Source organism: Stenotrophomonas sp. 05N37 (assembly GCF_056397365.1).
Map to the genome: position 1 here is coordinate 561922 of NZ_JBFTNG010000002.1, position 221928 is coordinate 783849.

214 protein-coding genes, 12 tRNA genes and 2 pseudogenes (2 of these 228 cut by a window edge) are annotated in these 221928 nt (G+C 68.0%); 140 read left to right on the plus strand and 88 right to left on the minus strand.

Annotated features, from left to right (window positions below; translation table 11 throughout):
* From rnt to AC1DGC_RS09195, 16 genes are all read right to left on the minus strand, one after another.
* A protein-coding gene (gene rnt / locus AC1DGC_RS09120) for a ribonuclease T (RefSeq protein ID WP_259205016.1) crosses the window boundary here: on the minus strand, nucleotides 1-448 show its 5' portion. Its footprint begins 140 nt before the window's first position; only the first 448 of its 588 coding nucleotides appear in the window; its start codon is at nucleotides 446-448; its stop codon lies beyond the left edge, outside the window.
* A 128-nt stretch (nucleotides 449-576) separates the two neighbouring features.
* Entirely contained in the window at nucleotides 577-1329 is a 753-nt protein-coding gene (locus AC1DGC_RS09125) for an HvfC family RiPP maturation protein (protein WP_478047698.1), read from the minus strand.
* Nucleotides 1326-2204 (minus strand): HvfB family MNIO-type RiPP peptide maturase, encoded by an 879-nt coding sequence (locus tag AC1DGC_RS09130; protein ID WP_449336484.1) that lies wholly within the window; start codon nucleotides 2202-2204, stop codon nucleotides 1326-1328. The genes AC1DGC_RS09125 and AC1DGC_RS09130 overlap by 4 nt, the downstream gene beginning before the upstream one ends.
* Nucleotides 2191-2547 carry an HvfA family oxazolone/thioamide-modified RiPP metallophore gene (locus tag AC1DGC_RS09135; protein ID WP_394164910.1) on the minus strand — a complete coding sequence of 119 codons (357 nt, stop codon included), beginning with the start codon at nucleotides 2545-2547 and terminating at the stop codon, nucleotides 2191-2193. Before AC1DGC_RS09135 ends, AC1DGC_RS09130 begins: the two co-directional genes overlap by 14 nt.
* A gap of 147 nt (nucleotides 2548-2694) precedes the next feature.
* The gene (locus AC1DGC_RS09140; protein ID WP_449336485.1) at nucleotides 2695-3030 is read right to left on the minus strand and encodes an RcnB family protein; all 336 of its coding nucleotides are present in this window, start codon (nucleotides 3028-3030) and stop codon (nucleotides 2695-2697) included.
* Between the two features lie 132 nt (nucleotides 3031-3162).
* Nucleotides 3163-3867 (minus strand): phosphate signaling complex protein PhoU, encoded by a 705-nt coding sequence (gene phoU, locus AC1DGC_RS09145; protein WP_259204265.1) that lies wholly within the window; start codon nucleotides 3865-3867, stop codon nucleotides 3163-3165.
* Between the two features lie 35 nt (nucleotides 3868-3902).
* The gene (gene pstB, locus AC1DGC_RS09150; RefSeq protein ID WP_394164915.1) at nucleotides 3903-4733 is read right to left on the minus strand and encodes a phosphate ABC transporter ATP-binding protein PstB; all 831 of its coding nucleotides are present in this window, start codon (nucleotides 4731-4733) and stop codon (nucleotides 3903-3905) included.
* Nucleotides 4734-4752: 19 nt separating this feature from the next.
* A complete protein-coding gene (gene pstA, locus AC1DGC_RS09155; RefSeq protein ID WP_259204267.1) occupies nucleotides 4753-5628 on the minus strand; it encodes a phosphate ABC transporter permease PstA in 876 nt (291 codons plus the stop codon).
* Nucleotides 5628-6596 carry a phosphate ABC transporter permease subunit PstC gene (gene pstC / locus AC1DGC_RS09160; protein ID WP_259204269.1) on the minus strand — a complete coding sequence of 323 codons (969 nt, stop codon included), beginning with the start codon at nucleotides 6594-6596 and terminating at the stop codon, nucleotides 5628-5630. The genes pstA and pstC overlap by 1 nt, the downstream gene beginning before the upstream one ends.
* A gap of 109 nt (nucleotides 6597-6705) precedes the next feature.
* Complete coding sequence (pstS, locus tag AC1DGC_RS09165; RefSeq protein WP_478047699.1) at nucleotides 6706-7797, minus strand: phosphate ABC transporter substrate-binding protein PstS; 1092 nt, start codon at nucleotides 7795-7797, stop codon at nucleotides 6706-6708.
* Between the two features lie 932 nt (nucleotides 7798-8729).
* On the minus strand, nucleotides 8730-9749 hold the full coding sequence (gene pstS, locus AC1DGC_RS09170; protein WP_259204272.1) for a phosphate ABC transporter substrate-binding protein PstS: 1020 nt from the start codon (nucleotides 9747-9749) through the stop codon (nucleotides 8730-8732).
* A 123-nt stretch (nucleotides 9750-9872) separates the two neighbouring features.
* Nucleotides 9873-10649 carry a PA3715 family protein gene (locus AC1DGC_RS09175; RefSeq protein WP_478047700.1) on the minus strand — a complete coding sequence of 259 codons (777 nt, stop codon included), beginning with the start codon at nucleotides 10647-10649 and terminating at the stop codon, nucleotides 9873-9875.
* 225 nt (nucleotides 10650-10874) lie between these two features.
* A complete protein-coding gene (locus tag AC1DGC_RS09180) occupies nucleotides 10875-12086 on the minus strand; it encodes an OprO/OprP family phosphate-selective porin (protein ID WP_259204275.1) in 1212 nt (403 codons plus the stop codon).
* A gap of 178 nt (nucleotides 12087-12264) precedes the next feature.
* The gene (gene nth, locus AC1DGC_RS09185) at nucleotides 12265-12954 is read right to left on the minus strand and encodes an endonuclease III (protein ID WP_478047701.1); all 690 of its coding nucleotides are present in this window, start codon (nucleotides 12952-12954) and stop codon (nucleotides 12265-12267) included.
* Complete coding sequence (locus AC1DGC_RS09190) at nucleotides 12954-13316, minus strand: hypothetical protein (protein ID WP_394164904.1); 363 nt, start codon at nucleotides 13314-13316, stop codon at nucleotides 12954-12956. Before AC1DGC_RS09190 ends, nth begins: the two co-directional genes overlap by 1 nt.
* A 3-nt stretch (nucleotides 13317-13319) precedes the next feature.
* On the minus strand, nucleotides 13320-14102 hold the full coding sequence (locus tag AC1DGC_RS09195; RefSeq protein WP_478047809.1) for an enoyl-CoA hydratase/isomerase family protein: 783 nt from the start codon (nucleotides 14100-14102) through the stop codon (nucleotides 13320-13322).
* A gap of 182 nt (nucleotides 14103-14284) precedes the next feature.
* Here AC1DGC_RS09195 and AC1DGC_RS09200 point away from each other — a divergent pair, with 182 nt between their 5' ends.
* The 3 genes from AC1DGC_RS09200 to AC1DGC_RS09210 all read left to right on the plus strand — a co-directional run bounded on the left by AC1DGC_RS09200 (nucleotide 14285) and on the right by AC1DGC_RS09210 (nucleotide 16810).
* The gene (locus tag AC1DGC_RS09200) at nucleotides 14285-14986 is read left to right on the plus strand and encodes an FKBP-type peptidyl-prolyl cis-trans isomerase N-terminal domain-containing protein (RefSeq protein ID WP_259204280.1); all 702 of its coding nucleotides are present in this window, start codon (nucleotides 14285-14287) and stop codon (nucleotides 14984-14986) included.
* Nucleotides 14987-15125: 139 nt separating this feature from the next.
* Entirely contained in the window at nucleotides 15126-15908 is a 783-nt protein-coding gene (locus AC1DGC_RS09205; protein ID WP_478047810.1) for a CoA pyrophosphatase, read from the plus strand.
* A complete protein-coding gene (locus AC1DGC_RS09210) occupies nucleotides 15905-16810 on the plus strand; it encodes a sulfurtransferase (RefSeq protein WP_478047702.1) in 906 nt (301 codons plus the stop codon). Before AC1DGC_RS09205 ends, AC1DGC_RS09210 begins: the two co-directional genes overlap by 4 nt.
* On the opposite strand, the gene AC1DGC_RS09215 is transcribed toward AC1DGC_RS09210, so the two are convergent.
* Nucleotides 16811-17380 carry an N-acetylmuramoyl-L-alanine amidase gene (locus AC1DGC_RS09215; RefSeq protein WP_259204282.1) on the minus strand — a complete coding sequence of 190 codons (570 nt, stop codon included), beginning with the start codon at nucleotides 17378-17380 and terminating at the stop codon, nucleotides 16811-16813.
* Nucleotides 17381-17438: 58 nt separating this feature from the next.
* Between AC1DGC_RS09215 and AC1DGC_RS09220 the strand changes: the two genes are divergently transcribed.
* The 3 genes from AC1DGC_RS09220 (at nucleotide 17439) to AC1DGC_RS09230 (ending at nucleotide 20857) form a co-directional block, all read left to right on the plus strand.
* Nucleotides 17439-17966, plus strand: coding sequence for an alpha/beta hydrolase (locus AC1DGC_RS09220; protein ID WP_259204283.1), 528 nt, complete (start codon nucleotides 17439-17441; stop codon nucleotides 17964-17966).
* A gap of 195 nt (nucleotides 17967-18161) precedes the next feature.
* Nucleotides 18162-20306: a bifunctional 23S rRNA (guanine(2069)-N(7))-methyltransferase RlmK/23S rRNA (guanine(2445)-N(2))-methyltransferase RlmL gene (gene rlmKL, locus AC1DGC_RS09225; protein WP_478047703.1), complete on the plus strand. Its 2145-nt coding sequence runs from the start codon at nucleotides 18162-18164 to the stop codon at nucleotides 20304-20306.
* 14 nt (nucleotides 20307-20320) lie between these two features.
* The gene (locus AC1DGC_RS09230) at nucleotides 20321-20857 is read left to right on the plus strand and encodes a GNAT family N-acetyltransferase (RefSeq protein WP_478047704.1); all 537 of its coding nucleotides are present in this window, start codon (nucleotides 20321-20323) and stop codon (nucleotides 20855-20857) included.
* 380 nt (nucleotides 20858-21237) lie between these two features.
* Here the strand turns inward: AC1DGC_RS09230 and AC1DGC_RS09235 are convergent, their stop codons facing one another.
* From AC1DGC_RS09235 to AC1DGC_RS09250, 4 genes are all read right to left on the minus strand, one after another.
* On the minus strand, nucleotides 21238-21573 hold the full coding sequence (locus AC1DGC_RS09235; protein WP_394164900.1) for a DUF3325 domain-containing protein: 336 nt from the start codon (nucleotides 21571-21573) through the stop codon (nucleotides 21238-21240).
* Nucleotides 21570-23219: a PepSY-associated TM helix domain-containing protein gene (locus AC1DGC_RS09240; protein ID WP_478047705.1), complete on the minus strand. Its 1650-nt coding sequence runs from the start codon at nucleotides 23217-23219 to the stop codon at nucleotides 21570-21572. The genes AC1DGC_RS09235 and AC1DGC_RS09240 overlap by 4 nt, the downstream gene beginning before the upstream one ends.
* On the minus strand, nucleotides 23216-23539 hold the full coding sequence (locus AC1DGC_RS09245; protein WP_259204290.1) for a DUF3649 domain-containing protein: 324 nt from the start codon (nucleotides 23537-23539) through the stop codon (nucleotides 23216-23218). The genes AC1DGC_RS09240 and AC1DGC_RS09245 overlap by 4 nt, the downstream gene beginning before the upstream one ends.
* A 117-nt stretch (nucleotides 23540-23656) precedes the next feature.
* Complete coding sequence (locus tag AC1DGC_RS09250; RefSeq protein WP_394164898.1) at nucleotides 23657-25888, minus strand: TonB-dependent siderophore receptor; 2232 nt, start codon at nucleotides 25886-25888, stop codon at nucleotides 23657-23659.
* A gap of 286 nt (nucleotides 25889-26174) precedes the next feature.
* Between AC1DGC_RS09250 and AC1DGC_RS09255 the strand changes: the two genes are divergently transcribed.
* Nucleotides 26175-27404, plus strand: a complete 1230-nt coding sequence (locus AC1DGC_RS09255; RefSeq protein WP_478047706.1) for an aminotransferase class V-fold PLP-dependent enzyme — start codon at nucleotides 26175-26177, stop codon at nucleotides 27402-27404.
* Here the strand turns inward: AC1DGC_RS09255 and AC1DGC_RS09260 are convergent.
* From AC1DGC_RS09260 to aptA, 4 genes and pseudogenes are all read right to left on the minus strand, one after another.
* Nucleotides 27379-27777, minus strand: a complete 399-nt coding sequence (locus AC1DGC_RS09260) for a DUF4124 domain-containing protein (RefSeq protein ID WP_259204294.1) — start codon at nucleotides 27775-27777, stop codon at nucleotides 27379-27381. The two genes, AC1DGC_RS09255 and AC1DGC_RS09260, sit on opposite strands and share 26 nt — an antisense overlap.
* Nucleotides 27778-27874: 97 nt before the next feature.
* The gene (locus tag AC1DGC_RS09265) at nucleotides 27875-29167 is read right to left on the minus strand and encodes a DUF445 domain-containing protein (protein ID WP_259204295.1); all 1293 of its coding nucleotides are present in this window, start codon (nucleotides 29165-29167) and stop codon (nucleotides 27875-27877) included.
* 348 nt (nucleotides 29168-29515) lie between these two features.
* Nucleotides 29516-30190, minus strand: a pseudogene (locus tag AC1DGC_RS09270) (ParB N-terminal domain-containing protein); the annotation flags it as partial.
* 79 nt (nucleotides 30191-30269) lie between these two features.
* Nucleotides 30270-31622, minus strand: a complete 1353-nt coding sequence (aptA, locus tag AC1DGC_RS09275; protein ID WP_449335020.1) for an omega-aminotransferase AptA — start codon at nucleotides 31620-31622, stop codon at nucleotides 30270-30272.
* 108 nt (nucleotides 31623-31730) lie between these two features.
* Here aptA and AC1DGC_RS09280 point away from each other — a divergent pair, with 108 nt between their 5' ends.
* Nucleotides 31731-33233 (plus strand): aldehyde dehydrogenase, encoded by a 1503-nt coding sequence (locus tag AC1DGC_RS09280; protein ID WP_449335021.1) that lies wholly within the window; start codon nucleotides 31731-31733, stop codon nucleotides 33231-33233.
* A gap of 6 nt (nucleotides 33234-33239) precedes the next feature.
* Here the strand turns inward: AC1DGC_RS09280 and AC1DGC_RS09285 are convergent, their stop codons facing one another.
* On the minus strand, nucleotides 33240-33863 hold the full coding sequence (locus AC1DGC_RS09285; protein WP_478047707.1) for a hypothetical protein: 624 nt from the start codon (nucleotides 33861-33863) through the stop codon (nucleotides 33240-33242).
* A gap of 174 nt (nucleotides 33864-34037) precedes the next feature.
* Between AC1DGC_RS09285 and AC1DGC_RS09290 the strand changes: the two genes are divergently transcribed.
* Entirely contained in the window at nucleotides 34038-35330 is a 1293-nt protein-coding gene (locus tag AC1DGC_RS09290; protein ID WP_394164696.1) for an MFS transporter, read from the plus strand.
* Here AC1DGC_RS09290 and AC1DGC_RS09295 read toward each other — a convergent pair.
* Nucleotides 35311-35772: a bacteriohemerythrin gene (locus tag AC1DGC_RS09295; RefSeq protein WP_259204304.1), complete on the minus strand. Its 462-nt coding sequence runs from the start codon at nucleotides 35770-35772 to the stop codon at nucleotides 35311-35313. The two genes, AC1DGC_RS09290 and AC1DGC_RS09295, sit on opposite strands and share 20 nt — an antisense overlap.
* A 70-nt stretch (nucleotides 35773-35842) precedes the next feature.
* Complete coding sequence (locus tag AC1DGC_RS09300) at nucleotides 35843-37183, minus strand: diguanylate cyclase (protein ID WP_259204305.1); 1341 nt, start codon at nucleotides 37181-37183, stop codon at nucleotides 35843-35845.
* A 341-nt stretch (nucleotides 37184-37524) separates the two neighbouring features.
* On the opposite strand from AC1DGC_RS09300, the gene AC1DGC_RS09305 reads away from it, so the two are divergent.
* Nucleotides 37525-37953 (plus strand): hypothetical protein, encoded by a 429-nt coding sequence (locus AC1DGC_RS09305; protein ID WP_394164695.1) that lies wholly within the window; start codon nucleotides 37525-37527, stop codon nucleotides 37951-37953.
* A 58-nt stretch (nucleotides 37954-38011) separates the two neighbouring features.
* Here the strand turns inward: AC1DGC_RS09305 and AC1DGC_RS09310 are convergent, their stop codons facing one another.
* Nucleotides 38012-39622: an MASE1 domain-containing protein gene (locus tag AC1DGC_RS09310; RefSeq protein WP_478047708.1), complete on the minus strand. Its 1611-nt coding sequence runs from the start codon at nucleotides 39620-39622 to the stop codon at nucleotides 38012-38014.
* Between the two features lie 193 nt (nucleotides 39623-39815).
* Entirely contained in the window at nucleotides 39816-41117 is a 1302-nt protein-coding gene (locus AC1DGC_RS09315) for an NAD(P)/FAD-dependent oxidoreductase (RefSeq protein ID WP_478047709.1), read from the minus strand.
* Nucleotides 41118-41259: 142 nt separating this feature from the next.
* On the opposite strand from AC1DGC_RS09315, the gene AC1DGC_RS09320 reads away from it, so the two are divergent.
* From AC1DGC_RS09320 to AC1DGC_RS09350, 7 genes are all read left to right on the plus strand, one after another.
* Nucleotides 41260-42018 carry a gamma-glutamyl-gamma-aminobutyrate hydrolase family protein gene (locus AC1DGC_RS09320; protein ID WP_478047710.1) on the plus strand — a complete coding sequence of 253 codons (759 nt, stop codon included), beginning with the start codon at nucleotides 41260-41262 and terminating at the stop codon, nucleotides 42016-42018.
* Nucleotides 42015-43451 carry a glutamine synthetase family protein gene (locus AC1DGC_RS09325; protein ID WP_478047711.1) on the plus strand — a complete coding sequence of 479 codons (1437 nt, stop codon included), beginning with the start codon at nucleotides 42015-42017 and terminating at the stop codon, nucleotides 43449-43451. The genes AC1DGC_RS09320 and AC1DGC_RS09325 overlap by 4 nt, the downstream gene beginning before the upstream one ends.
* A 135-nt stretch (nucleotides 43452-43586) precedes the next feature.
* A complete protein-coding gene (locus AC1DGC_RS09330; RefSeq protein ID WP_394164691.1) occupies nucleotides 43587-44690 on the plus strand; it encodes a polyamine ABC transporter substrate-binding protein in 1104 nt (367 codons plus the stop codon).
* Nucleotides 44691-44853: 163 nt separating this feature from the next.
* On the plus strand, nucleotides 44854-45987 hold the full coding sequence (locus tag AC1DGC_RS09335) for an ABC transporter ATP-binding protein (RefSeq protein WP_449335028.1): 1134 nt from the start codon (nucleotides 44854-44856) through the stop codon (nucleotides 45985-45987).
* Nucleotides 45984-46895: an ABC transporter permease subunit gene (locus tag AC1DGC_RS09340; protein ID WP_259204319.1), complete on the plus strand. Its 912-nt coding sequence runs from the start codon at nucleotides 45984-45986 to the stop codon at nucleotides 46893-46895. Before AC1DGC_RS09335 ends, AC1DGC_RS09340 begins: the two co-directional genes overlap by 4 nt.
* Nucleotides 46892-47737, plus strand: a complete 846-nt coding sequence (locus tag AC1DGC_RS09345; protein ID WP_259204322.1) for an ABC transporter permease subunit — start codon at nucleotides 46892-46894, stop codon at nucleotides 47735-47737. The genes AC1DGC_RS09340 and AC1DGC_RS09345 overlap by 4 nt, the downstream gene beginning before the upstream one ends.
* A 959-nt stretch (nucleotides 47738-48696) precedes the next feature.
* Nucleotides 48697-50061, plus strand: coding sequence for an NAD-dependent succinate-semialdehyde dehydrogenase (locus AC1DGC_RS09350; protein ID WP_394164690.1), 1365 nt, complete (start codon nucleotides 48697-48699; stop codon nucleotides 50059-50061).
* 144 nt (nucleotides 50062-50205) lie between these two features.
* On the opposite strand, the gene AC1DGC_RS09355 is transcribed toward AC1DGC_RS09350, so the two are convergent.
* The 7 genes from AC1DGC_RS09355 to AC1DGC_RS09385 form a co-directional block, all read right to left on the minus strand.
* A complete protein-coding gene (locus AC1DGC_RS09355) occupies nucleotides 50206-51207 on the minus strand; it encodes a magnesium and cobalt transport protein CorA (protein WP_259204324.1) in 1002 nt (333 codons plus the stop codon).
* A gap of 15 nt (nucleotides 51208-51222) precedes the next feature.
* On the minus strand, nucleotides 51223-52440 hold the full coding sequence (locus tag AC1DGC_RS09360) for a lipoprotein N-acyltransferase Lnb domain-containing protein (RefSeq protein WP_478047811.1): 1218 nt from the start codon (nucleotides 52438-52440) through the stop codon (nucleotides 51223-51225).
* A 62-nt stretch (nucleotides 52441-52502) separates the two neighbouring features.
* On the minus strand, nucleotides 52503-53384 hold the full coding sequence (locus AC1DGC_RS09365; protein ID WP_259204327.1) for an HlyC/CorC family transporter: 882 nt from the start codon (nucleotides 53382-53384) through the stop codon (nucleotides 52503-52505).
* Nucleotides 53385-53475: 91 nt separating this feature from the next.
* The gene (locus AC1DGC_RS09370) at nucleotides 53476-54057 is read right to left on the minus strand and encodes a hypothetical protein (protein ID WP_478047712.1); all 582 of its coding nucleotides are present in this window, start codon (nucleotides 54055-54057) and stop codon (nucleotides 53476-53478) included.
* A gap of 30 nt (nucleotides 54058-54087) precedes the next feature.
* Nucleotides 54088-54573 carry an rRNA maturation RNase YbeY gene (ybeY, locus tag AC1DGC_RS09375; RefSeq protein WP_259204330.1) on the minus strand — a complete coding sequence of 162 codons (486 nt, stop codon included), beginning with the start codon at nucleotides 54571-54573 and terminating at the stop codon, nucleotides 54088-54090.
* Nucleotides 54574-54592: 19 nt separating this feature from the next.
* Nucleotides 54593-55132, minus strand: a complete 540-nt coding sequence (locus AC1DGC_RS09380; protein ID WP_478047713.1) for a hypothetical protein — start codon at nucleotides 55130-55132, stop codon at nucleotides 54593-54595.
* Between the two features lie 5 nt (nucleotides 55133-55137).
* Nucleotides 55138-56121, minus strand: a complete 984-nt coding sequence (locus tag AC1DGC_RS09385; protein WP_259204333.1) for a PhoH family protein — start codon at nucleotides 56119-56121, stop codon at nucleotides 55138-55140.
* A gap of 386 nt (nucleotides 56122-56507) precedes the next feature.
* Between AC1DGC_RS09385 and AC1DGC_RS09390 the strand changes: the two genes are divergently transcribed.
* From AC1DGC_RS09390 to AC1DGC_RS09400, 3 genes are all read left to right on the plus strand, one after another.
* Nucleotides 56508-57482 carry an HlyD family secretion protein gene (locus tag AC1DGC_RS09390; RefSeq protein ID WP_449335031.1) on the plus strand — a complete coding sequence of 325 codons (975 nt, stop codon included), beginning with the start codon at nucleotides 56508-56510 and terminating at the stop codon, nucleotides 57480-57482.
* A 65-nt stretch (nucleotides 57483-57547) separates the two neighbouring features.
* Nucleotides 57548-58483: an ABC transporter ATP-binding protein gene (locus tag AC1DGC_RS09395; RefSeq protein WP_449335046.1), complete on the plus strand. Its 936-nt coding sequence runs from the start codon at nucleotides 57548-57550 to the stop codon at nucleotides 58481-58483.
* Nucleotides 58480-59595, plus strand: coding sequence for an ABC transporter permease (locus AC1DGC_RS09400; RefSeq protein WP_478047714.1), 1116 nt, complete (start codon nucleotides 58480-58482; stop codon nucleotides 59593-59595). The genes AC1DGC_RS09395 and AC1DGC_RS09400 overlap by 4 nt, the downstream gene beginning before the upstream one ends.
* An 84-nt stretch (nucleotides 59596-59679) precedes the next feature.
* Here the strand turns inward: AC1DGC_RS09400 and miaB are convergent, their stop codons facing one another.
* Nucleotides 59680-61137, minus strand: a complete 1458-nt coding sequence (miaB, locus tag AC1DGC_RS09405; RefSeq protein WP_394164683.1) for a tRNA (N6-isopentenyl adenosine(37)-C2)-methylthiotransferase MiaB — start codon at nucleotides 61135-61137, stop codon at nucleotides 59680-59682.
* A gap of 140 nt (nucleotides 61138-61277) precedes the next feature.
* Between miaB and AC1DGC_RS09410 the strand changes: the two genes are divergently transcribed.
* The 6 genes from AC1DGC_RS09410 to AC1DGC_RS09435 all read left to right on the plus strand — a co-directional run bounded on the left by AC1DGC_RS09410 (nucleotide 61278) and on the right by AC1DGC_RS09435 (nucleotide 66420).
* Nucleotides 61278-62240: a lytic transglycosylase domain-containing protein gene (locus AC1DGC_RS09410; protein WP_478047715.1), complete on the plus strand. Its 963-nt coding sequence runs from the start codon at nucleotides 61278-61280 to the stop codon at nucleotides 62238-62240.
* Between the two features lie 182 nt (nucleotides 62241-62422).
* Nucleotides 62423-63043 carry a ubiquinol-cytochrome c reductase iron-sulfur subunit gene (petA, locus tag AC1DGC_RS09415; protein ID WP_478047716.1) on the plus strand — a complete coding sequence of 207 codons (621 nt, stop codon included), beginning with the start codon at nucleotides 62423-62425 and terminating at the stop codon, nucleotides 63041-63043.
* Nucleotides 63044-63045: 2 nt separating this feature from the next.
* Nucleotides 63046-64305, plus strand: a complete 1260-nt coding sequence (locus AC1DGC_RS09420) for a cytochrome b (protein ID WP_259204338.1) — start codon at nucleotides 63046-63048, stop codon at nucleotides 64303-64305.
* 34 nt (nucleotides 64306-64339) lie between these two features.
* The gene (locus AC1DGC_RS09425; RefSeq protein ID WP_394164704.1) at nucleotides 64340-65044 is read left to right on the plus strand and encodes a cytochrome c1; all 705 of its coding nucleotides are present in this window, start codon (nucleotides 64340-64342) and stop codon (nucleotides 65042-65044) included.
* A gap of 160 nt (nucleotides 65045-65204) precedes the next feature.
* Nucleotides 65205-65840 (plus strand): glutathione S-transferase N-terminal domain-containing protein, encoded by a 636-nt coding sequence (locus AC1DGC_RS09430; protein WP_259204340.1) that lies wholly within the window; start codon nucleotides 65205-65207, stop codon nucleotides 65838-65840.
* A 136-nt stretch (nucleotides 65841-65976) separates the two neighbouring features.
* Nucleotides 65977-66420: a ClpXP protease specificity-enhancing factor gene (locus tag AC1DGC_RS09435; protein WP_259204341.1), complete on the plus strand. Its 444-nt coding sequence runs from the start codon at nucleotides 65977-65979 to the stop codon at nucleotides 66418-66420.
* A gap of 60 nt (nucleotides 66421-66480) precedes the next feature.
* Here the strand turns inward: AC1DGC_RS09435 and AC1DGC_RS09440 are convergent, their stop codons facing one another.
* From AC1DGC_RS09440 to AC1DGC_RS09455, 4 genes are all read right to left on the minus strand, one after another.
* Complete coding sequence (locus AC1DGC_RS09440; protein WP_478047717.1) at nucleotides 66481-66837, minus strand: DUF3301 domain-containing protein; 357 nt, start codon at nucleotides 66835-66837, stop codon at nucleotides 66481-66483.
* Nucleotides 66838-66920: 83 nt separating this feature from the next.
* A complete protein-coding gene (locus AC1DGC_RS09445) occupies nucleotides 66921-68036 on the minus strand; it encodes a DUF2272 domain-containing protein (protein WP_478047718.1) in 1116 nt (371 codons plus the stop codon).
* A 199-nt stretch (nucleotides 68037-68235) separates the two neighbouring features.
* Nucleotides 68236-69093, minus strand: a complete 858-nt coding sequence (gene nadC / locus AC1DGC_RS09450) for a carboxylating nicotinate-nucleotide diphosphorylase (RefSeq protein ID WP_478047719.1) — start codon at nucleotides 69091-69093, stop codon at nucleotides 68236-68238.
* Entirely contained in the window at nucleotides 69090-69359 is a 270-nt protein-coding gene (locus tag AC1DGC_RS09455) for a Trm112 family protein (protein ID WP_259204349.1), read from the minus strand. The genes nadC and AC1DGC_RS09455 overlap by 4 nt, the downstream gene beginning before the upstream one ends.
* 59 nt (nucleotides 69360-69418) lie before the next feature.
* On the opposite strand from AC1DGC_RS09455, the gene purE reads away from it, so the two are divergent.
* Nucleotides 69419-69922 carry a 5-(carboxyamino)imidazole ribonucleotide mutase gene (gene purE, locus AC1DGC_RS09460; RefSeq protein ID WP_478047720.1) on the plus strand — a complete coding sequence of 168 codons (504 nt, stop codon included), beginning with the start codon at nucleotides 69419-69421 and terminating at the stop codon, nucleotides 69920-69922.
* 2 nt (nucleotides 69923-69924) lie between these two features.
* Entirely contained in the window at nucleotides 69925-71067 is a 1143-nt protein-coding gene (locus AC1DGC_RS09465; RefSeq protein ID WP_478047812.1) for a 5-(carboxyamino)imidazole ribonucleotide synthase, read from the plus strand.
* Between the two features lie 116 nt (nucleotides 71068-71183).
* Here AC1DGC_RS09465 and AC1DGC_RS09470 read toward each other — a convergent pair whose 3' ends face one another.
* A complete protein-coding gene (locus AC1DGC_RS09470) occupies nucleotides 71184-71765 on the minus strand; it encodes a superoxide dismutase (protein ID WP_259204357.1) in 582 nt (193 codons plus the stop codon).
* Between the two features lie 107 nt (nucleotides 71766-71872).
* Here AC1DGC_RS09470 and grxD point away from each other — a divergent pair, with 107 nt between their 5' ends.
* The 11 genes from grxD (at nucleotide 71873) to AC1DGC_RS09525 (ending at nucleotide 85449) form a co-directional block, all read left to right on the plus strand.
* Nucleotides 71873-72193: a Grx4 family monothiol glutaredoxin gene (gene grxD / locus AC1DGC_RS09475; protein ID WP_259204358.1), complete on the plus strand. Its 321-nt coding sequence runs from the start codon at nucleotides 71873-71875 to the stop codon at nucleotides 72191-72193.
* Nucleotides 72190-72930 carry an SDR family NAD(P)-dependent oxidoreductase gene (locus AC1DGC_RS09480; protein ID WP_394164677.1) on the plus strand — a complete coding sequence of 247 codons (741 nt, stop codon included), beginning with the start codon at nucleotides 72190-72192 and terminating at the stop codon, nucleotides 72928-72930. Before grxD ends, AC1DGC_RS09480 begins: the two co-directional genes overlap by 4 nt.
* A 354-nt stretch (nucleotides 72931-73284) precedes the next feature.
* Entirely contained in the window at nucleotides 73285-76473 is a 3189-nt protein-coding gene (locus tag AC1DGC_RS09485; RefSeq protein ID WP_259204369.1) for a TonB-dependent receptor, read from the plus strand.
* A gap of 281 nt (nucleotides 76474-76754) precedes the next feature.
* Nucleotides 76755-78143 carry a nucleotide 5'-monophosphate nucleosidase PpnN gene (gene ppnN, locus AC1DGC_RS09490; RefSeq protein WP_478047721.1) on the plus strand — a complete coding sequence of 463 codons (1389 nt, stop codon included), beginning with the start codon at nucleotides 76755-76757 and terminating at the stop codon, nucleotides 78141-78143.
* Between the two features lie 194 nt (nucleotides 78144-78337).
* Nucleotides 78338-78853, plus strand: coding sequence for a GspH/FimT family pseudopilin (locus AC1DGC_RS09495; RefSeq protein ID WP_478047722.1), 516 nt, complete (start codon nucleotides 78338-78340; stop codon nucleotides 78851-78853).
* Nucleotides 78850-79347 carry a type IV pilus modification protein PilV gene (gene pilV / locus AC1DGC_RS09500; protein WP_259204378.1) on the plus strand — a complete coding sequence of 166 codons (498 nt, stop codon included), beginning with the start codon at nucleotides 78850-78852 and terminating at the stop codon, nucleotides 79345-79347. Before AC1DGC_RS09495 ends, pilV begins: the two co-directional genes overlap by 4 nt.
* Nucleotides 79344-80516, plus strand: a complete 1173-nt coding sequence (locus AC1DGC_RS09505) for a PilW family protein (protein WP_478047723.1) — start codon at nucleotides 79344-79346, stop codon at nucleotides 80514-80516. Before pilV ends, AC1DGC_RS09505 begins: the two co-directional genes overlap by 4 nt.
* 3 nt (nucleotides 80517-80519) lie before the next feature.
* Nucleotides 80520-81038 carry a pilus assembly PilX family protein gene (locus AC1DGC_RS09510; protein WP_259204386.1) on the plus strand — a complete coding sequence of 173 codons (519 nt, stop codon included), beginning with the start codon at nucleotides 80520-80522 and terminating at the stop codon, nucleotides 81036-81038.
* 11 nt (nucleotides 81039-81049) lie between these two features.
* Nucleotides 81050-84850 carry a pilus assembly protein gene (locus tag AC1DGC_RS09515; protein WP_478047724.1) on the plus strand — a complete coding sequence of 1267 codons (3801 nt, stop codon included), beginning with the start codon at nucleotides 81050-81052 and terminating at the stop codon, nucleotides 84848-84850.
* 18 nt (nucleotides 84851-84868) lie between these two features.
* The gene (locus tag AC1DGC_RS09520; RefSeq protein ID WP_394164674.1) at nucleotides 84869-85291 is read left to right on the plus strand and encodes a type IV pilin protein; all 423 of its coding nucleotides are present in this window, start codon (nucleotides 84869-84871) and stop codon (nucleotides 85289-85291) included.
* Between the two features lie 81 nt (nucleotides 85292-85372).
* Nucleotides 85373-85449 (plus strand) — tRNA-Asn (locus AC1DGC_RS09525).
* Between the two features lie 66 nt (nucleotides 85450-85515).
* Here AC1DGC_RS09525 and AC1DGC_RS09530 read toward each other — a convergent pair.
* On the minus strand, nucleotides 85516-86067 hold the full coding sequence (locus tag AC1DGC_RS09530; protein ID WP_478047725.1) for a GspH/FimT family protein: 552 nt from the start codon (nucleotides 86065-86067) through the stop codon (nucleotides 85516-85518).
* Between the two features lie 150 nt (nucleotides 86068-86217).
* On the opposite strand from AC1DGC_RS09530, the gene uvrB reads away from it, so the two are divergent.
* From uvrB to AC1DGC_RS09545, 3 genes are all read left to right on the plus strand, one after another.
* A complete protein-coding gene (gene uvrB, locus AC1DGC_RS09535) occupies nucleotides 86218-88242 on the plus strand; it encodes an excinuclease ABC subunit UvrB (RefSeq protein WP_478047726.1) in 2025 nt (674 codons plus the stop codon).
* Nucleotides 88243-88350: 108 nt separating this feature from the next.
* Nucleotides 88351-88425, plus strand: a tRNA-Val gene (locus tag AC1DGC_RS09540).
* Between the two features lie 361 nt (nucleotides 88426-88786).
* Complete coding sequence (locus AC1DGC_RS09545) at nucleotides 88787-89257, plus strand: hypothetical protein (protein ID WP_259204409.1); 471 nt, start codon at nucleotides 88787-88789, stop codon at nucleotides 89255-89257.
* Here the strand turns inward: AC1DGC_RS09545 and AC1DGC_RS09550 are convergent.
* The gene (locus AC1DGC_RS09550; RefSeq protein ID WP_394164672.1) at nucleotides 89200-90792 is read right to left on the minus strand and encodes an MASE1 domain-containing protein; all 1593 of its coding nucleotides are present in this window, start codon (nucleotides 90790-90792) and stop codon (nucleotides 89200-89202) included. The two genes, AC1DGC_RS09545 and AC1DGC_RS09550, sit on opposite strands and share 58 nt — an antisense overlap.
* 313 nt (nucleotides 90793-91105) lie before the next feature.
* On the opposite strand from AC1DGC_RS09550, the gene AC1DGC_RS09555 reads away from it, so the two are divergent.
* The 10 genes from AC1DGC_RS09555 (at nucleotide 91106) to AC1DGC_RS09600 (ending at nucleotide 102292) form a co-directional block, all read left to right on the plus strand.
* Nucleotides 91106-93493 carry a DNA internalization-related competence protein ComEC/Rec2 gene (locus AC1DGC_RS09555; protein WP_478047727.1) on the plus strand — a complete coding sequence of 796 codons (2388 nt, stop codon included), beginning with the start codon at nucleotides 91106-91108 and terminating at the stop codon, nucleotides 93491-93493.
* A 3-nt stretch (nucleotides 93494-93496) separates the two neighbouring features.
* On the plus strand, nucleotides 93497-94168 hold the full coding sequence (locus tag AC1DGC_RS09560; protein WP_259204428.1) for a MotA/TolQ/ExbB proton channel family protein: 672 nt from the start codon (nucleotides 93497-93499) through the stop codon (nucleotides 94166-94168).
* Nucleotides 94169-94171: 3 nt separating this feature from the next.
* A complete protein-coding gene (locus AC1DGC_RS09565) occupies nucleotides 94172-94594 on the plus strand; it encodes an ExbD/TolR family protein (RefSeq protein WP_259204440.1) in 423 nt (140 codons plus the stop codon).
* Nucleotides 94591-96339, plus strand: a complete 1749-nt coding sequence (gene msbA, locus AC1DGC_RS09570; protein WP_478047728.1) for a lipid A export permease/ATP-binding protein MsbA — start codon at nucleotides 94591-94593, stop codon at nucleotides 96337-96339. Before AC1DGC_RS09565 ends, msbA begins: the two co-directional genes overlap by 4 nt.
* A complete protein-coding gene (lpxK, locus tag AC1DGC_RS09575) occupies nucleotides 96339-97361 on the plus strand; it encodes a tetraacyldisaccharide 4'-kinase (RefSeq protein WP_478047729.1) in 1023 nt (340 codons plus the stop codon). The genes msbA and lpxK overlap by 1 nt, the downstream gene beginning before the upstream one ends.
* 52 nt (nucleotides 97362-97413) lie before the next feature.
* On the plus strand, nucleotides 97414-98187 hold the full coding sequence (gene kdsB / locus AC1DGC_RS09580) for a 3-deoxy-manno-octulosonate cytidylyltransferase (RefSeq protein ID WP_478047730.1): 774 nt from the start codon (nucleotides 97414-97416) through the stop codon (nucleotides 98185-98187).
* 96 nt (nucleotides 98188-98283) lie between these two features.
* Nucleotides 98284-99693, plus strand: a complete 1410-nt coding sequence (locus tag AC1DGC_RS09585; protein ID WP_259204462.1) for a hypothetical protein — start codon at nucleotides 98284-98286, stop codon at nucleotides 99691-99693.
* On the plus strand, nucleotides 99690-101537 hold the full coding sequence (uvrC, locus tag AC1DGC_RS09590) for an excinuclease ABC subunit UvrC (protein ID WP_259204464.1): 1848 nt from the start codon (nucleotides 99690-99692) through the stop codon (nucleotides 101535-101537). The genes AC1DGC_RS09585 and uvrC overlap by 4 nt, the downstream gene beginning before the upstream one ends.
* 9 nt (nucleotides 101538-101546) lie before the next feature.
* The gene (pgsA, locus tag AC1DGC_RS09595) at nucleotides 101547-102170 is read left to right on the plus strand and encodes a CDP-diacylglycerol--glycerol-3-phosphate 3-phosphatidyltransferase (protein WP_259204466.1); all 624 of its coding nucleotides are present in this window, start codon (nucleotides 101547-101549) and stop codon (nucleotides 102168-102170) included.
* A 46-nt stretch (nucleotides 102171-102216) separates the two neighbouring features.
* Nucleotides 102217-102292: transfer RNA gene (locus tag AC1DGC_RS09600), tRNA-Gly, on the plus strand.
* Between the two features lie 101 nt (nucleotides 102293-102393).
* Here AC1DGC_RS09600 and AC1DGC_RS09605 read toward each other — a convergent pair.
* Nucleotides 102394-102909 carry a hypothetical protein gene (locus AC1DGC_RS09605; protein ID WP_394164667.1) on the minus strand — a complete coding sequence of 172 codons (516 nt, stop codon included), beginning with the start codon at nucleotides 102907-102909 and terminating at the stop codon, nucleotides 102394-102396.
* Between the two features lie 300 nt (nucleotides 102910-103209).
* Here AC1DGC_RS09605 and AC1DGC_RS09610 point away from each other — a divergent pair, with 300 nt between their 5' ends.
* Nucleotides 103210-104322, plus strand: coding sequence for an NAD(P)/FAD-dependent oxidoreductase (locus AC1DGC_RS09610; RefSeq protein WP_478047731.1), 1113 nt, complete (start codon nucleotides 103210-103212; stop codon nucleotides 104320-104322).
* Between the two features lie 25 nt (nucleotides 104323-104347).
* On the opposite strand, the gene AC1DGC_RS09615 is transcribed toward AC1DGC_RS09610, so the two are convergent.
* The gene (locus tag AC1DGC_RS09615) at nucleotides 104348-104791 is read right to left on the minus strand and encodes a hypothetical protein (RefSeq protein ID WP_478047732.1); all 444 of its coding nucleotides are present in this window, start codon (nucleotides 104789-104791) and stop codon (nucleotides 104348-104350) included.
* 242 nt (nucleotides 104792-105033) lie between these two features.
* Between AC1DGC_RS09615 and AC1DGC_RS09620 the strand changes: the two genes are divergently transcribed.
* From AC1DGC_RS09620 to AC1DGC_RS09645, 6 genes are all read left to right on the plus strand, one after another.
* A tRNA-Gly gene (locus tag AC1DGC_RS09620) sits at nucleotides 105034-105109 on the plus strand.
* A 146-nt stretch (nucleotides 105110-105255) separates the two neighbouring features.
* Nucleotides 105256-105331: transfer RNA gene (locus AC1DGC_RS09625), tRNA-Gly, on the plus strand.
* Nucleotides 105332-105405: 74 nt separating this feature from the next.
* Nucleotides 105406-105479 (plus strand) — tRNA-Cys (locus tag AC1DGC_RS09630).
* A gap of 151 nt (nucleotides 105480-105630) precedes the next feature.
* Nucleotides 105631-106080, plus strand: a complete 450-nt coding sequence (locus AC1DGC_RS09635; protein ID WP_394164664.1) for a BLUF domain-containing protein — start codon at nucleotides 105631-105633, stop codon at nucleotides 106078-106080.
* An 86-nt stretch (nucleotides 106081-106166) separates the two neighbouring features.
* Nucleotides 106167-106385 carry a hypothetical protein gene (locus AC1DGC_RS09640; protein ID WP_259204472.1) on the plus strand — a complete coding sequence of 73 codons (219 nt, stop codon included), beginning with the start codon at nucleotides 106167-106169 and terminating at the stop codon, nucleotides 106383-106385.
* Nucleotides 106386-106649: 264 nt separating this feature from the next.
* On the plus strand, nucleotides 106650-106886 hold the full coding sequence (locus AC1DGC_RS09645) for a hypothetical protein (RefSeq protein ID WP_259204473.1): 237 nt from the start codon (nucleotides 106650-106652) through the stop codon (nucleotides 106884-106886).
* 58 nt (nucleotides 106887-106944) lie between these two features.
* Here the strand turns inward: AC1DGC_RS09645 and AC1DGC_RS09650 are convergent, their stop codons facing one another.
* Both AC1DGC_RS09650 and AC1DGC_RS09655 read right to left on the minus strand, forming a co-directional pair.
* Nucleotides 106945-108036 (minus strand): 4Fe-4S dicluster domain-containing protein, encoded by a 1092-nt coding sequence (locus tag AC1DGC_RS09650; protein ID WP_478047733.1) that lies wholly within the window; start codon nucleotides 108034-108036, stop codon nucleotides 106945-106947.
* 2 nt (nucleotides 108037-108038) lie between these two features.
* Nucleotides 108039-108335 (minus strand): hypothetical protein, encoded by a 297-nt coding sequence (locus AC1DGC_RS09655; RefSeq protein WP_259204476.1) that lies wholly within the window; start codon nucleotides 108333-108335, stop codon nucleotides 108039-108041.
* A 199-nt stretch (nucleotides 108336-108534) separates the two neighbouring features.
* Here AC1DGC_RS09655 and AC1DGC_RS09660 point away from each other — a divergent pair, with 199 nt between their 5' ends.
* The 3 genes from AC1DGC_RS09660 (at nucleotide 108535) to AC1DGC_RS09670 (ending at nucleotide 110858) form a co-directional block, all read left to right on the plus strand.
* Nucleotides 108535-108987 (plus strand): group III truncated hemoglobin, encoded by a 453-nt coding sequence (locus AC1DGC_RS09660; RefSeq protein WP_259204478.1) that lies wholly within the window; start codon nucleotides 108535-108537, stop codon nucleotides 108985-108987.
* Nucleotides 108988-109031: 44 nt separating this feature from the next.
* Complete coding sequence (gene hemN, locus AC1DGC_RS09665; protein WP_478047813.1) at nucleotides 109032-110441, plus strand: oxygen-independent coproporphyrinogen III oxidase; 1410 nt, start codon at nucleotides 109032-109034, stop codon at nucleotides 110439-110441.
* A gap of 330 nt (nucleotides 110442-110771) precedes the next feature.
* A tRNA-Leu gene (locus AC1DGC_RS09670) sits at nucleotides 110772-110858 on the plus strand.
* Nucleotides 110859-110888: 30 nt separating this feature from the next.
* On the opposite strand, the gene AC1DGC_RS09675 is transcribed toward AC1DGC_RS09670, so the two are convergent.
* Complete coding sequence (locus tag AC1DGC_RS09675; RefSeq protein ID WP_478047734.1) at nucleotides 110889-111440, minus strand: hypothetical protein; 552 nt, start codon at nucleotides 111438-111440, stop codon at nucleotides 110889-110891.
* On the opposite strand from AC1DGC_RS09675, the gene AC1DGC_RS09680 reads away from it, so the two are divergent.
* Entirely contained in the window at nucleotides 111426-112118 is a 693-nt protein-coding gene (locus AC1DGC_RS09680) for a glutathione S-transferase family protein (protein WP_478047735.1), read from the plus strand. The two genes, AC1DGC_RS09675 and AC1DGC_RS09680, sit on opposite strands and share 15 nt — an antisense overlap.
* Here the strand turns inward: AC1DGC_RS09680 and AC1DGC_RS09685 are convergent, their stop codons facing one another.
* On the minus strand, nucleotides 112119-112631 hold the full coding sequence (locus AC1DGC_RS09685; RefSeq protein ID WP_478047736.1) for a phosphohydrolase: 513 nt from the start codon (nucleotides 112629-112631) through the stop codon (nucleotides 112119-112121). It abuts the gene before it with no gap.
* A 105-nt stretch (nucleotides 112632-112736) separates the two neighbouring features.
* Between AC1DGC_RS09685 and AC1DGC_RS09690 the strand changes: the two genes are divergently transcribed.
* The 5 genes from AC1DGC_RS09690 to AC1DGC_RS09710 all read left to right on the plus strand — a co-directional run bounded on the left by AC1DGC_RS09690 (nucleotide 112737) and on the right by AC1DGC_RS09710 (nucleotide 118018).
* Complete coding sequence (locus AC1DGC_RS09690; RefSeq protein WP_478047737.1) at nucleotides 112737-113720, plus strand: TraB/GumN family protein; 984 nt, start codon at nucleotides 112737-112739, stop codon at nucleotides 113718-113720.
* Between the two features lie 111 nt (nucleotides 113721-113831).
* Entirely contained in the window at nucleotides 113832-114287 is a 456-nt protein-coding gene (locus tag AC1DGC_RS09695) for a BLUF domain-containing protein (protein ID WP_259204488.1), read from the plus strand.
* Nucleotides 114288-114581: 294 nt separating this feature from the next.
* Entirely contained in the window at nucleotides 114582-115868 is a 1287-nt protein-coding gene (locus AC1DGC_RS09700; RefSeq protein WP_478047738.1) for a nucleotide sugar dehydrogenase, read from the plus strand.
* A 30-nt stretch (nucleotides 115869-115898) separates the two neighbouring features.
* The gene (locus AC1DGC_RS09705; RefSeq protein ID WP_259204500.1) at nucleotides 115899-117521 is read left to right on the plus strand and encodes an FMN-binding glutamate synthase family protein; all 1623 of its coding nucleotides are present in this window, start codon (nucleotides 115899-115901) and stop codon (nucleotides 117519-117521) included.
* A complete protein-coding gene (locus AC1DGC_RS09710; protein ID WP_478047739.1) occupies nucleotides 117518-118018 on the plus strand; it encodes a GNAT family N-acetyltransferase in 501 nt (166 codons plus the stop codon). Before AC1DGC_RS09705 ends, AC1DGC_RS09710 begins: the two co-directional genes overlap by 4 nt.
* A 56-nt stretch (nucleotides 118019-118074) precedes the next feature.
* Here AC1DGC_RS09710 and AC1DGC_RS09715 read toward each other — a convergent pair whose 3' ends face one another.
* Together AC1DGC_RS09715 and AC1DGC_RS09720 are read right to left on the minus strand one after the other, a co-directional pair.
* Nucleotides 118075-119316: a TIGR03862 family flavoprotein gene (locus AC1DGC_RS09715; protein WP_478047740.1), complete on the minus strand. Its 1242-nt coding sequence runs from the start codon at nucleotides 119314-119316 to the stop codon at nucleotides 118075-118077.
* Nucleotides 119317-119325: 9 nt separating this feature from the next.
* A complete protein-coding gene (locus tag AC1DGC_RS09720; RefSeq protein WP_394164654.1) occupies nucleotides 119326-119766 on the minus strand; it encodes an FKBP-type peptidyl-prolyl cis-trans isomerase in 441 nt (146 codons plus the stop codon).
* Between the two features lie 64 nt (nucleotides 119767-119830).
* Here AC1DGC_RS09720 and AC1DGC_RS09725 point away from each other — a divergent pair, with 64 nt between their 5' ends.
* The 4 genes from AC1DGC_RS09725 (at nucleotide 119831) to AC1DGC_RS09740 (ending at nucleotide 122974) form a co-directional block, all read left to right on the plus strand.
* Entirely contained in the window at nucleotides 119831-120196 is a 366-nt protein-coding gene (locus tag AC1DGC_RS09725; protein ID WP_478047741.1) for a DUF6164 family protein, read from the plus strand.
* A gap of 54 nt (nucleotides 120197-120250) precedes the next feature.
* Nucleotides 120251-121006 (plus strand): sulfurtransferase, encoded by a 756-nt coding sequence (locus tag AC1DGC_RS09730; RefSeq protein ID WP_478047742.1) that lies wholly within the window; start codon nucleotides 120251-120253, stop codon nucleotides 121004-121006.
* Nucleotides 121007-121303: 297 nt separating this feature from the next.
* Nucleotides 121304-122290, plus strand: a complete 987-nt coding sequence (locus tag AC1DGC_RS09735; protein WP_259204506.1) for an LLM class flavin-dependent oxidoreductase — start codon at nucleotides 121304-121306, stop codon at nucleotides 122288-122290.
* A gap of 174 nt (nucleotides 122291-122464) precedes the next feature.
* Complete coding sequence (locus tag AC1DGC_RS09740; RefSeq protein ID WP_478047743.1) at nucleotides 122465-122974, plus strand: pyridoxamine 5'-phosphate oxidase family protein; 510 nt, start codon at nucleotides 122465-122467, stop codon at nucleotides 122972-122974.
* Between the two features lie 51 nt (nucleotides 122975-123025).
* On the opposite strand, the gene AC1DGC_RS09745 is transcribed toward AC1DGC_RS09740, so the two are convergent.
* Nucleotides 123026-123682 (minus strand): exopolysaccharide biosynthesis protein, encoded by a 657-nt coding sequence (locus tag AC1DGC_RS09745; protein ID WP_259204509.1) that lies wholly within the window; start codon nucleotides 123680-123682, stop codon nucleotides 123026-123028.
* Complete coding sequence (locus AC1DGC_RS09750) at nucleotides 123666-124976, minus strand: hemolysin family protein (RefSeq protein ID WP_259204511.1); 1311 nt, start codon at nucleotides 124974-124976, stop codon at nucleotides 123666-123668. The genes AC1DGC_RS09745 and AC1DGC_RS09750 overlap by 17 nt, the downstream gene beginning before the upstream one ends.
* A 283-nt stretch (nucleotides 124977-125259) precedes the next feature.
* Here AC1DGC_RS09750 and AC1DGC_RS09755 point away from each other — a divergent pair, with 283 nt between their 5' ends.
* Nucleotides 125260-125886 carry a DUF47 domain-containing protein gene (locus AC1DGC_RS09755; RefSeq protein ID WP_259204513.1) on the plus strand — a complete coding sequence of 209 codons (627 nt, stop codon included), beginning with the start codon at nucleotides 125260-125262 and terminating at the stop codon, nucleotides 125884-125886.
* A 13-nt stretch (nucleotides 125887-125899) separates the two neighbouring features.
* Nucleotides 125900-127021, plus strand: a complete 1122-nt coding sequence (locus AC1DGC_RS09760; RefSeq protein ID WP_259204515.1) for an inorganic phosphate transporter — start codon at nucleotides 125900-125902, stop codon at nucleotides 127019-127021.
* A 130-nt stretch (nucleotides 127022-127151) separates the two neighbouring features.
* Here AC1DGC_RS09760 and AC1DGC_RS09765 read toward each other — a convergent pair whose 3' ends face one another.
* Both AC1DGC_RS09765 and parE read right to left on the minus strand, forming a co-directional pair.
* Nucleotides 127152-127703, minus strand: a complete 552-nt coding sequence (locus tag AC1DGC_RS09765) for a GNAT family N-acetyltransferase (RefSeq protein WP_394164460.1) — start codon at nucleotides 127701-127703, stop codon at nucleotides 127152-127154.
* A gap of 237 nt (nucleotides 127704-127940) precedes the next feature.
* Nucleotides 127941-129830, minus strand: a complete 1890-nt coding sequence (parE, locus tag AC1DGC_RS09770; protein ID WP_259204524.1) for a DNA topoisomerase IV subunit B — start codon at nucleotides 129828-129830, stop codon at nucleotides 127941-127943.
* Between the two features lie 165 nt (nucleotides 129831-129995).
* On the opposite strand from parE, the gene AC1DGC_RS09775 reads away from it, so the two are divergent.
* The 8 genes from AC1DGC_RS09775 (at nucleotide 129996) to truD (ending at nucleotide 136693) form a co-directional block, all read left to right on the plus strand.
* On the plus strand, nucleotides 129996-130235 hold the full coding sequence (locus tag AC1DGC_RS09775; RefSeq protein WP_259204526.1) for a hypothetical protein: 240 nt from the start codon (nucleotides 129996-129998) through the stop codon (nucleotides 130233-130235).
* A 381-nt stretch (nucleotides 130236-130616) separates the two neighbouring features.
* A complete protein-coding gene (locus tag AC1DGC_RS09780; RefSeq protein ID WP_259204529.1) occupies nucleotides 130617-132275 on the plus strand; it encodes a CTP synthase in 1659 nt (552 codons plus the stop codon).
* Nucleotides 132276-132312: 37 nt separating this feature from the next.
* On the plus strand, nucleotides 132313-132666 hold the full coding sequence (locus AC1DGC_RS09785; RefSeq protein WP_259204530.1) for a hypothetical protein: 354 nt from the start codon (nucleotides 132313-132315) through the stop codon (nucleotides 132664-132666).
* Nucleotides 132667-132790: 124 nt separating this feature from the next.
* On the plus strand, nucleotides 132791-134077 hold the full coding sequence (eno, locus tag AC1DGC_RS09790) for a phosphopyruvate hydratase (protein WP_259204532.1): 1287 nt from the start codon (nucleotides 132791-132793) through the stop codon (nucleotides 134075-134077).
* Nucleotides 134078-134081: 4 nt separating this feature from the next.
* Nucleotides 134082-134432 carry a cell division protein FtsB gene (ftsB, locus tag AC1DGC_RS09795; RefSeq protein WP_259204535.1) on the plus strand — a complete coding sequence of 117 codons (351 nt, stop codon included), beginning with the start codon at nucleotides 134082-134084 and terminating at the stop codon, nucleotides 134430-134432.
* Complete coding sequence (gene ispD / locus AC1DGC_RS09800) at nucleotides 134429-135124, plus strand: 2-C-methyl-D-erythritol 4-phosphate cytidylyltransferase (RefSeq protein WP_259205043.1); 696 nt, start codon at nucleotides 134429-134431, stop codon at nucleotides 135122-135124. Before ftsB ends, ispD begins: the two co-directional genes overlap by 4 nt.
* Before the next feature lie 37 nt (nucleotides 135125-135161).
* Nucleotides 135162-135659, plus strand: coding sequence for a 2-C-methyl-D-erythritol 2,4-cyclodiphosphate synthase (gene ispF, locus AC1DGC_RS09805; RefSeq protein ID WP_478047744.1), 498 nt, complete (start codon nucleotides 135162-135164; stop codon nucleotides 135657-135659).
* Nucleotides 135656-136693 (plus strand): tRNA pseudouridine(13) synthase TruD, encoded by a 1038-nt coding sequence (truD, locus tag AC1DGC_RS09810; RefSeq protein ID WP_478047745.1) that lies wholly within the window; start codon nucleotides 135656-135658, stop codon nucleotides 136691-136693. The genes ispF and truD overlap by 4 nt, the downstream gene beginning before the upstream one ends.
* Before the next feature lie 896 nt (nucleotides 136694-137589).
* Here truD and AC1DGC_RS09815 read toward each other — a convergent pair.
* Entirely contained in the window at nucleotides 137590-138129 is a 540-nt protein-coding gene (locus tag AC1DGC_RS09815; protein ID WP_259204560.1) for a Smr/MutS family protein, read from the minus strand.
* A gap of 187 nt (nucleotides 138130-138316) precedes the next feature.
* On the opposite strand from AC1DGC_RS09815, the gene surE reads away from it, so the two are divergent.
* The 4 genes and pseudogenes from surE (at nucleotide 138317) to AC1DGC_RS09835 (ending at nucleotide 141185) form a co-directional block, all read left to right on the plus strand.
* Nucleotides 138317-139096 carry a 5'/3'-nucleotidase SurE gene (gene surE, locus AC1DGC_RS09820; RefSeq protein ID WP_478047746.1) on the plus strand — a complete coding sequence of 260 codons (780 nt, stop codon included), beginning with the start codon at nucleotides 138317-138319 and terminating at the stop codon, nucleotides 139094-139096.
* Nucleotides 139093-139770 (plus strand): protein-L-isoaspartate(D-aspartate) O-methyltransferase, encoded by a 678-nt coding sequence (locus AC1DGC_RS09825; protein WP_478047747.1) that lies wholly within the window; start codon nucleotides 139093-139095, stop codon nucleotides 139768-139770. The genes surE and AC1DGC_RS09825 overlap by 4 nt, the downstream gene beginning before the upstream one ends.
* Nucleotides 139771-139789: 19 nt before the next feature.
* A complete protein-coding gene (locus tag AC1DGC_RS09830) occupies nucleotides 139790-140404 on the plus strand; it encodes a YqaA family protein (RefSeq protein WP_394164457.1) in 615 nt (204 codons plus the stop codon).
* Nucleotides 140401-141185: pseudogene (locus tag AC1DGC_RS09835) on the plus strand (peptidoglycan DD-metalloendopeptidase family protein). Before AC1DGC_RS09830 ends, AC1DGC_RS09835 begins: the two are co-directional and overlap by 4 nt.
* Nucleotides 141186-141282: 97 nt before the next feature.
* Here AC1DGC_RS09835 and AC1DGC_RS09840 read toward each other — a convergent pair.
* Both AC1DGC_RS09840 and yhbY read right to left on the minus strand, forming a co-directional pair.
* Entirely contained in the window at nucleotides 141283-141657 is a 375-nt protein-coding gene (locus AC1DGC_RS09840; protein ID WP_478047748.1) for an Mth938-like domain-containing protein, read from the minus strand.
* Nucleotides 141658-141671: 14 nt separating this feature from the next.
* Nucleotides 141672-141977: a ribosome assembly RNA-binding protein YhbY gene (gene yhbY, locus AC1DGC_RS09845; protein WP_259204588.1), complete on the minus strand. Its 306-nt coding sequence runs from the start codon at nucleotides 141975-141977 to the stop codon at nucleotides 141672-141674.
* 65 nt (nucleotides 141978-142042) lie between these two features.
* Here yhbY and rlmE point away from each other — a divergent pair, with 65 nt between their 5' ends.
* The 20 genes from rlmE to AC1DGC_RS09945 all read left to right on the plus strand — a co-directional run bounded on the left by rlmE (nucleotide 142043) and on the right by AC1DGC_RS09945 (nucleotide 165253).
* On the plus strand, nucleotides 142043-142675 hold the full coding sequence (rlmE, locus tag AC1DGC_RS09850) for a 23S rRNA (uridine(2552)-2'-O)-methyltransferase RlmE (protein WP_259204595.1): 633 nt from the start codon (nucleotides 142043-142045) through the stop codon (nucleotides 142673-142675).
* 53 nt (nucleotides 142676-142728) lie between these two features.
* Entirely contained in the window at nucleotides 142729-144675 is a 1947-nt protein-coding gene (gene ftsH, locus AC1DGC_RS09855; protein WP_259204603.1) for an ATP-dependent zinc metalloprotease FtsH, read from the plus strand.
* Nucleotides 144676-144775: 100 nt separating this feature from the next.
* Nucleotides 144776-144964 carry a hypothetical protein gene (locus AC1DGC_RS09860; RefSeq protein ID WP_259204604.1) on the plus strand — a complete coding sequence of 63 codons (189 nt, stop codon included), beginning with the start codon at nucleotides 144776-144778 and terminating at the stop codon, nucleotides 144962-144964.
* A 92-nt stretch (nucleotides 144965-145056) separates the two neighbouring features.
* Nucleotides 145057-145560: a hypothetical protein gene (locus AC1DGC_RS09865; protein WP_394164455.1), complete on the plus strand. Its 504-nt coding sequence runs from the start codon at nucleotides 145057-145059 to the stop codon at nucleotides 145558-145560.
* Nucleotides 145561-145617: 57 nt separating this feature from the next.
* Entirely contained in the window at nucleotides 145618-146517 is a 900-nt protein-coding gene (gene folP, locus AC1DGC_RS09870; RefSeq protein WP_478047749.1) for a dihydropteroate synthase, read from the plus strand.
* Nucleotides 146517-147470, plus strand: coding sequence for a tRNA (adenosine(37)-N6)-dimethylallyltransferase MiaA (gene miaA / locus AC1DGC_RS09875; protein WP_478047750.1), 954 nt, complete (start codon nucleotides 146517-146519; stop codon nucleotides 147468-147470). Before folP ends, miaA begins: the two co-directional genes overlap by 1 nt.
* A 106-nt stretch (nucleotides 147471-147576) precedes the next feature.
* Nucleotides 147577-147861 carry an RNA chaperone Hfq gene (gene hfq / locus AC1DGC_RS09880; RefSeq protein WP_038689130.1) on the plus strand — a complete coding sequence of 95 codons (285 nt, stop codon included), beginning with the start codon at nucleotides 147577-147579 and terminating at the stop codon, nucleotides 147859-147861.
* Nucleotides 147862-147887: 26 nt separating this feature from the next.
* Nucleotides 147888-149198 (plus strand): ribosome rescue GTPase HflX, encoded by a 1311-nt coding sequence (gene hflX / locus AC1DGC_RS09885; RefSeq protein WP_259204608.1) that lies wholly within the window; start codon nucleotides 147888-147890, stop codon nucleotides 149196-149198.
* A 151-nt stretch (nucleotides 149199-149349) separates the two neighbouring features.
* Nucleotides 149350-149844 carry a CinA family protein gene (locus tag AC1DGC_RS09890; protein ID WP_478047751.1) on the plus strand — a complete coding sequence of 165 codons (495 nt, stop codon included), beginning with the start codon at nucleotides 149350-149352 and terminating at the stop codon, nucleotides 149842-149844.
* 35 nt (nucleotides 149845-149879) lie between these two features.
* Nucleotides 149880-151556: a 2-polyprenylphenol 6-hydroxylase gene (gene ubiB / locus AC1DGC_RS09895; RefSeq protein ID WP_449336455.1), complete on the plus strand. Its 1677-nt coding sequence runs from the start codon at nucleotides 149880-149882 to the stop codon at nucleotides 151554-151556.
* A gap of 2124 nt (nucleotides 151557-153680) precedes the next feature.
* Nucleotides 153681-154331 (plus strand): transcriptional repressor LexA, encoded by a 651-nt coding sequence (gene lexA / locus AC1DGC_RS09900; RefSeq protein WP_259204611.1) that lies wholly within the window; start codon nucleotides 153681-153683, stop codon nucleotides 154329-154331.
* Between the two features lie 204 nt (nucleotides 154332-154535).
* On the plus strand, nucleotides 154536-155576 hold the full coding sequence (gene recA / locus AC1DGC_RS09905) for a recombinase RecA (RefSeq protein WP_259204618.1): 1041 nt from the start codon (nucleotides 154536-154538) through the stop codon (nucleotides 155574-155576).
* A gap of 112 nt (nucleotides 155577-155688) precedes the next feature.
* Entirely contained in the window at nucleotides 155689-156180 is a 492-nt protein-coding gene (recX, locus tag AC1DGC_RS09910) for a recombination regulator RecX (RefSeq protein ID WP_478047752.1), read from the plus strand.
* A 105-nt stretch (nucleotides 156181-156285) separates the two neighbouring features.
* On the plus strand, nucleotides 156286-158934 hold the full coding sequence (gene alaS, locus AC1DGC_RS09915; protein ID WP_259204621.1) for an alanine--tRNA ligase: 2649 nt from the start codon (nucleotides 156286-156288) through the stop codon (nucleotides 158932-158934).
* A 142-nt stretch (nucleotides 158935-159076) separates the two neighbouring features.
* Nucleotides 159077-159280 (plus strand): carbon storage regulator CsrA, encoded by a 204-nt coding sequence (gene csrA / locus AC1DGC_RS09920; RefSeq protein WP_019183311.1) that lies wholly within the window; start codon nucleotides 159077-159079, stop codon nucleotides 159278-159280.
* Nucleotides 159281-159361: 81 nt separating this feature from the next.
* A tRNA-Ser gene (locus AC1DGC_RS09925) sits at nucleotides 159362-159454 on the plus strand.
* Between the two features lie 456 nt (nucleotides 159455-159910).
* Complete coding sequence (locus tag AC1DGC_RS09930; protein ID WP_478047753.1) at nucleotides 159911-160591, plus strand: ankyrin repeat domain-containing protein; 681 nt, start codon at nucleotides 159911-159913, stop codon at nucleotides 160589-160591.
* Nucleotides 160592-160704: 113 nt separating this feature from the next.
* Nucleotides 160705-161853 (plus strand): aldo/keto reductase, encoded by a 1149-nt coding sequence (locus AC1DGC_RS09935; RefSeq protein WP_478047754.1) that lies wholly within the window; start codon nucleotides 160705-160707, stop codon nucleotides 161851-161853.
* Between the two features lie 139 nt (nucleotides 161854-161992).
* A complete protein-coding gene (locus tag AC1DGC_RS09940) occupies nucleotides 161993-162895 on the plus strand; it encodes a hypothetical protein (protein ID WP_478047755.1) in 903 nt (300 codons plus the stop codon).
* A 261-nt stretch (nucleotides 162896-163156) separates the two neighbouring features.
* Nucleotides 163157-165253, plus strand: coding sequence for a TonB-dependent siderophore receptor (locus AC1DGC_RS09945; protein ID WP_478047814.1), 2097 nt, complete (start codon nucleotides 163157-163159; stop codon nucleotides 165251-165253).
* 57 nt (nucleotides 165254-165310) lie between these two features.
* On the opposite strand, the gene AC1DGC_RS09950 is transcribed toward AC1DGC_RS09945, so the two are convergent.
* Complete coding sequence (locus AC1DGC_RS09950; protein WP_259204626.1) at nucleotides 165311-166012, minus strand: pirin family protein; 702 nt, start codon at nucleotides 166010-166012, stop codon at nucleotides 165311-165313.
* Nucleotides 166013-166152: 140 nt separating this feature from the next.
* Here AC1DGC_RS09950 and AC1DGC_RS09955 point away from each other — a divergent pair, with 140 nt between their 5' ends.
* Both AC1DGC_RS09955 and AC1DGC_RS09960 read left to right on the plus strand, forming a co-directional pair.
* Entirely contained in the window at nucleotides 166153-167079 is a 927-nt protein-coding gene (locus AC1DGC_RS09955) for a LysR family transcriptional regulator (protein ID WP_259204627.1), read from the plus strand.
* A gap of 126 nt (nucleotides 167080-167205) precedes the next feature.
* The gene (locus AC1DGC_RS09960) at nucleotides 167206-168348 is read left to right on the plus strand and encodes an alpha/beta hydrolase (protein ID WP_478047756.1); all 1143 of its coding nucleotides are present in this window, start codon (nucleotides 167206-167208) and stop codon (nucleotides 168346-168348) included.
* A gap of 319 nt (nucleotides 168349-168667) precedes the next feature.
* Here the strand turns inward: AC1DGC_RS09960 and AC1DGC_RS09965 are convergent.
* From AC1DGC_RS09965 to AC1DGC_RS10010, 10 genes are all read right to left on the minus strand, one after another.
* A tRNA-Arg gene (locus AC1DGC_RS09965) sits at nucleotides 168668-168744 on the minus strand.
* An 82-nt stretch (nucleotides 168745-168826) separates the two neighbouring features.
* Nucleotides 168827-168903: transfer RNA gene (locus AC1DGC_RS09970), tRNA-Arg, on the minus strand.
* A 53-nt stretch (nucleotides 168904-168956) separates the two neighbouring features.
* Nucleotides 168957-169033 (minus strand) — tRNA-Arg (locus AC1DGC_RS09975).
* Nucleotides 169034-169094: 61 nt separating this feature from the next.
* Nucleotides 169095-169934 carry an alpha/beta hydrolase family protein gene (locus tag AC1DGC_RS09980; protein ID WP_478047757.1) on the minus strand — a complete coding sequence of 280 codons (840 nt, stop codon included), beginning with the start codon at nucleotides 169932-169934 and terminating at the stop codon, nucleotides 169095-169097.
* A complete protein-coding gene (gene thiD, locus AC1DGC_RS09985) occupies nucleotides 169931-170740 on the minus strand; it encodes a bifunctional hydroxymethylpyrimidine kinase/phosphomethylpyrimidine kinase (protein WP_394164440.1) in 810 nt (269 codons plus the stop codon). Before thiD ends, AC1DGC_RS09980 begins: the two co-directional genes overlap by 4 nt.
* A gap of 34 nt (nucleotides 170741-170774) precedes the next feature.
* The gene (locus tag AC1DGC_RS09990) at nucleotides 170775-171446 is read right to left on the minus strand and encodes a YoaK family protein (protein ID WP_478047758.1); all 672 of its coding nucleotides are present in this window, start codon (nucleotides 171444-171446) and stop codon (nucleotides 170775-170777) included.
* A 30-nt stretch (nucleotides 171447-171476) separates the two neighbouring features.
* The gene (locus AC1DGC_RS09995) at nucleotides 171477-171983 is read right to left on the minus strand and encodes a hypothetical protein (RefSeq protein ID WP_478047759.1); all 507 of its coding nucleotides are present in this window, start codon (nucleotides 171981-171983) and stop codon (nucleotides 171477-171479) included.
* Complete coding sequence (locus AC1DGC_RS10000) at nucleotides 171980-173377, minus strand: PhoH family protein (protein WP_394164437.1); 1398 nt, start codon at nucleotides 173375-173377, stop codon at nucleotides 171980-171982. The genes AC1DGC_RS09995 and AC1DGC_RS10000 overlap by 4 nt, the downstream gene beginning before the upstream one ends.
* A gap of 82 nt (nucleotides 173378-173459) precedes the next feature.
* Nucleotides 173460-173939, minus strand: a complete 480-nt coding sequence (locus tag AC1DGC_RS10005) for a peroxiredoxin (RefSeq protein WP_478047760.1) — start codon at nucleotides 173937-173939, stop codon at nucleotides 173460-173462.
* A gap of 96 nt (nucleotides 173940-174035) precedes the next feature.
* Nucleotides 174036-174596, minus strand: a complete 561-nt coding sequence (locus tag AC1DGC_RS10010) for a glycine cleavage system transcriptional repressor (RefSeq protein WP_019183297.1) — start codon at nucleotides 174594-174596, stop codon at nucleotides 174036-174038.
* Nucleotides 174597-174759: 163 nt separating this feature from the next.
* On the opposite strand from AC1DGC_RS10010, the gene dapA reads away from it, so the two are divergent.
* Together dapA and AC1DGC_RS10020 are read left to right on the plus strand one after the other, a co-directional pair.
* Nucleotides 174760-175653, plus strand: a complete 894-nt coding sequence (gene dapA, locus AC1DGC_RS10015; protein WP_259204644.1) for a 4-hydroxy-tetrahydrodipicolinate synthase — start codon at nucleotides 174760-174762, stop codon at nucleotides 175651-175653.
* Between the two features lie 27 nt (nucleotides 175654-175680).
* Nucleotides 175681-176196: a hypothetical protein gene (locus AC1DGC_RS10020; protein WP_259204646.1), complete on the plus strand. Its 516-nt coding sequence runs from the start codon at nucleotides 175681-175683 to the stop codon at nucleotides 176194-176196.
* Between the two features lie 522 nt (nucleotides 176197-176718).
* Here the strand turns inward: AC1DGC_RS10020 and fdxA are convergent.
* Together fdxA and AC1DGC_RS10030 are read right to left on the minus strand one after the other, a co-directional pair.
* Complete coding sequence (gene fdxA, locus AC1DGC_RS10025; RefSeq protein ID WP_259204648.1) at nucleotides 176719-177042, minus strand: ferredoxin FdxA; 324 nt, start codon at nucleotides 177040-177042, stop codon at nucleotides 176719-176721.
* Between the two features lie 108 nt (nucleotides 177043-177150).
* A complete protein-coding gene (locus AC1DGC_RS10030; RefSeq protein WP_478047815.1) occupies nucleotides 177151-178056 on the minus strand; it encodes an SMP-30/gluconolactonase/LRE family protein in 906 nt (301 codons plus the stop codon).
* 206 nt (nucleotides 178057-178262) lie between these two features.
* Here AC1DGC_RS10030 and AC1DGC_RS10035 point away from each other — a divergent pair, with 206 nt between their 5' ends.
* Entirely contained in the window at nucleotides 178263-179684 is a 1422-nt protein-coding gene (locus AC1DGC_RS10035) for a sugar porter family MFS transporter (RefSeq protein ID WP_394164435.1), read from the plus strand.
* A gap of 66 nt (nucleotides 179685-179750) precedes the next feature.
* Here the strand turns inward: AC1DGC_RS10035 and AC1DGC_RS10040 are convergent.
* Nucleotides 179751-179825: transfer RNA gene (locus tag AC1DGC_RS10040), tRNA-Glu, on the minus strand.
* Between the two features lie 50 nt (nucleotides 179826-179875).
* Here AC1DGC_RS10040 and pcnB point away from each other — a divergent pair.
* The 7 genes from pcnB (at nucleotide 179876) to pgi (ending at nucleotide 185813) form a co-directional block, all read left to right on the plus strand.
* A complete protein-coding gene (gene pcnB, locus AC1DGC_RS10045; protein ID WP_478047816.1) occupies nucleotides 179876-181246 on the plus strand; it encodes a polynucleotide adenylyltransferase PcnB in 1371 nt (456 codons plus the stop codon).
* A 3-nt stretch (nucleotides 181247-181249) separates the two neighbouring features.
* Complete coding sequence (gene folK, locus AC1DGC_RS10050; RefSeq protein WP_259204663.1) at nucleotides 181250-181738, plus strand: 2-amino-4-hydroxy-6-hydroxymethyldihydropteridine diphosphokinase; 489 nt, start codon at nucleotides 181250-181252, stop codon at nucleotides 181736-181738.
* 31 nt (nucleotides 181739-181769) lie between these two features.
* Complete coding sequence (gene panB, locus AC1DGC_RS10055) at nucleotides 181770-182585, plus strand: 3-methyl-2-oxobutanoate hydroxymethyltransferase (protein WP_259204664.1); 816 nt, start codon at nucleotides 181770-181772, stop codon at nucleotides 182583-182585.
* Complete coding sequence (gene panC, locus AC1DGC_RS10060; protein ID WP_478047761.1) at nucleotides 182582-183424, plus strand: pantoate--beta-alanine ligase; 843 nt, start codon at nucleotides 182582-182584, stop codon at nucleotides 183422-183424. Before panB ends, panC begins: the two co-directional genes overlap by 4 nt.
* Before the next feature lie 20 nt (nucleotides 183425-183444).
* Entirely contained in the window at nucleotides 183445-183762 is a 318-nt protein-coding gene (locus tag AC1DGC_RS10065) for a DUF5076 domain-containing protein (protein WP_478047762.1), read from the plus strand.
* Nucleotides 183763-183921: 159 nt separating this feature from the next.
* A complete protein-coding gene (gene panD, locus AC1DGC_RS10070; protein ID WP_394164432.1) occupies nucleotides 183922-184302 on the plus strand; it encodes an aspartate 1-decarboxylase in 381 nt (126 codons plus the stop codon).
* Nucleotides 184299-185813, plus strand: coding sequence for a glucose-6-phosphate isomerase (gene pgi / locus AC1DGC_RS10075; RefSeq protein WP_394164431.1), 1515 nt, complete (start codon nucleotides 184299-184301; stop codon nucleotides 185811-185813). Before panD ends, pgi begins: the two co-directional genes overlap by 4 nt.
* 835 nt (nucleotides 185814-186648) lie before the next feature.
* On the opposite strand, the gene AC1DGC_RS10080 is transcribed toward pgi, so the two are convergent.
* Both AC1DGC_RS10080 and AC1DGC_RS10085 read right to left on the minus strand, forming a co-directional pair.
* A complete protein-coding gene (locus AC1DGC_RS10080) occupies nucleotides 186649-187227 on the minus strand; it encodes a response regulator transcription factor (protein WP_259204679.1) in 579 nt (192 codons plus the stop codon).
* Nucleotides 187224-188450, minus strand: coding sequence for an ATP-binding protein (locus AC1DGC_RS10085; RefSeq protein ID WP_259204686.1), 1227 nt, complete (start codon nucleotides 188448-188450; stop codon nucleotides 187224-187226). The genes AC1DGC_RS10080 and AC1DGC_RS10085 overlap by 4 nt, the downstream gene beginning before the upstream one ends.
* Nucleotides 188451-189021: 571 nt before the next feature.
* Between AC1DGC_RS10085 and ispG the strand changes: the two genes are divergently transcribed.
* The 3 genes from ispG (at nucleotide 189022) to AC1DGC_RS10100 (ending at nucleotide 191845) form a co-directional block, all read left to right on the plus strand.
* A complete protein-coding gene (gene ispG / locus AC1DGC_RS10090; protein ID WP_259204687.1) occupies nucleotides 189022-190287 on the plus strand; it encodes a flavodoxin-dependent (E)-4-hydroxy-3-methylbut-2-enyl-diphosphate synthase in 1266 nt (421 codons plus the stop codon).
* Nucleotides 190268-190975 carry a phosphatase PAP2 family protein gene (locus AC1DGC_RS10095; protein WP_259204688.1) on the plus strand — a complete coding sequence of 236 codons (708 nt, stop codon included), beginning with the start codon at nucleotides 190268-190270 and terminating at the stop codon, nucleotides 190973-190975. The genes ispG and AC1DGC_RS10095 overlap by 20 nt, the downstream gene beginning before the upstream one ends.
* 222 nt (nucleotides 190976-191197) lie before the next feature.
* Nucleotides 191198-191845, plus strand: coding sequence for a response regulator (locus tag AC1DGC_RS10100; protein ID WP_478047763.1), 648 nt, complete (start codon nucleotides 191198-191200; stop codon nucleotides 191843-191845).
* Between the two features lie 103 nt (nucleotides 191846-191948).
* Here AC1DGC_RS10100 and AC1DGC_RS10105 read toward each other — a convergent pair whose 3' ends face one another.
* The 5 genes from AC1DGC_RS10105 to zwf form a co-directional block, all read right to left on the minus strand.
* Entirely contained in the window at nucleotides 191949-192608 is a 660-nt protein-coding gene (locus AC1DGC_RS10105) for a bifunctional 4-hydroxy-2-oxoglutarate aldolase/2-dehydro-3-deoxy-phosphogluconate aldolase (protein ID WP_478047764.1), read from the minus strand.
* Between the two features lie 271 nt (nucleotides 192609-192879).
* Nucleotides 192880-194796: a phosphogluconate dehydratase gene (gene edd, locus AC1DGC_RS10110; protein WP_259204716.1), complete on the minus strand. Its 1917-nt coding sequence runs from the start codon at nucleotides 194794-194796 to the stop codon at nucleotides 192880-192882.
* A 45-nt stretch (nucleotides 194797-194841) separates the two neighbouring features.
* Entirely contained in the window at nucleotides 194842-195564 is a 723-nt protein-coding gene (gene pgl / locus AC1DGC_RS10115; RefSeq protein ID WP_394164430.1) for a 6-phosphogluconolactonase, read from the minus strand.
* Nucleotides 195561-196568: a glucokinase gene (gene glk / locus AC1DGC_RS10120; RefSeq protein WP_394164429.1), complete on the minus strand. Its 1008-nt coding sequence runs from the start codon at nucleotides 196566-196568 to the stop codon at nucleotides 195561-195563. The genes pgl and glk overlap by 4 nt, the downstream gene beginning before the upstream one ends.
* Nucleotides 196565-198007, minus strand: coding sequence for a glucose-6-phosphate dehydrogenase (gene zwf / locus AC1DGC_RS10125; protein ID WP_259204743.1), 1443 nt, complete (start codon nucleotides 198005-198007; stop codon nucleotides 196565-196567). The genes glk and zwf overlap by 4 nt, the downstream gene beginning before the upstream one ends.
* A gap of 352 nt (nucleotides 198008-198359) precedes the next feature.
* Here zwf and AC1DGC_RS10130 point away from each other — a divergent pair, with 352 nt between their 5' ends.
* Nucleotides 198360-199451, plus strand: coding sequence for an ABC transporter ATP-binding protein (locus AC1DGC_RS10130; RefSeq protein ID WP_259204751.1), 1092 nt, complete (start codon nucleotides 198360-198362; stop codon nucleotides 199449-199451).
* A gap of 107 nt (nucleotides 199452-199558) precedes the next feature.
* On the opposite strand, the gene ygfZ is transcribed toward AC1DGC_RS10130, so the two are convergent.
* Nucleotides 199559-200422, minus strand: coding sequence for a CAF17-like 4Fe-4S cluster assembly/insertion protein YgfZ (gene ygfZ / locus AC1DGC_RS10135; protein WP_478047765.1), 864 nt, complete (start codon nucleotides 200420-200422; stop codon nucleotides 199559-199561).
* A gap of 39 nt (nucleotides 200423-200461) precedes the next feature.
* Here ygfZ and AC1DGC_RS10140 point away from each other — a divergent pair, with 39 nt between their 5' ends.
* The 10 genes from AC1DGC_RS10140 to AC1DGC_RS10185 all read left to right on the plus strand — a co-directional run bounded on the left by AC1DGC_RS10140 (nucleotide 200462) and on the right by AC1DGC_RS10185 (nucleotide 207530).
* Entirely contained in the window at nucleotides 200462-200635 is a 174-nt protein-coding gene (locus AC1DGC_RS10140) for a DUF1674 domain-containing protein (protein ID WP_259204761.1), read from the plus strand.
* 56 nt (nucleotides 200636-200691) lie between these two features.
* Complete coding sequence (gene sdhC, locus AC1DGC_RS10145) at nucleotides 200692-201084, plus strand: succinate dehydrogenase, cytochrome b556 subunit (protein WP_259205047.1); 393 nt, start codon at nucleotides 200692-200694, stop codon at nucleotides 201082-201084.
* Nucleotides 201081-201467, plus strand: a complete 387-nt coding sequence (sdhD, locus tag AC1DGC_RS10150; protein WP_259204770.1) for a succinate dehydrogenase, hydrophobic membrane anchor protein — start codon at nucleotides 201081-201083, stop codon at nucleotides 201465-201467. Before sdhC ends, sdhD begins: the two co-directional genes overlap by 4 nt.
* Before the next feature lie 31 nt (nucleotides 201468-201498).
* On the plus strand, nucleotides 201499-203289 hold the full coding sequence (gene sdhA / locus AC1DGC_RS10155) for a succinate dehydrogenase flavoprotein subunit (RefSeq protein ID WP_259204774.1): 1791 nt from the start codon (nucleotides 201499-201501) through the stop codon (nucleotides 203287-203289).
* A 163-nt stretch (nucleotides 203290-203452) separates the two neighbouring features.
* A complete protein-coding gene (locus AC1DGC_RS10160; RefSeq protein ID WP_259204781.1) occupies nucleotides 203453-204238 on the plus strand; it encodes a succinate dehydrogenase iron-sulfur subunit in 786 nt (261 codons plus the stop codon).
* Nucleotides 204239-204358: 120 nt separating this feature from the next.
* Nucleotides 204359-204607, plus strand: a complete 249-nt coding sequence (locus AC1DGC_RS10165) for an FAD assembly factor SdhE (RefSeq protein WP_128095617.1) — start codon at nucleotides 204359-204361, stop codon at nucleotides 204605-204607.
* Nucleotides 204608-204647: 40 nt separating this feature from the next.
* The gene (locus AC1DGC_RS10170; RefSeq protein WP_478047766.1) at nucleotides 204648-205007 is read left to right on the plus strand and encodes a hypothetical protein; all 360 of its coding nucleotides are present in this window, start codon (nucleotides 204648-204650) and stop codon (nucleotides 205005-205007) included.
* A gap of 23 nt (nucleotides 205008-205030) precedes the next feature.
* Nucleotides 205031-206272 (plus strand): lipoprotein-releasing ABC transporter permease subunit, encoded by a 1242-nt coding sequence (locus AC1DGC_RS10175; RefSeq protein ID WP_259204793.1) that lies wholly within the window; start codon nucleotides 205031-205033, stop codon nucleotides 206270-206272.
* Nucleotides 206265-206978: a lipoprotein-releasing ABC transporter ATP-binding protein LolD gene (gene lolD / locus AC1DGC_RS10180; RefSeq protein WP_259204796.1), complete on the plus strand. Its 714-nt coding sequence runs from the start codon at nucleotides 206265-206267 to the stop codon at nucleotides 206976-206978. Before AC1DGC_RS10175 ends, lolD begins: the two co-directional genes overlap by 8 nt.
* Nucleotides 206979-207065: 87 nt before the next feature.
* Nucleotides 207066-207530: a DUF6491 family protein gene (locus AC1DGC_RS10185; protein ID WP_394164425.1), complete on the plus strand. Its 465-nt coding sequence runs from the start codon at nucleotides 207066-207068 to the stop codon at nucleotides 207528-207530.
* Between the two features lie 48 nt (nucleotides 207531-207578).
* On the opposite strand, the gene AC1DGC_RS10190 is transcribed toward AC1DGC_RS10185, so the two are convergent.
* From AC1DGC_RS10190 to ftsY, 3 genes are all read right to left on the minus strand, one after another.
* Nucleotides 207579-207848 carry an oxidative damage protection protein gene (locus AC1DGC_RS10190; RefSeq protein ID WP_128095612.1) on the minus strand — a complete coding sequence of 90 codons (270 nt, stop codon included), beginning with the start codon at nucleotides 207846-207848 and terminating at the stop codon, nucleotides 207579-207581.
* A gap of 3 nt (nucleotides 207849-207851) precedes the next feature.
* Nucleotides 207852-208991 carry an A/G-specific adenine glycosylase gene (gene mutY / locus AC1DGC_RS10195; RefSeq protein ID WP_259204808.1) on the minus strand — a complete coding sequence of 380 codons (1140 nt, stop codon included), beginning with the start codon at nucleotides 208989-208991 and terminating at the stop codon, nucleotides 207852-207854.
* A gap of 153 nt (nucleotides 208992-209144) precedes the next feature.
* The gene (ftsY, locus tag AC1DGC_RS10200) at nucleotides 209145-210545 is read right to left on the minus strand and encodes a signal recognition particle-docking protein FtsY (protein ID WP_478047767.1); all 1401 of its coding nucleotides are present in this window, start codon (nucleotides 210543-210545) and stop codon (nucleotides 209145-209147) included.
* 290 nt (nucleotides 210546-210835) lie between these two features.
* On the opposite strand from ftsY, the gene AC1DGC_RS10205 reads away from it, so the two are divergent.
* Complete coding sequence (locus tag AC1DGC_RS10205; RefSeq protein WP_478047817.1) at nucleotides 210836-211123, plus strand: hypothetical protein; 288 nt, start codon at nucleotides 210836-210838, stop codon at nucleotides 211121-211123.
* A 111-nt stretch (nucleotides 211124-211234) separates the two neighbouring features.
* Here the strand turns inward: AC1DGC_RS10205 and htpG are convergent, their stop codons facing one another.
* The gene (gene htpG, locus AC1DGC_RS10210; RefSeq protein WP_478047768.1) at nucleotides 211235-213133 is read right to left on the minus strand and encodes a molecular chaperone HtpG; all 1899 of its coding nucleotides are present in this window, start codon (nucleotides 213131-213133) and stop codon (nucleotides 211235-211237) included.
* A 250-nt stretch (nucleotides 213134-213383) separates the two neighbouring features.
* On the opposite strand from htpG, the gene rsmD reads away from it, so the two are divergent.
* From rsmD to AC1DGC_RS10240, 6 genes are all read left to right on the plus strand, one after another.
* Nucleotides 213384-213989, plus strand: coding sequence for a 16S rRNA (guanine(966)-N(2))-methyltransferase RsmD (gene rsmD, locus AC1DGC_RS10215; protein WP_478047769.1), 606 nt, complete (start codon nucleotides 213384-213386; stop codon nucleotides 213987-213989).
* Between the two features lie 7 nt (nucleotides 213990-213996).
* Nucleotides 213997-214506 (plus strand): pantetheine-phosphate adenylyltransferase, encoded by a 510-nt coding sequence (coaD, locus tag AC1DGC_RS10220; protein WP_259204818.1) that lies wholly within the window; start codon nucleotides 213997-213999, stop codon nucleotides 214504-214506.
* 47 nt (nucleotides 214507-214553) lie between these two features.
* Complete coding sequence (locus tag AC1DGC_RS10225) at nucleotides 214554-215045, plus strand: hypothetical protein (protein WP_259204819.1); 492 nt, start codon at nucleotides 214554-214556, stop codon at nucleotides 215043-215045.
* Nucleotides 215046-215170: 125 nt separating this feature from the next.
* Nucleotides 215171-215452 (plus strand): YfhL family 4Fe-4S dicluster ferredoxin, encoded by a 282-nt coding sequence (locus AC1DGC_RS10230; protein ID WP_259204824.1) that lies wholly within the window; start codon nucleotides 215171-215173, stop codon nucleotides 215450-215452.
* Nucleotides 215449-217191 (plus strand): gamma-glutamyltransferase, encoded by a 1743-nt coding sequence (gene ggt / locus AC1DGC_RS10235; RefSeq protein ID WP_449335824.1) that lies wholly within the window; start codon nucleotides 215449-215451, stop codon nucleotides 217189-217191. Before AC1DGC_RS10230 ends, ggt begins: the two co-directional genes overlap by 4 nt.
* A 110-nt stretch (nucleotides 217192-217301) precedes the next feature.
* A complete protein-coding gene (locus AC1DGC_RS10240; protein ID WP_259204827.1) occupies nucleotides 217302-218189 on the plus strand; it encodes an MBL fold metallo-hydrolase in 888 nt (295 codons plus the stop codon).
* Nucleotides 218190-218271: 82 nt separating this feature from the next.
* On the opposite strand, the gene AC1DGC_RS10245 is transcribed toward AC1DGC_RS10240, so the two are convergent.
* Nucleotides 218272-218556, minus strand: coding sequence for a PsiF family protein (locus AC1DGC_RS10245; RefSeq protein WP_478047770.1), 285 nt, complete (start codon nucleotides 218554-218556; stop codon nucleotides 218272-218274).
* A 108-nt stretch (nucleotides 218557-218664) separates the two neighbouring features.
* Nucleotides 218665-219300: a uracil phosphoribosyltransferase gene (gene upp / locus AC1DGC_RS10250; RefSeq protein ID WP_259204831.1), complete on the minus strand. Its 636-nt coding sequence runs from the start codon at nucleotides 219298-219300 to the stop codon at nucleotides 218665-218667.
* Between the two features lie 951 nt (nucleotides 219301-220251).
* Between upp and AC1DGC_RS10255 the strand changes: the two genes are divergently transcribed.
* Nucleotides 220252-221928 carry the 5' portion of a TonB-dependent receptor gene (locus tag AC1DGC_RS10255; RefSeq protein WP_478047818.1) on the plus strand. The gene runs 822 nt beyond the window's last position, so 1677 of the gene's 2499 nt are visible here — the first part of the coding sequence; it begins with the start codon at nucleotides 220252-220254; its stop codon lies beyond the right edge, outside the window.

Here is a 221928-nt window from a genome sequence, read left to right on the forward strand (position 1 = left end):
AGGCGATGCCGGCCATGGTCACCGTGTCGAATACGCTGAAGGGGTGGAACGGGTTGCGCTTGTGGCCCACCCGGTTGACCGCGGCATTGACGAAACCGAGGTCGAAGTGCGCGTTGTGGCCGACCAGGATCGCGCGCTGGCAGCCGTACTTCTTCACCGCTGCCCGGACCGGGGCGAAGATGTGGTCCAGCGCGTCCTTCTCGGACTTGGCCAGGCGGAACGGGTGGTCCAGGATGATCCCGGTGATCTCCAGGGACTTCGGATCGATCTCCAGGCCTTCGGCCGGGATCACGTGCGCGCTGGCGGTCTGGCCGGGGTAGAGCAGGCCGTTGTCGTCCATTTCGATCGGCACCGCGGCGATTTCCAGCAGCGCGTTGCGGTTGCAGTCGAAGCCACCGGTCTCCACGTCGATCACCACCGGCAGGAAGCCCCGGAAGCGGGTTGCCATCAAACGCTGGGCGAGGGAGGGCGAAACAGTGGCGTCCGCGGCGGTCGCGGCGGGCTGGGGGAGGTCTTCGGTCATCGCGGCAGTCTACCAGAGCAGCTTGAACGGGCCGTTTCAGGGCCGGCTGCGTGTCAGCAAGCGACCGGCTGTTCGGCGCCGATCACGCCAGCGGCAAGCAGTTGCGCCAGGAGCACGCGACCGTCCGGTTCCAGATCCGGCAGGGCCAGGCCATGCTGGTCTGCCAGGTGCTGCAGGTGCTCGGCGCCGCTGCGGGGTGGGGCGGTGTCCATCTGCTCCAGCAGTTGCCAGGCCAGCGCGCTCAACTGGGAGAACACGACGGTGCCGTCCGGCGCGCGGCGTGCGAGCAGGAAGGTGGGCTGCACGGGCGCGAGAGCCGGCTGGCAAGCGCGGCCCAGCTGCGGCACGGGCCAGCGGTAAGCCAGCGGCCAGGCCAGCGACGCGCGTCGCAGCCGGGTCGACCACGGATCCATGCCCGGCTCCGGCGCCGGCAACGGTGACGCATCCAGGCCCTGCAAGGCCTGTTCGACCCATTCGTAATGCGCCAGTTCGGCAAGAAACGGCCGCGGCAGATCGTCCAGCGCCTGCAGCCAGGCGACGAACTCGGCCGCCACCTCGGTGAACAGCGGTGAGGTGCAGCGGTGCGTGACGAGATAGCGTCGGCACAGCGCCGCCCATTCGTCGTCGTCCAGCACCTGCAGCAGCACCGGGAAGCTGCCGGCCAACAGCGCCTGCAGGGTGTTGAACAGCAGGTCGCGATAGACCTGCAGGCGTGTCTCGTCCAGCCCGGCCGGGGCCGGCTGGTGCTGCGGATCGCGCAGGTGCGCGGTCAGGGCCCACTGCTGCGCGCGCAGGGTGTCGCTCATGCCGCCACCTCACCTGCGCTGCGGTCGAGGATGCGCCGGACCTGGTGCAGTTCCTGGCGCAGCTCTGCATAGGGCGGGATATTGAAATCGCGTTCGAGCAGGGTCGGGCGCGGCCCAAAACGGGCGCAGGCGTCGCGCAACAGGGCCCAGACCGGATCGGTCACCGGGCTGCCGTGGGTATCGATCTTCAGGTCGACCGCCGCATCGAAGTGGCCAGCGACGTGCATGCACACCACGCGCTCGGCGGGCAGGCCGGCAAGGTAGGCGCTGGCATCGAAGCCATGGTTGGTGGCGTTGACGTAGACGTTGTTGACGTCCAGCAGCAGGTCGCAGTCGGCCTCGGCCAGCACCGCGCGGGTGAAGTCCAGCTCGCTCATCGCCGCGTGCGGGGTAAGGTAGGTCGATACGTTCTCCACCGCGATCCGGCGCCCGAGGCGGTCCTGCACCTGGGCGATGCGGTGGGCGGTGTGGCGCACGGCTTCCTCGGTGAACGGCAGTGGCAGCAGGTCGTAGAGGTGGCCGTCGTCGCTGCAGTAACTGAGGTGTTCGCTGTACAGCACCGCCTGGTGCCGGCGCAGGAAGCGGTCTACCTGGTCGAGGAAATCCATGTCCAGCGGTGCGCTGCCGCCGAGCGACAGCGACAGCCCATGGCAGGTGAGGGGATAGCGTGCGCCGAGTGCCTGCAGGCGCTCGGCCCAGATGCCCCCCAGGCCGATCCAGTTTTCCGGCGCGCATTCGAGGAAGTCGATGTCGCCGGCCGGTGCACGGTCCAGGTCATCGAGCAGCGCGCGGCGCAGCCCCAGCCCCACCGCCGCCGCGGGCAGCGACGCTGGGCCAAGGGCGGCGGGTTCAGCGCTGGGGTCAGTGCCTGGCACCGCACTTGCCTTCGCCGCACTTGCCTTCGGCCCCCTTCCTGTCGCCCGCCCTGGGCGCCGGGGCGGGTGTGGTCTTGCCCTTGTCGGCCCCGCACGCGCCTTCGCCACATTTGCCCTCGGCGCCCTTGCCGGCCGCCGCCGTGGTCGTGCCGGCGCCGCACTTGCCTTCCCCGCATTTGCCCTCGGCCGCCTTGTCGGCCGTCTTCGGCGCGGCCTGCGTGGCCAGGGAATAGCCCTGCACCAGATCGGTCATCGACAGCGCCGATGCGGTCGCGCTCATGCCAAGGCTGCCGGCCAACGTGGCGCAGGTCAGCAGGCCAATGCGGGGGCGGGTCTTGTTCATGCAGGGAATCCTTGGAAGGGCACGGGGCCGGAGAGAGGCCTGCGGAGCATGCCGGATTGGCGGCGCGTGGGGAACATCCCAGCGGTCCCCAAACGGCAGAAGCGCCGGTTGCCCGGCGCTCCTGGAGATCACACCAACGGCCCGGGCTCAGCGCCCGTTGAGCACCACGTCGGCGATCAGCCCGGTGGCGGCGGCGATCAGCACGTAGCGGCCATCGACATGGCGCCATTGCTGGCCACGGCCAGGCGCGCGCAGGCCGTGGCGCTTGTAGTCGCGCACGTAGTCGCCGCGATGGTCGCGCTGGAGGTGGCCACCGCGACGGGGCGGCTCGTGCCGGTCATGGCCGCGTGGGTTGGCGTGGTTGCGGTCCTGTTGCCCGTGGCGGTCGCGGTCGTCGCGGTCGGGGTGGTGGTCAGGGCCGGCAAAGGCCGATCCGCTGGCGAGAAGGGTCAACGACAAGGTGGCGGCGAGCAGGCGTTTCATGGGGAGATCCTTCCGGGAGCGGTGGGTTTCAACCGCAGCTCCAGACTCGGATTTTCTGCATGAACAGGCAATTAAAAAGGCCGATACGCGGGTATCGGCCTGTAACGACGTGTATCGGGCGGGGCGAACGGCTTACAACTGTTCGCCACTGGTTTCGTCGGCCTTCGCGCGCGGCGGCAGCACCTGCTCGCCGTGCACCAGGAACCACACGTTCTCGGCGATGTTGGTGGCATGGTCGCCCACACGCTCCAGGTTCTTGGCCATGAACAGCAGGTGCGTGCACGGGGTGATGTTGCGCGGGTCTTCCATCATGTAGGTCAGCAGCTCGCGGAACAGCGCGGTGTACTGCGCGTCCAGGCGCGCGTCGTCATCTCGCAGGGCCAGGGCGGCGGCGGCGTCGTTGTCGCGGTAGGCCTGGATGGCGCGGCGAACCTGCTCGGCGGCCAGCCGGCCAAGCGAGCGCAGGCCTTCGATCTGCGGCAGCGGCGGCACCTTGCTCAGCGCGATCGAACGCTTGGCCACGTTGGCGGCGTAGTCGCCGATGCGTTCGATGTCGGCCGGGATGCGCAGGCCGGCGAGGATCTCGCGCAGGTCGCGGGCCATCGGGCCACGCAGCGCCAGGCGCATCACGTCGTGGCTGATCTGCTGTTCCAGCGCGTCGATCGCTTCATCGTTGGCGATGATGCGATGGGCGGCGTGGTCGTCGCGCTTTTCGATGACGTCCATGGACGCCTCGAGCTGGGCGACGGCCATCTCGCCCATGCGCACGATCTCGGCCACCAGGCGCTGCTGCTCTTCGTCGTAGCTCTTGACGATGTGGTCGTTGGGAATGCTCATGCGGTTCTATCCAGAGGTTCGTGGGCGGGCCGGAATCAGCCGAAGCGGCCGGTGATGTAGTCTTCGGTCTGCTGCTTGTTGGGCTGCGAGAAGATCACTTCGGTGCGGTCGTGTTCGATCAGGTCGCCCAGGTACATGAAGGCGGTGTAGTCGGACACGCGCGCGGCCTGCTGCATGTTGTGGGTGACGATGACGATGGTGTAATCGTGCTTGAGCTCTTCGACCAGCTGCTCGATGCGGCTGGTGGAGATCGGGTCCAGCGCCGAGGTCGGTTCGTCCAGCAGCAGGACGTCCGGGCGCAGGGCCACGGCGCGGGCGATGCACAGACGCTGCTGCTGGCCACCGGACAGGCCCAGCGCGCTCTGGTTGAGCTTGTCCTTCACTTCGTCCCACAGCGCGCCCTGGCGCAGCGCCTGTTCGACGCGCACGGTCATGTCGGCCTTGGACAGCTTTTCGTGGTGGCGGATGCCGTAGGCGACGTTCTCGAAGATGGTCATCGGGAACGGCACCGGCTTCTGGAACACCATGCCGACCTTGCTGCGCAGGCGGTTCATCGGGTACTTCGGCGAGAGGATGTTCTCCCCGTCCAGCAGCACTTCGCCGCGCGCTTCCAGCTTGGGGTACAGCGCGTAGATGCGGTTGAAGATGCGCAGCAGGGTGGACTTGCCGCAGCCGGACGGGCCGATCAGCGCGGTGACGCGCTTCTCGGGGATTTCCAGCTCGATGTTCTTCAGGGCGTGGAATTTGTCGTAGTAGAAGTCCAGCCCGCGCGCGGCCAGCTTGATCGGCGCCGGGGTCTGCAGGCTTTCATGCGAGGCCGGGACCACGATGCGCTGCATCGGCACGGCGTTGGAGAGGTCGTTCATGGCGAGGTCCGCGGAAAGGTCAGTCATGGGAGATACGGTTGCGCAGCAGGATGCCGCGCGCGGAGAGGCTGACCAGCAGGACGAACACGGTCAGCACCAGCGCACCGGCCCAGGCCAGCGTCTGCCAGGATTCATACGGGCTGCCGGCGAACTGGTTCATCACCACCGGCACCGAGGCCATCGGCTGGAACACGTTGCTGTTCCAGTACTGGTTGCCGAAGGCGGTGAACAGCAGTGGGGCGGTCTCGCCGGAGATGCGGGCCAGCGCCAGCAGGATGCCGGTGACGATGCCGGCGGCGGCACTGCGGTACAGCACCTGCACGGTCACCTTCCACTGCGGGATGCCCAGCGACAGCGCCGCTTCGCGCATCTGCGAGGGCACCAGGCGCAGCATCTCATCGGTGGTGCGCACCACCACGGGCAGCACGATGAAGGCCAGCGACAGCGCACCGGCGAAGGCCGAGAACTGCCCGCCGGTCTGCATCACGTACAGGGTGTAGACGAACAGACCCAGCACGATGGAGGGCGCCGACAGCAGGATGTCGTTGACGAAGCGGACCACCGTGCCGGCCTTGCGGAAGTTGCCGTACTCGGCCAGCCAGGTGCCGGCGAGCACGCCGAGCGGGGTGCCGATCGCGATCGCCAGGCCACACATCACGGCACTGCCGAAGAACGCATTGGCCAGGCCGCCGTCCTGCATCGGCGGCGGTGTCATCTTGGTGAACAGGTCCAGGTTGATCCCGGCCAGGCCCTTGGAGGCCAGCGTCCACAGAATCCAGCCGAGGAAGAACAGGCCGAACAGGGCGGTCAGGCAGGACAACAGCAGCGCGACCACGTTGACGATGCGGCGGCGCAGGTACAGCGGCTGGGAAGCGGTGTTGACGACGGCGGACATCAGTTGCCCTCCTTGCGGGACAGACGCATCAGCATCAGGCGGGCGATCGCCAGTACGACGAAGGTGACGATGAACAGGACGAAGCCGAGCAGCAGCAGCGCCGAGCGGTAGGTTTCGGTGGCTTCGCCGAAGTCATTGGCGATCAGCGCGGCGATGGTGGTGCCGGGCTCCAGCAGCGACGGCGACAGGCGCACGCTGTTGCCGATCACGAAGGCCACCGCCATGGTTTCGCCGAGCGCGCGGCCCAGGCCGAGGAAGATGCCGCCGATCACCGCCGAGCGGGTGTAGGGCAGCACGATGTCCCAGCTGACTTCCCACTTGGTGGAGCCCAGCGCATACGCCGATTCCTTCAGGCGGGTCGGCACGGTGAGGAACACTTCGCGCATCACCGAGGAGATGAAGGGGATGACCATGATCGCCAGCACGAAGCCGGCGGTGAGCACGCCGATGCCCAGCGGCGGGCCCTGGAACAGCGGGCCGATGATCGGCCATTCGCCCAGGGTTTCGTTGAGCGTGGGCGTGACGTACTCGGTCATCACCGGGACCAGCACGAACAGGCCCCACATGCCGTAGATGATCGAGGGGATGCCGGCCAGCAGTTCGATCGCGGTACCGATCGGCCCGCGCAACCAGCGCGGCGCCACCTCGGTGAGGAAGAAGGCGATGCCGAAGCTCACCGGTACGGCGATGACCATCGCGATCAACGCGGTGACCAGGGTGCCGTAGATCGGGGCGAGGGCGCCGAATTTGTTCTCGACCGGATTCCATTCGGAGGAGTAGAAGAAGCTCAGGCCCTGTTCCTGCAGGGCATGGCGACCGCCCCACAGCATCGAGAGCGCAGCGCAGGCCAGGGCGGCCAGCACCAGGATGACGGTGGCGATCAGCACCCAACGGAACAGCTTGTCGTTGCGGGCATCGCGCAGGTCGCGGGTGGACGGTGCGGGGACTGGCTGGGCAATGGCATTCATGGCAAAGGCTGGGGCCCAAAATGAGGTGAGGTAGTGCCAGGCCGGGCCTGGCAGAACGGTGTCATGGCGCGAAGCAGCGGACCCGCGCAGTGCGCGGGTCCGCGCTGGATCACTTGAATTCAGCGGTCCAGTACGCCTCGATCTGGGTCACCAGTTCGGCCGGCAGCGGCACGTAGTGCAGTTCGTTGGCCTGCTTCTGGCCGTTTTCGAAGGCCCACTTGAAGAACGCCAGGGTGTCCTTGCTGCGCTGCGCATCCTTGGGCTGCTTGTGCATCAACATGAAGTTGGTGGCGGTGATCGGCCACGCCTGGTCGCCCGGGGCATTGGTGATGACCAGGTTGAAGTCCTTGGCGCTGGCCCAGTCGGCGCTGGCGGCCGCGGCGGCGAAGGTCTCGGCGGTCGGCTGGACCCAGTTGCCGGCGGCGTTCTGCATGGAGGCGTAGGGCATGCCGTTCTGCAGGGCGTAGGCCAGTTCGACGTAGCCGATCGAGCCCTTGATCTGCTTCACGTAGGAGGCCACGCCTTCGTTGCCCTTGCCGCCGACGCCGTCGGGCCACTGCACCGAGGTGCCTTCGCCGACCTTGCTCTTCCAGTCCGGGCTGACCTTGGACAGGTAGTTGGAGAAGTTGAAGGTGGTGCCCGAGCCATCCGAACGGTGGACCAGGGTGATCTTGCCGTCGGGCAGCTTCACGCCCGGGTTGGCGGCGACGATGGCCGGGTCGTTCCAGGTCTTGACCTTGCCCAGGAAGATGTCGGCCAGCAGCGCGCCGCTCAGGCGCAGCTTGCCGGCGTCGAGGCCCTCGATGTTGACGACCGGGACGACGCCGCCGATGGCGGACGGGAACTGCCCGAGGCCGGCCTGGGCGAGTTCTTCGCTGCTCAGCGGCTTGTCGGTGGAGCCGAAGTCGACGGTGCCGGCCTTGATCTGGGCGATGCCGCCGCCGGAGCCGATGGACTGGTAGTTGATCTTGGCGCCGGTGGCGGTGTTGTAGTCGGCCGACCACTTGGACACCAGCGGGAAGATGAAGGACGCGCCGGCGCCGGAGATTTCGGCGGTGAGCTTGTCGCTGGCGGCCGGGGCCGCGGCGGGAGCATCGGTGCCCGGCGCGCTGGCCTGGCCTTCGGCGCCCGGCTTGCAGGCGGAAAGGCCCAGCGCGATGGCCAGGGAAAGGGCGGTCAAGCCAGCCGTGTGCAGTTTCATGCGTCACTCCGTAGCGGGATAGGGGCCGGTCTCTCCGGCGACGCTGCTATGAAATGATGTTTTTGTTACAGCCGTATGACGGTGTGACCTGGGGCACGTGGAGGGCTTGTGGGGCGTGGGTTTCCCCAAAATCCCAAAGCGGTACGCATGAAGCACGGGGTGCAGGGTGCGCCTTGGCTGGGCGGGGGCGTGGGGGGTGGGGGACACGCCGCGACTACGTGCTGGGTTGGACCTTGGGGCTTGCGGTTACCCAAAATCGTGGAGCGGGAAGCGGGAAGCGGGAAGCGGGAAGCGGGAAGCGGGAAGCGGGAAGCGGCGGGTGCTGGGTGCCGCTTGGGTGGGCGGGGGTGTGTGGGTTCGCGGGACACGCTGCAAGTACATCCTTGTAAGCTCGCGTACGCCATCCATGGCGTACGACGGTCCCGCGAACCCACACACCCCCGCCCCAGACAGTAGGCCGGTGGCCATGGGTACAACCAACATCCACAGCCAACATCCACTACCAGAACCAACCACACGGTCACTGACGTTGGAGCGGGCGCATTCCCAAACACGTCACTTGCATGAGGCAGCGCGTCTGCTCCCCTGTGAGAACCGGAAAACTGGCGGGGGCGGGTGGGGGTGGGTAGCCGGGGACTCCATCGCATGGATGCGATGGTGGAGCTTGCATGGACGTACTCGCAGCGTGCCCCGGCGACCCACCCCCACCCGCGCAGCCTCCGGGGCCAACACAGCACGACGTTTTCTGCTCGGCTCTGCTTGGCTCTGCTCTGCGCTTTCCGCTTTTAAAAGAAAAGGACCACAAAAAGAAAAGGCGCGGATCTTTCGATCCGCGCCCGGCGGCGGCAGGGGGAGAGAGGACCTGCCGCCGCCATTGCCTCGTTGTTACCCGCCCTGCGTACCGACCCGCGGTCGGCACCTGCAAGGGGTGCTCAGTACTTCAGGTTCTGCGACCAGTAGGTCTCGATCTGCTTGACCAGGGTGTCCGGCAGCGGCACGTAGTCCAGCTGCTTGGCCTGGGCATCGCCGCTCTTGTAGATCCAGCGGAAGAAGTCCTGGGTGGCCTTGGCGTTGGCGACGTTCTTGGGCTGCTTGCGCACCAGGATGAAGTTGGTGGCGGTGATCGGCCATGCGTCGGCGCCCGGGGCGTTGGTCATGACCAGATAGAAGTCCTTCGCGCTGGCCCAGTCGGCGCTGGCGGCCGCGGCGGCGAACGAGGTATCGCTCGGCAGCACCACCTTGCCCGACGCGTTCTTCATCGCCGCGTAGGACATCTTGTTCTGCAGCGCGTAGGACAGTTCGACGTAGCCGATGCCGCCCTTGATCTGCTTCACGTAGGCGGCCACGCCTTCGTTGCCCTTGCCACCGATGCCGACCGGCCACTGTACCGAGGTACCTTCACCGACCTTGCTCTTCCACTCCGGGTTGACCTTGGAGAGGTAGTTGACGAAGTTGAAGGTGGTGCCCGAACCGTCCGAGCGGTGCACCACGGTGATCTTGCCGTCGGAGAGCTTCACGCCCGGGTTCAGCGCGGCGATCGCCGGGTCGTTCCAGGTCTTGATCTTGCCCAGGAAGATGTTGCCCAGGGTCGGGCCATCCAGCTTCAGCGCACCCGGGGCGATGCCGGCCACGTTGATCACCGGCACCACGCCGCCGATCACCGACGGGAACTGGGCCAGGCCGGCCGCCGCCAGTTCTTCCGGCTTCAGCGGGGCATCGGAGGAGCCGAAATCAACGGTCGCCGCCTTGATCTGGGCGATGCCGCCGCCGGAACCGATCGACTGGTAGTTGACCTTCTTGCCGGTCGCGGTGCTGTAGTCGGCCGACCACTTGGACATGACCGGGTAGATGAACGAGGCGCCCGCGCCGGTCACATCGGCGGCGTTGGCGGCGAACACGGACGACGCGGCGAGGACGGCAACGGCGGCGCGCGACTTGAAGGCGTGGATCACGGGGTGGCTCCTGGGATGGATGACGGTGCGGGGTGTCCCGCCCGGCGCTCATTCCATAACCATTCGATGACAGTGCAGCGACTGTCATATGACGGCCTGGTTACATGCATCCCGGGGTGCCGGTCACAGCGGCTGCAGGGCCGCCGGAACCGTGTACTGGCGGCCGTCATAGCGCAGCACGCGGCGCTCGCCGTCCACCGGCGTGTCCTGGTCGTGACAGTCTTCGCCATCCATCCAGCTGCGCGTGCTGACCCGGCGTTCGCGCAGCACCAGGTCGGCCAGGCCGTTCCTTGCCTGGGGGCCGACCGCCACGGTGCGTGACACCTCGGTGGACTCACCGGCGCAGCGCGTGTCCCATTCGGCCTGGAACCGGCGCACGACGATCGGTGCGCCGAGCACGCGCAGCGTGCCTGCCTGCAGTGCCAGCAGCTGCAACTGCTCTTCGCTGAAGGGATTGGGGCCGGAACCATTGCGTCGCTGCACGCGCAGCCCGAAGGCGAGCGTGCCGGGCGCGAGCTGGTAGCGCGCGGTATCCAGCTGCATGCCGTCGAAGAAGATCGCATCGCTGTCCAGCGCACCGGGCAGCACCGTCCACGCGCGCGGTGCCAGCGTGTCGCTGTCGATCACCATGATCTCCACATCGCCATCGCGAGAATCGTTGTCGCCGCCGTCGCGCCACACCGGCGTTGCCAGCAGGGTCAGCTCGGGGCGCGCCGGCCATCGACGGCAGACGCTGGCGGCGGTGTCGCGGCTGTAGCCGGAGCGATCGGGCAGCACGTGGTCCGCCCGCCCCACGTACGCCTCCTCCGCCGCCGCCCGGGCGTCGTGGCAGTCCTGCGCGTGGGCGGGCAGGGCAGCGCCGCACGCGGCGGCCAGCAACAGCGACAGGGCGATACGCATCGGATTCCATCCATGGGCAGGGGCGCCCAGCATACCCGCGCATTCCGCGGCGGTAGAGCCACCCCATGGGTGGCTGCACGCGGTGCCTGACAGGTAGAGCCACCCCATGGGTGGCTGCACGCGGTGCCTGAGCGAAACGCAGCCACCCATGGGGTGGCTCTACAGGGGCACAAAAAAGGGCGCAGCCCAAGCTGCGCCCTTTCTGTCACACCTTTGCCGCAACGCTTACCAGAAGAACTGCAGGCGCGCTTCGAGGATGTTCGGGTCGTCGTTGACGAAGGTGCGGGCGGTGGAGCTGTACTTCTTGCTGTCCACCATCACGTAGTTCAGGGCGAACTTGGTGTTGGAGCGCCAGTAGTAGTTCACGCCCACGGTCCAGATGTCCATCTTGCCACCCAGCACGCCATCGACGATCGGCGGGCGACCGGCGACCGGGTTGGCCGCCAGGTTGCCGTCGTTGAGGTCCATGTGGTCGTAGCGCGCGCCAAGCTGCCACATGCCACGGCCCGGCTCGTCCGGCAGGCCGGTGGTCGGGGTGCCGCCCTTGTAGCCCCAGGTCTCGCCGCTGATGTTCCACAGGCCGCTGACGTAGTACCCGTCGCTGCTGTAGTTGTCGTGCGCGTAGCGCTTGGCCTTGCTGGTGTAGTACTCGGCCTGGGCCTTGAACGGGCCGCCGATGTACATCGCTTCGGCGCCGATCGTGCTGACGCGGTCGGTGTCGACCAGGTTGCCGCTGTCGACCAGGCGTGCGGTGGCCAGGTCGGCGTTGGGACGGGCGCGCACGCGCAGGGTGTCCGCGTCGGTGTCGTAGTCGACATAGCTCAGGCCGAAGTGGAGGACCTGGCCCTTGTCGTTGATCGGTGCCCAGGTGCCACGCGCGCCGTAGCCGCTGCCGTGGGCCAGGTTGCGGGTCAGCTCGCGACCGAAGGCGCTGGCGGTGACCGACCAGTTGTTGTCGCCGATGCTGTAGGCGCCGCCGAGGCGACGGGCCACCGCGTAGGTGTTGGTGACCGCGGCCTTGGAGATGAAGTCGTTGTTCTTGGTGCTGGACAGTTCTTCCAGGCTGTTGGGCTGCTTGAACTGGCCGAACTGCACGAAGTGGTTGGCATTGCCGGCCAGCTTGTACTTCAGGTTGGTGTCCAGGAACTTGTCGGCCTTGGCGTCATAGCCGACCACCCACTCGATGTTGCCCGGGCCCTTGCCCTTGAGCACCAGCTCGGCGCGGCGCAGTTCGAACTCGCTGTCCTTGCCGTTGCCGGCATCGCCGCCGTTGAGGTCGGTCAGGTCGTTGTCGAACCAGTTGCCGTCAGCCTGGACCAGGCCTTCGAAGGTGATCTCCGAGCCGCCGATCACGTCGATGGCCACTTCGGCGTGTGCAGCCGGGACGAACAGCGCAGCCGCAACGGCCGCAGTCAGGAGTTGGCGATGCAGTTTCATGGAGAGCCTTGCAGGCAGGTGGGAAGTTGCTGCGCAGGCTAGTTAGTGAAGATTGCGTAAATATGACAGTTTCGGACAAACCGACGGCCGGCCGGGGCCCAGCCACGTCAGGGCCCGCCATTGATGCCCGACGCAGATGACGGCCGGGTTGCGCGGATATGGCAGTCGCGACCGCGCCTCAGGCGGCGGTTTTCTGCTTGAACCGGCACAGGTCGCGGATCACGCATTGAGGGCAGTCCGGCTTGCGCGCCTTGCACACATAACGCCCGTGCAGGATCAGCCAATGATGGGCATCGAGCAGGAACCCGGCCGGGATCACCTTCACCAGCAGGTCCTCCACCGCGCGCACGTCCTTGCCCGGGGCCAGCCCGGTGCGGTTGGAGACGCGGAAGATGTGGGTGTCCACGGCCATCACCGGCTCCCCGAACGCGGTATTGAGCACCACGTTGGCGGTCTTGCGCCCGACCCCGGGCAACGCTTCCAGCGCGGCGCGGTCGCGCGGCACCTCGCCACCGTGCTGCTGCACCAGCAGCGCGCAGGCGGCGATCACGTTCTTGGCCTTGGCGTTGTACAGGCCGATGGTGGCGATGTATTTCTTCAGGCCGTCCTCGCCCAGGTCGAGGATCGCCTGCGGCGTGTTGGCCACCGGGAACAGTTTGCGCGTGGCCTTGTTGACCCCCACGTCGGTGGCCTGCGCCGACAGCGTGACGGCGACCAGCAGTTCGAACGGCGAGCTGTACTCCAGTTCGGTCTTCGGGTGCGGGTTGAGTTCGCGCAGGCGCGTGAACATTTCGACCACATCGGCCCGGGGCATGCGCGCGCTGCGCGGCGCAGGCTTGGCCGGCGCGGATGTCTTCACGGTACTCATCAAGGGGTTTTTCCGGCGGCCTTGGCTTTGGCGCGCGCCAGGATCGCGGCGGCGGCGGGTGGCAGGGCGGGTTTCAATGCAGGGGTGGGCGCGGGGGGCGCACGCCGCGCGTCCCGTTCGGCGGCGCGACGCGCCAGCCGCTGGCTGCGCTGGCGGTAGCGTTCGCGCGCGGCCCAGGCGCGTTGCAATTGTTGCTGGGCATGCAGCAGGCGCGCCGGCAGGTCGGGGTGTCCGGGCAGCAGGTCGACGTCACCGGGCTGCGGCACGTAGTCCATCAGCCCGGCGTCGAGCGCGGCGTCGAGGTCGTCTTCAAGCACCAGGTGCAGCAGGCGCGCGGGCAGGGCGGGATCGGCGTGCGGCATGGTTCAGCGGTTCTGGAACACCGGCGGGCGCCGGGCAAGGAACGCCGCGGTGCCTTCGCGCATGTCTTCGGTGGCGAACATCAGACCGAACTGCGCGCTCTCGTACTCCAGCCCTTCGCCCAGCGCGCACTCGCCGCCGACGTGGATCGCGTCAAGAATGCCGCGCAGCGCCAGCGGCGCGGCCGTGGCCAATTGCGACGCCAGTTCGGCCACGCGTGCGTCCAGTGCCTCCACGCCCACCACTTCATTGACGATGCCCAGCTGCAGGGCGCGTGCGGCGTTGATCGGGCTGCCCAGCAGGCACAGTTCCAGCGCGGCGGCGCGGCCACACAGGCGCAGCAGGCGCTGGCTGCCGCCGAAGCCGGGGATCAGTCCCAAATTGATCTCCGGCTGGCCCACGTTGGCCGTGTCCGCGGCGATGCGCAGGTGGCAGGCCATGGCCAGTTCCAGGCCGCCGCCCAGCGCAAAACCGTTGATCCGGGCCAGTACCGGCTTGGGCATACGTTCGATGCGGCGCATCACCTGCTGGCCCAGCAGGGAGAAGTCACGTCCCTGAACCGGGCTCAATCCGTTCATTTCAGCGATGTCGGCGCCGGCGACGAAGGCCTTCGGCCCGGCCCCGGTCAGCACCACCACGCGCACGCCCGGGTCGGTGGCGGCGCCTGCAAACGCGGCGTCCAGGGCCTCCAGGGTGGCGCGGTTGAGCGCGTTGAGCTTGTCCGGGCGGTTCAAGGTGACGGTGCGGACCGCGCCGTCGTCGGCGATCTGGACCGGGGCGGGGGCGATGGGGGCGTCGACCACGGCGGGGCTCCTGAAAACGTTAAAAAAAAGTGATGTTGAACTCTTGAAACGAAGTCAGGTCAGAGCCTGCGTCGTTAGTGGCGGTTCAACGTTGCGGCGGCTATCCTAACCCGTCGCCTCAGGGCGGCCCAACGCGTCCTGAGTTACCACCCCTGGAGAAAAGTTTGATGAAGTTGCGTTCTATCGCGGTCGCCGTCGCGGCCCTGGCCCTGACGGGCAATGCCTTCGCCCAGGACACCTCGTCCGAAAAGGGCAAGCTGAGCTATTACTTCGGTTACGACTACGGTAACAACCTGGCTGAACTCACCTCGCGTGGCGAGCAGCTGGACATCAACTCGGTGGTGAAGGGCCTGCAGGATGCCTACGCCAAGAAGCAGCCGTCGATCACGGCTGAGCAGTTGAAGCCGGCCGTCGAAGCCTTCCAGAAGCGTGAGCAGGGTCGTGCCCAGGCCGCCAAGGCCGAGTACGAAAAGGCTGCTGCTGAAAACAAGACCAAGAGCACCCAGTTCCTGACCGCCAACAAGGCCAAGGCCGGCGTGCAGGCGCTGCCGAGCGGCGTGCAGTACCGCGTGATCGAAGCCGGCAAGGGCGCCAAGCCGACCCAGGCCAGCACCGTGCAGCTGGAAGTCGCCGGCCCGTACCCGTATGGCACCCGTCCGACCGATGCGCGCCCGGCGCAGCAGATTCCGTCGATCAAGGTCAGCGAAGTCGAAATGAAGGCCATGCGCGAAGTGCTGCTGCAGATGCCGGCGGGTTCGAAGTGGGAAGTCACCCTGCCGCCGGAACAGGCTTACGGTGCCGACCCGCGCACCCCGTTCCCGCCGAACGTGGCCGTGCAGTTCGAAATCAAGCTGATCAGCGTCAAGTAAGCAACAGCGGTCAACCAGAACGCGCCGGTAGTTTCTACCGGCGCGTTTTTTGTTTCCGGCATCCACTGCCGTCGCCGCATCCGCCCGCCAATCGCGCTACTGTTGCCCGGTGAATCCCACGGAACGTCCCACCCATGCGATACCCACGCCCTGCATCGGCCTCTGCGCACTGGACCGCGCCGGATACTGCGCGGGCTGCCTGCGCAGCGTGGATGAAATCACCCGCTGGTCAACCATGAGCCGACACGAACAGAACCACCTCATGCAGCACGCGCTGCCGCTGCGCGAGCAGTTGCGGCAGGCACTGCATGGCTCGTCGGTGGAGCACGAACGCCTGCTGCGCGCGTTGCACCCGCTCGATCAACCGCCTGCTGGCGATGGCTGGAACCGCAGCGAACTGAGCGACCTGCTGCCCCCGGGGCTGCCGGTCGAGGCGGCGGTATTGGCCGGCATCGTGCCGCGCGCCAGTGGCGCGCAGGTGATCCTGACCCGGCGCACGGAAACCCTGCGCCAGCACGGGGGCCAGGTCGGTTTTCCCGGCGGACGTACCGAGCCGGACGACCGCGATGCGGTGGCCGCGGCGCTGCGCGAAAGCCAGGAAGAAATCGCCTTGTCGCCCGGGCAGGTGCAGGTGCTGGGGTACCTGGATCCGTTCGTGACCATCACCGGTTACCGGGTGATGCCGGTGGTGGCGGTGATCGATCCTGCGTTCGTGGCGGTACCGCAACCGGAAGAGGTGGCCGACGTGTTCGAAGTACCGCTGGCCTATCTGATGGAGCCGGCCAACCTGCACCAGATCGAGATCAACCACCGCGGCCGCGTCCGCCACGTCCTCGAATACGGCTGGCCCGGCCAGCGCATCTGGGGCGCGACCGCCGCCATCCTCTACAACCTGCGTCGCCGCCTGGAGCAGACCGAATGAATGCCGCCGTTCCCACCTGGACCACCCTGGTCGATGCGGCCGCGCTTGCCGACGTGCTGGGCCGCGACGGAACCCGGGTCATCGATGCGCGCGCCACCGCCAGCACCGCGGTGCGCGTGGTGGATGCGCGGTCCTCGCTGGCCGACCCCCCATCGGGCGCACAGGCGTATGCGCAGGGGCATCTCCCCGGCGCGTTGCATGCCGACCTCAATGGCGACCTCGCCGATATGGACAAGGTCGGCCACGGCCGCCACCCGCTGCCCGACAGCGACGCATTCGCGGCCACCGTCGGCCGTTGGGGCATAGCGCCGGACACCCAGGTGGTCGTGTACGACGCCGGCGACGGCAGCATGGCCGCCGCGCGGCTGTGGTGGTTGCTGCGCCTGCTGGGGCACACCCGCGTGGCGGTGCTGGATGGCGGGCTGGCGGCATGGACGGCGGCAGGGCAGCCGCTTACTCCCGCGCTGCCGGACGTGGCGCCGTTGCCGGCCTACCCGGGCCGCTTCGACCAGCGCCAGATCGCCTCGGTGGACGAGATCGCCGCACGGCTGAAACACGCCCCCGGCTGGTTGCTGGACGCGCGCGCCGGCGAGCGCTTCCGCGGTGAGGTGGAACCGCTCGACCCGGTGGCCGGGCATGTGCCTGGTGCGGTCAACCGGCCCTTCGCCTTGAACGTGCACGACGGTCGCCTGCGCCCGGCGGCCGAGCTGCGCGCGGCCCTGCAACCGTTGATCGGCGCGCATGATCCGCAGCAGGTGGTGTTGATGTGCGGCTCGGGCATCACTGCCTGCCACCTGCTGCTGGCGATGGAAGTGGCCGGCCTGCACGGTGCCCGGGTCTACGCTGATTCGTGGAGCGGCTGGGTCGGCGATGCCTCGCGCCCGGTTGCCACCGGCGCCTGATCAGCCGCGCAGTTCCTGCAGCGGTGCCGCCGCCAGGACCCGCGGCCAGGGGAACAACGGGCCGGGATCGCGCTTGCGCGGCACGCGCCGCTCGGGATCGTCGCTGGCCACTTCCTCGCGGGTGTCCAGCCACTCGTGGCCGGCGATGTGGCGCAGGCTTGGCACGGCCTGGCACAGGTGCTGCAGCAGGTCGATCAACGCGGCGATCTGCGCATCGGGGTAGGCCTCGTCCATGGCCTGGTGGCGCGAGTCCAGCCAGTGCGGATAGCGCCCGCGGTTGACCAGCTCGATGCCGATCGAGCGCGGGTTGAACCCACTGACATGGTGGGCCACGCGCTCCAGTGCGACGTACTGCACGATGCTGCCGTCGCGGTCGATGTAGAAATGCCCGCTGTTGCCGCTGCCGCTGGCATACAGCACGCGCTCGCCGTATGCGCGGGCCATCGCCAGGTCGGGCAGTTCGGTGCAGTGGATCACCACCAGGTCGATCTGTTCCGGGGCGCGCGCGAGCAGGCTGTCCTGGTAGGGCAGGGGCTGCTGGGCGATCGGTGGCGGGGTGCGGTCGGGCATGCGCCGAATGCTAGCATTCCGCCATGACTGCCCACATCCAAACCCGCCCGGTGCACGCATGAGCCGGGGCCACTGCATTCTCTCCCATGGCTTCGAAAGCGGCCCGGACGCCACCAAGGTGACCGCGCTGGCCGAGGTCGCCCAACGCCTGGGCTGGACCCACGAACGCCCCGACTACACCGACCTGGACGCGATGCGCGAGGTCAGCAGCGTCGGCGACGTGCGCGCCCGTCTGCAGCGCCTGCTGGCGCGGGCAACCGAGGCGGCGGCGGAGGGCCCGGTGGTGCTGGCCGGTTCCAGCCTGGGCGCCTACATCTCGGCCATCGCGTCGCTGCAGGTGCCCACCCGCGGCCTGTTCCTGATGGTGCCGCCCACCAGCATGGGCCCGATGCCGGCGCTGGAGGCCGCCAAGGTGCCCACCAGCGTGGTCCACGCCTGGCACGACGAACTGATCCCGGCCGCCCAGGTGATCGCCTGGGCCCAGGCGCGCTCGGCGCGGCTGCTGCTGGTCGATGACGGGCACCGCCTCAACAACCACGTGGCCGCGTCGGCGACCGCGTTCGAGGAACTGCTGCGGTCGCTTTGACCGGGGCGTGAGGGCGCCTGCCAACGGCCGGCATCACCCGTGTCCGGCGCCTGGGACGGCTCGCGTCCGGCGCCGTGCCCGGCCGCATCCCGGCGATTCCGTCCCGGTCACGTACAATGCCCCTCCTGGCGCCTGCGCCAGGCCGCGTGCCGTGCCCGAGGGCACCCCCTTCCGCTGACCTGCGATACCGATTCCGTGAAATTCTTTGTTTCCTGCGCCAAGGGCCTGGAGTACCTGCTCGCCGACGAACTGCTGGCGCTCGGCCTGGACAAGGCCACCGCCACCATCGCCGGCGTCAACGCCGAAGGCGAGCTGCCGCAGGCGCTGCAGGTGGTGTTGTGGTCGCGGCTGGCCAGCCGCGTGCTGTGGCCGCTGGCCGAGTTCGACTGCCCCGACGAAGGCTCGCTGTACCAGGGCGTGTCGGGCATGGCGTGGGAGCAGCACATCAGCCCCGAGCTGACCCTCTCGGTGGACGCGCACGTGTCCGGCACCGAGATCACCCACGCGCGCTTCGCCGCGCAGCGGGTCAAGGACGGCGTGGTCGACAGCCTGCGCTCGCAGGGCCTGGAGCGGCCGTCGGTGAACACCGAGTTCCCCGACGTGCGCATCAACCTGTCGCTGCGCAAGGGCCGGGCCACGATCTCGATCGACCTGGGCGGTGGCCCGATGCATCGCCGTGGCTGGCGCATGGCGCAGAACGATGCGCCGCTGAAGGAAAACCTGGCCGCCGCCGTGTTGCTGCGCGCCAACTGGCCGAAGATCCACCGCGAAGGCGGCGGCCTGCTCGACCCGATGTGCGGCAGCGGCACGCTGCTGATCGAAGGCGCGCTGATGGCCGCCGACGTCGCCCCGGGCCTGCAGCGCCACGGCAGCATCCCGCCGAGCCGCTGGCTGGGCTTTGATCGCGACGCCTGGAACACCCTGCTGGCCGACGCGCGCGCGAGAGAGACGGCCGGCCTGGCCGCGCTCAAGCAGGTGATCCATGGCAGCGACGTGGACCCGCATGCGATCCATGCCGCCAAGCAGAACGCGGAAACCGCCGGGGTCGCGCATGCGATCTGGTTCGGCGTGCGCGACATCGCCGACGTGCAGGTACCGCCGCAGGAGACCGGCTGCGTGGTCTGCAACCCGCCCTACGATGAGCGCCTGGCCGCCGACGCGGTGCTCTACCGCCGCCTGGGCGACGCGCTCAAGCGTGCGGTGCCGCAGTGGCGTGCCAGCCTGTTGTGCGGCAGTGCCGACCTGGCCTTCGCCACCGGCCTGCGCGCCAACAAGAAGTACCAGCTGTTCAATGGCGCGATCGAGTGCGCGCTGATCGTCTGCGACCCGATCGCGGTGCCGCAGCGCGAGAATGCCGGCCAGCCGCGCGAGCTCAGCGAAGGCGCGCAGATGGTGGCCAACCGCCTGCGCAAGAACATCAAGAAGTTCAAGAACTGGCGCGCCCGCGAGGCCATCACCTGCTATCGCGTCTACGACGCCGACCTGCCCGAGTACGCGGCGGCCATCGACGTGTATGAAGAAGATGCCGGCGCCCGCCGCACCTTCTTGCACGTGCAGGAATATGCCGCGCCGGCGACCATCCCCGACGTGGACGTGCGCCGCCGTCGCAACGAGTTGTTGTCGGCCGCACGCGAGGTGTTCCAGGTCCCGGCCGAGCAGGTTGCGCTGAAGTCGCGCGAACGCGGCAAGGGCGGCAGCAAGTACGGTCGTTTCGAACAGCGCGGCGAGTTCGTGCTGGTCCGCGAGAACGACGCGCTGCTGCGGGTGAACCTGTTCGACTACCTCGATACCGGCCTGTTCCTGGACCATCGCCCGCTGCGCTGGCACATGGCCCAGGAGGCGATCGGCAAGCGCTTCCTCAACCTGTTCTGCTACACCGGCGTGGCCAGCGTGCAGGCCGCGGTGGCCGGCGCGGCATCGACCACCAGCGTAGACCTGTCCGGCACCTACCTGCAGTGGTGCGCCGACAACCTCGCGCTGAACGGCAAGGGCGGCAGCGCCCACCAGTTGATTCAGGCCGATGCACTGGCCTGGCTGGAAGCCGAGCGGCATCGCTTCGACGTGATCTTCTGCGATCCGCCGACCTTCTCCAATTCCGCGCGCGCCGAAGACTTCGACGTGCAGCGCGAACACGTGCGCCTGCTGCGCGCGGCCGTGGCGCGGTTGAGTCCGGAGGGCGTGCTGTACTTCTCCAACAACTTCCGCCGTTTCAAGCTGGACGAAGACGCGATCAGGGAATTCGCCGAGTGCAAGGAGATCTCCGCCGACACCATCGGTGAGGATTTCGAACGCAACCCGCGCATCCATCGCGCCTGGGAACTGCGCCGCTACGGCGCATGACGGACGGGGCCGCCATGGACGATCGCCCCCTCCACGCCGACGGCCTCCTCCTGCGTCCTTTCGAGGAGGCCGATGCCGCCGCGTTCGCGGCGGCGGTGCGCGAGTCGGCCGTGGGCATGCAGCGCTGGATGCCGTGGTCTTCAGCCGATTACAGCGCCGACCAGGCGCTGCAGTGGTTCCAGGCCTGCCGCGGTGGCTGGGCGGCAGGCTCGGCCTGCGAGTACGGGATATTCGAGCAGGACACGGCCGCGTTTGTCGGCGGCGCGGGATTGAACAAGATCCAGCACGATCCCCGGTTCTGCAACCTGGGCTACTGGGTGCGGCAGTCGTGCCGTGGCCAGGGCGTGGCGCCCCGCGTTGTCCGGGCACTGGCTGCCCAGGCGTTCGGGCCGCTAGGCCTGCAACGGGTGGAGATCGTGGTGGCGGTGGGCAACCTCGCCAGCGAGCGGGTGGCGGAGAAGGCCGGCGCGTTTCGCGAGGGCGTGGCACGCAATCGACTGGTCATCGACGGTCGTCCTGCCGACGCGCACATGTTTTCACTCGTTCCCTGACCGGGTAACCCCGTTGCGCCGGGCACGGCCCGGCACGACGTGCAGATCCCTGATCCGCCACGCCTGCCCGGCGGCTGGTGACCCCGTAGAGCCGACCGTTGGTCGGCTGCTCTCCGCGCAACATCGATTGCCGGGCACAGCCCGGCACGACGTGCAGATCCTGATCCGCCACGCCTGCCCGGCGGCCGGTCGATCCCGTAGAGCCGACCGTTGGTCGGCTGCTCTCCGCGCAACATCGATTGCCGGGCACAGCCCGGCACGACGTGCAGATCCCTGATCCGCCACGCCTGCCCGGCGGCCGGTTGACCCCGTAGAGCCGACCGTTGGTCGGCTGCTGTCCGCGCAACATCGATTGCCGGGCACACCCCCGGCACCACGCCTCAGCGCGCGACCACCGCCACCACCAACCCCACCACCGGCAACACCCACGCCAGCGGCGCGATCCAGCGCGGTCGGAACGGGTACAGGCCAAAGGCGATCAGCATGCCGCTGACCGTCATCGCCCCCAGCCACAGCACCGGGCCGGCGGCCCAGCCGTGGTCCCATACGCACAGCCCGAAGCCCAGCACCAGCAGCGTCCAGCCCAGCCAGCGCCACAGCCGCATGCGCGCAGGCGTGGCTGCCGCCTTGCCGTGCAGGTCGAGCTGGTGCTTGTCCATCGCCAGCGACAACGCGGTGAAGGACGAGAAGCACACGGCGATCGCCAGCAGCATCATGCGTTGACCTCCGTGCCCGCGCTTGCCTGGGCCTTGGCTGCCGCCGCCGCGGCCGCCTGGCGCTTCTTCTTTTCCGCCGCGCTCAGCGCCGGCTGCCAGCGCTGCATGCGCAGGCCGCAGTACGCCAACACGGCACCGAAGGCGAGCATCACCAGGTCGAACCCGGCCAGCACCCAGTCACCGTTGCGCAGGGTCACGCCCAGGTGCGCGTGGGTGGTGAGCGCGTTGACCACCGGGATCAACGCGAACAGCGCCGCGCCCAGGTACAGCTGCCATGCCCACATCAGCCGTTTCGGCCAGAGGAAGGCGGCCAGCAGCGCCGCGCCCCATGCGTAGAAGAAGACGTTGGCTTCCGCATCGGCGCGTTCGGCAAGCTGCACGGGCAACAGCCGGTTGCCCAGGAAGTAGGCTGCAAACGCGATCGGCAGGCCGGCCACCGCGCCGATGTTGAGCGCGTCCACCAGGCGCAGGCCGACGCCGATCCTGCCGGCCTTGGCATGCTTGGGCCGTTCCTTCACCGCCCACAGGACCACGCCGCTGGCCACCATCAGGCAGCCGATCAGCCCGGACACGAAGAACAGCGCGCGCAGCCCCCAATCGGCGAAGCGCGCCAGGTGCAGGCCGTACATCACCCCGCGGGTCTGGGTGGCGCCACCGGACAGCGGGCTGGCCTCGATCAGCGTTCCGTTCACCGCGTCATAGCGCAGCGATGGGGTATCCACCGACAGGCGCTTGCCGTCGCGCTGGTACACATCGATCACCGCATTGGCGCCGCCGGGGTGGTACAGCGTGAACCCGCTGACCTGCGCGCCCTTCCATTCCGCACGCGCAGCGTCCAGCAGCTGCTGGATCGGCAGCGCGGTGGCGGTGCCTTCGGTCGGGGTGTCGATGTCGGCCAGGCGCGCGAAGGCCTCGCTGAAGAACGCCTCCTCGTCCTTGGGGTAGGCCACGTTCACCCCCCACGGCAGGTACATGAACATCAGCGTGACGATGCCGGTGTAGGTGATCATCGCGTGGTAGGGCAGGGCCATCACCGCGCTGACGTTATGGAAGTCCAGCCACGACCGCAGGCCCTTGTCCTTGCGGAAGGTGAAGAAGTCCTTGAAGATTTTCTTGTGGGTGATCACCCCGGTGATGATCGCCACCAGCATGAACATCGCGCAGAAGCCGACCAGGTAGCGGGCCCACAGCACCGGGATGTAGTGCAGGTCGAAATGCAGGCGGTAGAAGAAATCGCCGCCGCGGGTTTCGCGCGCGGCCACTTCCTCACCCGTGCCCGGGTCGACGGTGGCGTCGCCGAAGCGCCCGCCGCCGCGGCGACGGCGCTTCTCGCCCTCGGCCGGTGGCTTGACCATCGATTCGGGGTTGCGCCAGAACATCCGCATCGCCGGGTTGCGCGGGTCGGGCAGGGTCACGTTCCAGCTTTCGGCCTGCGGTGCCTTGTGCTGCAGGAACGCGATCGCGCGCTCGGCGGCCACCTCGTTGGTGACCATACTGCGCGGCAACTCCGGGCGCATCCAGCGGCTGATCTCCTCGCGGTAGTAGCTGGCGGTGCCGGCCATGAAGATCAGCAGCAGCAGCCAGCCGACCAGCAACCCGGTCCAGGTGTGCAGCCAGGCCATCGACTGGCGGAATCCGTTCTTCATGCGCTGGTCCTCAGCAGGGCGGTGCCGATCCAGAACGCGGCGGTCGGCAGGGCGATGCCCACCCAGGCGCGCAGCGCGGTGCGGGTGGCAAAGGCCCACAGGGCCGCGCAGGCGCACAGCACGATGGCCACCATCATGCCGGTCAGGACGGCCTGCCCGCGCGCGATCGGCAGGGCTACGGCGAAGAACATCGAACAGGTTGCCGCCAGCGCATAGCCACCGAAGATGGCGGCCAGCGAGCGCGACAGCACCCCCGACCAGGGGCGGGCGAAGAAACGTCCGAAACGGCTGAACCAGCTGGCGTCAGGCGTGCTGTCCACGGGAACCTGCCATGTAGAGTCGATCAACGGACATCACCGGCCGCGGCCGGTGATGCATGGAATAGTGGCCGTCCATGGCCGTGTCGCTGCACAGGGCAACGTTCCCTTGGAGAACGGTTACAGCGTCCAGCGCAGGGTCGCCATCACGTTGCGCGGCTCGCCCCAGTACACGCCGTTGTAGAAACCGACGTTGCTGTAGTACTTCTTGTCGAGCAGGTTGTTGATGTTGAGCTGCGCCGAAAAATTCGGGGTGAAGCGATAGCCGGCGAACACGTTGACCAGGTAGAACGCGTCCTGGGTGATCAGCGCCGATTCGGTGCGGCCGCTGGTCAGGTAATCGGCGCGGGGCTTGGTGCTGTTGCGGTAGATCCTGCTCTGCCAGGTCACCCCGCCGCCCAGCGACAGCCGGTTTCCCGCAACGCCCGGGCGCCAGCTGGTGTTGAGGCGGAAGGTGTCCACCGGGTTGGTGGTGTTCTGTGCCACGCCGGCCTGGTTGCGCACGGTGGTGTGGGCAAAGCCACCGGAGATGTTCCAGGTCTCGGTGATGCTGCCCTGGGTTTCCAGCTCCCAGCCCTTGACCTTGTTGCCCTTGCCGGTGGAGCGGTAGGCATCGGTGCCATCGGGCAACGCACCCGGCGGTACCGAATCGTCCACCTCGGCCACGTTGTCCTTCTCGCCCTTGAATACCGCAGCCGACGCATTGAGGCGACCGCCGAAGAACTCGCCCTTCAGGCCGGCTTCCCACATGTCGCCGACCACCGGCTCGAGGTAGCTGTTGTTGCGGTCGCGGTAGTTCTGCGGCTGGAAGATGTCGGTGTAGCTGACATAGGCGCTGAGATCGCGGCTGACGTCGTAGATCACGCCCAGGTAGGGCGTGAGCGAATCGTCGGGCTTGTAGCCGCCGCGGGTGGTGCCGGTGAGCCTGCCGGCCTCGTCGTGGGTGTAGGCCCAGGTGCGGGTTTCCCAGCTGCCGTACCGCGCGCCGACCACCGCCAGCAGCGGGTCGGCCAACTGCAGGCGCGCAGCCAGGTAGGCGGCCTTCTGCTTGAGTTCGTTTTCCGAGGACAGCCAGTCGTAACGGGTCACCGGCAGCGGGGCGACATCGCCGGTCCAATGCCGCCAGTCCGGGACCTGGTCGTAGGCGCCGGTGTAGTCGTAGTCGGCGGCGGGCACTTCGCCCTTGCGCACCGACTGGCCGATGCCGACCACCAGCTCATGCTCGCGGCCGAACAGCTGGAACGGGCCGCTGGCATTGAGGTCGAACACGTTCATCCGGCTGCGCTCGGCGAAGTGCGAGATGAAGCCGGACACGCCGGTGCCGTCCGCGCGCGGATAGCCCGAGGCGCCGTACCAGACGTCGCCGTCGGTATCGCGTTTGGCCTGGGTGGCGGCCGCCTTGAGCGACCAGCCGTTGCCCAGCTGCTGTTCCAGCCGCGCGAAGGTGGTCTTCTCCACGATCGGCCAGCTGCTCCAGGTGGCGGACAGGTTGGTCGAGCGCGGCAGGTTGGCCGGTTTGCCATCGGCGCCCCAGTACGGCACCACGCCCCAGGTGACGCCGGTGGTCCTGGGCGACTGGTAGTCATAGCCCACTTCCAGCAGGGTACGGTCGCCGAGGTCGGCCTGGACGATGCCGTAGAACACGTCCTTGTCCAGCGCGTAGACATCACGGAACGAATCGCTCTGCTGCTTGGCGGCGACAAAACGCGCACGCACGCGCCCCTCCAGCGCGATCGGGCCGCCGATGTCCGCTTCCAGGCGCTGGTTGCCCCAGCGGCCCACGGTGAGCCCGGCGCTCATCGCCACGTCGGTGGTCGGGCGCTTGCGCACCATGTTGATCGTGCCCGAGGGGTCGCCGGCGCCGGTGGTCAGGCCGGTGGCGCCGCGCACCACGTCAATGCGTTCGTAGATCACGCTGTCGGTGTTGGTCTTGAGCGACCCGCCGAACGTGTTGAGCATGCCGTCGATCTGGAAGTTGTTGATGGCATAGCCACGCGAGATGTAGCTGATGCGCTCGCTGTCGGTGACCGAGACATGCACGCCGGTGACCTGGCCCATCACGTCCGACAGCGCGTACAGGCCCATGTCATCCAGGCGCTGGCGGGTGACCACGGTCACCGACTGCGGCGTGTGGCGCAGCGACAGGTCCAGCTTGGTCGCGGTGCGCGCCTGCTTGACCGTGTACGAGGTGGGGATATCGCCGTCGGCGGTGACCTTGACCGTGTCCAGCGTGGTGGCGTCGGCCGGCGCGGCGTCTGCCAGCGCCATGGGGGCATGCCCGGCAAGCGCGGCGAGCAGGGCAAGGGCGAGCAGCGACGGTCGGGACGGCGGCGAGGCAGGTGCGGCAGACATGGCAGGCATTCCAAAGGGGTGAAGTGGCGTCAATGCAATCCATTGCGGGCCGCGCCGGGCGCGACGCCACGTTGCCGGCGGCAACACCGGCAGGTACGGAATCGAAGCAGGGGATGTACGCGGGGCGCAGGCGGCGAGGCACGCAGGGTGGCGTCGGAGCCGATGGGCTGGGCGTACACCCATTGCCTGAATGATAGTCATTATCATTTCGTTCGGCAAGCGTCCTGCATGGGTTCGACACGCCGGCGTGGCCATACTGGCGTCTCCGAACACAGCAGGAAAATCGATGATCGATCCGGTGGCGCTGCCTGCAATCGATGGGCGCTCGCCTGCGCAACTGGCCGGCGACGAGGCCTGGTGGGGGCAGGTGCGCGCGCTGTACGACCTCACCGACCAGGTGGTCATGCTCGACAACGGCTACTGGGGGGCGATGGCGCGGCCGGTGCTGCAGGCGTACCAGCAGGCCACGGCCACGGTGAACGCCGGCAACGCCTGGTTCGGGCGGCTGGCGTTCCCGCCGCTGTTCGACCAGGCCCGCGTGCAGCTGGCCGAGGCCCTCGGCGTGGAGACCGATGAGATCGTACTCACCCGCGGCGCCACCGAGGCGATGCAGGCATTGATCGGCGGCTACAACGCGCTGGCCCCGGGGGACGGCGTGCTGTACGCCGATACCGACTACGACAGCATGATCGCGGCGATGCAGTGGTTGCGGGCGCGCCGTGGGGTGGAGGTGCAGCACATCGCGCTGCCCGAGCCGTTCGACCATGACAGTGTGATCGAGGCCTATCGCCAGGCGCTGGCGCGCTACCCGCGCACGCGGCTGTTGCTGCTTACCCAGGTCAACCACCGCAACGGCATGCTGCTGCCGGTGGCCGAGATCGCCGCGATGGCGCGTGCCGCAGGCGTGGAGGTGATGCTGGATGCCGCGCATGGCATCGGCCAGGTGGAGACGCCGCTGCGCGCACTCGGCGTGGATTTCGTCGGCATCAACCTGCACAAGTGGATCGGTGCGCCGGTCGGGATGGGGGCGATGTACGTGCGCCGTGGCCGCGTACGTGACCTCGACCCCTACATGGGCGAAGCCGACCACGATGACATCGGTACCCGCATCCACACCGGCACGGTCAACTTCGCCGCCTACCTGGCGCTGCCGGTCGCGCTTGAACTGCACCAGCGGATCGGCGTGGCCAACAAGCGCGCCCGCCTGCTGTACCTGCGCAACCGCTGGCTGGAGGCGCTGGCCGGGGACGATCGCGTGCAACTGCTGGCATCGCCCGATCCGCGCCTGTCCAGCGCGATCGCGTCCTTCCGCCTGCGCGGGCAGGCCAGCATGGCCGCCAACACGGCCACCGCCGAGCGCATGGTCCGGCAGTCCGGTGTGTTCGTGGTGCCGCGCGACGGGCTGGCCTCCGGTGCCTGCCTGCGCGCCACCCCGGGCATCTTCAGCACGCCGGCGCAGATGGACGCGCTGGTGGCGGCGGTGCGGGCGCTCAGCGCGTCGCGCACGCCTTCTTGATCTCGTCGTCGATGCGCGGCGGCGGTGCGCGCCCGAAGGCCTCGCTGATCTCGCGGCGCATGCGCAGGTCCTCGCATTTCTCCGGGTCCACCGCGCCATCGATGACGGTGCCACGCACCGCCGGCTGGCCCCGGCCGGCGTCGGCCTGCATGCGCCGGCGCGCGTCGTACAGCTCGCGCTGGGCGCGGCTGCGCTCTTCCCAGGTGAGGTTGGGGTCCTTGGTGATCGGCCGGGTCACGCCGGTATCGTGCTCGGGCGCGCAGGGCACGGTCTGGTAGCTGGTCTGGCCGCCGGCCAGGCATTTGTAGACGCGCCCGGCATGGGCGCTGCCGGCCAGCGCACACAGCGCCAGCACGAAAATGGTTCGTCGCATGATTCCCCCTGTGGGCCACTCCGGCCCGGAATGCGCGGCAGAATACGCGAACCATTTCACAAAAACACCCGGTCAATTCGTCAACCGGCTGGCCGTGCTACCAGTGCATCCACACCGTCAGCGCGTGCAGCAGCAGGCCGATCAGGCCACCGACCAGGGTGCCGTTGAAGCGGATGAACTGCAGGTCGCGGCCGACGCTCAGTTCCAGCTGTTCGACCAGGTGACGCTCGTCCCAGCCCTTGACGGTCTGTGCGATGTGCTGGGTGACGCCCTCGCGCAGCCGGCTGGTGAGCCGTTCGGCGCCGTCCATGAGGTGCTGGTTGAGTGCCTCGCGCAACGAGGGATCGTCCTGCAGGGCCTGCCCGACCGAAGCCAGGCTGCGGCGCAGGTGGCCGGCGAGCGCGGAGTCTTCGCTGGAGAGGTCGGCGCGCAGGCTGGCGTGGATGCGCTCCCACAGCCCCTGCACATAGTCCTGCACGGCCGGGTGGTCGATCACCTGCTGCTTGATCTGGTCGATCTTCCCGGCCAGCGCCGGGTCGCTGCGCAGGCGCTGGATATAGTCGGCCAGCCAGGTCTCGTAGTCGCGGCGCAGCGGATGCTCGGGCTGGGCCAGGATCTGCTGCAGCTCGCCCAGCACCGCGTGCGCCATGCGCTCGGCCAGGCTGTCGCCGATCTCGTCGATCGGCTTGACCCAGTTCACCGTGCTGGCCAGCTTGGGCCATTCGCGCTGGATGTAGCGCACGATGAGTTCGGAGGCGCGCTGTTTGACCGCGGGGGTGTCCAGCCACTCGCCGACCCGGGTCAGGCCTTCATCGAGCACGCGCTGGTGGCGGTTGTCGGCGGTGAGCAGGCCGAGCAGTTCACCGGCGGTCGCCGCGGCATTCCACTGCCGCAACTGCTGGATCACGAAGCCCTGGATGCTGCGCCGGACCGCGGCCTCGTCGAGGAAATCCAGCGCCTGCAGCGCCCAGCCGCGGGCCATGTCGGCCAGTAGCCTGGAGCGCGCCGGATCGGCCAGCCAGCTGCCGAGCCGGCTGGCCGGGTCGAACACCTGCAACCGCGCCAACAGCGCCTGCGGTTCCAGGAACTGGTCGCGCACGAACACCGCCAGGCTGTCGGCGATGCGCTCCTTGCTGTGCGGAATGATCGCGGTGTGCGGGATCGGCAGGCCGAGCGGACGGCGGAACAAGGCCACCACCGCGAACCAGTCCGCCAGCGCGCCCACCGCAGCGGCCTCGCAGAAGGCCGATACCCAGGCCCAGATGCCGCGTTCGCCCTGCAGGTGGCTGATCACAAAGCCGGCCAGCATCGCCAGCAGCATGGCCAGCGCGATCAGCTTGAGGCGGCGCAGTTGGGCGCGGCGCGGGTCGGGGGATGAGATGGGCGTCATCGGTCCAGTCTACCCATCCCCGCATGAGCGTTCGGTGGTGCCGGCCGCACCCCCTCCGACGAAGTACCGCCGTGCCGGCCGTTGGCCGGCAACCACGTTCATCCCGCCGCGCGTTGAGGCGGGTGCCGGCCAACGGCCGGCACGACCTCAGGCCTCGGCCAACTGCCTGCGCAGCGCGGCCAGCTGCTGGCGCAGGGCGTCGTTTTCCAGGGTCAGGGCGATCACGCGCTGGCGCAGCTCGGCCGGGCCTTCGCCCAGCGCAGTGAGCGCCTCGGCGATCTCGGCCTCCCGGCTCGGGTCGATTTCCATGCCGTCATCGGCGCTGTGCAGCACCTCCTGCACCGGCTTGCGCGGCTTGCGCTTGGCCTCGCGCACGCGCTTGGCCGCCTGCTTCAGTTCGTCCTTGCCGCCGACCGCCGCCGCGCGCTGCTCCTCTTCGGGCAGGTCGGCCACCGCCGCGGCCGCGCTGATCGAGATGACGCCGGTCTTGACCGCTTCGACCAGCTCCGGCGCGGCCTGCTTGTGGATGCGCTCGATCATCGTCACCTGGCTGCTGCTCAGGCGGGCCTCGCGCGCCATGTCGGCACGGCTGACCTTCGGGGCCGGTGCCCACGGCGGGCTGTCTTCATCGCTGGCCGGGGCGGCATCGGCAATCTCGCCGTCGCTTTCCTTCTGCAGCTCGGCCTGCTCGATACGGTGGCGCTCGGCCAGGATGTCGCGCTTGCGCAGGGCCAGCACGCCACGCTGGAAGTCCGAGACGCTGCGCCGGCCCAGGTGCTGCTCGATCATCCACAGGTGCACGTCGTCCATCGACTGGAAGCGCGTGTTCTGCACGGTCTGGAACGGCAGCCCGTGCTTCTGGCAGATGCCGTAGCGGTTGTGTCCGTCCACCAGCACATCACCCCACAACACCAGTGCATCGCGGCAGCCTTCGGCCAGGATGCTGCGCTCCAGGGCGTCGTGCTCGTCGGGGGTCAGGGGATCGATGTAGGCCTTGAGTTCTTCTTTGACGACAATGTCCATGCAATCCGGTACGCGAGCGAAACGTGACCGACCATTGTAAGGATCGCGGCGGTCGCCGTCGTCGCCCGGGGATTCAGGCTCAGCCGGTGGCGTTGATCATGTCGCCCAGGATCTCCACGATCCGGTCGATCTGCGCCTTGTCGATGATCAGCGGCGGCGACAGCGCGATCACGTCGCCGGTACAGCGCACCAGCAGCCCGCCGTCGCGGAAGCAGCGCTCGAACACCTCGTAGCCGCGTGCGCCCGGGGCATCCTTGCGGGGCATCAGTTCCACCGCGCCGACCAGCCCGAAGTTGCGGATGTCGATTACGTGCGGCAGCCCGCGCAGGCTGTGCAGCGCCGACTGCCAGTACTCGCCCAGTTCGATCGCGCGCTCGAACAGGTGCTCCTCGGCGTAGGTGTCCAGGGTGGCCAACGCGGCCGCGCAGGCCAGCGGGTGGGCCGAATAGGTATAGCCATGGAACAGCTCGATCGCCGCCGGCGGGCCCTGCATGTAGGCGGCATGCACCGCATCGGAGACCAGCGTGGCGCCCATCGGCACCGCGCCGTTGGTGAGCCCCTTGGCGAGGGTCATCAGGTCCGGAGTGACCCCGAAGCGCTGCGCGGCGAAGGCGTTGCCGACCCGGCCGAAGCCGGTGATGACCTCGTCGAACACCAGCAGGATGCCGTGCTGGTCGCAGATTTCGCGCAGCCGTTGCAGGTAGCCCGGGGCCGGGAGGATCACCCCGGCCGAGCCGGCCACCGGTTCGACGAACACCGCGGCAATGGTGGAGGCATCATGCAGCGCGATCAGCCGCTCCAGGTCCTCGGCGAGCTCGGCACCGTGGCGCGGCAGGCCGGGGCTGAACGCGTTGCGCTGCAGGTCCAGGGTATGCCGCAGGAAATCGCTGCCGGCCAGCAACGCGCCAAACTGCTTGCGGTTGTTGGGCAGGCCGCCGATCGACAGGCCGCCGAAACCGACCCCGTGGTAGGCCTTTTCGCGCCCGATGAAGCGCGTGCGCTGGCCCTCGCCGCGCAGGCGGTGGTAGCCGAGCACGATCTTCATCGCGGTATCCACCGCTTCGGAGCCGGAGTTGCTGAAGAACGCGTGGTTGAGCGTTGCCGGGGCCAGCGCGGCCAGCCGCTGGGCCAGCACGAAGGGCAATGGCGAGCCCATCTGGAAGGGCGGGGCGAAGTCCAGCGTGGCGGCCTGCTGCTGGATGGCCTGCACGATCCGCGGGCGGGCGTGGCCGGCATTGCAGCACCACAGCCCGGCGGCGGCATCCAGGATCGGGCGGTCGTCGACATCGTGGTAGTACATGCCCTCGGCCCGCACCAGCAGGCGTGGCGCGGCCTTGAACTGGCGGTTGGCGCTGAACGGCATCCAGAATGCCTCCAGCGACTCGGGGCGCTGCTGGGACAGGGACGACAACGGGCTTTCGGCACGGCGCATCGGCAACTCCGCAGGGACCGGATGGTCACGACTCTATCGCAGATGCGTCACGGTGCGGGGCCGGCGCGCTGGGTATAAAGGGGGCCGATACCGCTGCTGGAGACCGTGATGACGACTGTCCGCACCCGCGAGGAATGGCAGGCCCAGGCCGACGCACTGGTGGTGCATGCGCAGGCCTTCATCGATGGCCGGTACGTCGATGCCGCCGATGGCGCACGCGTTGCCTGCATCAGCCCGATCGACGGCCGCGTACTGGCCCAGGTTGCCGACTGCAGTGCCGCCGACGTGGAGCGCGCGGTGGTTGCCGCGCGGCGTGCCTTCGACGCCGGCCACTGGTCGCGCGCCGCGCCGGTGCAGCGCAAGAAGATCCTGCTGCGCCTGGCCGACCTGGTCGAACAGCATGCCGACGAGCTGGCCCTGCTGGAAAGCCTGGACATGGGCAAGCCGGTGCGCGACGCGCGCCAGGGCGACCTGCCGGGCGCGGTGCGCTGCCTGCGCTGGACCGCAGAGGCGATCGACAAGGTGTACGGCGAGATCGCCCCCACCGCGCCGGATACGCTGGGCCTGGTCAGTCGCGAGCCGGTCGGCGTGGTCGCCGCGATCGTGCCGTGGAATTTCCCGTTGCTGATGGCCTGCTGGAAGATCGCCCCGGCGCTGGCGGCGGGCAATTCGCTGATCCTCAAGCCCTCCGAACGCTCGCCCCTGAGTGCGATCCGGCTGGCCGCGCTGGTCGCCGAGGCCGGCATCCCCGACGGCGTGTTCAACGTGCTGCCCGGCGACGGCATGCGCGCCGGCGAGCCGCTGGCGCTGCACATGGACGTGGATGCACTGGCCTTCACCGGGTCCACCGCAGTGGGCCGGCGGCTGCTGCAGTGTGCGGGCTTGTCCAACCTCAAGCGGACCTGGCTGGAATGCGGTGGCAAGAGCCCGAACCTGGTGTTCGCCGATGCGCCGGACCTGGACAAGGCCGCGCAGGCGGCGGCCACCGGCATCTTCTACAACCAGGGCGAGGTCTGCACCGCGGCCTCGCGGCTGCTGGTTCAGCGCTCCATCCAGGACGAATTCGTGACCCGGGTGCTGGCCCATGCGCGGCGCATGCAGCCGGGCCATCCGTTCGACCCGGACGCGCCGATGGGCGCGCTGGTCGATGCGGCCCATGCCGAGCACGTGCTGGCGCACATCAACCGCGGCCAGGCCGAGGGCGCGCGCCTGCTGCTGGGCGGCAAGCGGGTGGAGGTGGTGGCCGGTGGCAGCTACGTGCAGCCGACCGTGTTCGACGAGGTGGATGCAGGCCACGCGATCGCCCGCGAGGAGATCTTCGGCCCGGTGCTGGCGGTGCTTGGCTTCGACCACGAGGCCGATGCGCTGCGCCTGGCCAATGATTCCAGCTACGGGCTGGCCGCCGGCCTGTGGACGCGCGACCTGGGCCGCGCGCATCGGGTGGCGCGCCAACTGCGTGCCGGCAGCGTCTGGGTCAACCAATGGGATGGCGGCGACATGACCGCGCCGTTCGGTGGCTACAAGCAGTCCGGCATCGGCCGCGACAAATCCCTGCACGCCTTCGACAAGTACACCGAGATCAAGGCCACCTGGATCCACCTGGGCGAGTGAGCCCGCTCAGCAGTCCTGGCGCTGGCTGACCAGCGCCTCGCGCAGCAGGTCGCGGTCGCGCTCGTCCACCGCGTTCTGGAAATAGTCCACCTGCGCGGTGCTCAGCCGGCAGGGATCGACGACGTAGCCCGGCGGCCACATCTGCAGGGCCTGCGCGATGCCCTGCACGAGCTGCTCCGGGGTCAGGCCGCGCTTCATGCGAAAGCGGCGGGGCGGTGGCGCGAAGGCGGCGTGTACCTCGCGCCGCCCGACGACCGGCGCGACGAAGGTGGCCGCGTCCACGCCATCCTTGCCCGGCCCGAGCCCCGGCACGCGCAGGTCCAGCGGCCGTGCCGGCGGCGCTGCAACGGGAGGGGAAGCAGCGGCCTGGATACGGGCCGGCGCCGGCACCGGTGGCCGTGGCGTCGACGCAGCCGCGGCGGCCGATTGCCGCTCCAACGCCGGCGGCGGCACCGGCTCGGGGCGCGGCAGCCAGCGCATGCGCAACCGGTCGTCGTGCTCGCCGATGCCTGCCGGCGGGGCCGGCGCCAGCAGCACCTGCAAGAACAGGCCGTGTACGGCGATCACTACCGCGATCGCGCAGGTCCGGCTCCAGCGTGGCGCAGGCGGGGACTGCATCGATGACGACATTCCCTGTCCATCCTGACGGAATCGACCTGCTCTGACCGCGGGTCGTGCCGGGAGTTCCGCGCGGGTGTGCCAGTTGCGGGCGCGGTCACAGCCCGACCGTCACGTCTGCAACCATCGTTCGCGCCGGGCCGGGCGCGTGGCAGAATCCGGCAGCTGCCTCCTTGCGTGTACCCGATGTCGACTCCTGCCGCACCTGCCGCCAATTCGCCCCGCCGCATCCTGCTGGCCAGCCTGATCGGCACCACCATCGAGTTCTTCGACTTCTACATCTACGCCACCGCCGCGGTGCTGGTGTTCCCGCACCTGTTCTTCCCGGAAAGCAGCGATGGCGCGGCGTTGCTGCAATCGCTGGCGACCTTCGCGGTGGCCTTCATCGCGCGCCCGGTGGGCTCGGCGGTGTTCGGCCACTATGGCGACCGGATCGGGCGCAAGGCCACGCTGGTGGCGGCGCTGCTGACCATGGGCGTGTCCACCGTGGCGATCGGCCTGCTGCCCACCCACGCCAGCATCGGCATCCTCGCCCCGGCATTGCTGGCGCTGTGCCGGTTTGGCCAGGGCCTGGGGCTGGGCGGGGAGTGGGGCGGGGCCGTGCTGCTGGCCACCGAGAACGCGCCCCCGGGCAAGCGTGCCTGGTACGGCATGTTCCCGCAGCTGGGCGCGCCGCTGGGGTTCCTGCTGTCGGCCGGCATCTTCCTGCTGCTCGGTCGCGCGATGAGCGACGCCGACTTCCTGCAATGGGGCTGGCGCGTGCCGTTCCTGGCCAGCTCGCTGCTGGTCGCGGTCGGCCTGTGGGTGCGCCTGAACATCCACGAGACGCCGGCGTTCCAGGCGGCGCTGGACCGCAACGAGCGGGTCAAACTGCCGATGTGGACGGTCATCCGCGATCACGGCGTCACCTTGGTGCTGGGCACGCTCGGCGCCTTCGCCACCTTCGTGCTGTTCTACCTGATGACGGTGTTCACCCTGGGCTACGGCACCACGGTGCTGCACTACAGCCGCGAACAGTTCCTGCTGCTGCAGATGGTCGGGATCCTGTTCTTCGCCGCGGGCATCCCGCTGTCGGCGTTGTATGGCGACCGCTGGGGCACGCGGCGCACGATGATCGTGGCCAGTGGCCTGATCCTCGCCTTCGGGGTGGTATTCGCGCCGCTGTTCCAGGCCGGCAGCCCGTGGATGGTGCTCGGCTTCCTGTCGCTGGGCCTGTTCCTGATGGGCCTGACCTACGGCCCCTGCGGCACCTTCCTGGCCGAGATCTACCCGGTGCAGGTGCGCTACACGGGTGCGTCGTTGTCGTTCAACCTGGCCGGCATCCTCGGCGCGGCACCGGCGCCCTACGTGGCTACCTGGCTGGCCGAACGCTTCGGCCTGCTCGCGGTGGGCTACTACCTGTGCCTGACTGCGCTGGTCACCATCCTGGCGCTGCTGGCGATGGGGCGCCGCGCCGCGCTCAGCGGAAGAAGCGCTTGAGCGTGCGTCCCAGCCAGCCCCCCTGCTGGTGCTCGCGGGCGAACTGGTTCAGGTGCAGCTTGACCTGCGGCGCGTAGGCCTTGTCGTCGCCCCGGATGTGATTGAACAGCCAGCGCGACAGCATGGTGCGCAGTTCGTCGCTGATGTCTTCGCCGGCCTGGAACCGCAGGCGGTACTCGGCCACGCGCTTGATGAAAATCTCATGCACGCGCTTGTGCGCCGCGCAGAACGGGTAGCCGGCTTCTTCCATCAGCTCTTCCTCGAAGGCGAAGTGCGACAGGGTGTAATCCACCAACTCGTCGATCACCTCGGCCACCGCCAACCGCTGCAGGCTGGTCTGCGCCACGTGCAGGTGGTTGAGCATCTCAACGATCCGCATGTGCTGGTGGTCGATGACGTCGATGCCGATGTTCAGGTCGTCCTGCCAGACCAGAAGTGCCATGGTGCGTTCCCCGTGATGTTCAACTGGGAACGACTCTAGGTGGCCGGCAACGGGCCTGCGTTGATCTCGATCAAGGCACCAGGGCCGCTTCCCGGGCGGCGCTGGCCACGCTGGTGCAGCTCACCCGGTTGCGGCCGCCGGCCTTGGCCAGGTACAGCTGGCGGTCGGCCTCGGAGATCAACCGGTGCAGCGAATCGCGCTGCGGGCGCAGGCAGCACAGCCCGATGCTCACGGTCATGCGCAGGGTGGTCTCGCCAAGCATCACCTCCAGCGCGGCGATGCGCTCGCGCAGCATCTCGAAGTAGCCCAGCGCCTCGTCTTCTTCCAGTCCCGGCACCAGCAGGCAGAATTCCTCGCCGCCGAACCGCGCGATCAGGTCCTGCTCACGCGCATGCCCGGCCACGGCCGCCGCCACCGCGCGCAGCGCATCGTCGCCGGCCTCGTGGCCGTAGGTGTCGTTGATGTGCTTGAAGTGGTCGATGTCGATCATCGCCACCGCCACCAGCGCGTCGTTGAGGTGCAGCTGCGGCAACTGGCGCTGGCTCTGTTCCAGGAAGCTGCGCCGGTTGGGCAACCCGGTCAGGAAATCGCGGGTGGCCAGGTCCTGCAGCGTGCCGATCAATTCCAACTGGTCCACGTTCTGCGAGGTCCGGCAGAAGAACTCCTCGCGCGAGAACGGCTTGCGCAGGAAGTCGTTGGCGCCGTTCTTGAGGAAGCGCGGGATCAGCGACGGGTCGGTGTTGCCGGAGATCCCGATCACCGCGACCTTGTCGCGCGAGCGCAGGGTGCGCAGCCGGCGGGTGAACTCCACCCCTTCCATGCCCGGCATCTCCTGGTCGACCACGGCCAGGCGGATCGCCGGGTGCGCTTCGATCGCCTTCAGGCCTTCGGCGCCGTCGGCGGCTTCGTACACGGTGTGGCCGTACATGCGCAGCAGCGAGGCCGCGTACATCCGCGCCGACATCGAGTCGTCCACCACCAGGGCGGCGATGCGCCGGTTGCGTTCCAGCCGCTGCACCAGCCACACCAGGTAGTCCACGCTGCCGGGGGTGTTCTTGAGCACGTAGTCGATGATCTGCTGCTGCAGCACGCGCTTGCGCAGGTCTTCGTCGTACACGCCACTGACCACCACCGTGGGCAGGCCGCGCGAGACGAAGAACTCCACCACCGTGTCGCGGTCGCCGTCGGCCAGCACCAGCCCGGTCAGCACCAGGAACCAGCCCTGCTCCTGGTCGAGCAGCCGGCCGGCCTCGGCCAGGCTGGTCGCCACCGACACCGGCAGCTCCAGCCGTTGTTCGATGGCCTCGCCCAGCATGCTGGTGAACGTGCGCGAGTTTTCCACCAGCAGGATCCGCTGGGGGAGGGCATCACCGGGGTCGCTGTCGAAAGCGCCCTGCAACAGTGCCGGCATGTGGCGTACGCTCGGATTCGAGTGGGTCGGCAGAGTTAGCGGCGATTTCACATGCAACTTTAGGGTGGATGTCGGACGCCTGGATCAGACTGCCTGAGCCCGATGCGACGGTAGTCGTCTGCTGCGACCCGGGCGGTCATCGGATTTGTGTCAAAAGCCCGGGCCGGACCCGAACCCTTCCATCTATAGCGGTAGTATCGCTGGCGTCGTCAGCTGCCCGGCCTGGCTACCCGTGGCTTCCAGCCGTCCTATGGCCCGCAACGTGCGTCGTTGTTCACCCCCGGGCGGCAGAAGATACTGTCGTCGGAGTACCCCTCGCTAAACTCGACCTGGAGGCTAATGTGCGGATTTCCCATTTTAGACATGCAGTTGGTATTTTGATCCTGGCTGCGGTACCGATGTTCGCATCGGCACAGTCCGATAATCATGGCGTACAGCTCGCAAAGCGAGGCCTGGGTCAGTCCCAGCCGCTTGCTCTCAACCTGAGCCTGGACCCCGGCTGGCGCCTGTATGGGTTTCAGCGGGATGGGATCACTTATTACCAGGTGAATGATCTGGCAGGACGAGTACAGCTGATCATCGGCAACGCGGATGACGTGTTCTGGGTCCTGCCGGCAGGGGACAGTTCCGCGCAGGTGTCGTTGCCGGAAGGGCCCATCCAGGCCCCTGCCAATGCAGTGCGATCCCTGGTCTACCAGAATCAGACGTTTGCCCTGGTCCTCCATCGCAGTGGAGCAGGTGTCCTGTGGTCGGTTGAAGCCCTCGACTGATGGAGAAATGACCTGCGGGTGGCGCAGCCCACCTGCAGGTTCCCTTGTCGGGCGGGCGTCAGGTCAGCGCCTGATGGTTGTCACTGCCAGCGGCCCCAATGGGCGCGAAGCCGCTGTAATCCTTGACTTCGGACGGGGTTCTTGTCGGGCCTTCCATCAGAACCATCCTGATTCGATTCTGGCGGCAATGGATAACGCCGCCATAGGCAAGTATTCGCCCCGCCAGTCGCTCCATGGCCAGTGTTTCTGTTGCTCCGGAAAGCGCGCGCTTGGCATCCAGTAACGCCACCGTGACCAGTATTCCGCTCCTCCCTTCGAATCGACCACACCGTGCCCGAACCCGGATCTGTCCGGATTCGTGCTTCAGCAGTAGCGACACGCTGTCTGTGAGTGCGCGGTAAGTGGCAAGCTGAACTTCAATGCTCAACTGACACGGGTCACCGGTCAGTTGAGGGCGAACGACCCGGTGGGTGAGGTCCCACGCCTCGCGCACGCCGCCCGCCTGTAGCGCCACATACAAACCCACCTGTTCAAGTGCGGTGGGGTACACCATGCTGGCTTGCTCGCGGAACTGGCGCGAGTGCACGACCGAGGTATGCAGGAGACTGGTTGCGATTGCATGGTGGCCTTGTTGCTTGAGCCAGTTCACCACTTCGGTGAGAGACATGTCGATGCCATCACCCAGCTTCTTCAGGTGGATGGCACGCTCGCGCAGATCCATTTCGCTGGCCCTGTGCGAGCTCCTGGCTAGCTTGATCGCATTTTTCTCATTGACATCCCGAATGCGGTAACGGTGGTAGTAATGCGTGATGCGCGCGCCCAGCACAAACAGCGCCGCACCGGCGATCGCCATGACCTGCTGGGTGGCGAAGGATGCAGGATCAAATGATGACGGATAGGGGCCCGGGGTAGTCAGCCCAATGATCAGGTTCAGCGCCGGCACCCCCATGGCCGCGCCACGCCAGCCGTGCAGGCACGTCAGTGCAATCGCAGGGATGGCCATCAGCAATTGCACGCTGGTCTTCGCCGTTGCTGATTCAGGTGGAATCAACATGGCGGAAAGCCCGAGCAGCAGCATCAGCGATAGAGCCGCAAGGGTCTGCCTGCGAAATGCGGTGGTCCACTCCGGTTCCGCATGTCGGCGTGCCCAGAGCAGGGCAAGGGGGGCAACCGTCAGGATGCCGATGAAGTCACCTACGATGTAACGGGCAATACCGGTGGCTGCCGGCATTTCCGGGGGAATGGGCCAGAGTAGTTCGGACAGAGCGATATTCAGCGATGTCACCACTACCGCCGATGCTGCTGCGACGGAAATGAGCCACATGGTCTTGGTTGCGGCCATCATCTTTCGGTGCAAGCGCACTACCAGCATTACTGCCGGCATCAAACTGGCGGATGCCAGAATCACCCAGGTAAGTCCGTACTTTTCCACCATCGGGTAGCGCATCTGCATGAAGTAGGCGTATTCGCCCAGCAACAGATACGGCCAAAACCGCGGCGGGCACAACAGGACCGCTGCTACGCGAACGCCCGCGGGTAGGTAGAACTGATCCAGTGAAAGTTGGCGCGCGGCCCAGCAGGCGATGGCATACGCAGCAGCCAACACGAATCCAGCCGGACGAATGTGAAGGTTTACTTGAAGCCCATCTTTCCACCAATCCAGTTGCACGCGTTCCCTCCCGTTCGTGCCCAGCCACGGTCCATGTACTGGACTATTCCGTTCAGACAGGACGGTATCGGCAGAAGTCGGCTTATGCAATTGCAGACGGCGATTATCAGAATCGGATGAGGCGGCAACGTGCCGGTGGTCACACCGCTCAGCGTTTTACACATGAGATGGTTATCTCAATCTCCAGCCACCTTCACCACAACACATCGCGCAGCTTGTACCAGGACATCGCCGCCACCAGCAGCGGCGTGCGCAGCAGCCGGCCGCCGGGGAAGCGGCGGTGGGGAATGCGCTCGAATACATCGATGCGTTCGTTCTGCCCGGCGATGGCCTCGGCCAGCACTGCCCCGGCCAGCCCGGTCGCGGCCACGCCATGGCCGGAGAAGCCCTGGGCGTAGTAGACGTTGGGGGTGAGGCGGCCCCAATCGGGCGCGCGGTTGCGGGTGATGTCCACGTAGCCGCCCCAGACCTGCTCCATGGCCACATCGGCCAACTGCGGAAACACCTGGTGCATGCGCCGGGTCATCACCCCGCGCAGCCCGGGCGGCGGCAGCGCCGAGTAGCTGGCCCGCCCGCCGAACAACAGCCGGTGGTCGGCGCTGAGCCGGAAGTAATCCAGCGCCCAGCTGACGTCGGCCACGGCCATGTCGTTGTGGATCAGCCCGCGCGCCCGCTCGGCCCCCAGTACCGGGGTGGCGCCGATATAGGTGCCCACCGGCATGATCCGCGCTTCCAGTTCCGGTGCGATGCCCTGCAGCAGCGCATTGCCGGCGATCACCACGTGGTCGGCGCTGACCGTGCCTTGGGCGGTGCGCAGCTGCGGCCGCGGGCCGCGGATGAGCTGCAGCACCGGCGACTGTTCCAGGATGACCACCCCCTGCTGTTCAGCGGCGCGTGCCAGCCCCTGCGCATAGGCGAGCGGATGCAGGTGGCCGCTGGCCGCATCGAACATCGCCCCGCTGTAGCGCGGGCTGTCCAGCTGCTCGCGCAGCTGCTGGCGGTCCCACCACTGCAGCGGATAGTCGTAGCGTTCGGCCAGTTCGATCATGCCCGCGCGCAGCGTGCGTTCCTGGCGCGGGCGGATCGGCACGCTGGCATGGCCGTCGCGCCAATCGCAGTCGATCTGGTAACGCTGCAGGCGATGCCGCAGCAGGGCCATGCCCTCGCGCGAAAAGTCGAACAGGTGGCGAGCATCGTCCGTGCCGACCAGCGCTTCGAGCGTGTCCACCTCGCAGCCGTAGCCGACGATGGCCTGGCCACCGTTGCGCCCGGACGCACCCCAGCCGACCCGCTGCGCCTCCAGTACCACCACGCGGAAGCCGCGCTCGGCCAGCGACAGGGCCGCCGACAGGCCGGTGTAGCCGGCGCCGAGCACGCACACGTCGGTGTGCAGATCACCCGCCAGCGGCGCACGCAGGGGCTGCGCCGGCACGCTGTCGGCGTACCAGCTGGCAACGTGGTCCTGGCCGGAACGGCTCGAAAAAACGGCACTCATGGCGACAGCATGCCAGCAACCCGGCCCCGGAACAGCGGACAGTCTGTCGCAGGCACGCGCGCAGGCATGTGACGGCCCACCGTCGGTTGCGTCCGGTCGCACGCCGGCGGTAACGTGCGCGCAGGTCATCCGAGCATGACGCATGGTCTCGTCCCCCTGGGTCGGCCTGCCGACCGACAGCACGACGCTGGGCCACCACCGCTTTGCCGTGGCGGGCGAAAAATACGTGCGCGCGCTGTGCCTGGCCGCCGGCGCCACCCCGGTGCTGCTGCCCAGCCTGCAACCGCCGCTGCCGGCCGAGCCCTGGCTGGACCGCCTCGACGGCCTGTTGCTGACCGGCGCGGTGAGCAACATCGAGCCGCATCACTACGGCGGCGCGCCCAGCTGGGCGGGCAACCTGCACGATCCCGCGCGCGATGCGACGGCGCTGTCGCTGATGCAGGCCGCACTCGCCCGCGACCTGCCGGTGCTGGCCATCTGCCGCGGCTTCCAGGAACTCAATGTGGCCCTCGGCGGCACCCTGCACCAGCGCGTGCACGCGGTGCCCGGCCTGATGGACCACCGCGAAGATCCGGACGCACCGGTTGAGCAGCAGTATGCGCCGGCGCACCCGGTGCGGCTGGTCCAGGGCGGGTGGCTGTCGGACTGGGCCGGGGCCGCTGCGGTCACGGTCAATTCGGTGCACGGGCAGGGCATCGATCGGTTGGCGGCGGGCCTGCGCGTGGAGGCCCGCGCCGACGATGGCCTGGTCGAGGCCGCGCGCAGCGACGCGCATGCGTTCGTGCTCGGGGTACAGTGGCATCCGGAATGGCGTGTCACCGACACCCCGTTCCATCACCGTATTTTCCAAGCCTTCGGCGATGCTTGTCGCCGTTACTCCTGCAAAGCAGACCGGTCATGACCACCCGAACGCGTTCGCGCAAAACCGCTTCCCCGTCGCGCAAGGCGGCCAGTCCTTCGCGCAAGGCCGCCGCGCCGCCCGTGCCGGAGGAGAGCGCGCTGCTGCGTTGGCTCAAGGAACGGCGCATCACCGAGGTGGAGTGCCTGGTGCCGGACATCACCGGCAACGCGCGCGGCAAGATCATCCCCGCCGACAAGTTCTCGCACGATTACGGCACGCGCCTGCCCGAGGGCATCTTCGCTACCACGGTCACCGGTGAATTCCCGGACGATTACTACGAACTGACCTCGCCGTCGGACTCGGACATGATCCTGCGCCCGGACCCGGACACCGTGCGCATGGTGCCATGGGCCACCGACCCGACCGCGCAGGTCATCCACGATTGCTACACCAAGCATGGCGAGCCCCACGAGCTGGCCCCGCGCAACGTCCTGCGGCGGGTGCTGGACGCCTATGCCGAACTGGGCCTGCGCCCGGTGGTGGCGCCGGAGCTGGAGTTCTTCCTGGTGCAGAAGAACACCGACCCGGACTTCCCGCTGCTGCCGCCCGCCGGCCGCTCCGGCCGCCCGGAGACCGCGCGCCAGTCCTACTCGATCGATGCGGTCAACGAGTTCGACCCGATCCTCGACCTGATGTACGACTACTGCGATGCGATGAAGCTGGACGTGGACACGCTCATCCACGAATCGGGCGCGGCCCAGCTGGAGGTCAACTTCACCCACGCCAACGCGATGGACCTGGCCGACCAGGTGTTCCTGTTCAAGCGCACGATGCGCGAGTCGGCGATGCGCCACGGCGTCTACGCCACGTTCCTGGCCAAGCCGATGGAGAACGAACCGGGCAGCGCCATGCACATCCACCAGAGCCTGCTGCGCATCAGCGACGGCCACAATGTGTTCACCGGTGAACACGGCGGCGAGGACTTCAGCCCGCTGTTCGGCCACTACCTGGCGGGCCTGCAGAAATACGTGCCGATGGCGATGGCATTCTTCGCCCCGAACGTGAATTCCTACCGCCGGCTGGTGTTCGGCGAGGTCTCGCCGAGCAACGTGCACTGGGGCTTCGACAACCGTACCTGCGGCCTGCGCGTGCCGCTGGATACCCCGGAGAACATGCGCGTGGAAAGCCGCTTCGCCGGCTCGGACGCCAACCCCTACCTGGCCATGGCCGCCACCCTGGCCGCCGGGTTGCTGGGCATCCGCGAGCAGGGCTCGCCGACCGCCCCGATCAGCGGCAGCGCCAAGGAACTGGGTTACGACCTGCCGCGCTCGCTGGGCGAGGCGCTGGATGGGCTGGAAGGCTGCCCGGAGCTGCGCGAGATGCTGGGTGAGCGTTTCTGCCGGGCGTATGTGTCGGTCAAGCGCAAGGAGTACCAGACCTTCTTCCGCGTGATCAGCTCCTGGGAGCGCGAGTTCCTGCTGCTCAATGTCTGAGTGCGCCGTCCCGCCAGGTCCGGCATGGCCGTGAGGGCGGCGTGCTGGGAAAATGCGGGCGTGCCCGGTAGGCTGGCACCCGTCGTACCGGTCCTGCCGGTTCCCCCATCTCGCACCTGACCTGTGGAGAGTCCGATGAAGCTGCGAATCCTCACCCTCGGCATTGCCGTATCCGTACTCAGCGCCTGTGGCGGCGGCAAGCAGGACGACAGCAAGGTGCTGAACGTCTACAACTACAGCGATTACATCGCCGAAGACACCATCCCCAATTTCGAAAAGGCCACCGGCACCAAGGTGACCTACGATGTGTTCGACAGCGACGAGATGGTGGAAACCAAGCTGCTGGCCGGCAACAGTGGCTACGACGTGGTGGTGCCGACGCTGAACTTCTTCGGCCGCCAGATCAAGGCCGGCGTGTTCCTGCCGCTGGACAAGAGCAAGATCCCGAACCTGGCCAACCTCGATCCGGAGGTGATGAAGCGCATCGCCCAGCAGGACCCGGGCAACCAGTACGGCGTGCCGTACATGATCGGCACCACCGGCATCGGCTACAACGTCGACATGCTCAAGCAGCGCTTCGGCGGCAGCACCGACATCGCCAACAGCTGGGACCTGATCTTCAAGCCCGAAAACATCGCCAAGATGAAGGACTGCGGGATCACCATCCTCGACACGCCCTCGGACATGATCCCGATCGCGTTGCACTACCTGGGCGAGGATCCGCACAGCCAGGACCCGGCCACGCTGGAAAAAGCCGCTGCGCTGCTCAAGGGCATCCGCCCGTATGTGCAGAATTTCCACTCCTCCCAGTACGTGGGTTCGCTGGCCAACGGCGGCACCTGCCTGGTGGTGGGCTGGTCGGGTGACATCATCCAGGCCCGCGACCGCGCCGCCGAAGCCAACAATGGCGTGACCGTGGCCTACTCGATCCCGCGCGAAGGCGCCCCGCAGTGGTTCGACATGCTGGCCATCCCCAAGGATGCCAAGCACCCGGAGGCCGCGTATGCCTTCATCAACTACCTGCTGGAACCGAAGGTGGCCGCGGCCAACACCAACTTCATCCATTACGCCAACCCGGTGACCCAGGCCACCGCGCTGGTGGACGAGGCGATCCGCACCGACCCGACCATCTACCCGCCGGCCGACGTGGCCGCCAAGATGTTCACCTACTCGATCAACACCCCGGAGGTGGACAAGCTCTACACCCGGTTGTGGACCGAGGTGAAGACCGGTCGCTGACCGCCCCTGCGACGCCGGCCCCGTGCCGGCGTCGTCGTTTCAGGGGATCGTCCCGCCGGTGGGCGGCAGGGCAGGCCGCCCGATCCGGTCGCACATGACGCCGCCACCACCGGTAAAATGGGATGCTCCCCCCGTCCTGCCGCCGCTCCCGGAGCCGCTCCCCATGCCATTTGATGCCAAGCCGGAAGGCGAGGTCGTGCCGGTCCTCGACCCGGGCTATCTGTCCATCCGCGCGCTGCGCAAGGAATTCGACGGCTTCGTCGCCCTCGACGATGTCAGCCTGGACGTGCGCAAGGGCGAGATCTTCGCCCTGCTCGGCGGCTCGGGCAGCGGCAAGTCGACCCTGCTGCGGTGCCTGGGCGGCTTCGAGACGCCCACCAAGGGCAGCATCGAGCTGGACGGCCAGCGCATCAACGACCTGCCGCCGTACCAGCGGCCGATCAACATGATGTTCCAGTCCTATGCGCTGTTCCCGCACATGACGGTGGAGCAGAACATCGCGTTCGGGCTGAAGCAGGACGGCCTGGCCCGCGACGCGATCCGCACGCGCGTGGGCGAGATGCTGGAGCTGGTGCAACTGGGCAAGCTGGCCAGGCGCAAGCCGCACCAGTTGTCCGGCGGCCAGCAGCAGCGCGTGGCGCTGGCGCGGTCCCTGGCCAAGGGGCCCAAGCTGCTGCTGCTGGACGAGCCGATGGGCGCGCTGGACAAGAAGCTGCGCTCGCAGATGCAGCTGGAGCTGGTCAACATCATCGAAACGTCCGGGGTGACCTGCGTGATGGTCACCCACGACCAGGAAGAGGCCATGACCATGGCCACCCGCATCGCGGTGATGGACGCCGGCTGGATCCAGCAGGTGGGCAAGCCCGACGAAATCTACGAGCAGCCGGCCAACCGCTTCGTGGCCGAGTTCATCGGGTCGGTCAACCTGTTCGACGGGGTGATCGACGAGGACCTGCCCGAGTACGTCACGGTGCGTACGCCGCTGTTCCCGGCGCCGATCTACGTGGCCCACGGCATCACCGGCTACGAAGGCCAGCCGGTGGCGTTCGCGCTGCGCCCGGAGAAGGTGATGATCGGCAAGGAGGAGCCGGCCGGGGACACCAACAAGGCACAGGGCGTGATCGAGGATATCGCCTACTTCGGCAGCCATTCGGTCTATCACGTGCGCCTGCCGAGCGGGGCCAAGGTGCTGTCCAACTTCGCCAACTCGCAGCGCTGGGCCAGCGACGGACTGACCTGGGGCGACAGCGTGTGGGTGTGCTGGCGCGACAACGACGGCGTGGTGCTCACCGCATGAACGCCGCCGGCTGGAAGCGTTGGCTCCCCGGTACCCGCGGCAGCGTGATCGCCGCGCCGTACCTGTGGCTGCTGCTGTTCTTCGCGGTGCCGTTCGTGATCATCCTGATGATCTCGTTCGCGCGCACGCAGGTGGGCTCGCCGCCGTACACCTGGCTGCTGGAGTACGTGGATGGCGCGTTCTCGCTCAAGCTCAACCTGGGCAATTACGCGGCGCTGGTGAAGGACAGCCAGTACGTGCTGGCGTACCTGAGTTCGATCAAGATCGCGGTGATCGCCACACTGCTGACGCTGCTGATCGGCTACCCGATGGCGTATGTGATTTCGCGGATGTCGCCGGCCGCGCGCAACGTGGCGATGATGCTGGTGGTACTGCCGTCGTGGACCTCGTTCCTGATCCGGGTGTATGCCTGGATCGGGATCCTGGACCGCAACGGGCTGCTCAACCAGCTGCTGCTGAAGCTGGGGCTGATCGATGCGCCGCTGCAGATCCTGTACACGCCGACCGCCGCCTACATCGGCATCGTGTACTGCTACCTGCCGTTCATGGTGCTGCCGCTGTACGCCAACCTGGTCAAGCTGGACAACCGCCTGCTCGAGGCCGCCTACGACCTGGGCGCGCGGCCGTGGCAGGCGTTCCTGCGGATCACGTTGCCGCTGTCGCGCACGGGCATCATCGCCGGCTGCATGCTGGTGATGATCCCGGCGGTGGGCGAGTTCGTGATCCCGGAGATGCTGGGTGGCCCGGATACGCTGATGATCGGGCGGGTGCTGTGGGGCGAGTTCTTCAACAACCGCGACTGGCCGACGGCCTCGGCGGTGGCGATCGTGATGCTGCTGTTGCTGCTGGTGCCGATCCTGCTGTTCAACCGGGTCCAGCAGCGTGAGCTGGAAGGGAAGCTGCTATGAGCATGGTGCGCGGCAGCCGGTGGTTGGGGTGGTCGGTGCTGGGGCTGGGATTTGCGTTCCTGTACCTGCCGATCCTGCTGTTGATGATTTACTCGTTCAACGAATCGAAGCTGGCCACGGTGTGGTCGGGCTTTTCCACGCGCTGGTACGGCGAGCTGTTCAACAACCGGCAGATCCTGGATGCGCTGTGGATCAGCCTGGAGGTGGCATTCTGGACGGCATGCGCGTCGACGGTGCTGGGCACGATGGCGGCGATGGTGATGACGCGGTTCAAGCGCTTCCCGGGCAAGACGATGTTCGGCGCGCTGATTACCGCGCCGCTGGTGATGCCGGAGGTGATCCTGGGCTTTTCGCTGATGACGCTGCTGGTGGCGATGGGCGGCATTCCGGGCTTCCCGGCACGCGGGGTGACCAGCATCTGGATCGCGCATGTGACATTTACGCTGTCGTTCGTGACGGTGGTGGTGTCCTCGCGGCTGCAGGAGCTGGACCGGTCGCTGGAAGAGGCGGCCATGGACCTGGGCGCGAGCCGGTTGAAGGTGTTCTTCCAGATCACCTTGCCGATCATCGCGCCTGCCCTGGTCGCCGGCTGGTTGCTGGCGTTCACGCTGTCGCTGGACGATGTGGTGATCGCCAGTTTCGTGGCGGGGCCGAATTCGACGACGTTGCCGATGAAGGTGTTCGCCTCGGTGCGCATGGGGATCAAGCCGGAGATCAACGCGCTGGCCACGTTGATGGTGCTGGCGGTGTCGATCGCGGCGGTGGTGGGCTGGTTTGTTACCGCGCGCGGCGAGAAACGTCGCCAGCGCGACATGCAGATGGCGTTGCAGGACAAAGGGTAGGGTGGGGCGGCTGGTCTTTTCAGAGCAACAGCGGGGCGGATGCTGCGTTGGCGCTGGGGAGGGCCTCAAGAGCAGCCGGGCATGGCCCGGCTCTACCCATTCAACGGTGTACTGATCCCACAGCAGAGCCGGGCCATGCCCGGTTGCACACAGCCTCCACGACCAACCCGTAGAGCCGGGCCATGCCCGGCTGCACGCAGCCTCCGAACCACGACCAACCCGTAGAGCCGGGCCATGCCCGGCTGCACACAGCCTCCAAACCACGACCAACCGGTAGAGCCGGGCCATGCCCGGCTGCACACAGCCTCCAAACCACGACCAACCGGTAGAGCCGGGCCATGCCCGGCTGCACACAGCCTCCAAACCACGACCAACCGGTAGAGCCGGGCCATGCCCGGCCGCACGCAGCCTCCGAACCACGACCAACCGGTAGAGCCGGGCCATGCCCGGCTGCACACAGCCTCCAAACCACGACCAACCGGTAGAGCCGGGCCATGCCCGGCTGCTCTTCGCTCCCCCTCCCCAAAAACGGCCGGCCGGCGCTTGCTCTCAATCCGGCCCCGGCCAACTGTCTGGGCACGGTGCGGGTGGGATGCCGGGACCCTCGGGCGCCATGGATGGCGCCCGCGAGCCTCCATGGGTGAAGGCGCATTGCTTGCGAGGCACCGCCTCGCATGCGACTGAACGCACAGCCGCCAGCGGCTGGGCCGGGCCGCGGAGCGGGATTCACGGCGTGTCCCGGCATCCCACCCGCACCGTTCCAACCACACGCCAGTGAAACGTCGCTTTCTGCATCCCACCCGCACCGTTCCAACCACACGCCGGTGGAACGTTGCTTCCCGCATACACCCAAGCCTGCGACCCCATGTCGCAACCCAAACAGCCTTCCCGACGCATCCGGCAACATCCGGCTCACAGGCCCCGGCGCACAATGAGCGCCTGTCTTTCGGAGTACCGCGATGACCGTTGAGATCGTCAACCCCGCCACCGGCCAGGTGACCTACCGCCACGAACTGCTCGATGCCGCGCAGATCGAACAGCGCCTCGCCGCCGCCGCCACCGCCTTCCCGAGCTGGTCCGCGCAGACCCTGCAGGCCCGCGGCGCCATCCTGCGGGGCATCGCTGCCCAGTTGCGCGCACGCAAGGGCGACATCCAGCAGGCCATGACCAGCGAAATGGGCAAGCTCAAAGCCGAAGCCCTGGCCGAAGTGGACAAGTGCGCCCAGGCCTGCGAGTTCTACGCCGACCACGCCGCCGACTACCTCAAGCCGCAGATCATCGACACCGAAGCCCAGCGCAGTTACGTCCGCTACGAGCCGATCGGCTGCGTGTTCGCGGTGATGCCCTGGAACTTCCCCATCTGGCAGGTGTTCCGCTTCCTCGCCCCGGCATTCATGGCCGGCAATGTCGCCCTGCTCAAGCATGCCAGCAACGTCCCCCAGTGCGCCGACCTCATCCTCGCCGTCTGCCGCGATGGCGGACTGCCCGAGGGCGTCTTCGACGTGCTCCACATCGACAACGACCAGGCCGCCGAGGTGCTGCGCGACAAGCGCGTCAAGGCGGTCACCCTCACCGGCAGCGAGCGCGCCGGGCGTTCGATCGCCGCCAACGCCGGCGACCAGCTCAAGAAGTGCGTGATGGAACTGGGTGGCAGCGATGCCTTCGTCGTCCTCGACGATGCCGACCTGGACAAGACCGTCGCCGCCGCAGTGAAGTCGCGTTTCGACAACAGCGGCCAGACCTGCATCGCCGCCAAGCGTTTCATCGTGGTCGATGCCATCGCCGATGCGTTCGTGGAGAAGTTCGTGGCCGCCGCCGCCAAACGCGTCTACGGCGACCCGCAGGACGAGACGACCACGCTGGCCCCGATGGCCCGTGCCGATCTTCGCGAAGAGCTGCACAAGCAGGTACAGGCCAGCGTCGCCAAGGGCGCCACGCTGCTGCTCGGTGGCGAGCCGGTCCCGGGCAGCCACGCCGGTTATCCCGCCACCATCCTCGACAACGTGGCCCCCGGCATGCCGGCCTACGAAGAAGAGCTGTTCGGTCCCGCCGCGGCCATCCTGCGCGTGCGCGACGACGCGGAAGCGCTGCGTGTGGCCAATGACACCACCTTCGGCCTTGGCGGCAGCGTGTGGAGTGGCGATGCGGTACGTGCGGAGAAGCTCGCCCAGCAGCTCGAATGCGGCGCTGCCTTCGTCAATGCCATCGTCAAGAGCGACGCACGCCTGCCGTTCGGCGGCACCAAGCGCTCCGGCTTCGGCCGCGAACTGGCGGACCACGGCATCCATGAGTTCATGAACATCAAGACCGTCTACGTCGCCTGACCGGAGGCGCGCGGCCGCGCCCTCCACATCGGTAGAGCCGACCGTTGGTCGGCTCTACCGAATTGCCAGCTTGGGCCGCGTGGATCCGACGCTGCCGGGAGCCAGCCAACAGCCGGCACTACGGGGCGCAGGGAGCCGCCTGCCTCAGAGCCAGTGGACGCGCTTGAACAGGCGGTACAAGCCCACGCAGACCGCACCTACGCCCACGATCATCGCCGGATAGGCCCACGGCTGGTTCAACTCGGGCATGTGGCTGAAGTTCATGCCGTACCAACTGGTGATCAGCGTCGGCGCGGCCAGCAGTGCCGCCCACGCGCCGAGTCGCTTCACCGTCTCGCCCTGGGCCAGCGTCACCAGCGACAGGTTCACGCTCAGCGCGGTGCCCAGCATTTCGCGCAGGGTATCGATCACATCGCTGATCCGCACTGCGTGGTCATGCACGTCGCGCAGGTACAGTTTCACCTCGTCGGGCACCAGGTCGCCCTGGTAACGCTTGATCTGCGCCAGCATGTCCTGCAGCGGCGCCACGGCCATGCGCATCTTGTTGAGCTCGCGCTTCAACTCGTACAGGCGCACCACGGTCTGGCGCTTGTAGCTGTCCGAGAAGATGTCCTTCTCCAGCAGCTCCAGTGTCTCGCGGTAGCGCTGGGTGATGGGCAGGTAGTTGTCCACCACGAAATCGAGCACCGCATACAGGCAGTAGGACGGCCCCATCCTGCGCAGCAACTCCGGCTCGCGTTCCACCCGCGCGCGCGGGGCCGCGTAGGACAGCGAGGCGCCATGCCGCACCGTGACCAGGAAGCGTGGGCCGAGAAAGGCGTGGGTTTCGCCGTACTGGATGCGCTCGTCCACCATCTGTGCGGTGGTGACCACCACGAACAGCGAGTTGCCGTACGACTCCACTTTGGGCCGCTGGTGCGCGTTGCGGGCGTCTTCGATCGCCAGCGAGTGCAGGCAGAATTCTTCCTGCAGCTTCAGCAGCACGCTCTCGGCCGGCTCGTACAGGCCGACCCAGACGAAGCCGTTGCCGCTTTCGATCACATCGCTGATCGCGTCCAGGCTGATGTCGTGGCGCTTGCCCTGGTCATCGTAGTGCACGCAGTTGATGACGCAGGGAGGATTGACGGGTGCGGTGGTGCTTTCCATGGGCAGCATCGTGCGTCAGCGGCCCGTGATGGACGGGTCACGACGCCCCAGCACCCAGGCCAGGGCCAGGTGCACCGGCAGCAGCAGCACGATCCATTGCAGGTTGACCTGCGCCTGCAGGCTCAACCAGTGCAGCACCAGGCCCAGCGCCGCCAGCAGCGCAACGGCCCACAGCAGGATGCGGAACCAGGCACGCGGAACGCGCCGACGCAGCAGGGTGATCGCGCCGGGCACCAGCAGCAGGCACAGCGGCGACAGCACCAGCAGATTGCGATTGGCCCACGCGGCCTGGTGTGCGCTGAAGCCCCACAGGTAGGTGAGCAGGGCGCCGGCGATGCCGCAGAACAGCCACAGCGGCAGTGCGATGCCACCCAGCAGGCGCTGGCGCCGGCGCAGGGCCAGCACGCCGGCAGCGGCCAACAGCCCGCACAGCAGCCACGGCCACCAGTGGCGCGGCGCTTCCTTCGGTTCCGGGTCGATGTGATGCTCCAGCAGCTCGGTCTCGGCCATCACCAGCGGGCGGCCCTCGCTGTTGCGTGCCTGGCGCAGCGCGTCGGCCAGGCGCATCGGCACGAAGGCCTCCTGCCAGCGCGACAGCGGCTGGTCGGCGAACGGCCCCAGGCCGATGTCGAAGCCCAGCCACATCCACGGCGACGGCGACGCCAGCCGCACCGATTCGCTGCGATAGGTATTGCCGCGCGAGCGCCCGGACAGCTGTGCGTGCAGGCCGCCACCGAGCGCGCGGTCGATGGTGTCGCGCACCATCGTGGCGCAGTTGGCGGTGTAGTAATCGTAACGGTAGCGTGCGTTCTCCGGCTTGGCGCGTTCGGCCAGCCCATCGGCCAGCGCCCGCGCCTGCGCCGGGGTCAGGTCCAGCCACTGGATGCTGGCGCCGCGCCCGCTATGCCGGTAGTAGGACAGGTCCTCGTCCAGCGGCAGGGCGACCAGGTAATACATCATCTCCCCGCGCACGAAGCGACCGACGAAGTCGGTCTCGCCCGGGTCGAAGTAACCGAAGTTGTAGGAGGTGGCCGTGCCGCTGGTCGGGTCCAGCACCACCAGCGCGTCGTGGCCGAAGCGCTCGAAGAACACTTCGCCCGGCTGCATGGTCAGCACCCCGATCTGCGGGACCGGCGCGGCGTCGGCGCTCGCGGCGGCGGCCGCCGGCGGTGGCACCGGGGCCGCGCCCTGCTGGGCCAGCGCCGCCAGGGGCAGGCTGGCCAGGGTGAGCATCCACGACAGGAACAGCAGGCGGCACGACGGCCACCGATTGAGCAGGGGCCGCATGGTGTGGATCAATCCTCGTTGTCCGTGTCCGCCGGCAGCACGGTCACGTGGAAAGCCTGTACGCGGCGCGCATCGGCGCGCGCCACCCGGAACACGAAGCGGTCCAGGCTGAGTTCGTCGCCGGTCTCGGGCAGGTGGCCGATCGCCTCGGTGACCAGGCCGCCGATGGTGTCGTAGTCGTCATCGGGGAAGCTCGCGCCGAAGCGTTCGTTGAAGTCCTCGATCGCGGTCAGCGCATCGACCACGTACTGGCCGTCGGCCTGGATGGCGATCTGCGCGGTGTGGTCCTCGGCCTCGTCGTGCTCATCGTCGATCTCGCCGACGATCTGTTCCAGCACGTCCTCGATGGTGACCAGCCCGGACACGCCGCCGTACTCGTCCACCACGATCGCCATGTGGTTGCGCGAGAGCCGGAACTCCTTGAGCAGCACATTGAGCTTCTTGGCTTCGGGGATCAGCACCGCCGGGCGCAGCAGTTCGCGCACGTTGGCCGGGCCGTTGTCGGCCACCACGCCGCGCAACAGGTCCTTGGCCAGCAGCACGCCGAGGATGTCGTCCTTGTTGTCGCCATGCACCGGGAAGCGTGAATGGCCGGATTCGACCACCTGCTTCATCAGCTCAAGGAACGGCGCCTCCACCGGCAGCGAGACCATCTGCGAGCGCGAGATCATGACATCGCCCACGGTCAGCTCGGCGACCGCGATGGCCCCTTCCATCATGCGCAGGGTATCGGCGGCGATCAGCCCATCCTCCTGCGCGGTGTGCAGGACCGCCACCAGCTCGTCGCGGGTGTGGGGTTCGCCGGAGAAGGCAGAGGTCAGGCGTTCGAGCCAGCTCCGCTTCTTTTCATTTTGCTCCAGGTTGGAGCCACTACTGTCGTCTTCAGACATCTCTGGAAAAAAAGGCACCCGGCTAGCCGGGCGTTGGATTCAGTCTAGCAGGATGCGCGGCGCTGTCAGCGCCTGCCGCCCACGCCCGCATTCATGCCTTGGAGGGGACCGGCGGGGCAGGGGCGGGAGCCGGGGCATCGCCGGGGGCCGGTTCCTCCTCCGGCGGCAGGTCCAGGCTGTAGGTGCAGCCGGCCAGGGTCTTGCCGGGGTGGGTCTTGACCGTGGACAGGCTCAGGATCACCGATTCGATCATCGGCTCGCCGGTGCGCGGGTCGGTGACATCGCGGCTGACCAGCTCGCGCCCGGCCATGAACTTGTCCGGGGTGTCCACCCCGTCCTCCAGGGCCAGCGATCTGGCCAGCGGGCGCGGGTCGGCCAGGTCGAGGATGGCCATGATGCTGGCCCCGGCCACCGCCACGTATTCGGTGCGCTGGCCGAACACGGTCAGGGGCGTGGCCAGGCGGAACTCGCTCATGAACTGGTTGGACTGCGGCAATGGCTGCAGGCCGGCGGCCACCGCCTTGAGCGGGTCGGCCACCACCGGGGCCACGGCGCTGTAGTCGGCCAGGCCCTGGCGGCATTCGATCAAGGCGGCCAGGTCCAGCGGAGCGGCCGGGGCGGCGGCCGGGAGCAGGGCCAGCAGGCCCAGGCAGAGGGTCTTCGAAGCAGTCATCGCAGGTCCGTGGGTCAGCGCCGTGGCGGCTCAGTGCTCATTGGCGTAGGGGTCGTCGATACCCAGCTCGGCCAGGATGTCGCGCTCCAACTGCTCCATCGCCTCGGCCTCCTTGTCGTCCTCGTGGTCCCAGCCCAGCAGGTGCAGCACGCCGTGCACGGTGAGGTGCGCGTAGTGCGCATTGAGCGCCTTGGCCTGTTCGTCGGCCTCGCGCGCCACCACCGGAGCGCAGATCACCAGGTCGCCCAGCAGCGGGAACTTCACGCCCTTGGGCAGGCCTTCGGGCACCTCGGCCGGGAAACTCAGCACGTTGGTGGCGTAATCCTTGCCCCGGTAATGCCGGTTCAGCGACTGGCCTTCCTTGGCGTCGACCAGGCGGATGGCCAGGTCGGCCTCACGGATGCGGCCCTTGAGCGCGGCGGCAACCCACTTGCGGAAACTCACCGCCGAGGGCAGCCCGGCACGGGGCAGGGCGTAGCTGACGGCGACATCGAGGCGGATGGGACCTTTGGTCATGACGGGCAATTCCGGGTAATCAAACAACACAGGTGACAAGGTGGAAGAACGGGGTGCCATTTTCCAATCGATAGCTCTGGATGGCCATGGGGCGCGTCTCGCAACCGTTCTCGCCGGTAATGATGATCGCCGCTTCCGGGCGCCCACGCCCGTCCGCCGTGACCATCGCCTGGCCGGCCTGCAACACGTGGCCCAGCAGGTACTGGGCATCAGCGATGTGTTCGCGTGGCAGGCTGCGGCATCCATGGCGGTCGGTGGCATCGGTATCCAATCGGAGCAGCGCCTCTGCCCGGTCGCCCCAGATGCGCGCCATGCGGTCCTGCTCGTACGCTTCGCGCGGCCCCGGTCCGGTCGGCCGCGCGGCCACATAGCGCTGCAGCAGCGGCTCGGAAACGGCGACCGATACGCTGTTGGATACCCGCACCGACAGACAGGGCAGGGTGATGGTCTGCTGCGTGTCCACGCGCTGGGGCTCCGCAGGCGGGGGCGTGCCAACGTTCGCACCGGCGGTCGCAAGTGCGGCCAGTGCATAGCCAAACAGCAGCGCTTGCGCGGGCATGGTGCTTACTCGGCTCCCGGCTTGAGCTGCTGCAGGTCGCGGCGGTCATACGCGCTGACGATGCGCGCCACCAGCGGGTGGCGGACCACGTCGCGGGCCTCGAAGAAGGTGAAGCTCACCCCGTCCACGTCGCGCAGTACCTCGATCGCATCGCGCAGCCCCGACTTCACGTGCTTGGCCAGGTCGGTCTGGGTCAGGTCACCGGTGACCACCGCGGTCGAGCCGAAGCCCAGCCGGGTCAGGAACATCTTCATCTGCTCCACGGTGGTGTTCTGCGCCTCGTCCAGGATCACGTAGGCATCGTTGAGGGTGCGCCCGCGCATGTAGGCCAGCGGCGCGATCTCGATGACGTTCTTCTCCAGCAGCTTGATCACCTTCTCCACGCCCAGCATTTCATACAGGGCGTCGTACAGCGGGCGCAGGTACGGGTCCACCTTCTGGCTCAGGTCGCCGGGCAGGAAGCCCAGCTTTTCGCCGGCCTCCACGGCCGGGCGCACCAGGATCAGGCGCTGCACGCGCGACTCGTTGAGCGCCTCCACCGCGCTGGCCACGGCCAGGAAGGTCTTGCCGGTGCCGGCCGGGCCGATCCCGAAGTTGATGTCGTGGGTGGTGATCTGGTGCAGGTAGCGGGCCTGGTTGGCCCCGCGTCCACGCACCGTGCCGCGCTTGACCTTGATGGTCACGTCCTGCGCTTCGTACGCGCGTTCCACCACCTGGTCCAGGTTGGCCTGGTTCAGGCGCAGGTGGATGGCATGGTTGTCGAACACCACCTCGCCCGCTTCCTTGTACAGCGCCTCGATCAGGATCTGCGCCTCTTCGGCGACGCGACGCGGGCCGGTCACGCGGAACACCGCGCCGCGGTTGGCGATCTCCACGCCGAGCTTGAGTTCGATCTGGCGCAGGTGCTCGTCGAACGGACCGGCCAGGTTGGCCAGGCGCTCGGTGTCTTCCGGGTCCAGGGTGAAGTCGCGTTGGGACAGTGCCGTCATTGCGTGTGGCGGCCAGCGGTCGAAGCGACCGGGCCACAGGATAGGGAAAGGAAGCACAGGGTAGCGCGCGGGTACGGTGGCCGCTACCGGGCCGGGTTCTCCACAGCGGCTGTGCAACGGCACCGCAGCAACCTGTGGATAGCCTGCGTGCGGCCTACTGCCGCAAGGCGTGGGCGCGCATGGTCAAAAAACAGCCACGCACGCCGCGTTCATCCACAGCCACTGTGGGTGGTTGCTGGAGAAACATGTGGATAAGCGAGCGCGCCCCAACGGTGGCAAGGGCTGCGGCGGCGTGATCATTTCATGACCATGCCCGCGTTGCGCTGACCCCCCTTCACGGAGGTGTGCGCAAGGTGACGACGCATCTCCTCCGCCGAGGCCGACCGATGTCCAGGCATGCATGGGTGTCCCTCCGCTGGCTGCCGCTGGCCGCGATGCTCGTGCTGCTTGCGGCCTGCGCCGAGCATGACCCCGTTGCCTTGGGCACGCTGGAATGGGACCGCATCAGCGTGCCGGCACCGGCGGCGGAAACCATCGTGGCCCTGCAGGTGCGCGAAGGCCAACGGGTCCGCGCCGGGGCCGCGCTGCTGCAGTTGGAACCCACCCGCACGGCGGCGCAGCTGCAGGCATTGCAGGCGCAGGCGCAGCAGGCGGGCGAAGCGCTGCAGGAGCTGCGCAATGGGCCGCGCAGCGAAGACATCGCGCAGGCGCAGGCCACGCTGGGCGCGGCGCGCGCGCAGGCGGCCGATGCGTCGGCGTACTACGCGCGCCTGCAACCCCTGGGGCGCCAGCGCCTGGTGGCGGCCGCCGACGTCGATCGGGCGCGCGCCGCCGCCGGCAATGCACAGGGCGCGGTGCGCGCGGCCGAGCAGGCGCTGTTGGCGCTGCAGCACGGCACCCGGGTGGAACAGGTGGCGCAGGGCGAAGCGGCGCTGCAGGCCGCCCAGGCGCAGGCTGCCGCGCAGGCGGTGACCCTGCGCAAACTGGACCTGCTGGCCCCGCGCGATGGCTTGGTCGACGCGCTGCCCTACAAGCTCGGCGACCAGCCGCCGGTTGGTGCGCCGCTGGTGGTGATGCTGGTGGGTGAGCGCCCCTATGCCCGTGTCTACCTGCCGCAGGCACTGCGCCTGCAGGTCCGGGTGGGGCAGGCCGCGCACATCCAGTTGCAGGGCCGCGACGGCACGCTGTCCGGCCGCGTGCGCAGCATCCGCAGCGATCCAGGCTTCACCCCGTACTACGCCTTGAGCGGCGGCGATGCCGCGCGGTTGAGCTGGCTGGCCGAAATCGAACTGAGCGCGGACAACGACCCGGCGCGCATGGCCAACCTGCCGGCGGGCATGCCCCTGCAGGTGCGGTTCTGAACACCGTGCCGCCTGCTGCTGCCGCTGCCGATGCGGGCCCTGGCCAGGGCGAGGACGCCCTCGCCATCCGTGCGCGCGGGCTGACCAAGCGCTTCGGCGCGCTCGTGGCGGTCGACCATGTCGACCTGAGCGTGCCGGCTGGCACGGTGTACGGGTTCCTCGGGCCGAACGGGTCGGGCAAATCCACCACCATCCGCATGCTGTGCGGCCTGCTCACGCCCAGCGAGGGCGACATCGACGTCCTCGGCCTGCGCATTCCCGAGCAGGCGGAAGACCTGCGCCGGCGCATCGGCTACATGACCCAGCGCTTCTCCCTGTTCGATGACCTCAGCGTGCGCGAAAACCTGGAGTTCCTCGCCGCCGTGCAGGACATCCCGCGCGCGGCGGCCCGCCAGCGCATCGACGCACTGGTCGAGCAGTACCACTTCCAGGACCGGCAGAAGCAGTTGGCCGGCACCATGAGCGGCGGCCAGAAACAGCGCCTGGCATTGGCCGGTGCGGTGATCCAGCAGCCGGAGCTGCTGTTCCTGGACGAGCCCACCAGTGCGGTCGACCCGGAGTCGCGGCGTGATTTCTGGGAAAAACTGTTCGACCTGGCCGACGCAGGTACCACCCTGCTGGTCTCCACCCACTACATGGACGAGGCCGAGCGTTGCCATCGCCTGGCCATCCTCGACCAGGGCGTGCTGGTCGCCGACGGCAGCCCGGCCGAACTCACCGCCGCGCTGCAGGGCCGCACCCTGGCGGTGATGGCCCGCCAGCCGCGCCAGGCACAGCGCCTGCTTGCCGGCCTGCCCGGGGTGCTCAGCGTGGCCCAGATCGGCAACACCCTGCGCGTGCTGCTGGCGCACCCGGGCGAAGGCGAGGAGCGGATCCGCCAGGCGCTGCGCGGCGACGGGCAGGGCGCGGAGGTTACGCAGGTGGCCGCCAACCTGGAAGACGTGTTCGTTTCGGCCACCCGCGGCCGCGAGGACGCGCCGGCATCGGTGCCGGCGCCATGAAGCCGCGCCGGCTGTGGGCGATCGTGCTCAAGGAGCTGCGCCAGATGCGTCGCGACCGCGTCACCCTGGCCATGATCGTGGGCATCCCGGTGATGCAGCTGGTGCTGTTCGGCTATGCGATCAACCTCAACCTGCGCCATCTCGACACCGGCATCGCCGACGAGGCCAATACCTCGGCCTCGCGCGCGCTGCTGATGGACATGGTCGCCACCGACGTGATCACCCCGACCCTGCGCGTGGACACCCCGGACGCGCTGATGCACGCGCTGCGCGAAGGCCGGATCAGCATCGGCGTGGTGATCCCGCCGGACTTCGAGCGACGTCGTTACGAGGGCCGCGAAGCGGTGCAGGTGCTGGTCGACGGCAGCGACACGGTGGTGCAGAGCGCGGCGGTGCAGTTGGCCCAGGTGCCGCTGCAGTCCCAGCCGCTGGCCAACGACCGGCCGCTGCGCGCCGGCGCGGTCGGCAGTGCCGGGCAGGTCAGCGTGGTGGCGTTCTACAACCCGCAGCGGCGCTCGGCGATCAACATCGTGCCCGGCCTGATCGGCATCATCCTCACCATGACGATGGTGATGTTCACCGCGGTGGCGATCGTGCGCGAACGCGAGCGCGGCAACATGGAACTGTTGATCGCCACGCCCTTGAGCAGCAGCGAACTGATGATCGGCAAGGTGCTGCCCTATGCGGTGATCGGGCTCATCCAGACCACCCTGGTGCTGCTGCTGGGCATGTGGCTGTTCGACGTGCCGGTGCGTGGCAGCGTGCTGGATGTCTACCTGGCCGCGATGCTGTTGATCACCGCCAACCTGGCGCTCGGCCTGCTCATCTCGACCAAGGCGCAGTCGCAGTTCCAGGCGATGCAGATGACGATGTTCGTGTTCCTGCCGTCGATCCTGCTGTCCGGCTTCATGTTCCCGTTTGCCGGCATGCCCCGCCCGGTGCAGTGGCTGGCCGAGGTGCTCCCGCTCACCCATTTCCTGCGCCTGGTGCGCGGCATCATGTTGCGCGGCGCCCGCTGGTGGGAGCTGTGGCCGGAGGTGTTGGCCCTGCTGGGCTTCATCGGGGTGATGATGACCCTGGCCATCCTGCGGTTCCGCAAGCGCCTGGATTGACCGGCGCCGCTGAAGGCCGGCGCTGCGATGCGCCGGCCTGCGTTCGACGTCGAGGTGCAGCCGGCCAGTGGCCGGCACGCGCCGTCAGGCCGTCACCATCCGTGCGCGCAGCGAATTGCTGTACGCCTCGGTGATCACCACGTCCACGAACTGCCCGACCAGGCGCGGATGCCCCGGGAAGTTCACCGAGCGCATGTTTTCGGTCTTGCCGGTCAGCTCGTTCGGGTCGCGCCGCGACGGGCCCTCCACCAGCACGGTCTGCACGGTGCCGACCATCTTCTCGGAGATGCTCGCGGCATGCGCGTTGATCCGCGCCTGCAGGCGCGACAGCCGCGCATGCTTCTCGGCATCGCTGATCGTGTCTTCCAGGTCCGCGGCCGGGGTGCCGGGACGGCGCGAGTAGATGAAGGAGAAGCTGTGGTCGAAGCCGATGTCTTCGATCAGCGTCATGGTCTTTTCGAAATCGGCATCGGTCTCGCCGGGGAAGCCGACGATGAAGTCCGAGCTGATCGAGATGTCCGGGCGCACGGCGCGCAGCTTGCGGATCTTGGCCTTGAACTCCAGCGCGGTGTAGCCGCGCTTCATCGCCGACAGGACGCGGTCGCTGCCGGCCTGCACCGGCAGGTGCAGGAAGTTGGCCAGCTGGGGCACGTCGCGGTAGGCGTCCACCAGCGAGTCGCTGAACTCCAACGGGTGCGAGGTGGTGAACCGGATCCGGCCGACGCCGTCGATCTCGGCGATGGTGCGGATCAGCAGGCCCAGGTCGGCGAACTCGCCGTCGCCATACGGGCCACGGTAGGCGTTGACGTTCTGGCCCAGCAGGTTGATCTCGCGCACGCCCTGCGCGGCCAGCTGCGCCACTTCCACCACCACGTCCTCGAACGGGCGGCTCACCTCGGTACCGCGCGTGTAGGGCACCACGCAGAACGAGCAGTACTTGGAGCAGCCCTCCATGATCGACACGAAGGCCGAGCCGCCTTCGGCGCGGGGCTCCGGCAGGCGGTCGAACTTCTCGATCTCCGGGAAGCTGATGTCCACCTGCGACTTGCCCGATTCGCGCCGTTGCCGGATCAGTTCGGGCAGCCGGTGCAGCGTCTGCGGGCCGAACACCAGGTCCACGTGCGGGGCCCGCTTGATGATCGCCTCGCCTTCCTGCGAGGCAACGCAGCCGCCCACGCCGATGATCACGCCGCGGCCGTTGTTCTTCAGCGCCTTCCAATAACCCAGTTGGCTGAACACCTTTTCCTGGGCCTTCTCGCGGATCGAGCAGGTGTTCATCAGCAGGACGTCGGCCTCGGCCGGGTCGTCGGTCAGCTCCAGGCCTTCGGCAGCGGCGAGCACGTCGGCCATCTTGGACGAGTCGTACTCGTTCATCTGGCAACCGTGGGTCTTGATGTACAGCTTGCCGCGCACCGGGCCGTTCACCTGCGGCCGGCTACCGGGCAGGGGGATCAGGTCGGGGCGGGGTGAATCGGGCGAGGCGGAGGCAGGCAGGGCGGAGCCGGCCGAAGTCGGCACGGTCGAAGCTGGCGTCCCGGTCATGGCGCTTATTCCAGTCGGGTGGGCGGGCAGGCAGCCGGAAGGCTGCGGAGTAGCCGCGCATTGTAGCCGGGAAGGGCGCCCGGGGCCGCCGGGGCGTGAAGGACTTGGCAACGCTCCGTTAACTTGGGACACTCGCGCCCATGAAGGGGATCTTGGGGATCTTTGCGCTGGCCTTGGCTGCGCTGACCGCTATGCCGGCCAGTGCGGGCACGCTGTACAAGTGTGTCGGCGGCGACGGCGTGCCCAGCTACGTCAGCAAGCGCATCTCCGGGGCGGCCTGCAGCGTGGTCAGCAGTTACCGCCCCGACCGCACCGCCCCGCGGCGCCAGGTGCCGGCCGCCGTTGCCGCCCCGGCGCCGGCCCCGAGCGTCACCGCCGGTGCAGCCACGCCCCCGGCGCAGCCCCCGGCCGACGGGGCCAGCGCCGGCGTCGCCCTCACCGCCACGGCCCTGGCCCAGCCGGCCACCGTGCTGACGGCGCCTGGGGCGGCCCCGGCCGCGCGCACCGGCAAGGCCGGGCGCGTGGTCAACGGCCAGGTCTATTCGTACATGAAGGACGGGGTGCGCCACTACACCAGCGCCCGGCCCACCCAGCTGGCCAGCCTCGGCCAGGTCCGCACCATCCACTACAGCTTCATCGAGCGCTGCTACGCCTGTGGCGCCAACCCCGGGGTCAACTTCGGCTCGGTGCGGCTCAACACCACCGCCTTCCAGACCGAGATCGCCGCCGCGGCGCGCGAGTTCGGGGTCGAGGAGGCCGTGGTACGCGCCATCATCCACGCCGAGTCGGCCTACAACCCCACCGCGCTCAGCCGCGCCGGCGCGCAGGGCCTGATGCAGCTGATGCCGCCCACCGCGCGCCGCTTCGGCGTCACCGATTCCTATGACGCAGCGCAGAACATCCGTGGCGGGGTGCAATACCTGTCGTGGCTGCTCAAGCGCTTCAACGGCAACCTCACCCTGGCCGCCGCCGGCTACAACGCCGGCGAAGGCGCGGTCGACCGCCACGGCGGCGTTCCGCCCTACAGCGAGACCCAGTACTACGTGAAGCGGGTGGCGCAGCTGGCCGAACGCTATCGTGGTGCGCAGGCCACCACCCAATGAGCCGTCGCGCCGATGGCGCTGACCGGCCTTCATGCCGTAATGTCGTGTCGTGATGTGGTTCCGTAGTACCGCGTTGTGTGGCCGACTTCGGTTCAGCTACACTCGCGGCTGATTCAATGTGGACTGGCCCCCACCGGTCCACTGGCAGCCTCAAGCTACCTAAATCAATATCGGAGTGCCGGATGGCCAACGATGGGGTAAACGATCCAGTCAACACCGGACGTCGACGATTCCTTTCAGCAACCACTGCGGTGGTCGGAGCGGTCGGCGTCGGATTTGCAGCGGTACCGTTCATCAAGTCCTGGAATCCCAGCGCCCGCGCCAAACTGGCCGGTGCCCCTGTGATTGCCGATATCAGCGCCCTGCAGGAAGGCCAGCGACTGGTCATGGAGTGGCGTGGGCAGCCGATCTGGATCGTCAAGCGCTCCAAGGCGATCCTGGAGGCGCTGCACGGCCTGGACGGCCGCCTGAAGGATCCCGAGTCGGGCGAGAAGGACCAGCAGCCCGCGTACGTGCTCAAGCAGAATCCCGAATTCCGCTCGATCAAGTCCGAGGTCTCGGTCCTGGTCGGGCTGTGCACCCACCTCGGCTGTTCGCCGGAGATGGTCGCCGAGATCCGCCCCGAGCCCTACGACCCGCAGTGGAAGGGCGGCTACTTCTGCCCCTGCCACAAATCGCGTTTCGACATGTCCGGTCGCGTGTTCAAGGATGTCCCGGCGCCGATCAACCTGCTGGTGCCGCCGCACCATTACCAGGACGACAACACCATCATCATCGGCGTTGACCCGCAGGGGGCGGCTTGATCATGGCCAACATCCTTACCCGCACCGCCACCGGCGTGGCCGACTGGGTCAACGCACGCGCCCCCGGCCTGATGCCGGTGTACCGCAAGCACGTGAGCGAGTACTACGCGCCGAAGAACTTCAACCTCTGGTACTACTTCGGTTCGTTGGCGCTGCTGATCCTGGTCAACCAGATCGTGACCGGCATCTTCCTCACCATGCACTACAAGACCAGTGCGGCCGAGGCGTTCAACTCCATCGAATACATCATGCGTGATGTCGAATGGGGCTGGCTGATCCGCTACATGCACTCCACCGGTGCCTCGCTGTTCTTCATCGTGGTCTACCTGCACATGTTCCGCGGGCTGCTGTACGGCAGCTACCAGAAACCGCGCGAACTGGTGTGGATCCTCGGCATGCTGATCTACCTGGTGCTGATGGCCGAAGCCTTCATGGGCTACGTGCTGCCGTGGGGCCAGATGTCGTTCTGGGGCGCCAAGGTGATCATCTCGCTGTTCGGCGCGATCCCGGTGATCGGCACCGGCCTGACCGAATGGATCATGGGCGACTACCTGCCCAGCGACGCCACCCTCAACCGCTTTTTCGCCCTGCACGTGATCGCCCTGCCGCTGGTGCTGTTGCTGCTGGTGGTGCTGCACCTGGGGGCGCTGCACGAAGTGGGGTCCAACAACCCCGACGGCGTGGAGATCAAGAAGGGCCCGAAGGGCAACCGCTGGTCGGCCACCGCGCCCACCGACGGCATCCCGTTCCATCCGTACTACACGCTCAAGGACGGGGTGGGCGCCGGCTTCCTGCTGGTCATCGCCGCCTTCATCATCTTCTTCGCCCCGGCCTTCGGCGGCCTGTTCCTGGAGCATGACAACTTCACCGAGGCCAACCGCCTGGTCACGCCCGAACACATCAAGCCGGTCTGGTACTACACCCCGTACTACGCGATGTTGCGGGTGGTGCCCAACAAGCTGGGCGGCGTGATCGTGATGTTCTCGGCGATCGCGATCCTGTTCCTGGTGCCCTGGCTGGACCGCGCGCGGGTGAAGTCCTACCGCTACCGCGGCTGGCTGTCGCGCGCCCTGCTGGGCGTGTTCGCGGTGTGCTTCGTCTGGCTGGGCGTGATCGGCTCGGGACCGGGTACCGACGCGCACGAAACCTACGTCGGGCGCGTGCTGACCTTCCTGTATTTCGCCTTCTTCATCACCATGCCGGTATGGACCAGGCTGGACAGGACCAAACCGGTACCGGATCGGGTGACCACGCATGACTGACCACTGGATTGTCCGGCTGGCCTGCGCGGCCGCCATGATGCTGGCCAGCAGCCTGGCCGGCGCCGCCGAAGGCGGTGCGACGCTGCAGGCCGGCAACGACCTCGGCGACCGCGCCTCGCTGCAGCGCGGCGCGCAGCTGTACATGAACTATTGTTCCGGCTGCCACGCGCTCAAATACCTGCGCTATTCGCGGATGGGGCAGGACCTGGGGCTGAGCGAAGAAGAGGTCATGACCAACCTCAACTTCACCGGCGTGCCGATCGGCGAGCCGGTGCCGGTCACCCTGCCCAAGGCGCAGGCTGAAAAATGGTTCGGCAAGATGCCGCCGGACCTCAGCCTGATCTCGCGCGTGCGCGGCAGCGACTGGATCTACACCTACCTCAAGTCGTTCTACCTCGACCCGAGCCGGCCGCTGGGCTGGAACAACCGCCTGTTCCCCAACGCCTCCATGCCCAACCCGTTGTGGGAGATGCAGGGCCTGCAGCACGCCGTGCATGGCAAGCCGGAGAGTCCCGGCGCCGACGCGCCGGTGACCGGGCTGACGATCGAACAGCCGGGCAACGTGAGTGCTGCCGAGTACGACCAGAACGTGCGCGACATCACCAACTTCCTCGAGTACGCCGGCGAACCGGCCGCGCTCAAGCGCCAGAAGCTCGGCGTGTGGGTGATCCTGTTCCTGGCCCTGCTCACCTTCCTGGCGTACCTGCTCAAGAAGGAATACTGGAAGGACGTGCACTGAGCATCATCGCGCCGCCGAGCATCGATCGATCCGACCACGGGTCGATCAGCCTATTGGCTTTTGTGATGGGCAGTTGCACACTCGGGTACTGTGACGACCGCTGGCAATGGGCTGGCGGCGCCGATACGACCGGCGGTTACCGGTCGTTGGAGAGCCTTTGATGGCGGCGAGCGTACGCATGCGGAACACCCTGACGCTGTTTTCCTCGAACGACGATGTCCTGTGCCATCGCGTGCGCCTGGTACTGGCGGCCAAGGGCGTGACCTACGACTTCGTTCCGGTCGACCCGCAGAACCCGCCCGAGGATCTGATCGACCTCAATCCGTACCACTCGGTGCCGACCCTGGTCGAGCGCGAACTGGTGCTGTATGCGGCGTCCGTGGTCAGCGAGTACCTCGACGAGCGCTACCCGCACCCGCCGCTGATGCCGGTCGACCCGCTCTCGCGCGCGCGCATCCGCTTGGCGATGTTGCGCATCGAGCACGACTGGGTGCCGCAGGTGCAGGCCATCCAGCTCGGCAACAAGACCCAGGCCGAGGCCGGGCGCAAGCGCCTGAAAGAGCTGCTGACCAGTGCGGTACCGCTGTTCAAGGCCAGCAAGTTCTTCCTCAATCCGGAAATGAGCCTGGCCGACTGCGCGATGGCGCCGATCATCTGGCGGCTGCAGTCGCTGGACGTGGCGCTGCCCAAGGACGGCAAGTCGATCGAGGATTACGGCAACCGCATCTTCCGCCATCCGGGGTTCATCCGCAGCCTGACCGACCAGGAAAAGAAGCTGCGCGATCTGCCCAGCTGAGCCGGCCCCACCGGGCCATCGACTGCATCGACGCTTTACGCCGGGCGCGTGGGTGCTGACCGGCGCGGGTGCGGGCGCGTACACTTGCGGCAGGCAATCCGGATCAAAACAGCCGAGCATGGCTCGGCTCTACCCCATGACAGAAGACACTTTCCGCATGACCAGCCACCGCCCGTACCTGCTTCGGGCCCTGGTGGAATGGATCAACGACAACGACCTGACGCCGCACATCCTGGTCGACGCCGGCATGCCCGGCGTGCAGGTGCCGCAGAGCGCGGTCAAGGATGGCAGGGTGGTGTTGAACATCGCCGAGCGCGCCGTCGTGCGCCTGCACATCGACAATGACAGCGTGAGCTTCTCGGCGCGCTTCTCCGGCACCAGCTACCCGGTGCAGGTGCCGATCTCGGCGGTACTGGCCGTGTATGCCCGCGAGACCGGGCAGGGCATGGCGCTGCCGGACGATATCCCCGGCCACGATCCCGGGCCGGACGATGCGCTGCCACCCGACGACACCCCGACGCCGCCGGATGACACCCCGCCCAAGCCGAGCGGCCGCCCGCACCTGCGCGTGGTCAAGTAACGCATCCGTGGCCGCCGCAAGGCGGCCATTTTGTTGGGGCGCCGAGCGATGGTCGGCGGCTCACGCGTCTTCGGCCCCGCTGGTATCCACCCCACGCCGGATCTCGCTGATCCGCGCCGCCGACGGCCCCACGAACGCCACCAGTTCGTCACCCCGCAGCACCATGCGCCCGGTATGCCGGTCCACGCCGTCGTGCGAATACTCGAACTTGAACGTGCGCTCCCAGCCCAGCCAGCCGTTCGGCTTGCGGCAGACGCGCAGGCCGGTGCCATGCACGCTCTGGTCCAGCCATTGCACATCGGCGGCGCGGCAGGCATTGCGCCCGAGTTGACCGGCGCGCTCGGCGGCGGCCCGCGAGGAATTCCAGAACGCGTAGGCGAGCGCGCCGCCAATCATCAACAGGATCAAACTGGGCATCGGCGACTCGGTGCGGTCAAGGAGGTCGAACCTCCAAGATGGCGACGAACGCGGTGCGGATCAAGCCAGCCGCGCGATCGCGATCAGGGCGTGCGTGGTGGCGGGACCGGTGTCGGTGGCTGAGTGGGAGCAGGCGTCGGGCTCGCTGGCGGTAGCGGGGTCGGGTTCGCGTTCGGCAGCGGCGGACGTGGCGGCACCACGGTGGGCGCTCGGATCGGTGCCTGGGAAGCCGGGGCTGCCATCGGCGGTGCCGTCGTCCCGGTACCGGGCAGGATCGCCGGCTCCGCGGCGCCCGTCGGCAACGTCGCCGGCGCGGTGGCCACCAGCTTCAGCAGCGCCGCCCAGTCCTGCCGGTTGAAGCTGCATTCCTCCTCGCGCCCGGGCGTGCAGCCCGGATCGACCCCGTCGCTGGCCGAGGCCTTGGCCGGCGGCAGCTCGATCCGGCCGCTGCGGTCCAGGCCGAGTTTGCGCATCGCCACCGTGTTCATCACATTGCCGCCGATCAGGTACAGGGTGTGGTCGCCGCCCATGTTGGCGGCGATCACCACTTCGCAGTGCGATTTCCAGTGCGTCACCGCGCCGCTGCCCAGCGACCGCACCAGCCCGCTGTAGCTCAGCGTCTCGCGCCGGTCGCGCAGGTAGCACAGCAGGTCGCCCGGCGCCGGTTTTTCCTGCGCAGGATCGGCCATCCGGTACGGCCCGCTGTTCTGGTAGGCGGCGCGGATGTAGTCGATGTGGCGCGGCGAGCGGGTGAAGCCGGGCACGCTGGCGCGGGTCATCACCCAGGAAATGAAGGCGGCCGACCACGGGTTGTCGACCAGGAAGGCACGGCAGTCGGTGTCGGTGTAGCGCGTCCCCGGCGGGGCCATGCAGCTCGACGCGCCGGGCTGGTTGCCCATCGGTGACAGCGTGCCGCTCTGCCGCCAGTAGCCGACCACGCGCTGCCAGGCCACCAGGCCGTTGTCGGCCAGGTGCACGTCCTCGGCCTCGGTCACGCTCAGGCTGGCCGCGCGGCCATCGCGATCGATGAAGGGGCGGTACCAGAGGCGGTGTTCGTTGCAGGCGGTCTGCACGACGCTCACCGCCAGCGGGCTCAGGCCGAAGCGCGGAGGAATATCGCAGACCTCGGCGGCGAGTGCGGTGGTCGGCAGCAGCGTCGCCAGCGGCGACAGGCACGCAAGCAGGAGCAAGGGGCGCATGCGCGCTCTCCGGGTGGGGGCAGGGCAAGCCTCGCAGACCCGATCTGCCCGTGCCGTGAAAGCAGGGGGGCGGATGCACGCGTCGCGCCGACACGCCCGGGTGGCGCCGGTCATTGCCCGGCGCCCGACCGACGCGGGGAGCCGGCCCACGGCCGGCACGACCCCTGCGGTCGGTGTCGACCGCAGGTCGACACGCGCATCAGCCTGGCGGCGGGCCCAGTTTCAACGACAGGTCGATCGCCTGCACATGCTTGGTCAGCCCGCCGATCGAGATGCAGTCCACCCCGTCCTCGGCGATCGCACGCAGGCCTTCCAGGCCGACGCTGCCGGACACTTCCAGCGGAATCGCGCCAGCGGCGATCCGCACGGCCTCGCGGCGCATCTCCGCGTCGAAGTCGTCGATCAGGATGCGCTCGCAGCCGACCGCCAGCGCCTCGCGCAGCTGGTCGAGGTCTTCGACCTCCACCACCAGCGGCAACTGCGGCCACTGCGACCGTGCCGCCTGCACCGCCGCAGTCAGCGAGCCGGCGGCGCGGATGTGGTTTTCCTTCAGCATCACCGTATCGAACAACCCCATCCGGTGGTTGTCGCCGCCGCCGCAGCGCACCGCGTACTTCTGCGCCAGGCGAAGTCCCGGCAGGGTCTTGCGGGTGTCCAGGATGCGCGCGCCGGTGCCGGCCACGGCCGCCACGTGGCGCGCGGTGGTCGTGGCGGTGCCGGACAGGGTCTGCAGGAAATTCAGCGAGGTGCGCTCGGCACTGACCAGGCTGCGGTTGCGCCCGTGCAGGATCGCCAGCACCGTGCCGGCGACCACCGCGTCGCCCTCGGCCACGCGCCACTCGATGCGCACCTCCGGGTCCAGCGCGCGGTGGGTGGCGTCGAACCACGGCCGGCCGGCAATCACCGCATCCTGCTTGCACAGCAGATAGGCGCTGTCAGGGCGGTCGGGCAGCAGCGCGGCGGTGACATCCCCGCTGCCGATGTCCTCGGCCAGTGCACGCGCCACATCGGCCGCGACCACGGCGGCATCGGGTGCCCCAAGCACGGCCGGACTCATTTTTCCGGGAAATCGGCGATCTGGGCGGTCGCGATGGCCTCTTCGGCCAGCAGCACCGGGATGCCGTCGTCGACGCGGAACACCTGCTTGCGGTCGCGGGTCAGCAGCGCTTCGCGCAGGGCCAGGGCCTGCGTACTGCCGTCGGCCTTGACCACGGCGCCGGCGCCGATGGCGCGGTTGAGTGCCTCCAGGCCCTTGGCATCGAGCAGGGACAGGGGCTGGCGGGTGTCCGGCGAACACAGCAGGTCAAGCAGCTTGCGATCCATGGATTCTTCGTCTTGCGTGGAAGATGGCTAGAATACGTCTTTAAGGCAGGTGACGGCCAATGACCCCCAACCAATCCGCGCCGCTCGTCGGCATCGTCATGGGTTCCCGCTCCGACTGGGAAACCATGCAGCACGCCGCCCAGAAGCTCGATGCGCTCGGCGTTCCCTACGAAGTGAAAGTGGTCTCGGCGCACCGTACGCCGGACGTGCTGTTCACCTATGCAGAGCAGGCCGGCGGGCGCGGCCTGCGTGCCATCATCGCCGGTGCCGGGGGCGCGGCCCACCTGCCGGGCATGATCGCGGCCAAGACCGCCGTGCCGGTGCTGGGCGTGCCGGTGCAGTCCAAGGCCCTCAACGGCATGGATTCGCTGCTGTCGATCGTGCAGATGCCAGCCGGCGTCCCGGTCGCCACCTTCGCCATCGGCAATGCCGGCGCCTCCAACGCGGCGCTGTTCGCCGCCGCCATGCTGGCCTCGGACCAGCCGGCGATCGGCCAGGCCCTGGACGCCTTCCGCGCCCGCCAGACCGAAGACGTCATGGCCCACGACGATCCGCGTCAATGACCATGAAGACCGTTGGCATCCTCGGCGGCGGGCAGCTGGCCCGCATGATGGTGCTGGCCGGCGCTCCGCTGGGCCTGCGCTTCGAACTGTTCGACCCCGCTGCCGATGCCTGTGGCGCGCAGCTGGCACCGCTGCAGGTGGCGGCCTTCGAGGATGAGGCGGCGCTGGCCGCGTTCGCCGCGCGGGTGGACGTGGTCACCTTCGATTTCGAGAACGTGCCGGCGCACAGCGCCCGCTTTCTGGCCGCGCGCGTGCCGGTGCATCCCCATCCGGATGCGCTGGCGGTGGCCCAGGACCGGCTCAGCGAGAAGACCCTGTTCCAGCAGCTGGGCATCCCGCTGCCGCCGTTCGCCGACATCCGCAGCCGCGACGAGCTTGCCGCCAGGGTGGCCGAGTTCGGCATGCCCTGCATCGTCAAGACCCGTCGCCTGGGCTATGACGGCAAGGGCCAGTTCCGCATCCGCAGCGCGGCCGACATCGATGCCGCCTGGGTCACCCTGGGGGATTACGTCGAGAAGACCGGGCTGATCCTGGAGGGCTTCGTCGCCTTCGATCGCGAAGTGAGCGTGGTGGCCGTGCGCGGCCGCGACGGCGAGTTCCGCGCCTGGCCGGTGACCGGCAACTGGCACGTCGACGGCGTGCTGTCGGCCAGCCTGGCACCGGCCCAGTTGAGCCCGGCGCTGCACGAACGGGCCATCGGCCATGCGCGCGCCCTGGCCGAGCGCCTGGATTACGTGGGCGTGTTCGCGCTGGAGCTGTTCTGCCGGGGCGATGAGCTGCTGGTCAACGAGATGGCCCCGCGCGTGCACAACTCGGGCCACTGGACCATCGAAGGCAGCGAAACATCGCAGTTCGAGAACCACCTGCGTGCCGTGCTCGGCCTGCCGCTGGGCGACACGCGCATGCTCGGCCATGCCTGCATGCTCAACTGGCTCGGGGCCATGCCCGAGGCGGCCGCCGTACTCGGCCAGCCGGGCGGGCATTGGCATGACTACGGCAAGCAGCCGCGCGCCGGTCGCAAGGTCGGCCATGCCACGCTGCGCGACGCCGATGCGCAGGCCTTGGCCGACGCGTTGGACGCGGTCGGTGCGCAGCTGGACCGCACCGCCCAGGTCGCCCCGGTGATCGCTGCGCTGCGCAGCTGACGCGGGCGCGCGGCCTGCGCGCCCGCGCCCCCCAACCGACTGCGGCGGAACCAACGGCGAGGAAACCGGCAGGGCCGGCCACTCGCCGGCGCCTCACACCCCCGGCAGCCTGGGCGTCAATCCCGCAGCTGCGCGGCCACGAAGTCCCAGTTGACCAGCTTCCAGAACGCCTCCAGGTAGCGCGCGCGCTCGTTCTGGTAGTCGGTGTAATACGCGTGTTCCCACACGTCGCAGGCCAGCAGCGGCCTGCTCTGCCCGGTCAGTGGGGTACCGGCGTTGCGCGTGGCCTGGATCGCCAGCGCACCGGTCGGGTGCTGCACCAGCCACACCCAGCCCGAGCCGAACAGGCCCAGCGCGGCGCGGTCGAACTCCTCGCGCAGGCGGCGGATGTCGCCGAAGTGGCGGGTCACCAGTTCGGCCAGGCGGTCCTTCGGGTCACCGCCGCCGCGCGGATGCAGGCACTGGAAGTAGAAGGCATGGTTCCAGGCCTGGGCGGCGGCATCGAACAGGCTGCCCTGGCTCTGCCGCACGATGTCCTCCAGCGGCAGTTCGGCCAGCTCGGTGCCGTCGATACGCGCGTTGACCGCCTCGACATAACCGCGATGGTGGCGGCCGTGGTGCAGGTCCAGCGTCTCGGCCGACAGGTGCGGCTGCAGGGCGGTACGGTCGTAGGGCAGGCGGGGCAGTTCGAGGGGCATGGCTCGCGACGGATTGGGGAGAGGGGCGCCGGAAGGCTTACAATGGCGCTGAGGGAAGTCTAGCCGACCGGCCAGGTCGGGTTGTCCCACCTGCAGGGAGAGTCGTTGTGGCGGTGATGCAGCAGATCCAGTCCGAAGTGGAACGTTACCCCCTCGTGTTGTTCATGAAGGGCACCCCGCAGTACCCCATGTGCGGTTTCTCCAGCCGGGCCATCCAGGCCCTGATGGCGGCCGGCGCCGTCGCCCTGCGCACGGTCAACGTGCTCGAGGAGCCGGAGGTGCGGGCCAACCTGCCGCGTTTCTCCAACCTGCCCACCTTCCCGCAGTTGTTCATCCACGGCGAGCTGATCGGTGGCTGCGACATCGTGCTGGAGCTGTTCGAGTCCGGCGAACTCAAGCGCATCGTCGAAGAGGCATCGCAGGCATGAGTGCCGTCCCGTCCGTCGCGGTCGGGACTGGATCGCTCGCCGATCGCGTCATTCTCATTGCCGGTGCCGGCGGCGGCTTCGGCAGTGCCGCCGCGGTGGCCTGCGCCGCCGCGGGGGCCACCGTGGTCCTGCTGGGGCGCAAGCCGCGCCGGCTGGACCGGGTCTACGCCGCCGTGCAGGCGGTGGGGCCGGAACCGTTGCTGTACCCGCTGGACCTGGAAGGGGCCACCCCAGACGACTACGCCGCCCTGGCCGAGCGCCTGCAGTCCGAGCTGGGCCGGCTGGACGGCCTGCTGTTCTGCGCCGCCGATTTCGCCGGCCTGACCCCCTTCGAGCTGGCCGACCCGGGCGCCTTCGCCCGCGCGGTGCACGTCAACCTCACCGCCCCGGCGTGGCTGGCCCAGGCCTGCCTGCCGCTGCTGCGCCAGCGCGACGACGCCGCGCTGGTGTTCACCGTGGACGACCCGGCGCGGGTAGGGCAGGCCTACTGGGGCGGCTACGGCGCGGCCCAGCACGGGCTGCGCGGCCTGATCGCCAGCCTGCACGACGAACTCGGCCGCAGCCCGGTGCGGGTCAGTGGCCTGCAGCCGGGCCCGATGCGCACTGCGCTGCGCGCCCGTGCCTTCTCGCTGGACGAGGACCGCAGCGCCCGCGACCCGGTCGACTGCGCCGCCAGCGCGGTGCTGCTGCTTTCGGCCGCCGGTGCCGCCCACCGCGGCCAGATCGTGGACGCCTGACAAGGCCGTGCGGGCCGCAGGCCTGCTCCCCGGCAACCCGCCCCGGTCACATCTCCGCAGTGTTTCCCGCCTAACCTGCACACCCCGCGTCCCATTCAGCCGATCACGGTCGAATGTGAAGATGGCGTCACGATAGCGTTGTGATGGCGTGTGTTTTGTCGCCAAACCGTCACAATCCAGCGCTACCGTGTTAATCTAGTGTTAACCGTTGCGGCTGAAACCAGCCCTCGGCTAGGGAACCCAGATAAAAGTCCAGTCAGCCGCCAGCAAGGCTGCTTGGGCGCGTTTTTTTCTCCGCCATCGCCAATCTCGCATCGAGGCTACTCCCCAATGACCCACTCACGTTGTCTCCGGATGTCCAAGCTCACCCTTGGTCTCGTGGCCGCACTTGCTGCCGCTCCCGCCTTCGCCCAGAGCACCTCTGCCGGTGTCGGCGGTCAGGTCACGTCCGCCTCAGGTTCGCCTGTTGCCGGTGCCGAAGTCACCATCACGCACACCGAGTCGGGCACGGTCAGCCGTGCGACCACCGATGCGGCGGGTCGTTACAACGCGCGCGGCCTGCGCGTGGGTGGTCCGTACACCATCACCATCACCAAGTCCGGTGAAGGCACCAAGACCGAAGACGGCGTGTACCTGGGCGTCAACCAGACCGGTACCGTCAACGCCGCCCTGACCGGCGACCTGGCCGCGACCAACCTGGACGCCGTGCAGGTGGTTGCCGTCGCCGCCGGCTCGGAAGTGTTCAGCGCCACCAAGATGGGCTCGGGCACCAACATCAGCCAGCAGCAGATCGAAGTTGCCCCGTCCATCGGCGGCAACATCCAGGATCTGATGCGCCTGGATCCGCGCGTCACCTTCATCGACCGCGCCTCGGGCTCGATCTCGGCCGGTGGCCAGAACCCGCGCTTCAACTCGATCAGCATCGACGGCGTCTCGGCCAGCGACACCTTCGGCCTGGAAGGCAACAACATGCCGACCCGCCGCCAGCCGGTCGCCATGGAAGCCATCGAAGCACTGGACATCAACCTGTCCAACTACGACGTCAGCATCGCGGCCGCCGCCGGTGCCACCGTCAACGCGGTGACCAAGTCCGGTACCAACGAATTCCACGGCTCGGTGTACGGCACCTACCGTGACGGCGACTGGTTCGGCGACAACCCGGAAGGCAAGCCGTTCAACGGCTTCACCAAGGAAGAAACCTACGGCATGACCGTGGGCGGCCCGATCGTGAAGGACAAGCTGTTCTTCTTCGCCAACTACGAAAAGTTCAAGCAGGCCGCCCCGGGCGCCGACATCAGCGGCACCGCGCTGGGCAAGGCCAACCCGCAGTTCACCCTGGCCGACGTGACCCGTGCGCAGCAGATCGCGCAGGGCTACGGCATCAACGCCGGCGGCCTGGAAAGCAACGGCGATACGGAGATGGAAGAGTACGCGCTGAAGCTGGACTGGAACATCAGCGACAACCACCGTGCCAACATCCGTTACAGCAAGATCGACCAGAGCAAGCTGCGCATCAACGGCATGTCCACCAGCACGGCCTCGCTGAGCTCGTACTGGTACCAGCACGACAAGACCAACGAGAGCTACGTCGCCCAGCTGTTCAGCGACTGGTCGGACAACTTCTCCACCGAACTGAAGGCCTCGTACCGCGAGTACTCTGCGATCCGTAACGTCTCCACCGACGCGCCGAGCATCCGCATCTTCTTCCAGGGCACCCAGGCTTCGCCGACCGGCGATTCGCTGTACCTCGGTACCGAAGTCAACTCGCAGGACAACATCCTCGAGACCAAGGCGTGGAACTACTACGCTGCCGGCACCTGGACCCTGGGTGACCACGACGTCAAGTTCGGTGCGTCGTACGACACCAACGACATCTACAACTACTTCGGCGCCAACTCGTGGGGCGCGTACACCTTCTACGGCCTGGACAATTTCGCTGCCGGCCGCTGGAGCAGCTACAACTACAACCCGGAACGCAGCCCGGGTTCGATTCCGGCTGACTACAAGTTCAGCAACCTGGCCCTGTTCGTGCAGGACACCTGGTATGTCAACAACAACCTGACCCTGACCCTGGGCCTGCGTGCGGACCGTGCCGATACCTCCCCGGCGCCGACGTACAACGCGACGGCGTCGCAGTTCTTCGGCCTCGACAACAGCGATGTGCTGAGCAACAAGTTCCTGATCCAGCCGCGCGCCGGGTTCAACTACACCTTCGACACCGATCGCCCGACCCAGCTGCGCGGCGGCGTGGGCCTGTTCCAGGGTGATGCCCCGCAGGTGTGGCTGAGCAACAGCTACTCGACGACCGGCTTCAACAACTCGGTCTACACCTACACCGCCTACAACGCGGCGCTGCCGTTCAACCCGAACAAGGATAGCCAGCCGGTTCCCAACACCGCAGGCTCCAACCGGCAGAACGTGAACTTCGTCAGCAGCGACTTCAACATGCCGTCGGTGTACAAGGCCAACCTGGCCCTGGATCACGAGACCCCGTGGTACGGCATCGTGGCCTCGGCCGAGCTGCTGGTCACCAAGGTCAAGGACGCCCTGTACTACAAGAACCTGAACCTGGGCCCGGTGCAGTATCAGGGTCCGGACGGCCGTGACATGTACTACTCCACTGGCAGCACCGGTTCGGCCTGGGCCACGGGCAATGCCCGCGCTGGACGCAACCAGGCTTACGACGCCGTGTACGAGATTGCGAACACCGACAAGGGTCGCACCTCGCAGTTCACGGTCTCGCTGACCAAGCCGTGGGATGCCGCCAGCGACTGGTCGTGGAACATCGGCTACACCTACACGGACGCGACCGAAGTGGGCTCGCTGACCAGCTCCACCGCCAGCTCGGGCTGGGGTTACCAGTACGCCTTCAACGCCAACGACAACATCGAGAACACCTCGCGCTACCAGATCCGCGACCGCCTGTCGGGTGGTCTGAACTGGAAGCACAAGTTCTTCGGTGACTACGAAACCAAGATCGGTCTGGTGTACGAAGGCCGCAGCGGCCGTCCGTACAGCTACGTCTACGTGAACGATGCAAACGGCGACAACCGTTCCGCGAACGACCTGTTCTACGTGCCGACCGGCCCGGGCGATGTGCTGTTCGGCAACCTGGTGGGCAGCAACTTCACCCCGGATGCGGCGATGGAGAAGTCGTTCTACGAATGGCTGGCCAACAACCCGCAGCTGGCCAAGTACGCAGGCAGCTATGCGCCGGCCAACCAGTTCCGTACCGGCTGGATCAACACCTTCGACATCCGTGTCAGCCAGCAGCTGCCGGGCTTCATGAAGGGTCACAAGTCGGAGATCTGGCTGGATATCCAGAACGTCGGCAACATGATCAACAAGGACTGGGGCAACATCTACGACTACGGCTTCTTCGCCGATGCGCGTGTGGCCACCCTGCAGGGCATCAAGGACGGCAAGTACGTGTACAACTTCCGTGGCGCGGACCTGCCGGCAGTGGCCAACAATGACGCCGACGGCTTCGACGTCGGTGTCTCGCAGTGGTCGGTGCAGCTGGGCTTCCGCTACCAGTTCTGATGAACTGACGTAGAGGAAATGGAAAAAGAACGGCCGGGGAAACCCGGCCGTTTCCGTTTGTCGGGGCGGATGGCCCCGGCAGGGCAGGGCAGGACGGCCTTCTTGCTGCCTGCCGCCAGTTCCTGTACTCTCAATCGGTTGCGCGCAAACACGCGCACCGCAGCGCCCGAAACGGCCCGCTGCCGCTGAAACATATCCAACGGCCGGGTTTCCTGGCCGTTTTGCTTTTTAAGGGGGCAGCGGTACAGTCGGAAACCTTGAGGAAAGCAGAAAAAATGGAAATGAAGATCACCGAAACCCCGGCGCGGACGCTGCCGGTGCAGGACGCGCGGATCTACCCGCGCGGTGGCCTGGATGTGTTGTCGCGTGCCGAAGTGGCGCGCCTGCGCGACGCCTCCGGCGGCGGCATGCACGAGCTGCTGCGCCGCTGCGCGCTGGCCGTGCTGACCAGTGGCAGTGCGTCCGACGATCCGCGCGCGGCGCGCGATCTGTACCCCGATTTCGACATCCAGGTGGCGCAGCAGGATCGCGGCGTCCGCATCGACCTGGTCAATGCGCCAGCGATGGCCTTCGTCGATGGCGAGATCATCCGCGGCGTGGCCGAGCTGCTGTTCGCCGTGGTCCGTGACCTGGCCTACATGGCCATCGAAATGGGCCCGGCCTACGCGGCCGAGCTGGAGTCTTCCGAAGGCATCACCAATGCGGTGTTCGGGCTGCTGCGCAATGCGCGCATCCTCAACCCGGGCGACCCGAACCTGGTGGTGTGCTGGGGCGGCCATTCGATCGGCCGCGACGAATACCTGTATACCAAGCAGGTCGGCTACGAGCTGGGCCTGCGTGGCCTGGATATCTGCACCGGCTGTGGCCCGGGCGCGATGAAGGGCCCGATGAAGGGCGCCACCATCGCCCATGCCAAGCAGCGCAAGCACGTCACCCGCTACATCGGCCTGACCGAGCCGGGCATCATCGCCGCCGAGTCGCCCAACCCGATCGTCAACCACCTGGTGATCATGCCGGACATCGAGAAGCGTCTCGAAGCGTTCGTGCGGATCGGCCACGGCATCATCGTGTTCGCCGGCGGCGTGGGCACCGCCGAAGAGATCCTGTACCTGCTCGGCATCCTGCTGCGCGAGGAAAACAAGGACCTGCCGTTCCCGTTGATCCTGACCGGCCCGACCGTGGCCGCACCGTACTTCGAGCAGATCGACCGCTTCATCCGCTTGACCCTGGGTGATGCGGCCGCCGAGCGCTACGAGATCATCATCGGCGACCCGGTCGCCGTGGCGCGGCGCATGTCCGCCGGTATCAAGCGCGTGCGCGAGCATCGCCTGGAGCAGAAGGACTCGTTCTTCTTCAACTGGTCGATCGAGATTCCGTGGGAGTACCAGCAGCCGTTCGTGCCCACCCATGAGGCGATGGCTGCGCTGGACCTGCACCACGGGCGCCCGCCGCACGCCCTGGCCGCCGACCTGCGCCGCGCGTTCTCCGGCATCGTGGCCGGCAACGTCAAGGAAGACGGCATGCGCCGCATCGAGCAGTTCGGCCCGTTCGAGATCCACGGCGACGCCGACATGATGCAGGCCCTGGACGAACTGCTGCGCGCCTTCGTCGAGCAGCGCCGGATGAAGATTTCCGGCGAGTACCAGCCCTGCTACAAGGTCTTGGCCTGACCGGCGACGGGCTGGCCCGGCCCGGCTGACCGGGTCGGGCGAGGGCGGGGTGGGGAGCCCCGCCGTCCGGGATCCGCCGTCCGCCCGTCAACGCATTGACGCCCGTCGCCCCCGGGCGACCGTTCGTCCTGCCGCCGCTTGCCGCCGGGCGGCGGGTCGTTCATCTTCTGTGTCATCACGCTGGGGAGCGTTCCATGTCTTTACGCCGATCCAAGGGTTTTACGCTCGTCGAACTGATGATCACCCTCATCGTCTTTTCGGTGCTGGCGGCCATCGCCTATCCGAGCTTCCAGAACTCGATCCGCAACAACCGCCTCAGCACCACCAACAACGAGGTCCTCGGCCTGCTGTCGCTGGCGCGCAGCGAGGGGATCCGCAATAACACCGGTGGCGGCGTCTGCGGCAGCACCGATGGCACGGCCTGCGACGGCAGTTGGACCGACGGCATGATGGCCTGGGCCGACAGCAACGGCGACGGTGAGTTCGGCGCGGGCGACACCGTCCTGCGCTTCGGTCAGGGCAACCCGCAACTGCAGGTCGGCAGCCCCGATCCGGACGTCATCGCCTTTGACCCGCGTGGCCGTCGTCGCGCCGCCAGCGACCAGTCGATCACCCTGACGCCCACCGAATGCAAAACCGGCGAGTCCACCCGCACCCTGACCGTGACCCTGTCCGGGCAGGTGCGCTCCACCAACGGAACCTGCACATGAAGCGCCGCTCCGGATTCCATGGTCGCCGCGGCAGCGGCGGCTTCAGCCTGCTGGAAGTATTGATCGCACTGCTGGTGCTGGCCTTCGGCCTGCTCGGCTTCGCCTTGCTGCAGACCATGAACGTGCGCTTCGTGCAGAGCTCGGGCCAGCGCACCCAGGCCACCAACCTGGCCTCGGACCTGATCGAGATGATGCGCGTGCAGCGCACCGACACCCTCAACGATGGCGACTACGGCGCGGCGTCCTTTGCCGTCGGCGACGTGGACGTCACCGCCGCACCCTGTGCATGGCCGGTGGGCGCGGGTACCACCGCCACCTCCAGCAATGTGGCGCGCTGGCAGTGCCAGGTGGTCAAGACGCTGGGCGACAAGGCCAGTGCCGATGTCAGCGTCGTCGATGGCCTGGTCACCGTCGGGATCGGCTGGGGCGATGAACGCTGGGATGCCGACAACGCCGACAGCACCACCACCTTTACCCTGGTCACCCGCCTATGAGCCGCTCGTCGTTCAATGCTGGTCGCCACGCCGCCGGCCTTTCGCTGATCGAAATGATGATCGCCATGGTCATCAGCCTGATCCTCATGCTCGGCGTCGTGCAGATCTTCATGGCCTCGCGCGCGGCCTCGCGGCTGTCCGAGGGCGCCGCGCGCACCCAGGAAAACGCGCGTTTCGCGCTGGACTTCCTCGAGCGCGACATCCGCATGGCCGGGCACATGGGCTGCGTCAACGACCAGGCCCACGTCATCAAGGACGGCGACAGCATCAAGGTCCACGTGGCCGGGATCACCAGCGGCGACGGTAGCCCGCTGGACTTCTCCGTGCCGATCCAGGGCTACGAGGCCGACGGCACCGCCCCCGGTGACGCGCTCACCATCGGCGGTACCTGGGCCGCGGCGGGCAGCACCCCGGACGGGATCAGTGGCCTGTCGCCTGCGCCGATCGGGGGCAGCGACATCCTGGTCATGCGCTACCTGGCGGCCGAAGGCTCGCCGGTGTTGAACATCGTCAACGGCACCGACTCCACCGTCACCATCGCCTCCGACGCCGCCGCGCGCCTGTCGGCCGGTGCGGCGACCACGCCGTCGGTGTTCGCGGTCTCCGACTGCAGCCGGGTGGATATCTTCTCCGGCACCCTGGACGGCAACACCATCACCGCCAATGCCACCTCGCTGGTCAACTACGCCTCCAACAACGCGGTGACGATGGTCTACCGCGCCGAGTCGCTGGTGTACTACGTGGCCATGAACACGGCCAATGAGCCGTCCCTGTACCGTGCCCGCGCCAACGGTGACGGCGAGTTCGAACAGGGCGAGGAAATGGTCGAGGGCATCGAGAGCCTGCAGTTCGTGTACGGCCTGGATGCCGAGTCGGCGATCAGCAGCAGCGCGCCGCCCACCGGGGTGATCGATGTGCAGCGTGTGGCCTCGGAAGTGAGCACCGCCGCCGACGCCACCGCCGTGGCGGAATGGCGCCGCGTCGGCATGGTGCAGCTGGGCATCCTGGTGCGCAGCCCGCAACCGGCCTCGGCCGAGCAGGCCAACGTGGACGTGGCCCAGCTGGGCGTGCTCGGGGTGGCCTTCAATCCACCCCAGACCAATGACCGCCGCTACCGCGCCTCGTACGAGGTGTCGGTGGCCCTGCGCAACCGCCTGTTCGGGAACTGAGCCATGAACGCTTCCGCCCTTCGTCGGTTCTCCCCGCCCGCCCGCCAGCGCGGCGCAGTGCTGTACATCGCCCTGATGCTGCTGATCCTGCTCTCGCTGCTCGGCATCGTCGGCATGCAGGTCGCCAGCATGCAGGAGCGCATGTCCTCCAACTACCGCGCGGTCAACGTTGCCTTCCAGGCCAGCGAGCGCTCGGTGCGGGACACCGAACGCTCGATCGAAGAGATCGACAACAATGCCGGTGACGGCGGCGACCTCAATCCCGCCGACATCCAGCGCCTCTGCGACGACGGCTATGACCCGACCCGCTGGGTGGGCGAACAGGCCCTCGCCGACGCGCCGGCGGTCAACGTGCGCCGGATCGAAACCTGCATCCAGGGGGAGGCTGCGCTGGAAATGGGCCAGCCCGAAAGCGAAGAGCCGACCCGCGTCTACCAGATCACGTCCTTCGCGTCCGACCGCGACGACAACAACAACGATGGCACCAGCTCGGCTGCCATCGACACCGTATTCAAGCTCTGAGGAACGCCATCATGCTCACCCGGAAGACCAAGATCGTCACTGGCTCGGGCCTGCTGCTGGTGGCAGGCGCAGGCTGGCTGGCCTATTCGCTGTTCGCCGCGCAGGCGCAGGGCACGTTGTCGCAGATTCCAATGAACGTGAAGGTGTCGGCTACCCCGTCCTTCATCATGGCCGTGGATGACTCCGGCTCGATGACCTTCCAGACCCAGTTCCCGGGGCAGGACGGTACCGCGTGCTGGAGCAGCACGCGGGAGAGCTTCTTCACCGCCAACGGTGCGCTGAACACGCCGGATACCATCAAGAACAGCAGTGGCTCGACGCAGGGTGAGTGCAGTTATTTCTACGTAGCGCCCGGTCCGCGCATCGGCATGACCTACTTCGGCCTGCCGGCACTGGATGCCTATGGATTCGCGCGATCGGCCGCCTACAACCCGACCTATTTCGACCCCTCGGTGAAGTACGAGCCATGGCTGGGCGTGTTCACGACCGGTGGCAGGGAGACCATTGCCTCTTATGGTAACGCGGCGACGGGCAAGACCAAGATCGACCCTCGGCAGACCGCGACGCTGGATCTGACGGCCAAGTATCTGAGTTCCACCGCGACCGATGCGGTGCGCATGCAGAACGGAATGAAGATTCCGGCCGGCACGCAGTACTACCCGATCACGGTGAATGGCAATCGCTACACGGTTGGCAATCTCAACACCAACAGGAACGGCGTCACCTGGAACAGCGGTTCCGCCTATGCGCTGGTCGAGTACACCCCGTCGACGTTCTACATGCCCTGGACGGGCGCCAACGACCCGCGCCCGGCGATGGCGGGCGATGCGACTGTCTACAGCGGCGTGACCCGCGAGAAGATCAACGACGCATGTGGCACCAATTGCCACATGTGGAAGTACACGATCGCCAGCGGCAACACGGCGGCCTTGCAGAACTTCGCGAACTGGTTCTCGTACTACGGCAACCGCAACCGCGCCATGATCGCCGGCATGACCCGCGCCATGGACGTGAACAACATGTACGTGGGCTACTTCAAGATCAACGACAACGGCTCCTACGACAGCTCCACCGACAGCGGCAAGCGGCTGGCGATCCAGAACATGGGCACGCCGGCAGACAAGATCGCGCTCTACAAGAAGATGATCGCGCTGACCGCCAGCGGTGGCACGCCCAATCGCCAGGCGGTGAATGCCGCCGGCCTGCAGTTCCAGCGCACCGACGCAAACGCACCGGTACGCCTGTCCTGCCAGAAGAACGCGGTGATGCTGTTCACCGACGGCTACAGCAACAATGATGGTCCGACCGTGGGCAACATCGATGGCGCGATGACCGCGCCCTTCAAGGACAGCTACAGCAACACGATGGCCGATATCGTGTCGCAGTACTACCTCAACCCACTGCGTACCGACGACAACATGCCACGCGGCCAGGTGCCGGTCCCGCAGGCCTGCGGCACGGGCAACACCGATCTGTCGCTGGATTGCAACAAAGACCTGCATATCAACTTCTACGGCATCACCCTGGGTGCGCGTGGCAATCTGTACGACCCCAACAATCCGCAGAATCCGTACACCACGCCGGCGATCTACAACAACTGGCCGTCGCGGCAGAATGACAACCGCAGTACGGTCGACGACATCTGGCACGCGGCCACCAATACCCGCGGCGAGTACATCAACGCACGCACGCCGGCCGACATCACCGCGGCCATGCGCCGGGTGCTGTCGTCGGTGACCGCCGGCGCGGCCCCGTCCGGCAGCCTGGCACTGACCGGCTCGCGCATCGGTACCGGCACGCTGTCGGTCACCCCGACCTTCGAGGTCGCCAACCAGGAGACCGACTGGTTCAGCCGCCTGACCGCCTCGACGCTGACGGTCAACGATGACACCCGCGTCGCCGAGTACACCACGGCGTGGGAAGCGGCGGCCAAGATGGGGACGCAGACGGCCCGCAACATCGTCGCGACCAAGGGCGAAAACGCGGTCAACTTCACCAACAGCAATATCGCCTTCAACGACCTGTGCACCAAGCCCGGTAACCTGTACCCGGACATGGTGCTGTGCAGCGGTGCGGAGATCGAAGGGCTGGGCGGTGACATCGCCACCGCGATGGCCTACCTGCGCGGCGACCGCTCGCGCGAAGTCGGCAAGACCAACGGCATCTACCGCTTCCGCAGCACGGTGCTGGGCGATATCGTCAACTCCAGCCCGGTGATCAGTTCGCCGCGCGACGACTACGGCTACCAGCGCATCAGCACCGACTTCGCCACCTCCTACGCCGAATACCTGGCCAGCAAGCGTGAGGACGGCCGTTACATGGTCTACGTGGGTGCCAACGACGGCATGCTGCATGCCTTCGATGGCGGGATGAGCGGCGATGGCACCACCGACGGGTCCGGGGGCACCGAGACCTTCGCCTATATTCCCGGCACCGCGCTCGGCCACATGGGCAACCTGCTGTACCCGTACAAGGCCGCCAACAAGAACGACCAGAAGTTCCGCCACCGCTACTACGTGGATGGTCCGATCACCGTGGCCGACGTGCAGTTGAGTGGCAGTTGGGCGACCGCGCTGGTGGGCACCGCGGGCGCCGGCGGCCGGGCCGTGTTCGGCCTGGACGTGACCACGCCGTCGACGTTCGGGACCACCAATCGCCTGTGGGAAATCAGTGACGTCAACACCCGGCTCGCGGACGACGTCCGTGCCAACATCGGCCATGTGCTGGGCAAGCCGGTCATCGTGCCGGTGAAGTCCGGCACCGACGTGGCCTGGAAGGCCATCTTCGGCAACGGCTACAACAGCGCCGACGGCAAGGCCGTGTTGTTCGTGGTCGACATGGCCGATGGTGCGGTCCGCATGATCACCGCCACCGAGGCCTCCAACACGGCGCCAGCCGGCACCAACGGCCTGGGCAACATCGTCGTCCTCGATCGCCTGCGCGCCAATCCGGCGGCCAATCCGCCGGTCGGCCAGGAGAGCGTGCGCGGGCGTGACGGACTCGCCGACACCGTGTACGCGGCCGACCAGCGCGGTGCACTGTGGAAGTTCGACCTGGAAGATTCCAGCAACAGCGTCACCGTGCCGGTGTTCACCACCGCGCGCCAGACCGACGGCAACAGCGGCCAGGTGTACCGCCAGCCGATCACCGGCGGCATGACCACCGTGACCGGTCCGGGTGGCGGGGTGATGCTGTTGTTCGGTACCGGCAGCTTCTCCTTCAGCAACGACCCGCAGGACACGGCGCAGCAGGCGCTCTATGGTGTCAACGACATCAGTGCCGGCCAGCCGACCAGCACCATCACGCCGTCCAACCTGGTCAGCTACACCGTCACCACCGATACCGGCGGCACCAAGCGTTCGGTCGAGGCGGCATCGTTCACCGGCGGCACCGCCTACGGCTGGACCGTGCTCCTGCCGGGCCTGGGCGAGCGCTTCGTCGGCAATCCCGCGGTGGCGGCCGGGGTGGTCTTCCTGCCAACCTACCTGCCCAACAACGGCGCGGAAGGCTGCTCCACGGAGGGCTCCAACTGGCTGTTCGGGCTCAATCCGGTCAGCGGCGTCGCCGCGCTGGACCAGGCCCGCGTCGGCTCGCCAGGCGGCGATCCGCACGGCAGCGGCACGGCGGCCACCAGCCTGAACACCGGCGGTACCGCACCGGTGAAGGACGTCAGTGTGGCCGTGGTGCCGCGACTGGCCGCCGGTGGCGGTCCCAACGACCGTGCCTGCTGGATGGTGGTCAACGTGGCCGGTGCAGAACCGATGTACCTGCCGTATCCGTGTGGTCGCCAATCCTGGCGCCAGATCCAATAACGCTGCGGAAGCCTGGACATGATGAACAACAGCAACACCCTACGGAACAAGGCCGGCAGCGCGGGTTTCACCCTGATCGAGTTGATGATCGTGGTGCTGGTCATCGCGGTCCTGGCGGCCGTGGCCTATCCGTCCTACCAGCAGCACGTGCTCAAGACCCGGCGTGGCGTGGTCAAGGCGGACATGGTCGAGTACGCGCAGCGTGCGGAGCGTTACCACTCGGTCAACAACACCTACGCCAACTTCGCGCTGCCGGTCGAGGTGTCGCCGCGCGAAGGGGGTGTGGTCCGCTACAACCTGGTGTTCGAGGGTGACGGGTCCAGTTTCTCGATCACCGCCACCCCCGACGGCGAGCAGGCCAAGGACAAGTGCGGCACCCTGAGCGTGGACCAGGCCAACCGCAAGACCAGCAGCACCGGCGAGCTGTCCGAGTGCTGGTAGGTCCGACGTAGCGGGGCAGGGCGGCAGGATGCGCGCAGGGTGTTGCCCTTCGGCAAAACCACCTTTACAATGCGCCTCCCCGCCCGAATAGCTCAGCCGGTTAGAGCACTTGACTGTTAATCAGGGGGTCGTTGGTTCGAGTCCAACTTCGGGCGCCAGATCTAAAAAAGCCGCGAGAAATCGCGGCTTTTTTGTTGTCCTCCAGCGGCGGCGCGGCGCGCGGTTCAGCGCGGACAGCCGCCGGGCGCATCGTGTACTTCCGAGCGCACGCGACCACTGTTGTTCAGCACCACCCGGCCCAGCAGCCGATCATCGCGGCAGATCCGCAGCGAGAGATTGGTGCCGTAGGCGCGCCCGTCGCGCAGATAACGCAGGCGACCGCGGCCGGCACTGCTGACGATCCGCCAGCCGGCCGGGGGCTGCCACCGCTGCTGGCGCAGGATGTCGCCGGCCGCCGCCGGCGTGGTCGCGCGCGGCCCCGCGACGTAGACGATCCAGCCATGTCCCCAGCTGTCGACATCGGTGCAGTGGCGTCCGTCCGCGCTGGCGCAGACACTGACCTCTTCGTGGCGCTGCAGGGCCGAGAGCCGTGCGAAGGCGAGGTCGGTGCTGAGCAGGTGGCGCGCGCTGGCAGCGCGCTGGCGGTCCAGCAACGCCCGCACATCGGGCAGGGCGACCGCGCACAGCAGCGCCAGGACCAGCAGCGTCACCATCGTTTCGATCAGGGTCCAGCCGTGCAGGCGGGGCGCCGCGGCACGCGGGGGTGGCAAGGGCATGGTCGCACCAGCAGGGGCCAGGACCCCCAGCCTGCAGCGGCGGCCCGCCCAGCCCTATCGGCGCGCGCCGCGCCCCCGGGTAGGCCAGCCCCTCAGCCAGCTGTCACCATGGCCCCCGGTATACTGGAGGGCCCGGGAATTGGCGGCACCATGAGCGATCGCTTCGAACTTGTCTCTCCGTATTCACCGGCCGGCGACCAGCCGGCGGCGATCGAGAAGCTCACGGCCAATTTCGAGGCCGGCATCGCCAAGCAGACGCTGCTGGGCGTGACCGGGTCGGGCAAGACCTACACCATCGCCAACGTCATCCAGCAGGTGCAGAAGCCGACGCTGATCATGGCGCCGAACAAGACCCTGGCCGCGCAGCTGTATGGCGAGTTCAAGTCGTTCTTCCCGCACAACGCGGTGGAGTACTTCGTCAGTTACTACGATTATTACCAGCCCGAAGCCTATGTGCCCTCGTCGGACACCTTCATCGAGAAGGACAGTTCGATCAACGAGCACATCGAGCAGATGCGGCTGGCCGCGACCAAGACCCTGCTGTCGCGCCCGGACGCGATCGTGGTGGCCACCGTCTCGGCGATCTATGGCCTGGGCGCGCCGGAAGATTACCTGTCGCTGCGCCTGATCCTGTCCACTGGCGAGCGCATCGACCAGCGCAACCTGATCAACCACCTCACCCAGCTGCAATACACGCGCAACGAGTACGAGCTGCATCGCGGCACGTTCCGCGTGCGCGGCGAGGTGATCGACGTGTTCCCGGCCGAGTCGGACAGCGAGGCGGTGCGCATCGAGCTGTTCGATGGCGAGGTCGAGCAGATCAGCATGTTCGATCCGCTGACCGGCGAGAGCCTGCGCAAGCTGATGCGCTACACGGTCTACCCCAAGACCCACTACGCCACCACCCGCGAGCGGGTGCTGGCCGCGGTGGAAACCATCAAGGCCGAGCTCAAGCCGCGGCTGGAGCAGCTGTACGAGCAGAACAAGCTGGTCGAAGCGCAGCGTCTGGCGCAGCGCACCCAGTTCGACCTGGAAATGATGGCCGAAGTGGGGTTCTGCAACGGCATCGAGAACTACTCACGGCACCTCACCGGCAAGGCGCCGGGCGAGCCGCCGCCGACCCTGTTCGACTACCTGCCCCCCGACGCGCTGCTGGTGATCGACGAATCGCACGTGACCATTCCGCAGATCGGCGCGATGTTCAAGGGCGACCGCTCGCGCAAGGAAACCCTGGTCGAGTTCGGTTTCCGCCTGCCATCGGCGCTGGACAACCGCCCGCTGCGCTTCGAGGAGTGGGAGGCGCGCTGCCCGCGCAGCATCTACGTGTCCGCAACCCCGGGCCCGTACGAGCTGCGCGAGGCCGGCGATGAGATCACCGAGTTGGTGGTGCGTCCGACCGGCCTGATCGATCCGGTCGTCGAGATCCGTCCGGTCGGTACCCAGGTCGATGACCTGATGAGCGAGGTCAACGAACGCATCAAGCTCGGCGACCGCGTGCTGGTCACCACGCTGACCAAGCGCATGGCCGAGAACCTCACCGAATACCTGACCGAGCACGGCATCCGCGTGCGTTACCTGCACTCGGACATCGACACCGTCGAGCGCGTGGAGATCATCCGCGACCTGCGCCTGGGCAAGTTCGACGTGCTGGTCGGCATCAACCTGCTGCGCGAAGGCCTGGACATGCCCGAGGTGTCGCTGGTGGCAATCCTGGATGCGGACAAGGAAGGCTTCCTGCGCTCCACCGGCTCGCTGATCCAGACCATCGGCCGCGCCGCGCGCAACCTGCGTGGCAAGGCGATCCTGTATGCGGACAAGATGACGCGGTCGATGCAGGCAGCGATCGACGAGACCGACCGCCGCCGTGCCAAGCAGGTCGAATACAACACCCTGCACGGCATCACGCCCAAGTCGGTCCTGCGTCCGATCACCGACGTGCTGGAAGGGGCGCGTTCGGAGGCGGCCGAAAAGGAGTCGCGCGGCAAGGGCAAGGGGCGGGGTGGCCGGGTGGCCGAGGAGGCGGTGGATTACCGGACCCTGGAACCGGCCCAGATCGCCAAGCGCCTGCAGGCGCTGGAGCAGAAGATGTACCAGCACGCGCGCGACCTGGAATTCGAGGACGCCGCCCACGTGCGCGACCAGATCCGGCAGCTGAAGGAGGCCAGCCTGGGCTGAACCGTTCGTTGTGAAATATCTTCACAAAAGTGTTGCGCTTCCCGGCGGACGTCCGTAATATACGCGGCCTGCCCCGACGCAATCGCAACCGGGCAGGGCAGTAAAAACGGGCGGTTAGCTCAGCGGTAGAGCACTACCTTGACATGGTAGGGGTCACAGGTTCGAACCCTGTACCGCCCACCACTTCGACCTCCAGCGAGGTGCGGGTGGAAACGAAGAAGGCCAGCCATCGTGCTGGCCTTTTTGTTTTTTCCGGGCCGCGCATGTCCGCCTGCGGCCGGCCCTGCGGTCTGGCCGGTATCGCGTTTTTCGCCGATCGCGACACTTTTGATCGATTCGTTTCGCATCGCCTCCGTCTGCTGCGGCGGCGGCAGATGCCTGCGTCCGTGCATCGATGCAGGCCAGGCCCGGGCGTGCCGGCGTCCGCGGGCACCCTCGACACGGGACCGCCCCCTGACCGGTGTGATAGCGTCTTCGCGCCGATGGAGGGAATGCCTTTGCATCGGAAAATGGATGGATAACCTGACCGTGGGAAGGAGACGAAATGGCGACGCTCAAAGGGCTGACGTTGATGATGGTCGTGGCAGGCGGGATGACGCTTGCCGGTACTGGCTCGATCCAGGAAGCACGCGCGGCCGGGCCGTGCTGCTCCTCTGATCCGCATGGCAGTCAGATCGCGGCAAAGGGTCTGGGTGAAACCGCGCCGCTGGCGCTCAACCTCAGCCAGGTATCGAACTGGCGTGCGTACGAGTTCAAGCGCGATGGCGTCTGGTATCTGCAGGTCAATGACCAGGCCGGCACGGTGCGGGCCATCGTCGGCAACATCGGCGATACGTTCTGGACGTTGCCCGGTGGCGTGGATGCAGACCGGGTTTCGTTGCCGGGCAGCAACCTGGCCATTCCGGCAGGCGCTGCGCGGGAAGTGGTGTACCGCAAGCCGCAGCTGTGGCTGGTGGCCTACAGCACGGCCGGTGGCGTGATCTGGTCCATCGAGGCGCCGGACGGTTCGCGGTAAGCCTGCGGCACGTCGACCAGCAACAGCCGGATACGGTTACGGCGGCAGCTCGCGCTGCCGCCGTAAGCCAGCGTGCGTCCCGCCAGGATCTGCTGTGCGCGCTGGACCGTCGCGGTACCCAGATGGCGCCTGCCGTCCAGCAGCGATACCGTCATCACGATCCCCGCCACGCCATTGCGCCGTCCGCAACGGGCGCGTACCTGCAGGTAGCCGGTTTCATTGTCCAGCAGCACGCCGACCGCGTCGGCCAGGCTGCGGTAGGCCGCCAGCTGCAAGCCCAGGCTGAGCTGGCACGGGTCGCCATCCAGTCGCGGCCGCGCGACCCGGTAGGTCAGTTCCCACAGCCCGGCCAGGCCGCCGGAACGCAGCGCGACGAACAGGCCCGAATACTCGATCTCGGTCGGATAGACCATGCTGATCTGCTCGCGGAACAGGCGCGACTGCGCCTGGCTTGCCGTGAGCATGTCCAGCGCCGAAGCATGCTCGCCCCGCTGCTTGAGCAGCGCTGCGGCGCGCAGGAACGACTGGTCGATGTCCTCGCCGATGAGCTTCATCTGCACGGCGCGTTCGCGGCGCTCCTGTTCGCTGGCCAGGTGACCGGTGCGCGCGAAGGACTCCGCCTGGCCGCGCAGCTTTTCGCGCGATGCGAAGCGGTGGTAATGATGGGAGATGGTGGAGCCCAGCATCAGCAACGCAGTGCCGGTCACGGCCAGAATCTGCTGGGCCACAAAGGCGGTAGCGTCGAATGAACCGGGCCGCCCGGTCATCTCCATGGTCAGCGCCAGGGTCAGGTTGACCGCGGCGAAACTCACCGCCGCCCCGCGCCAGCCATACAGGCAGGTCAGGGCCACGGCAGGCAGCATCATGGCGATACGCAGGCTGTTCTTGGCCAGCGCCATCTCGCCGGTATCGGGCAGGTGGGCCGCAAGCAGGCCCAGGGTGACGATCGCCGACAGGGCCGCCACCACGGCAATGCGCCAGCGCGGGGTGGCCGCGAACGACACGTGGCGATGCCGCCACAGCAGGGCGAGTGGCGCGAACATCAGGATGCCCAGATAGTCGCCCACCATGTAGCGCAGCACGCCCGTCCAGGAGACGGCCTCGTGCAGCGTGGGCATCAGCAGGTACGCCAGGCCCTGGTTGAGCGAGGAGACGACCAGCGCCGACAGGGCGGCCACCGACAGCAGCCACGCTTCGTTCTGCGCCAGCCTGTGCCGGTGCGCGTGCATGATCAGGGCCACCGCGGGCATCAGCACCGCCGAGGCGATCACGACCCAGGCAACGCCGTACGTACCGACCATCGGGACGCGTGCGTACGCAAAGTAGGCGTACTCGCCAAACACGAGATAGAGCCACCAGCGTGGCGGACACAGCAGCAGCGCCGCCACGCGGATGCCGGCGGGCAGGTACATCTGGTCGACCGATGAGCCGCGTGCCACGGCATAGGCGAGGGCGTAGGCGATCGCCAACAGCACCCCGGCCGGATGAATCCGCAGATTGAGGTGAAACTCCTTTTTCAACCAGCTCAACTGCACGGATACCTCCGTTTGCGTGGGTGGTGCATCCACCTCCACGCCGGATGCAGATCGGACACTATCGGCGAATGCACCGTGATGCAACGCTGTCGATGCGCCTTCACGCGACGTCGGTTGCAGTGGGTGTGCTCGGTGATTTGATCGGCATCACAGATTTTGTCCGATCCGGCGTGAGCAGCGGGTCGCCATCTGCCGACCCGGGGCGTGCGCGGGAAGCGCCCACCCGATGGCGGCGACGTCGCCGATGGCGTGGGTGAGGCGAGGCGCCGAGCATGCCCGTTCGTCCTGATGCAAGGAGGCGGACCGCGCGGCCATGGCCTGCATTGCTCCCCGTCCGATACACCCGCTGTTCGGCAAAGCCTGTGCCGCCGGGGCGGTGGTGGGGGCGTGCGCGGCCGCCTTCGCCCCCGTGCTTCCAGCGCCGTGGGTCGCGCTGCTGCTGATCGCCGCTGGCATGGCAGGCTGGGTCTGGCCGTGGCGCGGACGGTGCTGCGCCGTGCTGTTGCTGGGTGCGGGCCATGTCGTATTGCAGGGCGGTCTGGTGCTGGACCGGCAGCTGCCGGCCGGCCGCCCACCGGTGGACGTAATGCTGCGGGGCCGGGTGGTCAGCCTGCCGGAGCATCGCCCGGGCAGTACCCGCTTTACGCTCCGGATCGATACCACGCCGGCCATGCCGGCGGCGCTGCGGGGGCGGGACGTGTCGCTGGGCTGGTACGACCCGCCGCGAAGCGCCACCTCGGCGCGGCGGCAGGTGATGGCCGGCGCCCACTGGCAGTTCCAGGCGCGCCTGCGCGCCCCACGCGGCCTGCGCAATCCCGGCGGCTTCGACGCCGAGCAGCATGCGGTGCTGCACCGAGTGGCCGGCACCGGGCAGGTGCGCGCGCCCCACAGCGCGCGCCAGCTGCGTGCAGCGCATGGCCTGCCTGCGTGGCGCGAGCGCATGGCGACGGGCATCGCGACCCAGGTCGATGGCGACGGCGCACGCTTCATCCAGGCGCTGGCGCTGGGCGATACGCGAGGGCTGGCGCCGTCGGACTGGGACGCGTTGCGCGCGCTTGGCCTGACCCATCTTGTGGCGATCTCCGGCTTCCATGTCGGGCTGGTGGCCGGCTGCGCCGCGTGGCTGGGGGCCACGCTCTGGCGATGCTGGCCGGCCCTGGCGCGACGCTGGCCGCGCCCGTTGGCAGCCGCCACCGCCGCCGTCCTGGGGGCGGCCGTCTACGCTGGCGTGGCTGGTTTCGCCTTGCCCACGGTGCGCACCGTCCTGATGATCGCAGTGGTGGCCGGCGCGCACTGCGCCCGTCGCCCGTGCACGATCGGGCAAGCGCTGGCCCTGGCCGCGCTGGTCATGCTCGCGTTGGATCCACTGGCCGTGCTGGCGCCGGGATTCTGGCTCAGCTTTGGCGGGGTACTGTGGCTGGTCTGGTGCCTGCCCGGGCGCAGGCAACACTGGCTGCGGACCTTCCTGGCCGCCCAGGGGGTGGCCACCCTGGCGCTGTTGCCCTTGACGGTGGCGCTGTTCGGCCAGGCCTCGCGCGCCGGTCCGCTGGTCAACCTGCTGGCCATCCCGTGGTGGAGCCTGGTGGTGGTGCCGCTGGCGTTGCTGGGCACGGTGCTGGAGGCGCTGATGGACGGGGCGGGGCGCTGGCCGTGGCAGCTGGCAGCCTGGTGCTTCCAGGGCAGCTGGTGGTTGTTCGGGCACCTGGCGCAGGCACCTTGGGCGCTGTGGTGGCTGCCTCATGCCGGCGCCGGGGCACTGGCGGCGGCCCTGTGCGGCGTGGCCTGGCTGCTGTTGCCGCGCGGGGTGGCCGGCCGATTGCCCGCCGCGGTGCTGTGCCTGCCGTTGCTGTGGCCGGCGCAGCAGCGGCCGGGCGAGGGCGAGGTCGAGCTGCTGGTGATGGACGTCGGGCAGGGGCTGGCCATCTGGGTGCGGACCCGCTCCCATCGCCTGCTGTATGACGCCGGGCCTGCGACAGCCGGGCGATTCGATGCCGGTGAGCGGGTGGTGGTGCCGACCTTGCACGCACTGGGTGAGGACGGGTTGGACCGGATCCTGCTCAGCCACGGCGATGCCGACCATGCCGGCGGCGCGCCGGCGGTGCAGGCGGCGCTCGGTCACCCACCGCTGCATGCACCGCGCGGGGCGCTGGCCGGTATCGACGTGCCCTGTGCGGCGGGGCAGCGCTGGCAGTGGGACGGGGTGACGTTCAGCGTGCTGCATCCTGCCCCCGGGGCGCGCTACGCGGGCAACGAGAGCAGTTGCGTGCTGCGCATCGCCACGCCCCACGGTGCGATCCTGCTGACCGGCGACATCGGCCGGGGCAGCGAGCAGCGATTGCTGGCAGCGGACCGGCAGGCGCTGCGTGCGGCGCTGGTGGTGGTGCCCCACCACGGCAGCGCCGGCTCATCCAGCGCGGCGTGGGTGCGGGCGGCGTCGCCGCAGTTGGCGCTGGTGTCGGCCGGGCACGGCAATTGCTTCGGGCATCCGCGCGCGGACGTGGTGGCGCGGTGGCAGGCGGCCGGCGCCGAGGTACTCAACACCGGCGACAGCGGCGCGCTGCGTGCCTGGCTGGGGCGTGAAGGCCTGCAGGTGCGTGAACAGCGGGTTTTTCAGCCGCGTTGGTGGGATGCCGCGGAGCGGAGCCGGTCGGCTGCTATTCTATCGGCGGTCAAACAGGCGGCCGATGGGCCGGAGGGTTGAAACGTGTGGGAACTGGTCAAGGCCGGTGGCTGGCCGATGGTGCCGCTGCTGCTGTTGGGCGTACTGGCTTTGGCGATCGTCCTGGAGCGTTTCTGGACCTTGCGGCGTAACGAAGTCCTGCCTCCCGGGCTGGGCCAGGAAGTGCGCAACTGGGCCGCGCGCGGCAAGCTCGATCCCAGCCACATCCAGTCGCTGCGGGCCAACTCGCCGCTGGGCGCGCTGCTGGCGGTCGCCCTCGAAGCGCGCAATCGGCCGCGTGACCAGATCCGCGAGCGCATCGAGGATGCCGGTCGGCACCTGGTGCACCGCATGGAGCGCTTCCTGAACGCCCTGGGCACGATCGCCTCGGCCGGGCCGCTGCTGGGCCTGCTGGGCACGGTGGTCGGCATGATCCAGATGTTCCTGGGCATCCTCGACCACGGCGTGGGCGATGTGAACCAGCTCGCCGGCGGCATCGGCAAGGCGCTGGTCTGCACCGCCACCGGCATGATCGTGGCGATCCCGGCGCTGATGTTCCACCGCTATTTCAAGGGCCGTATCGGCGGCTATGTGATCGAGATGGAGCAGGAGGCCAGCGCACTGCTTGACGCGCTCGACGGTCGCCCCGGGGTGATGAACACCGGCGCCCGCGCGCCCGCTGCCGCGCCGGCGGCACCCGTCACGGCCAAGGGCTGACGGATGCGTATCCGCAATGACCGGGTCCAGGACGAGCCGCATATCGATCTGGTCCCCCTGATCGACGTGATCCTCGTGCTGATCATCTTCTTCGTGGTCACCACCACGTTCGACGCGCGCTCCACGCTGCAACTGCAGCTGCCGACCGCCAGCCAGCAGGAGAACAGCGAGCCGCCGCGGTCGCTGAGCGTGCTGGTCAACGCCGAGGGGCGCTACTTCATCAACGACCAGGAAGTGCTGCGCACCGACGTCGAAGCGGTCAAGCAGACCATCGCCGCCGTCGCCGGCAGCGACCGCGAGCAGACCGTGCTGCTGCGCGCCGATGCGCGCACCCCGTACCAGGCCGTTGTCACCGCCCAGGATGCCCTGGGCCAGCTCGGCTTCCGCCGCATCGCCATCGCTACCGCGCCGGAGGTGCGTCCATGAGTAAGAAACACGCGCCGGTCTGGCCGATCTACAAGCGCCTGCTGGGCTACACCAACGCCTACTGGGTGTTCATGGTGGCCGCGGTGATCGGCATGGTGGTCGAGGCGTTGGCCGGCTACCACTTCAGCAAGCTGATGGAGCCACTGGTCAACCGCGGCTTCGTCAACCCCGAGCCGCGCATGGCGGTGATCCTGCCGTTGACCATCCTGGGCCTGTTCGTGGCCCGCAGCGCGGCCACGTTCGTCAGTGATTACGCGCTGGCACGCACCGGCCGCAGCGTGGTCCGCGACCTGCGCGAGCAGGTGCTGGAAAAATACCTGCACCTGCCGTCCTCGCATTTCGACGCCGAGTCCACCCCGGTGATGGTCAGCCGGTTGAACTTCGACACCGAGCAGGTCACCCAGGCCAGTGCCGACGCGCTCAAGACCCTGGTCGCCGACACCCTGACCATCATCGCCATGCTGGTGGTGATGCTGCAGATGAGCGTCAAGGTGACCGTGGCGATGCTGGTGGTGGTGCCGCTGATCGGCGTCATCGTGTCGTTCGTGGGCAAGCGCTACCGGCGTATCAGCCGCGGCATCCAGGACGGCATGGGCAGCATGGCGCAGACTGCCGAGCAGTCGCTGGCCGCACAGCAGGAAGTGAAGGTCCACGGCACCCAGGCGCATGAAATCTCGCGCTACGCGCGCCTGGCCAATCGCATGCTCGGCCTGAACATGAAAGTGGAAACCACCCGTGCGGCGGCCTCCAGCGTGGTCCAGTTCCTGGCCGCGCTGGCGTTGGCGGTGATCGTGTGGGTCTCCACCCGCGAGGCCCTGGCCGGCCGCCTGAATGCCGGCCAGTTCATGGGCCTGATGATCTCGATGACCGCGATCATTCCCTCGCTGCGCCGCCTGACCAGCGTGCAGTCGTCCATCGCACGCGGCGTGTCTGCGGCCGAGCGCCTGTTCTCGATCCTGGACATGCCGGTCGAGCGCGACCAGGGCGTGCAGAAGATGGGCCGATCGCGTGGCGAACTCAGTTTCGAGCATGTGATGCTGCGGTATCGCGAAGATACCGGCGTGGCGCTGGATGACATCAGTTTCGTCGCCCGGCCCGGCACGGTGACTGCGATCGTCGGCCGCTCCGGCAGCGGCAAGACCAGCCTGATCCGGCTGGTGCCGCGCTTCTATGAGCCCAGCGGTGGCCGCATCACCCTCGATGGCGTGGCGCTGGACGACTACCCCTTGGCCGACCTGCGTCGCCAGGTGGCGATGGTCGGGCAGAAGGTGATCCTGTTCGACGATACCGTCGGCGCCAACATCGCCTACGGCATGGACGCCAGCGAGGAACAGATCCGCGCGGCAGCCGAGGCCGCCAACGCGTGGGAGTTCATCGAACGCATGCCGCAGCAGTTGCAGACGCCGGTCGGCGAAAACGGCGCGCTGCTGTCCGGCGGCCAGCGCCAGCGCCTGGCGATCGCCCGGGCGATCCTGCGCGACGCCCCGATCCTGATCCTGGACGAAGCCACCGCCGCGCTCGACAACGAGTCCGAACGGCTGGTCCAGGATGCGCTGCAACGGCTGATGCCCGAGCGCACCACGCTGGTGATCGCGCACCGCCTGTCGACCATCGAGCACGCGGACCAGGTGCTGGTGATGGACCACGGTCGCATCGTCGAGCGGGGCACCCACCAGGAGCTGCTGGCACTGGGCGGCCTGTACGAGCACCTGCACAAGATGCAGTTCCGCGAAAGGCAGCCTTGATGGCGGCCAACGGCACCTCCACGCCGTCGTACTGGTACGACGGCAGCGCGATCCCATTCGCGGCGCGCCTGCTGGCGCCGGTGTATGGCGCCGCGATCGCATTGCGTCGGCTGCTGTACCGGCGGCGCTGGCTGAAGCGGCATGCGTTGCCGGTGCCGGTGATCGTGGTCGGCAACGTCACCGCCGGTGGCACCGGCAAGACGCCGCTGACCATCGCCCTGGTCGATCGCCTGCGCGAGGCCGGCTGGAAGCCGGGCGTGGCCAGCCGCGGCTACGGTCGTGAGGAGCCGGGCGTGGCGCGCTGGGTGGAGGCAGGCACGTCCACCGCCCTCGGCGGCGACGAGCCGGTGCTGATCGCCTGGAAGACCGGCGTGCCGGTGCGCGTGGACGCCGACCGCGTGGCGGCCGGCAGGGCGCTGGTCGAGGCGGGGTGCGACATCATCGTCTGCGACGACGGCCTGCAGCATTATCGGCTGGCGCGCGACATCGAGATCGAAGTGGTGGACGCGCAGCGCCGCTACGGCAACGGCCGGATGATCCCGGCCGGGCCGCTGCGCGAACCCGCCAGCCGGGCCAACGACTGCGATTTCCGCGTGGTCAACCTGGGCCAGGCCAGCGATGGCGTGGGCGCGCAGCCGGCGTGCGGGTTTGGCGAGTGGGCGATGCAGCTGCGCATCGACAGTGCCCAGCCGCTCAGCGGGGGGCGGGCTCGCAGACTCGCGCACTTCCGCGGCCAGCGCGTGCATGCGGTGGCCGGCATCGCCCATCCGCAGCGCTTCTTCGACATGCTGCGCGCGCAAGGCATCGGCGTCGTACCGCACGCCTTCCCCGACCACCACGCCTACCAGCAGTCGGACCTGCGCTTCGGCAGCGAGCTGCCGGTGCTGATGACCGAGAAGGACGCGGTGAAGTGCAAGGTGTTCGCCAACGAATGGCATTTCGCCGTGCCGCTGGCCGCCGACCTGCCGGCCGCGTTCTGGATCAACCTGCTGGACCGGTTGGACAAACTCGGCAAGCGTTGATGGCCGCGCCAGCCCACCTGTATTTCCTGCTTCACTGCCGAGAGTTTTGCGCATGAGCCCATCCGTCGATTTCGTCGTCGCCATCCCGGCCCGTTTCGCGGCCTCGCGCCTGCCCGGCAAGCCGCTGCGCCTGCTCGGCGGTGAACCGCTGGTGCTGCGCGTCGCCCGGCGTGCGTTGCTGGCCGGGGCACGCGAGGTGTGGGTCGCCACCGATGACGTGCGCATCGCCGACGCCCTGCAGGGGCTGCAGAGCGTGCGCGTGGCGATGACCTCGGTCGACCACGCCTCGGGTACCGACCGCCTGGCCGAATGTGCCGCCCAGGCGGGCTGGAGCGACGACACCGTGGTGGTCAACCTGCAGGGCGACGAGCCCTTCGCGCCGGCCGAGGGCATCGTCGCGGTGGCCGAGGCGCTGGTCTGCAGCGGTGCGGAGATGTCTACCCTGGCCACGCCCGTGGACGACGCCGAGAGCCTGTTCGACCCGAACGTGGTCAAGGTGGTGCGCAAGCAGAACCTGGACGCGTTGTACTTCAGCCGGGCGCCGATCCCGTGGCACCGCGACGCCTTCGCGCGCTCGCGCGAGCAGTTGTCCGGGCCGCACTGGCTGCGCCATATCGGTATCTACGGCTATCGTGCCGGCTTCCTGCGCCAGTTTGCGGCGTTGCCGCCGGGCGCGCTGGAGCAGCTGGAGTCGCTGGAGCAGCTGCGCGCGCTGGAGGCGGGCCATCGGATCAGCGTGGCCCTGACCCCGGCCGCGTTCCCCCCGGGCATCGATACTCCCGAGGACCTGGCCCGCGCCGACGCCTGGCTGGCGGCGCAGTCCTGAGCCGGGGCAGGGGTCCGGATAGGCGATGACAATGCCCGCCGCGATTTTGGCGCCGGCACGACGATTGCATGACGCCGACTCCGGCATAATCGGGGCATGAACGTACAGCCTGTCCAGGACCTGCCCGAATTCGCCACGTGGCTCAACGCCACGCCCACCACCCTGACCGAACTGCGTGGGCGGCCGGTGGTGCTGGCCTTCGTCAATGCCGCCTCGGTATGGTGCGCGCAGCGCCTGGCCGAACTGGGCCAATGGCAGTCGCGCAACCCCGGCAAGCTCCAGCTGCTGGTCCTGCAGGTGCCGCGCTTCGATTGCGAGCGCGAGCCGGAGCAGGCGCTCAAGCTGCTGCGGCGGCAGGGCCTGACCGCGCCGGCGCTGCTCGATGCCGACTGGGATGGCTGGCGCCGTTTCAACATCACCGCCTGGCCGACGCTGGTACTGCTGGATGCGCAGGGCCGCGAACGTGATCGTCTGGTCGGGTTCGGCGGGGAACTGGAACGCGCGCTCACCGCGTTGTGCGAGGACAGCAGCCGCCCGGCCGACGCCGAGCCGGCGCGCGAGCTGCATCCCGAGCCGCGCCTGCCGTTGCGGTTCCCGGTGGGCCTGGTCGCCACGACCGAACGCCTGTACATCGCCGACAGCGGCCACCACCGGGTGCTCGAGTGCAGTCATGGCGGCCGCGTGCTGCGCCAGTTCGGCCTGGGCACCGCCGACTTCATGGACGGTGGCCCCGGCGAAGCCGCGTTCAACCGGCCGCAGGGCCTGGCCCTCGAGCGCGATGCGCTGTACGTGGCCGACACCGGCAACCATGCGCTGCGTCGCATCCATCTGCTGACCGGCCAGGTCGACACCCTGTGCGGCACCGGTCGCCCCGGCGAGCCCATCGAGGGCGTGGTCGAGCAACCGCGGCGGGTACCGCTGAACCACCCGCAAGGGCTGGCCGTGGCCGACAACCAGATCCATATCGCCATGGCCGGCGACAACCGCATCTGGAGTTACCACCTCGGCCAGCGCACCTTGAACTGGCGCGCCGGTTCCGGGGCCATCGAGGAGCGCGACGGCAGCGGCCACCTGGCCGCGTTCGCGCAGCCGGCCTCGGTCGCCGCCGTGCAGCAGGTGCTGTACGTCTGCGATGCGCTGGGCTCGTCGATCCGGGCGATGCAGCTGCGCGGCGACCTGGTCCAGACCCTGGTCGGCCAGGGCCTGTGGTCGTTCGGCGAACAGGATGGCCCGCGCGCGCTGGCGCAGTTGCAGCACCCGCAGGCGATCGCCCTGAGCCCGGACGCCCCCCTGCTGTGGATCGCCGATGCGGGCAACGGGCGCCTGCGCACCTTGCGCCTGGGCGGCGGTGAACTGAGCACGCTGGAACTGCCGCGCCGCCTGCATGGGCCGGCCGGCCTGGCCCTGGGCGGTGGCGCGGTGTGGATCGCCGAGACCGACGCCCACGCCGTGCTGCGTTTCGATCCGGTCAGCGGCGTACTGAGCGACGTCCCGATCAGCGAATGACCGTGTCCACCGCTCCGGCCTTCGATGGCAAGGCATTCGCGGCCCACCTGAGTACCGCGCCCGGCGTCTACCGCATGTACGCCGCCGACGACAGCCTGCTGTACGTCGGCAAGGCGCGCGCGCTGCGCAATCGCGTGGGCAGTTACTTCAACGGCACGCCCAAGACCACGCGGATCATGTCGATGCTGTCGCAGGTCGCGCGCATGGACGTGACCGTGACCCGCTCGGAGGCCGAGGCGCTGCTGCTGGAAAACCAGCTGATCAAGTCGCTGTCGCCGCGCTACAACGTGTCCCTGCGCGACGACAAGACCTATCCGCACGTGCTGCTCACCCGCGAGGAGTGGCCGCGCATCGCGCTGCATCGCGGCCCGCGCGCGGTGCCGGGGCGCTACTTCGGCCCGTATCCCGGCGTGACCGCGGTGCGCGACACGCTCAACCTGATGCACAAACTGTTCAAACTGCGCAGCTGCGAGGACAGCGTGTTCCGCAACCGCACCCGGCCGTGCCTGCAGTACCAGATCGGCCGTTGCAGCGCGCCCTGCGTGGACCTGGTGCCGGCCGGCGACTACGCCGAGTCGGTGCGACGCGCCTCGATGTTCCTGGAGGGCAAGAGCGACCAGCTCGGCCGCGAGCTGGGCACCCAGATGCAGGCGGCCAGCGAAGCGTTGGAGTTCGAGCAGGCCGCGCGCCTGCGCGACCTGATCACCGCGCTGCGCAGCATGCAGACCCGCCAGTACGTGGACGGCCGCGCCGCCGACCTGGACGTGCTGGCCTGCGCTACCCAGGGCGCCAACGCCTGCGTGATGCTGCTGGCCTTCCGTGATGGCCGCAACATGGGCACGCGCCCGTTCTACCCGCGCACCAACGGCGAGGAAAGCGCCGAGGAAGTGCTGGCCGCGTTCGTCTCGCAGTACTACGCCGAGCATTCGCCGCCGCGCGAGATCCTGCTCGATCGCGAGATCCCCGATGCCAGCCTGATCGAATCGGCGCTGTCGGCCTCGGCCGAGGTCAAGGTGCAGCTGAAATGGAACGTGCGCGGCGAGCGTGCCGGCTATGTGGAGTTGGCCAGCCGCAATGCGCAGATCACCCTGGTCAGCGAACTGAGCAGCCGCAGCGCCCAGCATGCGCGCAGCGAAGACCTGCGGCAGATGCTGGGGCTGGCCGAACAGGTCAAGCGGGTGGAGTGCTTCGATATCAGCCACACCATGGGCGAGGCCACCGTCGCCTCCTGCGTGGTGTTCGATGCCAGCGGCCCGGTGCGCAGCCAGTACCGCCGCTTCAACATCAGCGGCATCGAGCCGGGCGACGACTACGCCGCGATGCGCCAGGCCATCGAGCGTCGCTTCCGCCGCGCGGTGGAAGAAGACGGCGTGCTGCCGGACCTGCTGCTGATCGACGGCGGTGCCGGCCAGCTCGGCCAGGCCCAGGCGGCACTGGCCGACCTGGGCGTGGAAGGGGTGATGCTGGTGGGCGTGGCCAAGGGCGTGGAGCGCCGGGCGGGGCACGAGGCGCTGGTGCTGCCTGACGGCCGCGAACTGCGGCCCGGGGCGGCGTCGCCGGCCCTGCAGTTCATCCAGCAGGTGCGTGACGAGGCCCACCGGTTCGCCATCACCGGCCACCGTGGGCGTCGCCAGAAGGCGCGCATGACCAGCAAGCTGGAAGACATCGCCGGCATCGGCCCGCGCCGTCGCGCCAGCCTGCTCAAGCATTTCGGCGGCCTGGTCGGGCTCAAGGCCGCCGGCGAAGCGGAAATCGCGAAAGTGGAGGGCATCAATGACGCCCTCGCTGCACGCATCTACGCTAACCTTCATGGACTGCCCACGCCCGACGCGGCGGGCGAGTAGAGAGATGCGATGAAGTTGACCCTCCCCACCTGGCTCACCCTGCTGCGGATCGTGATGATCCCGGTGCTGGTACTGGTGTTCTACCTCCCCTACAAATGGACCAATTTCGCCTCCGCGGCGATCTTCGGCCTGGCCGCCATCACCGATTGGCTGGATGGCTGGATCGCGCGCCGCTACAACCTGGCGTCCGCGTTCGGTGCGTTCCTGGACCCGGTGGCCGACAAGCTGATGGTGGCCGTCGCGCTGTTCCTGATCGTGCAGGGCCATCCGACCGCATGGATGGCCGTCTGGGCGGCGGTGATCGTCGGGCGTGAAATCGCCGTTTCCGCGCTGCGCGAATGGATGGCCGAAATCGGCCAGCGCGCCAAGGTGCGGGTGGCGCTGATCGGCAAGATCAAGACCACCGCGCAGATGGTGGCGCTGCTGTGCCTGCTGTATTCGGTGGCACCGCATACCCCGATGCAGGACATCTGGATGGGCGTGCAGGTCTTCCACATCGGCGACTGGACCCTGGCGATCGCCTCGATCCTCACCCTGTTCTCCGGTCTGCAGTACCTGCATGCGGCATGGCCGAGCCTGCGTGAGGACGAACGTGCGGCACGGGAAAACGCACGGGCGAAAAAGAATGGCTGAGGGCTGTTGACACCTGCGCATTTGGTTGTAGAATTTCGCCTCCCAAGCGGGAATAGCTCAGTTGGTAGAGCGCAACCTTGCCAAGGTTGAGGTCGCGAGTTCGAGTCTCGTTTCCCGCTCCAGATACCGGTTTTCCAGTCAATTGATCGGCATGGAAGCCAAACGAAAAAGCGACCGCAAGGTCGCTTTTTTCGTTTGCGCGGCGTGCCGCGCGCCGTACCGATCAGGGCGCAGCCAGCGGCGCGGCCGTGCAATCGTCCTGGACGGTCAGCCGTTCATCGCGGATGCCGACGCAGCGCTGCACGGCGGTGTCCTCCTGCATGGCGGCAAAGCTCACCAGCCAGGGCGCTGGCACGGGACGGAAGGCGGTGGCAGGATCGGCCAGGTCCACGGCCTGTGCGATCGAGTGCAGGCAGCTCTGCAACATCATGACGTCCAGCGCCACCAATGCGCCATCGCGCACCGCCAGCAACAGCAACCCGTCTTCCTGCCCGGCGCCGCAATAGCCCATCGGCGCGGCGGGGCGCGACGGCGCGCTGATGAACAGCAGCAGGCTGTTGTCCGGTTCGGCCGCGCCGCGGTGACGGCCCAGCACGAGTGCCGTGTCCGAGCGGGACAGCGCATCACGCAAGGTGCTGTTCATCCGCAGCGGGATCGCTGCGGAGGCCGCCAGCAGCTGTGCGCTGCCGTGGACGCTGTCGATGTGCAGGCGTGCGCCGCTGCCATCTGTCAGGGGCACGCTGATCGGGGCAGGCGCCGCCGTCGCCGTCGCCGGTAGTACAACGGCAACGGCGACCCCCCGCATCGTCGCGCGCACGCATCGCAGTACCCGGCTGAAGCGGCCAACGCGTGTCGGGCGCATCGCAGCCGGTGCGGTAACGATGGTGTCCAGGCCGGTGTTCATGTCGCCGATTGTCCCATGCAGCACGCGCGATGGTGATCCGCCATGCCGCTTCATACCCGCTTCACCGGCACTTCATGGCGTCTCCGCCGGCGCCCGTGATCCTGCGCGCCTGGACATGCAGAGGAGAGTCGCCCAATGGAGAGCGTTGCATCGCCCTACGACTGGGACCTGGTGGTGGTGGGTGCCAGCTTCGCCGGCGCGGCCTGCGCGTTGGCCGCCGCGCAGTACGGGCTGCGCGTGTGCGTGCTCGAGCGCAAGACCGACCCCGGGGCGCGCCTGCATACCACCGGCATCATCGTGAAGGAGGCGATCGAACAGACCTGGCTCGGCCGCGCGCCCGCAACGCTGCTGCAGCGCGTGGAGCGCGTGCGTCTGTACGCGCCGAACCTGCGCAGCGTGCTGCTGGCTGCGCCCGGGTACTACTTCATGACCACCGACACCCCCAACCTGCTGCGCTGGCTGTCAGCCGAACTGCGCGGCAATGGCGTGGACCTGCGGCTGGGCCAGGCGTTCACCCAGGCGCAGCGTGACGGCGACGGCTGGCGGGTGGAGGGGGCCGGGCGGACGCGTTACCTGATCGGCGCCGATGGCGCGACTTCGCGCGTGGCCCAGCGCACCGGCCTGGGTCGGGTGCGGGACACCCTCTACGGTGTGGAACAGGAATTTGCCGGCGTGCAGCTTGCCGAAGCCGGTGCGCTGCACTGTTTTGCCAGCAAGCGCTTCGCGCCGGGCTACATCGGCTGGGTCGCGCAGAACCCGACGGGCGTGCAGGTGGGCCTGGCACTGCGCCACGATCCGGCCAACGCACGGCAGCCGGACCTGGACGGTTTCCTGCAGCACGTGCGCAGCGTGGTCGGCCTGCCGACCTCCGCCCGGCCCAGCGCCACGCGTGCCGGGCTGGTGCCGTGCGGGCTGCCGGATGGGCCGATCACCGCGCCCGGGGTGATCCTCACGGGCGATGCGGCGGGAATCGTTTCGCCGCTGTCGGCCGGCGGCATCCATTCCTCGTGGCGCCATGGATGGGCCGTCGGCGATGCGGCGGGATTGCACCTGCGAGGCAAGGGAGCGGCGGCGGAAGCCGTCGCCCGGCAGGCCGCCCCCACGTTCCGTCGCAAGCGGCTGATGCGCTGGGCGATGGATCACCTGCAGATGGACTGGCCGCTCAACCTGCTGCTGCAGTCCGCCGCCATGCGGCGGACGGCAGAGCAGGTCTACTTCCACCGGCGTGGCATGCGGGTGGGCGGGTAGCGGAGGGGGAGGGCCCGAGGCCGTGTCACACCGCCGTGCGCCGGGCTGCTCGCCAGCGGTACAGGCGCTTGAACAGGCACGCGGCAACGTCCGCGAACATGGCGATCAGCAGGCACGCATCCAGGGCAAGCAGCCACAGAAGATGCGCGCCCTGTGCCGGTGGCTGGTGCATCGCAATCAGGACCCAGTAGACACTCCAGGCCAGCATCAGCACGGTAGTGAGCAGCAGGCGTCGCCAGCGACGATGGCTGCGCCAGGGCCGCACCATGGCGCAGACCATGGCGATCTCGATGGCGGATACCACGCAAAGCACGCTGACGGCCCTGACCGGGTAGGGCGGTTCGATACCGTCGAACAAGCGAGGTCGCCCATGGTCCGGCTGGAAACCGGCGTGGATGTATATGGCGGCGACAATGGCCCAGACCCGTATTGCTTCTATCCAGGAGGAGCGGGACAGGGAGGTTGTCACGTGGAGGCGTGAAGCAGCGGGGGGGGGGGGGCCTTGTTTTAGCCCGCGTCTTCATGCGTTGGAATGCAACTACGTGCAATCGATCGCCGCAGCAGGCGGCTCCCGCGCCGCTCCTTTCGCGTGAACAAGGCTGTTGACGGCGTGAAGGAATCCCGACACAATAGCGCTCCTTCGACGCAGGTCGATGGGCCGACAGCCTCCAGCGCCTCACGGTGCGGTGTGGTCGGGGCAAGCGAAAGTCTGCGGGAATAGCTCAGTTGGTAGAGCGCAACCTTGCCAAGGTTGAGGTCGCGAGTTCGAGTCTCGTTTCCCGCTCCAGATTTCGACAGGGCCCCTCGGGGGCCTTGTTTTTCTCCGCGGTGGCACGCGGGCATCCTGATCGGCACGCCCGGTCGGCATGTGAAATAAAGTGTGAAAAGGCTGGTGTGTTACCTGCGGTTTCGGTAAGATACGCGCCTGATTTTGCGGGAATAGCTCAGTTGGTAGAGCGCAACCTTGCCAAGGTTGAGGTCGCGAGTTCGAGTCTCGTTTCCCGCTCCACATCCAGACCAGGCCCCGTTCTCGGGGTCTTGTTTTATCGGGGTATGATTACCCGGGTAAGCGGTAAGGTCACCGGCCTGGTGGCAGAGTGGTTATGCACCGGACTGCAAATCCGTTGAGATGGGTTCGATTCCCGTCCAGGCCTCCAGAGTCAAGCAAGAGCCCGCGCAAGCGGGCTCTTTGCGTTGGACCGCCGCCCGCCGCGTCGCTGCCCTGACATTATCTGAACGCTTCAGTCAGCGGCTTTATTCATCTGTCTGAAAGTGACAGCATGACCGCCTATTTCAAGGATACAGCCGATGCCACTTCGCGCGATTGCCTACGTCAGTGAGGCGTCCGCCGGATTGTCCAGCAGCATGCTGGATACGTTGGTCGAGGACGCTACCCGCTTCAACTCCCTCGCCGGAGTCACCGGGGTATTGCTGTTCGATGGCCAACGGTTCCTGCAGTACTTCGAAGGCCCCGAGGACGGCGTCGCCGCGGTCCACGAGCGTGTGCGCCAGGCCCGCAGCCACGGGGAAATCACCGAGCTGAGCCGCGGCTGGGTGCCGCAGCGCTACTTTCCCTATTGGGGCATGCGCTGGCTGGCGGTGGATCCGGCATTGATCCAGCAGTTGTCGGCCGGCGACTGGGCCGGCTTCGCACGCGGGCTGGAGCAGGGCCCGCCCGCCGAGGGTGCGCTGAGCCAACTGCTTGGGCTGGTGGTGCGCACCCTGGAACTGCCGCCGCCCGTCCCCGCCGGGGGATGAGCCTGCCAGGGGGGGGCACGGACCTTCACCTGTTCAGGACGATGGCCTGACCAAGATGGACGCCGGTCCCCCGTGAGGTTGCGTTGATGGCTCTGGCCCTGTTGTTTGCCGCCGGCGCGCCCGGTTCGTTCTGGGCGTCCCCCAGCAACGTGAGTGGTGTGGTGTGGGTGCTGATCGGGCTGGCCGGCATCGCGTTCTCGCTGGTGCTGGCCAAGGCGCTGAAGCGCTTCAACGGCCTGGTGTGGGCGCTGCTGCTGGCCGGGATCGGCATCGGCGTGTATGGCGCCTGGCGGCTGGGGAGCTGAGCGCGCCGCCCGTGCCGCGCTGACATCACCCTGTCACCGCCCCCCGGGCATGCTGCCTGTGCGCGAGCGCACCGGGATGAACCATTCAGCGACTTCTCCGGCTGCGACCCACGCGGCGATTGACTTCGTGCGAAGACCGTGCAAATTTCGGGTGAATCGCAAGTGAATTCTTCGCTGGCCGGGGGTCTTTGTTGTCTTTGCGCGACAAGCTGCACACAGGGTGGTTGCTCGTCTCCGATGCAGGGCAGGTCCAAGGGAGGTCGTATGCAATACGGCGTACATGACTTGGCTGACGGCGTGCGCACCGAGCTGGAAGCCAGTTACAGCAAGCATGGCTGCGGCCCGGAGTTCTGGACGACCTATCAACAGGTACTGGAGCGGTTGGTGCCCAAGGGGCGCAGTCGCACCCAGGTCACCAATGAGCTGGCGTTGATCATCGAGCAGCTGGGCATCGTCCGGCGGGCGCAGATGGTGCCGCCGCGAACGACGCGCACGCGCTGATTCCGGTTGGGGGACCGGGCCATCCATCGATGGCAGGCAAGACGCGGGGAACCCGTGCTTACAACCGATGCAGGCCGATACCCAGCAGCACCAGCAGGGTGGCCAGCGCCGTGAGCGTGCGCGGACGCAGCCAGCGCGTGGGACGCTGGCGGGTGCGGTTGAGACTGGCATGGCCGATCAGCCCGGTCGGGAAGCCCGAGGCGCGCATCTGCGCGTCGCACGCATCCACGCAGCCGCCACAGGCAATGCAATCCGGATGCGGGCCGCTGCGGATATCCAGCGCCATCGGGCACACCTGCACGCAGGCCGCGCAATCCACGCAGTCGCCGAGGCGGTCATCGGGGAAGCGCGGCATCGGGCCGGCCAGCGCCGGGTGCGCGGCGCGAAACGCGTAATCGTTGGCGCTGACTGGATCGAGCAGGCCACGTCCGCGCTGCATCACGGCCCCTTGCCCGGGCGCGCGCGGGCCGCGCGGCTCGCCCCGGCGCGCGTCGTAGTACACCTGCGGGGTATCGGCATCGCACAGGCTGGGGCAGGCCCGCGCGAACGGGCACAGGTCGATGCAGACCTGCTCGCGCAGGAAGCCCGCGTTGCCCCAGGTGGCCAGGGCGTAGAACAGCACCCAGAAGGTGACCCAGGCAGTCCACGCGCTTGGCCACCGGGCGTCCACCAGGTCCTGGATCGGGGTGAACAGGCCGACGAAGGTGATCCCGGTCCATGCCGCCACCAGTGCCCACGCCGCGTGCTTGGCTGCGCGTGCCAGCCGCGGATGGCGCAGATGCCGGGCGGTGGTGCGCTCGATCCGGCGGAACAACGCGCTCCACAGGGTCTGCGGGCAGCCGTACCCGCACCAGACCCGGCCAGCCAGGGTGGTGAGCAGCACCAGGCCGGTGGCCAGCACCGCCAACAGGCCGAGCAGCACGCCCAGGTCCTGCGGCCAGAGGGTCAGGCCGAACAGGTCGAAGCGTCGCGCGGGCAGGTCGAACAGCAGGGCCTGGCGGCCCTCCCAGCGCAGCCACGGCAGCAGGTAGAACAGGGCCAGCAACGCGGCCGACAACAGGGCGCGCCAGCGCAGCGCCCGGCGCGGCCGCGGCGGGGACGGGGAGGCGGTCGCGGGCTCGACCAGCTGCAGGTGCAGTCGCCGCGGCATGGTCAGCCCAACGGCACGTCGTCGGCGTCGCGGCGCATCGGCCGCAACAGGTACCAGGTCACGCTGCTGGCCGCGGCGGTCACGGCCCAGAACATGAAGAAGCCCAGCGTGTAGCCCAGCTCGCGGCTGAGCGCGTGCTGCGGGAAGCTGATGTCGCGCAGCATTAGGGGGTCGACGAAGGCGAAGAACACCATGCAGGCCAGGCCCGCGGCGACGAAGCTGGGCCACAGGATGGCGCCCCATTGCTGGATCAACTGCCGGCGGCGGCTGGGCGCGGGCGGGAGGTGCAGGTCGGTCATTGCGGCCACGGTCAGGAGGGGAGGGCAGGGCGCGGCTATACTTGGCCACGGTCGTGGTGCGCCGGCGCGCAGGCTGTCGAGGCTCACAGACTAGGGCGGCACTACAGCCCCGACATTGATCCTGATCAAGGCACCGCGGGGCCTGCGCGCGCATCCTGCGCTGCACACGCCGCGGACCGCCGCCGCAGAGGACTCCCCCATGCTGGACCCGTCCGCCACCGCGCTGCCCACGCCCTCGCTGGCGTTGTGCAGCGAGCAGGAAGTCACCCGGCTGGTGCACGATTTCTATGCGCGCGTGCGTGGCGAAGCGCGCCTGGCGCCGGTGTTCGCCGCGCGCGTGGACGATTGGGACGCGCACCTGGCCCAGCTGGTGGATTTCTGGTCGGCGATGCTGCGCGGCACCCGCCGTTTCAGCGGCGCGCCGATGCCCAAGCACATGGCCATGGATGAACTCGACCGCGATCTGTTCGATCGTTGGCTGGCGTTGTTCCGCCAGACCACGGCCGAGAGCGGCAACCTGCCCATGCAACGCCTGGCCGACGATGTCGCCACGCGTATCGCCGATACCTTCTGGCGCCGCTTCCAGATGCTGCGCTGGCCGCAGTTGCCGGTGGCCGGTGTCATGCCGGCAGGAACGCCGCGGCTGGATTGATCTGGCTCAATGCGCGGCTGCCCGCGCGCGCGCACCCTGACGGCATGCACACGATCCCGCCTGCCGCCGCCGGCCTCGCCTGGCACTTCGACCCGGACCTGCTGCGTCGCCACGACCGCCCCGGCCCGCGTTACACCTCCTATCCGGCCGCGCCGCATTTCCATGACGGCTTCGGCGAGCAGCAGCTGCACGCGGCGATCAACGCCAGCAACGCACGCGCCCGCGCCCTGTCGCTGTATGTGCACGTGCCCTACTGCAGCAGCCCCTGCTTCTACTGCGGGTGCAACCGCGTGATCACCCGCGACCACGGCCGCGGCGTGGCCTACGTGGCGCGCGTGCTCCGCGAGGCGGACCGGATCGCGCCGTTGTTCGATCCGTCGCGCGAGGTCATCCAGCTGCACCTGGGCGGCGGTACGCCCAATTTCCTGGCCGCCGCGCAACTGCGCGCGCTGGTCGACGGGCTGCGCCAGCGGTTCCGCTTCAGCGCGGCCGACAGCCGCGACGTGTCCATCGAACTGGACCCGCGTTTCGTCACCCGCGCCGATATCGCCGGCCTGGCCGAGCTTGGCTTCACCCGCGCCAGCCTGGGCATCCAGGATTTCGATCCGGCGGTGCAGCGTGCGATCAACCGCGAACAGGACGTCGAACAGACCCTGGACATCCTGCGGGCATGCCGCGATCACGGCCTGCGCTCGGTCAACGTCGACCTGATCTACGGCTTGCCGCACCAGACCCCGGCGGGCTTCGCGCAGACGCTGGAAACGGTCTTGCGCGAACGCCCTGACCGGCTGGCGATCTACGGTTACGCGCACCTGCCGCACCTGTTCAAGGCGCAGCGGCAGATTCCCGATGCGGCGCTGCCCAGTCCGGAGCAGAAGCTGGCCCTGCTCGGTCTGGCAGTGCGCCGCCTGACGCTGGCCGGCTACCAGTACATCGGCATGGACCACTTCGCCCTGCCCGGGGAAGACCTGTCGCAGGCGCAGCGCGCCGGGCAGCTGCACCGCAACTTCATGGGCTATACCACGCATGCCGACACCGACCTGGTCGGGTTGGGGGCGAGTGCGATCAGCCACATCGGCGATACCTACAGCCAGAACCCGCGCGACCTTCCGGGCTGGGAGGTCGCGGTGGATGCCGGACGCCTGCCGGTGTGGCGCGGCCTGCACCTGGATGCCGACGACACGCTGCGCGCCGAACTGATCGGCCAGTTGATGTGCCAGGGGCAGGTGGATGGGCGTGCACTGGCGCGCCGCCACGGCGTGGACTTCGAGGTGTATTTCGCCGATGCGTTGATCGCGCTGCAGCGCCTGCAGGACGATGGGCTGGCCGAGTACACCGACGGTGTGGTGCGCAGCACCGAACGCGGCCGGCCCCTGCTGCGCCTGCTGGCCATGTGCTTCGACCGCTACCTGGCACGCCCGGACCAGCCGGTGCGCTACTCGCGGGCGATCTGAGCCGCGTCATCGGTGTCGACCGGCGCGGTAGTGCCGTACCCTGCGCCCGCCACGGTGAGCGGCGCGTTGGATGAAGAAGATGCCGTCACTACCGCGGCATCGGCACCCGAGGCGCAGGCACCGGACGTGCGCCAGACCGCTACCGGGATCAACGCGCAGCCATGACTGGAATCCCGTCGGTGGCGAGCCTGCTGGCTGCGCCAGGGATACCGCGCGAGAACGTACGCATTCTCTCCCACCCCGACGCCCCCACGCAGGTGCTGTTGCCGGCACGGCGAGGCAGCCTGCATTCCCAAACCGGGCGCGATCAGGCACCCTATGCGCGGCGCTGCCCGGATGGCGAAATTGGTAGACGCATCGGACTTAAAATCCGCCGGGGGCAACCCCATGCCGGTTCGATTCCGGCTCCGGGCACCAACGCGGCAAGCACCCCGACGCACCGGTCGGTCAGGGCCAGTTGTCCACGCGGAAATAGAACGTGCGGACGGTGTCACCGTCGCGGAACGCATAGGCGTCGCACCTGCCTGTTTGCCGCCCCGGCTGCAGTGGGCAGGAGGCCAGGCTGCGGTCCTCGAACTCGAATTGCTCCGGCACGTTGAGCGACAGCCAGTTTTTCTGGAGATCGGTCCGGAGCGTTTTATCGCGGGGTCTTAGGTCCCGTCCCTGCACGCTGATGACAATCGGGTCCGAGTCGGTGGCCATCGCCGCGGAGTAGACGAACACGTCGCCCTTTGGCTTGCCGTGCTGCACCACGGAAAACGCGTCGTAGACCTTTCCTTGGACGTCCTCTGCCGCCGCCGGGGGGGTGAGCGAAAGAAGAATGAGCAGGCTGTGCAGGTAACCGATTATCGAGCGGGTGTCCTTTTCGCTGTGTCCGCACGACGATAGCGCATTCCAGGGCGGTTCTGATGGCGCGGCCGATTGCGCCTGCCGGTGTCCTGCGTTGCCGGTAGCATGGGTATTCCCGTCCTGCCCGGTGCCGCCATGCTCACCCTCCATATCGGCAACAAGAACTACTCGTCCTGGTCGATGCGCCCGTGGGTACTGATGACCCAGGCCGGCATCCCGTTCGAGGAGGTGCTGCTGCGCTTCGACAGCTTCGATCCGGCGTCGCAGTTCAAGCGGCAGGCCACCGCGCTGTCGCCGTCGGCGACCGTGCCGGTGCTGGTCGACGACGGCCTGGTCGTCTGGGACACCCTGGCCATTGCCGAGTACCTGGCCGAGCGCTTCCCGGACAAGGCACTGTGGCCGCGGGACGTGGCCACGCGCGCCCTGGCGCGCAGCGTCTGCGCGCAGATGCACAGCGGCTTCGGTGCGCTGCGCCAGCATTTCCCGATGAACATCGAAGCGCATCTGCCGGCGGTGGGTGCGCGCGTGCTGCGTGAGCAGCCGGCGGTGCTGGAGGACCTGGAGCGCCTGCAGTCGCTGTGGGAGGCACTGCTGGCGCGCCACGGCGGGCCGCTGCTGTTCGACGGCTTCAGCATTGCCGACGCTTTCTTTGCCCCGGTGGTGATGCGGCTGAAGACCTACGCGGTGCCGGTCAGCGCGCGCGTGCAGGCCTACATGGCGGCGTTGCTGGCCTTGCCGGGCGTGGCCCGGTGGGTGGCCGATGCGCTCGCCGAGCACGACTTCCGCCCGTTCGAAGAGCCTTACCGGCAGGGCCCCGATCCGGCCTGATCAGGTGCTGGTGGGGGCCGTCGTCGCGGCACCGAGCGCGGCCAGGGCGTGCGTGTACTTGTCGGCCAGCCGCTGGCGCATCGCGTCCGGCAGGTAGTGCAGGCGTGCCGGATCGCTGTTGTCGGCGATGTCGGCCAGCTTGACCTTCAGTGCCAGCGGATTGGCGCGGATGGCAGCGTAGTAGGTGTCGGCTGGCAGGTCCTTGCGCCGGGTCAGGCAGGCCACCGCCGTGCGGATGTGCAGCGGGAACGCGTCCACCTCGTTGGCGAACGCCGGGCAGTCTTCCACCACGTCGTGCAGCCAGGCGACTGCTTCGGCGTCGGCATCGCCGTGCACCCGCGCGGCCACGCGCGCGACGTGGCCGATGTAGGGCCGGCCGGCCTTGTCGGTCTGGCTGGCATGCGCGCGGCGCGCCAGGGCTTCGGCATTGCGCAGGGTGTCGATGGGGCCTACTCCGTTGAAGGGCGGTGTCGCATTATGCCGCCCGGGCGGTGCAGGGCAGGGGCAACGCAAACTTTACGCAGCCGCACCCGGCTCCCCGTAGGCTGCGCACGACTCCATCACAGGCAAGGCAGCATGGCGAGCGCGGCGTGGGCAAGGACGACGGTGGCGGTGAGCATGGCGATGCTGTGCGCGGCGGGGATCAACGCACAGCCCGCACCGCCGGCGGCGGCCGGGCAGGCGGCCGTCGTCGACCTTGCACCGGTGGTGGTCTCGGGGGTGCAGCCCGGGCCTGGCATGTGGAAAGTGACGGCCCGCGACGGCCACGTGCTGTGGATCCTCGGCACCGTATCGCCCCTGCCGGCCAAGCTGGACTGGCGCGCCGACGAGGTCGAGGCGGTGGTCGCCAGTGCCGATGAAGTACTGGGGCCGCCGGGCTGGACGCTGGATGCCGACGTAGGGTTCTTCAAGGGGCTGACCCTGCTGCCTTCGGCGATGAAAGCCGCGCATGATCCGCAGGGACGGCGCCTGGAGGAAATCCTGCCGGCCGCGACCTACACCCGGTGGCTGGCACTCAAGCAGCGTTACCTCGGACGCGACCGGGGCGTGGAGAAAGACCGCCCGCTGGTGGCGGCCACGCGGCTGTATACCGAGGCGCTCAAGTCGGTCGGGCTCGGCCGCGGCTCGCCGGTTTCCGCTGTGCTGGACAAAGCCTACAAGGCGCGCGGCCTGAAGCCGGTGGTGACCCGGGTGGTGATCCGGGTCGATGATCCGCGCCAGGCGCTGAAGGAAGCGCGCGCCAGTCCGCTGCAGGATGTGCAGTGCCTGGAGCGCACCCTGGATGTGGTGGAACACCAGTTGCCGCTGCTGGTCGAGCGCGCCAACGCCTGGTCGATGGGCGACACCGAGGCGCTGCAGCGGCTGGCCCTGCAAAGCCAGTACGACGCCTGCGTTGGCGCGATCGCCGAGAGCCCGTTCGGGCGTCGCCGCGGCCTGGCCGCGGTGGACCGGCAGGCGGCGGACAAATGGCAGCAGGTGGCGCGCGCCGCGCTGGCCCGCAACCGCACCACCTTCGCGGTCGTCCCGGTGCATTCCCTGGTAGCGCCCGAGGGGTATCTGGCACGCCTGCAACAGGCCGGCTACGAGGTGCAGGCGCCCTGATCCTGCGAGCGGGAGGCGCACGGTTGCCGGCGTCTCCGCGCACGGTATTCATCTATCCCGACGTCAGGGTTCGTGGCATAGTCAGGGCAGTTCACAGGGGGCTTCACCTGCATGCCGTTGCGTGCGATCGCCTATACCAGCGTCGCCTTCGAAGGGATCCAGGCATCGGATATCGATCGGATCCTGGCGGCCGCGTCCAGCTTCAACAAGATGGCCGGTGTCACCGGGGTGCTGATGTTCGATGGCACCCGCTTCCTGCAGTATTTCGAAGGCCCCGAGGACGGGGTCGATTCGGTCTACCAGCGCGTGGCCAATGCGCGCAGCCACCTGTGCCTGCGCGAACTGGCGCGCGGGCCGGTCGCGGCGCGGCACTTCCCGCGCTGGACCATGACCTCCGCGGCGATCGAGCCGGCGGTGCTCACGGCGATGATCGACCGTCCGTGGGATGGCTTCAGTGCCGCCGCGCCGGTCGATGGCCAGGCGCGGGTCGGCTTCGCACGACTGCTGTCGCTGTGGACCGGCGACTCGGGCGAGCTCGAACCTGCCGCGGTGATGCTGGGTTCGTAACGGAACGGTTCGATCCTCGTAACATGATTCTCACGGGTGGTCGCCTAGCATCTGTCTACCAGCTGTGACCGGTCCTGCGGAAATTCCGACAGGCTGTTCTGAAAGGGTAGTAACCGCAGCTGGACCACTTGTTGGCCGTCGTCCGTACTCTCCGCGGGCGGCGGCTTTGTTCTTTGTGGCCGGGGCCCTCCCGCGTTAGGCTTGCGCTATTCGTTTCCTGGCGCCGCCCTCCATGAGTCCTTCCCGCCGTCCCAGCACTTCTTCCTGTTCCTGCATTGCGCGGAGGCAGGGCTGATGGCGGCCGCCATCGGCGCTGCGACCGACGCGCGGATCGGGGTGATCGGGCTGGGCTATGTCGGCCTGCCGCTGACTGTCGCCTTTGGCTGCCGCCAACCCACGCTCGGCTACGACATCGACCGTGCACGCGTATTGGAACTGCAGCAGGGCCATGACCACACCCTGGAGATGGAGCCGCACGAGCTGGCGGCGGCCGGGCAGGCGCGTTACAGCGCCGATCCGGCCGAGCTGGCGGGGTGCAATGTCTACATCGTCACCGTGCCCACCCCCATCGATGCCTTCGAGCAACCCGACCTCGGGCCGCTGCGCAGTGCCTCCACGCTGATCGCCGGGGTGCTCAAGCCCGGCGACCTGGTCATCTACGAATCCACCGTGTACCCGGGCACCACCGAAGAGGTGTGCGTGCCCCTGCTGGAAGCCGGGTCGGGGCTGCGCTTCAACCACGACTTCTACTGCGGTTACAGTCCGGAGCGGATCAACCCGGGCGACCGCCAGCGGCGCCTGCCGGACATCCGCAAGATCACCTCCGGCTCGACCGCCGAGGTCGCCGAGGTGGTGGACGCGCTGTATGCCGCGATCATTACCGCCGGCACCTGGCCGGCGCCGTCGATCCGCGTGGCCGAGGCAGCCAAGGTGATCGAGAACATCCAGCGCGACGTCAACATCGCGCTGGTCAACGAACTGGCGCTGATTTTCGACAAGCTCGGCATCGATACCCAGGACGTGCTCGACGCCGCCGGCAGCAAATGGAATTTCCTGCCGTTCCGCCCGGGCCTGGTCGGCGGCCACTGCATCGGCGTGGACCCGTACTACCTGCTGCACAAGTCCGAAAGCGTCGGTTACCACCCGGACCTGATCCACACCGCGCGCCAGGTCAACAACCGGGTCGGTGCGCACGTGGCGCAGCGCGTGCTGGCCCTGCTGGAAGGGCGCGGCAAGGCGCCGATGGGGGCGCGCATCCTGGTGCTGGGGGTGACCTTCAAGGAAAACTGCCCGGACCTGCGCAACAGCCGGGCGCTGGAACTGGCCCAGGCGCTGGGCGCCAGCGGTGCGCAGGTGGACGTGCAGGACCCGTGGGTTGGCCCCGCCGTACTGGCCGAGAGTGGCGTGCAGTGGGTGGAGCGCGCCGATCCGGGTGTCTTCGACGCGGTGGTGCTGGCGGTGGCGCACGACGAGTTCCGGGCGTTCGACGCCGGCAGCGTGCGTGCGCTGCTCAAGCCGGACGGCGTGGTGTACGACGTCAAATCGGTCTGGCCGCGCGACGTGGTCGACGACCGGTTGTAGACTCGACGGCGTTATTGATCGAGGAAAGCCATGCATCGTTACCTGGTCTACGTGCTCGCCATCCTGCTGTTCCCGGTCTGCCTGTGGCTGGCCACGATCTGGCCGGCCTGGTACTGGGGCGTCGGCACCAGCGCGGCGCTGGTCGTGCTGGGCACCTGGGATCTGCTGCAGACGCGCAGCACGCTGCGGCGCAACTACCCGGTGATGGCGCATTTCCGCTACGGCCTGGAGTCGATCGGCCCGGAGATCCGCCAGTACTTCGTGCAGAGCGACCTGGAGGACGTGCCGTTCTCGCGCCAGCAGCGCGCGCTGATCTACCAGCGCTCCAAGAACGAAATGGACGTGGTGCCGTTCGGCACGCTGCGCAGCACCTACGCGGTGGATTACGAGTGGATCAACCATTCGCTGGCACCGACCGAGATCGCCCACAGCGATTTTCGCGTGTTGATCGGCCCGAACTGCGCCAAGCCGTACTCGGCCAGCGTGTTCAACATCTCGGCGATGAGCTTCGGCTCGCTGTCGGCCAACGCGATCCGCGCCCTCAACGAGGGCGCGCGCCGCGGCAGCTTCTACCACGACACCGGCGAAGGCTCGATCTCGCCCTATCACCGGGAAATGGGCGGGGACCTGGTCTGGGAGATCGGCTCGGGCTACTTCGGCTGCCGCGATGAGGCGGGCGGTTTCAGCGAAGAAAAGTTCGTGGCCAATGCCAACACCGACCAGGTCAAGATGATCGAGATCAAGCTGTCGCAGGGCGCCAAGCCCGGCCATGGCGGGGTATTGCCGGCGGCCAAGGTCAGTGAGGAAATCTCGATCACCCGGGGCGTGCCGATGGGCGTGGACTGTGTCTCGCCGTCGAAGCATTCGGCCTTCAGCACGCCGGTGGAACTGCTGCAGTTCGTCGCGCGCCTGCGCGAGTTGTCCGGTGGCAAGCCGGTCGGGTTCAAACTGGCCATCGGCCATCCGTGGGAATGGTTCGGCATCGCCAAGGCGATGCAGGAAACCCAGCTGCTGCCGGACTTCATCGTGGTCGACGGGGCCGAAGGCGGGACCGGTGCGGCCCCGGCCGAGTTCATCGACCACGTGGGCGTGCCGATGCACGAAGCCCTGCTGCTGGTGCACAACACGCTGGTCGGGCTGGACCTGCGCGAGCGGATCAAGGTCGGCGCTGCGGGCAAGGTCACCAGCGCGTTCGAGATCGCCCGGACCATCGCGCTGGGCGCGGACTGGTGCAACGCCGGGCGCGGCTTCATGTTCGCGCTGGGCTGCATCCAGTCGCTGAGTTGCCACAGCGACAAATGCCCGACCGGCATCGCCACCCAGGACCCGCACCGCTGGCGCCACCTGGACGCCGCCGACAAGGCCACCCGCGTGCACCGTTACCACGACAACACCGTGCGCGCGCTGCGCGACCTGCTGTGCGCGGCGGGCCTCAATCATCCTGCCGAGCTGGGGCCCGAGCACATCCTGCGTCGGGTGTCGCCGGTGGAAATCCGCTCGCTGGCGTCGCTGTATCGTTACCTCAGCCCGGGCGAGCTGCTGCGCCAGGTCCCCGACCACGCGGTCTTCCATGACTACTGGAGCGATGCGCGCAGCGATTCGTTCCAGCCACCGGCGCGCATCCAGGCGCTGCGCAGCAGCAAGTCGCGATGATGACCGGGCATGCACCGCCAGCGCGGGATGCCGATACTGCCGTGCTGCGGGCGGGCCGGGTGGACGACGCCGATCGGTTGTGGGCGCTGCGCACGCGCTGCGTGCGTGAGCTGTGCAGCGCGGCGTATCCGCCGGAGGTGATCGCACCCTGGTCGGCCTCGCCGCCGCCGGCGCACTACCACGCACTGATCGCGCAGGGCGGCTGCATCGTCGCCGAGGACGCGCAGGGGCGGCTGCTGGGGTATGCGGTGATCGACCGCGACGGCAACGAGATCGACGCGTTGTTCGTGGATCCCGACTGCGGCGGGCGCGGGATCGGCATGCGGCTGATGGGGGCGATGCAGGCGCTGGCCGATCCGGGCCGGCCGTTGGTGTTGTCGGCATCGCTCAACGCCGTGCCGTTCTACCAACGCGCCGGGTTCGTGGCCCTCCGCGAAGAAACCTACCCGCACCCCAGCGGCATCGCCCTGGCCTCGGTGCGCATGCAGCGCGGTTGATGCCGGCCGGATGACGGCGCAGGGGGCCCCGGCCGCTGGCCGGCCCACGACGGGCACTACCCCAGGTAGGCGACCACGCCGCGTCCGGCACGCAGGCCGCTGGCGTAACAGGCGGTCAGCAGGTAGCCGCCGGTGGGCGCTTCCCAATCCAGCATCTCGCCGGCGCAGAACGTGCCGGGCAGCTCACGCAGCATCAGCTGCCGGTCCAGCGCTTCCAGCCGCACGCCGCCGGCGCTGCTGATCACCTCGGCGATCGGGCGCGGGCGCTGCGGCGACAGCGGCAACCGCTTGAGCGACGCGGCGATGCGCTCGGCCGGCAACTGCCCGGCGTCCTTGCCCAGCACCTCGAACAGCAGCGCGGACTTGACCCCGCCCAGGCCGAGCTGGCGGCGCAGGTGTTCGCCGAAACTGCGGCCCTGTCGCGGCCGCAGCAGCTTGTCCAGCACCTGGGCTTCGGTCTGCCCCGGCAGCAGGTCCAAGTGCAGCTGCACCCGGCCATCGCGGGCCAGGGTGTCGCGCAGGTCGGCGGCCATCGCATACACCAGGCTGCCTTCGATGCCGTCGGCGCTGATCACGCACTCGCCCTGCTGCACGCACGCCTGCCCATCCAGCGCCGTCCAGTGCGCCACCACCGGTTTCAACGGCGCGCCGGCCTGGCGCTCGCGGAAGTAGTCGCTCCATGCGATGTCGAAGCCGCAGTTGGCCGGCTGCAGCGGGGCGATGTCGATGCCACGCGCCAGCAACGGGTCTACCCACGCCGCGTCCGAGCCGAGTTCGGGCCAGCTGCCGCCGCCCATCGCCAGCACCACCGCATCGGCCTGCACCCGCACCTCGCCCTCGGGCGTGGCCAGGCGCAGTGCGCCGTCGGCGTCCCATCCGACCCAGCGGTGTTGCACATGCAGGCGCACGCCTTGTTCCTTCAGTCGGCGTACCCATCCGCGCAGCAGCGGCGCGGCCTTGCGGTCGACCGGGAAGACCCGGCCGGAGCTGCCCACGTAGGTCTCCACGCCAAAACCGCGCGCCCAGTCGCGCAGCGCCGGGCCGTCGAAGTCGGCCAACCAGTCGCCCACCTCGGCGGCCCGCTCGCGATAACGCGCGACGAACAGCGCCTGCGGATCGGAGTGGGTCAGGTTCAGGCCGCCCTTGCCGGCGATCAGGAACTTGCGCCCCGGCGATCCCTTGGCCTCGTACACATCGACTTGGTGCCCGGCCGCGCGCACGGTCTCGGCGGCCATCAACCCGGCCGGACCACCGCCGATGATCGCCACGCGCCGCGCCGGGCTGTCTGGACTACGCATGCAGCAGGCTCAGTTCGGCTTGACGTCGAGCAGCTCGACATCGAACACCAGCGAGGAACCCGGTTGGATCGGGCCGGCACCGCGGTCGCCGTAGCCGTACGCCGCCGGGATCATCAGCGTGCGCTTGCCGCCCACTTTCATGCCGGCAAAGCCTTCGTCCCAGCCCTTGATGACCTGGCCCTTGCCGAGGTCGAAGCTGAAGGGCTCGCCGCGGTCCACCGAGCTGTCGAACTTGTCGCCATGCTTGTCGGCGGCATGCTCGTTGTAGATCCAGCCGGTGTAATGCACGGTCACCTTGCTGCCGGGCGTCGCCTCGGCGCCGGTGCCCGGCTGGGTGTCGATCTTCTCGAACTGCGTGATCGTGCCTCCCGGCGGCGGGCCGGGCGGGGTGCAGGCGGCGAGCGCCAGCAGCATCAGGGGGGCGAGCAGGTAGGTGGGCAGACGGCGCATGACGGCTCCGGAATGCAAAAACGGGACGCAAGGGTAGCGCATCGCCGGGCGCTATCATGGGCGCATGTCAAAACTGCTGCTCAACCTGCGCAACGTCGCGGACGATGAAATCCAGGACGTCGCCGCCCTGCTGGACCAGGCGGGCATCGCCCATTACCGCACCGAGCCGAGCCCCTGGGGCATCTCCTCGGGCGGGATCTGGATCCGCGAAGACCAGGACCATCCGCGGGCCAGGGCCCTGATGGCCGAGTACCAGGAGGCCCGCGGGGTGCGGGTGCGCGCCGAGCGCGAGGCCGCGCTGCGTGACGGCACCGCCGAGACCTTTGGCAGCCTGCTGCAGCGCCGACCGCTGTTCGTGGCCGCGGTGCTGCTGGGGATGGTCGCGGCGGCGGCGCTGGTGCTGCTGCCATTCGTGCTGCTGCGCGGCTGAACCCATCGTGCGATGGGCCGGGGCAGCGCCGTCGGCGCGATTTATACTGCGCGCATGATCGCCAATACCGCCGCCTACCTGTTCACCCCCATCGCCGACCCGGACGCGCTCTGCGCGACCCTGTTGGCGCGGGCAACCGCCGCCGACCTGCGCGGCACGATCCTGGTGGCGGGCGAGGGCATCAACCTGTTCCTGGCCGGCAGCCAGGCCGGCATCGACGGCTTCTACGCCGCCCTGCAGGCCGATGCGCGTTTTGCCGACCTGCGGGTCAAGACCAGCGTCAGCCAGAGGCAGCCGTTCGCCCGACTCAAGGCCAAGGTCAAGCCGGAGATCATCAGCTTCCGCATCGATGACGGCCAGCCGCTGGCCTATCCGCGCGCGCCGTCGGTCGACCCGGCCACCGTGCAGCGCTGGCTGCGGCAGGGCCACGACGATGCCGGCAAGCCGGTGGTGATGCTGGACACCCGCAACACCCAGGAGATCGCGTACGGCACTTTCCAGGATGCCCTGGTCCTGCCGATCACCAAGTTCACCGACCTGCCCGATGCACTGGCCCCGCACCGCGATGCCCTGCGCGACAGCACCGTGGTCAGCTTCTGCACCGGTGGCATCCGCTGCGAGAAGGCCGCGCTGTGGATGCGCAACGACGGCATGGACAACGTGCTGCAGCTCGAGGGCGGCATCCTGGGCTACTTCGAGGCGGTCGGTGGCGAAGGCTACGACGGCCGCTGCTTCGTGTTCGACGAGCGCGTGGCGCTGGATGCCGAGCTGAAGCCGCTGGTCGATCAAGCGGAGACCGGGGCGGCCTGAGGGCGGTTCGCCGGGGGTGTCGGGGCTGCCGAGGGTGGCGGGGCTGCCGAGGGTGTCGGGGCTGCCGAGGGTGTCGGGGCTGCCGAGCATGGCTCGGCACTACCGGTCACGTGTATCAGGTAGTGCCGAGCCATGCTCGGCAGCCAGGCAGCCAGGCAGCCAGGCCGCCAGGAGCCGATGCCTCATCCGGCAACCTCACGAACCCGAACCGCAGGAATCAGCATCCCGCGATCGGCACTGGCGCGCGGCCGGCGCCGGCCCCATGTCAGTGGAATACTTTCTGGATGGAACGCGTTCATGCACCTGTCGATTCTTGACCTGGCCCCGGTCTGCGAGGGCAGCGACACCACCCAGGCCTTCGCCAACATGCTGGACCTGGCCCAGCACGCCGAAGGCTGGGGCTACCATCGCTACTGGCTGGCCGAACACCACAACATGCCCGGCATCGCCAGCGCCGCCACCGCGGTGCTGATCGGGCACGTGGCCGGCGGTACCCGGCGCATACGGGTGGGCTCCGGCGGCATCATGCTGCCCAACCACTCCCCTCTGCAGGTGGCCGAGCAGTTCGGCACGCTGGCCTCGCTGTATCCGGACCGCATCGATCTCGGCCTCGGGCGTGCCCCCGGCACCGACCAGCCGACCGCGCGCGCACTGCGCCGTTACTTCGACAGTGCCGACCAGTTCCCGCAGGACGTGCGCGAACTGCTGCACTACTTCGAACCGGCACAGGCCGGCCAGGCCGTGCGTGCCGTGCCCGGGGCCGGGATTCCGGTGCCGGTGTGGCTGCTCGGCTCCAGCCTGTTCAGTGCGCGCCTGGCCGCCGCGATGGGCCTGCCATTCGCGTTCGCCTCGCACTTCGCGCCTGACGCGATGGATGAGGCACTGGCCGTCTACCGTCGCGAGTTCCGTCCCTCGCAGTACCTGACCGCGCCGTACGCGGTGCTCGGCTTGAACGTGGTGGCGGCCGAATCGGAGGCTGCGGCCAAGCGCCTGTTCACCACCCAGCAGCAGAGCTTCGTCAACCTGCGCCGCGGCAAGCCCGGGTTGATCCCGCCGCCGATCGACGACATCGAGGCCTTCTGGCAGCCGCACGAAAAGCTCGGCGTGCAGAACGCGCTGGCCTGCGCGGTGGTCGGCGACGTGCGCCAGGTGGGCGAGGGCATGGCCGCGTTCGCTGCGCGCCACAGGCCCGACGAGATTCTGCTCACCGCCAACATCTATGACCACGCCGCGCGCAAGCGCTCGTTCGGTCTGGCGATGCAGGCGTGGCAGGCGAACGCTTGATCCCCACGGTAGAGCCGCGCCATGCGTGGCCGACGTCACCCCGCCTCGTTCAAGGTGCAGCCACGCATGGCGTGGCTCCACCCGGGAAGGATGCGAAGGGGATGTGACCCTGCGATTCACGCTGCCGTGGCCGCCGATCCGCTGTGATGGGGCCCCCGTTGCAGGAGTTACCCCATGGCAGAGCACGATCGCCAACAGCACATCAAACAACTGGCCGGCATGATCCGTGACGTGGACATCGCGATGTTCACCACGGTCGGCGTCGACGGACGTCTTTACAGTCGCCCGCTCGGTACCCAGGAAGTCGAGTTCGACGGCGACCTGTGGTTCGCCACCGAAGCCGACAGCCCCAAGGTGGCCGAGATCGCGCTCAATCCGCGGGTCAACGTCTCCTATTCCTCACCGTCGGGCAACACCTATGTGTCCGTCGCCGGTACCGCGCGCGTCGTTGATGACCGCGCCAAGATCGAGGAACTGTGGTCGCCGGCGATGAAAGTGTTCTTCCCCGGTGGCAAGGACGATCCGAACCTGCGGCTGATCCACTTCAGTGCCGAATCGGCCGAGTACTGGGATGGCCCGGGCGGCCTGCTCGGCAGCGCGCTGTATTTCGTGTTGTCGGCGGTGACCGATGATCCGGGCGCGTTGTCCGATACCGGTACGGTGGATCTCAAGCCGGGGGCGTAACGTCCCGGCGACCGGGGTGGAGCGGACCGATGGTCGGCTCCCCCTGGCCGCTCAGAACCAGCGCTGGACCTGCTCCATCGTGTAGCTCACCAGCTGGCCGGAACTGAAGCCGAAGAACAGCACCGCGGCCACCGCGCCGACCCAGTTGAACAGCATCAGCATGCCGTCGCGTTCAAGCAGGGCCAGGGCGAACAGCAGCAGCTGGAAGCCGAACAGATAATTGGTGAACGGGATCGGCAGCGACAGCAGCATCGCTACCAGGATCAGCAACAGGCCGGTGAACGCATGTGCCGGCCGCGGCACCAGCAGCGCCGGCAGGCGCGGCTTCAGCAAGCGATCCAGCCGTCGCAGCGGCCGGTCGATGCGGGCCAGGAAGCGATGCATGGTGCCGCGCTTGGGCCCGCGGTTGGCCACGAAACCCGGCAGCCACGGGCGGCGCATCCCGAACAGCATCTGCGCACCGATCAACACGATCAGCGGGCCGCTGACCGCGCCGCCCACGCCGGGGATCGGAATGAACGCCGGCAGGATCGCCACGAACAGGAACACGCCGAACGCACTCTGCTGCAGGTCGCGCAGGATCTCGCCCAGCAGCAGGCGGTGCTCCGGGTCGCCATGATCGAACATGGCCAGCAGCGTGCGGATGCCCTCGTTGCGGTACGCGGGCCGGCCGTCTTCCGGCGGCGTTGGCTCAGCCGGTGAGTTCATCGGTCTCTTCTTCGGACAGCGTGCGCAGCAGCAGCTTGTCCACCCGCGCGCCGTCGAGGTCGACGATCTCGATGCGCCAGCCGGCCCAGTCGAAATACTCGCCCGCGTGCGGAATGCGCCCGAAATAATGGATGCACATGCCGGCAAGGGTGTAGTAATCGCCGTCCTCGGCATCGGGCAGTTCGGCATTGCCCATCAGTTCGCGCAGGTCTTCGATCGACAGCGAGCCATCGACCAGGAACGAACCGTCCTCGCGCGTCACCACCAGCGCGTCTTCGTCCACGTTCTCCACCGACTGCAGGCGCCCCACCACCGCGCCCATCAGGTCGCTGATGGTCACCAGGCCCTGGATCTCGCCGTACTCGTCCACCACCAGCGCCATCGACTGCTGTTCCTCGCGGAAGATCTCCAGCAGCTTCATCGCATGGGTTGACTCGGACACGTACAGCGGTTCGCGCAGGTGCTGGAACAGCGAGTGGTCATCGCGCACCAGCCGCGTGACCAGGCTCTTTACCTCGAGCACGCCGACGATGTCCTGGTCGTTGTCGCGGTACACCGGGTAACGCGAGAACTCGTGCTCGCGCATCGTGGCGATGTTCTTTTCCGGGTCGGCCACGGTGTCCAGCCAGGCGATCCGGTTGCGCGGGGTCATCAGGCTGTCGGCGGTGCGGTCGCCCAGGCGCATCACCCGGTTCATCATGTCGCGCTCATGCGCGTCGATCACGCCGGCTTCGTGGCTCTCGGCGACCAGCATGCGGATCTCTTCTTCGGTGACCGAGGCGGCCTCGTCCTTGCCCAGGCCCAGCACCCGCAGCACCAGCCGGGTGCTGTGCGAGAGCAGCCACACCGCCGGGAAGGCGATCCGCGACAGCCAGCCCATCGGCCAGGCCACCAGGCCGGCGATGTCTTCCGAGCGGGTGATCGCCAGCCGCTTGGGCACCAGTTCGCCGAAGATCAGCGTCAGGAAGGTAATCAGGGCCACTGCCAGCGCCTTGCCGACCTGGGCGGCGTAAACGAAGTCGGGGAACAGCCCGTGCAGCCAGGTGGCGATGGCCAGGCCGATCGCCTCGCCGCCGAACACACCGGTCAGCACGCCGATCAGGGTGATCCCGATCTGGACGGTGGACAGGAAGCTCTCGGGCTTTTCGGACAGTTCAAGCGCGCGCTCGGCGCGCTTGCTGGTGCTGGCCATCTGCTTGAGGCGGCTCTTGCGCGAGGTCATGACCGACATCTCGGACATGGCGAAGAAGCCGTTGAGCAGGATCAGGGCCAGGACGATAATCAGTTCAAACACGGGCGGCGTCCCCGGTTGGTGGCAGGGAGGGCGTGTTCAAGCGGTGGCGGCATCCGGAGGGCGCGCAGGCGCGGCGGAGCGGCGGAGGGTAAGGGTCGTCTTCCATAGAGTGCACCCGAAGGTGCCCGCGCATCTTAACAAAAGGCCGGGGGAGGTAGGCAACCAGAGTCGTTCAGACTGGGGCGTCGGGATGTGAAGGGCAGGGGGGAGTACCCGCAATGGACATCAAACCGTCATAATTCCGCCCGGTGCCGTCCTTCCTCGACGGCGAATAGGTTTCTCAATGTTCTCTCTGCAGACCATTTTCGGCTCCGGCAAACAGTTCTACACCCTGCTGGACGAGGCTGCGCAGGCCGCCCAGGACAGCGCCAAGGCGCTGCACGCGATGCTGCGCGAGGCTGACCGCCAGCCGGCGCTGGACGCCTTCAAGCTGGCCCGCCTGCGCGAGCGCGCCGCCTCGGACAAGATCAGCCAGGCGCTGGTGGACAGCTTCATGACCCCTATCGAGCGCGAGGACATCGAAGCGCTGGGCTCGGCGCTGTACAAGATCCCCAAGCAGGTCGAGAAGTTCGCCGACCGCTACTCGCTGGCGACCAAGCACCTGGAACACATCGATTTCGCGCCCCGCGCCGCCATGCTCGAGCAGGCCGCCAGCGTGGTCGTGGAGATGGTCGGTGACCTGCGCCACATGAACCTGGACCGGATGACCGCGCTCAACGAGAAGCTGCGTTCGCTGGAAAACGAAGCCGACCGGTTGATGCTCGAGCTGTACCGCGACATCTACTCCGGCCGCCTGGACAACCTGCAGATGTTCCTGCTCAAGGAGTTCTTCGAGATCCTGGAAAAAGCCATCGACCGCTGCCGCGAGGCCGGCGTGGTGGCGTACCAGATCGTGCTGAAGAACAGCTGACGGACGCCACAGCATGCTGACCCTTGTCCTGGTGGTGATCCTGGCCGCGCTCGTCTTCGAGTTCATCAACGGCTTCCACGACACCGCCAACTCCATCGCCACCGTGGTGGCGACCAAAGTGCTCTCGCCCGGCTGGGCGGTGATGCTCGCCGCGTTCATGAACCTCATCGGCGCGCTGACCGGCACCGCCGTCGCGCTGACCATCGCCTCGGGCCTGCTCAACACCAACGTGGTCGACGTGACCCCGCAGGTGATCCTGTGCGCCCTGCTCGGCGGCATCATCTGGAACCTGATCACCTGGTGGAAGGGCCTGCCGTCCTCGTCCTCGCACGCGCTGATCGGCGGCCTGTGCGGCGCCGGCCTGGCCGCGGCCCACAACAACTGGGATGCGCTGATCTGGTCCGAACGGATCGGCACCTGGGCCCAGAACAAGGGCCTGCTGTGGAAGGTGTTCCTGCCGATGATCACCTCGCCGATCGCCGGCTTCCTGCTCGGTATCGTGGTGATGCTGCTGCTGTGGGCGATCATCGCCGGCATGGCCAAGGCCGGCGGCTGGCTGGGTCGCCTGGCCCGCCCGCGCATCGTCAACGCGTTCTTCGGGAAGGCGCAGATCGCGTCGGCCGCCTACATGGGCTTCGCCCACGGCCACAACGACGCGCAGAAGACCATGGGCATCATCGCCATGACCCTGATCGGCGCCGAGGCCACCGGTGCATTGAACGACCTGCCGTCCTGGCTGGCCTTCATGCATCCGCAGGCCAGTGCCGGTGACGGCATCGCGATGTGGATCGTGCTCACCTGCGCGGTGGTGATGGCGGCCGGTACCGCGTCCGGCGGCTGGAAGATCATCAAGACCCTGGGCCACAAGATGGTGAAGCTGCACCCGATCCACGGCTTTGCCGCGGAGACCAGCTCGGCCACCATCCTCACCCTGGCCGCGCATTTCGGCATGCCGGTCTCGACCACGCACAGCATCTCGACCGCGATCATGGGCGTGGGTTACGCCAAGAACCCGCGTTCGCTGCGGTTCGGCGTGATCGAACGCATCGTGTGGGCCTGGATCCTGACCATCCCCGCCGCCGGCGGTTGTGCGTATCTGATCCTGCGCCTGTTCGAGCTGTTCGGCTGGGCGTAAGCCGCGTCGAACCGGCGGTGCCGGGCCATGCTCGGCTGCAACGAAAAACCCGCCGAAAGGCGGGTTTTTCGTTTCTTCTCCCAGCGCCCGAGCCACTGACCACCGCCGAGCGCGGCGCCGCGCCATCCCCTCAGCGCCCGCGTTCCCGTGCCAGCAACCCGTACAACGCCGAATCGGACAGCTCACCGCCCACGCACCAGCGTTCGCGCAGCAGGCCTTCGCGCTGGAATCCGATGCGCTCCAGCACGCGTGCCGACGGCGCGTTGCGCGGATCGATCTCCGCCTCCAGCCGGCGTAGCCCGCGATCATCGAACAGGTGGTCCACGAAACACCGCAGCGCCTCGCCCATGTAGCCCTTGCCCTGTGCCAGCGGCGACAGGTGGTAGCCGATCTCGGCCCGGCGCGCATCGGCATCGATCGCAAACACCACGCAGATGCCGAGCAACGGCGCATCGGCATGCTCGCGGATGCCGAGCTTGAGCTGGGTGCCGGCCCGCAGCGCAGCCAGGTCGTCGAGGATCTGCGCATAGGCCTGCTGGATGTCGGTCCAGGCCGGGTGGTTCCAGTAACGCATCACCGCCGGGTCGGACTGGATGGCAAACAGCGCGGCACCGTCGCTGGCCCGGATCGGGCTCAGCACCAGCCGCGGGCTGCGCAGTTGCAGGGTCGAATCGAAGTACATGCAGGTCCGTGTCGGCAGCCGGCACGCGGCCGGTCGTGTCCGGGGATTATGGCGGGCCCCCCACGCTCGCGACAGACCCGGGCGAAACCACCGCCCGATCCCGACACCCCGTCCAGCCGCGCATCGCCGTACTCGATCCCCTGCGGCCCTTGGAACAGTCGCCCCCTCGATCAGGAAGGAAACCCAAAAAAAAAGCCCGCCGGGATGGCGGGCTCCTCTGCAGCGGTCAGGCGACTCTCAGACTTCAAGCGATGCCAGGTCGCCCTTGTTCTCCAGCCACTGCTTGCGGTCGCTGGCGCGCTTCTTGGCCAGCAGCATGTCCATCAGCGAATGGGTCTGCTCGCCATCATCGATCGTCAACTGCACCAGGCGGCGCGTATCGGGATGGATGGTCGACTCGCGCAGCTGCGGCGGATTCATCTCGCCCAGGCCCTTGAAGCGGGTCACGCTCACGGTGCCCTTGATCTTCTCGCGCTCGATCTTGTCCAGCATGGTGCGCTTTTCTTCTTCATCCAGCGCGTAGAACACCTGCTTGCCCACGTCGATGCGGAACAGCGGCGGCATCGCCACGAACACGTGGCCAGCATCCACCAAGGCCGGGAAGTGCTTGAGGAACAGCGCGGTCAGCAGCGTGGCGATATGCAGGCCGTCCGAGTCGGCGTCGGCCAGGATCACCACCTTGCCGTAGCGCAGCCCGGTGATGTCGTCCTTGCCCGGGTCGCAGCCGATCGCGATCGCCAGGTTGTGCACTTCTTCCGACGCCAGCACGCTGCCCGAGGACACTTCCCAGGTGTTCAGGATCTTGCCGCGCAGCGGCATGATCGCCTGGAAGTCCTTGTCGCGGGCCTGCTTGGCGCTGCCGCCGGCCGAGTCGCCTTCCACCAGGAACAGCTCGGTGCGCGACAGGTCCTGGCTGATGCAGTCGGCCAGCTTGCCGGGCAGGGCAGGGCCCTGGGTGACCTTCTTGCGGGTCACCAGCTTTTCGGTCTTCAGGCGCGCGCTGGCGCGCTCGATGGCCAGCTGGGCGATCTTCTCGCCCATCTCCACGTTCTGGTTGAGCAGCAGGCTGAAGGCATCGTGCGCGGCACCTTCGACGAAACCGGCGGCCTGGCGCGAGGACAGGCGCTCCTTGGTCTGGCCGCTGAACTGCGGGTCGGTCATCTTCAGCGACAGCACGAAGGCGACCCGGTCCCACACGTCTTCCGGGGCCAGCTTGACCCCGCGCGGCAACAGGTTGCGGAAATCGCAGAACTCGCGCAGCGCTTCGGTCAGGCCGGTGCGCAGTCCGTTGGCGTGGGTGCCGTGCTGGGCCGTCGGGATCAGGTTGACGTAGCTTTCCTGGACCAGTTCGCCCTCGGGAATCCAGGCCAAGGCCCAGTCCACCACCTCGTTTTCCTTCTTCAGGTGACCCACGAACAGGTCGGCCGGCAGCATCTCGCGCTCGCCCAGCTCGGCCTTCAGGTAGTCGCTCAGGCCATCTTCGTAGTACCAGGTGTCCTGCTCGTCGGTGGCTTCATCGCGAAGCTTCACGGTCAGGCCCGGGCACAGCACCGCCTTGGCGCGCAGCAGGTGGCGAAGCGCGCGCAGGTTGTACTTGGGCGTGTCGAAGTACTTCGGGTCGGCCCAGAAGCGCACGCGGGTACCGGTGTTCTTCTTGCCGACGCTGCCGACCACTTCCAGCGGGGTGGCGCGGTCGCCGTTGCGGAAGGTGATGCGGTGTTCGCTGCCGTCACGCTTGATGTGCACCTCGACCAGGGTCGAGAGCGCATTGACCACGCTGACGCCCACGCCATGCAGGCCGCCGGAGAAGGTGTAGTTCTTGTTGTTGAACTTGCCGCCCGCGTGCAGGCGGGTGAGGATCAGTTCGACACCGGGGATCTTCTCCTCGGGGTGGATGTCCACGGGCATGCCGCGGCCGTCATCGCTGACCTCGCAGCTGCCATCCTTGTACAGGGTGACCTCGACCGTACGGGCATGCCCGGCCAGGGCTTCGTCGACGGCATTGTCGATGACTTCCTGCGCCAGATGGTTCGGGCGCGCGGTGTCGGTGTACATGCCGGGGCGGCGCTTGACCGGGTCCAGGCCGGACAGGACTTCAATATCGGCGGCGTTATAGCGGGCGTTCATCTGTCTTCATAAAGCGCAAAGCGACGGCGAAGTTTGCGGTCTGGACGGTTTTTTTGCACGCCACACGTTCAGGGGCCGGCCGACCGGGGTTGGATAGACTGTGCGTGGTGGAAACCGGGCCCCCCGGCAACCCCATCCCAAGCCGAGACCGCGAGGAGTGACCCCATGAAGAAGTTGCTGACCGTCATCGCCATTGCCGCCGCCGTCGTGGCCGTGCCGCTGGCCATGGCCCAGAACGCCGGACAGGGCCAGCCCACGCCGCAGCAGGGCGAGCAGGCCGACAAGGCGCAGTCCGAGGCCGATGCCAAGGCCAAGCGCCGGGCCCAGGCCACCGCCGAGATGAAGGCCAGGGGCGAACAGGCCCCGCAGAAGGAAGAAGAGGAAGAAGCCAGGAAGAAGCGCTGACCCCTTCCGACCGCGTCATGGACGCCCCGGCACTGCCGGGGCGTCTTTTTTTTGTGAAGGGCGCACGCCAGTGCTTGGGCTTGTGGCCTCCAATCTGTAAACTAGCGCTTTCCGGGAGCAGTACGTGTCATCCATCAGCGAATGGACTGGCCTGATCGTGCGCGATCGCCAGCAGGGTAGGCAGAAGGTGACGGTCCGTTCAGCGACCGGCACGGCCAACCCGACCTCGCCGACCGGCCTGCCTGCTGCCCCCCTGATCCCGTCCCTGGCGCGTGTAGTGCCCGCAGCCAACGGCCCGATCGCCCCCATTTTCCCCTTCACGCCGTCCGTCGCCCCCCGCGCCGGAGTCGTTTCCCCCTTCCTGACAGGACACCCCCAGCCATGACTCCCTTGATCTTCGTAACCGGCGGCGTAGTGTCCTCGCTCGGCAAAGGTATTGCCGCCGCGTCGCTTGCCGCCATCCTCGAAGCCCGTGGCCTGACCGTCACGATGATGAAGCTCGACCCGTACATCAACGTCGATCCGGGCACCATGAGCCCGTTCCAGCACGGCGAGGTGTACGTCACCGACGACGGCGCCGAGACCGACCTGGACCTGGGCCACTACGAGCGTTTCGTGCGGACCCGCCTGAGCCGCAAGAACTCGGTCACCACCGGCCGCATCTACGAGAACGTGATCCGCAAGGAGCGCCGCGGCGACTACCTGGGCGCCACCGTGCAGGTCATCCCGCACATCACCGATGAAATCCGCCGCTGCATGGATGAAGCCACCGAAGGCTTCGACGTGGCCCTGGTGGAGATCGGTGGCACCGTCGGCGACATCGAATCGCTGCCGTTCCTGGAGGCGATACGCCAGGTGCGCACCGAGCGTGGGCCGGAGAAGGCCCTGTTCATGCACCTCACCCTGGTGCCGTACATCGCCGCCGCCGGCGAACTGAAGACCAAGCCGACCCAGCACTCGGTCAAGGAACTGCGCTCGATCGGCATCCAGCCGGACGTGCTGCTGTGCCGCTCCGAGCAGGTGGTGCCGGATTCGGAGCGCCGCAAGATCGCCCAGTTCACCAACGTGTCCGAGCGCGCGGTGATCAGCGTGCCCGACGTGGACGTGCTGTACCGCATCCCGATGGGCCTGCACGCGCAGGGCCTGGACGAGATCGTCATCAACCAGCTCAAGCTCGCCGACAAGGCCGGCCCGGCCGACCTGCACGAGTGGGAAGCAGCGGTGGATGCCACCCTGCACCCGCTGGACGAGGTCACCATCGCGGTGGTGGGCAAGTACGTGGACCACCAGGACGCCTACAAGTCGGTCGGCGAGGCCCTCAAGCACGGCGGCCTGCGCCAGCGCACCCGGGTCAACCTGAAGTGGCTCGAAGCCCAGGACCTGGAAGGCACCGACATGGGCGCGCTGAAGGACGTCGACGGCATCCTCGTGCCCGGCGGCTTCGGCGACCGCGGTTTCGAAGGCAAGGTGCTCACCTCGCAGTTCGCCCGTGAGCAGAACGTGCCGTACTTCGGCATCTGCTACGGCATGCAGGCCGCGGTGGTCGATTTCGCCCGCCACGTGGCCGGGCTGGACGGGGCCAACAGCACCGAGAACGACCGCCAGTCGCCGAACCCGGTGATCGGCCTGATCACCGAGTGGCGCACCGCCACCGGCGACGTGGAGAAGCGCGACGACAAGAGCGACCTCGGCGGCACCATGCGCCTGGGCCTGCAGGAGCAGCGGCTCAAGCCGGGCACGCTGGCCCGCGCGCTGTACGGCAAGGACGTGGTCTCCGAACGCCATCGCCACCGCTACGAGTTCAACAACCGCTACCGCACCCAGCTGGAAGATGCCGGGCTGGTGATCGCCGGCAAGTCGATGGACGACACCCTGGTGGAAGTCATCGAGCTGCCGCGCGACCAGCACCCGTGGTTCCTGGCCTGTCAGGCCCATCCCGAGTTCCTGTCCACCCCGCGCGAAGGCCACCCGCTGTTCATCGGCTTCATCCGCGCCGCGCGTGAGCGCAAGGCCGGTGGCGCCCTGGAAGCAGGCGCCTGACCGCGCCATGGCGCGGCCGCCCGCGCGGGCGGCCCGCATGAGCCAGGACCCGTGGGCGGCGCTGGAAGCGCGCCGCCAGCGCCGGCACTGGCGCCAGTGGCCGTGGGGCTGGGCCGCACTGCTGCTGTCCTTCGGCGCCTGGGTGTGCACCTTCATGCTGACGGTGCTGGTGATGGCCAGCGTCGGCATGCCCGGTGACGGCAGTCACGCCATGCAGGCCACCGCGCCCTATCTGTACATCACCCTGGCGCTGGGCGGGACCGCCCTGCTGGGCAGCGTGATCGCCAGCGTGCTGGCCCTGCGCCTGCGCCGCCAGGCCGGTGGCGGCGTGTCCGCGCTGGTGCTCGACGCGCTGCTGTTGGCGGTGCTGCTCGCTCCTGCGCTGTTGTAGACGCGCGCCGCCTGCCAGGCCGCACGCCGATTTGGCAAGCGGCAGGTGGATGGCGATAATCACGCGGCAGCTTTTCAGCGCTACTTTTTGGCGTTTCCCCTTCCTGACTGGTAACCGGCCCGCTATGACCACGATCCGCAGCATCCACGCCCGTGAAATCCTCGACAGCCGTGGCAATCCCACGCTGGAAGCCGATGTCATCCTCGAGGACGGTTCGTTCGGCCGCGCCGCGGTTCCCTCCGGCGCCTCGACCGGCTCCAAGGAAGCGGTCGAGCTGCGTGACGGCGACAAGACCCGTTACCTGGGCAAGGGCGTGCGCAACGCCGTGGCCAACGTCAACACCACCATCGCCAACGCGCTCAAGGGCTACGACGCCGCCGACCAGGACGCCCTGGATCGCCGCCTGATCGACCTGGACGGCACCGAGAACAAGGGCCGGCTGGGCGCCAACGCGCTGCTGGCCGTGTCCATGGCCAATGCCCATGCCGCCGCCGCGTCCAACAAGCAGGCGCTGTGGCAGTACCTGGCCAAGGGCCGCGACGTGACCCTGCCGGTGCCGATGATGAACATCATCAACGGCGGCGCGCATGCCGACAACAACGTCGACTTCCAGGAGTTCATGGTCCTGCCGGTCGGTTTCACCTCGTTCTCCGAAGCGCTGCGCGCCGGCACCGAAATCTTCCATTCGCTCAAGTCCGTGCTCAAGGGCCATGGCCTGAGCACCGCCGTGGGCGACGAAGGCGGCTTCGCGCCGGACTTCCGCAGCAACGTCGAGGCGCTGGACACCATCCTGGAGGCGATCGGCAAGGCCGGCTACACCGCCGGTGAAGACGTGCTGCTGGGCCTGGACGTGGCCTCCAGCGAGTTCTACGAGAACGGCAAGTACAACCTGGTGGGCGAGAACAAGCGCCTGACCTCCGAGCAGTTCGTCGACTTCCTGGCCGACTGGGCTGCCCAGTACCCGATCATCACCATCGAAGACGGCCTGGCCGAGAACGACTGGGCCGGCTGGAAGCTGCTCACCGACCGCATCGGCAGCAAGGTGCAGCTGGTCGGCGACGACCTGTTCGTGACCAACCCGAAGATCTTCAAGGAAGGCATCGCGTCGGGCACCGCCAACGCCATCCTGATCAAGGTCAACCAGATCGGCACCCTGACCGAGACCCTGGAAGCGATCGCGATGGCGCACGACGCCAACTACGCGGCCGTGGTCTCGCACCGTTCGGGCGAAACCGAAGACACCACCATCGCCGACATCGCCGTGGCCACCACCGCCACCCAGATCAAGACCGGCTCGCTGTGCCGCAGCGACCGCGTGGCCAAGTACAACCAGCTGCTGCGCATCGAAGAAGCCCTTGGTGCCGGTGCGCGTTACGCCGGTCGCGACGCGTTTGTGTCGCTGAAGCGCTGATCCCATGCGCAACTGGCGCTGGATGCTGCTGCTGCTCGCGCTGCTGCTGGCGTGGCTGCAGTACCGCTTCTGGTTCGGCCCGGGCAATTCAGGGGAAGTGATGGCCCTGGAGGCCCAGGTCGCCAGCCAGCAGCGTGACAACGCCGGTCTGCAACAGCGCAACGACGCGCTCGCCGCCGAGGTCAAGGATCTCAAGGAAGGCCAGGCGGCGATCGAGGAGCGCGCGCGCAGCGAGCTGGGCATGATCAAGCCCGGCGAGAAGTTCTACCGCGTGGTCGAAGATGCCCCGGTCGCGCCTGCGCGCGCACCGGTGGCGCCGGTCGATCCGGATGCACCGCACCAGGAGGTGCCCTGATGGGCACGGTATGGGCGGTGGTGCCGGCGGCCGGTCGCGGCACCCGCTTCGGCGGAGAGACCCCCAAGCAGTACCTGGTCGCGGGCGACCGGGTGCTGCTGGCGCACACGTTGGAGGCCCTGTTGTCGCACCCGGTCGTGGCCGGCGTGATGGTCGTGGTCGCCGAGGGCGACACCGACTGGCCGGGCTGGCAGTCGCTGGCGGACAAGCCGATCCTGACCTGCACCGGCGGCGCCACTCGCGCCGCGTCGGTGCTGGCCGGGCTGCAGGCCTTGCCGGACAGCGTGCGTGCCGATGATTTCGTGCTGGTCCACGACGCGGCGCGGCCCAACCTGGCCGCCGCCGACCTGGGCCGGCTGCTGGAAGTAGGGCGCAACGACCCGGTCGGGGCGATCCTGGCCGCGCCGGTACGCGACACCCTCAAGCGGGCCGGCGATGACGGTGGCATCGATGCCACCGAACCCCGTGCGCGCCTGTGGCGTGCGCTGACCCCGCAACTGTTCCGTCGCCACCAGTTGGCGCGCGCGCTGCAGGAGGCCGCCGCCGCCGGGATCGAGGTGACCGACGACGCCATGGCGATGGAGCGGCAGGGGCTGCGCCCATTGCTGGTGGAAGGCAGCGAGGACAACTTCAAGGTCACCACGCCGGCCGACCTGTCCCGATTCGAATTCGAGCTGTCGCGCCGCGGATGACCCTCCGCGCGCGGCGCCACAACCGCAGGTCCTTGTCATGAACACCGCTCTTTTTCCCCCGGTCCGGATCGGACAGGGCTACGACGTCCACGCCTTCGGCGAGGGCGACCACATCATGCTCGGCGGCGTGCGCGTCGCGCACGAGCGCGGCGTGCTGGCGCACAGCGATGGCGATGTGATCCTGCACGCGCTCTGCGATGCGATGCTCGGCGCGCTGTCGCTGGGTGACATCGGCCAGCACTTCCCGCCGTCGGACATGCGCTGGAAGGACGCGGACAGCAGCCAGTTCCTGGCGCATTGCAACGGCCTGCTGCGCGAGCGTGGCTGGCAGGTCGGCAACACCGATATCACCGTCATCTGCGAGCGGCCCAAAGTGGGCCCGCATGCGCCGGCCATGCGCGAGCGCATCGCCGCGCTGCTGGGGGTCGCGCTGGATGCGGTCAGCGTCAAGGCCACCACCTCGGAGAAGCTGGGCTTCACCGGGCGCGGTGAAGGCATCGCCGCCCAGGCCGTCGTGCTGCTGGTGGCGCTGTGATCCCGTTGCCGCTGGCGTTTGGCGCGCCCCTGCTGAGCGCGAAGATCCGCAGCGTCCCCGAGGATTTCCAGGTCGATGAACTGCCGGCCTTCGAGCCGAGCGGGGAGGGCGAGCACCTGCTGCTGACTCTCCGCAAGCGCGGGGCCAACACCGTGCACGTGGCCAAGGTGCTGGCGAAGTGGGCCGGGTTGCCGGAAATGGCAGTGAGCTATGCCGGCATGAAGGACCGCCATGCGGTGACCACCCAGCGCTTCAGCGTGCACCTGCCCAAGCGCGTCGCGCCGGATCCGGCCTTGTTGGCATCCGATGAGATCGAGGTGGTCGAGGCGACCTGGCACAACCGCAAGCTGCAGCGCGGTGCGCTGGCCGGCAATCGCTTCAAGCTGGTGCTGCGCGACGTGCGCGGAGAGGCGGCGGCCATCGAGGAGCGCGTGTCGCTGATCGCCGCGCGCGGCCTGCCCAACTGGTTCGGCGAACAGCGCTTCGGGCGCGACGGCGGCAACGTGCCGGCGGCGCTGGCGATGTTCGGCGGCCGACGCGTGCGCCCGGACCAGCGGTCACTGCTGTTGTCGGCGGCACGCTCGGCGCTGTTCAACCAGGTGCTGGCCGAGCGCGTCGCGCAGGGCAACTGGGACACCCCGCTGGACGGAGAGGTGTGGATGCTGGATGGGAGCCGCAGCGTGTTCGGCCCCGAGCCGTGGACCGACCTGCTGGCGGATCGCCTGGCGCGTTTCGACATCCATCCCAGCGGACCGTTGTGGGGCGAGGGCGAGCTGCGCAGTACCGGTGCGGCTGCCGCACTGGAGCTGGGGGCGATCAACGACGAGCAGTCACGTGCCCTGCGTACCGGGCTGGAGGGCGCGCGCCTGAAGCAGGAGCGCCGCGCGCTGCGCCTGCGTCCGGCGATGCTGCAGCACGCCTGGTTGCAGCCGGACGTGCTGGAACTCAGCTTCGCGCTGCCGCCCGGCTGCTATGCCACCGCCGTGCTGCATGAGCTGGGCCCGGTGCAGGATGCCAGCCAGGCCGACGCCTGACCCGGTAGAGCCGACCGTTGGTCGGCTGCGCGCGGTGCGTGGCGTCTTGGTGCCGGAGTGGAATGCAGCCGACCAACGGTCGGCTCTACGCGCGAGAGGCGCGTGCCAAGCCACGTCGGATCCGCGCTCCAATCCGCGCCCGATGCGACCAGACCCCGATCCGATCCGACCCCGATGCGCGATCCGCGATCGGAACCCGGGTAGAGCCGACCGTTGGTCGGCTGCGCGCGGCGCGTGGGTTCTCGGTATCGGGGTGGGATGCAGCCGACCAACGGTCGGCTCTACGCGCGAGATGCGCGTCCCGAGCCACGCCCGATCTGCACCCGGTCCGCCTCCGATCCGCCTCCGATCCGCCTCCGATCCGAACCCGATCCGAACCCGATCCGAACCCGATCCCGCACCCGATCCGAACCCCGGTAGAGCCGACCGTCGGTCGGCTGCGCGCGGCGTGTGGCTTCTCGGTATCGGAGCGGAATGCAGCCGACCAACGGTCGGCTCTACGCGCGAGATGCGCGTCCCGAGCCACGTCCGATCCACACCCGATCCGAACCCGATCCGCACCCGATCCGAACCCCGGTAGAGCCGACCGTCGGTCGGCTGCGCGCGGCGTGTGGCTTCTCGGTATCGGAGCAGAATGCAGCCGACCAACGGTCGGCTCTACGCGCAGATGTGCGTCCCGAGCCACGCCCGATCCGCGTCCGATCCACGCACGATCCGAACCCGATCCGCGTCCGGTCCGCACCCGATGCGCACCCGATCTGCGTCCCGATCTGCGTCCCGATCCGCACCCGATCCGCGTCCCGATCCGAACCCGGGTAGAGCCGACCGTTGGTCGGCTGCGCGAGGTGCGTGGCGTCTTGGTGCCGGAGTGGAATGCAGCCGACCAACGGTCGGCTCTACCGATTGCTCAGCAACACCAGCACCGCGCCGGTGCCGCCTTGCCCGGCTGGCGCCGAATGGAATGCCAGCACATCGTTGCGCTGACGCAGCAGGCGATCGACCAGGTTCTTCAACACTGGCGCGCCGCCATCGGACTGCAGGCCCTTGCCATGGATGATGCGCACGCAGCCGTACTCGTGTGCGTGCGCTTCGAGCAGGAATTGGCGGAGCAGGTTTTCCGCCTGCACTACCGTGGCGCCGTGCAGGTCCAGCTCGTCCTGCACCGAGTACTGCCCCCGCTTGAGCCGCTGGAACATCCGCGCCGGCAGGGTGTCGCGCCGGTAGCTGGCGGTGTCGCCGGCCTCCAGCGGCGCGCTGTCGCGCAGCAGTCGCGCGAATTCGCCGCGCGCTTCGTCGTCGTCACGTTCGGCCATGCGCGCGCGCGGTTTCGGCTTCGGCGTGGGCGGCGGCGCGGCCGCCGGCTTGCGCAGCGGCTTGACCTCACCGATCGCCGAACGGAACAGGGCGGCGGGGTCTTCGTCTTCAGAATGTGACATGCGTACAGCCTACTGCCATGGCACGGCCGCTGCCTACCGTCGCCGGGGTAGGCCGATCTGCCCGCTTGCGGCACAATAGCTGACGCACTTGCGCGGTCGACCCGCCCCATCTGGGGCCGCGCCGGCTCCGCCAACGCTGGAAAGTGATGGAATCGAAGTCTTGAAAAATCAAGCGGTTAAATCGCAGATGCGGATTCTGGTCAGCAACGACGATGGCGTCGACGCGCCGGGGATCAGGATGCTTGCCTCGGTATTGCGTGACGCAGGGCATGAGGTGACGGTGTTCGCGCCGGATCGCGACCGCTCCGGTGCCAGCAACTCGCTCACCCTGGACCTGCCGATCCGGCTCAAGCGCATCGACCACTACACCTGTTCGGTGGCGGGCACCCCGACCGACTGCGTGCACCTGGCACTCACCGGCGTGCTCGAGTACGAACCGGACATCGTGGTCTCCGGCATCAACAACGCGGCCAACCTGGGCGATGACGTCATCTACTCCGGCACCGTGTCGGCGGCGATGGAAGGTCGGTTCCTGGGGTTGCCGGCGGTGGCGATGTCGCTGGTGACGCACAACCACGAGCCGCGCAACTTCGAGACCGCCGCGCGCGCCGCCGTGGAGATCGTGACCCGGCTCAAGGCCGATCCGCTGCCGGCCGACACCATCCTCAACGTCAACGTGCCGGACCTGCCGTGGAGCCAGATCCGCGGCTTCGAGGTGACCCGCCTGGGCAACCGTCACCGCGCCGAAGGCTGCATCGCCCAGCGTGACCCGCGCGGCAACGAGGTGTTCTGGATCGGGCCGGCCGGGCGCGAGCAGGATTCGGGCCCGGGGACCGATTTCCACGCCGTGCGCAGTGGCTACATCTCCATCACCCCGATCCAGGTCGATCTCACCCGTTACCAGGCGCTGGAAAAGGTGGCCAGTTGGGTCGGTGGCCTGACGGCTGCTCTGGACCGACCGGCATGAGCCAGCGTCTGCGCCTGCAACCTGAAGCGGTCGGCATCGGCATGACCTCCCAGCGCGTGCGCGACCGCCTGGTCGAACGCCTGCGCGAGGCCGGCATCGTCGACGAGGACACGCTCAACGCGATCCGCGTGGTGCCGCGGCACCTGTTCATCGACGAGGCACTGGCCTCGCGCGCGTATGAAGACACCGCGCTGCCGATCGGCCATGGGCAGACCATCTCCCAGCCCTGGGTGGTGGCGCGCATGACCGAGGCGGTGCTGCAGTCGGCGCCGAAGAACGTGCTGGAGGTGGGCACCGGCTCCGGTTACCAGGCCGCCATCCTGGGCGCGCTTGGGCTGGAGGTCTACACCGTCGAACGCATCGGCGACCTGCTGCGCCAGGCGCGCAAGCGCTTCCGCGCGCTGGGCATGAATATCCGCACCAAGCACGACGACGGCCGGGTCGGCTGGGCCGAGCATGGCCCGTTCGACGCGATCGTGGTCACCGCCGCCGCCCCGGCGCTGGTGGATGCGCTGATCGAGCAGTTGGCGGTCGGCGGGCGGCTGGTGGCGCCGGTCGGCGGGCCGGGCGCGCAGTCGCTGGTGCAACTGACCCGCCGCATCGACGGCAGCATCGAACACCAGGTGCTGGCGCCGGTCACGTTCGTGCCGCTGCTGTCTGGCATGCTGGATTGATTCACAGGAGCGTGGCGTCATGAAGATCTTTGGTCCGCTGTACGAGCGGGCGATGAAATGGGCCGCGCACGAGCGCGCGCCCACCTATTTGACGGTGTTGAGCTTCATCGAGGCGATCATCTTCCCGGTGATGCCCGAGGTGATGCTGGCGCCGATGTGCGTGGCCCAGCCAAAGCGCGGCTGGTGGTTCGCCACGCTGAGCCTGGCCGGCTCGATGGCCGGTGCGCTGGTCGGCTACGCATTGGGGCATTTTGCCTTCGAGGCGCTCAAGCCGGTGTTCGCCGCGCTGGGGATGCTGCCGAGCATCGAAGGCGGCATCGCGGTGGTGCAGGCCAAGATGGCCGAGTCGCCGTGGGCGGTGTTCACCTTCCTGGTGCTGGGCGGCTTCATGCCGATCCCGATGAAGGTCTTCACCTGGGCATCGGGTATCGTCGGCGTGCCGCTGCCGCAGTACTTCCTGAGCATGTTGATCGGCCGGGGCAAGCGCGTATTCGTGCTGGCCGCGGTCATCCGTATTGGTGGCCCGCGCGCGGAAGCTGCGCTGCGGCGTTGGATTGAACCGCTGGGCTGGATCGCGACCGTGCTGGTCGTGGCGCTGGTCGCCTGGCTAGTCTGGAGGTCGAAGTTCGCATGAGTGCTGATCGTTTGAGCAGGGGGTTGCGTGCTGGCACGCTGGTGCTGGCCGTGGCCATGCTGAGTGCGTGCGGCACCGCCACCGTGGTGAAGCCGGCGCCGGGCGGCCGCGGCGTGCACACCACGCCGCAGACCTCGGTGGCCAAGCCGGGCCAGACCGCCGTGGTACGGCGGGGCGACACGCTTTACGCGCTGGCCCGTATCCACAACATCACCCCGCGCGACCTGGCCGCCTGGAACAGCCTGGCCGAGCCGTACACGATCTACCCGGGGCAGACGCTGAAGCTGTACCCCGGCGGTGCCACGCCGGGTCGCGTGGTCGCGTGCCCACCACGGTGGTGACCGCGCCGCGTCCAGGCACCGCGCCCACGCCGGCGCCCACGCCGTCGCCGACGACCGCGATCAAGAGCAACATCAGTTGGCGCTGGCCGGCCGATGGCGCGCTGGTCGGCAAGTTCGTCGGCGCCGACGTGACCAAGCAGGGCGTGGACATCGCCGGCAGCAGCGGCCAGCCGGTGCGGGCCACGGCCCCGGGCGTGGTGGTGTACTCCGGTGCCGGCCTGGTCGGCTTCGGCGAGTTGATCATCATCAAGCACAGCGACCAGTGGCTGTCGGCCTATGGCCACAACCGCAAGCGCCTGGTCAACGAGGGCCAGAGCGTGAAGGCGGGCGAGCAGATCGCCGAGATGGGCCGCACCGGGACCACCCGCGACATGCTGCACTTCGAGATCCGCTACAACGGCAAGCCGGTCGACCCGCTGCTGTACCTGCCGCCGCGGTAACCGATCGGCCGGGGCAGCCACCCATCGGTGGCTGGGCCCGCGCGGCCCACGAAAAAGGCCGCCATTGGCGGCCTTTTCTGAACGGAATCAGCGCATTTCAACCGGTCAGGATGAAGGCCGCCGCCACCTTGCGGCCTTCGCCGGCCAGGATGTTGAAGGTACGGGCCGCAGCCGGGTTGTTCATCACTTCCAGGCCGATACCACGGGTGAGGCAGGCGGCGATCACCGCGGCGGGCGGGAACACCTGGGTCGCTCCGGTACCCAGCACTACCAGCGCGGGGTTCAGGGCCAGCACCGGCTGCAGGTGTTCCGGGGTCAGCGCCGAGATATCGGCCACCGGCCAGGCTTCGATCAGCGTGTCCGGGGTCAGCACGAAGCTGCTGGCCAGGGTGCGGTCATTCACCTTCGCGGTGCGGCCATCGGCAGCGCGCAGCGCGTAAGCGTAATCGGGCAGTTCGTGGCTCAGTTGCATCTCGGATTCCCGGATCAGCCGCGCGGCAGGACGATCTGGCGCTGTTCCTTGCTCGGGCGGTACAGCACGGCCACATGGCCGATGCGCTGCACCAGGGCGCTGCCGGAGGCGGCGGCAAGCTCGGCGATCATGGCGTCGCGGGCATCGCGGTCTTCGGCGGCCACCTTCACCTTGATCAGCTCGTGGCGTTCCAGAACTTCGTCCAGTTCGGCCAGGAAGGCCGGGGTGACCCCCTTGCCGCCGATCTGCAGCAGGGCTTTCAGATCATGGGCATGGCCGCGGAGGAAGCGGGTCTGGGCAGAGGTCAGGGCAATAGACATTCAGGAACAAGCGGTTAACTGGGGCGATCAGGGTATCATGACCACCCGTTCCGGCCCTATTACCAATGGCTTCCCGTAGCAAGAGCAGTCAACGCTGGTTGAAAGAACACTTTTCCGACCCCTTCGTGAAGAAGGCCCAGGCAGAGGGCATGCGCTCGCGCGCGGCCTACAAGCTGGAGGAGCTGCTCGAGCGTGACCGGCTGCTGAAGCCGCACATGGTGGTGGTCGACCTCGGCGCCGCGCCGGGGGGCTGGTCCCAGCAGGTCCGGCGCCAGATCGGCGACACCGGCCGGGTGCTGGCCCTGGACATCCTGGAGATGCCGCCGCTGGCCGGCGTGGAGTTCCTTCACGGTGACTTCAGGGAGCAAACCGTCCTATCGGAGTTCGAGGCGATGCTGGGGGATCAGCCGGTAGACCTTGTGCTGTCGGATATGGCCCCCAATAAAAGTGGTATGGACGCGGTCGACCAACCGCGGATGATGCACCTGGCGGAGTTGGCGTTGGATTTTGCCGACAACCATCTCAAGCCGGGTGGCGCGTTCCTGATCAAGCTGTTCCAGGGCGTGGGCTTTGACGACTACGTGCGCGAGATGCGCCGTCGGTACGACAAGGTGGTCATCCGCAAGCCGGAAGCGTCCCGCAAGCGCTCCCCCGAGGTGTATGCCCTGGGGCGGGGCAAACGCGCGCAGATCAAGTAAGCTCAACCATACGAATCGCGTCAGGAATTAGAGGAACACCGGAGCCAATGAGGATGAACGACTTGACCAAGAACCTCCTGCTATGGGTGGTCGTCGCCGTGGTGCTGATGGTGGTGTTCCAGAGCTTCTCGCCCAAGCCGAACGGCGCGAGTGCCCAGGGCGCTACGTATTCGCAGTTCCTCGACCAGGTGGACAGCGGCAACGTCCAGAAGGTGACCTTCGCCGGGGATGTCCGCGGCGGCACCAGCCAGCTCTCCTACACCACCCGTGGCGGCCAGTCGGCCACCATCACCGCGCCCTACGATCGTGATTTGATCAACGTGCTGCGCGGCAAGAACGTGGAAATCGTCCAGGAGGAGCCGTCCAGCGGCATTTCGCTGGGCTCGATCCTGATGAACTTCCTTCCGGTGATCCTGATCATCGGCTTCTGGTTGTTCATCATGCGGCAGATGCAGGGCGGCGGTGGCGGCTCCAAGGGCGCCATGTCCTTCGGCAAGTCGCGCGCCAAGCTGCAGGGCGAAGACCAGATCAAGGTCACCTTCGCCGACGTTGCCGGTTGCGACGAAGCCAAGGAAGAGGTCGGCGAGCTGGTCGACTTCCTGCGCGACCCGACCAAGTTCACCAAGCTGGGCGGCAAGATCCCGCGCGGCGTGCTGATGGTCGGCCCGCCCGGTACCGGCAAGACCCTGCTGGCCCGCGCCATCGCCGGCGAGGCCAAGGTGCCGTTCTTCTCGATCTCCGGTTCGGACTTCGTGGAAATGTTCGTGGGCGTCGGCGCGAGCCGCGTGCGCGACATGTTCGAACAGGCCAAGAAGCAGGCGCCGTGCATCATCTTCATCGACGAAATCGACGCCGTCGGCCGTCATCGCGGTGCCGGCCTGGGTGGCGGCCATGACGAGCGCGAGCAGACCCTGAACCAGCTGCTGGTCGAGATGGATGGCTTCGAGGGAGGCGAGGGCGTGATCGTCATCGCCGCCACCAACCGTCCCGACGTGCTTGACCCGGCGCTGCTGCGCCCGGGCCGTTTCGACCGCCAGGTGGTGGTCGGCCTGGCCGACGTGCGCGGCCGCGAGCAGATCCTCAAGGTGCACATGCGCAAGCTGCCGCTGGCCGACGACGTCGAGCCGATGGTGATCGCGCGCGGTACCCCGGGTTTCTCCGGTGCGGACCTCGCAAATCTGTGCAACGAAGCGGCGCTGTTCGCCGCGCGTGGTGGCGAGAAGGAGGTCCGCATGGACCACTTCGACCGGGCCCGCGACAAGATCCTGATGGGTGCCGAGCGCCGTTCGATGGCGATGAGCGAAGAAGAGAAGACGCTCACCGCCTACCACGAGGCCGGCCATGCCATCGTCGGCCGCCTGGTGCCCGAGCACGATCCGGTCTACAAGGTCACCATCATCCCGCGCGGTCGTGCGCTGGGCGTGACCATGTACCTGCCGGAAGGCGACAAGTACTCGATGAACCGCGTCGCGATCGAATCGCAGCTGTGCTCGCTGTATGGCGGCCGCGTGGCCGAAGAGCTGATCTTCGGCACCGACAAGGTCACCACGGGTGCGTCCAACGACATCGAGCGCGCCACCAAGATGGCCCGCAACATGGTCACCAAGTGGGGCCTGTCCGACGAGCTTGGCCCGATCGCCTACGGCGAAGAGGACGATGAAGTGTTCCTCGGCCGTTCGGTGACCCAGCACAAGAGCGTCTCCGACGACACCGCCCGCCGTATCGACGAAGTGGTGCGCAGCATCCTGGACAAGGCGTACGCCCGTACCACCGAGCTGGTCACGGCCAACCTCGACAAGCTGCACACCATGTCCCAGCTGCTGCTGCAGTACGAAACCATCGACGCGCCGCAGATCGACGCCATCATGGAGGGCCGCGATCCGCCGCCGCCGATGGGCTGGAGCAAGTCGAACAAGGATGGCGGCAGCAGCAACAACAACGACAAGGGCGGCGACGCCCGTCCGGTGCCGCCCATCGCCGGTCCCGCCGAGCAGCTGTAAGCGGGCGCGGATGTGAATGGCAAAGGCCGGGGTGACCCGGCCTTTGTCGTTTCCGCGCGATAATGCGGCGCTCGTTCCTGTCCTTCGTCGCGGAGTTGCCATGTCCACCACGCCCCCCACCCCGGTATCGCATACCGCCGAGATGGTGATTGCCACGGTTGTCGGCGTTGGCATCGGCCTGTTCCGCGACAACTTCCTGCTGGGCGCCGGTATCGGCATCGCACTGGGCATCCTGCTGAGCATCGCCAAAACCCTGTACGTGGATCGCAAGCGCCGCCAGCAACGCTGAGCGACGCTTGCATGGCGGCGGCGGGCGCGGCAGGATGCAGCCGGCGCCGTTCGCAGCCTGCGCTCGCGCCACCACTTTTCAGGGGGAAGTCCATGCGTCATTCGTCGTGCGCCGCGCTTGCGGTGCTGTTGTGCTGTACCGCGCCTGCGTTGGCGGCCGATATCCACGTGCAGGATCCGGTGCCGTTTTCCGAATCGGCCTACATCGCCGACAACATCAAGGCCGAGTGCCGGATGGGCACGCAGCTGGCCAGCGCGCTCGGCAGCAGTGCGCCCGCGCATGGCAACCGGATCGTGTTCGACAGCGCCCCGGTGAGCCCCGGCAGTGGTCGCGTGCTGCAGCTGGAGTTGGTGGAGGCGCAGAGCGCCGGCAATGCGTTTTCAGGCCATTTCAAATCGGCGACCGCGCGTGGCGTGCTGTTCCAGGACGGCCAGAAGGTCGCCGCGGTGACGGCACGACGGACCTCGCGCGGTGGCGCCTTCGGTGGTTTCAAGGGCTCCTGCGACGTGCTGGAGCGCGTGGTCACCGCGATCGGCGGCGACCTGGCCGAATGGCTGGCCAATCCGACCGACAACGCCCGCCTCGGCGACTTCTGACGGGTACCCGGGTACGCCGGCGTAAACTACGCGCTGGCGTACTTCGTGGACCGGCCCATGTTCGACATTTCCCCCCAGCTTGATTGCGGCGGCCGCGTGCTGCGGCTGGATCGCCCGCGCGTGATGGGCGTGGTCAACGTCACCCCGGATTCGTTCTCCGATGGCGGCGCGCACGACACGCTGGCGACCGCGGTCGCGCATGGCCTGCAACTGGTGGCCGAGGGGGCCGACCTGCTGGACATCGGTGGCGAATCCACCCGCCCGGGCAGTGCGCCCGTGCCCTTGGACGAAGAGCTGCGTCGGGTGGTCCCGGTGATCGAGCAGCTGGCCGCGCAGACCACGGTGCCGATCAGCATCGACACCTTCAAGCCGGAGGTGATGCGTGCCGCGGTGGCCGCCGGCGCCGGCATGCTCAACGACATCCACGCACTGCGCCAGCCGGGCGCGCTGGCCGCGGCGGCCGACCTCGGCGTGCCGGTGGTGCTGATGCACATGCAGGGCGAGCCCGGCAGCATGCAGGACACCCCACATTACGATGACGTGGTCGCCGAGGTGCACCGGTTCCTGGCCGAGCGCCTGTTTGCCGCCGAAATGGCGGGCATCGCGAAAAAGAACCTGGTGATCGACCTGGGCTTCGGCTTCGGCAAGACCACCGAACACAACATGATCCTGCTGGCGCGCTCGGCGCGGTTCCTGGAACTGGGCGTGCCGATGCTGGCCGGGCTGTCGCGCAAGCGCAGCATCGGCGAGCTGACCGGCCGGGCCGCGCCGCGCGAACGCGTGGCCGGTTCGGTCGCCGCGCACCTGATCGCCGCCCAGCGCGGCGCGGCGATCCTGCGCGTCCATGACGTGGCGGCCACCGTCGACGCACTCAAGGTCTGGGCGGCGGTGGATGCGGTGCCGATGCCGCGTGCCGCTGCGGCACCGGCCATGCCGCGTTGGCCGGACGAGGACTGATGGGCATCGACCGCCGCCCGCTGGCGATCGCGGTGATGGGCCCGACCGCCTCGGGCAAGACCGCCACCGCGATCGCGCTCGCCCGCCAGTTGGGCGGGGAGATCGTCAGCGTCGATTCCGCGCTGGTCTATCGCGGGCTGGACATCGGTTCGGCCAAGCCCGACGCCGCCGAGCGCGCGCAGGCGCCCCACCACCTGCTGGACCTGCGCGATCCGTGGCAACCCTATTCGGCGGCCGAGTTCGCGGTGGATGCGGCGCGCGCGGTGGCCGACATCGTGGCCCGCGGCCGCATCCCGATCCTGGCCGGCGGCACCGGGCTGTATTTCCGCGCCCTGCTGCAGGGCCTGTCGCCGATGCCGCCGGCCGACCCCGATACCCGTGCCCGCATCGCGGAGGAGGCCAACGCCCACGGCTGGCAGGTGCTGCATGCCGAGCTGGCCAGGGTCGACCCGGCCGCGGCCGCGCGCATCCATGCCACCGATCCGCAGCGCATCCAGCGCGCGCTGGAGGTGTACCGGCTCAGTGGCACGCCGATCAGTGACTGGCAGAAGCTGCCCGGCGTGGACCGGCTGTCGGTGCGCACCCTGAAGCTGGTGCTGGCCCCGCGCGAGCGCAGCGTCCTGCACCAGCGCATCGAAGCCCGTTTCGACGCCATGCTGGCGCAGGGCCTGCTGGACGAGGTGCGGGCGCTGCGTGCGTTGCCGGAAATGGCCGGGGTGGCCGCGCCGCTGGACCTGCCTGCCATCCGCGCCGTCGGCTATCGCCAGGCGTGGGAGTTCCTCGACGGGCAGGGCAGCGCCAGCCAGTTCCGTGAACGCGGCATCCAGGCCACCCGCCAGCTGGCCAAGCGCCAGCTGACCTGGCTGCGGGGGGAGCTTGATGTGCGCTGGTTCGACCCCCATCTGGATCAGGCTTCCCTGGCGGATGCGGTGTCGGCCTTCGTCGCACGCTGACTCCACGCCTTCCCCCCTCCGGCCCGTGTACCATCAAGGATTCCGGTGGGCGGCGGGGGCCGCGGAACTGCCGGAAGACCATAAAAACAATAATCAGGAGTTCGCAATGTCCAAGGGGCAATCGCTGCAGGATCCGTTTCTGAATGCACTTCGGCGCGAACGCGTGCCGGTGTCGGTGTATCTGGTCAATGGCATCAAGCTGCAGGGAACGATTGAATCGTTCGACCAGTTCGTGGTGCTGCTGCGCAATACGGTGAGCCAGATGGTGTACAAGCACGCCATCTCGACCGTGGTGCCGGCGCGCAATGTGCGGGTCGGCCCAGGCGGCGGCTATGTGCAGTCCAATGAAGGTGGCGCCGATGGCGTCCAAGGTGAAGACGACGTTGAGTAACCCGTTCGGTATTACCGGAGAACTGCGTGTTTGACCGTTCAAAGCGAGGCGAACACGCGCTCCTGATCCAGCCGCATGCCGGCCGGCTCGAAGAAGACGTGCTGGAAGAATTCACCGACCTGGCGCGCTCGGCCGGGGCCAGCATTGCGGCCACGTTGACCGCGCGCATCGATCGACCCAGCCCATCGATCCTGATCGGCACGGGCAAGCTGGACGAGGTCAAGGCGGCCGCCGATGCCACCGGCGCCGACCTGATCCTGGTCAACCATTCGCTGTCGCCGGTGCAGGAGCGCAACCTGGAGCGCTTCCTGGAGCGCCGGGTGATCGACCGTACCGGCCTGATCCTGGACATCTTCGCCCAGCGTGCGCACAGCCACGAAGGCAAGCTGCAGGTCGAGCTGGCGCAGTTGCGGCACATGGCCACCCGGCTGGTGCGCGGCTGGACCCATCTGGAGCGCCAGCGCGGTGGTGCCATCGGTCTGCGCGGCCCGGGTGAAACCCAGCTGGAAACCGATCGCCGCCTGTTGCAGAAGCGCGTCGAACAGCTGCAGAAGAAGCTGGAGAAGGTCGAAGTGCAGCGCACGCAGATGCGCCGTGCCCGCGTGCGCAGCGAACTGCCGCGCGTAGCCCTGGTGGGCTACACCAATGCCGGCAAGTCGACCTTGTTCAACGCCCTGACCGGCGCCGAGGCCTATGCCGCCGACAAGCTGTTCGCTACCCTCGACCCGACCGTGCGCCGGATCATCGTGCCGGGCGGCAGCGTGGTGCTCGCGGATACCGTGGGCTTTGTCCGCGACCTTCCGCACGAACTGGTCGCCGCGTTCCGCTCCACGCTGAGCGAGGCGCGCGAAGCCGACTTCCTGCTGCACATCGTCGATGCCGCCGATCCGCACCGTGAGGAGCGCATCGCGCAGGTCGACGAAGTGTTGACCGAGGTGGGGGCGGGCGACCTGCCGCAGTTGCTGGTGTTCAACAAGATCGACCGCATCGACGGCGCCGACGTCCGACACGACGCGCAGGACGGCATCCCCGACGACGCCCGCCGCGAACGGGTATGGATTTCCGCGCGCGACGGGGCGGGCCTGCCGTTGCTGCAGTCGGTGCTGGGCAAGCGCCTGGGCCTGCAGCACGTCACCGGCGAACTGCGCCTGCCGCCCAGCGCGGGCCGCTTGCGGTCGCGCCTGCACCAGCTGGAAGTGGTGCGCCGCGAACAGGCCGACGAAGACGGCTGGCTGCTGGACGTCGACCTGCCGATCGCCGAGGCCGAGAAGCTGGCCGCAGGCGAGGGCGGTGAACCCATCCGCGCGCTGCTGCCGGAGAAGCTGCCCGAGTGGTAACCCGTGGTGGCCGGCCCCGCGCCGGCTGCCCTGCGCGCCGATCGGCGGCAGCTCCACGGGCGCGACACGTCGTTGCGCCGCGTGGACGGGACATGACGGTCGAATTCGGCTAAAAAAGGGGGCGTCCGTCCCCCGATGAACCAGGATTTCCATGAGCGTCCCCACCGATGCCGACCTCGGCGTCCTTGCCCGAGAGGTCGGCCAGCGCCTGCAGCAGGCCTCGCTGCAACTGGTCAGTGCCGAAAGCTGCAGCGGCGGCTGGATCGCCAAGGCGATGACCGATATTGCCGGTTCGTCGGCATTCTTCGACTGCGGGATGGTGGTGTACAGCTACGAAGCCAAGCAGCGCCTGCTGGGCGTTCGCGCGCAGACGCTGGAGCAGTTCGGGGCGGTCAGCCGCGAGACCGTGCTGGAGATGGTGTCCGGCGCGCTGGTCAATTCCGGCGGCGGCGTTGCCGTGGCGGTCACCGGCATCGCCGGGCCCGGCGGCGGCAGCCCGGACAAGCCGGTCGGCAGCGTCTGGATCGGCTGGAAGCAGCGCGGTGGTTATGCCCGGGCGCAGCTGTTCCAGTTTGCCGGCGACCGTGACGCCATCCGCCGGCAAACCGTGCAGCAGGCCCTGACGGGAATTTTCGCCCCGGTGTGACATCCTCACGGTGTGCGTGGACAGGAGTTGCACCGATGTGGGAAACGCTGGGAACCGTGCGTGACCTGGGGCGATTGCAGGAAATAGCCTCGGTCCTGATCCGCTATGGCTTTGGCGACCTCGTGCGCCGGATCGGCCTGGCCGACGTGCTCGAGCGCGCCGGGCGCCTGCTGCACTGGAATGACACGGAGATGCTGCGCATGACCGCCCCGGTGCGGGTGCGTCGCGCGATGGAAGACCTGGGGCCGACGTTCGTCAAGCTCGGCCAGGTGCTGGCCACCCGCGTGGACCTGTTTTCGCCGGACTGGATCGCCGAATTCTCCGAACTGCAGAACGCGGTGCCGCCGCTGCCGTACGCGCAGGTCCGCGACCAGCTGGAGGCCGACCTCGGCGCGCCGGCGACCGAGGTGTTCGCGTGGCTGGATGAAACCCCGATGGCCGCCGCCTCGCTGGCGCAGGCGCATCGCGCCACGCTGCAGGACGGTACCGCGGTGGTGTTGAAGATCCGCCGGCCGGGGATCCGCGAGGTGATCGAGGCCGACCTGCGCCTGCTCGCGCGACTGGCCGAGATCGTCGAGGCGCGCCTGCCAGACCTGCAGCGCTACCGCCCGGCCGAAGTGGTGCAGCAGTTCCAGGTCTCCTTGCGCCGTGAGCTGGACTTCGCCGCCGAATGCCGCAATGCCGAGCGCATCGCGCGCAATTTCCAGGGCCGCCAGGACATCCTGATCCCCAACGTGCACTGGCAGTGGACCTGCGAAAGCCTGAACGTGCAGGATTTCGTCGACGGCATTCCCGGGCGCGATCTGCCCGGCGTCGATGCGGCCGGCCTGGACCGCGTCCAACTCGCCCGCCGTGGCGCCCATATCGTGCTCAAGATGGTGCTCGAAGACGGCTGTTTCCACGCCGACCCGCACCCGGGCAACATCATCTACCTGCGCGACGGGCGTATCGGGGTGATCGATTTCGGCATGGTCGGGGCGATCTCCGAACAACGTCGCTTCCAGGTCGCGCAACTGCTGCACGGGCTGGTCAACCAGGAGCCGGAGTCGGTGGCTGACGTGCTGCTGGACTGGGCCGGCGGCGTGGACGTGGACGAATCGCGCCTCCAGCAGGACATCAGCACCTTCGTCGACCAGTACCGCGGCGTGCCGCTCAAAGACCTGCACATGGGGCTGATGCTGGGCAACATCACCACGCTGCTGCGTCAGTACGCGCTGACCCTTCCGGCCGACCTGGCGCTGATGATCAAGACCTTCCTGACCCTGGAGGGCATGGGGCGTCAGCTCGACCCGCAGTTCGACATGGCCAGCGCCGCGCGCCCCTACCTGGAGCGGGTGATGTGGCAGCGCTATGCGCCCGGTGCCGTGCTGAAGCGCGGCAAGCGCAGCCTGGTCGGGGTGATGGACCTGCTTGGCGACCTGCCACGCGACGTGCGCCGCCTGTTGCAGATGGCGCGCCGCGGCCGGCTGCAGTTGAAGGTGGAAACCACCGCGTTGCAGGGGTTTGGCGACCAGGTCAATCGTGCCGCCAACCGCCTTGTCATGGGCATCGTGACGGCCGCGCTGATCATCGGCTCGTCCATCGTGATGCACAGCGTGGGCGGCGTCTCCAGCCGCTGGCTGCTGGCGCTCGGCGTGGCGGGCTTCGTCGGCGCCGGCGTCTGCGGCGTGTGGATCCTGTTCTCGATCTGGCGCAGCGGCAAGAACCCATAGGACTCCTGCCGCCGGGATCCGCAGGTCCCCGCGCCGTGCCGCCAGCGCGGCAAAGCACGCGTAGAGCCGACCGTTGGTCGGCTGCTTTTCCCGGGGCGCTCATGACCGCCGGCCTTCCGTCCTTCCGTCCTTCGGCACCCGCGACCCAACCCCGTAGAGCCCACCGTTGGTCGGCTGCCTTGTCCCAGGGCGCCTCATATGAGCGCCGGCCTGATCGCTGCCCTTCGTCCGCCGCCCATGAGCGCCTGACCCATGGGGTTGCACGGGCTAAGCCCCGGAGACAAGACCGAAACCGACACGCGACCGCACCGTCACGCATTGCCGCGCGTGCGCGCGGTCACCGACCAACGGTCGGTGGCTACGAACTGCTGAGGGCTTTGGTGGGGGTGGGATGATCCCATTGCTTCCTGCTCTTCTTCGGTGGGCACGTGCGTGCCCACCTCGGTAGAGCCGACCGTTGGTCGGCTGCTTTTCCCGGCCGGCTCATATGATCGCCGGCCCGACGCTGCCCTTCGTCCGCCGCCCATGAGCGCCTGACCCATGGGGTTGCATGGGTTAAACCCCGGAGACAAGAGAGAAACCGACACGCAAGCGCGCCGTCACGCATTGCCGCGCGTGCGCGCGGTCACCGACCAACGGTCGGTGGCTACGACGGCTTCGGTGGGGGTGGGATGATCCGATTGCTTCCTGCTCTTCTTCGGTGGGCACTTGCGTGCCCACCTCGGTAGAGCCGACCGTTGGTCGGCTGCTTTTCCCGGCGCTTATGATCGCTGCCCTTCGTCTGCCGCCCATGAGCGCCTGACCCATGGGGTTGCATGGGTTAAACCCCGGAGACAAGAGAGAAACCGACACGCAAGCGCACCGTCACGCATTGCCGCGCGTGCGCGCGGTCACCGACCAACGGTCGGTGGCTACGAACCGCTGAGGGCTTCGGTGGGGGTGGGACGATCCCATTGCTTCCTGCTCTTCTTCGGTGGGCACTTGCGTGCCCACCTGGGTAGAGCCGACCGTTGGTCGGCTGATTTTCCCGGGGCGCCTCTTATGATCGCTGCCCTTCGTCCGCCGCCCATGAGCGCCTGACCCATGGGGTTGCACGGCTTAAACCCCGGAGACAAGGCCGAAACCGACACGCGGCCGCGCCGTCACGCATTGCCGCGCGTGCGCGCGGTCACCGACCAACGGTCGGTGGCTACGACGGCTTCGGTGGGGGTGGGATGATCCCATTGCTTCCTGCTCTTCTTCGGTGGGCATTTGCATGCCCACCTCGGTAGAGCCGACCGTTGGTCGGCTGCTTTTCCCGGGGCGCCTCATATGATCGCCGCCCTTCGTCTGCCGCCCATGAGCGTCTGACCCTTGGGGTTGCATAGGCTAAACCCCGGAGACAAGGCCGAAACCGACACGCGGCCGCGCCGTCACGCATTGCCGCGCGTGCGCGCGGTCACCGACCAACGGTCGGTGGCTACGAACTGCTGAGCGCTTCGGTGGGGGTGGGATGATCCGATTGCTTCCTGCTCTTCTTCGGTGGGCACTTGCGTGCCCACCTCGGTAGAGCCGACCGTTGGTCGGCTGCTTTTCCCGGGCGCGCCTCTCATGATCGCCGCCCTTCGTCTGCCGCCCATGAGCGCCTGACCCATGGGGTTGCACGGCTTAAACCCCGGAGACAAGGCCGAATCCGACACGCGACCGCGCCGTCACGCATTGCCGCGCGTGCGCGCGGTCACCGACCAACGGTCGGTGGCTACGAACCGCTGAGGGCTTCGGTGGGGGTGGGACGATCCCATTGCTTCCTGCTCTTCTTCGGTGGGCACTTGCGTGCCCACCTCGGTAGAGCCGACCGTTGGTCGGCTGCTTTTCCCGGGGCGCCTCTTATGATCGCTGCCCTTCGTCTGCCGCCCATGAGCGTCTGACCCATGGGGTTGCATGGGTTAAACCCCGGAGACAAGAGAGAAACCGACGCGCGACCGCACCGTCACGCATTGCCGCGCGTGCGCGCGGTCACCGACCAACGGTCGGTGGCTACGAACTGCTGAGGGCTTTGGTGGGGGGGGGGATGATCCCATTGCTTCCTGCTCTTCTTCGGAGGGCACTTGCGTGCCCGCCTTGTTAGTAGTAATACTACTAACCATGGAACTGACCGACACCCAGCAGGCGATCCTGCAGTTGATCGCCGAGCGTATCGAGACCGATGGCGCACCGCCGTCGCAGACTGAAATCGCACGCGCCTTTGGCTTCAAGGGCGTGCGCGCCGCCCAGTACCACTTGGAGGCGTTGGAGCAGGCGGGGGCGATCCGCCGCATCCCCGGCCAGGCCCGCGGCATCCGGCTGGTGCAGGCGCCGCCCTTGCAGGACGGCCTGCCTGCCTCGCTGTCGGTACCCGCGCTGCCGGACCACGTACTGCGCCTGCCGGTACTGGGCCGGGTCGCAGCGGGTCTGCCCATCGGGGCGGACATCGGCTCTGACGATTTCGTGGTGCTGGACCGGGTGTTCTTCTCGCCCGCGCCGGATTATCTGCTCAAGGTGCAGGGCGACTCGATGATCGACGAAGGCATCTTCGACGGCGATCTCATCGGTGTGCACCGCACCCGCGACGCCCGCTCCGGCCAGATCGTCGTGGCGCGGATCGATGACGAGATCACCGTCAAGCTGCTGAAGATGGGCAAGGACCGCATCCGCCTGCTGCCGCGCAATCCGGACTACAAGCCGATCGAAGTCCTGCCCGACCAGGATTTCGCGATCGAAGGCCTGTACTGCGGCCTGCTGCGCCCCAACCGCTGATCCTTCCATTACGCACTACCTGCACGGTCTTTTGTGGCGATTCTCTGGTTCCGCTGAGGTTGGTACGGATGTCCGATAATTTTTTTCCGAACGCCGGGCAGAATCTCAGCCTGTGCGATACGCCAGCCTTAAAGTGACCCCATGGCCAAGAAGACTTCCAAAGACAGCACCTCCACCGATACGACCTCTGCAAGGACCACTCCGATGGACGAGAACAAAAAGCGCGCCCTTACCGCCGCCCTGGGCCAGATCGAAAAGCAGTTCGGCAAGGGCGCCGTGATGCGCATGGGCGACCGCGTCGTCGAAGCGGTCGAGGTCATTCCGACCGGTTCGCTGATGCTGGACATCGCACTCGGCATCGGCGGCCTGCCCAAGGGCCGTGTCGTGGAAATCTACGGCCCGGAGTCCTCGGGCAAGACCACCCTGACCCTGCAGGCGATCGCCGAATGCCAGAAGAAGGGCGGCACCGCCGCCTTCATCGATGCCGAGCACGCCCTGGATCCGATCTACGCGGCCAAGCTGGGCGTCAATGTCGATGACCTGCTGCTGTCCCAGCCGGATACCGGTGAGCAGGCGCTGGAAATCGCCGACATGCTGGTCCGCTCCGGCTCGGTGGATATCGTGGTGGTCGACTCGGTCGCCGCGCTGACCCCCAAGGCCGAAATCGAAGGCGAAATGGGCGACCAGCTGCCGGGCCTGCAGGCCCGCCTGATGAGCCAGGCGCTGCGCAAGCTGACCGGCAACATCAAGCGTTCCAACACGCTGGTGGTGTTCATCAACCAGCTGCGCCACAAGATCGGCGTCATGATGCCGGGCCAGAGCCCGGAAGTGACCACCGGCGGCAATGCGCTGAAGTTCTATGCCTCGGTGCGCTTGGACATCCGCCGCATCGGCGCGATCAAGAAGGGCGATGAGATCATTGGCAACCAGACCAAGATCAAGGTCGTCAAGAACAAGCTGGCGCCCCCGTTCAAGCAGGTCATCACCGAGATCCTGTACGGCGAAGGCATCAGCCGCGAAGGCGAACTGATCGACATGGGCGTGGACGCCAAGCTGGTCGAGAAGGCCGGCGCCTGGTACAGCTACGGTGAAGAGCGCATTGGTCAGGGCAAGGACAACGCCCGCGGCTACCTGCGCGACAACCCGCAGATCGCCCAGCGCCTGGAAGCCGAACTGCGCGAGAAGTTCCAGCCGGCCGAAGCCTCACGCGAAGGCGGCGACGACGCCGAGGACGCCGACGAGTAAGTTTCCTGCGGGGCAGGGCGGCGCCGTCAGTGACGCCAGCCCTGTCCCGCGGTTTCCGTATTCCCCCGACGGGGGGAGCGCCAGGGACGGCGCATCTGATTGAAAGGTTGCCATGCAGGACTCCGACGCCCCGGCACCGCGCCGTAAACGCCGTGTCATCGAACAGACCCCGGTCCAGCGGGCGCTGGGCCTGCTGGTGCGCCGCGAGCACTCCCGCAAGGAGTTGACCCGCAAGCTGCAGGCCCGGGGCATCGAAACCGAGGCTGCGGTGGCGGCGGTGGACAAACTGAGCGAGGCCGGCTGGCAGGACGACACCCGGTTCGCCGAGAACCTGGTGCGCATCCGCGCCAATACCGGCTACGGCCCCCTCCATATCCGCGCCGAACTGGGTACCCACGGCCTGGACAGCGAGCAGATCGCCCTGGCCATGGACACCTTCGAGGGCGATTGGGGCGAGAATGCGCGTGATCTGGTCTGCCGCCGCTTCGGCGACAGCGGCCCGCAGGAGCTGGCCCAGCGCCGCAAAGCGGCCGATCTGCTGGCCCGGCGGGGCTTCGACGGGGATACCATCCGCCGCGCCACCCGTTACGACCCTGACGACTGAGGGCCCCGGGCCTGATACCCTTTGTGGTTTCGGCGGTCCTGCAGCGACACCCGGCCATTGGGGCTGTGTGCCAAGGACCGGCCGGCCCGCACAAAGCCAGCCCCCATGAACGCATCCGTCAAATTCACTACCTCCCAGATCCGCAGCGATTTCCTTGAATTCTTCAAGGGAAAGGGCCACACCATCGTGCCGTCGGCGCCGCTGGTGCCGGGCAATGATCCGACCCTGCTGTTCACCAACTCCGGCATGGTGCAGTTCAAGGACGTATTCCTTGGCGCCGAGAAGCGCAGCTACGTGCGCGCCGCGGACGTCCAGCGCTGCCTGCGCGCCGGTGGCAAGCACAACGATCTGGACCAGGTCGGCTATACCGCGCGCCACCACACCTTCTTCGAAATGCTGGGCAACTGGTCGTTCGGCGACTACTTCAAGAAGGATGCCATCGCCTGGGCGTGGGAGCTGTTGACCCAGGTCTGGAAGTTGCCCGCCGAGCGTCTGCTGGTCACCGTTTACCAGACCGATGACGAGGCCTACGCGCTGTGGCGCGACATGATCGGCATTCCGGAAGACCGGATCGTGCGCATCGGCGACAACAAGGGCGCGCCGTTTGCCTCGGACAACTTCTGGCAGATGGCCGAAACCGGCCCGTGCGGCCCGTGCACCGAGATCTTCTACGACCATGGCGACCACATCGCCGGTGGCCCGCCGGGCTCGCCGGATGAAGACGGCGACCGCTTCATCGAGATCTGGAACCTGGTCTTCATGCAGTTCGACCGCCAGCCCGACGGCACCCTGGTGCCGCTGCCGGCCCCGTGCGTGGATACCGGCATGGGCCTGGAGCGTCTGGCCGCGATTCTGCAGCACGTCCACACCAACTATGAAATCGACCTGTTCCAGGCGCTGATCCGCAAGGCCAGCGAACTGACCGGCATGGCCGATCTGGAGAACAAGTCGCTGCGCGTGATCGCCGATCACATCCGCGCCTGCTCGTTCCTGATCGTCGATGGCGTGCTGCCGTCCAACGAAGGTCGCGGCTACGTGCTGCGCCGGATCATCCGTCGCGCCCTGCGCCATGGCTGGATGCTGGGCGTGCGCCAGCCGTTCTTCAGCAAGCTGGTGCCGACCCTGGTCGAGCAGATGGGCGTGGCCTATCCGGAACTGCCGGCGCAGGCCGACACCGTCGTGCGCGCCCTGCAGGCCGAAGAAGAGCGTTTCGCTGAAACCCTCGACTCGGGCATGAAGATCTTCGACGACGTGGCGGCCAAGGTCGGCAACGGCGTGATCCCGGGCGCGGATGCGTTCCGCCTGTACGACACCTACGGCTTCCCGCTCGATCTCACCCAGGACATCGCGCGCGAGCGCAACCTGACCGTGGACATCGACGGCTTCAATGCCGCGATGGACACCCAGCGCGAGACCGCGCGCGCGGCCGGCAAGTTTGGCGGCGGCGTGACCCTGTCGGCCGATCTGGTCGCCACGCTCAAGCCGACCGTGTTCCTCGGGTACGACCGTCTGCAGGCCGACGACCTCACCGTGGTCGCCATCCTCAAGGACGGCCGCCCGGTGGAGCGTGCCCAGGCCGGTGACGACGTCATCGTGCTGACCCAGCAGACCCCGTTCTACGCCGAGTCCGGTGGCCAGGTCGGCGACAACGGCACCCTGTCCGGCGCCGGCGTGCAGGTGGACGTCAGCGACACCCAGAAGTTCGCGGGCCAGTTCCATGGGCACGTGGGCAAGCTCACGGAGGGCAGCCTCAAGGTCGGCGACGTGCTGTCCGGCCAGGTGGATGGCCAGCGCCGCGGCGCAACCATCCTCAACCACTCGGCCACCCACCTGCTGCATGCCGCCCTGCGCGAAGTGCTGGGCACCCACGTGCAGCAGAAGGGCTCGCTGGTCGCGCCCGATCGCCTGCGCTTCGACTTCTCGCACTTCGCGCCGATCAGCGCCGGGGACCTGGCGGTCATCGAGCGCAAGGTCAACGAGCAGGTGCGTGCCAACAACGCCGCTGAAGTCCACACCATGGGCATGCAGGAAGCGCTCGACTTCGGCGCGATGGCGCTGTTCGGCGAGAAGTACGGCGAGCATGTGCGCGTGCTGAAGATGGGCGACTACTCCACCGAACTGTGTGGCGGTACGCATGTCTCGCGCACGGGCGACATCGGCCTGTTCAAGATCACCTCCGAAGGCGGCGTGTCCTCGGGCGTGCGCCGCATCGAAGCGGTGACCGGGCAGGGCGCCCTGGATTACGTGGCCCATGAGGAAGCGCAGCTGAGTGAAGCGGCCGCACTGCTCGGCGGCAATGCCGGCGACGTGGTCGACAAGATCCGCCAGCTCGGTGAGCGCCAGAAGAAGCTCGAACGCGAACTGGACGCACTCAAGGCCAAGCAGGCCGCCGGTGCCACCGCCGATCTCGGTGCGGCGGCGGTGGAGGTCAATGGCGTCAAGATCCTGGCCTCGCGCCTGGAAGGCTTCGATGCCAAGGCACTGCGCGACGCGATGGACCGCCTCAAGCAGCAGCTGGGCGATGCGGTGATCGTGCTGGCCGGTACCCAGGATGGCAAGGCCGCGCTGGTTGCGGGCGTGAACGGCAGTGCAATGGGCAAGGTCAAGGCCGGGGAACTGTTGTCCCACATCGCCAGTCAGATCGGGGGCAAGGGCGGCGGCCGCCCGGATCTCGCCCAGGGTGGTGGCGAGGACGGGCCCGCCCTTGCTTCTGCGCTTGCCGCAGTCGTGGGTTGGGTCACCCCCCGTATCTGAACACCCTGAAGCCTCCTGCTCCTTGAAGGGGCGGGAGGCCTGACGGTACTATGGCGAATCCTTTCCCTTTGTCGTGTGGCGTTCCTTGGCTGGGCGCCGAGCCGGTGGGGAAGATCCACCGGTTCCCTGGAGACTTGCAAAAATGTTGATCCTGACTCGCCGCGTAGGCGAAACCCTGATGATCGGTGACTCGGTCAGCGTGACCGTGCTCGGCGTCAAGGGCAACCAGGTGCGTATCGGTATCACCGCTCCGAAGGACGTGGCCGTGCACCGCGAAGAGATTTACCAGCGGATCCAGCGCGGCGATGAGCCGAATGCATCCGGAAGTGAAAATTCTTCGGATTAAGGCTTTACCTTCGGGCGCGGAAAACGTTATTATTCGCGCCCCCGCTGAGATGAAACACGGCAGCGGCGGAACCAGAACACTGGAGCGGTGCCCGAGTGGCTGAAGGGGCTCCCCTGCTAAGGGAGTATAGGGCTTAAAACTCTATCGAGGGTTCGAATCCCTCCCGCTCCGCCAGTAGTAGAAAAGGCCTTCGTGCGCGAGCACGGAGGCCTTTTTCTTTGGCTCGCGCGGGGCGGGCTCGCGCTGCCGGGCGACTGGATCGGTGCGTGGATCACCGCCTTGATCCTGTGCCCATTCGGGTCGATCAGGCAGGCGGTGTAGCAGTGATCGCCGTAGTCCTCGCGCAGACCCGCCGCCCCGCTGCAGGTGCCGCCGCTGCCAGCCCGGCGCGGTGGAACGCCGCCGCCTGGCGCGAGATCACGCACGCCACATGAGGTGTGATGCAGCAGGGGATGCGTTTTAGTAGTGACTACAGCGCAGCCTCGCATGACGTCGGGAGGGGGGCTCGGCGGGACTATTCGAACGGCACATGACCTCGATCCGCATTCTTCATTGGTGCTGCAACGGCGGCTCGGCTACGGTCTTGTCGAGCGCCGACATCCCCTGGCGCTGCCGGCGTAAGGAGCAAGAATGTCGATTCAACGGATGTCGCTACGTGGCTGGGTGGTCCTGGGCATGCTGATGGGCATGGTCATGCCGGTCAGTGCTGCATCGTTGGACGAGCGCCTGCATCGGGCGGCGGAAAAGGGCGATGACGCGGCCGTGCGGACGCTGCTGGGGCAGGGCGCGGCGGTGGACGCACGCGATGCAGCCAAGGCGACGCCGCTGCTGGTGGCCACCCGCCACAACCACGTGGATGCAGCGCGTGCGCTGATCCAGGCCGGTGCCGACGTGAATGCCAAGGATGCGATCCACGACAGCCCGTACCTCTACGCCGGGGCGCGAGGGCATCTGGAAATCCTGCAGGCGACCCTGGCGGCCGGCGCGGATCTGAAGAGCACCAACCGCTACGGGGGCACCGCACTCATTCCGGCTGCCGAACGCGGGCATGTGCAGGCGGTGGCGATGCTCATCGCGGCCGGCGTCAATGTGGATCACGTCAACAACCTGCAATGGACTGCACTGCTGGAGGCGATCATCCTGAGTGATGGCGGTCCCCGGCACGTGCAGATCGTCCGTCAGCTGATCGACGCGAAGGCGGATGTGAACCTGGCCGACGGTGACGGCGTCACCCCCTTGCAGCATGCGCGCCGGCGCGGCTACCGCGAGATCGAGTCGATGCTGCTCGCCGCCGGCGCGGACCAGGGCTGAGCAACGGCAAGACGGGAAGGCGAACTGTTGCCGCTGCCTTGACGCGGCGCAGGCATGCTCTGCACCGCCGCTCTGCGAAGCTGTCTGCTTACCCCGCAGAAACAGGAGTCGCCGTGAACACACGTCGCCACTTCCTCTCCGTTGCCGCTGCCGGTACCGCGGCGCTCGCCGCCTCGCCGTTGATGGCGCAGTCCGCCGGCCCGGGCAGCGTGCTGCCCACCCGGGGCCGAACGGCGGCGACGCCATTGCGGGGCAACCCCGCGCAGCCGGGCGGGCGTTACCGTCCGCTGACCCGCCTGGGGCTAGGTGGGGTGGCGATCGGCAACGGATTCGCGGCCAGCACCGATGCGCAGAGCGAGCAGACGCTGGCCGCCGCGTATGCGGCAGGCGTGCGCTGTTTCGATACCTCGCCGTGGTACGGGCTGGGTCTGAGCGAGCGGCGGTATGGTCATCATCTGCATACCCACCCGGCGCGCGATTACACCTTGTCCACCAAGGTGGGGCGGTTGCTGACCGCAACCCGTGGCGAACTGCAGGACACGATGTGGCAGGACCCGTCGCCGTTCCACTACCGCTACGACTATTCCGCCGATGGCGTGCGCCGTTCGGTCGAGGACAGCCTCAACCGGCTCGGTGTCTCGCAGCTGGACGTGGTGTTCATCCACGACCTGTCGCCAGACAACGAAAAAGATCTCGGGATGCCGTGGGAGCAGCGTTTCGCCGAGGCTGCGAAGGGCGCGATGCCGGCGTTGACCCGGATGCGCGAGGAGGGGCTGATCAAGGCCTGGGGGTTCGGCGTCAATCGCCCCGAGCCCGCCCTGCGCGCGATCGCCGAAGCGGACCCGGACATCTTCCTGCTGGCCTGCCAGTACTCGCTGCTGGACCATGACGAGGCCCTGCATGCGACCTTCCCGAAGATCGCCGCACACGGCGCGTCGGTGGTGGTGGGTTCGCCGCTGTTGGCGGGTTACCTGGCCGGTCGCGACCGGTATCTCTACGACGGCACGGTGCCGTCGTGGGCACCGGAAAAGCGCGCGAAGGTGCAGGCCGTCTGCGACCGTCACGGCGTGGACCTGCGCACGGTGGCGCTGCAGTTCGCCGACGCGCCCGAGGTGGTTTCGGCGATCATTCCCGGTGCCCGCACTGCCGAACAGGTGCAGGCCAACGTGGCCTCGATGGCGATCGCGGTGCCGTCCGGGCTGTGGGCCGAGCTCAAGCAGGAGCGACTGATCGCCGAAGATGCGCCCGTGCCCGCAGGGTGAGTTGCGTCGGCGCTGGGCAGGCCGGGCACCCTTTCCGGTGCCCGGCCTTCTTCATGGTGTCGTGCCGCCGGGCTGACTTAAGATCAGGCCCTCGGGCAGGAAAGGAATCCCTTCCACGCCATCCACAGGGAGCATGTGCATGCCGAATTACAGGATTCGCCTTCTTGCCATCGCGCTGCTGGCCTCGACGTCGGCGGCACACGCCGCCAGCTGCGACGCCGGGTTCCAGATCGTGGGCGATGCGCGCAATGGGCAGGTCTACATCGCGCAGGTGACGGTCCCGGGCCTGGCGGTGGACAGCGCCCTGGGCCAGGTCCGCGCGGGCGCGGTGCGGGAAAAGTTCGTGGTCGGCAACGACCTGATCACGCCGAAGAAGGGCACGCTGTACCTGGTGGCGAACAGTGCCAATCCGCCGCTGGTGGTGCTGACAACGGCCGAGGCGGGCGGTCGGGTCTCGCTGCGGACACGGTTGGCGCCGGGCCAGACCATGACGCCGGAAAACGCGCGGACGGCGATGTGTGGCCTGCTGAACTCGCTCAAGCCCGGCAAAGAGGGCGCCGCCATCGCCGCGGCGGCCCGCAGCGCCAGCGGCACGGACAAGGTGATCGATATCGATGCGGTCTCGTTGTCGGTCGCGCTGGAGAAGGAGAGCGAGGCGACGCAGCGCTCGCTCAATGCCAGCGGGCTGAAGGGCGCGTTCACCGGGAAGATGGCGCCGCATGCCGGGTACCAGCCGATGCAGATCCGCTTTCTCGGGCAGCGCCTGCGCATCGATGGGCAGGTCTATACGGTCACGGTCGATCCGCTGGACAGGAAGACGGTGGAGGTGGCGTATCTGGTGACCCGCAAGAAGGGGGTGCTGCGCCTGCGCGAGGGCCGGGACAGCAACCGGGCCAACTACGCGGTCGAGTGCACCCTGGCGGACGATCAATCTGCCCTGGCCGGGACGTTGCGCCCGAATGACTGGGTGACCTTGGCCGGCACCGTGGATGACGTCGGGCCGTCGCGGGTCCATCTGCGCGACTGCCGCCAGGCCAATTGAGTCCGTGCACGCGGCGGGTGGAGGGTCGCGCAATCGCGCGCCCCAGCATCCAGCGATAGCCGGTGCCTTTCGCCGCAGCCGCAGATGCGGCATCATGCGGCCCATCGTTACCTCCAGCCGCCGCCAGAGGATTCCCATCCTGCCTCTGGAGGCGTTGCCGTGTCCGTTGCTCCGTTGCGTGTTGTCCCGACCCTTGCCGGTCGCCGTCCCGTCACCCCGTCGTCCTCCGTCCTGACACTGGCGCTGTCCGCCGCGCTTGGCCTGGCCACGGCGCCCGGCAGCGTGCGCGCGGAAGATGCGCCCCCCGCCGACAGTGCGCAGACGTTGCAGACCGTGCAGGTCACCGCCAATCAGCTCGGCACCGTGACGGAAGGCAGTGATTCCTACACGCCCGGCACGATCGCCACCGCGACCCGTCTGGTGCTCAGCCCGCGCCAGACCCCGCAGTCGATCAGCGTGATTACGCGGCAGGAAATGAACGACTTCGCCCTCAACGGCATCGATGACGTCATGAAGGTCACGCCGGGCGTGAGCATCGTCACCTACGACAGCGAGCGCACCGAGTACTACGCGCGCGGCTTCGCGGTGCAGAACTTCCAGTACGACGGCATCCCGATGGCGCGCGATTCGGCGTATTCGGCCGGCAACACGCTCAGCGACATGGCCATCTACGATCGCGTGGAAGTGCTCAAGGGCGCCACCGGCCTGCTCACCGGCATGGGCGACCCGGGCGCGACCATCAACCTGGTGCGCAAGAAGCCCACCCGCGAGCTGGCCGGCAGTGCCACGCTGGGCGTTGGTTCCTGGGACAGCTACCGCGCCGAGGTCGATGTCGGTGGCCCGCTCACCGAGAGCGGGCGCGTGCGCGGCCGCGTCGTGGGCGCCTACCAGGACAAGCATTCCAACGTCGACCACTACCAGCGCAGGAATGAGGTGTTCTACGGCATCCTCGAAGCCGACCTCGGCGAGAGCACGCTGCTGACCGTCGGTGCCGATTACCAGGACAGCGATCCGGAAGGTTCCAGCTGGGGCGGTATTCCCCTGCTGGACAGTGCAGGCAACTTCAACGACATGCCGCGCGCGTTCAACAACGGCGCGCGCTGGAGCCGCTGGGGCCAGTACGCCCGCACCGGCTTCGCCACGCTGGAACACACCTTCGGCAATGACTGGGTCGCCAAGCTGCAGCTCAACCACCAGGTCAACGGCTATGACGCCTCGCTGGGCGCCGCGGCCGGTGGCAACCCGGATCCGGTCACCGGGGAGGGCGTGAGCATGTGGCTGGGCCAGTACATCGGCAAGACCACCAGCAACGCGGCCGATCTGTACGTCAGCGGAAAGTTCGAGTGGTTCGGTCGGCAGCATGAGCTGGTGGTCGGAGGCAGCGTGTCGCGCAAGCGCTGGGTCAACAACGGCTACTCGCCGCAGCCGGGCTACGTGAGTGACGTCGCCGACTACTACGCCTGGACCGGCGATGTACCCGAGCCGGATTGGCAGTGGGGCTACGGTGACAACCAGGTCACCCGCGAAAGCGGTGCCTACGTGGTGGGCCGTTTCGACCTGGCCGATCCGCTCAAGCTGATCGTCGGCAGCCGCATCGCCAACTACACATCCCCGGACACCGACGAGAGCGGCGTGGTCGTGCCATACGCCGGCCTGGTGTACGACCTCAACCGCAACTTCTCGGTGTTCGCCAGCTACAGCACCATCTTCAAGCCGCAGGGCAACCAGGATGAGCAGGGCCGGGTGCTGGATCCGCTGGAAGGGCGCAGCTACGAAGCCGGCCTGAAGGCGGAGTTCTACGAGGGTCGCCTCAACGCCAGTGCGGCGGTGTTCCAGCTGGAGCAGGACAACTACGCGCAGCCGACCGGCGGCAGGACGCCGAGTGGCGGGATCGCCTATGAAGGCCTGATGGGCGTGCGCACCAAGGGCTATGAGCTGGAGGTATCGGGCCAGTTGGCGCCAGGTTGGCAGATCCAGGGCGGTTACGCGCACAAGATCGCGCGCCAGCAGTCCACCAAGGTCTCCACGCTGGAGCCGGAAGATCAGTTCAGCGTGCACACCAGCTACCGCCTCACCGGTGCGGCCGACGGCTGGAGCCTCGGCGGCGGCGCGCGCTGGCAGGGCAGCACGTTCGGCACGATCACCAACCCGGCCACCGGCGGAAGCCAGGTCCACCGCACCGAGCCCTACTGGCTGCTCGATGCGATGGCGCGGTACCAGTTCAACGACAAGCTCTCGGCGACGCTCAACGTCAACAACCTGCTGGACAAGCACTACTACACGATCTTCAGCTGGTACAGCACCTACACCTGGGGTGAGCCGCGCAACGTGCGCCTGACCCTGAATTACAGGTTCTGATCCAGGCCACCAATGACACCCCGGGCAACCGGAGTGTCGGCGTCTGCGGCCGGGTGGTTACAGGGCCAGCTCGAACACGATCACTTCCGCGTCGTTGGCGTTTTCCAGCGTCAGCTGCGCCTCGTCGGTGACCTGCAGTGCGTCGCCGGTGTCCAACGTGATGCCGTTGACCTGCAGCTGCCCGCGGGCAACCTGCACATAGGCACCACGGCGCGGGGCCAGCGGCAGGTGGACGCGGTCGTCGCCGTCCAGGATCGTGGCGTAGATGTTCGCGTCCTGGTGGATCAGCAGTGAGCCCTCACGACCATCGCGCGAGGCGATCAGGCGCAGCTGGCCGCGCTTGGTGTCCGGCGCGAAATGCGTTTCCTGGTAGCTCGGGGTGATGTTCTCCTGGTCGGGGAACAGCCAGATCTGCAGGAAGTGCACCGCCTCGTCGGCGGAGTGGTTGAACTCGCTGTGGCTGACCCCGCTGCCCGCGCTCATGCGCTGCACGTCGCCATACCGCAGCACCGAGCCGGTGCCCATCGAATCCTTGTGCTCCAGCGCCCCGCCCAGCACGTAGGAGATGATCTCCATGTTGCTGTGGCTGTGCGTGCCGAAGCCCTGGCCACCCTGGACGCGGTCTTCATTGATCACCCGCAGCGGGCCGAAGCTGGTGTAGCGCGGGTCGTAGTAGTTGGCGAAGGAGAAGGTGTGCATGGAGTTCAGCCAGCCATGGTCGGCCTTGCCACGGGTGTTGCTCTTGCGGATCTGCAGCATGGTGAATCTCCTCGGTGTTCGACGGTTTCGATGGTGGTCCGGGCGGCGTATGCCGGTCCCTTTCCTGTTGCGGCCAGTATCCGCTTGCTCCGGCGCGTTGAAAAACGGATAGTTTCGCAAGCCATCATCGAAAAATTCGAATGCTCAAGCTCAGCCTCGACGCCCTGCAGATCCTGGACGCCATCGACCGCCGCGGCTCGTTCGCCGCCGCCGGCAAGGCCCTGCACAAGGTGCCCTCGACCATCTCCTATACCGTCTCCAAGCTGGAGGAGGACCTGGGCGTACAGCTGTTCGACCGGGTGGGCCCGCGCGCGCACCTGACCCCGGCAGGCGAGGCGCTGCTGGAGGAGGGGCGCCATCTGCTGCGGGCAGCCCGTGAACTGGAGATGCGCGTGCGGCGGGTGGCGTCCGGTTGGGAGGCCGAGCTGACGGTGGCGGTCGACTCGATGTTCGTGCCGGCGCTGCTGGCCGAGGACGTGCGCGCCTTCAATGCGGTGGCGGAACAGACCCGGATGCGGCTGATCAGTGAATCGCTGTCGGGCACCTGGGAAGCGCTGCTGGACCGACGTGCGGATCTGCTGGTCGGTGCGGCGGGTGAGGGGCCCAGTGGCGGGGGCTATGTCGTCGAGCCGATGGGCGTGGTGCAGTTCGTGTTCGCCGTGTCGCCCTCCCATCCATTGGCAGCCGCGCCCGAACCGCTGGGCCGCGAGCAGCTGGCCGCCCACTGCGCGATCGCCGTGGCCGATTCGGCACGGCGGCTGCTGCCGCGCACGGTCGGGCTGCTGATGGGGCAGGAGACGGTTACCGTGCCGGACATGGTCAGCAAGTTCCGCCTACAGTGCGCCGGGCTGGGCTTCGGCTTCCTGCCCGAGCCGTACGTCCGGCAGGCGGTGCGGGATGGCAGGCTGGTGATCAAACAGGTGGAGGAGCCCAAGCCGGACGAGACGTTCTGGCTGGCCTGGCGCACCGGCGAGGAGGGGGCCGCGCTGACGTGGTGGCGCGAGCGCATGCAGCGGCCGGCGGTGTTGGCAGGCTGGTGGCCGACCATGGAGGGCTGGCTGGGCTGAGCCACCGCAGCGGGAGGTGGCTGAATGCCTCCTGCGCTGTCATTGAATGGTCATCCGGATGCGATAGAGCGCCGCCGGCACGATCGGTAACCTGTCGGACTCGTCTGGTTTTTCGCCCCTATCCCCATGAAGCGCTTGCTGCTGTTGCTGCTGGCCGGGGCCGGCCTGTGGCTGGCTGCCTGCTCCTCCCTGACCTCCACCGCTGCCTCCACCTCGCTGAGCGATCGGCTGATCGCGCCCGGTGGCGTGTCCACGCTGCTGGACATGCCGCGCATCGCCGAAGCGGTGGACAGCGTCCCCAACCGCCATGGTCGGGTCACCGGCCGCGCCGGCGTGCCGATCTTCTGGCGTGCGTTCGATCCCGGTCAGTACGGGGTGCGGTATGAGTATCTGCCCCAGCAGCACGACAACGGCGAGCCGCTGCGTACCGGCATGGCGTTGGACCTGCCGCATCCGTTCCGGCCGCAGGCGCCGCGCGGCACGGTGGTGCTGCTGCACGGCTGGATGATGAACGGTGATGCGATGCTGCCGTGGTCGCTGCAGTTGGCGCAGTCCGGCTACCGGGTGGTCACCATCGACCTGCGCAACCATGGCCATTCCGGTGCGGGCCCGTCCGGTTACGGGACCTTCGAATCGGATGACGTGGTCGACGTCATCGCCGCGCTGAAGGCGCGCGGGGAGGTGGTCGGGCCGCTGTATCTGTTCGGCGTCTCCTACGGTGCGGCCACCGCGCTGTTCACCGCCGAGAAGCTCGGCGACCAGGTTGCCGGCGTGGTGGCGATGGAGTCATTCGCCAATGCCGGTGATGCGATCCGCAGCATGATCCCGCACCTCATGTCGCTGCAGCCGACCGCCTGGAAGGCGCAGGCGATGGCTGCCTACGGCCGCTGGCGCTACGGCGACCAGGACATCAACCAGGTCATCGTGGCTGCCAGCCAGCGGCTGGACCTGGACCTGGATCGTGTCGATGTGACGCGCGCGCTGGCCGACACGCGCGCCTGCGTGCTGCTGCTGCATGGCCAGGACGACCAGCATGTGCAGGTGAGCCAGGGGCGACGGCTGGCGGCGGCGAGTCCGCGGGTGCATTACATCGAGATGCGCGGCGAAGACCACATCACCCTGCCGTTGCGGGTGGATCTGCTGGGCGGGGTGGTCGACGACTGGCTCGCGCAGGAAACGCGTGCCGGCGCGCACTGCGCGGCGCCGGAGATCCCCGAGGAGGCCGATCGAATGGCGATGGCGCAGGTGGCGGCCACGCCGCGCGGGTGATGCGCCGTTCCGTCGTCGGGTAGTGCCGGCCGTTGGCCGGCTCCAGGCACACTGCCCGCATGCATCGAGCGGTGTCTTCGCTCCGGGTGTGTCGCGAGTGTATGGCCCCGTACCGGCCACTACGGGCTCGGCTTGCGGTACGCATGCCGAAGCCAGGCTCTTCCTGTGTCAGTCGGTGGGTCGGGCCCAGCGCCCGGCCCACCGGCTCGCCAAGCGGCCGCGCGGGAAAAGATCCAAGGCGCGCTTCGTGCTTGCCCCGCATGGGGGCGCAGAAGCAAAAAAAAACAGCAGCCGATGGCTGCCGTCTTCGTCGATGCAATGGTGCGCCCGGAGAGATTCGAACTCCCGACCGCCTGGTTCGTAGCCAGGTACTCTATCCAACTGAGCTACGGGCGCATTTGCATTGTCTGGTTGTATTTCCCGTCGGTGTGTCGCCACATTCGACAAGAGGGCAGGGCAGGCCTGCCGCGCGATGTAATGGTGCGCCCGGAGAGATTCGAACTCCCGACCGCCTGGTTCGTAGCCAGGTACTCTATCCAACTGAGCTACGGGCGCATTTACATCACGTTGTACTGCTGATGCCGGCGGCGGAGCCGGCAACCTGTTGATGGTGCGCCCGGAGAGATTCGAACTCCCGACCGCCTGGTTCGTAGCCAGGTACTCTATCCAACTGAGCTACGGGCGCGTCAACAGGAGCGGAATTATGCGGATGCAGGCCGCATTCGTCAACGCTTTTGTGAAGATCTTCATTCCAATGAATGAAACAGCAGCGCGGCCACGGCCTGCGGGGCGGTCATCCAGGCGAAGTGATCCGCACGCACGCCAAGCGCGGCGGGCGACACCCCGCTGAGCGTGGCGGTCGTCTGCGGCATCTTGGCCAGCAGGCCGTGCATGGAGGTGGCCGGGGCCAGCCAGTCCTGTTCCATCACCACGGCGGTGGCGCGCGCGCGCACCCCACGCAGCCCGGCTTCAAGATCCTCGCCAATGCCCGCGCCGGCATAGCGGTTGTTCAGCCCCACCTTGGCCCAGTCGGTGATCAGGCCGCGCGCCTCGGTGCCGCCGAAGCCGAGCCGACGACCGGGCAGCACGCCCTGGCGGTGTGCCAGCCACGGCAGGAACCGGTAGATCAGCGGCAGGGTCCAGCCGCGCGGGGCCGGGAAGGTGCGCCAGTAGGGCGTGCCACTGGCGACCAGCCACAGGCGTTGGAAAACACCGGGATGCTGCCCGGCGAAGCAGCAGGCCAGCTGTCCGCCGAGGCTGTGACCGCCAATGACGCCTTGGGTGGGGGCGCCCGCAGCGAGCTGGGCCAGGCTGGCGGGCAGGTCGAGCGTGAGCAGCTCGCGATAGCCCCAATCCTGCGTGCGTGAGGGGCGCAGGCTGCTGCTGCCGTTGCCGCGCCACTCGTGCAGGTACACCGCCACGCCATGTGCGGCCAAGGCATCGGCCAGCAGCAGGTAATGGCGCGCGGCCACGCCCAGCGCGGGCAGCCACAAAAGGTGTGCGCGCGGCTGCGCGGGTACCCGGGCGAGCAGTTCGAAACGGTGGCCGTCGGCGGCGGTGATCGGTACGGCGAGCGCGTCGATCATGCCGGTCGCGCTGCGCCGAAGTGGTCGATCACCAGGACCTCGCTGCGGCCCGGGTAGTAGCCGCCCTGCAGGCCGCGCGCGACGTAGTCGATCGCCGCCTCGCAGGCATTGGGCAGCGACAGGCCCTGGCACAGCTGCGCGGCGATGGCCGAGGCCAGCGTGCAACCGGTGCCATGTGCATCGACCGGCAAGCGCGCATGGATGAACTCTTCGTGGCTGACACCATCGAAATAGCGGTCGATCACGCGCGGGCCTTCATGCAGGTGGCCGCCCTTGAGCAGCACCGCGCCAGCGCCAAGGTCGAGCAGCGCGGCGGCGGCGTTCTCGGCATCGTCGGCGCTGCTGATCGTGCGCCCGAGCAGCAGCTCGGCTTCGGGGATGTTCGGGGTCAGCAGCGTGGCCAGCGGCAGCAGTCGCTCACGCATGGCCCGCAGCGCGCTGTCCTCCAGCAGCCTGGCGCCGCTGGTGGCGACCATGACCGGGTCGAGCACGACGTGGGTGGGGCGATGGCGCTCCAGCGCGCTGGCAACGAGCTCGATCACCTCCGCATTGGCGAGCATGCCCAGCTTCACCGCATGGATGTCGAAGTCGGCGAAGCAGGCCTCGATCTGCGCGTGCAGGAAATCCAGCGGCGGCACGTGCACGGCGGTCACCCCCCGCGTGTTCTGCGCGGTCAGGGCGGCAATCGCCGACAGGCCATGGACGCGGTGCGCGGCGAAGGCCTTGAGGTCGGCCTGGATGCCGGCACCGCCGCCGGAATCGGAACCGGCGATGGTCAGGGCGGAAACAGGGGCGGGCGGGGTCATGCGCTGATTGTGCAATGTTTGCCGCGGCATTGCTTCAGGGCCGGCGCAGCAGCATCCATTGCCGGTACAGCACGTAGCCCAGGCCGGTGCAGCCGGTCAGCAGCGCCGGGGCGAGCAGGGCGTCGTAGCCGAAGCGGAGAAACAACGCTGCGCCGATCACGCCGCCGGCGAGGAAGCCGCTGACGATCAGCCCGCTCAGGGTGAGGCGCCGGATCGGCAGGGGCAGGCCACGCAGCAGGTGGCCCAGGCCGATGCCCAGGTCGGTGAACATGCCGCTGAGGTGGGTGGTGCGCACCACCGCGCCGCTGAAGGTGGTGGCCATGGCGTTCTGCAGGCCGCAGGCCATGGCGGCGGCCAATGCGCCCCAGATCTGCTGCTGCTTGAACAGGGGAATGGCCGCCAGCAGCAACAGCGATTCCAGGGTGAGGACCACGCCGTAGCGCCGGCCCAGCTGCAGCGCGCTGTCCTGGATGATCATGCCGCTGAGCATCGCGCCCAGGCAGAACGCGATGAGCAGGCCCCACAGGTGCCCGACGACGCGCCAGTCGCCCTGCGCCAGCGCCATGCCGAGCTGGCTGGTGGTGCCGGTCATGTGGCTGACCGCCTGGTGTTCGAACCCCAGGAAGCCGACCACGTTGACCATGCCGGCCACGCACGACAACGCGACCGCGCCGATCCATACCCAGGTGGGCAGCCGGATGCTCATCGAGCCTGGATGGGCGTGGCCACGGCAGGCTCAGGGGGTGTCGAGCGCGCCGTTGAAGCGGACGTCGGTGAACTGCGCGCTGGCCGGATCGAATACGGCGCCCCAGAACTGGCTGCCCCCGTCGCAGACCCGGATCGCCTCGCGCGCCGGATCGATGTCGGCATCGTCGGGGAGGTGGAAGGCATTGAGGTAGATCAGCTTGCGTCCGTTCATTTCGATGCCGACGTACTGGCGATCGAAATCAACGACCTTGGGCACCTGTGCCTCCAGGGTCGGCAGGGCTGCCTCCAGCTGTTCGACCTCCTTGCGGCTGGGCGCCCAGTAGCCGGTGACCCGCCCGGCCTCGCGGCCGGGACTGTCGCGCGAGCAGGTATCGAGCACCTGGGCGGCGACGATCGGTCGCGTCACCACCCAGGACTGGCCGGTCTTGACCGCGGTCGGTACGCTGGCGCCCGGCCGCGTGTTGGCGGGCGTGCACGCGGCCACCAGCGCGGCAAGCGCCAGCGGCAGGACGGCACGGGACAGGGACTGGTTCACAACACCTCCGAAGCGTAGTCGGCCAGGCGCGAACGCTCGCCACGGCGCAGCGTGACATGGGCGCTGTGCGGCCAGTTCTTGAAGCGGTCCACCGCGTAGGTCAGGCCCGAGGTGGTCTCGGTCAGGTACGGGGTGTCGATCTGTTCGACGTTGCCCAGGCAGACGATCTTGGTGCCGGGGCCGGCACGGGTGATCAGGGTCTTCATCTGCTTGGGGGTGAGGTTCTGTGCTTCGTCCAGGATCAGGTAACGCGACAGGAAGGTACGCCCGCGCATGAAATTGAGCGAGCGGATCTTGATCCGGCTGGCGATCAGGTCGTTGGTTGCCGCACGGCCCCACGCGCCGCCTTCCTGGGTGTGGGTGAGCACTTCCAGGTTGTCGGTGAGCGCGCCCATCCACGGGGTCATCTTTTCTTCCTCGGTGCCGGGCAGGAAGCCGATGTCCTCGCCGACGCTGACCGTGGCGCGGGTCATGATGATCTCGCGGTAGCGCTGCTGGTCCATGGTCTGGGCCAGGCCGGCGGCCAGTGCCAGCAGGGTCTTGCCGGTACCGGCGGTGCCGAGCAGGGTGACGAAATCGATCTCCGGGTCCATCAGTGCGTTGAGCGCGAAATTCTGCTCGCGGTTGCGCGCGCTGATCCCCCACACCGCATGGCTGCCATGGCGGAAATCATTGACCAGCGACAGGGTGACCTTGTCGCCGTCGACCTTGGCCACGCGCAGTTCGACTTCATCGTCGCCGGGCAGGTAGGCGTACTGGTTGGGATGCCAGCTCTCGTCTTCGCTGGCGATGATCTCGTAACTGGTGCGGCCCTTGTCGCTCCAGCTGCGCAGGCTGTCGGTGTGCTTCTTCCAGAAGTCGTCGGGCAGCTCGGTGGCGCCGGTGTAGAGCAGGCTGAAATCGTCGAGCGCGCGGTCGTTTTCGTAGTCCTCGGACACGATGCCGGCGATCGCCGCCTTGATCCGCAGGTTGATGTCCTTGGAGACGAACACCACCGGGATCTCGGGGATCTGCTCCTTCAGCGCCAGGATCGCGCCGAGGATGGCGTTGTCCGGGATGACCGCGCCGAAACTCTTGCCCGCGTCGAAGTGGCTGGTCTGGAAGCGCAGCAGGCCCACGCTCTGCTTGCCGCGCAGCTGCAGGCCGTTGGGGCGCTGCAGCGGGATGCCATCGGCCAGGTTGTCCAGGCCCGACGCCTGCACCAGCTCGTTGAGGAAACGGCTGACCTGGCGTGCGTTGCGGCTCGCCTCGGTGGTGCCCTTCTTGCCGTTGTCCAGCTCTTCGATCACCTGCATCGGCAGGTAGACATCATGCTCCTCGAACTTGAACAGCGCGGTCGGATCGTGCATGAGCACGTTGGTATCCAGAACGTAGATGCGCTTGCCTCGGGTCATCGTCATTTCCTGGTGGCAGAACAGGGGCAAGCCATCACGACCTGCGGGGCAGGGTGATGGCCATTGGGGGGTGCCGGGTTGGTCACTGGGTTTTCGCGGCCTTCAGGGCGTCAAGCACGGTATCCGCGTGGCCGGCCACCTTCACCTTGCGCCACGCCTGCACGATACGACTGTCGGGTGAGATCAGGAAGGTGCTGCGTTCGATGCCACGCACCTGCTTGCCGTACATGTTCTTCAGCTTGATCACATCGAAGGCGGTGCACAGCGCTTCGTCGCCATCGCTGATCAGCGGGAAGGCGAAGCCGTGCTTGGCGCAGAAGGTGTCGTGGGATTTGACCGAATCGCGGGAGACGCCGAACACGCGGGCGCCGGCCTGGGTGAACTGCGGGAGCAGGGCGTTGAAGTCGATGCCTTCGGTCGTGCAGCCGGGCGTGCTGTCCTTGGGATAGAAGTACAGGACAAGCCATTGGCCGGCGAGCGTGCCGAGGGTGGTGGTGTCACCGCCGGACAGTGCCAGCGGGAGATCGAGGGTGGATCTGTCCAGGGTGTCGCCGATGTTCATGAGGTCCTTTTTCCGGAGCCTGGGGCAAAGCTGTTACAGCGGTGCGTCACTGCACTTGCATGAAACATCGCGCGCCCGTGACGAACGCGCGAAAGATCAGAACTTCATCGGATCCATGATGGCGTCCAGGTTCAGGTGGTCGCAGAACTCGAGGAAATCGTCGCGCAGCGCCGCGATATGCATGTTGGCCGGCACGCCGATCGTGACCTGCGCGGAGAACATTTCCGCACCGGTCTGCATCGCGCGATAGCGGGTGCTCTGCAGGTTCTCGATGGTGATGCCCTGGCGGTCGAAGAAATCGGCCAGCTGGAACAGGATCCCCGGCTTGTCGGCGGCGATCACTTCCACGATGTAGGGCAGCAGGTTGGACTGCGCCTGCTTGGCGCCGGTGCGGTACCACACCAGCTTCAGGCCCTCTTCGCGCTCGAGGCGGGTGAGCATGGCTTCCAGCTTGGCCACCGAATCCCACGAGCCGGTGGCCAGTGCCGTCACCGAGACATCGCGGCCGACGGTGGCCAGGCGGGCATCGACCAGGTTGCAGCCGCTGTCGGCGATACGCCGGGTGACGGGCAGCAGGGGGGACTCCGGATGCGTCGTGTAGGCGTTGATCAGGAGATGGTTTTCGGTCGGCGCAGGCCGCGGCGTGGTGTCGGTCAAGGTGGTTCCGGGTGATACAAGGTGAGTCTGAACGGCCGACGACGGCACGTTCGCCGGAGTCCAGCATACTTGCCCGTGCTTTCGACCCGCAAGTAACATGCAACCTGCATCCGGCCGGCGTTTACGCCCACCGGGTGCCCCCTTTCTTCCGAGCAACGTTTCCTTGTCCCTTTCCGGTCTCATCACCGCGCTGGCCACGCCTTTCCAGGCCGATGGCGCATTGGATCCCGACGGTTGGCAGCGCCTGCTGCACCTGCAACTGGAGGGTGGTGTTCACGGGGTGGTGGTGGCCGGTTCGACCGGCGAGGCCGCGACCCTGTCCGACGACGAGTACGACCAGCTGCTGCGCAGCGCGGTGAAAACCGTGGCCGGACGCGTGCCGGTGCTGGCCGGGACCGGCCTGTCGGGCACGGCGAAAACCATCGAGCAGACCCGCCGCGCGGCCGCCAGTGGCGCGACCCATGCACTGGTGGTGACCCCGCCGTATGTCCGCCCGACCCAGGCAGGCCTGATCGCGCACTACCGCGCGGTGGCCGACCAGGGCGGCCTGCCGGTCATCCTGTACAACGTGCCCGGCCGTACCGGCTGCGACATGCTGCCGGAGACCGTGGCCGCGCTGGCCGCCCATCCGAACATCGTGGGCATCAAGGAAGCGGTGGGCGATGTCGGTCGCGTGCAGGCGTTGCTGGCGCTGCGTTCGGCGGACTTTGCCATCCTCAGTGGCGATGACGGCACCGCGGCGCGCTCGATCCTGTCCGGCGTCGACGGCCTGATTTCGGTCGGCTCCAACGCCCTGCCGGGCGCATACCGGCGCATGTGCGCGCTGGCCGCGGCCGGCGAGCGCGACGCCGCCGAGGCTTGGGATGCCCGCCTGGAACCGTTCCATGCATTCTGCGGCGTGGAGCCCAACCCGATCCCGGTCAAGGACCTGCTGCGCCGGATCGGCATCGGCCACGGCCTGCGCCTGCCGCTGCTGTCCCTTTCCGCGGCCCACCATGCCGCTGCCGAACACCTGGCCACCGACATCGGTGCGCTGGAAGCACTATCCAACCACTGATCGACAGTGGTCACCCAGGAGATTCACATGCGTCAATCCGTTTCCGCCCTCCGCGTGCTGTCCTTCGCGATTCTGGCCACCGCCACCCTGGTGGGCACCACCGGCTGCTTCAAGCGTGGCGCCAAGGGCGACTATGCGCTGGCCCCGGAAATGCGTCCGCTGGAAGTCCCGCCGGATCTGAACGTGCCCGGCAGCAGCGCGGCCGCCCAGGTCCCCGCGCTGGCCTCGCAGGCCCGCCCCGCGGCACCGGCGGCTGCTGCGTCGCAGGCCAACGCGGCCGGCTTCACCGTGCCGGGCAGCAAGGACGAGGTGTTCGGCAAGGTCGGCACCGCGCTGGAAGGCGTGGCCGGCGTGAAGATCGCCAGCAAGGCCCAGCTGCTGGGCTCCTACGACGTGGCCTATGAAGGCAGCGATTTCCTGGTCCGCGTCGTCGGCGTGGAAGCGGGCGCCTACGTCTCGGCGGTCGATCCGCGTGGCCTGCCGGCTACCGGCGCCGCCCCGACCAAGCTGCTGGCCGAGCTGAAGGCGAAGCTGGCGCCGTAAGAGGGCATGCGGACCCGGCCGTTGTCCGGGTCCGTGGCCGCGGGCGGCGGTCCCGGGTGCAGTGCCCCGCGATCAGGCCCCCTGGTAGAGCCGAGCCATGCTCGGCTGCTTCAGGATCGGCCACCCGAGCGGATTAGGGCAGCCGAGCATGGCTCGGCTCTACCGGATTTGGGTGGCCGAGCATGGCTCGGTGCTACCGGATCGGCCAGCCGAGCATGGCTCGGCTCTACCGGATTTGGGTGGCCGAGCATGGCTCGGCTCTACCGGATTTGGGTGGCCGAGCATGGCTCGGTGCTACCGGATCGGCCAGCCGAGCATGGCTCGGCTCTACCGGATTGGGGGGGCCGAGCATGGCTCGGTGCTACCGGATCGGCCAGCCGAGCATGGCTCGGCTCTACCGGATTGGGGCAGCCGAGCATGGCTTGGCTCTACCGGATCTGGGTAGTGGAGCGTGGTTCGGCGCTACCGGACATGAAAAAGGGCGCCCATGGCGCCCTTTTTCAGTGCCGCACGCTGCGTTGCTCAGCGCTCCAGCAGCGGCAGCTTGTCCGGCTTGCCGTCCCAGTCGCCGGCGTCGGCGGGGGGGTCCTTGCGCACGGTCAGTACCGGCCAGGCCTTGGCCAGTTCGGCATTGAGCCCCACGAACACTTCCTGCCCGGCGGGCACGTCGTCTTCGGGGAAGATCGCGTTGACCGGGCATTCCGGTTCGCACAGGGTGCAGTCGATGCACTCGTCCGGATCGATCACCAGGAAGTTCGGGCCTTCATGGAAGCAATCCACGGGGCACACTTCCACGCAATCGGTGTGTTTGCACTTGATGCAGTTTTCGGTGACGACAAAAGGCATGGCTGGATCTGAATCCGACAGTAAGCCGGACAATTCTAGAACAGGTTGGGCGTCGGCGCGGGATTGGATCTCACTTGGCGCTGCAACGGAGGGGGTGGCCGGCCGCGATCACCAGCGGAACGGGGCATCGGGCAGGCCGGCGAGGCCGGTCTCGATGGCGAACACGCCGCCGGCATGCGGGCTGGCCGCCAGCGCTTCGGCGCTGTGGTCCAGGCGCGAGCTGGTCACCATGAGCGTGGTCAGGTCGGCTCCGCCCAGGGCGACACAGGTGGGGTTGGTCACCGGCATCGGCACGATCCGCTCGATCCGGCCGTCGCCGCCGTAGCGCACCACGCGCGAAGCGCGCCACTGCGCATTCCACAGGCTGCCCTCGGCATCGATGATGGCGCCGTCCGGTTCCCAGCTGCGGTCCTCCAGCCGCGCGAACAGGCGCGGGCGGTGGCAACGCGCCAGCGCGGGGTCGTAGTCGCAGCACCAGATTTCCGGGCGCACCGAGTCGCAGTAGTACATCGTGCCGCCATCGGGACTGAAACAGATGGCGTTGGGGATCACCACGCCGGGCAGGTCGAGCGGGCGCAGGCCGTGGCGCGCGCTGTACTGGTAGAAGCGCCCCAGCGGTTCGCGCGCAGGATCTTCGTTCATGGTGCCGAACACCAGGTTGCCGGCGCGGTCGGTGCGGCCATCGTTGCTGCGCGTGCCCGGGTGCTCCGGCTGCACGTCGGCCAGCCACTGCAGCGCCAGGGTGCCGTCCGCGGCATCGATGTCGGCGCGTTGCAGCGAGCCGGCCAGGGCGAGCAGCAGCGTCCCGTCTTCACCCTCGGCCAGGCAGCCGGGGCGGTCGGGCAGGTCCCAGTGGCGGCGGCTGCCATCGGCGGCCAGGTACTGCCACAGGCGTCGCTCGCTGATGTCCACCCAGAACAGGCACTGGCGGCGCGGCGACCACAGCGCGCCTTCGCCATGGGTACAACGGCTGTCGACCAGCAGGGAGGGGGTGGTGGAAATGGCAGGCGTCATCAGGGCGGGCAGGGGCGGCGGGTCGGGCATTCTGCCAGCGTTGATGGCAACGGATCGTGGGGATCGGGCGCGGCGCGACAGCGAGCGTCGTTCCCGGGCCATGCTGGCTGGGCGGCATGGTGTTGCGGGGCGGACCTGTGCGACGCTGCGGCCATCCCGTGGTCGCGCGGTTGGCGGCCGTCCCCCTTCCCCGGCAAGGTGCGTCCATGTCCACAGCGCTTCCCCGATCCGTCGCCCGCGGCGAGAACACCGGCTTCATCGTCCTGATCAGCTGCGTGGCCACCATTGGCGGCTTCCTGTTCGGCTTCGACAGCGGCGTGATCAATGGCACCGTGGACGGGCTCAAGCAGACCTTCCAGTCCAGCCAGGCCGGGATCGGCTTCGAAGTGGCCTCGATGCTGCTCGGCTGTGCGTTCGGCGCGTTCTTCGCCGGGCGGCTTGGCGATCGGCTGGGCCGGCGCGGGGTGCTCATCATCGCCGCAGTGATGTTCCTGCTGTCCGCGCTGGGGGCCGGCGCGGCGCACAGTTCGGCGGTATTCGTGCTGGCGCGGGTGGTCGGGGGCTTCGCGGTCGGCGCGGCCAGCGTGATGTCGCCGGCCTATATCGCCGAGGTCGCCTCGGCGCGCTATCGCGGGCGCCTGGCCACGGTGCAGCAGATGGCGATCATCAGCGGGCTGTTCTGTGCCTTCCTCAGCAACTTCCTGTTGGCGCGCGCCGCCGGGGCTTCGACCGAGCCGCTGTGGCTCGGGCAGGAAGCCTGGCGCTGGATGTTCTGGATGCAGGCGCTGCCCTCGGGCCTGTTCCTGGTGTTGCTGCTGCGCATTCCCGAGAGTCCGCGCTACCTGGTGGTGAAGGGCCGGCAGGACGAGGCGATGGCGGTCTTGACCCGGTTGTACGGACCGGACGAGGCGAGGGCCAAACTGGCCGAGATCGACGGGTCGCTGGCCGGCGAGGCGCACCGCCCGCGGCTCTCGGACCTGCTCGACACGACCAGCGGGCGGCTGCGCCGGATTGTCTGGATCGGCATCGGCCTGGCCGTGTTCCAGCAGCTGGTCGGGATCAACGTGGTCTTCTACTACGGTGCGGTGCTGTGGCAGGCGGTCGGCTTTTCGGAGAACGACGCGCTGTTGATCAACGTGCTGTCCGGGGCGCTGAGCATCGGGGCGTGCCTGCTCACCATCGTGCTGATCGACCGGATCGGGCGGCGGCCGTTGTTGTGGATCGGCTCGCTGGGCATGGCCGTGTCGCTTGCCCTGGTCACCGTGGCCTTCGCCAGCGGCACCCTGGACGGCGGGCGGCTGCAGCTGTCCGATGGCATGGGCCGCCTGGCGCTGGTCGCGGCCAACGTCTACGTGGTGTTCTTCAACATGTCCTGGGGCCCGGTGATGTGGGTCATGCTGGGCGAGATGTTCCCCAACCAGATCCGCGGCTCGGGCCTGGCGGTGGCCGGCGCGGCGCAGTGGACGTCCAACTTCGCCATTACCGTCAGCTTCCCGGTGCTGCTGACCGGGATCGGCCTGGCCGGGGCGTATGGCATCTATACGGCGGCAGCGGCGGTCTCGATCGTCTTCGTGCTGCGGTACGTGCGCGAGACCAAAGGCAAGGAGCTGGAGCAGATGGAGGGATGAGCCGGGCCCGGCCCTGCAACGCAAAAACCCCGCCGGGGCGGGGTTTTTGGCTTCCTGCACCGCGACTGGTGCTCCCTAGGGGACTCGAACCCCTGTTTTAGCCTTGAGAGGGCCACGTCCTAACCTCTAGACGAAGGGAGCAGGCTTTGTCGCGAACTGCGCAGCGCGCTAGTATATGGACCTAGATGCCATTGGGCAATCCCGAAAACTCAACCGGAAGCGCCAACATCAATTCTTCTGCTACATCACCGTTCAGCCTGCGCGTGATTCCGCGCGACCAGCACACCATCTCCCGCAAGGACATCAGCCCCAACGCCCTGCGCGTGTTGTACCGGCTGCGTGATTCCGGGTTCGCCGGTTACCTCGTCGGGGGCGCCGTGCGCGACCTGCTGGTCGGCGGCAACCCCAAGGACTTCGACGTGGCCACCGATGCCACGCCCGAGCAGGTCAAGGCGCTGTTCCGCAACTGCCGCCTGATCGGCCGCCGCTTCCGCCTGGCCCATGTCGTGTTCGGTCGCGAGATCATCGAAGTGGCCACCTTCCGCGCCAACATCGATGACGGCAGCGGCGACCGCGAGATGGAAAACGGCATGCTGGTCCGCGACAACGTCTACGGCAGCATCGAGGACGACGCGATCCGCCGCGACTTCACCTGCAATGCCCTGTATTACGCGATCGAGGACTTCTCGGTGCGCGACTACACCGGCGGCTTCGAAGACGTGCAGGCGCGCCTGATGAAACTCATCGGCGATCCTGAAAAGCGCTACCAGGAAGACCCGGTGCGGATGCTGCGCGCGGTGCGCCTGGCCGCCAAGCTCGGTTTCCAGATCGACGACGCCAGTGCCGAGCCGCTGCCGCGGCTGGCCAACCTGCTCGGCGAAGCCGCACCGGCGCGCCTGTTCGAGGAAGTGCTCAAGCTGTTCCTGTCCGGGCACGGCGTGGCCAGCTTCGAAGGGCTGGAGCGTTACGGCCTGCTCGACGTGATGTTCCCCGAGAGCGCCGCGGCGCTGCGCAGCAACCGCAGCGGTGCGCTGCGCCGGATGGTCATCGAGGGCCTGCACAACACCGACCTGCGCGTGGCCAACGACGAACCGGTGTCGCCGTCGTTCCTGTTCGCGTTGCTGCTGTGGCCGGCATTCTGCCGCGCCCTGGCCAGCCTGCAGAAGCAGGGCGTGGCGCTGGAAGAGGCGCAGCGACGCGCGGCCGACCGCGTCACCCTGCACCAGCTGACCACCATCGCGCTGCCGCGCCGCTTCTCGCTGCCCATGCAGGAGATCTGGCTGCTGCAGGGTCGCTTCGGCTCGCGCCAGCGCAAGCGCGTGATCCGCACGCTGACCCACCCGCGTTTCCGCGCGGCCTATGACTTCCTGGTGCTGCGCCAGGTCGCCTCCAGCGAGCACACCGCCGACGTGGAGTTCTGGCGCGAGGCCCAGCTGCAGTCCGGCCCGGAGCTGGATTCGGCGCTGGATGCCGCGCAGGCCGATGGCGAAGGCGAAGACGGCGCGCCGCGCAAGCGTCGCCGCCGCCGTCGCCGGCCGGGCGGGACTGCTGCAGGCGAGTAAGCGGTGACCACGGCCTGCATCGGGTTGGGCGCCAACCTCGGCGACGCCGCGCAGACCCTGCGCGATGCCTTCGAGGCGCTGGCCGCGCTGCCGCATACCACCTTGCGGGCGCGCTCGCAGCTGTACAGCACGCCGGCCTGGGGCAACCTCGACCAGCCGGCGTTCGTCAATGCCGCCGCGCTGCTGGAGACCACGCTGTCCGGTCCGGACCTGCTGGACGCACTGCTGGCGATCGAGCGCGGCTTCGGCCGCGTCCGCGCGCCCGGCGTGCACTGGGGCCCCCGCACGCTGGACCTGGACCTGCTGCTGTATGGCGAACAGGTCATCGACCTGCCGCAGTTGCAGGTGCCGCATCCCTACCTGCATGAGCGCGCGTTTGCGTTGTTGCCACTGGCCGAGATCGCCCCGGAGGCGGTGATTCCGGGACGGGGTCGCGTGCGGGATGCTGTGATGCGGGTCGAGGCCTGCGGGATCGCGCCAATAGGGGGATAATGCGGGGCTTATCGCCACCGGTTATCAGCTCATGAGTACCCACGCAGACAGCAAGCCCTGGACCGTCCCGGCGTTGGCCGAGGCCAAGCGCAACGGGCAGAAGCTGGTGATGTTGACCGCCTACGACGCGGGGTTCGCGCGGGCGTTCGATGCCAACGGGGTGGACCTGATCCTGATCGGCGACTCGCTGGGCATGGTGGTGCAGGGGCACGATTCGACCCTGCCGGTGACCACCGACGACATGGTCTACCACACCCGCGCGGTCGCCCGCGTGCTGCAACGCGCGCTGCTGGTGGCCGACCTGCCGTTCGGCGCCGACGCCACCCCCGAACGCGCGCTGGATGCGTCGCTGCGCCTGCTCCAGGCCGGCGCGGAGATGGTCAAGATCGAGGGCGCCGGCTTCAAGCTGGACATCATCCGCTACCTGGTCGAGCGCGAGATTCCGGTCTGCTCGCACCTCGGGCTGACCCCGCAGTCGGTGCTGCGCCTGGGCGGTTACCGCGTGCAGGGGCGTGGCGATGCCGCCCAGCAGCTGCGCGAGGACGCCAAGGCCGCGGTCGCCGCCGGCGCCACCCTGATCGTCCTCGAGTGCGTGCCCACGCCGGTCGCCGCGCAGGTCACCGCCGAGGTGAGCGTGCCCACCATCGGTATCGGTGCCGGCCCGCAGTGCGATGGCCAGGTGCTGGTGCTGCATGATTTCCTCGGCCTGGACAGCGGCCACCGTCGACCCAAGTTCGTCAAGGATTTCCTTGCCGAAGGCGGTTCGGTGGCCGGTGCCGTCCGTGCCTACGCCGACGCCGTGCGCGACGGCTCCTTCCCCGACGCAGAACACGCCTACGCCTCATGATCGACACCGTCACCGAACTGTCCCGCCTGCGCGCCATCGTCAACGGCTGGAAGCGCGAGGGCCTGCGCGTCGCGCTGGTCCCCACCATGGGCAACCTGCATGCGGGCCACTATTCGCTGGTCACGCTGGCGCGGCAGTACGCCGACCGCGTGGTCTCCAGTGTCTTCGTCAACCCGACCCAGTTCGGCCCGAACGAAGACTTCACCCGTTACCCGCGTACGCCCGAGGCCGACACCACCGGCCTGGAGCAGGCCGGCTGCGACGTCCTGTGGCTGCCCACGGTGGAGTCGATGTACCCGTTCGGGGTGGCGCTGGCCGCCAGCGTCAACGTGCCGGGCATCAGCGGCCTGCTTGAGGGCGCACACCGGCCGGGCCATTTCGATGGCGTGTGCACGGTGGTCTCGCGCCTGTTCAACCAGGTCCAGCCGGACGTGGCCGCCTTCGGCAAGAAGGACTACCAGCAGCTGGCGGTGATCCGCCAGATGGTGGAGGACCTGGCCTTCCCGATCCAGATCGTCGGCGGCGACATCGTGCGTGAGAGCGACGGCCTGGCGATGAGCTCGCGCAACCAGTACCTCAGCGCCGAGCAGCGCCTGGTCGCCACCCGCATCCACCAGGTGCTGCTGGGCATGCGCGAGGGCTTCATCGCCGGCAAGACCCGCAGCGTGATCGAGGCCGATGCCACGGCGGCGCTTCAGGCCGCCGGCTTCCAGGTGGACTACGCCGTGCTGCGGCTGCCGGACCTGTCCGAGCCGGCCGATGCCAATGATGGCACCCGGGTGGCGCTGATCGCCGCGCGCATCGGCACCACCCGCCTGATCGACAACCTGGAGTTCTGAGGGCCCGCCCCGGAAACCCGATGAACGAACGCCCCATTCCCGCGGCCGCGCTCGCCGACGACCACGCCGTGGAGATGCTGCGGGTGTGGATCGCCGCGCGAGGCCTGCAGTGTTCGATGAAGATCGGCCTGCACGAGGCCTCGCTGGGCATTGCGGAAGAGCGGGCCTGGGGGATGATCCTGGCCGATACCGCCCGCCAGCTGGCCGAGGGCATCGCCGGGCTGCGCGGCAACGCCGACCCGGCCGACGCGCTGGAGGCGATCATCGGCCATTTCCTGGCCGAGGTCGGCCGGCCGGCCTCGCCGGAGAACGGCGCACCGGTGGACGGCGGCGGCTGAGGCCGGGTGCTCCGACGGGCGCAGCGCAGGCCCTGCAAGGGCGGGAAGCCCCCGCCTGGCTGAATGAACGGCAGCGCCCGCACCGGGCCGGGCGGTCAGGACCTGCCGCCGATCCGGCGGGTGCTAGAATTTCCCTTTCCTTTACCGTTGTCCCGTGCCATGCACCTTTCCCTGCTCAAGACCAAGATCCACCGCGCCACCGTCACTCACTCCGAGCTGAACTACGAGGGTTCCATCGCCATCGATGACAACCTGCTGCTGGCCACCGGCATCCGTGAGTTCGAACAGGTGCACATCTGGGACGTCACCAACGGTGCGCGTTTCTCCACCTATGCCATTCGTGCCGAAGCCGGCAGCGGCGTGGTCTCGCTCAACGGTGGAGCCGCGCGCCACGTGCAGGTGGGCGACATCATCATCATCGCCGCCTTCGCCAGCATGAGCGAAGAAGAAGCTGACAGCTTCAAGCCGAAGTTGGTATATGTGGACGGCAACAACCAGATCTCCCACACCAACGACAGCATCCCGACCCAGGCCGCATGACACAGCACAACGGATTCGACCCGCTTCATCCTCATGCCCAGCGCCTGCGTGGCGCGAGCATCCCTTCGCTGCTCGCCGCCGAACCGGAGCGGGCACGAACGTTGGGCGTGCGGGTCGGTCCGTTGTACGTCAATTTCGCGCGGCAGAAGTACGACCGCGCGGCGTTGGACGCACTGCTGCAACTGGCCGCCGAGCGCGATGTCGCCGGCGGCGTCCAGCGCCTGTTCCGCGGTGAGACGGTCAACGTGACCGAGGGTCGCGCCGCGCTGCACACCGCGTTGCGCGGCGACCTCAGCGGCGCACCGGTCGCGGGCGAGGCATTCGCCACCGCCGCCACGGTGCGCGCGCAGATGGGCGAGTTGATCGCCGCGCTGGAAAAAACCGGCGTCACCGATATCGTCAGCGTCGGCATCGGCGGCTCGGACCTCGGTCCGCGCCTGGTCGCCGATGCGCTGCGCCCGGTCACCGGTGCGCGCTTCCGCGTGCATTTCGTCTCCAACGTGGACGGCGCCGCCATGCAGCGCACGCTGGCCACGCTGGACCCGGCCACCACCGCCGGCATCCTGATTTCCAAGACCTTCGGTACCCAGGAAACCCTGCTCAACGGGCAGATCCTGCATGACTGGCTGGGCGGCAGCGAGCGCCTGTACGCGGTCAGTGCCAACCCGGAGCGTGCGGCCAAGGCGTTCTCGATCGCCGCCGGTCGCGTGCTGCCGATGTGGGACTGGGTGGGCGGGCGCTATTCGCTGTGGTCGGCGGTCGGTTTCCCGATCGCGCTGGCGATCGGTTTCGAGCGCTTCGAGCAGCTGCTGGCCGGTGCCGCGCAGATGGACGAGCACGCGCTGACCGCGCCACTGGACCAGAACCTGCCGGTGCTGCATGCGCTGACCGACATCTGGAACCGCAACCTGCTCGGCCACGCCACCCATGCGGTGATGACCTACGACCAGCGCCTGGCGCTGCTGCCGGCCTACCTGCAGCAGCTGGTGATGGAAAGCCTGGGCAAGCGCGTGCAGCTCGATGGCCGCCCGGTCGCCAGCGACACCGTGCCGGTGTGGTGGGGCGGGGCGGGCACCGACGTGCAGCACAGCTTCTTCCAGGCATTGCACCAGGGCACCAGCGTGATCCCGGCCGATTTCATCGGCTGCGTGCGCAACGATGATCCCTACGTGGTCAACCACCAGGCGCTGATGGCCAACCTGCTGGCGCAGACCGAAGCGCTGGCCAACGGCCAGGGCAGCGACGATCCGCACCGCGAGTATCCCGGTGGCCGCCCGAGCACGCTGATCCTGCTCGACGCGCTCACCCCGCAGGCCCTGGGCGCGTTGATCGCGATGTACGAACACGCGGTGTACGTGCAGTCGCTGATCTGGAACATCAACGCCTTCGACCAGTTCGGCGTGGAGCTGGGCAAGCAGCTGGCCAGCCAGCTGCTGCCGGCGCTGCAGGGCGAGGCGCACGCGATCACCGACCCGGTGACGCTGGAGCTCCTGGGACGCCTGACCGCCTGACCGCGCGTAGAGCCGACCGCTGGTCGGCTGCAGGGATGTAGAGCCGACCGTTGGTCGGCTATCGCGCGCAGCGCGCGGGGGTTGATCGTTGCGGTGAAGAGCAGCCGACCAACGGTCGGCTCTACCGGTGTTCGCGCAGCGGACCAACGGTCGGCATTACCGATGTTCACGCAGCCAACCAATGGTCGGCATTACCGATGTTCCGCAGCCGACCGGCGGTCGCTGCAGGGATGTAGAGCCGACCGTTGGTCGGCTATCGCGCGCAGCGCGCGGGGTTGATCGTTGCGGTGAAGAGCAGCCGACCAACGGTCGGCTCTACCGGTGTTCGCGCAGCCAACCAATGGTCGGCATTACCGATGTTTGCGCAGCGAACCAATGGTCGGCATCACCGATGTTTGCGCAGCGAACCAATGGTCGGCATTACCGATGTTTCCGCAGCCGACTGTTGGTCCGCTGCAGGGATGTGGAGCCGACCGTTGGTCGGCTATCGCGCGCAGCGCGCGGGGTTGATCGTTGTCGTGAAGAGCAGCCGACCAACGGTCGGCTCTACCGATGTTCGCGCAGTTGATCGTTGTCGTGAAGCGCAGCGGACCAACGGTCGGCATTACCGATGTTCGCGCAGCCAACCAATGGTCGGCAGCACCGATGTTTGCGCAGCCGACCGTTGGTCCGCTGCAGGGATGTAGAGCCGACCGTTGGTCGGCTATCGCGCGCAGCGCGCGGGGTTGAACGTTGCGGTGAAGCGCAGCCGACCAACGGTCGGCTCTACCGGTGTTCGCGTAGCGGACCAACGGTCGGCATTACCGGTGTTTCCGCAGCCAACCAACGGTCGGCATCACCGGGTCGGGTCGCGTTCCGGGCTCGGGCGTTTGGCCAGCTTGCGCTGCAGCGAGCGGCGGTGCATGCCCAGCAGCCGCGCCGCGGCCGACACATTGCCGCCGGTTTCATGCATCGCCTGCTGGATGTGTTCCCACTGCAGGCGACTGATCGGGGTCATCGCATCCGGTGGCTCGAGTTCGCCATCATCGGCCGGGCCATCGTCTTCCTCGCCGAGCGCGCGCAGGATCATCGGCACCGTGGCCGGCTTGGGCAGGTAGTCGTCGGCCCCCAGCTTGATCGCTTCCACCGCGGTGGCGATGCTGGCGTAGCCGGTCACCAGCAGGATCCGCATGTCTTCGCGCAGGGCGCGCAGCGGCTGGATCAACGACAGGCCCGATTCGGCGCCCAGTTTCAGGTCGATCAGCGCATAGGCGGGCGGTTGCTGGCGGGCCAGCATCAGCGCCGAGGCGATGTCGCTGGCAGTTACCGTTTCCAGGCCCTTGCGGGCCAGGCTGCGCTGCAGGGTGCGCAGGTACAGTTCGTCGTCATCAACCAGCAGGCCGTGGCTGGCGGCAGGCAGGGGGGGCGTGGTCATGCGGAGGTCTCCTGGGAGGCCAGGGGCAGGCGGAAGCCGACGCGGGTACCGGCACCATTGGCCGGGCGCATCCACAACTCGCCGTCCAGGCGTTCGATGGTGGCATGGGACAGGGCCAGGCCGACGCCCATGCCCTGGGTCTTGCCGCTGTTGAACAGGGTGCCGGGCAGGACGGCCTGGCGCGCGTCGAAGCCGTGGCCGTAGTCGCGCACTTCACCGATGAGGTCATCGCCTTCGATGCGCAGGGTGAGGTCGACCTGCGGGCGCTCGGCCTTCTCACCGGCGTCGGCGGCGTTGTTGAGCAGCACCATCAGCAGGTGGCCGATGCCCGGGTCCAGCGGCAGCTTCAGCGGGGCGTCGTCGTTGCGCTTGAGGGTGATGGTCGGGCGCACCAGCCGCCATTGCTCGAGCACCTGCGGCAGGGTCACGACCTCGCGACCGGGCGCATCGCCGGCTGCGGGGCGGGCCAGCGCGAGCACCCGTTCGCGGCACTGCACCAGCAGCTCGCGCAGGGTGTCCACGTCTTCGCGCACTTCCGGGCTGTCGGCCTGGTCGGCGATGTCGTCGGCGAGCAGGGTCATGGTCGCCAGCGGGGTGTTGAGTTCATGCGCGACGGAGGCGGCATGGGTGGCCAGCGCGACGATGCCTTCGTTGCGGACGAAGCGCTCGCGCAGCATGGCCAGTTCGTGCTCGCGCTGGCGCAGGGCGATCGCCAGGCGGGTGGCGAACACCAGCACGACGGTGGCCGATAGCAGGAAATTGCACACCACGCCCCACTGGTGCATCTGCATGGCCGTGAAGTAGCCGGCCGGCAGTGGCAGGCCGAAGATGCCGCTGGCGGCGTAGCCGACGAGGCAGGTGGCGGCGACTGCGAGGGTCCAGCGCAGCGGCAGGGCCAGCGCGGCCAGGGCGATCAGGATGAGGAAGAGCGAGCCGAACGGATTGCCGATGCCGCCGCTCCAGCCGACCATCCAGGTGAGGATGATGACGTCGACGAGGATGTGGCCGAACGCGGTGACCGGGGCGGTGTCGGCGTGGTGTACGCGCAGTTGGGCGTAGAGGTTGAACAGGGCCAGTGCGGCGACGCCGGCCCAGAGGGGGCGTTGCGGGAGTTCGAGGCCGAGTACGGAGGTGGCGACGAGGATGGTGGCCGCCTGGCCGGCCACGGCGAGCCAGCGCAGGCTGCACAGGGTACGGAGGAAGGGGGCGTCGGTACCGGTCATGACGCACATGCTATGCGCTCGGCGCGCGACCTGCCTGCGACAATCGGCCGCATCGGGGGGAATTTGGTTTTTTAAAGGCTACAGCGCTCTGGAGCTTGAGAGCCGAAGCCGCGAGTGCGGGCATGCGCTGGGTGGGGTGGGCGCGGGTGGCGTTGCGGGACACGCCGTGAACCCATCCCTGGGGGCTCTTTTTGCGCCATCCATGGCGCAAAACGGTCCCGCAACGCCACCCGCACCCACCCCCGTCAGTGGGTCGGTGCGCAGGGGGGAGCAACGGCAACGGCAACGGCAGTGGGACTGGGAAGGGAGGGGCACTGGGAAGGGGAAGGGGAAGGGGAAGGGGAAGGGGAAGGGGAAGGGGAAGGGGAAGGGGAAGGGGAAGAGCACGGCGAAGGGAGGGGGAAGGGGCGGCATGGGGAGGGCTGGGCAGGCTCGGCGCTGCCGTCGGTTTTGTTGGCGCCCGTCTGCGCCGCGTGTGAGGTCGGGCGACGACCGGTGACGAGGAAAACCGCAGATGAGTCGTGCTTCAAGGCAGTCACCACCGGCGCGCCCGGCGCGGTAAAATGCCGGGATGCACGACGCCGTCAGCCAACCGACCCAACCCTCCGACACCACCGTGTGGGCCCGCCGCCAGACCCAGGCCGTCCGCATTGGCGGGGTGGTGGTGGGGGGAGGCCAGCCCGTGGTGGTGCAGTCGATGACCAACACCGACACCGCCGACGTGGCCGCCAGCGTCAAGCAGGTCGCCGAATTGTGGCGGGCCGGGTCGGAGATGGTGCGATTGACCGTCAACAACCCCGAGTCGGCCGCGGCGATCCCGCGCATCGTGGAAAAGCTGCGGATGATGGGGATCGAGGTCCCGCTGATCGGCGACTTCCACTACAACGGCCACCAGCTGCTGACCCAGGAGCCGGCCTGCGCCGAGGCATTGGCCAAGTACCGGATCAACCCCGGCAACGTCGGCTTCGGCAAGAAGAAGGACACCCAGTTCGCGCAGTTGATCGAGTTCGCGATCCGCTACGACAAGCCGGTGCGCATCGGCGCCAACTGGGGGTCGCTGGACCAGTCGCTGGCTGCGCGCCTGATGGACGAGAACAGCCAGCGGGCGCAGCCCTGGGATGCTGGCCGGGTGCTGCGCGAGGCGCTGATCCGTTCGGCGCTGGACTCCGCGCATACCGCCGTCGAACTGGGCCTGCCGCGCGATCGCATCGTGCTCTCGGCCAAGGTCAGTGGCGTGCAGGAGCTGATCGCGGTCTACCGCGACCTGGCCCAGCGCTCGGACTTCGCCCTGCACCTGGGCCTGACCGAAGCCGGCATCGGCAGCAAGGGCATCGTCGCCTCCTCGGCGGCGCTGGCGGTGCTGCTGCAGGAAGGCATCGGCGACACCATCCGCATTTCGCTCACCCCGGAACCCGGGCAGTCGCGCACCGCCGAGGTGATCGTGGCCCAGGAGCTGCTGCAGACCACCGGGCAGCGTGCCTTCACGCCGCTGGTCACCGCCTGCCCGGGCTGTGGCCGCACCACCTCCGAGTTCTTCCAGGAGTTGGCCAAGGTGGTGCAGAACCACGTGCGCGGGAAGATGCCGGAATGGAAGGTGAGCCACCCGGGCGCGGAGAACATGACCCTGGCGGTGATGGGCTGCATCGTCAACGGCCCGGGCGAATCGCGCCACGCCAACATCGGCATTTCGCTGCCGGGCACCGGCGAAACGCCGGCCGCGCCGGTCTTCGTGGACGGCGAGAAGACCGTGACGCTGCGCGGCGACAACATCGCCCAGGAGTTCGTGGCGCTGATCGACGATTACGTCGAACGCAAGTATGTCCGCAGCGTCGGATAAGCCCGCGCCGCTGGCCGCACCCGAGCCGGCCGCCGGCTTCCGCCACTGGATGGCCCAGAACGCCTGGCGTTTCGTGCTGCTGTTCGTCGGCGTGTTGCTGCCGCTGGCCGCCTTCGTGGCCCTCGCCGATGAAGTGCATGAGCTGGAGTCGTTCTATTTCGACGCGCCGCTGCTGTGGACCCTGCACGGGTTGCATTCGCCGGGGCTGGACCGCTTTTTCGTGCTGCTGTCCAAGCTGGGCTATGAGTGGTTCCTGATCCCGGTCGACGTGCTGATCGTCGCCGTGCTGCTGGCGCTCAAGCGCTGGCGCGAGGCCAGTTTCGTGGCGATCTGCTTCGTCGGCTCGGCCTTGTTGAACATGGGCAGCAAGCAGTTCTTCCAGCGCGACCGGCCCAGCCTGTGGGAATCGATCGCCCCGGAAAGCACGTTCAGTTTCCCCAGCGGCCACGCCATGGGCTCGATGACCCTGGCGGTCACGGTGGTGCTGCTGGCCTGGAACACCCGCTGGCGCTGGCCAGTGCTGGTGCTGGCGCCTGCGTTCAGCCTGCTGGTCAGCGTGTCGCGGGTCTACCTGGGCGTGCACTACCCGTCGGACATCCTGGCCGGGTGGTGTGCGGCGCTGGTTTGGGTGGTAGGGTGCTTCCTGGTCATGTTTCGACGCGGGGGCCCCTGGCGGCACCTGCGCTGAGCCAGGCGGACGCGGGTGCGCCGATTGCGCCACTCCCCGCAGGCGTACACTGATAGGTGTAGTAAACCGATAAAGCCTGGGGTGAAAGGCTTAGGGGAAGGGCAGGCAAGCATGGGTGTGATGCGGGCACCAGAACGCGCCGACAGGGGGGACATGTCCTTGTTATCACGCACCCCCGCGGCTAGGCTTGCCCCCGTTCGCAGCGTTTGAAGAGGTGCGTGGATGACGATTCGAGTGTATCTGGTGGACGATCATGCGCTGGTGAGAACCGGCATGAGGATGATCCTGTCCAACGAGACCGATATCGAGGTAGTCGGTGAAGCGGACTCCGGTGAAGATGCGTTGCCTGACATCCGTCAGCTGCGACCGGACGTGGTGTTGTGCGACCTGCACCTGCCGGGCGTGAGCGGGATGGAAGTCACCGAACGGGTGGTGCGGGGCGACCACGGCACCCGCGTGGTGATCGTATCGGTGCTGGAAGATGGCCCCATGCCCAAGCGGCTGCTCGAGGCCGGTGCGTCCGGTTATATCGGCAAAGGCTGCGATGCGCAGGAACTGCTCCGTGCCGTGCGCGACGCGGCGATGGGCCGACGCTACCTGGGCAGCAGCATCGCGCAGAACCTGGCGCTGTCCAACGTGGAAGGCAGCCAGTCGCCGTTCGACACCCTGTCCCCGCGCGAGCTGGAAGTGGCGCTGCTGCTCACCCAGGGCCTGCGCCAGGAAGACATCGCCAAGCGCCTGAGCCTGAGCGCCAAGACCGTCAACACGCACAAGGCGCGCCTGTTCGAGAAGATGGGCATCCACGACAACATCGCACTGGCGCGCATGGCCAGCCAGTACGGCCTGGTGGATCCGGCGCGCCCGATGTAACCGCCGACGACAGGTGCACTCAAAAAAACGCCCGGGCATGCCCGGGCGTTTTTTATGTGACGGGTGGAGCCACGCCCTGCGTGGCCGCGCCCCGATGCAGGCCTCAGTGCGAGCGCACCCGCGCAACGATCCTGGCCGCCTGCGCCGCACTCTCGCGCACCTTGTCCCACTGGCCCTGTTCGATCCAGTTGCCCGGCACCATCCACGAGCCGCCGATGCAGACCACGTTCTTCTGCTCCAGGTACTCGGCCGCGGTGTCCTCGGTGATGCCACCGGTCGGGCACAGCTTCAGGTCCGGGATCGGACCGGCCAGGCCCTTGATCATCGCCAGCCCGCCCACGGCCGAGGCCGGGAACAGCTTGCACACCCGGAAACCACGCGCATACAGCGCCAGCATCTCGGTGGGCGAGGCCGCACCGGGCACCACCGGCAGCGGCGCCTGCGCCAGCGCATCGGCCATGTGCGCCGGCGTGCCCGGCGTCACCAGGAAGTCTGCGCCGGCATCGATCGACTGCTGCATCTGCTCCACCGTCAGTACCGTGCCCGCACCCACCACCACATCGGGCAGCTCGCGCTTGAGCATCGCCAACGCCTCCATCGCCACCGGCGTGCGCAGCGTCAACTCGATGGCCGGCAGCCCGCCTTCCAGCAGCGCGGCGCTGACCGCACGGGCCTGATCGAGGGTATGCACCGTCACCACCGGCAGGATGCCAGCGGCAAGCAGCAGGGATTCGGCGCGTTTCTGGTGTTCGGCGATGCTCATGTGTTCGTTCTCTCTTTTCAGTGACTGCAGCGCAAACGACGCGCCGGAATGTGTCCGAGGGCCGCGGATCGCCCTGGTCGGGACCGTCAAGCGGCATGGGCCCGACGCAGGCGTCGGGCCGGTTGGGCAGGACGCCCAACCCTGGCCGTGCCGTGTGCGCAGGATCGCGTACACGCGCAAGCCGCTTGCGAGCCCCCATGGAGGGGGTGACACGTGTCCTGATCAGGGCCAACCGCTGCCTCGGCCAGGACAACCCACCGCTGCGTTTGCCTCAGGCGTCCTTGCTCTCATGGGGCGCCGCCGCAGCAGCAGCATCACGGCCCAGGTCGTACTCGGCGTCGTAATTCCAGATATCGCCGTCAGCCGTCGCCGGCCCGCACGAAATCGAAATCGCGCCCTGGTCGGCCGGACCCACCACGCGCCGGTTCAGCGCGAACAGGTTGCGGCCCAGGTCGTTCGCCGCCGGTGCCGTGTTCGGTGCCGGCGCGCGTGCGGCGAATTCCGCCGCATCCACCAGCAGCTCCAGCGTGCCTGCTTCACCATCCAGGCGGATGATGTCGCCTTCGCGCACCCGTGCCAGCGGCCCGCCGCGCGAGGCTTCCGGCGTCATGTGGATCGCCGCCGGGAACTTGCCCGACGCGCCCGACAGACGCCCATCGGTCACCAGCGCCACCCGGCGCCCCTGGTTCTGCAGCAGCCCGAGCAGCGGCGCCAGCGAATGCAGTTCCGGCATGCCGTTCGCACGCGGTCCCTGGTAACGCACCACGGCCACGAAATCGTGCGGCAACACACCAGCGGCATGCAGCTTGTTGAGCACCTGCGGCGCATCGACCACCACGGCCGGCGCCTCGATCGTGCGGAACTCCGGCTTCACCGCGGACAGCTTGATCAGCGACCGGCCCAGGTTGCCGCGCAGCAGGCGCAGACCGCCCTGCGCTTCAAACGGCTCGGCCACGCCACGCACCACGCCGGGATCGGCGCTTTCGCGCACACCGTCGACATAGGTCAGGGTGCCCTCGCGCAGGGCCGGCTCCTGGCCGTACTGGCGCATCCCGCCTTCGGCCACGGTCTGCAGGTCGGCGTGCATCAGCCCGGCGTCCATCAGTTCGCGGAACACGAACGCGGTACCGCCGGCAGCGGCGAAACGGTTCACGTCGGCCTCGCCGTTCGGATACACCCGGGCCAGCAGCGGGATCAGCTGCGAGAGCTGGTCCATGTCGTCCCAGGTCAGCACGATGCCGGCCGCACGCGCCACCGCGATCCAGTGGATGGTGTGGTTGGTCGAGCCGCCCGTGGCCATCAGCGTGACCACCGCATTGACGATCGCGCGCTCGTCGATCAGCCGGCCGAGCGGACGGAAGTCATCGCCCAGCGCGCTGATTTCCAGGGCGCGCTCGCCGGCGCGGCGGGTGAGTGCGTCGCGCAGCGGCGTGTCCGGATTGACGAACGACGCGCCCGGCAGCTGCACGCCCATCGCCTCCAGCAGGGTCTGGTTGGAGTTGGCGGTGCCGTAGAAGGTGCAGGTGCCGGCGCCGTGGTAGGAGGCCGCCTCGGCTTCCAGCAGTTCCTCGCGGGTGGCCAGGCCCGCGGCGTAGCGCTCGCGCACTTCGGCCTTCTGCTTGTTCGGGATGCCCGGGGTCATCGGCCCGGCCGGCAGGAAGATCGCCGGCAGGTGGCCGAACGCCAGCGCGCCGATCAGCAGGCCCGGCACGATCTTGTCGCACACGCCGAGGTAGACGCTGGCATCGAACATGTCATGGCTCAGCCCGATCGCGGTGGACTGGGCGATCACATCGCGCGAGAACAGCGACAGCTCCATGCCGCCGCGGCCCTGGGTAACCCCGTCGCACATCGCCGGCACGCCGCCGGCGACCTGCGCGGTGGCGCCCATCTCGCGGGCCACCTGGCGCAGGATCTCCGGGTAGTGCTCGAACGGCTGGTGCGCCGACAGCATGTCGTTGTAGGCGGTGATGATGCCCAGGTTGGGGGTGACGCCGCCGCGCAGGCGCGACTTGTCGGTCGGGCCGCAGGCAGCGAAGCCATGGGCGAGGTTGCCGCAGCTCAGGCGCGAGCGGAACGGGCCGTCGCGCAGCGCGGCATCGATCCCGGCAAGGTAGGCGGCGCGCGAGGCGACACTGCGCTGGACGATGCGCTGGGTGATGGCATGGAGTTGGGGATGCAGGCTCATTGGCTACCGGCTATGAGAAGGCGAACGGAACAACACCGGAGGAGATCAGTCACACCAGTGGACGCGCAGTTTGGCGCCGTCGAGATCGATCGCGTTGAGGATGGGATACAGCTGCGGATTGTTGCTTTCCAGCGCCTGTTTGAGCACTTCCAGCTTCTGCTTGCCACGCAGCAGCAACAGGCGCTGGCGACTCTGCTTGAGGCCGTGCGGGGTGAGGGTGATGCGCAGCGGCCACTGGTTGGAACCGGGGCAACCGGTGGCGTCCAGTGCGGCGTAGGGCAGGGTGCTTTCCAGTGCGCGGGCCAGGTCGCGGGAGCCGGGGAAGAGCGAGGCGGTGTGCCCGTCGTTGCCCATCCCGAGCACGCTCAGGCACGGCGCCTGGCTGTGCTGGGCCTGCAGGTTGGCGGTGTAGACGCATTCGGGCAGCGGCTTGCCGACCCGCACCAGCGGATCGAAATGCGCGCCTTCGGCACGCGCGAGGAAGCTCTCGCGGACCAGCCAGGCATTGCTGTCGCGGTCCTGCGGCGACAGCCAGCGCTCATCGACCAGGCTCACTTCAACGCGGTCCCAGTGCACGTCCAGTTCGGCCAGCGCCTGGTACACCGGCGCCGGCGTGGTGCCGCCGGACAGCAGCATGCGCGCGCGGCCGAAGGTGGTGATGTCCTGGTTGAGCGCCTGCGCCATTTCCGCGGCGATGGCCTCGATCCAGCCATCGGCATCGCCGTGGCGGATCAGCGTGAAGCGATCGGAGGTGTCCAGCGTGTTCATGCGTTGATTCCTTGCAGGTCGCGCTCGACATCGGCAGCGTAGGCGGCCGAACCGAGCAGGCCCGCATGCGGGTGCATCACCGCCAGCGACGGGACGCGGGCCATGATCGAGGAGAAGCGCCCCTTGTGTTCGAAGCGCTGGCGGAAGCCGGAATGCTGCAGCGAGTCGAGCATCTTCGGGGTCAGGCCGCCGGTCAGGAACACGCCATCCCAGGCGCCCTGCATCAGCACCAGGTCGCCGGCGATCGCGCCGAACACCGCGCAGAACACGTCCACCGTGCGCATCGCCTGCGGGTCGCCGTGCAGCGCACGGGCGGTGACGTCCACCGGCTGCAGCTGGCCCGGATCGATGTCGGCCATCTCGCAGACCGCGCGATGGATGTTGACCAGGCCCGGGCCGCAGATCAGGCGCTCGTTGGAGACGCGGCCGAACTGCTCGGAGAGGATCTCCAGGATGCGGATTTCTTCCGGCGTGCCGGGCGGGAAGCTGACATGGCCGCCTTCGGTTTCCAGCGGGTAGCAGCGCCCGTGGCGCAGGATCAGGCCACCCACGCCAAGCCCGGTACCGGGCCCGATCACCGCGTAGTTGCGCGACTGGCCGGGCTTGCCGGGTACCCACGCCGCGCCGCCGACCTGGACCACGTCCTGCGGCTGCAGCAGCGAGATGGCCATTGCCTGCGCGGCGAAATCATTGATCAGGTGCAGCTCGTCGAAGCCGAGCATGTGCGCGGTGCGGCTGCGCGAGATCACCCACGGATGGTTGGTGATGCGCGCTTCGTCGCCGTCCACGCGCCCGGCCACGGCGAACACGCCGCGGGTGGCCTGTGCACCCACCTGTTCAAGGTAGTGCTGTGCCGCCTCGCCCAGCGAGGGGAACTCGGCGACCGCGAATTCGCGGATGCTGTCCTGCTGCAGCGGTGCGTCCAGGCTGGTGTCGGCCAGGGCGAAGCGGGCGTTGGTGCCGCCGATATCGGCGACCAGGACCGGTTGGTTCTGCAGCGTCATGCGTTGCCGTCCTTGCGGCCGGCATCGGCATCGACTTCGGCGGGCAGGAAGCCGGCGGCCTCGGCCGGGCCCCACTCGCCAGCAGGGTAGGGCTGCAACGGCAGGCTGGCGGCCTTCCAGGCATCGCTGACGCTGTCGATCCACGCCCACGCGGCGCGCACTTCGTCGTCGCGCACGAACAGCGCGTGGTTGCCGTTGAAGGCGTCCAGGAACAGGCGCTCGTAGGCGATGCGGCGGTGCAGGCCGGTCGGGACGGACAGTTCCAGTTCCAGCGGATGCAGTTCCAGCGCGCCCCATTCCGGGCCGGCCAGCGAGCTCATCAGGCCCAGCTCGATGTTCTCCTGCGGCTGCAGCTGGAAGACGATGCGGTTGGGCGTGGCGTTGCGACGATGCGGCCGCTCGAACAGCCAATGCGTGACCGGCTTGAGCGTAACCACCACGCGAGTGGTGCGCTCGGCCAGGCGCTTGCCGGTGACCAGGTGGAACGGCACGCCGGACCAGCGCCAGTTGTCGATATGCGCGGTGACGCCGGCGAAGGTTTCCACGTCGCTGCCTTCCGGCGGCTGGTAGGCCTGGGCGGGCTGGCCGTTGATGGTGCCGGCGGTGTAGCGACCGCGCACGCTGTCGCGCGCGGCGTGCTTGGCGTCGAGCGGGCGCAGGGCGCGCAGCACCTTGACCTTCTCATCGCGGATGCGGTCGGCTTCCAGCGAGGCCGGCGGCTCCATCGCCACCAGGCACAGCAGCTGCAGGATGTGGCTCTGGACCATGTCGCGCAGCGCGCCGGAGCGGGCGTAATAGGCGTCGCGGCCATCCACGCCTTCGCTCTCGGCGACCAGGATGTGCACCGACTCGATGTAGTTGCGGTTCCAGACCGCTTCCAGCAGCGTGTTGCCGAAGCGCAGCGCGATCAGGTTCTGCACCGCGGCCTTGCCCAGGTAGTGGTCCAGGCGGAACACGCGGTCTTCGTCGATCCACTGGCCGATGGTGGAGATGATCTCCTCGGCACTGGCGCTGTCGCTGCCGATCGGCTTTTCCAGCATCAACCGGTGCGGTGCGGCCAGGGCGCCGCCCTTGGCCAGGCCTTCGCAGGTGGAGATGTACAGGCCCGGCGGGATGGCCAGGTAGCTCACGCAGTGGCGGTCGACCAGGTCGCTGACCGACTCGGCCACCGAGTCCGGGTTGCGCAGGTCCACCGAGCGGTAATCGATGCGCATCAGCAGCGAATGGATGTCGTCCTGGCTCGCCATCGGCATGGCCTGCTGCAGGCGCGGCCGCAGGATCTCGCGGAACCCCTCGGTGTCGTGCGGGGACAGGGCCAGCGCACGGATCTTGAAATCTTCCGCCAGCAGGCCGTCGCCCAGCAGGCGCAGCAGGGAGGGGAACAGGTAGCGCTGGGCCAGGTCGCCGGTGGCGCCGAACAGGAAGAGGGTGTCGTGCATCGCTCGAGTTTCAGATCCGGGTGACATCGTTGTCAATCGCTTCTCGTCTATGTTCTCGGGGGTCTCGCCGGGCGTGATGTCCGATGTTGCAGAAGCAACATGAACAGGCACGCGCCTGCGCATCATGGGGCATGTTGCGGGCGGATCGGGAGACTGTGGACTCCCCGACGCGTCGCGGTCATGACCGACCAACGGATACTGCCACGTGAAAACGTTTACATGGCAGAATGAGCAGACTGTATTCGATTGCAGTGGTCGCCGTCATGCGGCACCACGCCATCGACCTGCCATCGGGAGGGCCGAAGGCAGTTCCGCACAACAGCCCGGCAGCGGGCGGACTGGAATGGGTGATATGGCAAAAGTGCAGTTGCAGGGCGTGCGCAAGGTCTACGACAACGGCCAGGTGGCCGTCCAGGGCGCGACCTTCGAAGTGGCCGATGGTGAATTGATGGTGCTGGTGGGGCCGTCCGGGTGTGGCAAGTCGACCTTGCTGCGCATGGTCGCCGGCCTGGAAGAGATCAGCGGCGGCACGCTGACGATCGGTGACCGGGTGGTCAACGACGTGGCGCCCAAGGACCGCGACATCGCCATGGTGTTCCAGAGCTATGCGCTGTACCCGCACATGACCGTGGCCGAGAACCTGGCCTTCGGCCTGAAGCTGCGCGGCCACGACAAGGCGACGATCGGCAAGCGGGTCAGCGAAGCGGCCGAGACGCTGGGCCTGACCGACATGCTCGACAAGCTGCCCAAGGCGATGTCCGGCGGCCAGCGTCAGCGCGTGGCGCTGGGCCGTGCGCTGGTGCGCGAGCCGGCCGTGTTCCTGCTGGACGAGCCGCTGTCCAACCTGGACGCCAAGCTGCGCCACAGCGTGCGCACCGAAATCGCGCAGCTGCACCGCAAGCTGGGCACCACGATGATCTACGTGACCCATGACCAGGTCGAGGCGATGACCCTCGGCCAGCGCATCGTGGTGCTGAAGGATGGCGTGATCCAGCAGATCGATACGCCGATGGCGTTGTACGACCGCCCGGCCAATCTGTTCGTGGCCGGCTTCCTTGGCAGCCCGGCGATGAATGTGCTGCGCGGCACGCTGCAGCGCACCGACAGCGGCATCGCGGTGCAGGAAGCGCAGTTGACCGCGCCGCTGGGCCAGGCGACGGTCGATCCGGCCTGGATCGGCAGGACTGTTGCGGTGGGCGTGCGGCCGGAGCACCTGCAGCCGGCGGCGGCGGGGGATGCGACGGGCTTCGAGGCGACCATCGACGGTATCGAGCCGGTCGGCAACGAGATCTTCGTCAACATGACCCGTGGCGGCCAGGCGCTGGTGATGCGCGTGGCGCCGCAGGCATTGCCGCAGGTCGGCGAGAGCATCCGCGTGGCGATCCACCCGAAGGGGCTGCACTTCTTCGACGCCGAGACCGGCGAGCGCTTGAACGCGGGCTGAGGTGGCGGGGGTGCGGTGGATGCCGTCCAGCGGCCGGCTCCCACACCCCCATCAACGCGCCTGGGGTGGCGCATCGACGTGTAACGTCTCGACCCGCGTCGGGATGCCTACCGGGCCAGCCCGTCCAGCAACGGCAGCGGCGCGGCGTCGAGGCCGTCCACCGACAGCGGATCGCTGGCGATCTCCAGCGGCAGCACCGCCAGGGCGAGGTTGCCGGCCACGCTGGCCACCGTGCCGATCGCCGCGCCGTTCTGCTGCACCTGCGCGCCGCTGGCGATACCGTCGCCGACCCGCAGCAACTGCAGGGCCCGCTTGGCCTTGCCGAGGAAGTGGGTGCGCGCCACGATTTCCTGGCCGGGATAGCAACCTTTCTTGACGCTGTAGCCGTTCAAGCGGTCCAGGCCCAGCTGTTGCGGTGTCCATTGTTCGCGCTGGTCGGCGGCCAGGCGGGGCACGCCAAAGCGCAGGTCCGATTGCCGCCAGGCCAGCGCAATGCCGGCGTCGTCGAGCGCCGCGGTACCTGCACGCGGTGCGATCCGCAGCGTGCGAGGCAGCGCATCGCTGCCCACATCCAGCTCCAGCGTCTCACCGTTGACGGCGATTGCTGCGCCAGCGGCGGCGTCCGGCGCGGTGAAGCTGCCGCCCACGGCATGGTCATCGCGCACGGTGATGCTGAGCTTGCGGCGGAAAACAAAACGCTGCAATTGCGACGCAATCGCATCGGCATCGCCGTCGGCGAGCACCAGCAGAATGCGATCCTGGTCCACCCGGATCAGCTGGAACACAGCAATGGTGCGGCCTTTGGCGTTCAGCCAGGCGCTCCACTGCCAATGCCGGACGGGCAGGGCGGTCACGTCGCTGGCGAATTGGGCGTGGGCAAACGCGGCCGCATCGGGCCCGTCCAGACTGAGCAGCTGGTGACCGGAGAGGCGCGGAAAACCGTTGAAATCCATGGGCAGGTTGTCAGGCAAGTGAACGGGGTCTAAAATTTGTGCGTTGCGAGACCACCCATGATAGGCCAAACAACCCCCACTCCAGATACCGACTCCGAAGCCCCGCAGGTCGACCAGGCGCAACCGCTGCCTGAGACGCCCGCGGTGCCCGTGGAAATTGGTGGCCGCGGCGGACTCGATCCGGTGCGGTATGGAGACTGGGAGAAAAACGGACGCTGCATCGATTTTTGATCAGCATTGAGCCAACGCGGCATTGCGCCGCCCAGCCGAGACAACGAGCCCAGCGAATGGCCGCCAGAGAACGTCCCCTTTCCCCGCACCTTCAGGTGTATCGCTGGCAGATCCAGATGGCCACCTCGATTCTGCATCGAGCGACCGGCATCTTTCTGTCTGTTGGAGCCCTGATCATTGCCGGCGGCCTGCTCGCCCTCATGATGGGCCCTGCCTCCTGGAACTGCTTCACCGATCACGCTGGTAGCTGGTACGGCAAGCTGTTCCTGTTCGCCTGGACCTGGTCCTTCGCCTACCACCTGTGCAACGGCCTGCGCCACATCGTGCAGGACTTCGCGATCGGCTTCTCGATCCCGGCGTTCGTCCGCAGCAGCTGGATCTCCGTCTTCGCCAGCCTGGTGATCACCGCCCTGGTCTGGGCCTATGTGTTCGTCGGAGCCGCCGCATGAACAAGTTCCGTACCCCGTTGAAGAACGTGCGTGGCCTTGGCGCTGCCAAGACCGGCACCGAGCACTTCGTGATGCAGCGCCTGACCGCCACCGCGCTGGTCGGCCTCACCGTGTGGTTCCTGGTGTTCGTGCTGAGCCTGATCGGCGCCGATTACGTGACCGCCACCGACGCGGTGTCCAAGCCGTGGAACGCGGTGCTGCTGGTCGGCTTCCTGGTCGCGATGTTCTGGCACGCCCAGCTCGGCCTGCAGGTCGTGCTGGAAGACTACATCCACAACTCGCTGCTGGCCCTGGCGCTGCAGACCACGGTGAAGTTCATCGCCGTGCTCGGCGCGATCGTCAGTGTTTTTGCGGTCGCCCGCATTGCGCTCGGCGTTGCCTGAGTCCAGGCACCAAGACAGGAATCCAGATTAGATGTCCGCTTACAAGATTACGGAACACAAGTACGACATGGTCGTGGTCGGCGCCGGTGGCGCAGGCCTGCGCGCTACGTTCGGTCTTGCCGCCAAGGGCCTGCAGACCGTCTGCCTGACCAAGGTCTTCCCGACCCGCTCGCACACCGTGGCCGCGCAGGGCGGTATTTCCGCCGCGCTGGGCAACATGGGCGAAGACGACTGGCGCTACCACTTCTTCGACACCATCAAGGGCTCGGATTGGCTGGGTGACCAGGACGCCATCGAGTACATGTGCCGCGAAGCGATCCCGGCCATCATCGAGCTGGAACACTACGGTGTGCCGTTCAGCCGCACCGAAGACGGCAAGATCTACCAGCGCCCGTTCGGTGGCATGACCACCAAGTACGGCGAAGGCCCGTCCGCGCAGCGTACCTGCGCCGCCGCCGACCGTACCGGCCACGCCATGCTGCACACGCTGTACCAGCAGTCGCTGGCGCACAACGCGCGCTTCATGATCGAGTACTTCGCCCTCGACCTGATCTTCGACGAGGAAGGCGTCTGCCGCGGCGTGCTCGCCCTGGACATGGCCGACGGCTCGCTGCACCTGTTCCGCGCCCACGGCGTGGTGCTGGCCACCGGCGGTTACGGCCGCGCCTACTTCAGCGCCACCTCGGCCCATACCTGCACCGGCGACGGCGGCGGCCTGGTCATGCGTGCCGGCCTGCCGATGCAGGACATGGAGTTCGTGCAGTTCCACCCGACCGGCATCTACGGCGCGGGCTGCCTGATCACCGAAGGCGTGCGTGGCGAAGGCGGCATCCTGCGCAACAGCAATGGCGAGCGCTTCATGGAGCGCTACGCACCGCACTACAAGGACCTGGCCTCGCGCGACGTGGTGTCGCGTTCGATGACCATCGAGATCCGCGAAGGCCGCGGCGTCGGCGAGCACAAGGACCACATCCTGCTCGACCTGACCCACCTCGGCCCGGGCGTGATCGACGACAAGCTGCCGGGTATCGCCGAAAGCGCCCGCATCTTCGCCGGCGTGGACGTGCACAAGCAGCCGATCCCGGTCATCCCGACCGTGCACTACAACATGGGCGGCATCCCGACCAACTACCACGGCGAAGTCGTGCGCAAGGTCGGCGACAACCCCGATGCGGTCGTGCCGGGCCTGTACGCGATCGGCGAAGCGGCCTGCGTGTCGGTGCACGGCGCCAACCGCCTGGGCTCCAACTCGCTGCTCGACCTGGTGGTGTTCGGCCGTGCGGTGGCCAACCGCTGCGCCGAGACCATCAAGTCCGGCGCGCCGCACAAGACCCTGCCGTCGGACGCGTGCGACAAGGCGCTGGGCCTGCTGGACAAGCTGCGCTACGCCAACGGCGACACCCCGACCTCGGTCATCCGCGACAACATGCAGCGCACCATGCAGAACGACGCGGCGGTGTTCCGTACCAGCAAGACGCTGGAAGAGGGCTGCAGCAAGATGGCCGAGATCTTCGACTCCTTCCAGGACGTCAAGGTCTCCGACCGTTCGCTGGTGTGGAACTCGGACCTGATCGAAACCTACGAGCTGAACAACCTGCTGCTCAACGCGGTGGCGACGATCAACTCGGCCGAACAGCGCAAGGAAAGCCGTGGCGCGCATGCGCATGAGGACTTCCCGGACCGCGACGACGTCAACTGGCAGAAGCACACGCTGGTCAACGTCGACGACAACGGCAAGTGCAGCTTCGACTATCGCCCGGTGCACATGTACACGTTGAGCAAGGACGTGGACGTGGTACCGCCGAAGCCGCGCGTGTACTAAGAGACCTGCGGCATGACCTCCGGCCACGCAGCGCCAGCACGCCTTCCTGCCCGCCAGGGCAGGGGGCTGCGCGCGCCGCTGGCCGGTGGTGTCGACTTCCTCACCTTCCGTGCTAGCCGCGCCTGCATCGCAGCGCGAGCCGCCTGAGCCAACGAGAACAGCCATGGCCGAGTTTTCCCTCCCCAAGAATTCCAAGATCGGAAAGGGCAAGCACTTCCCCGCCAAGAGCGGTGCGAAGAATACCCGCACGTTCAAGATCTACCGCTGGAGTCCCGACGACGACAGCAACCCGCGTACCGATACGTATGAGATCGACCTGGACAGCTGCGGCCCGATGGTCCTGGACGCGCTGATCAAGATCAAGAACGAAATCGATCCGACCCTGACCTTCCGTCGTTCGTGCCGCGAGGGCATCTGCGGTTCGTGCGCGATGAACATCGACGGCACCAATACGCTGGCCTGCACCCGCGCCATCGCCGACTGCGGCAAGGCCGAAGTGCCGATCTACCCGCTGCCGCACATGAGCGTGATCAAGGATCTGGTCCCGGACCTGACCCACTTCTACGCGCAGTACGCCTCGATCAAGCCGTGGATCCGCACCCAGACCCCGCCGCCGCCGGATCGTGAGCGCCTGCAGTCGCCGGAAGACCGCAAGAAGCTGGATGGCCTGTACGAATGCATCCTGTGCGCGTGCTGCTCGACCAGCTGCCCGAGCTACTGGTGGAACGGCGAGCGTTACCTGGGCCCGGCGATCCTGCTGCAGGCCTACCGCTGGATCGTCGACTCGCGCGATGAAGACACCGGTGCGCGCCTGGACGATCTGGAAGACCCGTTCAAGCTGTACCGCTGCCACACCATCATGAACTGCGCCCGGACCTGCCCGAAGGGCCTGAACCCGGCGTTGGCGATTGCCGAGATAAAGAAGCTGATGATGGCGCGCCGCGCCTGACCTGGCGGTTCATGTCATCGCTGCCCGTGCGGCGGCGATCGCGGCGGCACCGACCGGAAGGTCCGGTGCCGCTGTTGTTTCCGGCCCTGGTTGGCCGGCACCTTGAGGAATGCGATGTCGATGGACGAAGCCACTGAACTGAAGAAGCTGCGCTGGCGTTGCCGGCGTGGCATGCGCGAGCTGGACCAGCTGTTTGGCCGCTACCTGGACCGCTGCTGGCTGCAGGCGCCTACCGAAGAGCGCGAGGTTTTCCTGTTCCTGCTGGAGAGCGAGGACGATAAGTTGTGGCGCTGGTTCATGGGTTACGAGGAATGCCCGCATGCCCAGCCCGCCGCGCTCATCGCCCGGATCCGCGCCCTGCCGGCTTGAGTGGCGCCCCTCGCGCTGGCAGTGCGGCGCGCAGCTGCTGATGACCGCGCTGGCGCCGTGGGCGCTGTACCGCACGGCAGTGCCGGATGGCTGGCACGGCCCGGCTGCCGTGCTGGCGGTGGCCTGGGGGCTGGCGCAGGCCTGGCGCTACTGGCACGCGCCCACCCGCTCGATCGTGATCCCGCCCGACGACGCCCCGGCGCAGGTCGATGGCGAGCCGGTGCAGGACCTGCAGCTGTCCGACCGGGGCGTGCTGCTGCAGGTGGCCTGGCGCTGCCGGGGGCGCCGCTACTGGCGGCTGTTCTGGCCCGATACGCTGTCCCCTGCACAGCGACGTGAACTGCGACTGGCCGTCCGCGCACACTGCATTTCCCGTTCACGTCCGGCAGTGGCACCATAGCCTGAATTGTCCGGCGTACCTGCATGTTCAAACCCATTCCTGTCTCGATCGGCCTGCGCTACCTGCGGGCCAAACGCCGCAACGGTTTCATCTCCTTCATCTCGATGGCCTCCATCCTCGGTATCGCGCTCGGCGTGACCGTGCTGATCACCACCCTGGCGGTGATGAGCGGGTTCCAGAAGGAGATCCGCGACCGCCTGTTGCAGATGACCGCCCATACCACCATCACCACCGACGGCGCGCCGATGTCGGACTGGCAGCGCGCGGTCGATACGGCAAAGAAGGATCCGCGCGTGGCCGGTGCCGCGCCGTACATCGAGATCCAGGCCATGCTCAGCGGGCCGCGCGTGCAGGGCGCGATCGTGCAGGGCATCGACCCGGCGCTGGAGCCGGGCGTCTCGGTGATCAACCAGAAACTGGTCAAGGGCAGCTTCGACAGCCTCACCCCCGGCAGCTACCACCTGCTGGTCGGCAAGGAGCTGGCGCTCTGGCTGGGCGTGGACGTGGGCGACACCGTGCTGGTGACCCTGGCCGAAGTGCAGGGCACCCCGGTCGGCGCGATGCCGCGGCTGAAGCGCTTCACCGTCAGCGGCATCTTCGAGGCCGGCTACAACGAAATCGACAAGGGCGTGGCGTTCGCCAACATGGCCGACCTGGAGCGCGTGCTGCGCATGGACGGAGTGACCGGCGTGCGGCTGAAGCTGCATGACATGGACAAGGCGCTGGACGTGGGCGTGGACCTGGCCCACACCCTCGGCGGCGGTTACCGGGTCAGCGACTGGACCCAGCAGAACGCGAACCTGTACCACTCGCTGCGCATGGAGAAGGTGGTGATGGGCATCCTGCTCTCGCTGATCATCGCCATGGGCGCGTTCAACCTGGTGTCCTCGCAGGTGATGCTGGTCACCGACAAGCAGGCCGACATCGCCATCCTGCGTACGCTGGGCCTCACCCCGGGCGGGGTGATGCAGGTCTTCATGGTGCAGGGCTCGCTGATCGGCATCATCGGCACCGTGGCCGGCGTGATCGGCGGCATCACCCTGACCTTGAACCTGGAGCGCATCCTCGGGGCGATCGAGACGCTGTTCAACGTCAAGCTGCTGCCCGAGGACGTTTACTACATCACCGGCCTGCCGACCGACATGCAGACCCCGGACATCATCGTCATCACCGTGATCGCGCTGGCCATGAGCTTCCTGGCCACGCTGTACCCCGCGTGGCGCGCCGCCCGCACCCAGCCGGCGGAGGCCCTGCGCTATGAATGAGCCGATCAACCGCGGCGATGAAGTGATCCGCGCCGAAGGGCTGGCCAAGACCTATGCCGAAGGCCGCATGCAGACCCCGGTGTTCAATGGCCTGGACCTGAGCGTGAGCGCCGGCGAGACGGTGGCGATCATCGGTGCCTCCGGTGCGGGCAAGAGCACCCTGCTGCACCTGCTCGGCGGGCTGGATACGCCGACCGCCGGCGAAGTATTCGTGGCCGGCCAGCGCATGTCCGGGTTGTCCGACGGCCAGCGTGGCCAGTTGCGCAACCGCGCGCTGGGCTTCGTGTACCAGTTCCACCACCTGCTGCCGGAATTCACCGCGCTGGAAAACGTGATGATGCCGGTGCTGCTGGGGGGCGAGGACGTGGCTGCGGCGAAAAACCGCGCGCAGGCCCTGCTGGAGTCGGTCGGGCTGGGGCATCGCCTGGAGCACAAGCCGGGCGAGCTGTCCGGTGGCGAGCGCCAGCGTGCCGCCGTCGCCCGTGCGCTGGTCAACCGCCCGGCCTGCGTGCTGGGCGACGAGCCGACCGGCAACCTGGACGACAAGACCGCCGGCACCGTGTTCGAGCTGATGCTGGAACTCAACCGGGCGTACCACACCAGCCTGGTGCTGGTGACCCACGACCGCAGCCTGGCGCGCAAGCTCGACCGCGTGCTGGAACTGCGCGAAGGGCGGCTCCACGCCTTGGCCCACAGCCAGGTCTGAGCTGGCCGCTGAATGGCCGGCGCGACGCTGTCGCCGGCCTCACGCGATGGGTGCATCATCGGCGCAGTCATCCCTGCTGGAGGCGCCATGAAGACCCTGATTGCAACGGCCGCGCTGTGCCTGGCCCTGGTCGGCTGCGCGACCACCGGTCGCCTGAGCGGCGAGGAGCGGCTGGCGCTGTACCGCGCCCATGCCGCGCCGCCGCAGCAGGACATGCCGCTGTACGGCGCGTTGTCGGGCTGGACCGAACTGGGTGACAGTGCGCTGGCGGTGTGGACGCGCCCCAGCGAAGGCTATCTGCTGGAACTGCGCGGGCCCTGCCAGGGCCTGGATTACGCGCCGGCGATCGCCCTGACCAGCCGGGTCGGGCGGGTGTCCGCGCGGTTCGACAAGGTACTGGTGCGCGACCCGACGCCGGGCCCGATGAACATGCCGTGCTTCATCGGCAGCATCCGCAAGCTGGATGTGCAGGCGCTGCGCGCGTCGGAAAAGGAATTGCGCCAGGCGCAGGTGCAGGAGCGCGAGGAAGGCCAGGCCGCCCCCGCGAAGTAAGCGGGAGCCGTCGATCGCGTACCGACCGAGGGTCGGTAGCGGCCGGAATCATGCTTCGGGGATGAAACCCGCCGGCTTTTCCGCATCCTTCTCGAACAGGTATTTCACCAGTTCGGTTTCCAGGAACGCGCGATGCTTGGGATCGCGCGGCGACAGCCGGTTCTCGTTGATCAGCATGGTCTGGTGGGCCAGCCAGGCGCTCCAGGCGCTCTTGCCGATGCCGTTGAAGATGCGCTGGCCCAGCTCGCCGGGGTAGGGCACGAAGTCCAGGCCTTCGGTGTCGCGTTGTTCGTACTGGCAGAAAACGGTGCGGGGCATGGCTTACTCGGACTCGGGTGAAGGTGGTGCGCCACGCATTGTACGGCGCTTGGGCCGGGCCGGCGGGGCGCCGGTGGCCAGCAGCTTGCGGATCGGGGCGGGCAGGCCGAGGCTGGGCAGGTCGGCTGCGGCGACCCAGCGCAGGCCCGGGGCCTCCTGTCGCAGGCCGTGCACGCGCTGCACCAGCACCTGCAGGTGCAGTCGATAGTGGCTGAAGGTGTGCTCCAGCACCGGCAGCGCATCGGCATCGTCCAGCGAGCCGTCCACGTGGGCATCGAACCAGTCCTGCAGGTCGCTGCCGGCGTCGGCCTGCGGCAGCGTCCACAGCTGCGCCCAGATGCCGGTATCCGGGCGCTTCTGCAGCAGCACGCGGCCCTGGCCATCGCGCAGCAGCAGCGCGGTGGCCTCGCGTTCCGGCAGGGCCTTGGCGGGCTTGGGCGTGGGCAGGTCGTCGATGCGGCCCTCGCGCCGCGCCACGCAGTCCTCCTGCAGGGGGCAGATCACGCAGGCCGGCCGGCTGCGGGTGCAGACCGTGGCGCCCAGGTCCATCTGCGCCTGGGTGTAGTCGGCCAGGCGCGCGTCGGGCACGTGCTGTACGTGCGCGTCGGCCAATGCCCACAGCACCTTTTCCACCGCTGGCAGGCCGGGAAAACCCTCGATGCCGTGGTAGCGGGTCAGCACGCGCTTGACGTTGCCATCGAGGATCGCGAAGCGGTCGTTCCAGGCCTGGCTGAGGATCGCCGCGGCGGTGCTGCGACCGATGCCGGGCAGTGCGTTCAACGCCTCGACATCGCGCGGCAGCTCGCCGCCGTGCAGCGCGACGCAGCGCTGGGCGGCGGCGTGCAGGTTGCGCGCACGGGCGTAGTAGCCCAGCCCGGCCCACTGCGCCATCACGGCATCGTTGCTGGCCGCGGCGAGGTCGGGCAGGGTGGGAAACACGCGCAGGAACGCCAGGAAATACGGAATGACCGTACTGACCTGGGTCTGCTGCAGCATGATCTCCGACAGCCACACCCGGTAGGGCGAACGCGGGTGCTGCCAGGGCAGGTCGTGGCGGCCGTGGCCGTCGAACCACGGCAGCAGGCGCGCGACGAAGGCATCGTCGGTGGGGGCGGGGTCGCGGGCGGTTGGCTGGCGTGGCATGGGGCTTCCGCAGAAGGATAGAGCCACCCCATGGGTGGCTGCGGCGGCGATGGCTGCGGCGGCGGTGGGAGGCCTTGGCCGCACCTGGGCGAGCAGCCACCCATGGGGTGGCTCTACCCCGACGCGCGTGGCGTGCGCCCGCGCGCGCCTGGGTCAGCCGCCCAGCGCGTCGGGCAGCAGGGCGTCGACGAAGGCTTCCGGGTCGAACACGCGCAGGTCTTCCGGGCGCTCGCCGATGCCGGCGAAGCGGATCGGAATATTGAACTCGCGGGCCAGCGCGAATACCACGCCGCCCTTGGCAGTGCCGTCCAGCTTGGTCACCACCAGGCCGGTCACGTTGACCGCGGCGTGGAACTGGCGCAACTGGGAGAGGGCGTTCTGGCCGGTCGTGCCGTCGATCACCATCAGCACCTCATGCGGTGCGGCCGGGTCGATCTTGCCGAGCACGCGGCGGATCTTGCCCAGTTCGTTCATCAGCCCGCCCTGGGTATGCAGGCGGCCGGCGGTATCGGCGATCAATACCTCGGTGCCGCGTGCCTTGCCGGCCTGCAGCGCGTCGAACGCCACCGAGGCGGCATCGGCATTTTGCCCCTGGGCGACCACGGCCACGCCGTTGCGCTCGCCCCAGGCCTGCAGCTGGGCCACGGCGGCGGCGCGGAAGGTGTCGCCGGCGGCCAGCATGAGGCTGTGGCCGTCGTCCTTGAAACGCTTGGCCAGCTTGCCGATGGTGGTGGTCTTGCCGACGCCGTTGACGCCCACGGTGAGGACCACGAACGGCTTGGCGCTGCGGTCGATCACCAGCGGTTTGGAGACCGGCTGCAGGATCGCGATCAGTTCGCCACGCAGCGCGGCGAGCAGCGCGGTGGCGTCGGCGAATTCGCGCGCCTTCATGCGCTTGCGCAGGCCTTCGACCAGTGCGGTGGTCGCGCCGACGCCGACATCGGCGGTGATCAGCGCGGTTTCCAGTTCATCCAGCAGGTCGTCGTCGAGCTTGGGGTTGCGCGAGAACAGGCCGCCGAAGCTGCGCGCGATGACGCTGTTGCGCAGCCGGTCACGCCAACCGGGCTTGCCCGGCGCGGCGGCGGGGGCGCTGTTGTCGTCGGGCACGCTGGCCAGCGGCTGCGCGGCCTCCTGCACGATCTCGCTGGCGACCAGCACCGGCGGCGGCAGCGGTGCGGCGATCGGCTCGGCGATGGCGACCGGGGCGGTCTGGACGACAGGTGCGACCGGTGCAGCGGGGGCCGCTCCAACCGGCATCGTCGGAGCCGCAGGTGCCTGCTCGACCGGTGCGGCCGGTTTCGGGACCACGGGCAGTACCGGCGGCAGCGCGTCCACGGGCGCAACCGGTGCGACCGCCGCTGGCGCAGGCGCGGCCACCGGCACGGCGACGCCGGGAACCGCGGCGGCGGGCGGCTGGACAGGCGCGGGCGCCGACGGGCCGTCTTCACTGGCCTGCGGGAACGCTGCGGCCAGCTCTTCAGCCGAGTAGTGCTGGGTCTTGGGCGCGTCCTGCGGAGCGTCCTGGGGCTTTTTGCGACGGAAGAAACTGAGCATTGGATTCGGCGCTGAAATCAGGGGGATATGCTACCACTGCGCCCTTGGAGGGCAGTGCGAACGTGGGGTGGTGCGGTGTTGGCGGCAGCCGACCAACGGTTGGCGGGCAGCCGACCAACGGTTGGCGGGCAGCCGACCAACGGTCGGGGGGGCAGCCGACCAACGGTCGGGGGGAGGCAGCCGACCAACGGTCGGCTCTACAGACGTTGGGATTGCGGCCGTTAACGGCTTTGGATGCCTGCGTCATCGGACGCCGGCCATGCATCGTGGAGTGCAGCAGCGTGAACGTGATGTCCATTGCCAGCTCCGGCATGCGTGCCGCGAGCCTTGAGGTGCAGGCTGCTGCGAGCAACGTGGCGCGTCTGCCGGTGGAGGGGGCCGCCCGGATCGGGGTGGCCCAGACCGCGGTGGTCGGAGGTGGGGTGGAGGCCGGCGTGGTCGAGGCGGCGCCCGATCCCGGCGCCCCGGTTTCAGACCTGCTCGCCGCGAAGGACGCGGTGCTGGCCTTCACTGCCAACGCCACGTTGATTCGCCGCAGCGATCAGATGCTCGGCGCGTTGCTGGACGAGCGCGGCTGAGACCGGATCCAGCCCGCTGACGGGAGGTGTCGACCCCTGGCCGGCACCTCCCGGTCCTGCGAGCGCCGCCACCGTGCCGGCCAGCGGCCGTCACGGTGGTCTCGCGTCGCCTTACGCCGACAACTCCAGCAGCAGCTTGTTGAGCCGGCGCACGTAGCCGGCCGGATCCTTCAGCGTATCCCCGGCCGCCAGCGCGGCCTGGTCGAACAGCACGCGGCTGAGGTCGTCGAAGCGTGCGGCATCGGCCTCCTGGTCCAGCTTGCCGATCAACGGGTGGCCGGGGTTGAACTCGAACACCGGCTTGCTGTCGGGCACCTTCTGGCCGCTGGCTTCCAGGATCTGGCGCATCTGCAGGCCGAGGTCCTGTTCGCCGATGGCCAGGATCGCCGGGGAGTCGGTGAGGCGGTGCGAGACGCGCACGTCGGCGACATCCTCGCCCAGTGCGCGCTTGATGCGATCGACCAGACCCTGCTTGTCCTTGGCCGCTTCTTCCTGGGCCTGCTTGTCTTCGGCGGTTTCCAGCGCGCCCAGGTCGAGGTCGCCACGGGCGACGTCGACGAACGCCTTGCCGTCGAACTCGGTCAGGTAACCCATCAGCCACTCATCGATGCGGTCGGTGAACAGCAGCACTTCGATGCCCTTCTTGCGGAACACTTCCAGGTGCGGGCTGTCCTTGACCTGGGTGTGGCTGTCGCCGGTCAGGTAGTAGATCTTGTCCTGGCCTTCGACCATGCGACCCACGTAGTCGGCCAGCGACACGCTCTGCTCGCCGCCGGCGTCATGGGTGGAGGCAAAGCGGAGCAGGCCGGCGATCTTCTCGCGGTTGTTGAAGTCCTCGGCGGGGCCTTCCTTGAGCACCTGGCCGAACTGCGCCCAGAAGCCGGCATACGCCTCGGGCTTGTCGGTGGCGAGCTTGTCGAGCATGTCCAGCGAGCGCTTGGTCAGCGCCGACTTCATCGAGTCGATGACCGGGCCGGACTGCAGGATTTCGCGCGAGACATTCAGCGACAGGTCGTTGGAATCGACCACGCCCTTGATGAAACGCAGGTACATCGGCAGGAACTGCTCGGCCTGGTCCATCACGAACACGCGCTGCACGTACAGCTTCAGGCCCTTGGGCGCGTCGCGGTGGTACAGGTCGAACGGCGCGTGGCCAGGCACGTACAGCAGCGAGGTGTATTCGAGCTTGCCTTCGACCTTGTTGTGGCTCCAGGCCAGCGCGTCCTGGTGGTCGTGCGCGGCGTGCTTGTAGAACTCCTGGTACTCGGCGTCGGTGATCTCGGTGCGCGGGCGGGTCCACAGCGCGCTGGCGCGGTTGACGGTTTCCCATTCGACCTCGGCCGGGGCGTCGTCGCCGTGGTGTTCCTTGACCATCTGGATCGGCAGGCCGATGTGGTCGGAATACTTCTTGATGATGCCGCGCAGGCGCCAGCCGTCGGCGAAGTCCTGCTGGTCGTCCTTGAGGTGCAGGACGATGCGGGTACCGCGCTCGGGCTTGTCGAGGGGTTCGACGTCGAACTCGCCCTCGCCACGCGAGGACCAGTGCACGCCCTCGCTGGCGGGCAGGCCGGCGCGGCGGGAATAGACGTCGACCTGGTCGGCGACGATGAAGGCGCTGTAGAAGCCGACCCCGAACTGACCGATCAGCTGGGAATCCTTCTTCTGGTCGCCGGAGAGTTGGCGCAGGAAGTCGCCGGTGCCGGACTTGGCGATGGTGCCAAGGTGGGCAATGGCGTCCTCGCGGCTCATGCCGATGCCGTTGTCGTCGATGGTGAGGGTGTGGGCGTCGGCATCGAAGCTGACGCGGATGCGCAGGTCGCCGTCGTTTTCGAGCAGGGCCGGCTGGGTCAGCGCTTCGAAGCGCAGCTTGTCGGAGGCGTCGGCGGCGTTGGAGATGAGCTCGCGAAGGAAGATTTCCTTGTTGGAGTACAGCGAGTGGATCATCAGCTGCAGCAGCTGTTTGACTTCGGTCTGGAAGCCCAGGGTCTGCTTTTGGGTCTGCTCGGTCATGGGTGGCGATGCTCCTTGGACGATGCCGCGCCCGGCGCGGCGACTGGTCAAGGGGTAGGGGTGGATTGTCCCGAATTCAAGAGTCGGCCGTAGATCCACGCCATGCGTGGATGCCCGGTTCCGGTGAGGGGATGCTTGATCGGCACAACTGCCGGACCGCCTAGAATGTCGGCATGAATCGCCTGACCTTCGTGCCCATGACCCGTTCCCGCCCGTCCGCCCTTTCCGCCGTCTTCGCCCGGAGCCGCGCATGAAGCCGCGCCAGCCAGTGGCGGCGGCGGTGGGCCAGGTGCGGATCATCGGTGGCAAGTGGCGCGGCACGAAGTTGCCGGTGCCGCTGTCGCCGGGGCTGCGGCCCAGCAGCGACCGGGTGCGGGAGACGCTGTTCAACTGGCTGATGCCACGGATCGGCGGGGCACGGGTGCTGGACCTGTTTGCCGGCAGCGGGGCGCTGGGGCTGGAGGCGGTGTCGCGCGGGGCGGGGCAGGCGACGCTGGTGGAGCGCGACGCGGCATTGGCCCGGCACCTGCGTGAATCGGTGGCCAGGCTGGGCGCGGAGGGGCAGGTGCAGGTGGTCCAGGCCGACGCGCTGCAGTGGCTGGGCCAGGCGCCGGCCGGGCAGGCCGACATCGTGTTCGTGGACCCGCCGTTCGCGGCCGGGCTGTGGGCGCAGGTGCTGGCCGGGCTGGGCCCGCACCTGGCGGCCGATGCCTGGCTCTACCTGGAGTGCCCGGCCGACCAGGTGCCGGCGGTACCGGCCCCATGGCTGCTGCACCGCGAGGGCGGCACCCGCGAGGTCCGTTTTGCCCTGTACCGCCGCGCCGCTGCTACACTTTCACCAGATCACAACACGTAGCTGCCGTATGACCGTGGCCAACCGCCGCATTGCCGTGTACCCGGGCACCTTCGATCCGATCACCAATGGTCACATCGACCTGGTGAACCGGGCCGCGCCGCTGTTCGAGAAGGTCGTGGTCGGCGTGGCACAGAGCCCGTCCAAGGGGCCGACGTTGCCGCTGGAGCTGCGCGTGCAGTTGGCGCGCGACGCCCTCGGCCACAACCGCAACGTGGAGGTGATCGGGTTCGATACCCTGCTGGCGCATTTCGTGCGCTCGGTGCAGGGCGGGATCCTGCTGCGCGGCCTGCGCGCGGTCTCCGATTTCGAATACGAATTCCAGATGGCCAGCATGAACCGGCATCTGATCCCGGAGGTCGAGACCCTGTTCCTGACCCCGGCCGAGCAGCACAGCTTCATTTCGTCGTCGCTGGTCCGTGAGATCGCCCGCCTCGGCGGCGACGTGTCCGGCTTCGTGCCGGCGTCGGTGCTCGAGGCGCTGCGCAAGGTCCGCGAAGCGAAGTCGGCCCAGTCGTAATACCCGTCAGACCCATACATACCAAGAACCACCAAGGGAGGAATTCCATGAACAACACCATGCGTGCCATGTTGATCGCGTCGTTCGCGCTGGCCTTCACCGCCTGCAAGAAGGAAGAGGCTGCGCCGGTCGTCGAGGCCCAGCAGGCGCTGGTCGCCCCGGACGCCAACGATGACGCCGGCTGGAAGAAGTACCTGCAGGCCGTGGCCGTGCAGAACATGGGCAACATCACCAACAGCCCCTTCCTGTACTACCTCTCCCCGGAGTCGGACCCGGAATTCGCCGCCAAGTACGATCGCCAGGTCGAGAGCGCCACCCAGGCCGTGGCCCGTGGCGTGCAGCCGGGCAACATGCTGGCCTTCGGTTCGTCGGCGTCGGCGAAGATGGCCGACATGATCCAGGCCGTGTTCAAGGACGTGTCGCCGGATTCGATGAAGGGCGTGCGCGTGGTGTTCATCGGCAAGGCGGCGGACAACGCCCGCGTGCAGGCCATCGTGCAGCCGACCGGCGCCGAATACATCTTCGTAGAAGCCAAGTAACCCGTGCAGTGGCGGCCGCGCCCAAGGCGTGGCCCGGGCGGTTTCCGCGAGGAAGCCGCCGTTGACCGGCCTGCGCCCTGGCGCGGGCCGGCCTTCATCCGCCGGCGCGGGCGTGGAGTAACGCCATGTCGCTGAAAATCAATGCGCTCTGCGTCAACTGTGACGTCTGTGAGCCGGCCTGTCCCAACCAGGCCATTTCGATGGGTGAAACCATCTACGTGATCGATCCGGCCCGCTGCACCGAGTGCGTGGGACATTTCGACGAACCCCAGTGCGTGGTCGTCTGCCCAGTCGAATGCATCGATCCCGATCCGGATATCCCGGAAACCCAGGACGCCCTGCTGGCGAAGTTGTACGGCCTGCAGCGCGACCATCCCGAACTTTATGCGGAGCCCCCATCCGAATGAACACGTTGTCGCGTCGCTGGTTGCTGCTCGTCCTGTTGTGGTCCCCGGTGGCATGGTCCGCCGCACCCGCGCAGGGTTCCCTGGCCAGCCATCCGGACGGCGCGGCGATCGCCAGCGGCCACCACCTGGCCACCGAGGCCGGGATGGAGATCCTGGCCAAGGGCGGCAATGCCTTCGACGCGGCAGTGGCGGTGTCCTCCACCCTGGCGGTGGTCGAGCCGATCAGCTCCGGGCTGGGCGGCGGCGGGTTCTTCCTGCTGCACGATGCGGCCACCGGCAAGGACGTGATGCTGGACGCGCGCGAGACCGCGCCGCAGGCCGCCAATGAAGCCGCCTTCCTGGACAGCAAGGGCGAGCTGGACCGCGACCGCTCGGTCAACGGCCCCTGGTCGGCGGGCATCCCCGGCCTGCCGGCGGCGCTGGTCGAGCTGTCGGGCAAGCACGGCAAGCTGCCGTTGCGTACCTCGCTGGGCCCGGCGATCCGCATCGCCACCGAGGGCTTCCCGGTGTATGCGCGGATGGCCAAGGGCTATGCCTCGCGCCGCGAGGTGATGGAGCGCTACCCCGGCACCCGCGAGGTGTACCTGCGCAATGGCAAGCCGATCGCCGAGGGCGATGTGTTCCGCCAGCCGGAACTGGCCGCCACGCTGACGCGCCTGGCCGACCAGGGCTTCGACGGCTTCTACCGCGGCCAGACCGGCAAGGCGCTGCTGGCCGGCGTGAAGCAGGCCGGTGGCAGCTGGAGCGCCGAGGAACTGGCCGGCTACCGGGTCAAGCTGCGCGAGCCGATCGTGTTCAACTACCGCGATTGGAAGATCACCACCGCCTCGCCGCCGTCCTCCGGTGGCATCGCGCTGGCGGCGATGCTGCAGATCCTGGAAGGCTGGGACCTGAAGTCGATGGATGAAGCGCACCGCACCCACCTGGTGGTGGAAGCGATGCGCCGCGCCTACCGCGACCGCACCTTCTTCCTGGGCGACCCGGATTTCGTGCAGATCCCGCAGAAAGTGCTGACCAGCAAGGACTACGCCCAGGGCCTGCGCGCCACCATCCACCCGGAGAAGGCCACCCCGAGCGACCTGCTGTCGGGCAACCCGACCCCGCTGGAAGACGACGAGACCACCCACTTTTCGATCATCGACCGTGACGGCAACCGCGTGGGCGCAACCCAGACGGTGAACCTGCTGTACGGCTCGGGCCTGATTCCCAAGGGCACCGGCGTGCTGCTCAACAACGAGATGGACGATTTCGCGCTGAAGCCGGGCACGCCCAATGCCTTCGGCGTGATGGGTTATGCGGCCAATGCGCCCAAGCCGGGCAAGCGCATGCTCAGCTCGATGACCCCGACCTTCATGGAGTCGCCGGACAAGGTGGTGGTGCTGGGCACGCCGGGCGGCAGCCGCATCATCACCATGGTGCTGCTGGGGATCCTCGGTTACGACGACGGCCTGACCGCGCAGCAGGTGGCCGCGTTGCCGCGTTACCACCACCAGTGGCTGCCGGACGAGATCTCGGCCGAAACCGGTGCGTTGTCGGTGGACACCATCAAGCAGCTGCAGGCGATGGGCCACAAGATCGACCTGCCCGGCGACAGCGCCGAAGGCGGGCGCGGCTCCAGCCACGTCTGGGGCAACCTGCAGACCGTGGAGTGGGACCGTCGCAGCAACGTGCTCAGCGGTGGCAGCGACCCGCGCAACCCGGTGGGCAGCGCGGCAGTGTCAGCGGCCGCGAGCCGCTGATCCGACCCGCCCGGTCGCTTTCCAGACCCCGCCACCCGGCGGGGTTTTTCGTGGCGCGCCCGCGCAGCCGACTAGCGAATATTTAACGCGTCGCGCCGGATAATTTACCCATGAAACTATGGTCGATTCGCGGTAACTCACAGAAACTGGATGGCGGGGCGATGTTCGGCAACGCCCCACGCGCGGTGTGGGAAAAATGGGCGGCACCGGATGATCTGAACCGTATCGAGCTGGCCTGCCGCGCCTTGCTGGCCAGCCCGCTGGCTGGCAAGACGGTGTTGTTCGAGACCGGTATCGGCGCGTTCTTCGAGCCGAAACTGCGTGACCGTTACGGCGTGCAGGAGCCGCGCCACGTGCTGATGGAATCGCTGCGCGAGGCCGGGTTCGAGCACGAGGACATCGACGTGGTGGTGCTCAGCCATCTGCATTTCGACCATGCCGGAGGGCTGCTTGCGCAGTGGAGCGAGGGCCGTGGCCCGGAGCTGCTGTTCCCCAATGCCACCTTCCTGGTGGGCGCCGAACATTGGCAGCGGGCGCTGCACCCGCACCCGCGCGACCGCGCCAGCTTCATCCCGGAACTGCCGGGGCTGCTGCAGGACAGTGGCCGGCTGGAGATCGTCGAGGGGCCGTATTCGAAGGCGCTCGGCAACAGCGTGCGCTTCAGTTTCAGCGACGGGCATACCCCGGGCCTGATGCTGGCCGAAATCGTCGGCCCCGAGCAGGTCGATGGCCAGCCGCGCGGCGGCGTGGTGTTCTGCGCGGACCTCATCCCCGGTCGCTCGTGGGTACACGTGCCGATCACCATGGGGTACGACCGCAACGCGGAGTTGCTGATCGACGAGAAGCGCAGCTTCCTGGAAGACAAACTGGCGCGCAACGTGCACCTGTTCTTTACCCATGACCCGCAGTGCGCGCTCGCCCAGGTGGCCCGCGACGACAAGGGCCGCTTCGGCACCATCCACGAGCAGGGCGAATTGAAGGCCCGCGCGCTGGCCTGAGCCGCGGGCCGCCCCCGTCATCGGGGGCGGCGGCAGGGTGCCGGGTGCTGGCCGGCACCACCGGATCATCGGTCGGCCGCGGTCAATGCGCCTTCAGGCAGCTGCTCATGAAGGTCTTGCGCGCATCGCCGGCCAGCTTCTTGCTGGCCGCATCGGCATTGCAGGTCTTCATGCGTTCCTGCGGCGTGGTCGCCGCCGGCGCGGGCGCACTCAGGCACGCCTTCTGCGCGGCTTTGTAGTCCTCGCCGGTCTTGCCCTTGTTCCTGGCCGAACAATCGGCCATGCGCTGCTGCTGCGGGGTGGCCGCACTGGCGACCAGGGGGCTGCCAAGCAGCAGTAGGCAGGCCAGCAGGGACAGGGTCTTCATGACGCAGCTCCACGCACGGGTTGAGGATGCGCGCAGCTTCTGCCGGGACATGGCTAGGCCGTGTGAAACACCGGCGGCGACGGGCAGCCGCCGGTCATCGGGGCGGAATCAGCCGGCCACGCGGGTGCCGAAGATGCGGTCACCGGCATCGCCCAGGCCCGGCAGGATGTAGCCCTTCTCGTTGAGGCGCGCGTCGATCGCGGCGGTGAAGATTTCCACGTCCGGGTGGACGGCCTGCACGGCCGCGATGCCTTCCGGCGCGGCGACCAGGAAGATGCCCTTGATGCGGCGGGCACCGGCGCGCTTGAGCATGTCGATGGTGGCAATCAGGGTGCCGCCGGTGGCCAGCATCGGGTCCAGGATCAGCGCATCGCGCTCTTCCAGGCGGCCGGTCAGGCGCTCGAAATAGGGCACCGGCTGCAGGGTTTCCTCATCGCGCTGCAGACCGACCACGCTCACCCGCGCGGCGGGGATCAACGACAGCACGCCGCTGAGCATGCCCAGTCCCGCACGCAGGATCGGCACCACGGTGATCTTGGCCCCGGCGATGCGCTGCACCGTCACCGGGCCCGCCCAGCCGGCCATGGCGTGGGCTTCGGTATCCAGGTCGGCGGTGGCCTCGTAGGCCAGCAGCCCACCAAGTTCGTTGGCCAGTTCGCGGAAGTCCTTGGTGCTCAGGGACGCATCGCGCATCAGGCCGATTTTGTGCTGCACCAGCGGATGGCGCACTTCGACGATTTTCATGGGAGGGGCAACGAAGAGGGGAGACCCGTAGTTTGCCGCAACGCCACCCGAAGCCAAAGCCCAGGGGCCGAAGGCAGAAGCCGAAGCCAAAGCCGAAAGCCGAAAGCCGAAGCCGAAGCCGCGATCTCCGGTAGTGCCGAGCCATGCTCGGCAGGCCAGACAATGACGAAGCCGATGCTCGGCAGGCCAGACAATGACGAAGCCGATGCTCGGCAGGCCAGACAACGCCGGAGCCGACGCTCGGCAGGCCAGACAACGCCGAAGCCGACGCTCCCCACGACACGACAGCCGACGCGCCCCCAACAGCAGCCGAGCATGGCTCGGCTCTACCACCCGGCAGGCGGCACGCCCCCAACAGCAGCCGAGCATGGCTCGGCTCTACCACGCGACAGCCGACGCGCCCCCAACAGCAGCCGAGCATGGCTCGGCTCTACCACCCGACAGGCGACGCGCCGCTGACAGCAGCCGAGCATGGCTCGGCGCTACCACCCGGCAGGCGACGCGCCGGCAACAGCAGCCGAGCATGGCTCGGCTCTACCACGCGACAGCCGACGCGCCCCCAACAGCAGCCGAGCATGGCTCGGCGCTACCACCCGGCAGGCGACGCGCCGCGAACAGCAGCCGAGCATGGCTCGGCGCTACCAACCGGCAGCCGACGCGCCGCCGACAGCAGCCGAGCATGGCTCGGCGCTACCACCCGGCGGGCGGCGCGCCGCCGACGGCAGCCGAGCATGGCTCGGCGCTACCAACCCTCAAACCCGCGATTCCCCCCGTCGCCTCTACCAACCGACCAACCGCCCGATCCCAATCCCCAATCCCTCGTTACGCCCCCAGTGTCACGCCCATGCAACCTCGCGGACATACCGTGCTGACCCAATCTTTACACCGTTGGGGAAAGCCGTGCAGAAGCAGAATGCGTTGGGTCGGGCGATCAGCCTGTCGTTGCTGGTCATGGCCAGCCCGTCGCTGTTCGCCGCCGAGGCCGGGGCGGTTGCCGCCGGCGCTGCGGCGACCGACCTGGACCGGGTCGAGGTGCGGCCGCAGCTGGAATCGCAGACCCGCGCGGTGGACCTCAAGCGCAGCAGCGACGCCATCGAGGATGCCGTGTCGTCCGATGCCATGGGCGTCTACCCCGACAAGAACGTGGCCGAATCGCTGCAGCGGCTGCCCGGTGTCAGCGTTACCCGCGACCAGGGCGAAGGCCGTTTCGTGGTGATCCGCGGCCTGGACGCCAACCTCAACAGCGTCAGCGTCGACGGTATCGCGATCGGCACGCCGGAGGATGCCAGCCGTGCCGCGCCGCTGGATGTGATTCCCTCCGATTCGACCGAACGCCTGCGCGTGATCAAGTCGCCCACCCCGGACATGCCCGGTGATGCCATCGGCGGGGCGATCCTGGTCGAGTCGGCCTCGGCCTTCGACCGCGACGGGCGCAGCCTGCGCGGCAAGATCGAAGCCAGCCACCAGCAGCTGTCCGGCAAGACCAGCCCGAAGGCGGCCTTCAACTACAGCGAGGTATTCGCCGATACCGTCGGCGTCGCGCTCGGGGTGAACTACCAGAAGCGCACGTTCGAATCGGACAACACCGAAGTGGAGTACGGCGCGTTGGACGGCGGCGCCGACGAGGACCTGTTCGCCACCAGCCTGCAGCGCCGCAAGTACGAGATCGAACGCAAGCGCATCGGTGCCAACCTCAACCTCGACTGGCACCCCAGCGAAGACAGCCGCTACTACCTGCGCACGCTGTACAGCCAGTTCGACGATGCCGAAACCCGCCAGCGCACCCTCTTCAACTTCGGCGATGGCGAGGTCGCCGCGCTGGGAAACGGCCAGTACCGCATCGATGACCTGCCGGCCGACGCGATCCAGAAGCGCATGCGCTACCGCACCAAGAAGGAAAACACCTTCGCCGCCAGCGTCGGTGGTGAGAACCGCCTGACCGGCGCGGTGGTCGATTACAAGGTGGGCTACACGCGCACCGAAGAACGCGTCAACGACGAAATGGAAGCGCGCTTCGAGTACGCCGGCGCTGACACCCGCGCCACCGTCGACCAGCGCAGCCGCGTTCCCGGCTTCACCCTCGGCGATGCCGGCTGGATGGACAACGGCAACTACGATTTCGACCGCGTGGTGCTCTCGCCCAAGCGGGTGGACGACAAGGAACACAGCGCGCAGGTCAACGTCCGCTTTGACGGCGACGCGTCCAGCTACAAATTCGGCCTGCTCGGCCGCTGGCGCGACCGCAACGTGGACACCAACGAGCGCGAACTGCGCGTGGGCCCGGAGATCGCGCTGTCGGACTGGACCACCGGCAGCCCCGACCACCGCGGTGGCTCCCTGGGCCAGGGCATGAGCTCGGATGCGATGCGCCGGTACTGGGCGCAGTATGGCGGGCAGTACAGTGCGCGTCCGCAGGACCTGGGCGGCAATGCCCTGGCCTCGCTGGAAGAGGATTACACCGCCAGCGAAGATATTTTCGCCAGCTACGCGATGGGCACCTGGGACATCGGCGCGCTGCGCATCATCGGTGGGGTGCGCGCGGAGGCGACCCGGTTCAGCGCCACCGGCAACAGCGTGGACGTGGCCAGCAACGGCCGCAGCTACAGCGTGACCCCGCTCAGCGTGAGC

Excerpts from the sequence above, each read along its gene's own strand:
- AC1DGC_RS09125 (WP_478047698.1), bottom strand. The coding sequence starts at position 1,329 with ATGAGCGACACCCTGCGCGCGCAGCAGTGGGCCCTGACCGCGCACCTG.
- AC1DGC_RS09135 (WP_394164910.1), bottom strand. The coding sequence starts at position 2,547 with ATGAACAAGACCCGCCCCCGCATTGGCCTGCTGACCTGCGCCACGTTG.
- AC1DGC_RS09140 (WP_449336485.1), bottom strand. The coding sequence starts at position 3,030 with ATGAAACGCCTGCTCGCCGCCACCTTGTCGTTGACCCTTCTCGCCAGC.
- phoU (WP_259204265.1), bottom strand. The coding sequence starts at position 3,867 with ATGAGCATTCCCAACGACCACATCGTCAAGAGCTACGACGAAGAGCAG.
- pstB (WP_394164915.1), bottom strand. The coding sequence starts at position 4,733 with ATGAACGACCTCTCCAACGCCGTGCCGATGCAGCGCATCGTGGTCCCG.
- pstA (WP_259204267.1), bottom strand. The coding sequence starts at position 5,628 with ATGTCCGCCGTCGTCAACACCGCTTCCCAGCCGCTGTACCTGCGCCGC.
- pstC (WP_259204269.1), bottom strand. The coding sequence starts at position 6,596 with ATGAATGCCATTGCCCAGCCAGTCCCCGCACCGTCCACCCGCGACCTG.
- pstS (WP_478047699.1), bottom strand. The coding sequence starts at position 7,797 with ATGAAACTGCACACGGCTGGCTTGACCGCCCTTTCCCTGGCCATCGCG.
- AC1DGC_RS09175 (WP_478047700.1), bottom strand. The coding sequence starts at position 10,649 with ATGCGTATCGCCCTGTCGCTGTTGCTGGCCGCCGCGTGCGGCGCTGCC.
- AC1DGC_RS09180 (WP_259204275.1), bottom strand. The coding sequence starts at position 12,086 with ATGAAACTGCATCGCCAACTCCTGACTGCGGCCGTTGCGGCTGCGCTG.
- nth (WP_478047701.1), bottom strand. The coding sequence starts at position 12,954 with ATGAGTACCGTGAAGACATCCGCGCCGGCCAAGCCTGCGCCGCGCAGC.
- AC1DGC_RS09190 (WP_394164904.1), bottom strand. The coding sequence starts at position 13,316 with ATGCCGCACGCCGATCCCGCCCTGCCCGCGCGCCTGCTGCACCTGGTG.
- AC1DGC_RS09200 (WP_259204280.1), top strand. The coding sequence starts at position 14,285 with ATGAAGTTGCGTTCTATCGCGGTCGCCGTCGCGGCCCTGGCCCTGACG.
- AC1DGC_RS09210 (WP_478047702.1), top strand. The coding sequence starts at position 15,905 with ATGAATGCCGCCGTTCCCACCTGGACCACCCTGGTCGATGCGGCCGCG.
- AC1DGC_RS09215 (WP_259204282.1), bottom strand. The coding sequence starts at position 17,380 with ATGCCCGACCGCACCCCGCCACCGATCGCCCAGCAGCCCCTGCCCTAC.
- AC1DGC_RS09220 (WP_259204283.1), top strand. The coding sequence starts at position 17,439 with ATGAGCCGGGGCCACTGCATTCTCTCCCATGGCTTCGAAAGCGGCCCG.
- AC1DGC_RS09230 (WP_478047704.1), top strand. The coding sequence starts at position 20,321 with ATGGACGATCGCCCCCTCCACGCCGACGGCCTCCTCCTGCGTCCTTTC.
- AC1DGC_RS09235 (WP_394164900.1), bottom strand. The coding sequence starts at position 21,573 with ATGATGCTGCTGGCGATCGCCGTGTGCTTCTCGTCCTTCACCGCGTTG.
- AC1DGC_RS09240 (WP_478047705.1), bottom strand. The coding sequence starts at position 23,219 with ATGAAGAACGGATTCCGCCAGTCGATGGCCTGGCTGCACACCTGGACC.
- AC1DGC_RS09250 (WP_394164898.1), bottom strand. The coding sequence starts at position 25,888 with ATGTCTGCCGCACCTGCCTCGCCGCCGTCCCGACCGTCGCTGCTCGCC.
- AC1DGC_RS09255 (WP_478047706.1), top strand. The coding sequence starts at position 26,175 with ATGATCGATCCGGTGGCGCTGCCTGCAATCGATGGGCGCTCGCCTGCG.
- AC1DGC_RS09260 (WP_259204294.1), bottom strand. The coding sequence starts at position 27,777 with ATGCGACGAACCATTTTCGTGCTGGCGCTGTGTGCGCTGGCCGGCAGC.
- AC1DGC_RS09265 (WP_259204295.1), bottom strand. The coding sequence starts at position 29,167 with ATGACGCCCATCTCATCCCCCGACCCGCGCCGCGCCCAACTGCGCCGC.
- aptA (WP_449335020.1), bottom strand. The coding sequence starts at position 31,622 with ATGCGCCGTGCCGAAAGCCCGTTGTCGTCCCTGTCCCAGCAGCGCCCC.
- AC1DGC_RS09280 (WP_449335021.1), top strand. The coding sequence starts at position 31,731 with ATGACGACTGTCCGCACCCGCGAGGAATGGCAGGCCCAGGCCGACGCA.
- AC1DGC_RS09285 (WP_478047707.1), bottom strand. The coding sequence starts at position 33,863 with ATGTCGTCATCGATGCAGTCCCCGCCTGCGCCACGCTGGAGCCGGACC.
- AC1DGC_RS09290 (WP_394164696.1), top strand. The coding sequence starts at position 34,038 with ATGTCGACTCCTGCCGCACCTGCCGCCAATTCGCCCCGCCGCATCCTG.
- AC1DGC_RS09295 (WP_259204304.1), bottom strand. The coding sequence starts at position 35,772 with ATGGCACTTCTGGTCTGGCAGGACGACCTGAACATCGGCATCGACGTC.
- AC1DGC_RS09300 (WP_259204305.1), bottom strand. The coding sequence starts at position 37,183 with ATGCCGGCACTGTTGCAGGGCGCTTTCGACAGCGACCCCGGTGATGCC.
- AC1DGC_RS09315 (WP_478047709.1), bottom strand. The coding sequence starts at position 41,117 with ATGAGTGCCGTTTTTTCGAGCCGTTCCGGCCAGGACCACGTTGCCAGC.
- AC1DGC_RS09320 (WP_478047710.1), top strand. The coding sequence starts at position 41,260 with ATGGTCTCGTCCCCCTGGGTCGGCCTGCCGACCGACAGCACGACGCTG.
- AC1DGC_RS09325 (WP_478047711.1), top strand. The coding sequence starts at position 42,015 with ATGACCACCCGAACGCGTTCGCGCAAAACCGCTTCCCCGTCGCGCAAG.
- AC1DGC_RS09330 (WP_394164691.1), top strand. The coding sequence starts at position 43,587 with ATGAAGCTGCGAATCCTCACCCTCGGCATTGCCGTATCCGTACTCAGC.
- AC1DGC_RS09335 (WP_449335028.1), top strand. The coding sequence starts at position 44,854 with ATGCCATTTGATGCCAAGCCGGAAGGCGAGGTCGTGCCGGTCCTCGAC.
- AC1DGC_RS09340 (WP_259204319.1), top strand. The coding sequence starts at position 45,984 with ATGAACGCCGCCGGCTGGAAGCGTTGGCTCCCCGGTACCCGCGGCAGC.
- AC1DGC_RS09345 (WP_259204322.1), top strand. The coding sequence starts at position 46,892 with ATGAGCATGGTGCGCGGCAGCCGGTGGTTGGGGTGGTCGGTGCTGGGG.
- AC1DGC_RS09350 (WP_394164690.1), top strand. The coding sequence starts at position 48,697 with ATGACCGTTGAGATCGTCAACCCCGCCACCGGCCAGGTGACCTACCGC.
- AC1DGC_RS09355 (WP_259204324.1), bottom strand. The coding sequence starts at position 51,207 with ATGGAAAGCACCACCGCACCCGTCAATCCTCCCTGCGTCATCAACTGC.
- AC1DGC_RS09360 (WP_478047811.1), bottom strand. The coding sequence starts at position 52,440 with ATGCTCACCCTGGCCAGCCTGCCCCTGGCGGCGCTGGCCCAGCAGGGC.
- AC1DGC_RS09365 (WP_259204327.1), bottom strand. The coding sequence starts at position 53,384 with ATGTCTGAAGACGACAGTAGTGGCTCCAACCTGGAGCAAAATGAAAAG.
- AC1DGC_RS09370 (WP_478047712.1), bottom strand. The coding sequence starts at position 54,057 with ATGACTGCTTCGAAGACCCTCTGCCTGGGCCTGCTGGCCCTGCTCCCG.
- ybeY (WP_259204330.1), bottom strand. The coding sequence starts at position 54,573 with ATGACCAAAGGTCCCATCCGCCTCGATGTCGCCGTCAGCTACGCCCTG.
- AC1DGC_RS09380 (WP_478047713.1), bottom strand. The coding sequence starts at position 55,132 with ATGCCCGCGCAAGCGCTGCTGTTTGGCTATGCACTGGCCGCACTTGCG.
- AC1DGC_RS09385 (WP_259204333.1), bottom strand. The coding sequence starts at position 56,121 with ATGACGGCACTGTCCCAACGCGACTTCACCCTGGACCCGGAAGACACC.
- AC1DGC_RS09390 (WP_449335031.1), top strand. The coding sequence starts at position 56,508 with ATGTCCAGGCATGCATGGGTGTCCCTCCGCTGGCTGCCGCTGGCCGCG.
- AC1DGC_RS09400 (WP_478047714.1), top strand. The coding sequence starts at position 58,480 with ATGAAGCCGCGCCGGCTGTGGGCGATCGTGCTCAAGGAGCTGCGCCAG.
- miaB (WP_394164683.1), bottom strand. The coding sequence starts at position 61,137 with ATGACCGGGACGCCAGCTTCGACCGTGCCGACTTCGGCCGGCTCCGCC.
- AC1DGC_RS09410 (WP_478047715.1), top strand. The coding sequence starts at position 61,278 with ATGAAGGGGATCTTGGGGATCTTTGCGCTGGCCTTGGCTGCGCTGACC.
- petA (WP_478047716.1), top strand. The coding sequence starts at position 62,423 with ATGGCCAACGATGGGGTAAACGATCCAGTCAACACCGGACGTCGACGA.
- AC1DGC_RS09420 (WP_259204338.1), top strand. The coding sequence starts at position 63,046 with ATGGCCAACATCCTTACCCGCACCGCCACCGGCGTGGCCGACTGGGTC.
- AC1DGC_RS09425 (WP_394164704.1), top strand. The coding sequence starts at position 64,340 with ATGATGCTGGCCAGCAGCCTGGCCGGCGCCGCCGAAGGCGGTGCGACG.
- AC1DGC_RS09430 (WP_259204340.1), top strand. The coding sequence starts at position 65,205 with ATGGCGGCGAGCGTACGCATGCGGAACACCCTGACGCTGTTTTCCTCG.
- AC1DGC_RS09435 (WP_259204341.1), top strand. The coding sequence starts at position 65,977 with ATGACAGAAGACACTTTCCGCATGACCAGCCACCGCCCGTACCTGCTT.
- AC1DGC_RS09440 (WP_478047717.1), bottom strand. The coding sequence starts at position 66,837 with ATGCCCAGTTTGATCCTGTTGATGATTGGCGGCGCGCTCGCCTACGCG.
- AC1DGC_RS09445 (WP_478047718.1), bottom strand. The coding sequence starts at position 68,036 with ATGCGCCCCTTGCTCCTGCTTGCGTGCCTGTCGCCGCTGGCGACGCTG.
- nadC (WP_478047719.1), bottom strand. The coding sequence starts at position 69,093 with ATGAGTCCGGCCGTGCTTGGGGCACCCGATGCCGCCGTGGTCGCGGCC.
- AC1DGC_RS09455 (WP_259204349.1), bottom strand. The coding sequence starts at position 69,359 with ATGGATCGCAAGCTGCTTGACCTGCTGTGTTCGCCGGACACCCGCCAG.
- purE (WP_478047720.1), top strand. The coding sequence starts at position 69,419 with ATGACCCCCAACCAATCCGCGCCGCTCGTCGGCATCGTCATGGGTTCC.
- AC1DGC_RS09465 (WP_478047812.1), top strand. The coding sequence starts at position 69,925 with ATGAAGACCGTTGGCATCCTCGGCGGCGGGCAGCTGGCCCGCATGATG.
- AC1DGC_RS09470 (WP_259204357.1), bottom strand. The coding sequence starts at position 71,765 with ATGCCCCTCGAACTGCCCCGCCTGCCCTACGACCGTACCGCCCTGCAG.
- AC1DGC_RS09480 (WP_394164677.1), top strand. The coding sequence starts at position 72,190 with ATGAGTGCCGTCCCGTCCGTCGCGGTCGGGACTGGATCGCTCGCCGAT.
- AC1DGC_RS09485 (WP_259204369.1), top strand. The coding sequence starts at position 73,285 with ATGTCCAAGCTCACCCTTGGTCTCGTGGCCGCACTTGCTGCCGCTCCC.
- ppnN (WP_478047721.1), top strand. The coding sequence starts at position 76,755 with ATGAAGATCACCGAAACCCCGGCGCGGACGCTGCCGGTGCAGGACGCG.
- AC1DGC_RS09495 (WP_478047722.1), top strand. The coding sequence starts at position 78,338 with ATGTCTTTACGCCGATCCAAGGGTTTTACGCTCGTCGAACTGATGATC.
- pilV (WP_259204378.1), top strand. The coding sequence starts at position 78,850 with ATGAAGCGCCGCTCCGGATTCCATGGTCGCCGCGGCAGCGGCGGCTTC.
- AC1DGC_RS09505 (WP_478047723.1), top strand. The coding sequence starts at position 79,344 with ATGAGCCGCTCGTCGTTCAATGCTGGTCGCCACGCCGCCGGCCTTTCG.
- AC1DGC_RS09510 (WP_259204386.1), top strand. The coding sequence starts at position 80,520 with ATGAACGCTTCCGCCCTTCGTCGGTTCTCCCCGCCCGCCCGCCAGCGC.
- AC1DGC_RS09515 (WP_478047724.1), top strand. The coding sequence starts at position 81,050 with ATGCTCACCCGGAAGACCAAGATCGTCACTGGCTCGGGCCTGCTGCTG.
- AC1DGC_RS09520 (WP_394164674.1), top strand. The coding sequence starts at position 84,869 with ATGATGAACAACAGCAACACCCTACGGAACAAGGCCGGCAGCGCGGGT.
- AC1DGC_RS09530 (WP_478047725.1), bottom strand. The coding sequence starts at position 86,067 with ATGCCCTTGCCACCCCCGCGTGCCGCGGCGCCCCGCCTGCACGGCTGG.
- uvrB (WP_478047726.1), top strand. The coding sequence starts at position 86,218 with ATGAGCGATCGCTTCGAACTTGTCTCTCCGTATTCACCGGCCGGCGAC.
- AC1DGC_RS09545 (WP_259204409.1), top strand. The coding sequence starts at position 88,787 with ATGGCGACGCTCAAAGGGCTGACGTTGATGATGGTCGTGGCAGGCGGG.
- AC1DGC_RS09555 (WP_478047727.1), top strand. The coding sequence starts at position 91,106 with ATGGCCTGCATTGCTCCCCGTCCGATACACCCGCTGTTCGGCAAAGCC.
- AC1DGC_RS09565 (WP_259204440.1), top strand. The coding sequence starts at position 94,172 with ATGCGTATCCGCAATGACCGGGTCCAGGACGAGCCGCATATCGATCTG.
- msbA (WP_478047728.1), top strand. The coding sequence starts at position 94,591 with ATGAGTAAGAAACACGCGCCGGTCTGGCCGATCTACAAGCGCCTGCTG.
- lpxK (WP_478047729.1), top strand. The coding sequence starts at position 96,339 with ATGGCGGCCAACGGCACCTCCACGCCGTCGTACTGGTACGACGGCAGC.
- kdsB (WP_478047730.1), top strand. The coding sequence starts at position 97,414 with ATGAGCCCATCCGTCGATTTCGTCGTCGCCATCCCGGCCCGTTTCGCG.
- AC1DGC_RS09585 (WP_259204462.1), top strand. The coding sequence starts at position 98,284 with ATGAACGTACAGCCTGTCCAGGACCTGCCCGAATTCGCCACGTGGCTC.
- uvrC (WP_259204464.1), top strand. The coding sequence starts at position 99,690 with ATGACCGTGTCCACCGCTCCGGCCTTCGATGGCAAGGCATTCGCGGCC.
- pgsA (WP_259204466.1), top strand. The coding sequence starts at position 101,547 with ATGAAGTTGACCCTCCCCACCTGGCTCACCCTGCTGCGGATCGTGATG.
- AC1DGC_RS09610 (WP_478047731.1), top strand. The coding sequence starts at position 103,210 with ATGGAGAGCGTTGCATCGCCCTACGACTGGGACCTGGTGGTGGTGGGT.
- AC1DGC_RS09635 (WP_394164664.1), top strand. The coding sequence starts at position 105,631 with ATGCCACTTCGCGCGATTGCCTACGTCAGTGAGGCGTCCGCCGGATTG.
- AC1DGC_RS09640 (WP_259204472.1), top strand. The coding sequence starts at position 106,167 with ATGGCTCTGGCCCTGTTGTTTGCCGCCGGCGCGCCCGGTTCGTTCTGG.
- AC1DGC_RS09645 (WP_259204473.1), top strand. The coding sequence starts at position 106,650 with ATGCAATACGGCGTACATGACTTGGCTGACGGCGTGCGCACCGAGCTG.
- AC1DGC_RS09650 (WP_478047733.1), bottom strand. The coding sequence starts at position 108,036 with ATGCCGCGGCGACTGCACCTGCAGCTGGTCGAGCCCGCGACCGCCTCC.
- AC1DGC_RS09655 (WP_259204476.1), bottom strand. The coding sequence starts at position 108,335 with ATGACCGACCTGCACCTCCCGCCCGCGCCCAGCCGCCGCCGGCAGTTG.
- AC1DGC_RS09660 (WP_259204478.1), top strand. The coding sequence starts at position 108,535 with ATGCTGGACCCGTCCGCCACCGCGCTGCCCACGCCCTCGCTGGCGTTG.
- hemN (WP_478047813.1), top strand. The coding sequence starts at position 109,032 with ATGCACACGATCCCGCCTGCCGCCGCCGGCCTCGCCTGGCACTTCGAC.
- AC1DGC_RS09680 (WP_478047735.1), top strand. The coding sequence starts at position 111,426 with ATGCTCACCCTCCATATCGGCAACAAGAACTACTCGTCCTGGTCGATG.
- AC1DGC_RS09675 (WP_478047734.1), bottom strand. The coding sequence starts at position 111,440 with ATGGAGGGTGAGCATGGCGGCACCGGGCAGGACGGGAATACCCATGCT.
- AC1DGC_RS09690 (WP_478047737.1), top strand. The coding sequence starts at position 112,737 with ATGGCGATGCTGTGCGCGGCGGGGATCAACGCACAGCCCGCACCGCCG.
- AC1DGC_RS09695 (WP_259204488.1), top strand. The coding sequence starts at position 113,832 with ATGCCGTTGCGTGCGATCGCCTATACCAGCGTCGCCTTCGAAGGGATC.
- AC1DGC_RS09700 (WP_478047738.1), top strand. The coding sequence starts at position 114,582 with ATGGCGGCCGCCATCGGCGCTGCGACCGACGCGCGGATCGGGGTGATC.
- AC1DGC_RS09705 (WP_259204500.1), top strand. The coding sequence starts at position 115,899 with ATGCATCGTTACCTGGTCTACGTGCTCGCCATCCTGCTGTTCCCGGTC.
- AC1DGC_RS09710 (WP_478047739.1), top strand. The coding sequence starts at position 117,518 with ATGATGACCGGGCATGCACCGCCAGCGCGGGATGCCGATACTGCCGTG.
- AC1DGC_RS09715 (WP_478047740.1), bottom strand. The coding sequence starts at position 119,316 with ATGCGTAGTCCAGACAGCCCGGCGCGGCGCGTGGCGATCATCGGCGGT.
- AC1DGC_RS09720 (WP_394164654.1), bottom strand. The coding sequence starts at position 119,766 with ATGCGCCGTCTGCCCACCTACCTGCTCGCCCCCCTGATGCTGCTGGCG.
- AC1DGC_RS09725 (WP_478047741.1), top strand. The coding sequence starts at position 119,831 with ATGTCAAAACTGCTGCTCAACCTGCGCAACGTCGCGGACGATGAAATC.
- AC1DGC_RS09730 (WP_478047742.1), top strand. The coding sequence starts at position 120,251 with ATGATCGCCAATACCGCCGCCTACCTGTTCACCCCCATCGCCGACCCG.
- AC1DGC_RS09735 (WP_259204506.1), top strand. The coding sequence starts at position 121,304 with ATGCACCTGTCGATTCTTGACCTGGCCCCGGTCTGCGAGGGCAGCGAC.
- AC1DGC_RS09740 (WP_478047743.1), top strand. The coding sequence starts at position 122,465 with ATGGCAGAGCACGATCGCCAACAGCACATCAAACAACTGGCCGGCATG.
- AC1DGC_RS09745 (WP_259204509.1), bottom strand. The coding sequence starts at position 123,682 with ATGAACTCACCGGCTGAGCCAACGCCGCCGGAAGACGGCCGGCCCGCG.
- AC1DGC_RS09755 (WP_259204513.1), top strand. The coding sequence starts at position 125,260 with ATGTTCTCTCTGCAGACCATTTTCGGCTCCGGCAAACAGTTCTACACC.
- AC1DGC_RS09760 (WP_259204515.1), top strand. The coding sequence starts at position 125,900 with ATGCTGACCCTTGTCCTGGTGGTGATCCTGGCCGCGCTCGTCTTCGAG.
- AC1DGC_RS09765 (WP_394164460.1), bottom strand. The coding sequence starts at position 127,703 with ATGTACTTCGATTCGACCCTGCAACTGCGCAGCCCGCGGCTGGTGCTG.
- parE (WP_259204524.1), bottom strand. The coding sequence starts at position 129,830 with ATGAACGCCCGCTATAACGCCGCCGATATTGAAGTCCTGTCCGGCCTG.
- AC1DGC_RS09775 (WP_259204526.1), top strand. The coding sequence starts at position 129,996 with ATGAAGAAGTTGCTGACCGTCATCGCCATTGCCGCCGCCGTCGTGGCC.
- AC1DGC_RS09780 (WP_259204529.1), top strand. The coding sequence starts at position 130,617 with ATGACTCCCTTGATCTTCGTAACCGGCGGCGTAGTGTCCTCGCTCGGC.
- AC1DGC_RS09785 (WP_259204530.1), top strand. The coding sequence starts at position 132,313 with ATGAGCCAGGACCCGTGGGCGGCGCTGGAAGCGCGCCGCCAGCGCCGG.
- eno (WP_259204532.1), top strand. The coding sequence starts at position 132,791 with ATGACCACGATCCGCAGCATCCACGCCCGTGAAATCCTCGACAGCCGT.
- ftsB (WP_259204535.1), top strand. The coding sequence starts at position 134,082 with ATGCGCAACTGGCGCTGGATGCTGCTGCTGCTCGCGCTGCTGCTGGCG.
- ispF (WP_478047744.1), top strand. The coding sequence starts at position 135,162 with ATGAACACCGCTCTTTTTCCCCCGGTCCGGATCGGACAGGGCTACGAC.
- AC1DGC_RS09815 (WP_259204560.1), bottom strand. The coding sequence starts at position 138,129 with ATGTCACATTCTGAAGACGAAGACCCCGCCGCCCTGTTCCGTTCGGCG.
- surE (WP_478047746.1), top strand. The coding sequence starts at position 138,317 with ATGCGGATTCTGGTCAGCAACGACGATGGCGTCGACGCGCCGGGGATC.
- AC1DGC_RS09825 (WP_478047747.1), top strand. The coding sequence starts at position 139,093 with ATGAGCCAGCGTCTGCGCCTGCAACCTGAAGCGGTCGGCATCGGCATG.
- AC1DGC_RS09830 (WP_394164457.1), top strand. The coding sequence starts at position 139,790 with ATGAAGATCTTTGGTCCGCTGTACGAGCGGGCGATGAAATGGGCCGCG.
- AC1DGC_RS09840 (WP_478047748.1), bottom strand. The coding sequence starts at position 141,657 with ATGCAACTGAGCCACGAACTGCCCGATTACGCTTACGCGCTGCGCGCT.
- yhbY (WP_259204588.1), bottom strand. The coding sequence starts at position 141,977 with ATGTCTATTGCCCTGACCTCTGCCCAGACCCGCTTCCTCCGCGGCCAT.
- rlmE (WP_259204595.1), top strand. The coding sequence starts at position 142,043 with ATGGCTTCCCGTAGCAAGAGCAGTCAACGCTGGTTGAAAGAACACTTT.
- ftsH (WP_259204603.1), top strand. The coding sequence starts at position 142,729 with ATGAACGACTTGACCAAGAACCTCCTGCTATGGGTGGTCGTCGCCGTG.
- AC1DGC_RS09860 (WP_259204604.1), top strand. The coding sequence starts at position 144,776 with ATGTCCACCACGCCCCCCACCCCGGTATCGCATACCGCCGAGATGGTG.
- AC1DGC_RS09865 (WP_394164455.1), top strand. The coding sequence starts at position 145,057 with ATGCGTCATTCGTCGTGCGCCGCGCTTGCGGTGCTGTTGTGCTGTACC.
- folP (WP_478047749.1), top strand. The coding sequence starts at position 145,618 with ATGTTCGACATTTCCCCCCAGCTTGATTGCGGCGGCCGCGTGCTGCGG.
- miaA (WP_478047750.1), top strand. The coding sequence starts at position 146,517 with ATGGGCATCGACCGCCGCCCGCTGGCGATCGCGGTGATGGGCCCGACC.
- hfq (WP_038689130.1), top strand. The coding sequence starts at position 147,577 with ATGTCCAAGGGGCAATCGCTGCAGGATCCGTTTCTGAATGCACTTCGG.
- AC1DGC_RS09890 (WP_478047751.1), top strand. The coding sequence starts at position 149,350 with ATGAGCGTCCCCACCGATGCCGACCTCGGCGTCCTTGCCCGAGAGGTC.
- ubiB (WP_449336455.1), top strand. The coding sequence starts at position 149,880 with ATGTGGGAAACGCTGGGAACCGTGCGTGACCTGGGGCGATTGCAGGAA.
- lexA (WP_259204611.1), top strand. The coding sequence starts at position 153,681 with ATGGAACTGACCGACACCCAGCAGGCGATCCTGCAGTTGATCGCCGAG.
- recA (WP_259204618.1), top strand. The coding sequence starts at position 154,536 with ATGGACGAGAACAAAAAGCGCGCCCTTACCGCCGCCCTGGGCCAGATC.
- recX (WP_478047752.1), top strand. The coding sequence starts at position 155,689 with ATGCAGGACTCCGACGCCCCGGCACCGCGCCGTAAACGCCGTGTCATC.
- alaS (WP_259204621.1), top strand. The coding sequence starts at position 156,286 with ATGAACGCATCCGTCAAATTCACTACCTCCCAGATCCGCAGCGATTTC.
- csrA (WP_019183311.1), top strand. The coding sequence starts at position 159,077 with ATGTTGATCCTGACTCGCCGCGTAGGCGAAACCCTGATGATCGGTGAC.
- AC1DGC_RS09930 (WP_478047753.1), top strand. The coding sequence starts at position 159,911 with ATGTCGATTCAACGGATGTCGCTACGTGGCTGGGTGGTCCTGGGCATG.
- AC1DGC_RS09940 (WP_478047755.1), top strand. The coding sequence starts at position 161,993 with ATGCCGAATTACAGGATTCGCCTTCTTGCCATCGCGCTGCTGGCCTCG.
- AC1DGC_RS09950 (WP_259204626.1), bottom strand. The coding sequence starts at position 166,012 with ATGCTGCAGATCCGCAAGAGCAACACCCGTGGCAAGGCCGACCATGGC.
- AC1DGC_RS09955 (WP_259204627.1), top strand. The coding sequence starts at position 166,153 with ATGCTCAAGCTCAGCCTCGACGCCCTGCAGATCCTGGACGCCATCGAC.
- AC1DGC_RS09960 (WP_478047756.1), top strand. The coding sequence starts at position 167,206 with ATGAAGCGCTTGCTGCTGTTGCTGCTGGCCGGGGCCGGCCTGTGGCTG.
- AC1DGC_RS09980 (WP_478047757.1), bottom strand. The coding sequence starts at position 169,934 with ATGATCGACGCGCTCGCCGTACCGATCACCGCCGCCGACGGCCACCGT.
- thiD (WP_394164440.1), bottom strand. The coding sequence starts at position 170,740 with ATGACCCCGCCCGCCCCTGTTTCCGCCCTGACCATCGCCGGTTCCGAT.
- AC1DGC_RS09990 (WP_478047758.1), bottom strand. The coding sequence starts at position 171,446 with ATGAGCATCCGGCTGCCCACCTGGGTATGGATCGGCGCGGTCGCGTTG.
- AC1DGC_RS10000 (WP_394164437.1), bottom strand. The coding sequence starts at position 173,377 with ATGACCCGAGGCAAGCGCATCTACGTTCTGGATACCAACGTGCTCATG.
- AC1DGC_RS10005 (WP_478047760.1), bottom strand. The coding sequence starts at position 173,939 with ATGAACATCGGCGACACCCTGGACAGATCCACCCTCGATCTCCCGCTG.
- AC1DGC_RS10020 (WP_259204646.1), top strand. The coding sequence starts at position 175,681 with ATGCGTCAATCCGTTTCCGCCCTCCGCGTGCTGTCCTTCGCGATTCTG.
- fdxA (WP_259204648.1), bottom strand. The coding sequence starts at position 177,042 with ATGCCTTTTGTCGTCACCGAAAACTGCATCAAGTGCAAACACACCGAT.
- AC1DGC_RS10030 (WP_478047815.1), bottom strand. The coding sequence starts at position 178,056 with ATGACGCCTGCCATTTCCACCACCCCCTCCCTGCTGGTCGACAGCCGT.
- AC1DGC_RS10035 (WP_394164435.1), top strand. The coding sequence starts at position 178,263 with ATGTCCACAGCGCTTCCCCGATCCGTCGCCCGCGGCGAGAACACCGGC.
- panB (WP_259204664.1), top strand. The coding sequence starts at position 181,770 with ATGAGTACCCACGCAGACAGCAAGCCCTGGACCGTCCCGGCGTTGGCC.
- panC (WP_478047761.1), top strand. The coding sequence starts at position 182,582 with ATGATCGACACCGTCACCGAACTGTCCCGCCTGCGCGCCATCGTCAAC.
- AC1DGC_RS10065 (WP_478047762.1), top strand. The coding sequence starts at position 183,445 with ATGAACGAACGCCCCATTCCCGCGGCCGCGCTCGCCGACGACCACGCC.
- panD (WP_394164432.1), top strand. The coding sequence starts at position 183,922 with ATGCACCTTTCCCTGCTCAAGACCAAGATCCACCGCGCCACCGTCACT.
- pgi (WP_394164431.1), top strand. The coding sequence starts at position 184,299 with ATGACACAGCACAACGGATTCGACCCGCTTCATCCTCATGCCCAGCGC.
- AC1DGC_RS10080 (WP_259204679.1), bottom strand. The coding sequence starts at position 187,227 with ATGACCACGCCCCCCCTGCCTGCCGCCAGCCACGGCCTGCTGGTTGAT.
- AC1DGC_RS10085 (WP_259204686.1), bottom strand. The coding sequence starts at position 188,450 with ATGACCGGTACCGACGCCCCCTTCCTCCGTACCCTGTGCAGCCTGCGC.
- ispG (WP_259204687.1), top strand. The coding sequence starts at position 189,022 with ATGCACGACGCCGTCAGCCAACCGACCCAACCCTCCGACACCACCGTG.
- AC1DGC_RS10095 (WP_259204688.1), top strand. The coding sequence starts at position 190,268 with ATGTCCGCAGCGTCGGATAAGCCCGCGCCGCTGGCCGCACCCGAGCCG.
- AC1DGC_RS10100 (WP_478047763.1), top strand. The coding sequence starts at position 191,198 with ATGACGATTCGAGTGTATCTGGTGGACGATCATGCGCTGGTGAGAACC.
- AC1DGC_RS10105 (WP_478047764.1), bottom strand. The coding sequence starts at position 192,608 with ATGAGCATCGCCGAACACCAGAAACGCGCCGAATCCCTGCTGCTTGCC.
- edd (WP_259204716.1), bottom strand. The coding sequence starts at position 194,796 with ATGAGCCTGCATCCCCAACTCCATGCCATCACCCAGCGCATCGTCCAG.
- pgl (WP_394164430.1), bottom strand. The coding sequence starts at position 195,564 with ATGAACACGCTGGACACCTCCGATCGCTTCACGCTGATCCGCCACGGC.
- glk (WP_394164429.1), bottom strand. The coding sequence starts at position 196,568 with ATGACGCTGCAGAACCAACCGGTCCTGGTCGCCGATATCGGCGGCACC.
- zwf (WP_259204743.1), bottom strand. The coding sequence starts at position 198,007 with ATGCACGACACCCTCTTCCTGTTCGGCGCCACCGGCGACCTGGCCCAG.
- AC1DGC_RS10130 (WP_259204751.1), top strand. The coding sequence starts at position 198,360 with ATGGCAAAAGTGCAGTTGCAGGGCGTGCGCAAGGTCTACGACAACGGC.
- AC1DGC_RS10140 (WP_259204761.1), top strand. The coding sequence starts at position 200,462 with ATGATAGGCCAAACAACCCCCACTCCAGATACCGACTCCGAAGCCCCG.
- sdhC (WP_259205047.1), top strand. The coding sequence starts at position 200,692 with ATGGCCGCCAGAGAACGTCCCCTTTCCCCGCACCTTCAGGTGTATCGC.
- sdhD (WP_259204770.1), top strand. The coding sequence starts at position 201,081 with ATGAACAAGTTCCGTACCCCGTTGAAGAACGTGCGTGGCCTTGGCGCT.
- sdhA (WP_259204774.1), top strand. The coding sequence starts at position 201,499 with ATGTCCGCTTACAAGATTACGGAACACAAGTACGACATGGTCGTGGTC.
- AC1DGC_RS10160 (WP_259204781.1), top strand. The coding sequence starts at position 203,453 with ATGGCCGAGTTTTCCCTCCCCAAGAATTCCAAGATCGGAAAGGGCAAG.
- AC1DGC_RS10165 (WP_128095617.1), top strand. The coding sequence starts at position 204,359 with ATGGACGAAGCCACTGAACTGAAGAAGCTGCGCTGGCGTTGCCGGCGT.
- AC1DGC_RS10170 (WP_478047766.1), top strand. The coding sequence starts at position 204,648 with ATGACCGCGCTGGCGCCGTGGGCGCTGTACCGCACGGCAGTGCCGGAT.
- AC1DGC_RS10175 (WP_259204793.1), top strand. The coding sequence starts at position 205,031 with ATGTTCAAACCCATTCCTGTCTCGATCGGCCTGCGCTACCTGCGGGCC.
- lolD (WP_259204796.1), top strand. The coding sequence starts at position 206,265 with ATGAATGAGCCGATCAACCGCGGCGATGAAGTGATCCGCGCCGAAGGG.
- AC1DGC_RS10185 (WP_394164425.1), top strand. The coding sequence starts at position 207,066 with ATGAAGACCCTGATTGCAACGGCCGCGCTGTGCCTGGCCCTGGTCGGC.
- AC1DGC_RS10190 (WP_128095612.1), bottom strand. The coding sequence starts at position 207,848 with ATGCCCCGCACCGTTTTCTGCCAGTACGAACAACGCGACACCGAAGGC.
- mutY (WP_259204808.1), bottom strand. The coding sequence starts at position 208,991 with ATGCCACGCCAGCCAACCGCCCGCGACCCCGCCCCCACCGACGATGCC.
- ftsY (WP_478047767.1), bottom strand. The coding sequence starts at position 210,545 with ATGCTCAGTTTCTTCCGTCGCAAAAAGCCCCAGGACGCTCCGCAGGAC.
- AC1DGC_RS10205 (WP_478047817.1), top strand. The coding sequence starts at position 210,836 with ATGTCCATTGCCAGCTCCGGCATGCGTGCCGCGAGCCTTGAGGTGCAG.
- htpG (WP_478047768.1), bottom strand. The coding sequence starts at position 213,133 with ATGACCGAGCAGACCCAAAAGCAGACCCTGGGCTTCCAGACCGAAGTC.
- rsmD (WP_478047769.1), top strand. The coding sequence starts at position 213,384 with ATGAAGCCGCGCCAGCCAGTGGCGGCGGCGGTGGGCCAGGTGCGGATC.
- coaD (WP_259204818.1), top strand. The coding sequence starts at position 213,997 with ATGACCGTGGCCAACCGCCGCATTGCCGTGTACCCGGGCACCTTCGAT.
- AC1DGC_RS10225 (WP_259204819.1), top strand. The coding sequence starts at position 214,554 with ATGAACAACACCATGCGTGCCATGTTGATCGCGTCGTTCGCGCTGGCC.
- AC1DGC_RS10230 (WP_259204824.1), top strand. The coding sequence starts at position 215,171 with ATGTCGCTGAAAATCAATGCGCTCTGCGTCAACTGTGACGTCTGTGAG.
- ggt (WP_449335824.1), top strand. The coding sequence starts at position 215,449 with ATGAACACGTTGTCGCGTCGCTGGTTGCTGCTCGTCCTGTTGTGGTCC.
- AC1DGC_RS10240 (WP_259204827.1), top strand. The coding sequence starts at position 217,302 with ATGAAACTATGGTCGATTCGCGGTAACTCACAGAAACTGGATGGCGGG.
- AC1DGC_RS10245 (WP_478047770.1), bottom strand. The coding sequence starts at position 218,556 with ATGAAGACCCTGTCCCTGCTGGCCTGCCTACTGCTGCTTGGCAGCCCC.
- upp (WP_259204831.1), bottom strand. The coding sequence starts at position 219,300 with ATGAAAATCGTCGAAGTGCGCCATCCGCTGGTGCAGCACAAAATCGGC.